Source organism: Pseudomonas sp. Marseille-P9899, from assembly GCF_903166565.1.
GTDB lineage: Bacteria > Pseudomonadota > Gammaproteobacteria > Pseudomonadales > Pseudomonadaceae > Aquipseudomonas > Aquipseudomonas huaxiensis.
Genome location: NZ_CAESCG010000002.1, coordinates 401,761 through 626,029 on the forward strand (window position 1 = coordinate 401,761; position 224,269 = coordinate 626,029).

218 protein-coding genes, 4 tRNA genes and 2 pseudogenes (2 of these 224 running past the window's edge) are annotated in these 224,269 nt (G+C 61.9%); 141 read left to right on the forward strand and 83 right to left on the reverse strand.

Going from position 1 to position 224,269, the window contains the following annotated elements; translation table 11 throughout:
- The 6 genes from tilS to ispD all read left to right on the forward strand — a co-directional run.
- Positions 1-485, forward strand: partial view of a tRNA lysidine(34) synthetase TilS gene (gene tilS / locus HWV67_RS11055; protein WP_175651255.1) — the final stretch only. Its footprint begins 823 nt before the window's first position; only the last 485 of its 1,308 coding nucleotides appear in the window; its start codon lies beyond the left edge, outside the window; the stop codon is at positions 483-485.
- A gap of 272 nt (positions 486-757) precedes the next feature.
- Complete coding sequence (locus HWV67_RS11060; RefSeq protein WP_095154068.1) at positions 758-2,386, forward strand: CTP synthase; 1,629 nt, start codon at positions 758-760, stop codon at positions 2,384-2,386.
- 3 nt (positions 2,387-2,389) lie between these two features.
- On the forward strand, positions 2,390-3,235 hold the full coding sequence (gene kdsA, locus HWV67_RS11065; RefSeq protein WP_175651256.1) for a 3-deoxy-8-phosphooctulonate synthase: 846 nt from the start codon (positions 2,390-2,392) through the stop codon (positions 3,233-3,235).
- Between the two features lie 142 nt (positions 3,236-3,377).
- Positions 3,378-4,667 (forward strand): phosphopyruvate hydratase, encoded by a 1,290-nt coding sequence (eno, locus tag HWV67_RS11070; protein WP_095154066.1) that lies wholly within the window; start codon positions 3,378-3,380, stop codon positions 4,665-4,667.
- 156 nt (positions 4,668-4,823) lie between these two features.
- On the forward strand, positions 4,824-5,102 hold the full coding sequence (gene ftsB / locus HWV67_RS11075; protein WP_110968289.1) for a cell division protein FtsB: 279 nt from the start codon (positions 4,824-4,826) through the stop codon (positions 5,100-5,102).
- Positions 5,099-5,806 carry a 2-C-methyl-D-erythritol 4-phosphate cytidylyltransferase gene (gene ispD / locus HWV67_RS11080; RefSeq protein ID WP_175651257.1) on the forward strand — a complete coding sequence of 236 codons (708 nt, stop codon included), beginning with the start codon at positions 5,099-5,101 and terminating at the stop codon, positions 5,804-5,806. Before ftsB ends, ispD begins: the two co-directional genes overlap by 4 nt.
- Positions 5,807-5,810: 4 nt before the next feature.
- Here the strand turns inward: ispD and HWV67_RS11085 are convergent, their stop codons facing one another.
- Entirely contained in the window at positions 5,811-6,707 is an 897-nt protein-coding gene (locus HWV67_RS11085) for a LysR substrate-binding domain-containing protein (RefSeq protein WP_175651258.1), read from the reverse strand.
- Positions 6,708-6,813: 106 nt separating this feature from the next.
- Between HWV67_RS11085 and HWV67_RS11090 the strand changes: the two genes are divergently transcribed.
- From HWV67_RS11090 to rpoS, 8 genes are all read left to right on the forward strand, one after another.
- Positions 6,814-7,926 (forward strand): S-(hydroxymethyl)glutathione dehydrogenase/class III alcohol dehydrogenase, encoded by a 1,113-nt coding sequence (locus HWV67_RS11090; protein WP_095154062.1) that lies wholly within the window; start codon positions 6,814-6,816, stop codon positions 7,924-7,926.
- Positions 7,927-7,933: 7 nt separating this feature from the next.
- Positions 7,934-8,788 carry an S-formylglutathione hydrolase gene (gene fghA, locus HWV67_RS11095; RefSeq protein ID WP_371929295.1) on the forward strand — a complete coding sequence of 285 codons (855 nt, stop codon included), beginning with the start codon at positions 7,934-7,936 and terminating at the stop codon, positions 8,786-8,788.
- Positions 8,789-8,860: 72 nt separating this feature from the next.
- Positions 8,861-9,334: a 2-C-methyl-D-erythritol 2,4-cyclodiphosphate synthase gene (gene ispF / locus HWV67_RS11100; protein WP_175651260.1), complete on the forward strand. Its 474-nt coding sequence runs from the start codon at positions 8,861-8,863 to the stop codon at positions 9,332-9,334.
- Positions 9,331-10,389 (forward strand): tRNA pseudouridine(13) synthase TruD, encoded by a 1,059-nt coding sequence (gene truD / locus HWV67_RS11105; RefSeq protein WP_175651261.1) that lies wholly within the window; start codon positions 9,331-9,333, stop codon positions 10,387-10,389. Before ispF ends, truD begins: the two co-directional genes overlap by 4 nt.
- On the forward strand, positions 10,377-11,126 hold the full coding sequence (gene surE, locus HWV67_RS11110) for a 5'/3'-nucleotidase SurE (RefSeq protein ID WP_095154058.1): 750 nt from the start codon (positions 10,377-10,379) through the stop codon (positions 11,124-11,126). The genes truD and surE overlap by 13 nt, the downstream gene beginning before the upstream one ends.
- Positions 11,127-11,164: 38 nt before the next feature.
- Positions 11,165-11,803, forward strand: coding sequence for a protein-L-isoaspartate(D-aspartate) O-methyltransferase (locus tag HWV67_RS11115; RefSeq protein ID WP_175651925.1), 639 nt, complete (start codon positions 11,165-11,167; stop codon positions 11,801-11,803).
- Positions 11,804-12,016: 213 nt separating this feature from the next.
- On the forward strand, positions 12,017-12,850 hold the full coding sequence (locus tag HWV67_RS11120; protein ID WP_175651262.1) for a peptidoglycan DD-metalloendopeptidase family protein: 834 nt from the start codon (positions 12,017-12,019) through the stop codon (positions 12,848-12,850).
- Positions 12,851-12,957: 107 nt separating this feature from the next.
- The gene (gene rpoS, locus HWV67_RS11125; protein ID WP_095154055.1) at positions 12,958-13,965 is read left to right on the forward strand and encodes an RNA polymerase sigma factor RpoS; all 1,008 of its coding nucleotides are present in this window, start codon (positions 12,958-12,960) and stop codon (positions 13,963-13,965) included.
- A gap of 489 nt (positions 13,966-14,454) precedes the next feature.
- Here rpoS and fdxA read toward each other — a convergent pair whose 3' ends face one another.
- Together fdxA and mutS are read right to left on the reverse strand one after the other, a co-directional pair.
- Positions 14,455-14,778, reverse strand: coding sequence for a ferredoxin FdxA (gene fdxA, locus HWV67_RS11130; protein ID WP_095154054.1), 324 nt, complete (start codon positions 14,776-14,778; stop codon positions 14,455-14,457).
- A 140-nt stretch (positions 14,779-14,918) separates the two neighbouring features.
- Positions 14,919-17,492 (reverse strand): DNA mismatch repair protein MutS, encoded by a 2,574-nt coding sequence (mutS, locus tag HWV67_RS11135; protein ID WP_095154053.1) that lies wholly within the window; start codon positions 17,490-17,492, stop codon positions 14,919-14,921.
- A gap of 181 nt (positions 17,493-17,673) precedes the next feature.
- On the opposite strand from mutS, the gene HWV67_RS11140 reads away from it, so the two are divergent.
- The 21 genes from HWV67_RS11140 (at position 17,674) to recX (ending at position 34,897) form a co-directional block, all read left to right on the forward strand.
- Complete coding sequence (locus tag HWV67_RS11140) at positions 17,674-18,417, forward strand: LexA family transcriptional regulator (RefSeq protein WP_095154352.1); 744 nt, start codon at positions 17,674-17,676, stop codon at positions 18,415-18,417.
- A 470-nt stretch (positions 18,418-18,887) separates the two neighbouring features.
- On the forward strand, positions 18,888-19,244 hold the full coding sequence (locus HWV67_RS11145; protein WP_175651263.1) for a phage holin family protein: 357 nt from the start codon (positions 18,888-18,890) through the stop codon (positions 19,242-19,244).
- Positions 19,241-19,753 (forward strand): hypothetical protein, encoded by a 513-nt coding sequence (locus tag HWV67_RS11150; RefSeq protein WP_175651264.1) that lies wholly within the window; start codon positions 19,241-19,243, stop codon positions 19,751-19,753. Before HWV67_RS11145 ends, HWV67_RS11150 begins: the two co-directional genes overlap by 4 nt.
- Positions 19,750-20,310 (forward strand): phage baseplate assembly protein V, encoded by a 561-nt coding sequence (locus HWV67_RS11155; protein WP_175651265.1) that lies wholly within the window; start codon positions 19,750-19,752, stop codon positions 20,308-20,310. Before HWV67_RS11150 ends, HWV67_RS11155 begins: the two co-directional genes overlap by 4 nt.
- A gap of 132 nt (positions 20,311-20,442) precedes the next feature.
- On the forward strand, positions 20,443-20,769 hold the full coding sequence (locus tag HWV67_RS11160) for a GPW/gp25 family protein (RefSeq protein ID WP_095154049.1): 327 nt from the start codon (positions 20,443-20,445) through the stop codon (positions 20,767-20,769).
- Positions 20,766-21,647: a baseplate assembly protein gene (locus HWV67_RS11165; protein WP_175651266.1), complete on the forward strand. Its 882-nt coding sequence runs from the start codon at positions 20,766-20,768 to the stop codon at positions 21,645-21,647. Before HWV67_RS11160 ends, HWV67_RS11165 begins: the two co-directional genes overlap by 4 nt.
- Position 21,648: 1 nt before the next feature.
- Positions 21,649-22,254: a phage tail protein I gene (locus tag HWV67_RS11170; RefSeq protein ID WP_175651267.1), complete on the forward strand. Its 606-nt coding sequence runs from the start codon at positions 21,649-21,651 to the stop codon at positions 22,252-22,254.
- Positions 22,251-23,792 (forward strand): phage tail protein, encoded by a 1,542-nt coding sequence (locus tag HWV67_RS31660; protein WP_256680089.1) that lies wholly within the window; start codon positions 22,251-22,253, stop codon positions 23,790-23,792. The genes HWV67_RS11170 and HWV67_RS31660 overlap by 4 nt, the downstream gene beginning before the upstream one ends.
- A gap of 3 nt (positions 23,793-23,795) precedes the next feature.
- Complete coding sequence (locus HWV67_RS11180; protein ID WP_175651268.1) at positions 23,796-24,224, forward strand: phage tail assembly chaperone; 429 nt, start codon at positions 23,796-23,798, stop codon at positions 24,222-24,224.
- 89 nt (positions 24,225-24,313) lie between these two features.
- Positions 24,314-25,480, forward strand: a complete 1,167-nt coding sequence (locus tag HWV67_RS11185) for a phage tail sheath subtilisin-like domain-containing protein (RefSeq protein ID WP_175651269.1) — start codon at positions 24,314-24,316, stop codon at positions 25,478-25,480.
- 12 nt (positions 25,481-25,492) lie between these two features.
- Complete coding sequence (locus HWV67_RS11190; protein WP_175651270.1) at positions 25,493-26,002, forward strand: phage major tail tube protein; 510 nt, start codon at positions 25,493-25,495, stop codon at positions 26,000-26,002.
- A gap of 17 nt (positions 26,003-26,019) precedes the next feature.
- Complete coding sequence (locus tag HWV67_RS11195) at positions 26,020-26,319, forward strand: phage tail assembly protein (protein WP_095154044.1); 300 nt, start codon at positions 26,020-26,022, stop codon at positions 26,317-26,319.
- 139 nt (positions 26,320-26,458) lie between these two features.
- The gene (locus tag HWV67_RS11200; RefSeq protein WP_175651271.1) at positions 26,459-29,230 is read left to right on the forward strand and encodes a phage tail tape measure protein; all 2,772 of its coding nucleotides are present in this window, start codon (positions 26,459-26,461) and stop codon (positions 29,228-29,230) included.
- 310 nt (positions 29,231-29,540) lie between these two features.
- Positions 29,541-30,386: a phage tail protein gene (locus HWV67_RS11205; protein WP_175651272.1), complete on the forward strand. Its 846-nt coding sequence runs from the start codon at positions 29,541-29,543 to the stop codon at positions 30,384-30,386.
- A complete protein-coding gene (locus tag HWV67_RS11210) occupies positions 30,361-30,567 on the forward strand; it encodes a tail protein X (protein WP_175651273.1) in 207 nt (68 codons plus the stop codon). The genes HWV67_RS11205 and HWV67_RS11210 overlap by 26 nt, the downstream gene beginning before the upstream one ends.
- A 62-nt stretch (positions 30,568-30,629) precedes the next feature.
- Positions 30,630-31,685 carry a phage late control D family protein gene (locus HWV67_RS11215; protein WP_175651274.1) on the forward strand — a complete coding sequence of 352 codons (1,056 nt, stop codon included), beginning with the start codon at positions 30,630-30,632 and terminating at the stop codon, positions 31,683-31,685.
- On the forward strand, positions 31,682-32,233 hold the full coding sequence (locus HWV67_RS11220) for a glycoside hydrolase family 19 protein (protein WP_110968356.1): 552 nt from the start codon (positions 31,682-31,684) through the stop codon (positions 32,231-32,233). Before HWV67_RS11215 ends, HWV67_RS11220 begins: the two co-directional genes overlap by 4 nt.
- Positions 32,230-32,724 carry a lysis system i-spanin subunit Rz gene (locus tag HWV67_RS11225; RefSeq protein WP_371929296.1) on the forward strand — a complete coding sequence of 165 codons (495 nt, stop codon included), beginning with the start codon at positions 32,230-32,232 and terminating at the stop codon, positions 32,722-32,724. The genes HWV67_RS11220 and HWV67_RS11225 overlap by 4 nt, the downstream gene beginning before the upstream one ends.
- A 40-nt stretch (positions 32,725-32,764) precedes the next feature.
- Entirely contained in the window at positions 32,765-33,247 is a 483-nt protein-coding gene (locus HWV67_RS11230) for a CinA family protein (RefSeq protein ID WP_175651276.1), read from the forward strand.
- Positions 33,248-33,351: 104 nt separating this feature from the next.
- A complete protein-coding gene (gene recA, locus HWV67_RS11235) occupies positions 33,352-34,419 on the forward strand; it encodes a recombinase RecA (RefSeq protein WP_175651277.1) in 1,068 nt (355 codons plus the stop codon).
- Between the two features lie 10 nt (positions 34,420-34,429).
- A complete protein-coding gene (gene recX, locus HWV67_RS11240; protein ID WP_095154035.1) occupies positions 34,430-34,897 on the forward strand; it encodes a recombination regulator RecX in 468 nt (155 codons plus the stop codon).
- 6 nt (positions 34,898-34,903) lie between these two features.
- On the opposite strand, the gene HWV67_RS11245 is transcribed toward recX, so the two are convergent.
- Complete coding sequence (locus tag HWV67_RS11245) at positions 34,904-36,025, reverse strand: LOG family protein (RefSeq protein ID WP_175651278.1); 1,122 nt, start codon at positions 36,023-36,025, stop codon at positions 34,904-34,906.
- A gap of 410 nt (positions 36,026-36,435) precedes the next feature.
- Between HWV67_RS11245 and HWV67_RS11250 the strand changes: the two genes are divergently transcribed.
- A complete protein-coding gene (locus HWV67_RS11250; protein ID WP_175651279.1) occupies positions 36,436-36,645 on the forward strand; it encodes a hypothetical protein in 210 nt (69 codons plus the stop codon).
- A 10-nt stretch (positions 36,646-36,655) separates the two neighbouring features.
- Here HWV67_RS11250 and HWV67_RS11255 read toward each other — a convergent pair whose 3' ends face one another.
- Positions 36,656-37,078, reverse strand: a complete 423-nt coding sequence (locus HWV67_RS11255) for a quorum-sensing-regulated virulence factor family protein (RefSeq protein ID WP_095154032.1) — start codon at positions 37,076-37,078, stop codon at positions 36,656-36,658.
- Between the two features lie 216 nt (positions 37,079-37,294).
- Here HWV67_RS11255 and HWV67_RS11260 point away from each other — a divergent pair, with 216 nt between their 5' ends.
- The 3 genes from HWV67_RS11260 (at position 37,295) to HWV67_RS11270 (ending at position 39,345) form a co-directional block, all read left to right on the forward strand.
- Entirely contained in the window at positions 37,295-38,005 is a 711-nt protein-coding gene (locus HWV67_RS11260) for a tRNA-uridine aminocarboxypropyltransferase (protein ID WP_175651280.1), read from the forward strand.
- A 250-nt stretch (positions 38,006-38,255) separates the two neighbouring features.
- Positions 38,256-38,906 (forward strand): response regulator transcription factor ErdR, encoded by a 651-nt coding sequence (erdR, locus tag HWV67_RS11265; RefSeq protein ID WP_095154030.1) that lies wholly within the window; start codon positions 38,256-38,258, stop codon positions 38,904-38,906.
- Positions 38,907-38,982: 76 nt separating this feature from the next.
- The gene (locus HWV67_RS11270; RefSeq protein WP_175651281.1) at positions 38,983-39,345 is read left to right on the forward strand and encodes a diacylglycerol kinase; all 363 of its coding nucleotides are present in this window, start codon (positions 38,983-38,985) and stop codon (positions 39,343-39,345) included.
- Here HWV67_RS11270 and HWV67_RS11275 read toward each other — a convergent pair.
- On the reverse strand, positions 39,342-40,268 hold the full coding sequence (locus HWV67_RS11275) for a LysR family transcriptional regulator (protein ID WP_095154028.1): 927 nt from the start codon (positions 40,266-40,268) through the stop codon (positions 39,342-39,344). The two genes, HWV67_RS11270 and HWV67_RS11275, sit on opposite strands and share 4 nt — an antisense overlap.
- Positions 40,269-40,388: 120 nt before the next feature.
- Here HWV67_RS11275 and fpr point away from each other — a divergent pair, with 120 nt between their 5' ends.
- Positions 40,389-41,168: a ferredoxin-NADP reductase gene (gene fpr, locus HWV67_RS11280; RefSeq protein WP_095154027.1), complete on the forward strand. Its 780-nt coding sequence runs from the start codon at positions 40,389-40,391 to the stop codon at positions 41,166-41,168.
- A 68-nt stretch (positions 41,169-41,236) separates the two neighbouring features.
- On the opposite strand, the gene tsaA is transcribed toward fpr, so the two are convergent.
- The 4 genes from tsaA to rimO all read right to left on the reverse strand — a co-directional run bounded on the left by tsaA (position 41,237) and on the right by rimO (position 44,618).
- A complete protein-coding gene (tsaA, locus tag HWV67_RS11285) occupies positions 41,237-41,929 on the reverse strand; it encodes a tRNA (N6-threonylcarbamoyladenosine(37)-N6)-methyltransferase TrmO (protein WP_175651282.1) in 693 nt (230 codons plus the stop codon).
- A 4-nt stretch (positions 41,930-41,933) separates the two neighbouring features.
- On the reverse strand, positions 41,934-42,395 hold the full coding sequence (locus HWV67_RS11290; RefSeq protein ID WP_095154025.1) for a DUF1456 family protein: 462 nt from the start codon (positions 42,393-42,395) through the stop codon (positions 41,934-41,936).
- Between the two features lie 41 nt (positions 42,396-42,436).
- Complete coding sequence (locus HWV67_RS11295; RefSeq protein ID WP_175651283.1) at positions 42,437-43,147, reverse strand: rRNA pseudouridine synthase; 711 nt, start codon at positions 43,145-43,147, stop codon at positions 42,437-42,439.
- A 133-nt stretch (positions 43,148-43,280) separates the two neighbouring features.
- A complete protein-coding gene (rimO, locus tag HWV67_RS11300; protein ID WP_110968366.1) occupies positions 43,281-44,618 on the reverse strand; it encodes a 30S ribosomal protein S12 methylthiotransferase RimO in 1,338 nt (445 codons plus the stop codon).
- A gap of 267 nt (positions 44,619-44,885) precedes the next feature.
- On the opposite strand from rimO, the gene HWV67_RS11305 reads away from it, so the two are divergent.
- A complete protein-coding gene (locus tag HWV67_RS11305) occupies positions 44,886-46,784 on the forward strand; it encodes a potassium transporter Kup (protein WP_095154022.1) in 1,899 nt (632 codons plus the stop codon).
- Between the two features lie 39 nt (positions 46,785-46,823).
- Here the strand turns inward: HWV67_RS11305 and HWV67_RS11310 are convergent, their stop codons facing one another.
- From HWV67_RS11310 to HWV67_RS11325, 4 genes are all read right to left on the reverse strand, one after another.
- Complete coding sequence (locus HWV67_RS11310; RefSeq protein WP_175651284.1) at positions 46,824-48,119, reverse strand: virulence factor family protein; 1,296 nt, start codon at positions 48,117-48,119, stop codon at positions 46,824-46,826.
- Complete coding sequence (gene mprF / locus HWV67_RS11315) at positions 48,119-50,758, reverse strand: bifunctional lysylphosphatidylglycerol flippase/synthetase MprF (protein WP_175651285.1); 2,640 nt, start codon at positions 50,756-50,758, stop codon at positions 48,119-48,121. Before mprF ends, HWV67_RS11310 begins: the two co-directional genes overlap by 1 nt.
- A 219-nt stretch (positions 50,759-50,977) precedes the next feature.
- Positions 50,978-51,054, reverse strand: a tRNA-Met gene (locus HWV67_RS11320).
- Positions 51,055-51,187: 133 nt separating this feature from the next.
- Positions 51,188-51,264: transfer RNA gene (locus HWV67_RS11325), tRNA-Met, on the reverse strand.
- A gap of 216 nt (positions 51,265-51,480) precedes the next feature.
- Between HWV67_RS11325 and dinB the strand changes: the two genes are divergently transcribed.
- The gene (gene dinB, locus HWV67_RS11330; RefSeq protein WP_175651286.1) at positions 51,481-52,545 is read left to right on the forward strand and encodes a DNA polymerase IV; all 1,065 of its coding nucleotides are present in this window, start codon (positions 51,481-51,483) and stop codon (positions 52,543-52,545) included.
- 181 nt (positions 52,546-52,726) lie between these two features.
- Here dinB and HWV67_RS11335 read toward each other — a convergent pair whose 3' ends face one another.
- The 3 genes from HWV67_RS11335 to HWV67_RS11345 form a co-directional block, all read right to left on the reverse strand.
- On the reverse strand, positions 52,727-53,680 hold the full coding sequence (locus HWV67_RS11335; RefSeq protein ID WP_175651287.1) for a hypothetical protein: 954 nt from the start codon (positions 53,678-53,680) through the stop codon (positions 52,727-52,729).
- A gap of 20 nt (positions 53,681-53,700) precedes the next feature.
- On the reverse strand, positions 53,701-55,416 hold the full coding sequence (locus tag HWV67_RS11340) for a proline--tRNA ligase (protein WP_175651288.1): 1,716 nt from the start codon (positions 55,414-55,416) through the stop codon (positions 53,701-53,703).
- Positions 55,417-55,583: 167 nt separating this feature from the next.
- On the reverse strand, positions 55,584-56,900 hold the full coding sequence (locus tag HWV67_RS11345; protein ID WP_175651289.1) for an OprD family porin: 1,317 nt from the start codon (positions 56,898-56,900) through the stop codon (positions 55,584-55,586).
- A gap of 781 nt (positions 56,901-57,681) precedes the next feature.
- On the opposite strand from HWV67_RS11345, the gene HWV67_RS11350 reads away from it, so the two are divergent.
- Both HWV67_RS11350 and HWV67_RS11355 read left to right on the forward strand, forming a co-directional pair.
- Positions 57,682-58,107: an HIT family protein gene (locus HWV67_RS11350; RefSeq protein WP_175651926.1), complete on the forward strand. Its 426-nt coding sequence runs from the start codon at positions 57,682-57,684 to the stop codon at positions 58,105-58,107.
- Positions 58,108-58,110: 3 nt separating this feature from the next.
- Positions 58,111-58,317 carry a SlyX family protein gene (locus HWV67_RS11355; protein ID WP_175651290.1) on the forward strand — a complete coding sequence of 69 codons (207 nt, stop codon included), beginning with the start codon at positions 58,111-58,113 and terminating at the stop codon, positions 58,315-58,317.
- Between the two features lie 65 nt (positions 58,318-58,382).
- Here HWV67_RS11355 and HWV67_RS31920 read toward each other — a convergent pair whose 3' ends face one another.
- Entirely contained in the window at positions 58,383-58,976 is a 594-nt protein-coding gene (locus tag HWV67_RS31920) for a cold-shock protein (RefSeq protein WP_095154014.1), read from the reverse strand.
- Positions 58,977-59,276: 300 nt separating this feature from the next.
- Here HWV67_RS31920 and HWV67_RS11365 point away from each other — a divergent pair, with 300 nt between their 5' ends.
- The 18 genes from HWV67_RS11365 (at position 59,277) to HWV67_RS11450 (ending at position 73,046) form a co-directional block, all read left to right on the forward strand.
- Positions 59,277-59,750: a Dps family protein gene (locus tag HWV67_RS11365; RefSeq protein ID WP_175651291.1), complete on the forward strand. Its 474-nt coding sequence runs from the start codon at positions 59,277-59,279 to the stop codon at positions 59,748-59,750.
- A 271-nt stretch (positions 59,751-60,021) separates the two neighbouring features.
- Positions 60,022-60,378 (forward strand): ribbon-helix-helix domain-containing protein, encoded by a 357-nt coding sequence (locus tag HWV67_RS11370; protein WP_095154012.1) that lies wholly within the window; start codon positions 60,022-60,024, stop codon positions 60,376-60,378.
- 144 nt (positions 60,379-60,522) lie between these two features.
- Positions 60,523-60,738 carry an FmdB family zinc ribbon protein gene (locus HWV67_RS11375; RefSeq protein WP_095154011.1) on the forward strand — a complete coding sequence of 72 codons (216 nt, stop codon included), beginning with the start codon at positions 60,523-60,525 and terminating at the stop codon, positions 60,736-60,738.
- Between the two features lie 94 nt (positions 60,739-60,832).
- Positions 60,833-62,608, forward strand: coding sequence for an aspartate--tRNA ligase (gene aspS, locus HWV67_RS11380; RefSeq protein WP_175651927.1), 1,776 nt, complete (start codon positions 60,833-60,835; stop codon positions 62,606-62,608).
- Positions 62,609-62,728: 120 nt separating this feature from the next.
- A complete protein-coding gene (locus HWV67_RS11385; protein ID WP_095154010.1) occupies positions 62,729-63,475 on the forward strand; it encodes a YebC/PmpR family DNA-binding transcriptional regulator in 747 nt (248 codons plus the stop codon).
- 118 nt (positions 63,476-63,593) lie between these two features.
- Entirely contained in the window at positions 63,594-64,118 is a 525-nt protein-coding gene (gene ruvC / locus HWV67_RS11390) for a crossover junction endodeoxyribonuclease RuvC (protein ID WP_175651292.1), read from the forward strand.
- A 118-nt stretch (positions 64,119-64,236) separates the two neighbouring features.
- Positions 64,237-64,845: a Holliday junction branch migration protein RuvA gene (gene ruvA, locus HWV67_RS11395; protein ID WP_175651293.1), complete on the forward strand. Its 609-nt coding sequence runs from the start codon at positions 64,237-64,239 to the stop codon at positions 64,843-64,845.
- Positions 64,846-65,901 carry a Holliday junction branch migration DNA helicase RuvB gene (ruvB, locus tag HWV67_RS11400; protein ID WP_175651294.1) on the forward strand — a complete coding sequence of 352 codons (1,056 nt, stop codon included), beginning with the start codon at positions 64,846-64,848 and terminating at the stop codon, positions 65,899-65,901.
- A gap of 125 nt (positions 65,902-66,026) precedes the next feature.
- Positions 66,027-66,482 carry a tol-pal system-associated acyl-CoA thioesterase gene (gene ybgC / locus HWV67_RS11405; RefSeq protein ID WP_110968380.1) on the forward strand — a complete coding sequence of 152 codons (456 nt, stop codon included), beginning with the start codon at positions 66,027-66,029 and terminating at the stop codon, positions 66,480-66,482.
- Positions 66,483-66,484: 2 nt separating this feature from the next.
- The gene (tolQ, locus tag HWV67_RS11410) at positions 66,485-67,180 is read left to right on the forward strand and encodes a protein TolQ (RefSeq protein ID WP_095154006.1); all 696 of its coding nucleotides are present in this window, start codon (positions 66,485-66,487) and stop codon (positions 67,178-67,180) included.
- A 14-nt stretch (positions 67,181-67,194) separates the two neighbouring features.
- Positions 67,195-67,647 (forward strand): protein TolR, encoded by a 453-nt coding sequence (tolR, locus tag HWV67_RS11415; RefSeq protein WP_095154005.1) that lies wholly within the window; start codon positions 67,195-67,197, stop codon positions 67,645-67,647.
- Complete coding sequence (gene tolA / locus HWV67_RS11420) at positions 67,644-68,735, forward strand: cell envelope integrity protein TolA (RefSeq protein WP_095154004.1); 1,092 nt, start codon at positions 67,644-67,646, stop codon at positions 68,733-68,735. The genes tolR and tolA overlap by 4 nt, the downstream gene beginning before the upstream one ends.
- A 47-nt stretch (positions 68,736-68,782) precedes the next feature.
- Entirely contained in the window at positions 68,783-70,033 is a 1,251-nt protein-coding gene (gene tolB, locus HWV67_RS11425) for a Tol-Pal system beta propeller repeat protein TolB (RefSeq protein WP_225422431.1), read from the forward strand.
- A gap of 52 nt (positions 70,034-70,085) precedes the next feature.
- Positions 70,086-70,583, forward strand: coding sequence for a peptidoglycan-associated lipoprotein Pal (pal, locus tag HWV67_RS11430; RefSeq protein WP_042121796.1), 498 nt, complete (start codon positions 70,086-70,088; stop codon positions 70,581-70,583).
- 6 nt (positions 70,584-70,589) lie between these two features.
- Positions 70,590-71,414 (forward strand): tol-pal system protein YbgF, encoded by an 825-nt coding sequence (ybgF, locus tag HWV67_RS11435; protein ID WP_175651296.1) that lies wholly within the window; start codon positions 70,590-70,592, stop codon positions 71,412-71,414.
- 158 nt (positions 71,415-71,572) lie between these two features.
- Complete coding sequence (queE, locus tag HWV67_RS11440) at positions 71,573-72,220, forward strand: 7-carboxy-7-deazaguanine synthase QueE (protein ID WP_110968383.1); 648 nt, start codon at positions 71,573-71,575, stop codon at positions 72,218-72,220.
- A gap of 14 nt (positions 72,221-72,234) precedes the next feature.
- Positions 72,235-72,909, forward strand: a complete 675-nt coding sequence (gene queC / locus HWV67_RS11445) for a 7-cyano-7-deazaguanine synthase QueC (RefSeq protein WP_175651297.1) — start codon at positions 72,235-72,237, stop codon at positions 72,907-72,909.
- A 61-nt stretch (positions 72,910-72,970) separates the two neighbouring features.
- Positions 72,971-73,046, forward strand: a tRNA-Lys gene (locus HWV67_RS11450).
- A gap of 230 nt (positions 73,047-73,276) precedes the next feature.
- Here the strand turns inward: HWV67_RS11450 and HWV67_RS11455 are convergent.
- From HWV67_RS11455 to HWV67_RS11475, 5 genes are all read right to left on the reverse strand, one after another.
- Positions 73,277-75,790, reverse strand: a complete 2,514-nt coding sequence (locus tag HWV67_RS11455) for a TonB-dependent siderophore receptor (protein WP_175651298.1) — start codon at positions 75,788-75,790, stop codon at positions 73,277-73,279.
- Between the two features lie 110 nt (positions 75,791-75,900).
- Complete coding sequence (locus tag HWV67_RS11460) at positions 75,901-76,851, reverse strand: FecR domain-containing protein (RefSeq protein WP_175651299.1); 951 nt, start codon at positions 76,849-76,851, stop codon at positions 75,901-75,903.
- A 3-nt stretch (positions 76,852-76,854) separates the two neighbouring features.
- Positions 76,855-77,358: a sigma-70 family RNA polymerase sigma factor gene (locus HWV67_RS11465; RefSeq protein WP_175651300.1), complete on the reverse strand. Its 504-nt coding sequence runs from the start codon at positions 77,356-77,358 to the stop codon at positions 76,855-76,857.
- 170 nt (positions 77,359-77,528) lie between these two features.
- Positions 77,529-78,482 (reverse strand): sensor domain-containing diguanylate cyclase, encoded by a 954-nt coding sequence (locus HWV67_RS11470; RefSeq protein ID WP_175651301.1) that lies wholly within the window; start codon positions 78,480-78,482, stop codon positions 77,529-77,531.
- A gap of 3 nt (positions 78,483-78,485) precedes the next feature.
- Positions 78,486-79,484 (reverse strand): response regulator, encoded by a 999-nt coding sequence (locus HWV67_RS11475; RefSeq protein ID WP_095153995.1) that lies wholly within the window; start codon positions 79,482-79,484, stop codon positions 78,486-78,488.
- A gap of 457 nt (positions 79,485-79,941) precedes the next feature.
- Here HWV67_RS11475 and HWV67_RS11480 point away from each other — a divergent pair, with 457 nt between their 5' ends.
- A complete protein-coding gene (locus HWV67_RS11480) occupies positions 79,942-80,811 on the forward strand; it encodes an isocitrate lyase/PEP mutase family protein (protein WP_095153994.1) in 870 nt (289 codons plus the stop codon).
- Here HWV67_RS11480 and HWV67_RS11485 read toward each other — a convergent pair.
- The gene (locus HWV67_RS11485) at positions 80,769-82,169 is read right to left on the reverse strand and encodes a UDP-glucose dehydrogenase family protein (protein WP_175651302.1); all 1,401 of its coding nucleotides are present in this window, start codon (positions 82,167-82,169) and stop codon (positions 80,769-80,771) included. The two genes, HWV67_RS11480 and HWV67_RS11485, sit on opposite strands and share 43 nt — an antisense overlap.
- Before the next feature lie 302 nt (positions 82,170-82,471).
- Between HWV67_RS11485 and HWV67_RS11490 the strand changes: the two genes are divergently transcribed.
- The 3 genes from HWV67_RS11490 (at position 82,472) to nadA (ending at position 86,801) form a co-directional block, all read left to right on the forward strand.
- Positions 82,472-83,971: a YdgA family protein gene (locus HWV67_RS11490; protein WP_175651303.1), complete on the forward strand. Its 1,500-nt coding sequence runs from the start codon at positions 82,472-82,474 to the stop codon at positions 83,969-83,971.
- A 92-nt stretch (positions 83,972-84,063) separates the two neighbouring features.
- A complete protein-coding gene (locus HWV67_RS11495; RefSeq protein WP_175651304.1) occupies positions 84,064-85,521 on the forward strand; it encodes a YdgA family protein in 1,458 nt (485 codons plus the stop codon).
- Between the two features lie 221 nt (positions 85,522-85,742).
- The gene (gene nadA / locus HWV67_RS11500; protein WP_175651305.1) at positions 85,743-86,801 is read left to right on the forward strand and encodes a quinolinate synthase NadA; all 1,059 of its coding nucleotides are present in this window, start codon (positions 85,743-85,745) and stop codon (positions 86,799-86,801) included.
- Between the two features lie 92 nt (positions 86,802-86,893).
- On the opposite strand, the gene HWV67_RS11505 is transcribed toward nadA, so the two are convergent.
- Entirely contained in the window at positions 86,894-88,327 is a 1,434-nt protein-coding gene (locus HWV67_RS11505) for a M48 family metalloprotease (protein WP_175651306.1), read from the reverse strand.
- Positions 88,328-88,461: 134 nt separating this feature from the next.
- On the opposite strand from HWV67_RS11505, the gene HWV67_RS11510 reads away from it, so the two are divergent.
- On the forward strand, positions 88,462-88,701 hold the full coding sequence (locus HWV67_RS11510; RefSeq protein ID WP_095153988.1) for a sulfurtransferase TusA family protein: 240 nt from the start codon (positions 88,462-88,464) through the stop codon (positions 88,699-88,701).
- Positions 88,702-88,727: 26 nt separating this feature from the next.
- Positions 88,728-89,798, forward strand: a complete 1,071-nt coding sequence (locus tag HWV67_RS11515; RefSeq protein WP_095153987.1) for an AI-2E family transporter — start codon at positions 88,728-88,730, stop codon at positions 89,796-89,798.
- A 38-nt stretch (positions 89,799-89,836) separates the two neighbouring features.
- Here HWV67_RS11515 and HWV67_RS11520 read toward each other — a convergent pair whose 3' ends face one another.
- Positions 89,837-90,310: a peroxiredoxin gene (locus HWV67_RS11520; protein ID WP_175651307.1), complete on the reverse strand. Its 474-nt coding sequence runs from the start codon at positions 90,308-90,310 to the stop codon at positions 89,837-89,839.
- Between the two features lie 12 nt (positions 90,311-90,322).
- Positions 90,323-90,883 (reverse strand): glycine cleavage system protein R, encoded by a 561-nt coding sequence (locus HWV67_RS11525; protein WP_095153985.1) that lies wholly within the window; start codon positions 90,881-90,883, stop codon positions 90,323-90,325.
- Between the two features lie 258 nt (positions 90,884-91,141).
- On the opposite strand from HWV67_RS11525, the gene dapA reads away from it, so the two are divergent.
- The 5 genes from dapA to HWV67_RS11550 all read left to right on the forward strand — a co-directional run bounded on the left by dapA (position 91,142) and on the right by HWV67_RS11550 (position 94,833).
- Complete coding sequence (gene dapA, locus HWV67_RS11530; RefSeq protein WP_175651308.1) at positions 91,142-92,020, forward strand: 4-hydroxy-tetrahydrodipicolinate synthase; 879 nt, start codon at positions 91,142-91,144, stop codon at positions 92,018-92,020.
- 17 nt (positions 92,021-92,037) lie between these two features.
- Positions 92,038-93,150 carry an outer membrane protein assembly factor BamC gene (gene bamC, locus HWV67_RS11535; RefSeq protein WP_175651309.1) on the forward strand — a complete coding sequence of 371 codons (1,113 nt, stop codon included), beginning with the start codon at positions 92,038-92,040 and terminating at the stop codon, positions 93,148-93,150.
- Complete coding sequence (locus tag HWV67_RS11540) at positions 93,151-93,909, forward strand: MBL fold metallo-hydrolase (protein WP_175651310.1); 759 nt, start codon at positions 93,151-93,153, stop codon at positions 93,907-93,909. It abuts the gene before it with no gap.
- A 30-nt stretch (positions 93,910-93,939) separates the two neighbouring features.
- Positions 93,940-94,650: a phosphoribosylaminoimidazolesuccinocarboxamide synthase gene (gene purC / locus HWV67_RS11545; RefSeq protein ID WP_095153981.1), complete on the forward strand. Its 711-nt coding sequence runs from the start codon at positions 93,940-93,942 to the stop codon at positions 94,648-94,650.
- 93 nt (positions 94,651-94,743) lie between these two features.
- Positions 94,744-94,833 (forward strand) — tRNA-Ser (locus tag HWV67_RS11550).
- A 65-nt stretch (positions 94,834-94,898) separates the two neighbouring features.
- On the opposite strand, the gene HWV67_RS11555 is transcribed toward HWV67_RS11550, so the two are convergent.
- Positions 94,899-95,333 (reverse strand): GNAT family N-acetyltransferase, encoded by a 435-nt coding sequence (locus tag HWV67_RS11555; RefSeq protein WP_175651311.1) that lies wholly within the window; start codon positions 95,331-95,333, stop codon positions 94,899-94,901.
- A 523-nt stretch (positions 95,334-95,856) separates the two neighbouring features.
- Here HWV67_RS11555 and HWV67_RS11560 point away from each other — a divergent pair.
- Positions 95,857-96,933 (forward strand): NAD/NADP-dependent octopine/nopaline dehydrogenase family protein, encoded by a 1,077-nt coding sequence (locus tag HWV67_RS11560; RefSeq protein ID WP_175651312.1) that lies wholly within the window; start codon positions 95,857-95,859, stop codon positions 96,931-96,933.
- Positions 96,930-97,787 (forward strand): DMT family transporter, encoded by an 858-nt coding sequence (locus HWV67_RS11565; RefSeq protein ID WP_175651313.1) that lies wholly within the window; start codon positions 96,930-96,932, stop codon positions 97,785-97,787. Before HWV67_RS11560 ends, HWV67_RS11565 begins: the two co-directional genes overlap by 4 nt.
- A 16-nt stretch (positions 97,788-97,803) precedes the next feature.
- Here the strand turns inward: HWV67_RS11565 and HWV67_RS11570 are convergent, their stop codons facing one another.
- Positions 97,804-98,640, reverse strand: a complete 837-nt coding sequence (locus tag HWV67_RS11570) for a hypothetical protein (protein ID WP_175651314.1) — start codon at positions 98,638-98,640, stop codon at positions 97,804-97,806.
- A gap of 251 nt (positions 98,641-98,891) precedes the next feature.
- On the opposite strand from HWV67_RS11570, the gene HWV67_RS11575 reads away from it, so the two are divergent.
- Positions 98,892-99,548 carry an acetyltransferase gene (locus HWV67_RS11575; protein WP_175651315.1) on the forward strand — a complete coding sequence of 219 codons (657 nt, stop codon included), beginning with the start codon at positions 98,892-98,894 and terminating at the stop codon, positions 99,546-99,548.
- Positions 99,549-99,596: 48 nt separating this feature from the next.
- Here the strand turns inward: HWV67_RS11575 and HWV67_RS11580 are convergent, their stop codons facing one another.
- The 3 genes from HWV67_RS11580 to HWV67_RS11590 form a co-directional block, all read right to left on the reverse strand.
- Positions 99,597-100,295 carry a WbqC family protein gene (locus tag HWV67_RS11580; protein WP_175651316.1) on the reverse strand — a complete coding sequence of 233 codons (699 nt, stop codon included), beginning with the start codon at positions 100,293-100,295 and terminating at the stop codon, positions 99,597-99,599.
- The gene (locus HWV67_RS11585) at positions 100,292-101,413 is read right to left on the reverse strand and encodes a DegT/DnrJ/EryC1/StrS family aminotransferase (RefSeq protein WP_175651317.1); all 1,122 of its coding nucleotides are present in this window, start codon (positions 101,411-101,413) and stop codon (positions 100,292-100,294) included. Before HWV67_RS11585 ends, HWV67_RS11580 begins: the two co-directional genes overlap by 4 nt.
- A gap of 90 nt (positions 101,414-101,503) precedes the next feature.
- On the reverse strand, positions 101,504-102,817 hold the full coding sequence (locus HWV67_RS11590; protein ID WP_175651318.1) for a glycosyltransferase: 1,314 nt from the start codon (positions 102,815-102,817) through the stop codon (positions 101,504-101,506).
- Positions 102,818-103,202: 385 nt separating this feature from the next.
- Here HWV67_RS11590 and HWV67_RS11595 point away from each other — a divergent pair, with 385 nt between their 5' ends.
- Complete coding sequence (locus HWV67_RS11595) at positions 103,203-104,024, forward strand: aspartyl/asparaginyl beta-hydroxylase domain-containing protein (protein WP_175651319.1); 822 nt, start codon at positions 103,203-103,205, stop codon at positions 104,022-104,024.
- Positions 104,012-104,962: a sulfotransferase family protein gene (locus tag HWV67_RS11600; RefSeq protein WP_175651320.1), complete on the forward strand. Its 951-nt coding sequence runs from the start codon at positions 104,012-104,014 to the stop codon at positions 104,960-104,962. Before HWV67_RS11595 ends, HWV67_RS11600 begins: the two co-directional genes overlap by 13 nt.
- Before the next feature lie 41 nt (positions 104,963-105,003).
- Here HWV67_RS11600 and HWV67_RS11605 read toward each other — a convergent pair whose 3' ends face one another.
- On the reverse strand, positions 105,004-105,231 hold the full coding sequence (locus HWV67_RS11605; protein WP_175651321.1) for a DUF465 domain-containing protein: 228 nt from the start codon (positions 105,229-105,231) through the stop codon (positions 105,004-105,006).
- Positions 105,232-105,340: 109 nt separating this feature from the next.
- Here HWV67_RS11605 and HWV67_RS11610 point away from each other — a divergent pair, with 109 nt between their 5' ends.
- The 5 genes from HWV67_RS11610 to HWV67_RS11630 all read left to right on the forward strand — a co-directional run bounded on the left by HWV67_RS11610 (position 105,341) and on the right by HWV67_RS11630 (position 110,091).
- Entirely contained in the window at positions 105,341-105,706 is a 366-nt protein-coding gene (locus HWV67_RS11610) for a 5-carboxymethyl-2-hydroxymuconate Delta-isomerase (RefSeq protein ID WP_175651322.1), read from the forward strand.
- 192 nt (positions 105,707-105,898) lie between these two features.
- Positions 105,899-107,533, forward strand: coding sequence for a phosphoethanolamine transferase (locus tag HWV67_RS11615; protein ID WP_175651323.1), 1,635 nt, complete (start codon positions 105,899-105,901; stop codon positions 107,531-107,533).
- Positions 107,534-107,656: 123 nt separating this feature from the next.
- Positions 107,657-108,790: a ribonuclease D gene (gene rnd / locus HWV67_RS11620; RefSeq protein WP_175651324.1), complete on the forward strand. Its 1,134-nt coding sequence runs from the start codon at positions 107,657-107,659 to the stop codon at positions 108,788-108,790.
- Positions 108,787-109,080 (forward strand): YcgL domain-containing protein, encoded by a 294-nt coding sequence (locus HWV67_RS11625; RefSeq protein WP_175651325.1) that lies wholly within the window; start codon positions 108,787-108,789, stop codon positions 109,078-109,080. The genes rnd and HWV67_RS11625 overlap by 4 nt, the downstream gene beginning before the upstream one ends.
- 78 nt (positions 109,081-109,158) lie before the next feature.
- Positions 109,159-110,091, forward strand: a complete 933-nt coding sequence (locus HWV67_RS11630; protein WP_175651326.1) for a D-2-hydroxyacid dehydrogenase — start codon at positions 109,159-109,161, stop codon at positions 110,089-110,091.
- Positions 110,092-110,146: 55 nt separating this feature from the next.
- Here the strand turns inward: HWV67_RS11630 and HWV67_RS11635 are convergent, their stop codons facing one another.
- Positions 110,147-110,740: a nitroreductase family protein gene (locus HWV67_RS11635; protein ID WP_095153920.1), complete on the reverse strand. Its 594-nt coding sequence runs from the start codon at positions 110,738-110,740 to the stop codon at positions 110,147-110,149.
- Between the two features lie 149 nt (positions 110,741-110,889).
- Here HWV67_RS11635 and HWV67_RS11640 point away from each other — a divergent pair, with 149 nt between their 5' ends.
- Together HWV67_RS11640 and HWV67_RS11645 are read left to right on the forward strand one after the other, a co-directional pair.
- Positions 110,890-111,339: a YcgN family cysteine cluster protein gene (locus HWV67_RS11640; RefSeq protein ID WP_175651327.1), complete on the forward strand. Its 450-nt coding sequence runs from the start codon at positions 110,890-110,892 to the stop codon at positions 111,337-111,339.
- Positions 111,340-111,394: 55 nt separating this feature from the next.
- Positions 111,395-112,615, forward strand: coding sequence for a hypothetical protein (locus HWV67_RS11645; RefSeq protein ID WP_175651328.1), 1,221 nt, complete (start codon positions 111,395-111,397; stop codon positions 112,613-112,615).
- Positions 112,616-112,946: 331 nt separating this feature from the next.
- On the opposite strand, the gene HWV67_RS11650 is transcribed toward HWV67_RS11645, so the two are convergent.
- The 3 genes from HWV67_RS11650 to HWV67_RS11660 all read right to left on the reverse strand — a co-directional run bounded on the left by HWV67_RS11650 (position 112,947) and on the right by HWV67_RS11660 (position 114,299).
- Positions 112,947-113,309, reverse strand: a complete 363-nt coding sequence (locus HWV67_RS11650; RefSeq protein ID WP_371929297.1) for a YgaP family membrane protein — start codon at positions 113,307-113,309, stop codon at positions 112,947-112,949.
- A gap of 75 nt (positions 113,310-113,384) precedes the next feature.
- Positions 113,385-113,855 carry an RNA methyltransferase gene (locus tag HWV67_RS11655; protein WP_175651330.1) on the reverse strand — a complete coding sequence of 157 codons (471 nt, stop codon included), beginning with the start codon at positions 113,853-113,855 and terminating at the stop codon, positions 113,385-113,387.
- A gap of 72 nt (positions 113,856-113,927) precedes the next feature.
- Positions 113,928-114,299: a YajD family HNH nuclease gene (locus tag HWV67_RS11660; protein WP_175651331.1), complete on the reverse strand. Its 372-nt coding sequence runs from the start codon at positions 114,297-114,299 to the stop codon at positions 113,928-113,930.
- Positions 114,300-114,423: 124 nt separating this feature from the next.
- Between HWV67_RS11660 and HWV67_RS11665 the strand changes: the two genes are divergently transcribed.
- Complete coding sequence (locus HWV67_RS11665) at positions 114,424-114,699, forward strand: hypothetical protein (RefSeq protein ID WP_175651332.1); 276 nt, start codon at positions 114,424-114,426, stop codon at positions 114,697-114,699.
- On the opposite strand, the gene HWV67_RS11670 is transcribed toward HWV67_RS11665, so the two are convergent.
- On the reverse strand, positions 114,696-115,169 hold the full coding sequence (locus HWV67_RS11670; RefSeq protein ID WP_175651333.1) for a cyclic nucleotide-binding domain-containing protein: 474 nt from the start codon (positions 115,167-115,169) through the stop codon (positions 114,696-114,698). The genes HWV67_RS11665 and HWV67_RS11670 overlap by 4 nt on opposite strands.
- Before the next feature lie 86 nt (positions 115,170-115,255).
- A complete protein-coding gene (locus tag HWV67_RS11675) occupies positions 115,256-117,307 on the reverse strand; it encodes a S9 family peptidase (RefSeq protein WP_175651334.1) in 2,052 nt (683 codons plus the stop codon).
- Between the two features lie 82 nt (positions 117,308-117,389).
- Here HWV67_RS11675 and HWV67_RS11680 point away from each other — a divergent pair, with 82 nt between their 5' ends.
- From HWV67_RS11680 to HWV67_RS11705, 6 genes are read left to right on the forward strand one after another with little or no spacing between them, the layout of a single operon-like run.
- On the forward strand, positions 117,390-117,872 hold the full coding sequence (locus HWV67_RS11680; protein ID WP_095154330.1) for an MFS transporter: 483 nt from the start codon (positions 117,390-117,392) through the stop codon (positions 117,870-117,872).
- A 21-nt stretch (positions 117,873-117,893) separates the two neighbouring features.
- Positions 117,894-118,670: a class II glutamine amidotransferase gene (locus HWV67_RS11685; protein WP_175651335.1), complete on the forward strand. Its 777-nt coding sequence runs from the start codon at positions 117,894-117,896 to the stop codon at positions 118,668-118,670.
- Positions 118,671-118,681: 11 nt separating this feature from the next.
- Complete coding sequence (locus HWV67_RS11690; RefSeq protein ID WP_175651336.1) at positions 118,682-119,203, forward strand: DUF2937 family protein; 522 nt, start codon at positions 118,682-118,684, stop codon at positions 119,201-119,203.
- A gap of 21 nt (positions 119,204-119,224) precedes the next feature.
- Positions 119,225-119,977, forward strand: a complete 753-nt coding sequence (locus tag HWV67_RS11695) for a 5-oxoprolinase subunit PxpA (protein ID WP_175651337.1) — start codon at positions 119,225-119,227, stop codon at positions 119,975-119,977.
- On the forward strand, positions 119,974-120,678 hold the full coding sequence (pxpB, locus tag HWV67_RS11700; RefSeq protein WP_175651338.1) for a 5-oxoprolinase subunit PxpB: 705 nt from the start codon (positions 119,974-119,976) through the stop codon (positions 120,676-120,678). The genes HWV67_RS11695 and pxpB overlap by 4 nt, the downstream gene beginning before the upstream one ends.
- Positions 120,675-121,592, forward strand: a complete 918-nt coding sequence (locus HWV67_RS11705; RefSeq protein WP_175651339.1) for a biotin-dependent carboxyltransferase family protein — start codon at positions 120,675-120,677, stop codon at positions 121,590-121,592. The genes pxpB and HWV67_RS11705 overlap by 4 nt, the downstream gene beginning before the upstream one ends.
- 331 nt (positions 121,593-121,923) lie before the next feature.
- Here the strand turns inward: HWV67_RS11705 and HWV67_RS11710 are convergent, their stop codons facing one another.
- The 3 genes from HWV67_RS11710 to HWV67_RS11720 form a co-directional block, all read right to left on the reverse strand.
- Entirely contained in the window at positions 121,924-123,102 is a 1,179-nt protein-coding gene (locus HWV67_RS11710) for a vWA domain-containing protein (protein ID WP_110968520.1), read from the reverse strand.
- A gap of 19 nt (positions 123,103-123,121) precedes the next feature.
- Positions 123,122-123,967 carry an AAA family ATPase gene (locus HWV67_RS11715; protein ID WP_110968521.1) on the reverse strand — a complete coding sequence of 282 codons (846 nt, stop codon included), beginning with the start codon at positions 123,965-123,967 and terminating at the stop codon, positions 123,122-123,124.
- A 135-nt stretch (positions 123,968-124,102) separates the two neighbouring features.
- Positions 124,103-125,176 (reverse strand): DUF748 domain-containing protein, encoded by a 1,074-nt coding sequence (locus HWV67_RS11720; protein ID WP_175651340.1) that lies wholly within the window; start codon positions 125,174-125,176, stop codon positions 124,103-124,105.
- A 127-nt stretch (positions 125,177-125,303) separates the two neighbouring features.
- Here HWV67_RS11720 and cysK point away from each other — a divergent pair, with 127 nt between their 5' ends.
- From cysK to HWV67_RS11735, 4 genes are all read left to right on the forward strand, one after another.
- Positions 125,304-126,278: a cysteine synthase A gene (gene cysK, locus HWV67_RS11725; protein WP_175651341.1), complete on the forward strand. Its 975-nt coding sequence runs from the start codon at positions 125,304-125,306 to the stop codon at positions 126,276-126,278.
- A 169-nt stretch (positions 126,279-126,447) separates the two neighbouring features.
- Positions 126,448-127,383 carry an aspartyl/asparaginyl beta-hydroxylase domain-containing protein gene (locus tag HWV67_RS11730; protein WP_110968524.1) on the forward strand — a complete coding sequence of 312 codons (936 nt, stop codon included), beginning with the start codon at positions 126,448-126,450 and terminating at the stop codon, positions 127,381-127,383.
- A gap of 107 nt (positions 127,384-127,490) precedes the next feature.
- The gene (locus HWV67_RS31670; RefSeq protein WP_256680093.1) at positions 127,491-127,616 is read left to right on the forward strand and encodes a hypothetical protein; all 126 of its coding nucleotides are present in this window, start codon (positions 127,491-127,493) and stop codon (positions 127,614-127,616) included.
- An 82-nt stretch (positions 127,617-127,698) separates the two neighbouring features.
- Positions 127,699-128,568, forward strand: a complete 870-nt coding sequence (locus HWV67_RS11735) for a DMT family transporter (protein WP_175651342.1) — start codon at positions 127,699-127,701, stop codon at positions 128,566-128,568.
- Here HWV67_RS11735 and HWV67_RS11740 read toward each other — a convergent pair.
- Positions 128,525-129,433: a DMT family transporter gene (locus tag HWV67_RS11740; RefSeq protein ID WP_175651343.1), complete on the reverse strand. Its 909-nt coding sequence runs from the start codon at positions 129,431-129,433 to the stop codon at positions 128,525-128,527. The genes HWV67_RS11735 and HWV67_RS11740 overlap by 44 nt on opposite strands.
- Before the next feature lie 229 nt (positions 129,434-129,662).
- Here HWV67_RS11740 and aceK point away from each other — a divergent pair, with 229 nt between their 5' ends.
- Complete coding sequence (aceK, locus tag HWV67_RS11745; RefSeq protein ID WP_175651344.1) at positions 129,663-131,393, forward strand: bifunctional isocitrate dehydrogenase kinase/phosphatase; 1,731 nt, start codon at positions 129,663-129,665, stop codon at positions 131,391-131,393.
- Positions 131,394-131,402: 9 nt separating this feature from the next.
- Here the strand turns inward: aceK and HWV67_RS11750 are convergent, their stop codons facing one another.
- Entirely contained in the window at positions 131,403-132,269 is an 867-nt protein-coding gene (locus HWV67_RS11750; RefSeq protein WP_175651345.1) for a DUF6279 family lipoprotein, read from the reverse strand.
- A 155-nt stretch (positions 132,270-132,424) separates the two neighbouring features.
- Between HWV67_RS11750 and HWV67_RS11755 the strand changes: the two genes are divergently transcribed.
- A complete protein-coding gene (locus HWV67_RS11755; RefSeq protein ID WP_175651346.1) occupies positions 132,425-133,261 on the forward strand; it encodes a CvfB family protein in 837 nt (278 codons plus the stop codon).
- Here the strand turns inward: HWV67_RS11755 and HWV67_RS11760 are convergent, their stop codons facing one another.
- Positions 133,262-133,639, reverse strand: a complete 378-nt coding sequence (locus tag HWV67_RS11760; RefSeq protein WP_095153897.1) for a hypothetical protein — start codon at positions 133,637-133,639, stop codon at positions 133,262-133,264.
- A 206-nt stretch (positions 133,640-133,845) separates the two neighbouring features.
- Between HWV67_RS11760 and HWV67_RS11765 the strand changes: the two genes are divergently transcribed.
- From HWV67_RS11765 to def, 4 genes are all read left to right on the forward strand, one after another.
- Complete coding sequence (locus tag HWV67_RS11765; RefSeq protein ID WP_175651347.1) at positions 133,846-134,271, forward strand: hypothetical protein; 426 nt, start codon at positions 133,846-133,848, stop codon at positions 134,269-134,271.
- A gap of 90 nt (positions 134,272-134,361) precedes the next feature.
- Complete coding sequence (locus HWV67_RS11770; protein WP_095153895.1) at positions 134,362-134,541, forward strand: CsbD family protein; 180 nt, start codon at positions 134,362-134,364, stop codon at positions 134,539-134,541.
- 156 nt (positions 134,542-134,697) lie between these two features.
- Positions 134,698-135,672 carry a YihY/virulence factor BrkB family protein gene (locus HWV67_RS11775; RefSeq protein ID WP_175651348.1) on the forward strand — a complete coding sequence of 325 codons (975 nt, stop codon included), beginning with the start codon at positions 134,698-134,700 and terminating at the stop codon, positions 135,670-135,672.
- Positions 135,662-136,201, forward strand: coding sequence for a peptide deformylase (gene def / locus HWV67_RS11780; protein WP_095153893.1), 540 nt, complete (start codon positions 135,662-135,664; stop codon positions 136,199-136,201). Before HWV67_RS11775 ends, def begins: the two co-directional genes overlap by 11 nt.
- Here def and HWV67_RS11785 read toward each other — a convergent pair.
- Positions 136,153-136,614: a GNAT family N-acetyltransferase gene (locus HWV67_RS11785; protein WP_256680095.1), complete on the reverse strand. Its 462-nt coding sequence runs from the start codon at positions 136,612-136,614 to the stop codon at positions 136,153-136,155. The two genes, def and HWV67_RS11785, sit on opposite strands and share 49 nt — an antisense overlap.
- Positions 136,615-136,891: 277 nt before the next feature.
- On the opposite strand from HWV67_RS11785, the gene HWV67_RS11790 reads away from it, so the two are divergent.
- Entirely contained in the window at positions 136,892-137,137 is a 246-nt protein-coding gene (locus tag HWV67_RS11790; RefSeq protein WP_175651349.1) for a DUF2790 domain-containing protein, read from the forward strand.
- 102 nt (positions 137,138-137,239) lie between these two features.
- Here HWV67_RS11790 and ada read toward each other — a convergent pair whose 3' ends face one another.
- The 3 genes from ada to HWV67_RS11805 form a co-directional block, all read right to left on the reverse strand.
- Positions 137,240-138,304, reverse strand: a complete 1,065-nt coding sequence (ada, locus tag HWV67_RS11795; protein ID WP_175651350.1) for a bifunctional DNA-binding transcriptional regulator/O6-methylguanine-DNA methyltransferase Ada — start codon at positions 138,302-138,304, stop codon at positions 137,240-137,242.
- 116 nt (positions 138,305-138,420) lie between these two features.
- Positions 138,421-139,047, reverse strand: a complete 627-nt coding sequence (locus tag HWV67_RS11800; protein ID WP_175651351.1) for a DNA-3-methyladenine glycosylase family protein — start codon at positions 139,045-139,047, stop codon at positions 138,421-138,423.
- A 53-nt stretch (positions 139,048-139,100) separates the two neighbouring features.
- Positions 139,101-140,465, reverse strand: a complete 1,365-nt coding sequence (locus HWV67_RS11805) for an aminotransferase-like domain-containing protein (protein WP_175651352.1) — start codon at positions 140,463-140,465, stop codon at positions 139,101-139,103.
- Positions 140,466-140,554: 89 nt separating this feature from the next.
- Between HWV67_RS11805 and HWV67_RS11810 the strand changes: the two genes are divergently transcribed.
- The 4 genes from HWV67_RS11810 (at position 140,555) to HWV67_RS11825 (ending at position 142,883) form a co-directional block, all read left to right on the forward strand.
- Positions 140,555-141,511, forward strand: coding sequence for a threonine dehydratase (locus HWV67_RS11810; protein ID WP_175651353.1), 957 nt, complete (start codon positions 140,555-140,557; stop codon positions 141,509-141,511).
- Positions 141,512-141,569: 58 nt separating this feature from the next.
- Positions 141,570-141,827 carry a type II toxin-antitoxin system HicA family toxin gene (locus tag HWV67_RS11815; protein WP_175651354.1) on the forward strand — a complete coding sequence of 86 codons (258 nt, stop codon included), beginning with the start codon at positions 141,570-141,572 and terminating at the stop codon, positions 141,825-141,827.
- A complete protein-coding gene (locus HWV67_RS11820) occupies positions 141,820-142,152 on the forward strand; it encodes a type II toxin-antitoxin system HicB family antitoxin (protein ID WP_175651355.1) in 333 nt (110 codons plus the stop codon). The genes HWV67_RS11815 and HWV67_RS11820 overlap by 8 nt, the downstream gene beginning before the upstream one ends.
- An 86-nt stretch (positions 142,153-142,238) precedes the next feature.
- On the forward strand, positions 142,239-142,883 hold the full coding sequence (locus HWV67_RS11825; protein WP_175651356.1) for a LysE family translocator: 645 nt from the start codon (positions 142,239-142,241) through the stop codon (positions 142,881-142,883).
- On the opposite strand, the gene HWV67_RS11830 is transcribed toward HWV67_RS11825, so the two are convergent.
- On the reverse strand, positions 142,861-143,664 hold the full coding sequence (locus HWV67_RS11830) for an AraC family transcriptional regulator (RefSeq protein WP_175651357.1): 804 nt from the start codon (positions 143,662-143,664) through the stop codon (positions 142,861-142,863). The genes HWV67_RS11825 and HWV67_RS11830 overlap by 23 nt on opposite strands.
- Positions 143,665-143,780: 116 nt before the next feature.
- Between HWV67_RS11830 and HWV67_RS11835 the strand changes: the two genes are divergently transcribed.
- Positions 143,781-144,266: a GyrI-like domain-containing protein gene (locus HWV67_RS11835; RefSeq protein ID WP_306167778.1), complete on the forward strand. Its 486-nt coding sequence runs from the start codon at positions 143,781-143,783 to the stop codon at positions 144,264-144,266.
- A gap of 59 nt (positions 144,267-144,325) precedes the next feature.
- Here the strand turns inward: HWV67_RS11835 and HWV67_RS11840 are convergent, their stop codons facing one another.
- The gene (locus HWV67_RS11840; protein WP_095153881.1) at positions 144,326-144,796 is read right to left on the reverse strand and encodes a MaoC family dehydratase; all 471 of its coding nucleotides are present in this window, start codon (positions 144,794-144,796) and stop codon (positions 144,326-144,328) included.
- A 40-nt stretch (positions 144,797-144,836) separates the two neighbouring features.
- The gene (locus HWV67_RS11845) at positions 144,837-145,781 is read right to left on the reverse strand and encodes an alpha/beta hydrolase (protein WP_175651359.1); all 945 of its coding nucleotides are present in this window, start codon (positions 145,779-145,781) and stop codon (positions 144,837-144,839) included.
- 212 nt (positions 145,782-145,993) lie between these two features.
- Between HWV67_RS11845 and fadD2 the strand changes: the two genes are divergently transcribed.
- Both fadD2 and fadD1 read left to right on the forward strand, forming a co-directional pair.
- Positions 145,994-147,682 (forward strand): long-chain-fatty-acid--CoA ligase FadD2, encoded by a 1,689-nt coding sequence (fadD2, locus tag HWV67_RS11850; RefSeq protein ID WP_175651360.1) that lies wholly within the window; start codon positions 145,994-145,996, stop codon positions 147,680-147,682.
- A 296-nt stretch (positions 147,683-147,978) separates the two neighbouring features.
- A complete protein-coding gene (gene fadD1, locus HWV67_RS11855; RefSeq protein WP_175651361.1) occupies positions 147,979-149,676 on the forward strand; it encodes a long-chain-fatty-acid--CoA ligase FadD1 in 1,698 nt (565 codons plus the stop codon).
- A 115-nt stretch (positions 149,677-149,791) separates the two neighbouring features.
- Here fadD1 and HWV67_RS11860 read toward each other — a convergent pair whose 3' ends face one another.
- From HWV67_RS11860 to HWV67_RS11870, 3 genes are all read right to left on the reverse strand, one after another.
- Complete coding sequence (locus tag HWV67_RS11860; protein WP_175651362.1) at positions 149,792-151,099, reverse strand: NAD(P)/FAD-dependent oxidoreductase; 1,308 nt, start codon at positions 151,097-151,099, stop codon at positions 149,792-149,794.
- Between the two features lie 34 nt (positions 151,100-151,133).
- On the reverse strand, positions 151,134-152,498 hold the full coding sequence (locus HWV67_RS11865; protein ID WP_175651363.1) for a glutamine synthetase family protein: 1,365 nt from the start codon (positions 152,496-152,498) through the stop codon (positions 151,134-151,136).
- Between the two features lie 101 nt (positions 152,499-152,599).
- On the reverse strand, positions 152,600-152,758 hold the full coding sequence (locus HWV67_RS11870; RefSeq protein WP_175651364.1) for a hypothetical protein: 159 nt from the start codon (positions 152,756-152,758) through the stop codon (positions 152,600-152,602).
- Between the two features lie 184 nt (positions 152,759-152,942).
- Here HWV67_RS11870 and hrpA point away from each other — a divergent pair, with 184 nt between their 5' ends.
- From hrpA to HWV67_RS11890, 4 genes are all read left to right on the forward strand, one after another.
- Positions 152,943-156,854: an ATP-dependent RNA helicase HrpA gene (gene hrpA / locus HWV67_RS11875; protein ID WP_175651365.1), complete on the forward strand. Its 3,912-nt coding sequence runs from the start codon at positions 152,943-152,945 to the stop codon at positions 156,852-156,854.
- A gap of 242 nt (positions 156,855-157,096) precedes the next feature.
- A complete protein-coding gene (locus tag HWV67_RS11880) occupies positions 157,097-158,218 on the forward strand; it encodes a beta-ketoacyl-ACP synthase III (protein WP_095153874.1) in 1,122 nt (373 codons plus the stop codon).
- 302 nt (positions 158,219-158,520) lie between these two features.
- Positions 158,521-159,870 carry an OprO/OprP family phosphate-selective porin gene (locus tag HWV67_RS11885; RefSeq protein ID WP_175651366.1) on the forward strand — a complete coding sequence of 450 codons (1,350 nt, stop codon included), beginning with the start codon at positions 158,521-158,523 and terminating at the stop codon, positions 159,868-159,870.
- A gap of 173 nt (positions 159,871-160,043) precedes the next feature.
- Complete coding sequence (locus HWV67_RS11890; protein WP_175651367.1) at positions 160,044-161,168, forward strand: GNAT family N-acetyltransferase; 1,125 nt, start codon at positions 160,044-160,046, stop codon at positions 161,166-161,168.
- Positions 161,169-161,181: 13 nt separating this feature from the next.
- Here HWV67_RS11890 and HWV67_RS11895 read toward each other — a convergent pair whose 3' ends face one another.
- The 4 genes from HWV67_RS11895 to HWV67_RS11910 all read right to left on the reverse strand — a co-directional run bounded on the left by HWV67_RS11895 (position 161,182) and on the right by HWV67_RS11910 (position 165,384).
- Positions 161,182-163,014, reverse strand: a complete 1,833-nt coding sequence (locus HWV67_RS11895) for an ABC transporter ATP-binding protein (RefSeq protein WP_175651368.1) — start codon at positions 163,012-163,014, stop codon at positions 161,182-161,184.
- A 67-nt stretch (positions 163,015-163,081) separates the two neighbouring features.
- Positions 163,082-163,639, reverse strand: a complete 558-nt coding sequence (locus HWV67_RS11900; RefSeq protein ID WP_110968553.1) for a peptidylprolyl isomerase — start codon at positions 163,637-163,639, stop codon at positions 163,082-163,084.
- On the reverse strand, positions 163,633-164,448 hold the full coding sequence (locus HWV67_RS11905; RefSeq protein ID WP_175651369.1) for an alpha/beta fold hydrolase: 816 nt from the start codon (positions 164,446-164,448) through the stop codon (positions 163,633-163,635). Before HWV67_RS11905 ends, HWV67_RS11900 begins: the two co-directional genes overlap by 7 nt.
- Positions 164,449-164,460: 12 nt before the next feature.
- Positions 164,461-165,384 carry a LysR family transcriptional regulator gene (locus HWV67_RS11910; RefSeq protein ID WP_110968555.1) on the reverse strand — a complete coding sequence of 308 codons (924 nt, stop codon included), beginning with the start codon at positions 165,382-165,384 and terminating at the stop codon, positions 164,461-164,463.
- Between the two features lie 49 nt (positions 165,385-165,433).
- Here HWV67_RS11910 and HWV67_RS11915 point away from each other — a divergent pair, with 49 nt between their 5' ends.
- The 3 genes from HWV67_RS11915 to HWV67_RS11925 all read left to right on the forward strand — a co-directional run bounded on the left by HWV67_RS11915 (position 165,434) and on the right by HWV67_RS11925 (position 167,553).
- The gene (locus HWV67_RS11915) at positions 165,434-165,754 is read left to right on the forward strand and encodes a 3-phosphoglycerate kinase (RefSeq protein WP_175651370.1); all 321 of its coding nucleotides are present in this window, start codon (positions 165,434-165,436) and stop codon (positions 165,752-165,754) included.
- 108 nt (positions 165,755-165,862) lie between these two features.
- Positions 165,863-166,462, forward strand: coding sequence for an FMN-dependent NADH-azoreductase (locus tag HWV67_RS11920; protein ID WP_110968557.1), 600 nt, complete (start codon positions 165,863-165,865; stop codon positions 166,460-166,462).
- A gap of 212 nt (positions 166,463-166,674) precedes the next feature.
- A complete protein-coding gene (locus HWV67_RS11925) occupies positions 166,675-167,553 on the forward strand; it encodes a carboxylate/amino acid/amine transporter (RefSeq protein ID WP_110968558.1) in 879 nt (292 codons plus the stop codon).
- A gap of 28 nt (positions 167,554-167,581) precedes the next feature.
- On the opposite strand, the gene HWV67_RS11930 is transcribed toward HWV67_RS11925, so the two are convergent.
- Complete coding sequence (locus HWV67_RS11930) at positions 167,582-168,511, reverse strand: LysR family transcriptional regulator (RefSeq protein WP_175651371.1); 930 nt, start codon at positions 168,509-168,511, stop codon at positions 167,582-167,584.
- Between the two features lie 264 nt (positions 168,512-168,775).
- Here HWV67_RS11930 and HWV67_RS11935 point away from each other — a divergent pair, with 264 nt between their 5' ends.
- The 3 genes from HWV67_RS11935 to HWV67_RS11945 all read left to right on the forward strand — a co-directional run bounded on the left by HWV67_RS11935 (position 168,776) and on the right by HWV67_RS11945 (position 171,683).
- Positions 168,776-170,212: a purine-cytosine permease family protein gene (locus HWV67_RS11935; protein WP_175651372.1), complete on the forward strand. Its 1,437-nt coding sequence runs from the start codon at positions 168,776-168,778 to the stop codon at positions 170,210-170,212.
- 40 nt (positions 170,213-170,252) lie between these two features.
- Positions 170,253-171,230, forward strand: a complete 978-nt coding sequence (locus HWV67_RS11940; protein ID WP_175651373.1) for a carbon-nitrogen hydrolase family protein — start codon at positions 170,253-170,255, stop codon at positions 171,228-171,230.
- Positions 171,231-171,299: 69 nt separating this feature from the next.
- Entirely contained in the window at positions 171,300-171,683 is a 384-nt protein-coding gene (locus HWV67_RS11945) for a hypothetical protein (RefSeq protein WP_175651374.1), read from the forward strand.
- Between the two features lie 79 nt (positions 171,684-171,762).
- On the opposite strand, the gene HWV67_RS11950 is transcribed toward HWV67_RS11945, so the two are convergent.
- Entirely contained in the window at positions 171,763-173,052 is a 1,290-nt protein-coding gene (locus HWV67_RS11950; RefSeq protein ID WP_175651375.1) for a mechanosensitive ion channel family protein, read from the reverse strand.
- Between the two features lie 146 nt (positions 173,053-173,198).
- Between HWV67_RS11950 and HWV67_RS11955 the strand changes: the two genes are divergently transcribed.
- Positions 173,199-174,524, forward strand: a complete 1,326-nt coding sequence (locus tag HWV67_RS11955) for a DEAD/DEAH box helicase (RefSeq protein ID WP_175651376.1) — start codon at positions 173,199-173,201, stop codon at positions 174,522-174,524.
- A 59-nt stretch (positions 174,525-174,583) separates the two neighbouring features.
- Here the strand turns inward: HWV67_RS11955 and HWV67_RS11960 are convergent, their stop codons facing one another.
- Positions 174,584-174,853 (reverse strand): hypothetical protein, encoded by a 270-nt coding sequence (locus HWV67_RS11960; protein ID WP_175651377.1) that lies wholly within the window; start codon positions 174,851-174,853, stop codon positions 174,584-174,586.
- Positions 174,854-174,979: 126 nt separating this feature from the next.
- Here HWV67_RS11960 and HWV67_RS11965 point away from each other — a divergent pair, with 126 nt between their 5' ends.
- Together HWV67_RS11965 and HWV67_RS11970 are read left to right on the forward strand one after the other, a co-directional pair.
- Positions 174,980-175,375: a transcriptional regulator gene (locus HWV67_RS11965; protein WP_175651378.1), complete on the forward strand. Its 396-nt coding sequence runs from the start codon at positions 174,980-174,982 to the stop codon at positions 175,373-175,375.
- Between the two features lie 107 nt (positions 175,376-175,482).
- Positions 175,483-176,415 (forward strand): DMT family transporter, encoded by a 933-nt coding sequence (locus tag HWV67_RS11970; protein ID WP_175651379.1) that lies wholly within the window; start codon positions 175,483-175,485, stop codon positions 176,413-176,415.
- Here the strand turns inward: HWV67_RS11970 and HWV67_RS11975 are convergent.
- A complete protein-coding gene (locus tag HWV67_RS11975) occupies positions 176,360-177,541 on the reverse strand; it encodes an MFS transporter (RefSeq protein ID WP_175651380.1) in 1,182 nt (393 codons plus the stop codon). The two genes, HWV67_RS11970 and HWV67_RS11975, sit on opposite strands and share 56 nt — an antisense overlap.
- A gap of 106 nt (positions 177,542-177,647) precedes the next feature.
- Between HWV67_RS11975 and ptrR the strand changes: the two genes are divergently transcribed.
- Both ptrR and HWV67_RS31675 read left to right on the forward strand, forming a co-directional pair.
- A complete protein-coding gene (gene ptrR / locus HWV67_RS11980; RefSeq protein WP_175651381.1) occupies positions 177,648-178,541 on the forward strand; it encodes a putrescine utilization regulator PtrR in 894 nt (297 codons plus the stop codon).
- Between the two features lie 112 nt (positions 178,542-178,653).
- Positions 178,654-178,776: a PA1414 family protein gene (locus tag HWV67_RS31675; protein ID WP_256587674.1), complete on the forward strand. Its 123-nt coding sequence runs from the start codon at positions 178,654-178,656 to the stop codon at positions 178,774-178,776.
- Between the two features lie 103 nt (positions 178,777-178,879).
- On the opposite strand, the gene HWV67_RS11985 is transcribed toward HWV67_RS31675, so the two are convergent.
- Both HWV67_RS11985 and speB read right to left on the reverse strand, forming a co-directional pair.
- Positions 178,880-180,259: a sodium:solute symporter gene (locus HWV67_RS11985; RefSeq protein WP_175651382.1), complete on the reverse strand. Its 1,380-nt coding sequence runs from the start codon at positions 180,257-180,259 to the stop codon at positions 178,880-178,882.
- A 139-nt stretch (positions 180,260-180,398) separates the two neighbouring features.
- Entirely contained in the window at positions 180,399-181,349 is a 951-nt protein-coding gene (gene speB, locus HWV67_RS11990; RefSeq protein ID WP_095154326.1) for an agmatinase, read from the reverse strand.
- Between the two features lie 224 nt (positions 181,350-181,573).
- Between speB and HWV67_RS11995 the strand changes: the two genes are divergently transcribed.
- The 4 genes and pseudogenes from HWV67_RS11995 (at position 181,574) to HWV67_RS12005 (ending at position 184,837) form a co-directional block, all read left to right on the forward strand.
- Complete coding sequence (locus tag HWV67_RS11995) at positions 181,574-182,467, forward strand: LysR family transcriptional regulator (RefSeq protein WP_110973354.1); 894 nt, start codon at positions 181,574-181,576, stop codon at positions 182,465-182,467.
- Positions 182,468-182,600: 133 nt separating this feature from the next.
- Positions 182,601-182,876: pseudogene (locus HWV67_RS32080) on the forward strand (PAS domain-containing protein); the annotation flags it as partial.
- Between the two features lie 303 nt (positions 182,877-183,179).
- Positions 183,180-184,160 (forward strand): annotated as a pseudogene (locus HWV67_RS32085) (methyl-accepting chemotaxis protein); the annotation flags it as partial.
- Between the two features lie 77 nt (positions 184,161-184,237).
- Positions 184,238-184,837 (forward strand): tRNA-uridine aminocarboxypropyltransferase, encoded by a 600-nt coding sequence (locus HWV67_RS12005; protein WP_175651384.1) that lies wholly within the window; start codon positions 184,238-184,240, stop codon positions 184,835-184,837.
- Between the two features lie 205 nt (positions 184,838-185,042).
- Here HWV67_RS12005 and HWV67_RS12010 read toward each other — a convergent pair whose 3' ends face one another.
- The 3 genes from HWV67_RS12010 to HWV67_RS12020 are packed head-to-tail and all read right to left on the reverse strand — an operon-like array spanning position 185,043 to position 189,971.
- Positions 185,043-186,389 carry an HlyD family type I secretion periplasmic adaptor subunit gene (locus HWV67_RS12010; RefSeq protein ID WP_175651385.1) on the reverse strand — a complete coding sequence of 449 codons (1,347 nt, stop codon included), beginning with the start codon at positions 186,387-186,389 and terminating at the stop codon, positions 185,043-185,045.
- An 18-nt stretch (positions 186,390-186,407) separates the two neighbouring features.
- Positions 186,408-188,561, reverse strand: a complete 2,154-nt coding sequence (locus HWV67_RS12015; protein ID WP_175651386.1) for a type I secretion system permease/ATPase — start codon at positions 188,559-188,561, stop codon at positions 186,408-186,410.
- 36 nt (positions 188,562-188,597) lie between these two features.
- Positions 188,598-189,971 carry a TolC family outer membrane protein gene (locus tag HWV67_RS12020; RefSeq protein ID WP_175651387.1) on the reverse strand — a complete coding sequence of 458 codons (1,374 nt, stop codon included), beginning with the start codon at positions 189,969-189,971 and terminating at the stop codon, positions 188,598-188,600.
- A gap of 514 nt (positions 189,972-190,485) precedes the next feature.
- Here HWV67_RS12020 and HWV67_RS12025 point away from each other — a divergent pair.
- Positions 190,486-201,969 (forward strand): retention module-containing protein, encoded by an 11,484-nt coding sequence (locus tag HWV67_RS12025; RefSeq protein WP_175651388.1) that lies wholly within the window; start codon positions 190,486-190,488, stop codon positions 201,967-201,969.
- Between the two features lie 51 nt (positions 201,970-202,020).
- Here HWV67_RS12025 and HWV67_RS12030 read toward each other — a convergent pair whose 3' ends face one another.
- Together HWV67_RS12030 and HWV67_RS12035 are read right to left on the reverse strand one after the other, a co-directional pair.
- The gene (locus HWV67_RS12030; protein ID WP_175651389.1) at positions 202,021-202,386 is read right to left on the reverse strand and encodes a YbaN family protein; all 366 of its coding nucleotides are present in this window, start codon (positions 202,384-202,386) and stop codon (positions 202,021-202,023) included.
- A gap of 10 nt (positions 202,387-202,396) precedes the next feature.
- Positions 202,397-202,984, reverse strand: a complete 588-nt coding sequence (locus tag HWV67_RS12035; RefSeq protein ID WP_175651390.1) for a UPF0149 family protein — start codon at positions 202,982-202,984, stop codon at positions 202,397-202,399.
- 239 nt (positions 202,985-203,223) lie between these two features.
- Here HWV67_RS12035 and recQ point away from each other — a divergent pair, with 239 nt between their 5' ends.
- A complete protein-coding gene (gene recQ / locus HWV67_RS12040) occupies positions 203,224-205,359 on the forward strand; it encodes a DNA helicase RecQ (protein ID WP_175651391.1) in 2,136 nt (711 codons plus the stop codon).
- A 117-nt stretch (positions 205,360-205,476) separates the two neighbouring features.
- Entirely contained in the window at positions 205,477-205,917 is a 441-nt protein-coding gene (locus HWV67_RS12045; RefSeq protein ID WP_095160068.1) for a MarR family transcriptional regulator, read from the forward strand.
- Between the two features lie 249 nt (positions 205,918-206,166).
- Here HWV67_RS12045 and HWV67_RS12050 read toward each other — a convergent pair whose 3' ends face one another.
- Positions 206,167-208,371: a patatin-like phospholipase family protein gene (locus HWV67_RS12050; RefSeq protein WP_175651392.1), complete on the reverse strand. Its 2,205-nt coding sequence runs from the start codon at positions 208,369-208,371 to the stop codon at positions 206,167-206,169.
- 69 nt (positions 208,372-208,440) lie between these two features.
- Between HWV67_RS12050 and HWV67_RS12055 the strand changes: the two genes are divergently transcribed.
- Positions 208,441-208,722 (forward strand): SelT/SelW/SelH family protein, encoded by a 282-nt coding sequence (locus HWV67_RS12055; RefSeq protein ID WP_175651393.1) that lies wholly within the window; start codon positions 208,441-208,443, stop codon positions 208,720-208,722.
- 3 nt (positions 208,723-208,725) lie between these two features.
- Here the strand turns inward: HWV67_RS12055 and HWV67_RS12060 are convergent, their stop codons facing one another.
- Both HWV67_RS12060 and HWV67_RS12065 read right to left on the reverse strand, forming a co-directional pair.
- On the reverse strand, positions 208,726-209,610 hold the full coding sequence (locus tag HWV67_RS12060; protein WP_175651394.1) for a DMT family transporter: 885 nt from the start codon (positions 209,608-209,610) through the stop codon (positions 208,726-208,728).
- 77 nt (positions 209,611-209,687) lie between these two features.
- Positions 209,688-210,452 (reverse strand): AraC family transcriptional regulator, encoded by a 765-nt coding sequence (locus HWV67_RS12065; protein WP_175651930.1) that lies wholly within the window; start codon positions 210,450-210,452, stop codon positions 209,688-209,690.
- A gap of 129 nt (positions 210,453-210,581) precedes the next feature.
- On the opposite strand from HWV67_RS12065, the gene HWV67_RS12070 reads away from it, so the two are divergent.
- Entirely contained in the window at positions 210,582-211,403 is an 822-nt protein-coding gene (locus tag HWV67_RS12070; protein ID WP_175651395.1) for a UDP-2,3-diacylglucosamine diphosphatase, read from the forward strand.
- Between the two features lie 157 nt (positions 211,404-211,560).
- Here HWV67_RS12070 and HWV67_RS12075 read toward each other — a convergent pair whose 3' ends face one another.
- Entirely contained in the window at positions 211,561-211,872 is a 312-nt protein-coding gene (locus tag HWV67_RS12075) for a DUF962 domain-containing protein (RefSeq protein ID WP_175651396.1), read from the reverse strand.
- Between the two features lie 142 nt (positions 211,873-212,014).
- On the opposite strand from HWV67_RS12075, the gene HWV67_RS12080 reads away from it, so the two are divergent.
- On the forward strand, positions 212,015-213,094 hold the full coding sequence (locus tag HWV67_RS12080) for an AraC family transcriptional regulator (RefSeq protein ID WP_175651397.1): 1,080 nt from the start codon (positions 212,015-212,017) through the stop codon (positions 213,092-213,094).
- On the opposite strand, the gene HWV67_RS12085 is transcribed toward HWV67_RS12080, so the two are convergent.
- The gene (locus HWV67_RS12085; protein WP_175651398.1) at positions 213,051-214,505 is read right to left on the reverse strand and encodes a TrkH family potassium uptake protein; all 1,455 of its coding nucleotides are present in this window, start codon (positions 214,503-214,505) and stop codon (positions 213,051-213,053) included. The genes HWV67_RS12080 and HWV67_RS12085 overlap by 44 nt on opposite strands.
- A 129-nt stretch (positions 214,506-214,634) precedes the next feature.
- Here HWV67_RS12085 and HWV67_RS12090 point away from each other — a divergent pair, with 129 nt between their 5' ends.
- A complete protein-coding gene (locus tag HWV67_RS12090; protein WP_175651399.1) occupies positions 214,635-215,189 on the forward strand; it encodes a nitroreductase family protein in 555 nt (184 codons plus the stop codon).
- A gap of 53 nt (positions 215,190-215,242) precedes the next feature.
- On the opposite strand, the gene HWV67_RS12095 is transcribed toward HWV67_RS12090, so the two are convergent.
- From HWV67_RS12095 to HWV67_RS12120, 6 genes are all read right to left on the reverse strand, one after another.
- Positions 215,243-216,583 carry a sensor histidine kinase gene (locus HWV67_RS12095; protein ID WP_175651931.1) on the reverse strand — a complete coding sequence of 447 codons (1,341 nt, stop codon included), beginning with the start codon at positions 216,581-216,583 and terminating at the stop codon, positions 215,243-215,245.
- A 60-nt stretch (positions 216,584-216,643) separates the two neighbouring features.
- A complete protein-coding gene (locus HWV67_RS12100; protein ID WP_175651400.1) occupies positions 216,644-217,069 on the reverse strand; it encodes an LTXXQ domain protein in 426 nt (141 codons plus the stop codon).
- A 126-nt stretch (positions 217,070-217,195) separates the two neighbouring features.
- Entirely contained in the window at positions 217,196-217,873 is a 678-nt protein-coding gene (locus HWV67_RS12105; protein ID WP_095156810.1) for a response regulator transcription factor, read from the reverse strand.
- A gap of 7 nt (positions 217,874-217,880) precedes the next feature.
- Positions 217,881-218,273, reverse strand: coding sequence for a translation initiation factor 2 (locus HWV67_RS12110; RefSeq protein WP_175651401.1), 393 nt, complete (start codon positions 218,271-218,273; stop codon positions 217,881-217,883).
- A gap of 123 nt (positions 218,274-218,396) precedes the next feature.
- Complete coding sequence (locus HWV67_RS12115; protein ID WP_175651402.1) at positions 218,397-218,696, reverse strand: YciI family protein; 300 nt, start codon at positions 218,694-218,696, stop codon at positions 218,397-218,399.
- Position 218,697: 1 nt separating this feature from the next.
- Entirely contained in the window at positions 218,698-219,294 is a 597-nt protein-coding gene (locus HWV67_RS12120) for a septation protein A (RefSeq protein ID WP_218585599.1), read from the reverse strand.
- Between the two features lie 67 nt (positions 219,295-219,361).
- Here HWV67_RS12120 and HWV67_RS12125 point away from each other — a divergent pair, with 67 nt between their 5' ends.
- From HWV67_RS12125 to rluB, 5 genes are all read left to right on the forward strand, one after another.
- Positions 219,362-220,225, forward strand: coding sequence for a PHP domain-containing protein (locus HWV67_RS12125; RefSeq protein ID WP_095156814.1), 864 nt, complete (start codon positions 219,362-219,364; stop codon positions 220,223-220,225).
- Between the two features lie 13 nt (positions 220,226-220,238).
- The gene (locus tag HWV67_RS12130) at positions 220,239-220,868 is read left to right on the forward strand and encodes an L-threonylcarbamoyladenylate synthase (RefSeq protein ID WP_095157119.1); all 630 of its coding nucleotides are present in this window, start codon (positions 220,239-220,241) and stop codon (positions 220,866-220,868) included.
- A gap of 128 nt (positions 220,869-220,996) precedes the next feature.
- A complete protein-coding gene (locus HWV67_RS12135; protein WP_175651932.1) occupies positions 220,997-221,695 on the forward strand; it encodes a segregation and condensation protein A in 699 nt (232 codons plus the stop codon).
- Between the two features lie 16 nt (positions 221,696-221,711).
- On the forward strand, positions 221,712-222,524 hold the full coding sequence (scpB, locus tag HWV67_RS12140; protein WP_175651404.1) for an SMC-Scp complex subunit ScpB: 813 nt from the start codon (positions 221,712-221,714) through the stop codon (positions 222,522-222,524).
- Positions 222,525-222,675: 151 nt separating this feature from the next.
- Complete coding sequence (rluB, locus tag HWV67_RS12145) at positions 222,676-223,734, forward strand: 23S rRNA pseudouridine(2605) synthase RluB (RefSeq protein ID WP_175651405.1); 1,059 nt, start codon at positions 222,676-222,678, stop codon at positions 223,732-223,734.
- 87 nt (positions 223,735-223,821) lie between these two features.
- Here rluB and HWV67_RS12150 read toward each other — a convergent pair whose 3' ends face one another.
- The gene (locus HWV67_RS12150; RefSeq protein ID WP_175651406.1) at positions 223,822-224,115 is read right to left on the reverse strand and encodes a helix-turn-helix domain-containing protein; all 294 of its coding nucleotides are present in this window, start codon (positions 224,113-224,115) and stop codon (positions 223,822-223,824) included.
- Positions 224,115-224,269, reverse strand: partial view of a hypothetical protein gene (locus tag HWV67_RS12155; RefSeq protein WP_175651407.1) — the 3' end only. Its footprint extends 160 nt past the window's final position; only the last 155 of its 315 coding nucleotides appear in the window; the start codon falls outside the window, past its right edge — the gene reads right to left on this strand; its stop codon occupies positions 224,115-224,117. The genes HWV67_RS12150 and HWV67_RS12155 overlap by 1 nt, the downstream gene beginning before the upstream one ends.

The window sequence follows — 224,269 nt, forward strand, 5'->3', positions numbered from 1 at the left end:
CGGCGTATACGCGTTTGCCGGACAGCGACCATTGGGCCGGCTGGGATGATCTGCGTGATGCCCGCGTCGATGCCTCGCCGGTGTGGCGCCTGACCGACGGCGAGCTGCATCGCGCGGGTAAGCGGATTTACTGGCTGAGTGGTAACTGGCTTGTACCTTTGAGTGAGCCCGCACCCTGGACGGACCTTCTGGAGTCATTGCCGTTGCCGGGAAACGGCAGCGTCAGCCTGAGCGGTGGTGCGCTGTCACAACCCCTGCGTATTGGCTATCGCCGGGGCGGCGAAACCCTTGAATTGCCGGGGCGCGGCCGTCGTGATCTGAAGCGCTTGCTCAACGAACGGCATGTCCCGTCCTTTGTCCGCGGGCGCTTGCCATTGCTGTTTGCGGGGGAGCGCTTGGTGGCCGTGGCGAACCTGCCAGGGCTGGCTGATGGCGATTTGCAACTGACGTGGCGTGCGCCGACGAGCGAGCAAGGTTTGAGATGAAAGGGACATTCCGGTAGACTACGCTCCCTTCTTGATACAGCTTCTGTGACATCGTTTTGAGTCACTGGAGTTGCCGATTACCAAGCAGTTTTTTGCTGGGCGATTCTCAAAATGTGTAGCGAGTTTAGTACCGGGCTTTTCAACCCCGGTCCGTACAGGCGCGGCAGTATTTTCGGATGCACTGTAATTGACGCAGGTGATCGGGGGCTTCGGCCTTCCTTCGCTTTCCCCGGCGGCGCAGACCGCTTTAACGCAGACTTCTAGGGTTTTTCATGACGCGCTACATATTCGTCACGGGCGGTGTTGTTTCTTCATTGGGGAAAGGCATTGCCTCGGCTTCATTGGCGGCCATCCTGGAGGCGCGGGGGCTCAAGGTCACCATGCTCAAGCTGGACCCGTACATCAACGTCGACCCGGGCACCATGAGCCCGTTCCAGCACGGTGAAGTGTTCGTCACCCACGACGGCGCCGAAACCGACCTGGACCTGGGCCACTACGAGCGGTTCATCCGCACGACCATGACCCAGAACAACAACTTCACCACCGGCCGTATCTACGAGCACGTGCTGCGCAAGGAGCGCCGTGGTGATTACCTGGGCGCCACCATCCAGGTCATTCCGCACATCACCGACGAAATCAAACGTCGCATCATCAAGGGCGCCGGCGATGCCGACGTGGCCCTGGTCGAGATCGGCGGCACCGTGGGTGACATCGAGTCGCAACCGTTCCTCGAAGCCATCCGCCAACTGCGGGTCGAAGTCGGCTCCAAGCGCGCGATGCTGATGCACCTGACGCTGGTTCCGTACATCGCCACCGCTGGCGAGACCAAGACCAAGCCAACCCAGCACTCGGTCAAGGAACTGCGTTCCATCGGCCTGCAGCCTGACGTGCTGATCTGCCGTTCCGACCATCCGGTCGATGTTTCTTCCCGTCGCAAGATCGCGCTGTTCACCAACGTTGAAGAGCGTGCGGTGATCTCCCTGGAAGACGTCGACACCATCTACAAGATTCCTGCCGTGCTGCACGCCCAGGGCCTGGACGACTTCGTCGTCGAGCGCTTCGGCCTGCAATGCAATGGCGCCGACCTGTCCGAGTGGGAAAAGGTCGTCGATGCCAAGCTCAATCCAGAGCACGAAGTCACCATCGCGATGGTCGGCAAGTACATGGAACTGCTGGATGCGTACAAGTCGCTGATCGAAGCGATGAGCCACGCCGGTATCCAGAACCGCACCAAGGTCAACCTGCGCTATATCGACTCCGAAGACATCGAGAACCAGGGCACCGGCCTGCTGGAAGGCGTCGATGCCATCCTGGTCCCGGGCGGCTTCGGTCTGCGCGGTGTCGAAGGCAAGATCACTGCCGTTCAGTACGCTCGTGAGAACAAGATCCCGTACCTGGGTATCTGCCTCGGCATGCAAGTGGCGGTCATCGAGTTCGCTCGTAACGTCATGGGCTGGAAAGACGCCAACTCCACCGAGTTCGACCGCAACAGCGGCCACCCGGTCGTCGGTCTGATCACCGAGTGGGAAGATTCCACCGGCGCCGTGGAAACCCGCACCGAGGCTTCCGACCTGGGCGGCACCATGCGTCTGGGTGCTCAGGAATGCCAGTTGGAGAGCGGTTCCAAGGTTCACGATTGCTACGCCAAGGACGTGATCGTCGAGCGTCACCGCCACCGTTACGAAGTGAACAACAACCTGCTGCCGAAGCTGGTTGAAGCCGGCCTGAAGGTTTCCGGTCGTTCCGGCGACGGTGCGCTGGTTGAAGTGGTCGAGTCCCAGGATCACCCATGGTTCGTCGCTTGCCAGTTCCACCCTGAGTTCACCTCGACCCCGCGTGACGGCCATCCGCTGTTCAGCGGCTTCGTCAAGGCGGCTCTGGCTCAGAAGAACAAGGCCTGATCCATGACCCAGAAGATCATTCGCGTCGGTAACATCGAGATCGCCAACGACAAGCCGTTCGTCCTGTTCGGCGGCATGAACGTACTGGAATCCCGTGATCTGGCCCTGAAGGTCTGCGAAGAATACGTGCGGGTTACCGAGAAGCTCGGTATCCCCTACGTGTTCAAGGCCAGCTTCGACAAGGCCAACCGTTCGTCGATCAATTCCTACCGTGGTCCGGGCCTTGAAGAAGGCATGCGGATCTTCGAGGAAGTGAAGAAGACCTTCGGCGTGCCGGTCATCACCGACGTGCACGAGCCTCATCAGGCGCAGGCTGTCGCCGATGTCTGCGACATCATCCAGTTGCCGGCCTTCCTGTCGCGCCAGACCGACCTGGTGGTCGCGATGGCCAAGACCGGCGCGGTGATCAACATCAAGAAAGCCCAGTTCCTCGCACCCCAGGAGATGAAACACATCCTGACCAAGTGCGAAGAGGCCGGTAATGATCAGTTGATCCTCTGCGAGCGTGGTTCCAGCTTCGGTTACAACAACCTGGTTGTGGACATGCTCGGCTTCGGCATCATGAAGCAGTTCGAGTACCCGGTGTTCTTCGACGTGACCCATGCCCTGCAGATGCCGGGCGGTCGCTCCGATTCTGCTGGCGGTCGTCGCGCCCAGGTGACCGAGCTGGCCCGTGCCGGCCTGAGTCAGGGCCTGGCGGGCCTGTTCCTGGAAGCGCACCCGGATCCGGACAACGCCAAGTGCGACGGTCCTTGCGCCCTGCGCCTCGACAAACTGGAGCCTTTCCTGGCCCAGCTCAAACAACTGGATGACTTGGTCAAGAGTTTTCCGACAGTAGAAACCGCATAACGCTCGTTTCTCCGGTACAGTACCGCCCCCTGGTCCATGGCCAGGGGTTTTCTCCGCGGCAGGCCTGCCCGTGCCCCGTGCCTGCGAAAGAGCGGATTCTTCAAGCTGCGTTGTTTTCGTCAATTCTGGAGTGCTTACAACAATGGCAAAAATCGTCGACATCAAAGGTCGTGAAGTTCTCGATTCTCGGGGCAACCCAACCGTGGAAGCAGACGTCCTGCTCGACAACGGCATCATTGGCAGCGCTTGCGCGCCGTCCGGTGCTTCCACCGGTTCCCGTGAGGCACTGGAACTGCGTGATGGCGACAAGAGCCGTTACCTGGGCAAGGGCGTTCTGAAAGCCGTCGCCAACATCAACGGCCCGATCCGCGACCTGCTGCTGGGCAAGGATCCTGTTGACCAGAAAGCTCTGGACCGCGCCATGATCGATCTGGACGGTACCGAGAACAAAGCCAAGCTGGGCGCCAACGCCATCCTGGCCGTCTCCCTGGCTGCCGCCAAAGCCGCCGCCCAGGATCAGGATCTGCCGCTGTACGCGCACATCGCCAACCTGAACGGCACCCCAGGCCAGTACTCCATGCCGGTTCCGATGATGAACATCATCAACGGTGGCGAGCACGCCGATAACAACGTCGACATCCAGGAGTTCATGGTCCAGCCAGTTGGCGCCAAGACCTTCTCCGACGGCCTGCGCATGGGCACCGAAATCTTCCACCACCTCAAAGCCGTGCTGAAGGCCCGTGGCCTGAACACTGCCGTGGGTGACGAAGGTGGTTTCGCGCCTAACCTGGCCTCCAACGAAGACGCCCTGGGCGCCATCGCTGAAGCCGTAGCCAACGCTGGCTACAAGCTGGGCACCGATGTGACCCTGGCTCTGGACTGCGCTGCCAGCGAATTCTACGAAGACGGCAAGTACAACCTGTCCGGCGAAGGCAAGTCCTTCGACGCCGAAGGTTTCGCCGACTACCTGAAAGGCCTGACCGAACGCTTCCCGATCATCTCCATCGAAGACGGTCTGGACGAGTCCGACTGGGCTGGCTGGAAGATCCTCACCGACAAGATCGGCGAGAAAGTACAGCTGGTGGGCGACGACCTGTTCGTTACCAACACCAAGATCCTGAAGGAAGGTATCGACAAGAACATCGGTAACTCCATCCTGATCAAGTTCAACCAGATCGGCTCGCTGACCGAAACCCTGGAAGCCATCCAGATGGCCAAGGCTGCCGGTTACACCGCGGTGATCTCGCACCGTTCGGGCGAAACCGAAGACTCCACCATCGCCGACCTGGCCGTGGGTACCGCTGCTGGTCAGATCAAGACCGGTTCGCTGTGCCGCTCCGACCGCGTTTCCAAGTACAACCAACTGCTGCGTATCGAAGAGCAATTGGGCGCCAAGGCGGTGTACCGTGGTCGCGCCGAGTTTCGCGGCTAAGCGATAGATGGTAAAAAGACAGCACTGCGTTGCGCCATGGTCGTCCTGACGGGTGTTTCGCAGGTGCTGCGAGCGGTGAATCACAAAGCCTGGCTTCGGTCAGGCTTCGTGCCATCAGCCCTTCGCAGTTGCGGTCTTTAGCCACTGGATGTCCTGATGCGTAGTCCTTATTGGTTGTTCCTCGTCCTTCTCGCGCTGCTCGGTGGCTTGCAGTATCGCTTGTGGGTGGGCAATGGCAGCCTGGCCCAGGTGACTGAGCTGCAACAGCAGATCGCCGACCAGCACGCCGAAAACGAACGTCTGCTGGAGCGCAACCGCGTGCTCGACGCGGAAGTTCTGGAGTTGAAAAAAGGTATGGAAACCGTCGAAGAACGGGCTCGCCACGAGCTGGGCATGGTCAAGGAGGGTGAAACCCTCTACCAGTTGGCCCAATGAACTCTTCCTTGCCTGCCTTCTGGGCAGTGATCCCCGCCGCCGGCGTGGGTGCGCGAATGGCCGCCGATCGGCCGAAGCAGTACCTGCAACTGGGCGGACTTACGATTCTCGAACACAGCCTCAACTGTTTTCTCGACCATCCCTGTGTGAAGGGGGTGGTGGTCAGCCTTGCCGCTGACGATCCTTTCTGGCCCGACCTGCCGTGTGCCGGCGACCCGCGTATCCAGCGGGCCGCGGGTGGGCGCGAGCGCGCCGACTCGGTGCTCAATGCCTTGTTGCTACTGCATGCCCAGGGTGCGTCCGACAGCGATTGGGTGCTGGTGCATGACGCCGCGCGGCCGAACCTGGCTCGCTCCGACCTGGACCGGCTGCTGCTGGAACTGGCGGATGACCCGGTGGGCGGCCTGCTCGCGGTGCCGGCCCGTGACACCCTCAAGCGCGCCGACGCCGATGGCCGAGTCAGTGCGACGGTCGACCGCAGCACCATCTGGCAGGCCTACACGCCACAGATGTTCCGCCTCGGCGCCCTGCATCGGGCGCTGGCCGACAGTCTGGTGGCGGATGTTGCGATCACCGACGAGGCTTCGGCCATCGAATGGTCCGGGCAGGCGCCGCGCTTGATCGAAGGGCGCAACGACAACATCAAGGTCACCCGTCCTGAGGACCTTGAGTGGCTGCGTCAGCGCTGGGCGATGCGCGGCTGATGGGTCAGGCCCGCTGATACTCCGGCCTCAGTGCCAGTCCTTCACGCAAGTGATCCACCAGTTTGCGCACTTTCGGCGACAGGTGCCGCTGCTGCGGGTAGAGCGCCCACACCGCCGTATTCGGTGGCTGGTGGGCCTCCAGCAGTGAAACCAGAGCGCCACTGCCCAAATGCTCCAGCACGTAATAGTCCGGCAATTGACACAGCCCCATGCCCTGTAACGCGGCATCCAGCACCGCCTGGCCGCTGTTGCAACGCCAGTTTCCCTGAACCCGTTGCGCGATTTCCCGACCCTCCTGCTGCACCGCCCAGATATCCGAACTGCCGATCAGGCAATTGTGCCGCGCCAGCTCCGACAGGCTGTGCGGCCGGCCATAGCGACTGAGGTAATCCGGCGAGGCGCACACGAACATGCGCCGCGGCGCGATTCGGGCGGCCACCAGCCTTGATTCCTGCAGGCGTCCAAGCCGAATCGCCAGGTCCATGCCTTCGTGGAGCAGGTCGAGGGTGTTGTTGGTCAGCTCGATATCCACCCGTAGTTGCGGGTACTGGGTCATGAAGCGGGTGACCAGCGGCACGATAAAGCGTTCGCCATACGCCACCGCGCAGGTCATGCGCAGCAGCCCCTTGGGTTCGCTGTTGAGGTCGCCCATGGCGCGCAAGGCTTCTTCGCGACCGTCCTGCAGTCGCTGGCAATGTTGCAGGAAGGTTTGTCCGGCTTCACTCAGGGTGACGCGTCGCGTACTGCGGTACAGCAGCCGCGTTTGCAGGCGTTCTTCAAGGCGTGCCACCTGGCGGCTGATATGCGAAGAAGAAACGCCAAGGCGCTCGGCGGCGGCGGTGAACTGTCCGGATTCGGCCACCGCCACGAACTCGTCGATGCCTTCCCAGCGGTTGCTCATTGATTATCCCTGCATGGCAATAATGTTTTGTCTTTGGCTGGATTATTCATCAAAAGCGCTTGAATTACACTGCGTGCTTGAACTGTCCCTCAGTTGGAGAAGATTGATGATCAAGTCCCGTGCCGCCGTTGCCTTCGAGGCCAAGAAACCGCTGGAAATCGTCGAAGTCGACGTCGCCATGCCGAAGGCCGGCGAAGTGCTGTTGCGCGTGGTCGCCAGCGGTGTCTGCCACACCGACGCCTACACCCTGTCCGGCGCCGACCCGGAAGGTATCTTCCCGTCGATCCTTGGTCATGAAGGCGGCGCGATCGTCGAGGCCATTGGCGAGGGCGTGACCTCGGTAGCGGTGGGTGATCACGTGATCCCGCTGTACACCCCGGAATGCGGCCAGTGCAAATTCTGTCGTTCGGGCAAGACCAACCTCTGCCAGGCCATCCGCGCGACCCAGGGCAAGGGCCTGATGCCAGACGGGACTACCCGTTTCTCCTACAAAGGTCAGCAACTGTTCCACTACATGGGCACCTCGACCTTCTCCGAGTACACCGTGCTGCCGGAAATTTCCGTCGCCAAGATTCAAAAAGAGGCGCCGCTGGAAAAGGTCTGCTTGCTCGGCTGCGGCGTGACCACCGGTATCGGCGCCGTGCTCAACACCGCCAAGGTCAAGCCGGGTGACACCGTGGCAGTCTTCGGTCTTGGCGGCATCGGTCTGTCGGCGATCATTGGTGCGGTCAAGGCCAAGGCGTCGCGAATCATCGCGGTCGACATCAACCCGAGCAAATTCGAAATCGCCCGCCAACTGGGTGCGACCGACTGCGTCAACCCGAAGGACTACGACCGCCCGATCCAGGAAGTGATCGTCGACCTCACCGACGGCGGCGTGGACTTCTCCTTCGAGTGCGTAGGCAACGTGCAACTGATGCGTGCGGCACTGGAATGCTGCCACAAGGGCTGGGGTGAGTCGGTCATCATCGGTGTCGCTGGTGCCGGGCAGGAAATCGCTACCCGTCCGTTCCAGTTGGTCACCGGCCGCGTCTGGCGTGGTTCGGCCTTTGGTGGCGTGCGTGGCCGCAGCGAACTGCCGAGCTACGTCGACATGGCGGAAAAAGGCGAGATCCCGCTGGATACCTTCATCACCCACACCATGGGGCTGGAGGACATCAACAAGGCCTTCGACCTGATGCACGAAGGCAAGAGCATCCGCAGCGTCATCCATTTCTGAGGTGCTCATGAGCCTGGAAAATATCTCCTGTCAGAAGAGTTCCGGTGGCTGGCACAAGCGTTACCGCCACCGCTCCGAGGTGCTCGGTTGTGACATGGTGTTCGCCGTCTACCTGCCGCCGCAGGCCGAGCAGGGCGGCAAGCTGCCGGTGCTGTACTGGCTGAGCGGCCTGACCTGCACCGACGAGAACTTCATGCAGAAAGCTGGCGCGCACAAGCTCGCCGCCGAGCTGGGGATGATCATCGTCGCGCCGGACACCAGTCCGCGCGGCGCCCAGGTGCCGGGTGATCCTGACGGTGCCTGGGACTTCGGCCTCGGTGCGGGTTTCTACGTGAACGCCACGCAGCAGCCGTGGGCGGCCAACTACCGCATGTACGACTACGTGGTGGACGAGCTGCCAGCACTGATCGAGGCGCATTTCCCGGCCTCGGCCCAGCGCGCTATCAGCGGTCATTCCATGGGTGGGCACGGTGCGCTGGTGTGCGCGTTGCGCAATCCGGGTCGCTATGTGTCGGTGTCGGCCTTCGCGCCCATCAGCAATCCGATGGATTGCCCGTGGGGCCAGAAAGCGTTCAGCCGCTATCTGGGCGAAGACCGTTCGCGCTGGCGCGAGTGGGATGCCAGCGTCCTGATCGCCCAGGCCAGCGAGCGCTTGCCGTTGCTCGTAGACCAGGGCGATCGTGACGACTTCCTGGAAAACCAGCTCAAGCCGCAGGTGCTGCAACAGGCCGCGCAAGCCGCGGGCTACCCGCTGCAACTGCGCTTGCAGCCGGGCTATGACCACAGCTATTACTTCATCGCCAGCTTCATCGATGACCACCTGCGACATCACGCCACAGCCTTGGGGATTGGCCAGGACTGAGTCCTACAATTCAAGCCCAAGGCCCGGCAAAGTAGGTAGAATCACGCCCTGACTCAATCAGGGCGTTTTTTTATGCGTATTGGCCACGGCTACGATGTGCACCGCTTCGCGGACGGCGACTTCATCACCTTGGGAGGCGTGCGGATCCCGCACAAGTTCGGGCTGCTCGCCCATTCCGATGGCGACGTGCTGTTGCATGCCCTGAGCGATGCCTTGCTTGGCGCTGCTGCGCTGGGTGATATCGGCCGCCACTTCCCTGATACCGACCCGCAGTTCAAGGGCGCCGACAGTCGTGTTCTGTTGCGTCATGTGGTTGGCATCGTTCAGGCCAAGGGCTGGAAGGTCGGCAACGTCGACGCAACCATCGTTGCCCAGGCACCGAAGATGGCGCCGCACATCGAACACATGCGTGCGCTGATCGCCGAAGACCTGCAGGTCGAGCTCGACCAGGTCAACGTCAAGGCCACCACCACCGAAAAACTCGGCTTTACCGGGCGTGAAGAAGGCATTGCCGTGCATGCCGTCGCGTTGTTGCTGCCCGCATGAACGAACTCGATCTTCTCGGTCCGCGCGCCAGCGGGCCGGCACTGGGTAGCGCAGTGCTCAAGGCTGTTGCGGAAGACTTCCAGGTCGATGAAGTGCTCGACATCCCGCTGTCGGGAGAGGGTGAGCACCTTTGGCTGTGGGTCGAGAAACGCGACCTCAACACCGAAGAGGCCGCCCGCCGTCTGGCCCGCGCCGCTGGCGTTCCACTGAAGACCATCAGCTACGCCGGGCTGAAGGACCGCCAGGCCCTGACCCGTCAGTGGTTCAGCCTGCATTTGCCAGGCAAGGCCGATCCGGACCTGAGCGCCGCAGAAAACGAAACCCTGCGCATCCTCAAGCGCACTCGTCATTCGCGCAAGTTGCAGCGTGGCGCGCATTCGGCCAACGGTTTCACCTTGCGACTGACTCGGCTGCAGGCGGATCACGCGGCGCTGGATGCTCGTCTCGAACAACTGAAAGCCGAGGGTGTTCCCAACTACTTTGGCACCCAGCGTTTCGGGCATCAGGGTGGCAACGTCGAAGAGGCGCGCCATTGGGCCGAACGCAAGGCCCTGCCGGAGCAGCGCAACCTGCGTTCCCGGGTGCTTTCCAGTGCTCGCAGCTATCTGTTCAACCGGGTGCTGGCCGAGCGTGTGAGCGACGGTAGCTGGCAGCGTGCCCAGGTTGGCGATCTTCTGGCATTCACTGATAGCCGTAGCTTCTTTCCGGCAGGCGAGCCGGAATGTAGCGATCCACGATTGGCCATTCTCGACTTGCATCCCACCGGGCCGTTGTGGGGTGAAGGGTTACCCGCGACGCAGGGCTTGGGCGGCGCCATCGAACAGCGTGTCGCCAGCCAGGAAGCAGCCCTGTGCGAATGGCTTGGCAATGCCGCGCTGAAGCAGGAACGACGCATTCTGCGACTGCCCATTGGGCGTCTGACGTGGCATTATCCAGAGCCTGATACCCTGCAACTGGAATTCATCCTGCCGGCCGGATGTTTCGCCACCGTCGTGGTGCGCGAACTCATTGACCTGGTCCCGGTAGGGCAGACGGACAGCCCATGCGTATTCTGATTTCCAATGACGACGGGGTCATCGCACCCGGACTCGCCGCGCTCCACGATGCGCTGGCGGATTACGCCGAGTGTGTGGTGGTCGCCCCGGATCAAGACAAGAGTGGCGCCAGCAGCTCGCTGACCCTCGATCGTCCGCTGCACCCGCAAACCCTGCCCAACGGCTTTATCAGCATCAACGGCACACCGACCGACTGCGTTCACCTGGGCCTGAATGGCCTGCTTGATCGCGTGCCGGATATGGTCGTTTCGGGGATCAACCTCGGCGCCAACCTGGGTGATGATGTGCTGTATTCAGGCACTGTCGCTGCAGCACTGGAAGGGCGTTTCCTGGGGGGCACCTCGTTCGCGTTCTCGCTGCTGTCGCGCCTGCCCGACAACCTGCCGACTGCTGCCTACATCGCGCGCAAGCTGGTGGAGGCGCAACAGCGCCTGGAACTGCCGCCGCGGACGGTGCTAAACGTCAATATCCCGAACCTGCCGCTCGATCGCATTCGCGGCATCCAGCTGACCCGACTGGGGCACCGCGCGCGGGCTGCAGCTCCGATCAAGGAGGTCAATCCGCGTGGCAAGGAAGGTTACTGGATTGCGGTGGCCGGTGATGCCGAGGACGGTGGTCCGGGCACGGACTTCCATGCGGTCATGCAGGGCTATGTGTCGATCACGCCACTGCAACTGGACCGCACCTTCCATGATGCCTTCGAGCGCATGGATGGATGGTTGGAGGGCGTGCTTTGATGCGTGATCAGGGCGACATGATGCGCCGCGGTATCGGCATGACCTCCCAGCGAACCCGCGAGCGGCTGATCCAGCGCCTGTGCGAGGAAGGGGTGTCCAATCCCCGGGTGCTGGATGTACTGCGTCTTACGCCGCGGCATTTGTTCGTCGATGAAGCGCTGGCGCATCGCGCCTATGAAGACACCGCCTTGCCGATCGGCCATAACCAGACCATTTCACAGCCTTTCATGGTCGCTCACATGAGCGAAGTGCTGCTTGAGGCGGGGCCTTTGGACAAGGTGCTGGAAATCGGCACCGGCTCCGGCTACCAGACTGCCGTGCTGGCGCAGTTGGTGGAGCGGGTGTTCTCGGTGGAGCGCATCAAGGTGCTGCAGGATCGCGCCAAGGAGCGTCTGACCGAACTGAACCTGCGTAATGTGGTGTTTCGTTGGGGCGACGGCAGCGAAGGCTGGCCGGCATTGGCTCCGTACAACGGGATCATCGTCACTGCGGTAGCACCGGAAGTGCCTCAAGCGCTGCTGGATCAATTGGCACCAGGCGGACGCATGGTGATCCCCGTGGGCGCCGTCGGCGAGGCCCAGCAGCTACTGCTCATCGTACGCGAGGAACATGGATTCTCCCGGCGTGTGCTCGGCGCCGTGCGCTTCGTTCCGCTGCTCAACGGAACCCTGTCCTGACCGGTCTTTATTTTCAGAAGCGGCGAATTCTCGGGTCGACGTCGGGTCTATGAGGCGGGCACTGTAAACCTGAGTCTGCAACGGTTCACGTTTTGCACCTGTTCAGAGCGCGCAAGACGCTCATGCCTGGTTATAATTGCAACGTTATTGCATTTTCAAACTCGACACCATTTAAGGGAGCGGCGGGGGAGTCAAACAGTCATTGGGCAGCGTATGGGTCTTTCAAGCATCAGGCTTCTGGTGGTTGCACTTGCCTTTGGCACGCTGGTGACAGGGTGCTCCCGCACCCCTTCTTCTTCCAGCAGCGCACGCGTGGTCGATCGCAACAGTGCAGCCGCCAAACGTCCTGCGGTCACTTCCGGGCAATATGTCGTACGTCCCGGGGACACGTTGTTCTCCATTGCCTTCCGCTACGGCTGGGACTACAAGGCCCTGGCCGCCCGCAACAGCATCGCGCAGCCCTACACCATCCGTCCTGGCCAAACGATCCGTTTCGACGAACCCGGTTCCACCTCTTCACGGGTCGTTTCGTCAACGTCGCCGTCGAGCAAAACCACAGTGACACGGCGTCCCGCCGGCACCCCGCCGCCGGTGAAATCGACAGGTACGGCCGCGACGGCCCCGATCATCACACCTTCCACAGCGCCCACGCAGGTGCCCGCCGCAGAGCGTTCCAGTGGCGGTTGGGCGTGGCCGGCAAACGGCGTGTTGATTGGAAAATTTGCTTCAAACGGTAGTTTGAATAAAGGCATTGATATCGCCGGGGATTTGGGACAGCCTGTTTTTGCAGCGTCTGATGGTTCGGTGGTGTACGCCGGTAGTGGCTTGCGGGGCTACGGTGAACTCGTAATCATCAAGCACAATGAAACCTACGTTAGTGCCTACGGTCATAACCGCAGGCTTTTGGTTCGGGAGGGACAGCAGGTCAAGGTCGGGCAGACAATTGCCGAAATGGGGTCCACTGGCACAGATCGGGTGAAACTTCACTTTGAGATTCGCCGATTGGGCAAACCGGTAGACCCCTTGCAGTTCCTGCCAAACCGCTGATTGGTTGGTACCCGGCCTGTTCCTTAGCGTAATGGGGACAGGCTCTAGCGATGCCATGGATAAGGTACGCTCGAGTCTGAGTTCGAACTCAGCAAAGGACTATAACAATGGCTCTCAGTAAAGAAGTGCCGGAGTTTGACATCGACGATGAGGTTCTCCTCATGGAGACCGGCATCGTTTTGGAAACGGATGTGGTGTCAGACGAACCTGCTGTATCTTCGGTTCGGACAAGGGCCAAACAAGGCTCTTCGCTCAAACAGCACAAGTACATCGATTACACCCGAGCACTTGATGCGACCCAGTTATATCTGAATGAAATCGGTTTCTCTCCTCTGCTTACACCTGAAGAGGAAGTCCACTTTGCGCGCCTGTCGCAAAGCGGCGACCCGGCGGGACGCAAGCGGATGATCGAGAGCAACCTGCGTCTGGTGGTGAAGATCGCCCGGCGCTACGTCAACAGGGGGCTTTCCCTGCTCGACCTGATCGAAGAGGGCAACCTCGGTCTGATCCGTGCGGTCGAGAAGTTCGATCCAGAGCGCGGCTTCCGTTTCTCCACCTATGCCACCTGGTGGATCCGGCAGACCATCGAACGCGCGATCATGAACCAGACGCGGACCATTCGCCTGCCCATCCATGTGGTCAAGGAACTGAACGTCTATCTGCGCGCCGCGCGCGAGCTGACCCAGAAACTCGACCACGAGCCTTCCCCGGAAGAGATCGCCAATCTGCTCGAGAAGCCGGTTGCCGAGGTCAAGCGGATGCTTGGGCTCAACGAGCGGGTTTCCTCGGTGGATGTATCGCTGGGTCCGGATTCGGACAAGACACTGCTCGACACCCTGACAGATGATCGTCCAACGGATCCTTGCGAGCTGTTGCAGGACGATGATCTGTCCCAGAGCATCGATCAGTGGCTAAGCGAGCTGACTGACAAGCAGCGTGAGGTGGTGATTCGCCGTTTCGGTCTGCGCGGTCATGAGAGCAGCACCCTGGAAGATGTAGGGCTGGAGATTGGCCTGACCCGTGAGCGGGTGCGTCAGATTCAGGTCGAAGGGCTCAAGCGCTTGCGTGAGATCCTGGAGAAGAATGGCCTGTCCAGCGAGTCGCTGTTTCAATAATTAAAACGATCCGCCTTGCCCACAGAACGCCCCGACCTGATCGGGGCGTTCTTGTTTATGCGGCTGCCTGAGTGAGTTCCGTCAGAGCTGAGTGTTTTTGTGTAAGTCATCACTTACATCGCATGTAAGCCTTTGCAGTAAATAGGGGTAAATTTTACGTTCAATATGGTCTGAGTTTTTTATAAATCATTGAAAAATAAGAATTTATAAGAATGATTCGACAACCCATGTGTCTTTTTTTGAGAGCCATTGCCAGTTGCGGCGGCGGCGGCAAACGTTAATATTTGACCTGTGTCTACGGACTGACACAGGTTTTCAACGGATGAAGACCAAGGACATCGCAAGACGCGATTCATCAGGATGATGATAGGGAATACAGGGACTACGGAAAAAAATGTGGGCGGGTCAAACCGCCCCTTTTTTTGTCTGCGAAAAATGAAAAAAGGCCCGTTAGGGCCTTTTTTGTTGATCGGGGCGCAAGTCTGGGACTCAGCGCTCCAGATCCTTGATCTTGCCTTTGACGCCGTCGAACTCTTCGGCTTCCGCCAGAGCGTCTTTCTTTTCGGTGATGTTCGGCCAGATTTCCGCCAGCTCGGCGTTCAGCTCGATGAACTCCTGCATGTCATCAGGAACTTCATCTTCCGAGAAGATGGCTTGGGCGGGGCATTCAGGCTCGCACAGCGCACAATCGATGCACTCATCCGGGTGAATGACCAGGAAGTTCGGGCCTTCGTAGAAGCAGTCCACCGGACAGACTTCTACGCAGTCGGTGTACTTGCACTTGATGCAGTTGTCGGTGACGACGAAGGTCATTTCTAATTCTCTCCTCAGGCGACGGCAGCGGTGCCCTTCCAGTCAGGGCCGCTCGGTTTGGTAGGTTGGCGGCGAGCCAGGCTAATAACTCGCCGCTCCGCCAAACCGCGCGGGATTCTAACAGCTTGTAAGGCCGCGCGTTATAACAGAGTCTTCAGTTCATAGAGCATTTCGATAGCTTGGCGCGGCGTCATGTTGTCCATGTCGAGTTTGCCGATCCGTTCAATCGCCGGATGCGGCAGGCTGGCGAACATGTCGCTCTGGTGCGGGACTTGTGGCGCGCTTGGGCTGGAGACCGCCTTCGGCACGTCATGGGGCAGGCTGGAAGTCTCCAGACGGCCGAGGTGCTCGCGGGCTCGTTGAATCACCACGGACGGTACGCCCGCCAACTGCGCCACCGCCAGGCCATAGCTCTGGCTGGCAGGGCCCGGCAGCACGTGATGCAGGAAGACAATACGTTCGTTGTGCTCGGTGGCGTTCAAGTGCACGTTGGCCACCAGCGGCTCGCTTTCCGGCAACACGGTCAGCTCGAAGTAGTGCGTGGCGAACAGCGTGTAAGCGCGCAGTTGAGCCAGTCGCTCGGCGGCGGCCCACGCCAGCGACAGACCGTCGAAGGTGCTGGTGCCACGACCCACTTCGTCCATCAGCACCAGGCTGCGTTCGGTGGCGTTGTGCAGAATATTGGCGGTTTCGCTCATTTCCACCATGAAGGTGGAACGGCCGCCGGCCAGGTCATCGCTGGAACCGATGCGGGTGAAGATGCGGTCCACCAGGGACAGTTGACAGCCGGCTGCGGGCACGTAGCTACCAATATGGGCCAGCAGCACGATCAATGCGGTCTGGCGCATGTAGGTGGACTTACCGCCCATGTTCGGGCCGGTGATGATCAGCATGCGGGTGCTGTCATCCAGGGACAGGTCGTTGGCCACGAAGGGGCTGGTCAGCACCTGTTCGACCACCGGGTGGCGTCCCTGGTCGATCTTCATGCACGGCTCGTCCACGAAGGTCGGACAATTCAGGTCCAGGGTCAGGGCGCGCTCGGCCATGTTGCTCAGCACGTCCAGCTCGGCCAGGGCCGCGGCGGTGTCCTGCAGCGGTGCGAGATGGCTGATCAGCGTTTCCAGCAGCGCGTCATAGAGCATCTTCTCGCGGGCCAGGGCGCGGCTCTTCGCCGACAGCGCCTTGTCTTCGAAGACCTTCAACTCAGGCGTGATAAAGCGCTCGGCGCCCTTGAGAGTCTGGCGACGGATATAGTCCGCCGGCGCTTGCTCGGCCTGTTTGCTGGGCAGTTCGATGAAGTAACCGTGGACGCGGTTATAGCCGACCTTGAGGTTGGCAAGGCCGGTGCGGGCCTTTTCCCGGGCTTCCAAGTCGATCAGGAACTGGCCGGCGTTCTCACTGATCGACAGCAGTTCGTCCAGTTCGCTGTCGTAGCCGGTCTTCAGCACGCCGCCGTCGCGGATGACGGCTGGCGGGTTGTCGATGATGGCTTTTTCCAGCAGGTCGGCCAGTTCCGGATAAGTCCCGGCGATGGCTGCCAAGCGGGCCAGATGCGGCGCTTCCAGCTCGGCCATGGCGTTCTGCAGCTCGGGCAGGGCGCCGAGTGCATCACGCAGGCGTGCCAGGTCGCGCGGTCGAGCGTTGCGCAGGCCGATACGGGCGAGAATCCGCTCGATATCGCCGATGTCTTTCAACTGAGGTTGCAGGCGTTCGAAGCGATAGCTGTCGAGCAGGCAGCGAATCGAACCTTGGCGTGCTTGCAGGACTTTAAGGTCGCGCAGCGGCCGGTTCAGCCAACGGGTCAGCAGACGGCTACCCATGGCTGTCTGGCAGCGATCGATCACCGATTGCAGGGTGTTGTCGCGTCCACCGGCGAGGTTGACGTCCAGCTCCAGGTTGCGCCGGCTGGCACCATCGAGGATGACGGTGTCATCCAGGCGCTCATGCTTCAGGCTGCGCAGGTGGGGCAGGGCGGTGCGCTGGGTTTCCTTGGCGTAGCCCAGCAGGCAGCCGGCGGCACCGATCGCCAGGGTCAACTTGTCGCAACCGAAGCCTTTAAGGTCTTGGGTCGAGAACTGCTGGCAAAGGCTTTTGCGGGCTGAATCACGGTCGAAGTCCCACGGAGCGCGGCGGCGTGAGCCACGGCGTTTCTCGGCGGGCAGACCTTGCGGCCAATCGTCCGGGATCAGCAGCTCCACCGGGTTGATCCGCTCCAGCTCGGCCAGCAGGTTTTCCCAGCCTTTGAGCTCTTGCACCGTGAAGTTACCGCTGGTGATATCCAGCACCGCCAGGCCAAACAGTCGCTCATCGCCGAGAACAGCGGCGATCAGGTTGTCGCGGCGCTCGTCCAGCAGGGCTTCATCACTGATCGTTCCGGGCGTGATGATCCGCACCACTTGGCGTTCCACCGGGCCCTTGCTGGTGGCCGGGTCGCCGATCTGCTCGCAGATCACCACCGACTCACCCAGCTTCACCAGCTTGGCCAGATAGCCTTCGAGCGAGTGGAAGGGGATGCCACACATGGGAATCGACTGCCCGGCCGACTGACCGCGGGCGGTCAGGGTGATATCCAGGAGTTTTGCGGCTTTCTTCGCGTCTTCGTAGAAGATCTCGTAGAAGTCGCCCATGCGGTAGAACATCAGCTGTTCGGGATGCTGATTTTTCAGCTTCCAGTATTGCTGCATCATCGGGGTGTGTGCGGAGAGATCAGACATTCAAGGCCTTACAGCGGGTGTCTTTTGGAAGGTAGTGAAGGGCGCTAATACTACAGGGATTTCTCCTGCGACGCTGAGACGGGGGTATGTCAAATTCTCGCAGGCGCAAGGGCGTGCATATCTTCGCAAGTCAAATGACCAATGCATATTCGCATTGCTTTTCCTGTTGACCCTCGGCAATATGCGTTCCATGCAAAAGCGCAATGTAGCCACCGTCCTGAAATCACTGCTGGACCGCCACGGGATCTCCGCCACGGAGTTGCACCGGCGGACCGGCGTGCCCCAGTCCACCCTGTCGCGGATTCTCGGCGAGAAGATCGTCGATCCTTCGGACAAGCATGTGTCGAAAATCGCCGAATATTTCGGTGTGAGCACTGACCAGCTACGCGGTCGTGTCGACCTGGGCGACAGCCGCGAGCCGGGCCTGTCTGTCGATCATGCCGAATTGCGCGATATCAGCCTGTGGGACGATGAAACCCCCGTCGAGGACGACGAGGTTTCCGTTCCTTTTCTTCGTGAGGTCGAGTTGGCAGCAGGATCAGGAAGATTCGTCATCGAAGAAAGCGAGCGCGCGCGTTTGCGTTTCGGCAAGCGCAGCCTGCGTCACAACGGCGTGCAGTTCGATCATGCCAAGTGCGTGACGGTGCGTGGCAACAGCATGCTGCCGGTATTGCGCGATGGCGCCACGGTGGGGGTCAACACCGGCAAGAGCTCCATCGGCGATATCGTCGACGGCGACCTTTATGCGATCAATCACAACGGCCAGTTGCGGGTGAAGCAGCTTTACCGCTTGCCCACCGGTATCCGCCTGCGCAGCTTCAACCGCGACGAGCATCCTGACGAGGACTACAGCTTCCAGCAGATGCAGGAAGAGCAGATCGCCATCCTCGGTCATGTGTTCTGGTGGGGCATGTACGCCCGCTGAACCCTCCCCGGCATCATCCAAAACCCGCTTCGGCGGGTTTTTTTTCGCCTGTCGAAAACCCTTCGCGACCAATACAGGCGGGGCTTTGATGCGCAAATGCAAATCCACCAATGCAAATATTTCCAAAAATGCATTGACTGTATATGCATCCATGCATAAAGTTTGTCTCAAGCCGGTCAGACACCGGCGGAAAGACAGGCAGCGATGAACAGGCCTCAACTGTTCAGAGGGTTGGCAACTGACCCGGGTGTGCAGCGTAAAGCACCGTAAGCAGTTATCCGGCGGGCAGGTGGCCGCGGTCGGAGGAACAATCTGAAGCGGAGACGCCCTGCACACCAGTCGTGGCAGACGTTTCAACAACGCATTACTGAAAAGCCTGGATGTCCGGGCTTTTTGGAATGCCGAGTGACAACTCGGTCCCATCCCCGTCCGGCCCGTCGCTGTGCGGGAAGAACAAAGGAGGCAGGACCGTGACAAGCGAGCAACAGACGTTGCTGGAAATGCCGATCTGGCTGGTGATCGTCCTGGCGTTGCTGGGCGGGGTATCCGGTGAGATGTGGCGAGCAGACAGGGCCGGTGCCCGCGGCGGAGCGCTGTTCAGACGACTGGCGCTGCGCTCGGGGGCCTGCATGGTCTGCGGTGTATCGACGGTGATGCTGCTGTATGCCAGCGGCCTTTCGATCTGGGCGGCCAGTGCCTTTGGTTGCCTGACTGCGGTCGGTGGTGCGGACGTGGCCATCGGTCTTTACGAGCGCTGGGCCGCGAAGCGATTGGGCCTGGAACAGCCGAGCGGGCAAGCAGGCGAAGACAGTAAGGAGAGACCGTGAGCGAACTGAGCAGACTACATGAGGCCATTACCGCGACCATCAAGGCTGCCATGCCGCAGCTAGAGACCGTCAGCAGTTACACCACGGTGCAGCAGGACACGGCACTGCCCGCGCTGTTCCATACCATCACCGGCCTGGAGCCGAGCACCGATCCGGGCGATGGCCACTCGTGCATTCTCGCGACCTTCGAGGCACGCATTGCCGTCGATGGCCACCGCCCGCAGGCGGCGCTGGAAAGCGCCGAGCTGGCCGCCCAATTGATGGTGGTGCTGCGCAAACAGTACTGGGGCATCGACTTCGTCGAAGAGGCCCACACCCTTCAGGCCTTGCCGCAGGCGACGGATTTGCCGACGACAACCTGGGTATTGCAATGGCAGCAGGTGCTGCACTTGGGTGAAGCCCAATGGCACTGGCCGAATCAACCGCCAGGATCGCTGGTGTTCGCCTTCGATCCGGACAGTGGTCCGGGCAAGGAAGGGGACTACAAGGCGCCGGAGGATTTCGCATGAGCTACGCAAGCTCCATGCATGACCGGATGATTTCTGCATTGTTGATTCCGTGCCGGGTAGTGGCGGTGGACCTGGCCGCAGCCCGGGTACGGGTTTCCGATGGCGCCGGCTGGACCAGCGCCTGGGTGCGCTGGCATAGCCAGGCCGCCGGCAAGGCGCGCCACTGGCGTGCGCCGAGCATCAATGAACAGGGCGTGCTCATCAGCCCCAGTGGCGAGCCGGCGCAGGGCACTTTCGTTCCCGGTCTTTATGGCAACGCCGGCGACCAACCGGACAACCGCGAACACGTCGAAGTCTGGCGCTTCGACGACGGCGGTTCACTGATTTATGACTGGCAGGCGAGCAGCTACAGCATCGACCTGCCGCGCGGAACCCTCACCCTCAAAGTCGGCGGCAGCACGCTGGTGGCCACGCCTGATGCAATCGAACTGACCGCCGCCAACATGACCTTGAATGGCCCGGTGCGGATCAACGGAGCACTGCAGGTTACGGGGGATATCCACGGCGGCGGCGCGATCATCGACACCGCCGGCAACACGCCGAACCACAAGCACTGAAACCTGCCCGCCGACGCGGGCTTTTTTATGCCAAGGAGAACGCCATGGCGAACCTGAATCACAACATCGCAGTCGACACCGGCCTTCCGTATGTCCGCTGCCTGTCGAGTGCTGATCTACGGGAGTGACGCGATGATCGGAATGGATCGCCGGACCGGTCAGCCGTTATCCGGCATTGCACATTTGCGGCAGTCCATCGAAGACATCCTCGGCACGCCGCTGGGTAGCCGCCGCATGCGCCCGGACTACGGCAGCAAGCTGCGGCGCTTTGTCGATCTGCCGGTCAACGAGGGCTGGAAAAGCGCGGTACAGGCGGAAGTAGCCCGTGCCCTGGTGCGCTGGGAACCACGCCTGAAACTGGAGCGGGTCCGGGTGCTGTCGGTGGTGAACGGGCAAGTGAGCCTGCAACTCACCGGACAATACCTGGGCGATAGCCAGATCCTGGAGGTGACGGCATGAGTGGTATCGAACTCTCGGCGCTGCCCGCGCCGCAGGTGTTGGAAGATCTGGATTTCGAGGACATCTTCCAAGGCGACCTGGCGGCCTTCAAGGCGCACATGGGCGAGAGCTGGAACGCACAGTTGGAAAGCGACCCGGTGACCAAGCTGTTGGAAGTCGGCGCCTATCGGACCTTGCTCAACCGGGCTCGGGTCAATGATGCGGCCAAGGCGCTGTTGCTGGCTTATGCCCAAGGTAGCGACCTGGATCAGTTGGCGGCCAACGTTCGCCTGCAACGCTTGATCGTGCAGGAGGCGAAGCCGGACAACATTCCGCCCACCGAACAGATCCTCGAGGAAGACGACGCCCTGCGTGAGCGCATTCAGCTCGTCTACGAGGGACTGACCACCGCCGGGCCGCGCAACAGCTACATCCTGCATGCCCGCAACGCCTCGGGGCTGGTGGCCGATGCCACGGCGGAGAGTTCTTCTCCTGCAGTGGTTGACGTCACGGTGTTGAGCCTGGATGGCAATGGTGTAGCCAGTCCGGAATTGCTGGCGGACGTGATGGCGTACTTGAATGCCGACGATGTCCGGCCCGTGGCCGATCGCCTGAATGTCCGCAGCGCCGAGATCCTGCCGTACCGGATCGACGCAGTGCTGCATATGGTCGGCAACGGTCCGGAAAACGAGGCGACCCTGGCCGAGTGCAGGCGCCGATTGCAGGCCTGGATCAATCCACGACGGCGTCTGGGTGTTGAAGTGCCGCGTTCGGCTATCGACGCGCAACTGCACATCAGCGGTGTGGCCCGGGTCGAGCTGACGGGCTGGGCCGATATCCGCCCGAGCAAGGCGCAGGCGGCATGGTGCGACGGCTTCGATCTCAAGCTGGGAGGCTGATATGACTAGCCTCCTGCCTATCAACAGCACGTTGCTGGAGCGGGCCATCGAGGCTGCATCGACCGACGCTCCCGAGATCCCGTTGCGTGTGCTGTACAACCCCGACACCTGCCCGGCGCACCTGCTGCACCAACTGGCCTGGGCCTGGTCGGTGGATCGCTGGAATGACAGCTGGTCCGATCCGGTCAAGCGCGCGGTGATCCGTTCCTCGTTCGACGTACATGCCCGCAAGGGCACCCTCAGCGCGTTGCGCCGGGTGGTCGAGCCGTTCGGTTACCTGATTGAAGTGGCCGAGTGGTTCAACACCGTGCCGCAAGGCGTGCCGGGGACCTTCGCGCTGAAGATCGGCGTGTCCGACAGTGGCATCAGCGAAGAGACCTACGAGGAACTCACCGCCCTGATCGACGATGCCCGGCCTGTCAGCCGGCACCTCATCGGATTGGCCATTGCCCTCGACACCAAGGGCTACCTGCGCGTTGCTCTGGGCCTGAGCGAAGGCGACGACATCGACATTTACCCGCCCATCCTTCGAGACATCGAGGTGCGCGGCAACCACGGCTTCATCGGCCGTGACCATCAAATCGAAACCCTGGACGTTTACTCATGACTGACCAGAACAGCCAGTTCTTCGCGATCCTCACCGCGGTGGGGGAGGCCAAACAGGCCAACGCGAATGCTTTGGGCGTGCCCTGGACCTTCGCCCAGATGGGCGTTGGCGACGCCAACAATACCGACCCGGTGCCGTTGCGCACCCAGACCAAACTGATCAACGAGCGGCGTCGTGCGCCGCTGAATCAGCTTTCGGTCGATCCGAAAAACGCCAGCATCATCATCGCCGAGCAGGTGATTCCGCCGGATGAGGGTGGTTGGTGGATTCGCGAAATTGGTCTCTACGATGCCGCCGGCGATCTGGTGGCAGTGGCCAACTGTGCGCCGAGTTTCAAACCGCTGCTGAGTCAGGGGACGGGCAAAACGCAGGTGGTGCGGTTGAACCTGATCGTGACCAGTACGGCCAATGTGCAGTTGAAGATTGATCCTTCAGTGGTATTGGCAACGCGGGATTACATCGAAACCGTGATCATGACCGTGCTGCCGCCGACGCGACCAGCAGGAACGTACACCAAAGTTCAGGTCAACAATCGCGGTGTGCTGATCGCAGGTGATAATCCAACGACGCTGACGGGCTATGGCATTACCGATGCGATGCCTAAATATGCCGGGGGCCTTCTGACTCGGCCCGATGCGGTCCAGGGCAAACTCAGGGAAGTAGCCGATACTCGCTTCGTTACTCTTACTGACGCGACCACTGATCGTCCTGCTGGTCTTACCTATGGCGTTGGTATGCATGTGGCGTGGGGTGCAGGCGAGCAAGGCATTGACTTTATTGGAAGCCTGGAGGGCCAGGAGAACTTTTACGTTCGTCATTACACAAAATGGGGAACTGAAGCATATCGTAGGCTTTGGACTGATAAGAACTTTAATCCGGACAGCAAGGCTGACAAGGACAAGGCTCTCGCAGTTGGCAATGTAGTTAGTCAGCAGCAGCCAGTACTCGCCTCGCCGACTACCGGAACACCAACCGGGACCTACGCCTCTGGTGCACTAATCTTGCGTGAAGCCGGAGAAGTCGGGGGTACGGAAACTCGCGAAATGTTTGCGCCGGGAATCGGCTTCCATTGGTTAGGGAACATCGCTGGCAAGCTGGTGATGGACTCTGTTGGCAAACTGAAATGGAACGGGTTGCCTTTGTTGGTTGGTCAAGTTGCGAGTCAGACAGAAGTTGATGTCGGAAGCACCGATACCAACGTCGTGACACCCTTCAAGTTGCGCTGGGGTTTTCGCATGCTTGTTGGCGGTAACGGTTATGTAGTTCTACCGAAGTGGCTGGGCGGATTAATCCTGCAATGGGGTGTCACTTCGGAGCAACTCGTCAATACCGTTGGAAAAACGACCGCTTATTTCGCCTACCCCATTCAGTTCCCCTCCGGCGCATTGTTCGTCACCACCAGCAACGTAGGAACATCCGAACCGCGCAGCAGCGGTGTTGCATCAAACGTTTATGACGCCTCCGGTCTTTTGGTCTCGTTCGAGAATGCCAGGTCGGATCAGTCCGTAGCTGCTCGCTGGTTCGCGATTGGGAGTTGAGAAATGACAAAATTCATTACCTTCGACGAGAACGGCGTGCTGAAAGCGCGCTTGATCGATGGTCTTCATGCGATCCCCGAGGATGCCGTTACGGTTCCAGAGGACTTGTGGAGTCAAACCATTCAGGACACTGACGGAATCTGGCGGATCGATGATGAAGGCAATATTGCCAAACACCCGTACGTCACGGTTGCTGACCTGCCAGCAGTAGAGCGTGCCTGGAGAGATGCCGAACTAGAGCGCATCAAATGGCTCCGCGAACGCCATCGCGACCAACAGGAACTGCAGACACCCACCACCCTGAGCAATGAGCAATTCAGCCAGTTACTGGCCTATCTCCAGGAACTGCGTGACTGGCCTCAGTCCGAGGCATTCCCGGAGGCCGAGGAACGTCCGGTCGCCCCTTCCTGGGTAATTGACCAAATCAACTGAAGCCCCGCACCCGCGGGGCTTTTTCTTACCCGCAACACCCCCGAAAGGCCCCGCACTGACGGGGCCTTCTCACATCTGGAGAAATACCAATGAGTGGATTCTTCCACGGCGTTACCGTCACCAACGTTGACACTGGTTCGCGCAGCATCGCGCTGCCTTCCTCTTCCATCATCGGCCTGGTGGACACCTTCACCGAAGGCCCGACTGCCACTGCCAAGGCCAACGACCTGGTGCTGATCACCAGCGAGCGTGAAGCCATCGCGGCGTTCGGCGCCGATGCGGCGATCACCAAGGCTTGCCAGGCGATCTATGCCCGTGCCAAGGCGGTCATCGTCGCCTGCGGCGTGGCCAAGCTGACCGACGCCGCCGAGCAGACTTCGGCGATCATCGGTGGCGTGCTTGCCGACGGCAAACGTACCGGCCTGCAAGCGCTGCTCGACGGCAAGAGCCGTTTCAACGCCCAGCCACGCCTGCTGGTGACGCCAAAGCACAGCGCCACCCAAGCCGTGGGCACCGCCCTGGTTGCCTTGGCCGACAAGCTGCGCGGCCTGGCCATCATCGACGGTCCGAACACCACCGACGAGGCCGCCCTGGCCTATGCCGAGAACTTCGGCGCCAAGCGTGCCTTCCTGGTCGATCCGGGTGTGAAGTACTGGGACACCGGTGCTGACGCCACTGTCGATGCCCCCGCGTCGGCCTGGGTTGCCGGCCTGTTCGCCTGGACCGACAGCGAGTACGGCTTCTGGGCCTCGCCGTCGAACAAGGAATTCGTCGGCATCACTGGCACCACCCGCCCAGTGGAATTCCTCGACGGCGACGAGACCTGCCGCGCCAACCTGCTGAACAACGCCAACATCACCACCATCATCCGTGATGACGGCTTCCGTCTGTGGGGCAACCGCACCCTGTCCAGCGATCCGAAGTGGGCCTTCGTCACCCGCGTGCGGACCATGGACATCGTCATGGACGCGATCCTCTACGGTCACAAATGGGCGGTTGACCGCTCGATCACCGCGACCTACGTCAAGGACGTGACCGAAGGCCTGGAGAACTTCATGCGCGACCTGAAAGCCCAGGGCGCGATCATCAACTTCGAGGTCTACGCCGACCCCGAGCTCAACACCGCCAGCCAGCTGGAGCAGGGCAAGGTGTACTGGAACATCCGCTTCACCGACGTCCCACCTGCTGAAAACCCCAATTTCCGTGTCGAGGTCACCAACCAGTGGTTGACCGAAATCCTCGACCAGGCCGCTTAAGGAGAACTACCCATGGCAATGATTCCGCAAACCCTCGCCAACCTGAACCTGTTCGTCGACGGCGTAAGCTTCCAGGGCGACGTCAGCAGCCTGACCCTGCCCAAGCTCGCCATCAAGGTCGAAACCCATCGCGTCGGTGGCATGGACACCGCCATCGAGGTCGACCAGGGCATGGAGGCAATGAGTGCCACCTTCAAAACTACCGGTATCCGCCGCGAAGCGCTGAAGTTCTTCGGCCTAGCCGATAGCACCGCTTTCAACGGCACCTTCCGCGGCGCTTTCAAAGGCCTGAAGGGCGCCATCACCCCTGTGGTGGTCACCCTGCGCGGCATGCTCAAGGAAGTGGAAATGGGCGACTGGAAAGCGTCCGAGAAGCCCGAGACCGCTCACGTCGTTTCCCTGACCTACTACAAGCTCGAAATCGATGGCCGTGCGATGTACGAAATCGACCCGCTGGGCATGAAGCGCGTCATCAACGGCGTCGACCAGCTCGCCGCCCAACGTTCGGCCCTGGGCCTCTGAGATAAGGACAAGCTCGTATGACGCAAGCAACGAAAATTCCCGCCTGGCTGACAGTGAGTGCTGACCGTGTTGTGGTCAAACTCAGCCGTCCAACCGAAGCCAATGGCGTGCAGGTCGACAGCTTGTCGCTGCGCGCCCCCACCGTGCGTGACCTGCGTGCCGCGCAGTCGGGTGGCGCTGACGACGAAACCCGGGAGTTGAACCTGTTCGCCTCCCTTGCAGAAGTTGGCACCAAGGACCTGGAGGGGCTGACGCTGAAAGACTACAGCCGTTTGCAGGCCGGCTATTTTCGCTTGGTGCAAGACGACGAGCTTTGATCCCTCAAGGCACAAGGCGGCAGCGAAGCGGCTCGCGAAAGAGCTGAACTTCTCTGCCGCCGAGATCATGACCATGTCGTACAGCGACATGGTCTGGTGGCTCACAGAGTGAGTCGGGTTTGCGCGCAGGGAGGAACTTATGGCGAGCGAACTGGGAGGGAAAATGACTCTGGTGGTGGGCAGTGCGGTGGTTTCCACTATCGGCACAGCCTTTGGCACCGTTTTGAACACCGTCGAGAATCGCCTCAAACAGTTGGAGCAGCAAGGCAATCGAACCACGTTTCTGCGAAAGGCCGTCCAGGAAGCCTCCGACTTGGAGCAGCAACTTGCACAGGTGGAGGAAAAGGGATCCAGTGCTGGGATTGAGTTACAGAGCAAGCTGGACAAGGTCAGGGACAATCTGCGGGAGCAGAAGGTTGATGTCACACGGCTGAGTGACACCTATCAGTCGCTCGGACGAGTGATGGAGGGCATCGAGCAGCAAAAGCAAGGCATGCAATCGATTACCGAGGGCAAGCAGCTCTTTGCTAAAGCCAAGACAAGTCTGACCGGGATGATGAAGCCGGTGCAGACCGCTGCTGCGTTCGATGAGACGGTGGGCAAAGTCGTTCTGAGCGCAGGGGTTCGTGATCCAGAAAAACGGGTCGATGAGAAAAAGAACCTCACGAGCAAGGCCAACGAGATTTCGCGCGAAACGAAGTTAAGTGCCGGCGATGCGGTCGGTCTGGTTGGGCAGTTGGTTGAGCAAGGTCTGAAGCTTGATAAAGCAATAGAGCTTGCGCCTGCCGCTGCAAAATTTTCAGTCAGTCAGGGCGTTGACCAGAAGGATGTAGTCAATCTGATCGGCGCGTTGTCGAAATCAGGCGTCGGGACCAGCGCCGAAATGGAGTCCGTGCTGGGGGGATATGCGGCGCAGGCTGCGGCTGGTGAGCTTGGTATCGCCGAGATGACCACGTCTGCCATCAAGCTGATTCCCGAGATGACCAGCAAAGGCTTCAAGGGTGTCGACTCAGCGTTGCAATTGGGCGCGATGACACAATCGCAGGCTGCCGAAGGCTTAGATTCTGCTGCTGTCAACGAGAAGATCAAAGGTGTGATTGCCAGCCTGAAGCCTGGCAAACCTGAAGATAACGCTGAACAATTCAAGCTGGCCATGGGCACCTCTGAAAAGGCCGTCAACGGTTATTCTGCGGCCATGGGCACTTCCGCAAGGGGTGCCGAGACGCTTGAGAACCATATGGCTCAGCGCAAGGCAGATCCGGGCTATCAGTTGCAGGCTGCCTCCAATTCTCTGGAAGAACTGAAGCGCAGCTATGGTGCGATTCTCCTCCCAGTTGTTGGTTCGGCTGCCGAAGGCTTCACGACCGTTACCAATGCGCTCACCGATCTGATGAGCAAATGCCAGCCTGTGGTGCTTCTGGTCTCGGGGCTGGCGGCAGTGGTGTCGGGACTTGGTGCTGCTGCCGGTGCTTACAGGGTTGGCAAAGGTGTCGTTGACGTAGGACTCGGGCTTTACAAGCAATCCTCGGGAGCAGCTCAAGGAGGTGATCGAGGCTCAGTTGTTTCTTCGCTGTCCAAGCTCGCTCTCAATGTGCTCGGGATTGGTGGTGCGGGTGGCGCCGAGTCGGGAAGTATGGGCAGTTCGGCTCCCGGCCTGGCCCAAGACGGTAACACTGTGAATGTTAGGGTGGTCAACCTGGGCGATATGATTTGGCGCCCGGTTGGGAATGCGGCAGCGAATAAAAAGGGCAAATCCAAAGCAGCGGCTGGTGCACAGGTTACGAGGTCGCGCGCTGGTTCTTGGGAAGAAGGCCAAGGCCAGCGAACAGGCAACAAAGAAGACAAAAAGAAAGCCAGGGAAGCCAAGAGAGAAGCCAGAGAAGCCAGGAAGAGAGGCGAAAGCATTCACTCGATCAACGTCGAGACGATCTCGACAAGCTCCGTTTCTGGCAATTCAAACAATGGTGCCACGGGTGTTCTCGGAAGTGCGGTGACAACGCAAGGCTCCAGTGTTGGAGGCACTCATTCCCCCTCCGTTTCTGGCATTTCAAACAATGGTGCCACGGGTGTTTCCGGAAGTGCGGTGACAACGCAAGGCTCCAGTGTTGGAGGCACTCATTCCCCCTCCGTTTCTGGCATTTCAAACAATGGTGCCACGGGTGTTCTCGAAAGTGCGGTGACAACGCAAGGCTCCAGTGTTGGAAGCACTCATTTCCCCTCCGTTTCTGGCATCTCAAGCAATGATGCCGTGGGTGTTTCCGGAAGTGCGGTGAGAACGCGAGGCTCCGGTGTTGGAGGCTCTCATTCCACCAACGGCCCAGACATTGCAAACGATATCGTCATGGGAGGGGGCGCAAGCGCGGTGACATCGCCAGGCTCCAATGCTGGAGGGTCTCACCCCACCTACAGCTCCGGCCCAAACGACGGTGTTATGGGGTTTTCCGGAGCCCGGTCACCAACGCGAGGCTTCAACCTTGGAAGCTCTTTTTCCCTTGGAAACCTGAAAGCAGCTCTCAAGCGTGTTCCAGGTGAAGCTTTGGTCGATGGAGCCATGACGGCTCTGGAGGTCGTACTGAGTGCCGACACATCTGAAGAAAAGGCCGAAGGTATTGGCGCCGCGGCAGGAAGTGCGGGTGGGTCCGTGGCAGGAGGTGCAATCGGCGCGGCCATCGGTCAGATTCTTATCCCTATCCCGGGAGTAGGCGCCGCGATAGGAGGGATGGTTGGGACTTCGCTTGGCGGTGACGCAGGTGCGGCGTTCGGTGGTTGGTTGGGCCGCCTCTGGGGGGGAAGCAAAGAAGAGGCAGGCAACTCAAGAGCACAAGGGGCTTCGGTTACGGAGAGCCTATCGAATCTGTCTCTCAGCGGTGTTATCGGGGAGGCATATCAATATGCGAGCCGCCTCCCGTGAACAGGTCGTAGTGTCCGAACGTGGTAGAGCGGTTGCCAACCTGCCGGCTGACGTACCCTCTTTCAACACGCTTTCGCTTCCGGCTGGAGGTGTGCAGCCGAGCGCATCATCCGTACCAACTCAGCAAAACATCACCTTGTCTCCCAGTATTCCCATCAATGTCCAAGGCAACATCACCAATCCGGATGATCTGATACGCATGCTGGCACCCGCCATTCAGCGGATGTTCTCCGATCTGGCTGAGCGGGCAAACAGAGGTGGTCGGAATTGGGATTCCCCTGCAGTCACCTATAACGCTTGAGGAACTCTCATGGCCTACATGAAACAATTACAGTCCGGGCTGCGCTCGTTGGTGGCCGCAGGCGAAGCGGGACGGCACAACGTTGATGGCATGCTCGAGCCCTTGAATGGTGCGGTCGGCGACATCAATGAAGCGGCCGCCGAACTGACGGCCTTGCCCGTCGTCGGTGAGGTGATCGGCGCCAAATTGCAGCGCACCATGCGTACCATTGGTGTTGCCCAGGCGAAAGTGAATAAGGTTCTTGCCCGATACGACCATGCAGTCGAAAAAGTCGTACACGTTCAGGAGCGCGTCGCCGAGTTTTCCGAGCATTGGGACAAAGCCAGCGCAGCGATCAATAGGGTAGCCGGTCGGATCAGCCCGTCACTGGGTGCCATCGTGCCCACCAGCGGTTTCGCACCGCAGGCAACGCCACCGGAAGAGGCGGTCAAGCCGTATCCCCATCTGCTGATCCTTCAGCCGCTTCAAGCGGAGTCGGAGGCGTTTTACTTCAACCTTGATACCGCGGCGTTTCACGAGCTCAAGCGCAGCAGTGGTTTCAACTGGAATGGTCAGGAGCGTCTGTCGCGCAGCAAGGCACAGCAGGCAGTCAGCCTGGGGGATGACAGAGTCACCATCAGCGGAGCGATTTATCCGAATTTCAAGGGCGGTCTGGGTCAGTTGCAGCGCTTGCGCAGCATCGCCAGGCAACTCAAGCCGCTGAGCCTGAGTACCGGCTACGGCGAAATGCTCGGCACTTGGTGTCTGGTCAATATCAGCGAAGAGCAAAATGCGCTGATGGCCGGCGGCATTCCGGGACGGCAGGGTTTTACACTGGAGTTCACGAACTATGGCGACGATATGCAGAACGTCTGAGGGGGATCTGCTCGACACCCTCTGTCAGCATTACTACGGGCATTTGAAAGGCAGCGTCGAAGCGGTGCTCGATGCCAACCAGGGGCTTGCCGATGAGGCTCAGCCTTTCCGTGCCGGAGTGCTGATCAGGCTGCCGGTATGGTCCGCTACTGCCGATGCCACGGTATTGCTGTGGAGTTGAGAAGTGCTTTGTACTTCAGGCCCCGCCACGTGCGGGGCCTTTCTTTTTCTGGAGCCTGAATCATGCAACCTGTGTTTCGCATCGTTGCCGACGGTAAGGACATCACCGCACTGATCAATGACCGGCTGCTGATGTTGCGTACCTCGGACAAATCGGGAATGGAGTCCGATGATTTCGAGTTGAAGCTTGACGACCGCGATGGTGCCCTGGCATTGCCCACCAGGGGCGCCCATGTCGAGGTGTTCCTCGGGTACGCCGGACAGACGCTTACGCGTCTGGGGCGCTATGTCGTCGACCAGATCACCGTCTCCGGACCGCCGACGACCATGGATATCAGTGGCAAGGCCAGCGATATGCGCGGTACTGGCAAGACTATCCGAAGTGGCAGCTGGGAAGATGTGCCACTGCAACGAATCGTCCAGGACCTTGCTGCCCGCAACGGCTGGCAGCCGCAATGTACGGTAACCACACGCATCCCGAGAGTTGATCAGATTAACGAATCGGACCTCAACTTCATCACCCGCCTGGCAAGACAGTACGACTGCACCGCCAAGGTTGGCGATGGCAATTTGCTGGTGTTGCCGCGCCAGGGTGGGCAAAGCGCGAGTGGCAAGGCGCTTGGGACGGTCACCCTTGAGCCTCGCGAAGTTAGCAGTTGGCGATTCCAGCTTGAGGATCGCGGCACCCACAAGGCGGTGCAGGCCAGGCACCAGGACAGCAAGAGCGGGGAGCAGAAAACGGTCCAGGTGCCGAATGGCGACGCCCCCGACAGCCAGGAAGCGGTGTACACCGACCGGCATCTGTATCCCAACAAACCCGCCGCCGAACAGGCTGCCAAGGCGCGCGTGGCGGCACTCAACCGTGGTAGTGCCAGTCTTTCACTGGAAATGGCCGGACGCACTGATCTGTTCGCTGAACGTATGCTCATTGCCCACGGTTTCAAAGAGGGTCTCGATGGCGAGTACCTGATCGAAAGCGTCAACCAGACCTTCACCAACAGTGGCTGGACGACCTCCGTGCAATGCAATGGCGGCAAACAAGGCAAGGCCAAGGCGAAGAGCCAGAAGTCCAGTCAAACCAAACCGCTCAAGGTCGAGCAGCGCGAGGGCCAGAAATGAATCTGAATGAAACCGAACTCTTCCGCATTTACCCAAACGCCCGCCCGACAGCGGGCGTTTTCGTTCCTGCCCTGAACGCCGCGATGGCGCACTGGGGCATCGACACCCCACGCCGCATCGCCGCCTTTCTCGCCCAGATCGGCCATGAGTCCGGCCAACTGCGCTACGTGAAGGAACTGGGCAGCGACCAGTACCTGGCCCGCTACGATACCGGCAGCCTGGCGCTGCGCCTGGGCAACACCCCCGAGCCGGACGGCGATGGCCAGCGTTATTGCGGCCGCGGCCTGATCCAGATCACCGGGCGCAACAACTACCGCGCGTGCAGCATGGCGCTGTTCGAGGACGATCGCTTGTTGGCGAAGCCGCAGATGCTCGAAGAACCACAGTGGGCCGCTGAGTCGGCGGCCTGGTTCTGGCATTCGCGGGGGCTCAATCAACTGGCGGACCGTGGCGAGTTCAATCGCATTACCCGGCATATCAACGGCGGCCTCAATGGTCTGGAGGACCGTCTGAAGCTCTGGGCGCGTGCGCGTGAGGTGCTGTGTTGAGCGCGGGGCGTTCCATCGGTTTGTGGCTGTTGCTTCTGACGGTCGCGGCGCTGACCTGGCAGGTCCAGGCGTGGCGCTACGGTCAACGGCTGGCGGTGCAGGAGGGCGACTATGCCCGTGAACGCCAGCAACTCGCGGAGGTCGCCAACGCGCGTTTGCAGAACGAGCGCCAACAGCGGCTCGCGCTGGAACAGCGTTTGCGATCCCTCGACCAGACCCATTCCAAGGAGCTTACCGATGCCCAACAGGCTCAGGCACGCCTGCGTGACCGGCTGGCTACTGCTGATCTGCGGTTGTCAGTCCTCATCGCCAGTGACGCCGCCCCCTCTTTGCCAGCCGCCTCCGGCGCCGGCGGCGTGGTTCATGACCCCCCGCGAGCCCGACTTGACCCGGCGCATGCTCAACGAATTGTCGCCATCGTCGCCGACGGTGACGAAGGACTGATCGCCCTGCGCGCCTGTCAGGCTTACGTGCGGGCGCTGGCGTTCTGAGTGGTGTAGGGTAGGCGCCAGTTTTTCCAAGGAGCCTGCCATGGACCCGATCACCGCTCTTTCCGCCCGGCTGGGGGAACATCTGCGTCGTTTCAATGCCCAAGTGACCACCGCCGAATCCTGTACCGGCGGCGGTATCGCCGAGGCCATCACCCGCATCCCCGGCAGTTCAGCCTGGTTCGAGGCCGGTTACGTGACCTATTCCAATGCCCAGAAGACCCGGCAGTTGCAGGTGCCGGAGGTGCTGTTCGGTCAGGTCGGCGCGGTGAGCCAGGAAGTGGTCGAGGCGATGGTCCGTGGCGCCCAGGCGGCGAGCGGCGCACGTTTTGCCGTGGCGGTGAGTGGCGTGGCCGGACCTGATGGCGGTTCGGCGGCCAAACCGGTGGGCACCGTATGGCTGGCCTGGGGAGACGCGGGACGCGTTTTCAGCGAGCGCTGGCACTTCGACGGAGACCGCGAACAGGTACGCCGACAAACGGTAATCGCCGCGCTAGAGGGCTTGTTACATCTTGGAGCCGAGTAAATCGCGAGTCGGGGGTAGGCGGAAATAAATCCCTGTGGAATAATACTGGCTACTTATACAGTTGTTTCTGGCCGTCAGGCCCTATCGATTACGTGAGGACTTCAATGGACGACAACAAGAAGCGTGCCTTGGCTGCGGCCCTGGGTCAGATCGAACGTCAATTCGGTAAAGGCGCGGTCATGCGCATGGGCGATCACGAGCGCCAGGCGATCCCAGCCATCTCCACTGGCTCGCTGGGCCTGGACATTGCCCTTGGCATCGGCGGCCTGCCACGAGGCCGTATCGTTGAAATCTATGGTCCGGAATCGTCCGGTAAAACCACGCTGACCCTGTCGGTGATTGCCCAGGCGCAAAAAATGGGCGCCACCTGCGCCTTCGTCGACGCCGAGCACGCGCTGGACCCTGAATACGCTGGCAAGCTGGGCGTCAATGTCGACGACCTGCTGGTCTCGCAGCCGGACACCGGTGAGCAGGCCCTGGAAATCACCGACATGCTGGTGCGCTCCAATGCCGTTGACGTCATCATCGTCGACTCCGTGGCAGCCCTGGTGCCAAAGGCCGAGATCGAAGGCGAAATGGGCGACATGCACGTCGGCCTGCAAGCTCGCCTGATGTCCCAGGCGCTGCGCAAGATCACCGGTAACATCAAGAACGCCAACTGCCTGGTCATCTTCATCAACCAGATCCGCATGAAGATCGGTGTGATGTTCGGTAGCCCGGAAACCACCACCGGTGGTAACGCCCTGAAGTTCTACGCTTCGGTTCGTCTCGACATCCGCCGTACCGGCGCGGTGAAGGAAGGCGACGAAGTGGTTGGTAGCGAAACCCGCGTCAAGATCGTCAAGAACAAGGTTGCTCCTCCGTTCCGTCAGGCTGAATTCCAGATCCTCTACGGCAAGGGTATTTACCTTAACGGCGAAATCATCGACCTGGGTGTGCTGCATGGGTTCCTGGAGAAATCCGGTGCCTGGTACAGCTACCAAGGTAGCAAGATCGGTCAGGGCAAGGCCAACTCCGCCAAGTTCCTGCAGGACAACCCGGAAATCGGTGCGGCCCTCGAGAAGCAGATTCGCGACAAGCTGCTGAACACCGGTGCTGTTGACGCCGCAGGTAAAGCTGCTGCTGCGCAAGCTTCCGCTGAAGACCTGGCCGACGCTGACGCCGACTTCTGATCCCGCGCCTATGTCCGTCGTACTCGATACCCCCGTCGCCGTAAGACGGACTGCTATGGACCTGCTCGCACGCCGCGAGCACGGTCGTGCCGAGCTGGCGCGCAAGCTGCGCCAGCGCGGTGCTTCTCCTGAAATGATCGAGCACGAACTCAACCGCCTGGCGGATGAGGGGCTGCTAAGCGAATCCCGTTATCTGGAAAGTTTCATCAGTTCCCGTGGTCGTTCGGGTTATGGCCCGGCGCGTATCCGCGAAGAACTGACCCAGCGTGGCCTGCCACGGGCTGATGTGGAGCAGGCGCTACGTGAGGCGGGTATCGACTGGCAGTCGCAGTTGAGCGATGTCTGGCGGCGCAAGTTTGCCGGGCAATTGCCAGCCGACCCGCGGGAGCGAGCGAAGCAAACCCGTTTTCTGGTCTATCGCGGTTTTTCGATGGAGATGGTCGGCCGCTTGTTGAGCGGCCGAAGCCTGGACGATTGAGCTGTTTCAGGTGACCTTGAGCGGTTCTCGCGCGCGCTGAGTCACTTGTGAGGACGGTTGGGCGTTGGCCCAGTTTTCCGGCAGGTTGATGAAGTCCACCAGCTCTCGTAGCCGACCCTGGTCGCGGCCATTGAATGCAAAGACAAGTCGGTGCAGGTGGCTGAACTGGACATCGTCCTGGTCCTCGCCGGTATAGGCGTGCTGGACGAAGTTACCGCTCAGTCGCAGATCGGCAAAACCGTTCTCGATATCCTGTACCGCGGCTTCACTCAACGGATGCTGCATGCGCAGGACGAACTGGTTTTTCAGCCAACGGCTGGAGTGGTAGTTGCGGTAGAACTGGTTGATTTCCTCGACTGCCTGATCGGCGCTGTGCACCAGGCGCAGCAGTTTCAGGTCGCTTGGCAGGATATAGCGGTTCTCTTCCAGTTGGCGGGTGATGAAGTTCAGCGCGTCTTGCCAGAAGCTGCCTCCCGGCGCATCCAGCAACACCACCGGAACCAGCGGGCTCTTGCCGGTCTGGATCAGCGTCAGGACTTCCAGTGCTTCGTCCAGCGTGCCGAAGCCACCAGGGCAGAGCACCAGAGCATCGGCCTCCTTGACGAAAAACAGCTTGCGAATGAAGAAAAAGTGGAACGGCAGCAGCTTGTCGGTGCCGTCGACCGTCGCGTTGGCATGTTGCTCGAAGGGCAGGGTGATGTTGAAGCCGAGGCTGTGTTCTACGCCGGCGCCCTCATGCGCCGCGGCCATGATGCCGCCACCGGCACCGGTGATGACCATCAGATCGGAGCGGGCCAGGGTCGCGCCCAGTTCTCGGGCCAGTGCGTAGATTGGATGTTCGACCGGCGTTCGTGCCGAGCCGAACACTGTTACCTTGCGTCGCCCTTTGTACTGTTCCAGCACGCGGAAGGCATGGTCGAGTTCGCGAAGGGCCTGGAGGGTGATCTTGGCGTTCCAGCGGTTGCTATCGTCGTGGGCCATGCGCAACACGGTGAGCATCATGTCCCGGTACAGCGGCAGGTTCGGGCTGTTGGCAGCGACCAGATTCAATTGCTGATCGATATGTTCGAGGTCGATTCCCTCATTCTTGAAGTGGCTGGCGAGCAGCTCGTTAGGTTTGTAAGGCATTCAAACGTCTCCTTTCTGCAGCAAAACCTCAGACCAGATCAGGATCGGGACCTGGCCGCGACACTACTTGAGTCGCTGGCTGCGCAGGCCGTGGCTGGATGGCCCCGGCGTTGCAGTGGACCTTGAAAGGTCTCGTCGCAGTAATGATTTCGATCCCTTTGCTTGTCATCCTGGCAACACAACCGTCTCGGACGACCCTTCGCTGTCCGAAAGATGAAAGGTATTTGTAATCAATCTAGACCCTGCGGTGTGTTTGCGCTTGGTTCAACATGTGCGCATAAGGTCATGACAGATAATCGTTTTATTCGCTTTCGCAATCAGTACGGGACCGCTCGTCAGATGGGATCCAATCTTCCGGCTTGTCTGGTTAACTGATCAATAGCGACGAGTGCATCGCAGGGAGGCTGCTAATGCAAAGAGTCCAACGCGTCATTCTTGAAATCGACAGCCAGTTGTTTCGACTTCTGCAAGGGTCGGCCCAGGCCAACAACCTGAGCCTTGAAGAGGAATGTCTGCGCAGGCTTTCAGGAGGAGAGCGGCGCTCTCGCTACCTGCAGGCACTGGTAGCGGAGTTGCGCGCCGACGAGGAACAAAGGCGCGAAAGCAGTAGCTTGATGTAGCGCGGCACCATCACTTTTTCTTCTTGCCATTGAGCCCACAGCTCTGTGCATTGAAGTTCTCGGTAGCTACCGGGCGATTGGTCTTGTACTCGGTGAACTGATAAGTCAGCACTGCGCCGCGTGCCAGCAATTGGCGATAACCGGTATTGCTGCAAACACTGGAGCCCAACTGATCACGCACTTTGTCAGGGTTGGCGCGCATCTGCTGAGCGTGGCTTGCCCGCACACTGAGGTGGTTGATCAGTTGCGGCCCGTGGACGGTGTAGCCCTGGTCAAGAATGTCTTCGTTGATGGCACGCGGGGTACCGACGCTGCTGTCCTGGGCAACCTTCTCCAGCATTTGGGTCAATTCGTATTCCTGCTTGGACGCGGCATTGGCGGCAAGAGGCAGGACCAGCAGCAAGCCCAAGGTAGGGGCGATAAAACGCAGCATTCATTTCTCCAGATTCGGTAACTGGCGCTTTGACCTGCATCCGCACGCCGTGTTCCCTCACCGGGTGCAGGCAGTGGCAGCCATCAATAGGTGCGGGATTATAGTGGAGTAGGACAATTCCCTGCACGGCAAAGCCGTTGTGCCGTAAACTTTGCGCCTTTCGCCCCGCCGAGTCTGCGCTGTGCTTTCCCTCATCTGTTCTCGCCGTATCCCGTCATGAGCCACGCCGTATCACGCCTGCGTACTGAGCGCCTGTCCCGCAGTATCAAACCCTTCGTTGCTCGTGGTGCGCGGGCGCCGCGCTGTGCGGATTGCCGGGTAATCGCCGAGTACTGCCTGTGCGCCTGGCGTCCTCGGACCGCCGCCGAGTCGGCCGTGTGCCTGCTGATGCACGACACCGAGCCCCTCAAGCCGACCAACACAGGGTGGTTGATCGCCGATGTGATTGCCGATACCACGGCATTCGGCTGGCAACGCACTGTCGTCGAACAGGACTTGCTGGCGCTGCTTGACCACCCGCAATGGCAGCCTTACATCGTCTTCCCGGGAGAGTTTGTCGAGTCGCAACGGGTGGTGACCGGTGTCGAGCCGGGGGAGGGCAAGCGTCCGCTGTTCATCCTGCTGGATGCGACCTGGACCGAAGCGCGCAAGATGTTTCGCAAGAGCCCGTATCTGGACCGCTTCCCGGTGCTGAGCCTGCAACCGGAGCAGATTTCCCGCTATCGGCTACGCCGTTCCAAGCGTGACGACCACTTCTGCACCGCCGAAGTGGCGGCGATGTGCCTTGAGCTGGCAGGCGATCAGGTCGCGGCGCAAGCGCTGGATGCTTACCTCGACGTGTTCAGCACCCACTACCTGGGGGCCAAATTCCAATTGCCGCTGGATCTGGACGACGCCGTCCATCAGCGCCTCAAGCCCTTCCTATAGTCCAAGGGGCAAGTGTTACGCTTTGCTTCATAATGATGGAGTCGGCACCAGAATGAGCCGGGGGCGAACTTGACCACCCCGTCCCGCCTCGTCATCCTTGGCGCCGATTCGGGCACGTCGAGGGCTTGAATGCTGTATTCACTGGCCCCGCTGTGCCTTTTTGGCGTACGGCATTGCTGCTGTCGCCTTGAGTTGCTCCGACAGGTTCCGGCCCCTCCCGGCACCTGCACAGAACAGGATCATTAGATCGATGGCCACATACGAAATCCTGATTGCCGATGACCACCCTCTTTTTCGCAGCGCTTTGCGCCAGGCCGTGACCCTGGGGCTAGGGCCTGATATCCGTCTGGTGGAAGCTGCCAGCATCGCCGAACTGGAAACCCGCCTCACTGAAAAATCCGACTGGGACCTGGTGCTGCTCGACCTGAACATGCCTGGTGCCTATGGCTTCTCGGGCCTTGTGCTGCTGCGTGGGCAGTACCCGCAGATCCCGGTTGTCATGGTCTCGGCCCAGGAGGAAGCCTCCGTCGTGGTCAAGTCGCGCGAGTTCGGTGCCAGCGGCTTCATTCCCAAGTCCAGCCCGCTGGAGTCCATCCAGGACGCGGTGCGCAAGGTGCTCGACGGCGAGGTCTGGTGGCCGCCGCAGGCGTTCGAGAAGGTCGATGTTTCCGCTGAGGCCAAGGCCGCCAGCGAAGGCCTGGCCAGCCTGACGCCACAGCAGTTCCGGGTGCTGACCATGGTCTGTGAAGGGCTGCTGAACAAGCAGATCGCGTACGAACTGAGCGTGTCGGAGGCGACCATCAAGGCGCATGTCACCGCTATTTTCCGCAAGCTCGGCGTCCGTACGCGGACCCAGGCAGCGTTGCTTCTGCAACAACTTGAATCCGTTTCGGCCGGATAAGGCCATTGGCCTTCACGGTTTTTTTACCCGCGGTGTACTAGCCTGCACCGCTTCCCAACAGTTCGAACGGCACTCTATGTCTCCTTTCAAGGGCCAGACCGGCCTCAAACGTATCTTCAATGCTGCGGGTTATTCCCTGGATGGATTGCGTGCGGCATTTTCCGGCGAAGCGGCGTTTCGTCAGCTGGTGCTGCTGAACGTGATCCTCGTGCCACTGGCGTTCTGGCTGGATGTCAGTCGCGCCGAGCGGGCGATCCTGATCGCGGTCTGCTTGTTGGGGCTGATTGTCGAACTGCTCAATTCGGCGGTAGAGGCTGCCATCGACCGTATTTCTCTCGATCGCCACCCGCTGTCGAAGAACGCCAAGGACATGGGCAGCGCCGCGCAACTGGTGGCGCTGACCATGGTCGGAGTGATCTGGGGCGTCATTCTCCTCTAGGCAATACTCGGCAGCACGATCTCGTCGCTGCGTTTTACGCCCGCAGTGAAGGTCCGGCACAGTTCGAGGAACTCTCGCATGGCTGAAGTCTGATACTTCTGCTTGTGCCAGATGAAGTAGAACTGCCGCGCCAGGTCCAGATCCGGCGTTTCGACCGCCACCAGGCTGCCGCGGCGGAAGGCATCACGCAGGGCGAGGCGGGAAATGCAGCCGATGCCAAGCCCGGACTCCACCGCGCGCTTGATGGCTTCGGTGTGCTCCAGCTCCAGGCGGATATTGAGAATCGAACGGTGATGACGCATCGCCTGGTCGAAGGTCAGTCGCGTGCCGGAGCCTTCCTCGCGGAGAATCCAGGCTTCCCGGGTCAGTTCCTCGAGGCTGGCCTGGCCGCGCTGGGCCAGCGGATGCTGCGGGGCGCAGAACACCACCAGTTCGTCCGCGACCCACGGCTGCACTTCCAGGTCCGGGTGGTTGCAGTCACCCTCGATTAGACCCAGATCAATTTCGTAATGAGCGACCTGATGCACGATATGTGCAGTGTTCTGCACATGCAGTTTGACCTGGCTTTCCGGGTGAACCTGCATGAAGCTGCCGATCAGCAGCGTCGCCAGGTAGTTGCCGATGGTCAGCGTCGCGCCCACCGCCAGCGAGCCGAAACCGGACTTGCCGTTGAGCAGGTCTTCGATTTCCTTGGCCTGGTCGAGCAGCGCCACCGCCTGGGGCAACAACTGATGGCCCAAGGCGTTGAGGCTCAGGCGCTTGCCGGCGCGGTCGAACAATTGGCAACTGGATTGCCGCTCGAGTTCGGTAATGGATGTACTGGCGGCCGACTGCGAAAGGGCCAGGATATTGGCCGCGCGAGACACGCTTTGATGCTGTGCAACGGCCACGAAGACCTGAAGCTGACGAAGTGTAAATCGCATATCTATATAACCGATAAGACATATCTTGATAATTCAGTTAACAGATATTGTCCTCCGCACTAAACTATCGCGCAATCGCGCTCACGGTTTAGCGCTGCGTTTTTTTCAGGAGCCCCCTACATGAGCAACATGAACCACGAACGTGTCCTCAGTGTGCACCACTGGAACGACACCCTGTTCAGCTTCAAGTGCACCCGCGACCCGGGCCTGCGCTTCGAGAACGGTCAGTTCGTGATGATCGGCCTGCAGCAGCCTAATGGCCGCCCGCTCATGCGCGCTTACTCCATCGCCAGCCCGAACTGGGAAGAGCATCTGGAGTTCTTCAGCATCAAGGTGCCGGATGGTCCGCTGACTTCGCAGTTGCAGCACCTGAAGGAAGGCGATGAAGTCATCATCAGCAAAAAGCCTACCGGCACGCTGGTGCTCGACGACCTGAATCCTGGCAAGCACCTGTACCTGCTCAGCACCGGTACTGGCCTGGCGCCGTTCATGAGCGTCATCCAGGACCCTGAAACCTACGAGCGCTTCGAGAAAGTGATCCTGGTTCACGGCGTGCGTTACGTGAACGAAGTCGCCTACCGCGAGTTCATCACCGAGCACCTGCCACAGAACGAGTTCTTCGGCGAGGCGCTGCGCGAAAAACTGATCTACTACCCAACCGTTACCCGCGAGCCGTTCGAGAACCAGGGCCGTCTGACCGACCTGATGCGCAGCGGAAAACTGTTCAGCGACATCGGTCTGCCACCGATCAACCCGCAGGACGACCGCGCGATGATCTGCGGTAGCCCGAGCATGCTCGACGAAACCAGCGAAGTGCTGGACAGCTTCGGCCTGAAGATCTCCGCGCGTATGCGTGAGCCGGGCGACTACCTGATCGAGCGCGCCTTCGTCGAGAAGTAAGCGTTACGCACCATGAAAAACGCAGGCCGCGCGGCCTGCGTTTTTTTTTGCCTGTTGAAAAGCGGGAGCTAGTCGGTCACCACTTCCAGCACCCGGATACGCTCCGGCTGCGGGTAGTGCCAGCGCACCTGCACATCCCAGAACTTCACGCCATACACCCGCTCTGCGGGCGGCACCTGATAGGCCGGGCGCGGATCCTGGGCCAGGCACTGTTCTATCAGTTCCACCAGTGGCTCGCCGAGGCGCTGCGCATGGCTGTGGGCCTGGGGCAGGGCGCTTTCGCTCCATTCCACGTCGATCGCAGCAGGCGGGGCGCTGGCCATGGTGTTGCTGGCCTCGGCGATGCTGTCGGCATACGGCACGTAGGGCTTGATATCCAGCACTGGCGTGCCGTCCAGCAGGTCGATGCCTGAAAGAAGAAGACGGCCCGGCTCGACTTTCTCCAGCCTGACCACTGACTGGCCAATCCCATTGGGCCGGTGAGTGGCCCGGGTGGCAAAGACGCCCATCGAGGTGTTGCCGCCCAGCCGCGGCGGACGCACCTTCAGCCGCGGTTTGTCTTCCAGCGCCTGGTGGAACAGGAACAGTAGCCACACATGGCTGCTCTGCTCCAGGCCCGCCACGGCCTCGCCGGTATCGAACGGCGGCACCAGTTCCAGCACGCCCCGCGCCGCGGGCGCCAGTTGAGGCTGACGCGGGATGGCGAACTTCTCCTTGAAACAGGAGCGGACGAAGCCGACGGGCGAGACGTTGTAGTGCATGGGCTCAGCCACGGATCCGCAGGGTCAGACCCTTGAGGAAGTTGCGCAGCAACTGGTCGCCGCAAGGGCGGTAGTTGTTGTGCCCGACCTTGCGGAACAGGGCGCTCAGCTCCGGCTTGGACACTGGGAAGTCAGCAGCCTTGAGGATGGCGTGCATATCGTCTTCCTTGAGCTCGAACGCCACCCGCAGCTTTTTCAGGATGACGTTGTTGCTCACTGGCAGCTCGATCGGCAGCGGGGGGCGACTTTCATCACGACCGCGGCGGAACACCACCAGGCCGTCGAGGAAATGCGCCATCGCCTCATCCGGGCAGTGGACGAAGCCTTCGTCCTCGTCCTTTTTCAGGTAGCTGGAAATCTCTGCGTCGCTGACCTTGAAGCCGTTGCTGCGAGTGATCTGGGCCACTTTCGTGTCGGAAATGTCCAGCAGGTAGCGCAGGCTGCGCAGTACATCGTTGTGAATCATGTGAAGTGTCCTGATCGGGAGCTTCGCCAGCGTGGCGAGGCTTAGAATTTTTCTTTGCTGTCCAGATAGCGCCACTGCCCGGCTGGCAGTTTGCTCATGGATACGCCGCCTACACGGATGCGGCGCATGCTGACCACCTGCAGGCCGACACTGCGGCAGAGCAGGTCGATCAGGCCGGACGCGGGGTTCTTCAACACCATGCGCAGGCGGGTCTCGTTCTGCCAGCTCGCCTTGATCTTCGGCAGTTCGTGGCCTTTCCAGTTGAAACCGCGGTTCAGCCGCTCAAGGCCGTGCTGGGTGATCTGGCCGCTGACTTCCACCACGCATTCCTGCTCCAGGCGATTGAGGTCCACCGTGACCTTGCGCACGGTCCGCCAGTCCTGGCTGTACACCTGGAGTCCGCTGGCGCCTGGTTGCAGCTCGGCGAGGCAGGTCAGGCGGGCGAAATGCCCGCGCAGTGCGCGGCGGCCTGCGGAGTGGGCTTCGGAAAGGGTCTCGGGGGTCATGCTCAGGCAGCCACTCTGCGAATCCTGTCCGGCCTCCTGGTGCAGCAGCAGGGTGACGGCTTCCAGTGGTTCGGTGGTGGCGCCGGGGAGCAGGGCGACGGTCTGTCCGTCGACCTGGAATTGGGGTTCATCGATGACCTGGCCATCCACTGTGACCCAGCCTCCGCCGATATAAAGCTCGGCCTCGCGGCGGGAACAGCCGATGAGGGCGATGAGGCATTTGGAAAGACGAGTGGTTTCAGACATGAGCAGAGGCCGTGGTGCGAGGGAATGGCGGTCATTGTAACCGCCCGTGAGGAGATGCGACCGGTCCGGAAAAAACAAAGCCCCGTGGAGGGGCTTTGGGTTCCTGTGAGGGCGCTGACCGTCGCGGGGTGCCTTAGATAGGCTCGGCCCACAGGTCGTATTCGTCGGCATCGACCACGCGGCAACGGACCTTGTCGCCCGGCTTGAAGCCGTGGTCACCATCGATGAACACGTTACCGTCGATTTCCGGTGCGTCGAAGAAGCTGCGACCGACCGAACCTTGCTCCTCGACTTCGTCGATCAGCACTTCGATCTCCCGGCCGATGCGCAGTTGCAGGCGCGCGGTACTGATCGCCTGCTGGTGCTCCATGAAGCGGTCCCAGCGTGCCTGCTTGATCTCGTCCGGGACTTCGTCCAGGCCCAGGTCGTTGGCGGGCGCGCCTTCCACCGGCGAGTACTGGAAGCAGCCGACGCGGTCGAGCTGTGCTTCGGTGAGCCAGTCCAGCAGGTACTGGAAGTCTTCTTCGGTCTCGCCGGGGAAGCCGACGATGAAGGTGGAGCGGATGATCAGTTCCGGGCACTGTTCGCGCCATTTCTTGATCCGCGCCAGGGTCTTGTCTTCGAACGCCGGGCGTTTCATCGACTTCAGCACTTTCGGGCTGGCGTGCTGGAACGGGATGTCGAGGTACGGCAGGATCTTGCCGGCGGCCATCAACGGGATCACGTCATCGACGTTCGGGTACGGGTAGACATAGTGCAGACGGACCCAGGCGCCCAGGCTGCTGAGGGCTTCACACAGCTCCAGCATGCGGGTCTTGACCGGGCGGCCGTTCCAGAAGTCGGTCTTGTACTTGACGTCGACACCGTAGGCGCTGGTGTCCTGGGAAATCACCAGGATCTCCTTGACGCCGGCCTTGACCAGGCGCTCGGCTTCGCTCAGTACTTCGCCGACCGGACGGCTGACCAGCTTGCCGCGCATCGACGGGATGATGCAGAAGCTGCAGCTGTGATTGCAGCCTTCGGAAATCTTCAGGTAGGCGTAGTGACGCGGGGTCAGCTTGACGCCTTGCGGCGGCACCAGGTCGATCAGCGGGTTGTGGTCCTGACGGGGCGGCACGACTTCGTGCACGGCGTTGACCACCTGCTCGTACTGCTGCGGGCCGGTAACGGCCAATACGCTCGGGTGCACGTCACGGATATTGCCTTCCTCGACGCCCATGCAGCCGGTGACGATGACCTTGCCGTTTTCCTTGATGGCTTCGCCGATCACTTCCAGGGATTCGGCCTTGGCCGAGTCGATGAAGCCACAGGTGTTGACCACCACCACATCAGCATCCTGATAGGTAGGCACGACTTCGTAACCTTCCATGCGCAATTGGGTCAGGATGCGCTCGGAATCAACGAGAGCCTTCGGGCACCCGAGTGAGACAAATCCTACCTTTGGCACGGAAGGAGTAGCGGTCGTGGACATGGTTAACCTCGGTGTAGAGGGGTTGCCGCGGGGATAGGGTGGGCAACCCTGCTGGGCGCTCTGGGGCGCCTCTGGTCAAAAAGTGCGCAATTCTAGCGAGCGACAACGCGCTTGACCAGCAGAAAAGCGACGAACGCTGCGCTATGCTTCGCGGCATTGCGTTGGTGTCAATGTCAGACACCGACGCCAAGGTTCAGCCAGCAGCAAAAATAATAGCGTCTGGCGCGAAATTTACCGGTCTGCGGTTCTTGCATGCGGGAGTGGTTGATGGTTCAGGCTAACAGTGAAGCCGGGGCGGGGCATGGCGCAACAAAATCGCTGGGCCTGCTGGTAGCTGCTGTCGGGGTGGTCTACGGCGATATCGGTACCAGCCCGCTCTATACGCTCAAGGAAGTCTTTACCGGCGGTTACGGGGTGCCGGTCAACCATGATGGTGTGTTGGGGATTCTCTCGCTGATCGCCTGGTCGCTGATCTGGGTGGTTTCGATCAAGTACGTGACGTTCATCCTGCGCGCCGACAACCAGGGCGAGGGCGGCATCATGGCGCTTACGGCGCTGGCCGCGAGGGCGTCGGCGCCGTATCCGAAGTTGCGGGCAATGATGGTGGTCTGTGGCCTGATCGGCGCCGCGCTGTTCTACGGTGACAGCATGATCACGCCGGCGGTATCGGTACTGTCGGCGGTGGAAGGGATGGAGCTGGCCTTCGACGGCATCGATCACTGGGTGGTGCCAATCGCCCTGGTCGTACTGGTGGCGTTGTTTCTGGTGCAGAAACACGGTACGGCGAAGATCGGCATCCTCTTCGGGCCGGTCATGGTGGCCTGGTTTCTGGTGCTCGCGGCCCTTGGCCTGCATGGCATTTCGCAAAGCCCGGAAGTGCTCAAGGCGTTCAATCCGGTCTGGGCCGTGCGCTTCTTCATTGTCCATCCGGGCATGGGCGTAGCGATCCTTGGTGCGGTGGTGCTGGCGCTGACGGGCGCCGAGGCGCTGTATGCGGACATGGGCCACTTCGGCCGTAAACCGATTGCCCGCGCCTGGTTTGCCCTGGTGCTGCCGGCGTTGGTGCTCAATTACTTCGGTCAGGGCGGATTGCTGCTGCAGAACCCCGACGCGGCGCGCAACCCGTTCTATCTGCTGGCGCCGGGCTGGGCGTTGCTGCCGTTGATCGCGCTGTCCACCCTGGCCACGGTAATCGCCTCCCAGGCGGTCATTTCCGGGGCCTTCTCCCTGACCCGCCAGGCCATCCAGCTCGGCTATATTCCGCGAATGCAGATTCAGCACACCTCCAGTGACGAGCAGGGCCAGATCTACATCGGCGCGGTGAACTGGACGCTGATGGTTGCCGTGGTGTTGCTGGTGATCGGTTTCGAATCTTCCGGTGCGCTGGCTGCGGCCTATGGCGTTGCGGTAACTGGCACCATGCTGATGACCACGCTGCTGGTTTCGACGGTGATGCTGTTGCTGTGGAAATGGCCACCTTTGCTGGCGGTACCGATCCTGTTGGGCTTCCTGTTTGTCGACGGGCTGTTTTTCGCTGCCAACCTGCCCAAGGTGCTACAGGGCGGTGCCTTCCCGGTATTGGCGGGGAGCGTGTTGCTGCTGTTGATGAGCACCTGGAAGCGCGGCAAGCAGATTCTTGTCGAGCGCATCGACGAAGGCGGGTTGCCGCTGCCGATCTTCATCAGCAGTATTCGCGTGCAGCCGCCGCATCGGGTCGAGGGCACCGCAGTGTTCCTCACTGCACGGGCGGATGCCGTGCCCCACGCGCTGTTGCACAACCTGCTGCACAACCAGGTGCTGCATAGCCAGGTGGTGTTGTTGACGGTAGTCAGTGAGGATCGGCCGCGGGTGCCGGAGCAGGAGCGCTTTGAAGTCGAGGCTTACGGCGACGGGTTCTTCCGGGTGCTGTTGCACTTCGGCTTCATGGACGAGCCGGACGTGCCGGCAGCCCTGAGGCTGTGCCACCTTGAAGAGCTGGATTTCAGCCCGATGCGCACCACCTACTTCCTCAGCCGGGAGACGGTGATCGCCTCGCGCCTGGAAGGCATGGCGCGTTGGCGCGGGAACCTGTTCGCGTTCCTGCTGAAGAATGCCAACGGTAACCTGCGATTCTTCAACCTGCCGCTGAACCGGGTGATCGAGTTGGGGACACAGGTCGAGATTTGATCCAGGCGGGGCCGTAAGCCGGCCCCGCCAACACTTATCTCAGTTCTGCTCCGCCACGCTGGTCTTCCCCTGGCGGCTCTCGATTTCACCAATCAGCTTGCGTGCCAGCGCCGGGTAGTTCTCATCGAAGTGATGGCCGCCCGGCAGCTTGAGTTTCTCGCCTACGGCGGTGGTGTCGGTGCAGCCGCTTTCGTCGGTCTCTTCCACACCGTAAACACAGAGCACTTTTCCGGCGGGCATCTTCGCCATTTCCGGCCCGGTCGGGGCCTCTTTGCCGGCGTTGCCGAGCCAGCCTTCCACTTCGATCTCGAAACTGCCGCTACGGGCGAATGCCAGCAGGATGACGGCGTCGATACGCTTCTGGTCCTCGACCGGCAGGCGGTTGTAGATCGCCGGCAGGACGTCGGCGCCGAACGAGTAACCGGTCAATACGAAGCGTTTGGTGCCCCATTTCTGACGGTAGTGCTGCATCAGTTCCGACAGATCGACAGCGCTTTGCTCGGGCGTCTTGTGCTGCCAGTAGTAACGCAGGGTGTCGATGCCGACCACCGGATAGCCCAGCTTGGCCATCTCGCCGGCGACATCGCGGTCCAGGTCACGCCAGCCGCCGTCACCGGACAGGAACAGGGTCACGGTGTCGGTGGTTTGGCCGGCCGGGACTTCAACAACCGGAATGCTCATGGCATTGCCGTCTTCGCCCACCAGCGCCTGGGTCAGCTGTGCCTTGAGCACCTGCGGTAGATGGATGTCGTAGTCGCTGATGCTGGTTTCGGCATTGGCCTGGTTGCGCACGAAGGCGGCGCTGGCGTCATCCGGGTTGTCGTTCCACGCCACGTTCCAGTGGCCGTGCGGTGCGGACGTGGCTGATTGAAGCTTGCAGCCCGCGCGTTCCAGGGTGAAGTCCACGGAAATGGCCTGGGCCTTGTCATCCTTCTGTCCGGCGAGCCAGTCCCAGGCGAGGTTCGCCCCCGGGCCGATACCGGCGACCAGGGTTGGTGCGCCGTTGAGTTGTTGCTGGGCCAGCTGCAGTGCCTGCTGTTGAAGGTTGCAGTCTGCGGGCGGCAGGGTGACCTGCACCAGTTGGGCTTCGCCGCTCTGGCTCAGGTCCAGCAGTTGCTTGTCGCTCAACAGTTGGTCTTGCGGCGAAGCGATGACCACGCGGGCTTTGGCCTGGGCGCCGGGTGTGGCGCGAACCAGGCTGCTGCCATCGCTGAGGGTCAGGTGTTCCACATGAGCCTCTGGAGCTGGGCGCGTCCACAGCCAGAAGCCTATAGCGGCTGCGAGCAGCGCCACCATCAGGGCACCGAGCAGGTAAAACCAGTAGCGTCGAATCATCAGCGTTTCACCAATCCAGTAAGACCGCCCGCGATCAGGGCGGCAGTGTCGGCCAGTGCCACCAGCGGATCAAGTCCGGCGGGGACGGCCATGTAACGGGGTTCCCAGTCGGGCTGGAATTTGTCTTTGAAGCGGCGCAGGCCCTGGAAGTTGTAGAGCTGCTCGCCGCGATGGAACACCATCGAACCCAGGCGCTGGGTCAGTGGTGCGCCGCGTCGTGGCTGCAGGCCCGACAAGGGCACCATGCCGAGGCTGAAGCGCGCATATCCATGCTGTTTATAGTGTTGGATCAGACCGACCATCATGAATTCCATGGTCAGTTTCGGCGCGTCGGGATGGGCGCGCATAAGGTCGAGGCTGGCCAGTTCGCGGCTGTGGGTCTCCAGCAGGTTGGCGAATGCCACCGGCTTGCCTTCGAAGCGGATCAGGGCGATGCGGAAGTGTTGCAGATAGTCTTCGCTGAAGCGACCGAGGGAGAAACCTTTTTCTCGGACGTTCTTGCCTGTCAGCCAGGCGTCGGAAATGAGCTTCAGTTCTTCCAGCGGTGCCTGACCGGGCTCATGGATTTCCAGGCTCAGGCCGTCCCGTCCGCCGCGGTTCCAGGTGTAGCGCAGGTCCTTCATTTCCTTGCCCTTGGCGTCCAGGTCGAAGCGCAGCAGGTTGACCCTGGCTTCCTCGCCCAGCTTGATCGCGCTCAGGCCGATGTCCATATAGAAGGGCAGGTTCTCGGCGCGGACCTGATAGAACACCGGGCGGGCATGGTGAATATCGCAGAGGTCGCGGAACTGCCAGATCATTTCGGCGCGGCGCTGCGCCGGCCCGATCGGGTCATACAGGGCAACCAGGCTGCGGCCGCGGCGGGCGTACATCAGGAAGGCGTCATCGTCAGGGTGGAACAGCAGCGCCTTGTCGCCGGTCAGGGCCAGGCCGCCGTCGGGCTGATCCGACGCCAGCAGGATGCGGTTGGCACGTTGCAGCTCTTCCTCATTGGGCAGATGGATCACCGGCCGGGCGGTGCGCAGCAGCCAGGTCAGGGCGACCACCACGAGCAGTACCGCGCTGCCCAGCGCCGAGCGCAGGCCACGCGGGGCGTCCGCATCGAGGGTAAATTGCCACCAGAGTTGATTGCTGTAAGGCACATCCTGGTAGGCGAACAGCAGCAGCCAGATCGAAGCGCCGACCACGCAGGCGCTGGCAACCAGGTAAACCGGCGAGAACGGCAGCTCCAGCAAGCGGCTGGGGCGGTAGAACGAGCGACGGAACACCGCCAGCAGGCAGGCGGTAAGCGTCAGCAGGCTGGCCTCTTCCCAGTCGAAGCCTTTGAGCAGGGACAGCAGGGCGCCCACCAGCAACAGAACGGTGGTCAGAATCCACGCCGCAGACAGGCGCCGGCGCAGGCCTTGGGCGAGCAGCAGGCAGAGCACGCCGACCAGGCTGGCAATGAAGTGGGACGCGTCGATCAAGCGATGAGGAATCAGGAAACCGAGGTGTTCCAAGCGGGTGTCGATCTCCGGCGTTGCGCCGGAAAACAGCAGCACGACGCCGGACAGGAACACCAGCACCGCGAGCACCGGAGCAGCCAGCCCCGAGGCGACTTTGATGGCCTGCTGGGCAAAGATGAACCGGCGGGCCTCGCTGACAAGCAGCACCACGCAAGCCACCAGCATTGGCAGCAACACGTAGATCAGGCGGTACAAGAGCAAGGCGGCGGCAAGGGGCGCGGCACCCAGTTGATTGGCGAAGGCTGCCAGCAGAATCGCTTCGAATACCCCGACACCACCAGGGACGTGGCTCAGCACGCCGGCGGCCAGCGCCAGCAGGTAAACCAGCAGGAATGCACCAAAGGGCGGCGCTTCTGGCAACAGCAGGTAAAGCACGGTAGCGGCCGCGGCGACGTCCAGTGCGGTGATGAACAGTTGCAGCAGGGTCAGGCGGGCGCCGGGCAGGCGCAGGGTGCGGCGACCGATGCGAGTCAGCAGGACGTCGGTGTAGGGCTGTTCTGGCAGGCGGCGTCGATACAGGCCGTAGGCCAAGGCCGCGCTAAGGACGAGAACGGCAATGGCGATGCCGCCCAGCAGGGCTTGCGGCAAGCGCAGGGCCGATGAGGCGGAGGCCAGGTCGCTCAGGGTCGCCAGTGCGGCCAGAGGTGGCAGCGCGCAACCCAGCGACAGGCTGGCGAACAGGGTCATGCGCGCCACTTCGGCGGCACCGATACCCTGACGAGCGTACAGGCGATAGCGCACCGAGCCACCGGACAGCAGCGACAACCCGATGGCATTACCAATGGCGAACGCGCAGAAGCCGCCCATGGCCAGGCTCGATGGGGGTAGCTTGACGCCGGCAAAGCGGCTGGCGGACCACTCGTAGCCGAGCAGAATCACGAAGCCCGCGACGGTGGCCAGGAAGGCTCCGCCCAGCGCGGGTGCGGGAATGCTCAGCAGCGAATCGTGCAGCGCGTAGATATCCAGCTCACTGAGCAGATGCCGACAGGCGATCAGCGCAACGCCGAATAGCAGCAGCGTTACCCCAAGGCCGATGGGCTGGCGATACTTGCTCAACAGCTCCAGCCAGCGCAGCCGATGGGGTGCGATGGGTTGGGCGGCAGTCACGTGGGGTTCAGCTTCAGCGGTTGGGCGCATCAATCACCTCGGGGATTGTGCGCGACAGGATGGGAGTATCCGGTCAAGTTACCAATCCCTATGGAAAAATAGTGCCTGAATATTACTAGCGTTCAGGCGAATCCGTGCGGGTCATGATAGTTAAAGAAGTTTCACATTGTCGCCGGGCAGGGAAGGGGCGGGCGAGTTTTTTCAACGCATAACAAAAAAGGCCACTCTTTCAAGTGGCCTTTCTATGTTTGGTTGCGGGAGCCGGATTTGAACCGACGACCTTCGGGTTATGAGCCCGACGAGCTACCAGACTGCTCCATCCCGCGTCTGTGGGGCGCATTCTACAGCGTGGCGGTTTGCTGTCAATGCTTAATTATTGATTTTCAAGAAATTCCTGCTAAGGCCTGAAAATCAGGCAAAGAAAAAGGCCACTCTTTCGAGTGGCCTTTTTCTTTAACTTGGTTGCGGGAGCCGGATTTGAACCGACGACCTTCGGGTTATGAGCCCGACGAGCTACCAGACTGCTCCATCCCGCGTCTGTGGGGCGGATTCTACAGGGATACGATTCCCTGTCAATCAATAATTTGAAGAAATCCTTTTTTCTTCAAATGGTTAGCATTCCTGGCAAGTGACTTGACGGTCATTTGCCGCGAGCAGACCGCGCTATTCAGCGGCTGTGCGGAGGTTTAGATGCGCAGGGCAAGGTCGAGTGAGATACTGCGCGTACGAATTTTCCTTACCAACGGTCGTCCATGCTTCAGCGCAAGATCATCCATATCGACTGCGATTGCTTCTACGCGGCTATCGAGATGCGTGACGACCCGCGTCTGGCCGGGCGACCGCTGGCGGTGGGCGGATCGGCGGACCGCCGTGGCGTCATTGCGACCTGCAACTATGAGGCACGCGCTTTCGGGGTGCGCTCGGCGATGTCGTCGCGACATGCCTTGAGCCTTTGTCCCGACCTGCTGATCGTCAAGCCGCGAATGGATGCTTATAAAGAAGCGTCGCGGGAAATCCATAACGTCTTTCGCGAATACACCGACCTGATCGAGCCCTTGTCCCTGGACGAGGCTTACTTGGATGTCACCGAAAGCCAGCGCTGTTCCGGTTCGGGCACGCTGATCGCCCAAGACATCCGCCGCAAGATTTCGCAGCGCCTGCATATCACCGTCTCGGCGGGAGTCGCGCCGAACAAGTTCCTCGCCCAGATCGCCAGCGACTGGCGCAAGCCCAACGGGCTGTTTGTCATTACGCCGGCAGAGGTGGAGGATTTCGTTTCCGTGCTGCCGGTGAGCAAGCTGCATGGCGTCGGCAAGGTGACCGCCGACAAGCTGCACCGTCTGGGCATCGTTACCTGCGAGGAGCTTCGGCAGTGGGAGCGCCTGGCGTTGGTGCGGGAGTTTGGCGGTTTTGGCGAGCGACTTTATAACCTCGCGCGTGGGCTCGATGAGCGGCCGGTGCAGAACGACAGCCGGCGTCAGTCTGTCAGTGTGGAAAACACCTACGACCATGATCTGCCTGATCTGGCCAGTTGCCTGGAGAAGTTGCCGGAGTTGCTCGAGTCGCTGAACGGCCGGATGGCGCGCATCGATAGCAGCTATCGCCCTGGCAAACCGTTCGTGAAGGTCAAATTCCATGATTTCAGCCAGACCACGCTCGAGCAGGCCGGGGCAGGGCGGGACTTGGAAAGTTACCAGCAGTTGCTCAGTCAGGCGTTTGCCCGGGGCGGGCGGCCTGTCAGGTTGCTGGGTATTGGCGTGCGGCTTCAGGATTTGCGCGGTGCGCATGAGCAATTGGAATTGTTTCCGGCGCCCTGAATAAAAAAAGCACCGACTTGCGACAAGGCCATTCAGTTAACCCTATTGGGGCTGCTTTGCAGCCCTTCGCGAGCAAGCTCGCTCCTACACTGTAGGAGCGAGCTTGCTCGCGAAGGGCCTCAACAGGTTTAACTGACTGACGTAACCGACTTGCGGTGCTTTTTTGCAGGTGGCGAGCTGATCAATGTGCGCCAGGATCCGCAACCAGGCGGCCGGCCTTCTTGGTCAGCGCTTGCAGAAACTCCTGTTGCAGTTCCGGATCGTTGCGGGTCAGCTCGATCAGGCTCTGCTCCAGTTCGCTGGCTTCTTCTTCCAGCCCCAGCTCGGACAGCCGCTTGACGCGGTGTACCCACTGGTTGACGTCGTCATCTTCGAGGTCATCGAAGATCAGGTCATGGGCTTCCGTCAGTTTGCTGCGCAGCGTACTGCTGACCAGCAGGCTGGCGTCGGCGCGAACCGGATTGTCTTCATCGGACACCGACAGATGCAGCGTGCCGATATGGGTGAGGTTCTGCTCGCTGAACGGGCTGTCCAGCAGGTTCAGGCGCAGAACACCGTTACGGTCGGTGGTCAGCTCATGAACCATCTTGCCGGCCTTGACCTCCACCGGGCGCTCGCCCCAGGGCAGGCTGGTGTATTCCTGGCGTTTGTCCTTCTGCACTTCGTCGATACCGGCCAGGTTTTGCTGGGCACGGCCGTTGGACTGCGTGTTCATGAACGGGTTGAGCCCGGCAAAACCGTAGCTGAGCCAGTCATGGGTGATGCTGTCCGGCAGGCTGCCGAGGGCAAAGACGTTCACCACGTTGGCGCCGATACCGGCGACCACCGCCACCGCGCCCAGCGGAATCTCGTAGATTTCGCGCCAGGGTTGGTACGGCGTGTAGCGATCGTAACGTCGGGTCACTTCGAATTCAGTCACTTCGAAGTTCTTCTGTTCATGGATGCGCACACGGCGTTGCGGCAACTCGAGTACCTCGGGTTCCCCCACATCGATCTGCAGGCTGTGCTCGAGCAGCTTGCGCTCGATGCGTTCCTCGTGCTCGCTGCGCTGGGACATCTGGTTGGCGCAGCCGCTCAGGAGCACGGCGCCGCACAAGGCGGCGCCCCCGAGGGTTAAGGTACTTCGTCTGAACATGGCTACTCTTGCGTTGGCTATCAGCGACGAATGCGGGCTTGCAGGAACGATACGACCTCAGCTACCGGCAGGGATTGAGCTTCGCTTTCGGTGCGATGCTTGTACTCCAGTTTGCCTTCAGCCAGGCCGCGATCGCTGACGACGATGCGGTGCGGGATGCCGATCAATTCCATGTCGGCGAACTTGATGCCGGGGCTGGTCTTCTTGTCGCGGTCATCCAGCAGCACTTCGAAGCCGGCGGCGGTCAGTTCGGCATAGAGCTTGTCGGTAGCCGCACGAACTTCCTCGGTCTCATAGCGCAGCGGTACCAGGGCGATCTGGAACGGCGCCAGGGCGTCGCTCCAGATGATGCCTTTGTCGTCATAGTTCTGCTCGATCGCCGCAGCGACCACGCGGGAAACGCCGATGCCGTAGCAGCCCATGGTCAGGGTGACCGGCTTGCCGTTCTCGCCCAGGACCTGGCACTTCAGCGCTTCGCTGTATTTGGTGCCGAGCTGGAAGATATGGCCGACTTCGATGCCGCGCTTGATCTGCAGGGTGCCCTGGCCGTCCGGGCTCGGGTCGCCTTCGACCACATTGCGCAGGTCTGCCACTTCAGGAACCGGCAGGTCGCGTTCCCAGTTCACGCCGAAGTAGTGCTTGTCGTCGATGTTGGCGCCGATGGCGAAGTCGCTCATCAGGGCGACCGAACGGTCGATGACGCAAGGCAGCGGCAGGTTCAGCGGGCCGAGCGAGCCGGCGCCAGCGCCGATGGCGTCGCGCAGTTCGGCTTCGTTGGCCATGACCAGGGGATCGGCCACCTGAGGCAGTTTGGTTGCCTTGATTTCGTTGAGTTCGTGGTCGCCACGGACGACCAGCGCGATCAGCTTGCCTTCTTCCGCCGCGTGGACGATCAGGGTCTTGATGGTGCGCTCGATCGGAACGCCAAAGCCTTCGACCAGTGCGGCGATGGTCTTGGTGTCAGGGGTATCGGCCAGGCGCAGCGCTTCGGTCGGCGCCGGGCGCACGGTTTCCCGTGGGACAGCCTCGGCTTTCTCGATGTTGGCGGCGTAGTCGGAGCTGTCGCTGAAGATCACATCGTCTTCACCGGACTCGGCCAGCACGTGGAACTCGTGGGAGTAGCTGCCACCGATCGAGCCGGTGTCGGCCTGCACCGGGCGGAAGTTCAGGCCCAGGCGGGTGAACACGTTGCAGTACGCCTGGTGCATGCGGTCGTAGGTTTCCTGCAGGGAAGCCTGGTCTGCATGGAAGGAGTAGGCATCCTTCATGATGAATTCGCGGCCGCGCATCAGGCCGAAGCGTGGGCGGATTTCATCGCGGAATTTGGTTTGGATCTGGTACATGTTCAGCGGCAACTGTTTATAGCTGCTCAGCTCGTTGCGGGCCAGATCGGTGATGACTTCTTCATGGGTCGGGCCCACGCAGAACTCACGGTTGTGACGGTCTTTCAGGCGCAGCAGCTCAGGGCCGTACTGCTCCCAGCGACCGGACTCCTGCCACAGCTCGGCTGGCTGGATGGCGGGCATCAGCACTTCCAGGGCGCCAGCGGCATTCATTTCCTCGCGAACCACCGCTTCGACCTTGCGCATGACTCGCAGGCCCATCGGCAGCCAGGTGTACAGGCCGGAGGCGAGCTTGCGGATCATCCCTGCACGCAGCATGAGCTGGTGGCTGATGACGACCGCGTCGGAAGGGGTTTCTTTTTGTGTGGCGAGCAAATATTGACTGGTGCGCATGATAGGCCGTTGTCGGTTGCTTAACTGAAATGACCCCGCATTGTACGGGGGGGAATCCGAGACGTATAGGACGCAGGAAACTGAAACTGCTGTAAGTGGATCACCGGAAAGGAAAAAGCCCGGCGAGGCCGGGCTTTTTCGTGCTGAGGTCTGTTGGCCGTGAGGGCTTACAGGATGCTCAGTGGGTACTCGACGATCAGGCGCAGATCGTTGTTGTCTGGCGCGTAGTCAGCTTCATATGCATCGTTGGCACGGTAAACGGCGTAGCGAACGCGCAGGGACAGGTCTTTGGCTGGGCCTTCTTGCAAGACGTATTTGGTCTCGAAGTTCCATTCGTGTTCCTTGCCCTCGGTGTTCGAGGAGGTTTCGATGTTGTCGCCTTTGATGTAGCGGGTCATGAAGGTCAGGCCCGGTACCCCGTAGGACGCCATGTTCAAGTCGTAGCGAGCTTGAATGGACTTCTCTTCCTTGCCGAGGAAGTCGGAGATCTGGATGGAGTTGGCTACGAAGATGGTGCCGTTACCGTCGACGCCGTAGTTGTAGCCGGTGTCACCGCTGGAGCGTTGGTAGGCCAAGGTGAATTTGTGGGCGCCCAGGCTATAAGCACCAGCGAAGCTCCACAGTTTGTTGTCCAGCTCCCCGTAGCGAGCTTCGCCCTGATCCTTGGAACGGTAGGCGTTGAAGTCGAAGTTCAGCGCTTGTTGATCGCTCAACGGAACGGTCAGGTTCAGGTTGACGTATTGTTTCTTGAAGTATTCTTCGACATCCGATGCAGCAATGGTGCCGGTGAAGGTGTCAGTGAAAGCGTAGGTTGCGCCCGCGATGTTAGCGGCCGTCAGGCCTTTCGTGTTACGGCCGTTGATGCTGTCATGACCCATGCCAGTCTGGGAGCTCAGCGAGGTGAAGCGACCTGCGGTCAGCTCCAGGCCTTTGATTTCCTTGCTGGTAATCAGAGTGCCGCGGGCCAGTTCAGGCAGCAGACGGCTGTCGTCGGTAGCGAAAACAGGGCTGGCGACGAATTGGTCACCATATTTCAGCACGGTGTCGGAGATACGGAATTTGACCGCTGCGCCGGCTTTGCCTTGCGAATCTTCCGGGTGGCCATCGCTATCGTTGCGGAACAGGCCGTTGCCTGCGCTGCTGCTGGTGCGGCCGCTGCCACCGTCGAAACGAACGGAGCCCATCGCGATCACATCGGCACCTACGCCCACTGTACCTTGGGTGAAGCCGGATTCGAATACTCCCAGCAGCGAAGCACCGCTGTCTTCGTTGTAGCCGTTTTCGTAGCCGCTTGCCTTGTCTGGATTGACCCGGTTGCCAGTGCCGTGCTTGAAATCACGGTTCATGTACATGGCGCGGGTTTTCAGGTTAACGGTGCTGTCTTCAACGAAACCCTTGGCTTCTTCCTGCGAAGACGCTACTGCAAACTGCGAGGTGCCTGCCGCTACGGCCAGGGCGATCATGCTCCACTTCATCACGCGCATCGTGATTTGCTCCTTTGGTTTTTAGGAAGATTACTGCTGCCCCACCTGGTTTTTTTATTGGGGCGGCTCTTTCTTGTTTGAGTCGGCGGAATGTATATCACGCTGACTGACGTTGGCGATACTTGCGAAACGAACCTTGCGGGAACTTTATGGTCGTGTCGCAAATAGTTATATCCGTGTCGCAAATTACTTCCCGAGTCAGACGGGTCGTACAACTCCAGCGCTGTTTCGGATTAACCAGGGACTGCGCCTCAAGCGCTAAGTCCTTGATGCCCAAACTCCTTGGTCGCCCGTGCAGCTGTTGTTATTTGTCGCAGTCCACTTGCCTATGCAGGCGGCGTGCCGACCATGCTCAGGGTGAATGCAACAAGCGTGCTCAGATTAGCCAGGTGTTGACGAAATTTTCACTTTTTTCTCGTCAGGGCTGCGAAACGTCCGAAAAACCGGGGCCGAAAGATCCCTTGGCTCTTGGTCAGATAGTTTTTCGATATAAATGAAAAACCGACCTCGAAGTCAGGACGTTACCGTCGCGGGGCTCTGAATGGGTAGTTTGGGGATAAGTGGCGCTCTGATACGGTTCGGCTGGCGCTATTTTGGTGCGAAAAGTAGCGCTCTGTTACCGGCCCCCGGAAACAGGGGCTTCGCCGCACTCTCAAGCGCGGATATCTGGTGCTTTTTCGGTGCTTTGCTGGCCGGTTCGTGCCCCTCACCGCCATCAGGAGTATCCTGCTGCCATTGTCCGCCTGGGCGGATTGCGATGATCAATGAGGAGAATGCCCCTGTGTTTGCTTTGGACCCACGCCTTGAACAAGACACTTTTGCGCTGGGAGATTTTCCTCTTTGCCGTCTTTTACTTAGTAAGGATGCTAACTATCCCTGGTTTATTCTGGTTCCGCGTCGAGCCGGCATCAGCGAAGTATTTCAATTGGATGACAGTGAGCGCGAGCAACTCTGGAAGGAAACCAATTTCCTGAGTGAAACACTCAAGCATTGTTTTGCTGCCGACAAGATGAATGTTGCTGCGTTGGGGAATGTTGTTAGCCAGTTGCATATGCACGTGATTGTTCGTCGGCGGGGCGATGTGGCGTGGCCGGCGCCGGTCTGGGGGAATAAACCTGCAATTGAATATTCGTCTGATCAACTGAGTGAGGTGCGTCAGCGCCTCGGCGCAGTATTGGGCGATGATTTCCGTTTTGTGGAGGCATGAACCATGAGCCTTGAAGCGCGGGTAATGGAGCTGGAAAGCCGTGTGGCCTTTCAGGACGACACCTTGTTGGCCCTGAATGATGTGCTGGTTGACCAGCAGCGGGTGGTCGAGCGGTTGCAACTGCAGATGGCCGCTTTGCTCAAGCGTTATGAAGATGTCATGGGGCAGTACGAAGCCAGCGAAGAGGAAGCGCCTCCGCCGCACTACTGAAGCCATCGGACACAAAAAAAGCCGCGACAGCCCTTGGTGGGTTGTCGCGGCTTTTTTGTGCGCCGTCAGCGGCGAGGTGCTGCGATTACATCTTCAGCCTGCAGGCCTTTGTCGCGATTCATCACCGAGAACTCGACGCGCTGGCCTTCGACCAGGACGCGGTGGCCTTCACCGCGGATTGCCCGGAAATGCACAAAGATATCGTCGCCCGAGTCGCGGGAGATGAAGCCGAAGCCTTTGGAGGTGTTGAACCATTTCACGGTGCCCGTATCGCGGTTGCTCATGTCGTAGTTGGCAGGGGCGGCGCTGCTGCGTGCCCTGGCCTGTTTCATGAGGCCGGCGGTCAGGTGCAGGACCACCGCGAGCAGGGCGCTGGCGAGACCGGCCAGGTTGCCCAGTTCCGGAAGTGCCAGGAGTGCCAGGGCTTGCAGGGCCACGGCCAGTACCAACAGAAGGCTGGCAGCGATCTGCAGATAATGGCGTGCACCTGTGTAGTACTGCGGCACGACCGGTGCGAGGATCAGGTTGAGCAGGCCGAACAGGCCCAGGTAAATGGCATCGGGTTGTTGCAGGTAGGGCGTGATATCGGCCCTGAGGCTTGGAATGAAGGACAGCAGCAAAGCAGCTGCGCCCGTCAAGAGGTGGACGATCTTGAACATGGTGGTTTGGCTCGCATCTTATTAGGCGGATCACAGGAAGAGCTGGGCCCACGGTGCGTGGTGCATGAATAGGCGCAAAAGCGTGGGGGAACCAGCCTATGCGCCATGGCGTTCACAGTCAGCCATGGCGGCACGCCGTCTATTTAACAGCAAAGCCCCGGGCTTCTCAAATCAGCGGGATGCCCGGCCATCGCGGGCTGCAACACTGTGTCGCGGGGGGAAGGCTGCGCGTGGGGAAAACTCTTGATACAGTGGGGCGGTTGCTTGTTGAATCGATAATCAGAGGAAGGAATTTTTTATATGGCAATCGATATCGGAATCAGTCAAGAAGATCGCAAGTCTATTGTCGACGGCCTGTCGCGCCTGCTCTCGGACACTTATGTGCTTTATCTCAAGACGCACAACTTCCACTGGAACGTCACCGGTCCGAGCTTCCGTACATTGCACCTGATGTTCGAAGAGCAATATAACGAACTGGCGTTGGCGGTGGATTCCATTGCCGAACGTATTCGTGCACTGGGCTTCCCGGCGCCGGGTACCTATTCGACTTACGCCCGACTTTCTTCGATCAAGGAACCGGAAGGTGTTCCTTCTTCGGACGATATGATCAAGCAATTGGTCGAAGGTCAGGAAGCCGTGGTGCGTACTGCTCGCGGTCTGTTCCCGCTGCTCGACAAAGTCAGTGACGAACCTACCGCCGACCTGCTGACCCAGCGCATGCAGGTTCACGAGAAAACCGCGTGGATGCTGCGTTCGCTGCTGGAAAACCAGTAAGCCTCACGCCGTCGCCGGGCCTTGCTCGGCGGTGCACTGAGCCCGGCCTCTTTCTGAAAGAGGCCGGGCTTTTTCATGGTGTTCAACTTCAACTTTTCGAGGCAGGGAAATATTTTCTCTGGTTATTCAAGTGGCGTGTTATTGCCGAGTAATCCTACGGCAATAGTGCGGGCGTCTGCTGGTGCTGGATAATTCATCGGCGCTTCATGTCGGGGGCATGCAGAACTGTAGTGCATGTATTCATTTCCCTGTCTTGAAGCGTGGTATTGCAATGTCTCGACGCTTGAATCATGGAGTGCGCCAGGCGGGCGAACTCCAGCGTATCGGTATCGACCCTTTCGAGTCGGACTTCAATATGAAACTTGCTCAGCCGTTATCGCGTTCGGTGCGCTTGAACGGCTTTGCCACCTGTTTGCGTCTCGAGACGATTTACTGGTTAGTGCTTGAGCGTATTGCCCGGGCCAACCACTGCACCGTCAATTCCGTGTTGTCCCATGTCGACCGGGAGGTGCACCTGCGTCACGGCGGTGTGAAAAATTTCAGCGGCCTTGTGCGGGTGATCTGCGTGGTGTTTCTGCTTGACGGGGAAGGCGTTTCGCAAGAGGAGGGCGTGCCTGCGAGGTTGTAGATGAATGGGCGGGGGCGCGACGCGGACTTCTGACCGTTGGTGAAAGCAGGGCTTGCGTCGGGCTGCACAGCCCCGGCTAACCATATATAATCCCGCCTTTTACTGTGCGGCGCGGCCCGCGCAGGGATCAACGAGAAACGCCTCATGCCTCTTTACGACTATCAATGTGCGTCCTGCAGCCACCAGATGGAAGTTCTCCAGAAGATCAGCGCCGCGCCGCTGACCGACTGCCCGGCCTGCCAGAAGCCTGAACTCAAGAAGGTCTTGTCCGCTCCCGGTTTTCGCCTGGGCGGCAACGGCTGGTACGAAACCGATTTCAAGACCGGCGCGAAAAAGAACCTCGCTGGCAGTGGCGACTGAGTTGAACTGAACTGCCCGGGTCTTGCACTATTGACCCTTTCGGGTCGTCAAGGCCTTTACGAATTCACGAATGACGAGAAGCGAAACCACCATCATGATGCGCAGCCACTATTGCGGCCAACTGAACGAGAGCCTGGAAGGTCAGGAAATTACCCTTTGCGGCTGGGTCCATCGTCGTCGCGACCACGGCGGGGTGATTTTCCTCGATATCCGTGACCGCGAAGGCCTGGCTCAGGTTGTTTTCGATCCGGATCGCGCAGACAGCTTCGCCGCCGCCGACCGTGTGCGCAGCGAATATGTGGTGAAAATCACCGGCAAGGTGCGCCTGCGTCCGGCCGGTGCGGTCAACCCGAACATGGCTTCTGGCCAGATCGAAGTGCTCGGCTACGAGCTGGAAGTCCTGAACGAAGCCGAAACCCCGCCGTTCCCGTTGAACGAATTCTCCGACGTTGGCGAAGAAACCCGCCTGCGCTATCGCTTCATCGACCTGCGTCGCCCGGAAATGGCCGACAAGCTGCGTCTGCGTTCGCGCATCACCTCCAGCATCCGTCGTTTCCTCGACGAGAACGGTTTCCTCGACGTCGAAACCCCGATCCTGACCCGTGCCACGCCTGAAGGCGCGCGTGACTACCTGGTGCCGAGCCGCACCCACGCCGGTAGCTTCTTCGCGCTGCCGCAATCGCCGCAGTTGTTCAAGCAGCTGCTGATGGTTGCCGGCTTCGACCGCTACTACCAGATCGCCAAGTGCTTCCGCGACGAAGACCTGCGTGCCGACCGTCAGCCTGAATTCACTCAGATCGACATCGAGACCAGCTTCCTCGACGAGTCCGAGATCATCGGCCTGACCGAAAGCATGATCCGCAAGCTGTTCAAGGAAGTCCTGGACCTGGAGTTCGGCGAGTTCCCGCACATGACTTACGAAGAAGCCATGCGCCGCTACGGTTCCGACAAGCCGGACCTGCGTATCCCGCTGGAACTGGTAGACGTTGCCGACCAGCTCAAGGATGTCGATTTCAAGGTCTTCGCCGGCCCTGCAAACGATCCGAAATGCCGCGTTACCGCCCTGCGTCTGCCAGGCGGCGCCAGCATGCCGCGCAGCAAGATCGACGAGTACACCAAGTTCGTCGGTATCTACGGTGCCCGTGGCCTGGCGTACATCAAGGTCAACGAGCGCGCCAAGGGCGTTGAAGGCCTGCAGTCGCCGATCGTCAAGAACATCCCTGAAGCCAACCTGAACGTGATCCTCGATCGCGTGGGCGCAGTCGACGGCGATATCGTCTTCTTCGGTGCCGACAAGGCCAAGGTCGTCAGCGAAGCGCTGGGCGCACTGCGTATCAAGCTGGGTGGTGACTTCAACCTGTACACCACCCAGTGGGCGCCAATGTGGGTCGTCGACTTCCCGATGTTCGACGAGAACGAAGACGGCAGCTTCAGTGCGCTGCACCACCCGTTCACCGCGCCGAAGTGCACTCCAGAAGAGCTGGAAGCCAACCCGGCCGGCGCTCTGTCCCGCGCTTACGACATGGTCCTCAACGGTACCGAGCTGGGCGGCGGTTCGATCCGTATCCACCGCAAGGAAATGCAGCAGGCGGTCTTCCGTCTGTTGGGTATCGAGGCGGCAGAACAGGAAGAGAAATTCGGCTTCCTGCTCGACGCCCTGAAGTTCGGTGCTCCGCCTCACGGTGGCCTGGCCTTCGGCCTTGATCGCCTGGTGATGCTGATGACCGGCGCCCAGTCGATCCGTGAAGTGATCGCCTTCCCGAAAACCCAGAGCGCCGCATGCGTCATGACCCAGGCACCTGGCCTGGTCGATGCCAAGGCCCTGCGCGAGTTGCATATCCGTCTGCGCGAACAGCCGAAGGCTGAGTAAGCGGACACCGAGGCGCATCCGATTGGATGCGCCTTTGCGTTACGGCACATGATTTAGTGGTTTCTTTCTGCCTGCGCGTGGAAAGAAGTGATGGTGTTTCAAGGATTTCTGGAGTCAGTTATGGCGGGTCATTCCAAGTGGGCGAATATCAAGCACCGCAAAGAGCGCCAGGATGCCAAGAGAGGCAAGATCTTCACCAAGTGGATTCGTGAACTGACCGTCGCCGCCAAACAAGGCGGTGGCGATCCGTCCTCCAACCCGCGTCTGCGCCTGGCCCTGGACAAGGCGCTGAGTGCGAACATGAGTCGCGACATCATCGACCGGGCGGTTGCCCGCGGCGCCGGCACTGCCGAGGCCGACAACGTCGAAGAGCTCAGCTATGAAGGTTATGGTCCGGGTGGCGTGGCCGTCATGGTTGAAGCCATGACCGACAACCGCAACCGTACTGCCGCTGCTGTACGTCATGCGTTCAGCAAATGTGGTGGCAACCTCGGTACCGACGGTTCCGTGGCCTATCTGTTCGAGCGCAAGGGGCAGATCAGCTTTGCTCCTGGCGTCGATGAAGATGCGCTGATGGAGGCGGCGATGGAAGCGGATGCCGATGACGTGGTCAGCAATGACGATGGCTCGTTCGACGTCTTCACCTCGTTCGCCAGCTTCTATGCCGTGCGCAGTGCGCTGGAGGCCGCAGGCTTCAAAGCGGATGACGCGGAAATCGTCATGCAGCCGACCACCAGTGCCGAGCTGGACCTGGACGGTGCGCAGAAGGTGTTGAAACTGATCGATATGCTGGAAGACCTGGACGACGTGCAGAACGTCTACTCCAATGCTGAGATTCCTGACGAGGTCATGGAAAAGCTCGGCTGAGGTTTGCGCCTGGCTTTATTGGAGGCCGGCCCCGTTACCAGGCGCGTAGCGCTTGTGAGGGGGCCGGCTTCTGTTTTTTGACTCGGCGCATTGATGCGCCATTGATCACGCAGGCGTTATGACTCTGATTCTTGGTATCGACCCCGGATCGCGGATTACCGGCTATGGGGTGATTCGTCATTCCGCGCGCGGTTGCGAATACGTGGCGTCGGGCTGCATCCGCACCGGCAGCGGCGAGCTGCCTGAGCGCTTGCAGGTGGTTTTCCGCGGCGTGCGCGAAATCATTCGCCAGCATGGCCCGGTAACCATGGGTATCGAGCGGGTGTTCATGGCCCGCAACGCCGACTCGGCGCTCAAGCTGGGTCAGGCGCGAGGTGCGGCCATCGTGGCCGCGGTGGAGGAGGGGCTGGAAATCGCTGAATACAGCGCCAGCCAGGTCAAGCAGGCCGTTGCCGGCACCGGCGGGGCCAACAAGGAGCAGGTGCAGATGATGGTCGTGCACCTGCTCAAACTGACGCAGAAGCCGCAAATCGACGCCTCCGATGCCCTGGCGATCGCCTTGTGTCATGCCCATACGCGCTCCAGTCTGATTCCTCATGGGCTGGGTGTCGCGCGCAGCCGCAACGGACGCCTGCGTCTCTGATAGCATCCACGCTTTTAAAGTGATCCGTCCGCCGTCGGCCGCCTGATGGCGAGCTGGCTGGCGGATTCGCCGCAAGGCCGGACCGGCCCTGCCGGCACCCATGAGAAAGGACCTGAACGTGATTGGACGTTTACGCGGCACCCTCGCTGAAAAGCAGCCGCCGCACCTGATTATCGACATCAACGGCCTTGGCTATGAGCTGGAAGTGCCGATGACAACGCTCTACCGGCTGCCCAAGGTCGGCGAAACGGTGACCTTGCACACCCATCTGATAGTGCGCGAGGATGCCCACCTGCTGTATGGCTTCCATGAAAAGCGTGAGCGCGAGCTGTTCCGTGAGCTGATCCGTCTCAATGGTGTAGGGCCCAAGCTGGCGCTGGCCTTGATGTCGGGTCTGGAAGTGGACGATCTGATTCGATGCGTTCAGGCTCAGGACACTTCGGCGCTGGTCAAGGTGCCAGGGGTTGGCAAGAAGACCGCCGAGCGTCTGCTGGTCGAACTCAAGGACCGCTTCAAGGCCTGGGAAACCGTGCCGAGCATGTTCCAGCTGGTGCCGAATGGGCCTGCGCCTGTTCCCGTGGCGTCCACCGCCGAGGCCGACGCGGTCAGCGCCCTGATTTCCTTGGGCTATAAACCTCAAGAGGCCAGCCGTGCAGTGGCGGCTGTGGATACCAAGGGCCTGAGCAGCGAAGAACTGATCCGGCGCAGTCTCAAGGGGATGATTTAAGTGATCGAAGCCGACCGTTTGATAACTGCTACCGGCCGCGACCGCGAAGAGGTCCAGGACCGGGCGATTCGTCCGCTGCGGCTGGCCGAGTACATTGGTCAGCCGGTGGTTCGCGAGCAGATGGCCCTGTTCATCCAGGCCGCCCGTGGCCGTAACGAGTCCCTGGATCACACCCTGATCTTCGGTCCTCCGGGGCTGGGCAAGACCACGCTTGCCAACATCATTGCCCAGGAAATGGGCGTCTCGATCAAAAGTACTTCCGGCCCCATTCTTGAGCGCCCCGGCGATCTGGCGGCGTTGCTCACCAACCTTGAACCCCATGATGTGTTGTTTATCGACGAGATCCACCGGTTATCGCCGATCGTCGAAGAAGTCCTGTACCCGGCGATGGAAGACTTCCAGCTGGACATCATGATCGGCGAAGGACCGGCGGCGCGGTCGATCAAGCTGGACCTGCCGCCGTTCACCCTGGTTGGCGCTACCACCCGGGCCGGCATGCTGACCAACCCGCTACGTGACCGCTTCGGTATCGTCCAGCGTCTGGAGTTCTACAACAACGCGGATCTGGCAACCATCGTCAGTCGCTCGGGCGGAATTCTCGGCCTGGAGATCGAAGACGAAGGTGCTTTCGAAATCGCGCGGCGGGCTCGTGGCACGCCGCGTATCGCCAACCGCTTGTTACGCCGGGTGCGTGACTATGCCGAGGTGCGTGGCAAGGGCGATATCACCAAGCCGATCGCGGACATGGCGTTGAACCTGCTGGATGTCGACGAACGTGGCTTCGATCATCAGGACCGGCGTCTGCTACTGACCATGATCGAGAAGTTCGACGGTGGTCCGGTCGGTGTGGACAGCCTGGCGGCCGCGATCAGCGAGGAGCGACACACCATCGAGGACGTGCTTGAGCCTTATCTGATCCAGCAGGGCTACATCATGCGCACGCCTCGGGGCAGGGTGGTTACCCGACATGCATACCTGCACTTTGGGCTGAATATTCCTACGCGAATGACAGAATCATCCGGTAGCACTGATTTTTCTGAACCGAGCGATGAATGACAGATTTATCGGCTGCTTTTGTGGTCCTATCCGCGGACAGGGTCCGGGCGCGCTGGCAATACGACATAATCCGTCAAAAACAGTTGGTGGGGCGGATTGGCAAGCTGAGGAGTTAGCACTAGAGTATGCGCGCGCAAAATGGGGTTGAGCCGTTCGCACATCGTTATCGCGTCTATTACGAAGACACCGATGCGGGTGGCGTGGTGTATTACGTCAATTATCTGAAATTCATGGAACGGGCCCGCACCGAACGGCTGCGCGATCTGGGTTTTGCCCAGTCGTCGCTGGCGCAGCAGAACACGCTGTTCGTGGTCCATTCCGCCGAGGCTCGCTATCACGCGCCGGCCCGTCTGGACGACGAGTTGCGGGTCACCGCGCAAGTGCTTGAATTGAATCGTGCCAGCCTGCGCTTCGTGCAGCAGGTCTGGCGCGAAAGTGACGCAACGCTGCTCTGCGAAGGGCAGTTCCTGGTGGCCTGTGTGCGCGCCGATACTTTCAAACCCCGAGCCATTCCCTCCGAGCTGCGCGCAGCTTTCATCGAGGCGGGTGCCCCGGGTATACATTCAAATGCAGGAGATTAAGCGTGGAAGCTAACGTCGTCGACCATACCTCCATGTGGAGCCTGGTCAGCAATGCCAGCATTGTGGTGCAGCTGGTCATGCTGGTACTGGTTGCCGCATCGGTGACTTCATGGATCATGATTTTTCAGCGCAGCACCATGCTGCGCGCCGGTCGTCGTGCCCTGGAAAGCTTCGAAGAGCGCTTCTGGTCGGGTATCGACCTGTCCAAACTGTATCGTCAAGCGGGTAGCAACCCTGACCCGGATTCGGGCGTCGAGCAGGTGTTCCGTGCCGGCTTCAAGGAGTTTTCCCGTCTGCGTCAGCAGCCAGGTGTCGACCCTGATGCGGTAATGGAAGGTGTCGGTCGTGCCATGCGCGTAGCGATCTCCCGTGAGGAAGAGAAGCTCGAGCAGAGCCTGCCATTCCTTGCGACCGTCGGTTCGACCAGCCCCTACATCGGACTGTTCGGTACCGTCTGGGGGATCATGAACTCCTTCCGCGGTCTGGCTACCGCGCAACAGGCCACCCTGGCCACGGTTGCACCGGGTATCGCTGAAGCGCTGATCGCCACCGCCATCGGCCTGTTCGCGGCAATTCCCGCGGTTATCGCCTACAACCGTTTCGCTGCTCGCAGTGAAGTGCTGATCGGCCGCTACTACACGTTCGCCGACGAGTTCCAGGCCATCCTGCACCGTAAAGTGCACACCAGCGAAGAGTGATCAGGTAAAACCCCATGGCTCGAGTTCGTCAAAAACGCAAGCCGGTCGCCGAGATGAACGTGGTGCCCTACATCGATGTGATGTTGGTACTGCTGGTCATCTTCATGGTGACCGCACCGATGCTTAACCAGGGCGTGAAGGTCGACCTGCCCAAGGTTTCCAGCGAAGCCTTGCCGCAGGACAACAACGTTCAGGTTCTGACCATTTCGATCAAGGCTGACAAGACCTACTTCTGGAACCTTGGCAGCGAAGTCGACACCGAAAAGCAAATGGACAAGGCCATGACCTTGCCGCAAATGACCGACGCGGTGACCAAGATCATCGCTGCCGGGCGCGATCAGGGCAAACAGACCCAGGTCTTCATCCGTGGCGACAAGTCCGTCGACTACGGCGCGGTCATGGGCGCCATGGGCGGGTTGCAGAAGGCCGGTGTCGGTAACGTTGGCCTGATTACCGAGGCGCCCTGATGCAACAGCGAGAGCCATCCGCCTCGGAAAGTTACTTCTGGCCCAGCGTCTGGGCCGTCGCGCTGCACGTTCTGGTGTTCGGCATGCTGTTCGTCAGTTTTGCGTTCACGCCTGAGTTGCCGCCGTCCAAGCCTATCGTTCAGGCAACCCTGTACCAGCTGAAATCCAAGAGTCAGGCCACCACCCAGACCAATCAGAAGATTGCCGGGGAGGCGAAGAAAACGGCTTCGCGCCAGACCGAAGAAGAGCAGATGGAGCAGAAGAAGGTCGAGCAACTGAAGCAGGAAGCTGTGAAAGCTGCGGAACAAAAGAAAGAAGAGGCTGCTCAAAAAGCCGAAGAGGCGCGCGAGGCCGCAGAAGCCAAGAAAGCCGATGAGGCCAAGAAGGCTGACGAGGCGAAGAAAGCCGAGTCTGCGAAAAAGGCCGAAGAAGCGAAAAAGGCTGAAGAGAAGCAACTGGCTGATATCGCCAAGAAGAAAGCCGAAGACGAAGCCAAGAAAAAGGCTGAAGAAGAGGCCAAGAAGGCGGCGGCAGAAGAAGCCAAGAAACAAGCGGCCGAGGATGCCAAGAAGAAGGCTGCCGAGGACGCGAAGAAGAAAGCCGCTGTCGCTGAAGAAGCGAAGAAAAAAGCAGCGGAGGACGCCAAGAAGAAAGCAGCCGCCGATGCAGCCAAGAAAAAGGCTACAGAAGCAGCGCGCAAGGCGGCGGAAGACAAGAAAGCACAGGCACTGGCCGAGCTGTTGTCCGACACTACCGAGCGTCAGCAGGCTCTGGCGGACGAGCAGGGTGACCAGGTGGCCGGTGACTTCGACGACCTGATTCGCGCCCGTGCAGCTGAAGGCTGGGCTCGACCCCCGTCGGCGCGCAAGAACATGACGGTAGTCCTGCAGATTGGCATGTTGCCTGATGGCACCGTTACGACGGTCACCGTTGCCCGCTCCAGCGGCGATGGGCCGTTCGACGCTTCCGCGGTTGCGGCAGTCAAGAACATTGGTCGTTTGACCGAGATGCAGGGTTTGAAACCGAGCGAATTCAATCCTTATCGTTCATTCAAGATGACATTCACACCTGAGGACCTAGCCTTGTGATTAACCTTCTTAGAGGACTGCTGGTCGTTCTCTGCTGCGCAGCAGGGATGGCCAATGCAGAAGAAAAGAACATCCTGGTAACCAGTGGCAGCGATCGAGCCACGCCGATTGCCGTGGTGCCTTTCGGTCTGCAGGGCGGTAGCGTGTTGCCTGAGGACATGGCTGACATCATCAGTAACGACCTGCGCAACTCAGGTTATTACTCGCCGATCCCGCGCCAGAACATGATCAGCCAGCCGAGCCAGGCCAGCGAAGTGATCTTCCGTGACTGGAAAGCGCTGGGTGCCCAGTACGTGATGGTCGGCAGCATCGTGCCATCGGGCGGTCGCCTGCAGGTGCAATATGCGCTGTTCAACGTTGCCACCGAGCAACAGGTGCTGACCGGCAGCGTTTCCGGCAGCGTCGACCAACTGCGCGATATGTCCCACTACATCGCCGACCAGTCGTTCGAAAAACTCACCGGCATCAAGGGCGCATTCTCCACCCGCATGCTCTATGTGACGGCCGAGCGTTTCTCCACCAACAGCACTCGTTACACTTTGCAACGATCTGACTATGACGGCGCGCGCGCCGTGACCTTGCTGCAATCGCGCGAGCCGATCCTGTCGCCGCGTTTTGCACCGGATGGCAAGCGCATCGCGTATGTGTCCTTCGAGCAGCGTCGCCCGCGTATCTTCGTCCAGCACATCGATACGGGTCGTCGTGAGCAGATCACCAACTTCGAAGGTCTCAACGGCGCGCCAGCCTGGTCGCCGGATGGCAACCGCCTGGCCTTCGTGCTGTCGCGCGACGGCAACCCGGAGATCTACGTGATGGACATGGGTTCGCGTCAGATGACCCGCGTCACCAACAGCCCGGCCATCGATACCGAGCCGTTCTTCGGCAAGGATGGCTCGACGCTGTACTTCACGTCGGACCGTGGCGGCAAGCCACAGATCTACAAAACCACTATTGGCAGCGGCAGTGCCGAGCGTGTGACGTTCGTGGGCAACTACAACGCCAACCCGAAACTTTCCGCCGATGAAAAGACCCTGGTCATGATTCATCGTCAGGATGGTTTCACCAACTTCAAAGTGGCGGCGCAGGATTTGCAGCGTGGCAGTGTAAAAATTCTCACAGAGACCAGTCTTGATGAGTCACCCACTGTTGCGCCCAACGGCACCATGCTAATCTACGCCACCCGCCAGCAGGGCCGGGGAGTCTTGATGCTCGTCTCTCTCAACGGACGCGTGAGGCTCCCGCTTCCTACCGCTCAAGGCGAAGTCAGAGAACCGTCCTGGTCCCCTTACCTGAACTGATGCGGCGCTACACGTTTTACTTAACACACTGGGGTTCATTAGGAGTTTCACGATGGAAATGCTGAAGTTTGGTAAGTTTGCTGCGCTGGCTCTGGCCATGGCCGTAGCTGTAGGTTGCTCCTCGAAAGGCGGCGACAACGCTGGCGAAGGCGCTGTTGATCCAAACGCTGGTTACGGCGCTAACACTGGTGCCGTTGACGGCAGCCTGAGCGAAGAAGCTGCTCTGCGCGCAATCACCACCTTCTACTTCGAATACGACAGCTCGGACCTGAAGCCAGAAGCCATGCGCGCTCTGGACGTTCATGCCAAGGACCTGAAAGGCAACGGCGCTCGCGTCGTTCTGGAAGGTAACACCGACGAGCGTGGTACTCGCGAATACAACATGGCTCTGGGCGAGCGTCGTGCCAAGGCCGTTCAGCGCTACCTGGTGCTGCAAGGCGTTTCCCCAGCTCAGCTGGAACTGGTTTCCTACGGCGAAGAGCGTCCAGTTGCCACCGGCAACGACGAGCAGTCCTGGGCTCAGAACCGTCGCGTCGAACTGCGTAAGTAATTCGATATGCGAGCGTGCCGTCGTGCTGTAACCGTCCTGGCTCTCACGCTGCCTCTCATGGCAGCGGCTGAGGTTCCTGTTGTTGATGACAACGCTGGCTATAACGGCGCAAGCAGTTATCCGCCTGCGGGTTACGGTACGAACGGCGCCTATGCCGGGGGAGGGGTTTCGGCCCCTGCCTCTGCACAGGGCCAGCTTTTCATGCAGTTGCAACAAATGCAGGAACAGATAGAGCGTCAACAGAACACTATCGAGATTCTGCAAAACGAAGTTGCACGTCTGAAACAGGAAGGCCTGGAGCGTTACCAGGACCTGGATCGACGTATCTCCAGCGGCGCTGCCCCGGCACCGACCGCGACTCCCGAGAATTCCGCTGACGGTGGTGCTTCTGCGCCGGCCGCCGGCAATACTGCACCGGCCGCCAACCCGCCCGCCGCGAGCAGCGAACCTGGCGATCCAGCGAAGGAAAAGCTCTATTACGACGCTGCCTTCGATCTGATCAAGGCCAAGGATTTCGACAAGGCCAGCCAGGCGTTCAATGCCTTCCTGCGCAAGTACCCCAACAGCCAGTACGCGGGCAACGCCCAGTACTGGTTGGGTGAAGTGAACCTGGCCAAAGGTGACCTGCAAGGCGCCGGCCAGGCATTCGCCAAAGTCAGCCAGTTGTACCCGAAGCACAACAAGGTGCCTGATTCGCTATACAAGCTGGCCGATGTTGAGCGTCGCCTGGGTCATACCGACCGGGTCAAAGGTATTCTTCAGCAGGTGGTGACCCAATATCCGGGCACCTCGGCTGCACAGTTGGCTCAGCGCGACCTGCAGAAGCTCTGATCCGCACGTTTTAAAAGAAACCCGCGCTTGTCGCGGGTTTTTTCGTTAGAATTTGCGCCCTTTTATGAAACACGCTGCTGCGGATAACGCTATGCCGGGTTCGCAGCGGTGCCTGACGGAGGCGGACAGCCTGTTTAGCTGTTACGCCCGTGGCGACTATGCAAGACACATTACGCATCACCGAAGTTTTTTACTCTTTGCAGGGTGAAACGCGCACCGCTGGCTTGCCCACGGTATTTGTGCGCCTCACCGGCTGCCCCTTGCGCTGCCAATATTGCGACAGCGCCTATGCCTTCAGCGGCGGCACCGTACGCACGCTCGACTCGATCCTCGAACAGGTTGCCAGCTTCCGGCCGCGCTACATTTGCGTGACGGGCGGCGAGCCGCTGGCCCAGCCCAATGCCATCCCGTTGCTGAAAAGGCTCTGTGACGCCGGGTACGAGGTTTCCGTGGAAACCAGCGGCTCGATGGACATTGCGCCCGTCGACCTGCGCGTCAGCCGCGTCGTGGACCTGAAAACCCCAGGCTCTGCGGAAGTCCACCGCAACCGCTACGAGAATATCGAGCTGCTGACCCCGAACGATCAGGTCAAATTCGTCCTCTGTTCGCGCGAGGACTATGACTGGGCGGTATCGAAGCTGATCCAGTACGGTCTCGACAAACGTGTCGGCGAAGTTCTGTTTTCGCCTAGCCATCATCAATTGAGCGCAACCGATCTGGCTGACTGGATCGTGGCCGACAATTTGCCGGTTCGTCTGCAGATGCAGTTGCACAAACTGCTCTGGAACGACGAGCCGGGACGCTGACAGGAGCTTTTGCAATGAGTGAGAAACGCGCGGTAATTTTATTGTCGGGTGGCCTGGATTCGGCCACCGTGGTCGCCATGGCCAAGGCCGAAGGCTATGACTGCTACACCATGAGCTTCGATTACGGCCAGCGCCATCGCGCCGAGCTGGATGCGGCAGCCCGGGTGGCGCGGGACCTGGGTGCGGTCGAGCACAAGGTCATTGGCCTGAACCTCAACGGGATTGGTGGCTCGGCCCTGACCGACAGCAGCATCGATGTCCCCGAGACCCCAAGCGAGGGCATTCCGGTGACCTACGTGCCGGCGCGCAACACGGTGTTCCTGTCGCTGGCGTTGGGCTGGGCCGAAGTGCTGAATGCGAGCGACATCTTCATTGGTGTCAATGCCGTGGACTACTCCGGCTACCCGGATTGCCGTCCGGAGTTCGTCGAGGCGTTCGAGCGCATGGCCAACCTCGCGACCAAGGCCGGGGTAGAAGGCAATGGGTTCCGGATCCAGGCGCCGTTGCAGAACCTGAGCAAGGCGCAGATCGTCCAGGCGGGCATGGCCCGTGGCGTCGACTACAGCCTCACTGTTTCCTGCTATCAGGCGGATGATGAAGGTCGTGCGTGTGGCAAATGCGATAGCTGCCGCCTGCGTGCGGATGGCTTTGCTGCGGCCGGCGTACAGGACCCGACTCGCTATTTTTGAATTATTTTGCGATGGGGTGTTGATTTCCTGTTAGAAATCAGTATTATACGCGCCATCCAACGGGTCGTTAGCTCAGTTGGTAGAGCAGTTGGCTTTTAACCAATTGGTCGTAGGTTCGAATCCTACACGACCCACCATATAAAGTTGGCAGTGTTAAAACCGGAAGTTGGCAGATAGTTGCTGAATGATGGTAGACACAACCGACGGTGAAACACCTGAAGAAGCCCGCGTTCCGATAAGGATCGCGGGCTTTTTCGTTTCTGTCGTTCGCGTTTTTAGTGCGTCTCGCGAGTGCGAAGAACTGGCACGGTAAACAGTGGACATATATCACCACTGTCCCGCTGTTTACCGTGCCGGTCGGTCAGTTTTAGAGCGTCCAGTTGATCGTTAGCATGGCGTTGCGGGGTTCGCCGTACAGGCTGTTACCGAAGTCAGTGTTGGAGCTGATGTCCTGGTAGTAGGTCTTGTCGAAGACGTTGTTCAGGTTCAGTCGCACGTGAACGGTCTCCGAAGCCTGATAGCTGGTCATCAGGTCTACCACGGTGTAGGCCTTTTGTTCGATACGGTAGTCGAACGTGGTCAGGTAATCATTGGTGCCTTTGTTGTAGACGGTGTTCTGCCGATACAGGCCGCCACCGATACTCCAGCGGCTCAGATCGCCAGGTAGCTGATAGGTAGTGAACGCCTTGAATATGTGTCGGGGGATGTTGGTGGCGAACAAGCGCCCCACGTTGTCTTCGTTGGCGTCCTTTGTATATTTGGCGGCGGAGTAGGTGTAACCCGCCCCCAGTTCCCAGCCAGGCGCCAGGGTGCCGTTGATTTCCAGCTCGATCCCTTCGCTTCGTACTTCACCCGCCGCGTCATAGCAGGTGCCGCCGATCGGCGTGCACTGGATGGGGTTGAGTAATTTGGCGCGGTTCTCCTGATCGATACGGAAGATCGCTGCGCTGGCATTCAGGTTTCCATCAAAGTACTCGCCCTTGATACCGAGCTCGTAGTTTTTGCCCTTTATCGGCATCAGCGCGTTGTTCTGGGTATCCAGCTCGGTCTGCGGGCGGAAAATATCGGTGTAGCTGACATAGACCGAGTGATGCTGGTCGAGGTCATAAACCGCACCGGCGTAGCGCGTGAGGTTGCGCGTCACTTTGTTTGGCAGGCTGCTGGCTGATGATTTTCCGTTCCACCGGGTATCCACATCATGCTCGTACCAGTCCAGGCGCCCACCAAGGATGACTTTCAGGTCATCCGTGATGTTCAGGCGAGTAGTGACGTAGGTGCCTTCCTGTTGCGTGGTGCGATGCTGCGTCCAGGGATTGGCGCTCACGTCGGGTTTGGGGATGCCGGTGGGGTTGTAGAGATCAGTATTGGTCTCCACGTCGATGGGCAGCCCCTTGCCGTTGAACGTCAGGTCCCTCTTGCTGGCGCCCACGACCAGTTCATGGGTGCGGCCAAACAGCGAGAAGGGGCCGGTGACGTAGCCGTCATAGCTGCTTTGCCGGTCTTTATAGTCGTATCTGCCGATGTACTGGCCGAACTGATCGTAGTTATCGCCCATGCGCTCGGGAAGGGAACCGAGCATGTCCAGTTTTGACCAGCTCTTGCTGGCGGCCAGGAGCATTTTCCAATTGTTGGCGAAACGGTACTCCAGGCGAGTGAACGCCGTGGTGTTGTCCTGATCCCAGTATTCCCATTTGCTGCCCAGGTACGTCGAGCGCTTCAGGTGCAGGTCACTACCGTCGGCGGCGACGGGCAAGCCGCCCCAGGCGCTGTTGTGATTGGCATTCTGGTTGGAGGCGCCAAAGGTCAAGGTCGCATCGTCGTTCAGGTCGGCTTCGGTGATGGCGTAGAACACCGAGCGTTCGGCGCTGGTGAAGTCCTGGAAGCTGCCCTTGGTCTGATACGCGGTGACCACTCGGCCGCGCAGGGTGCCGCTGTCGTTCAGGGCGTTGGACGCGTCGAACTCGCTGCGATAGTTGTCCCAGCTACCGGCGCTGCCGGTGATGCTGATACGCGGCGTGGCAGTCGGGCGCTTTCGCACCATGTTGATGGCCGCCGCCGGGTTGCCGGAGCCTTGCATCATGCCGGTGGCGCCGCGCACCACTTCCACGCGATCGAAAATCGCCATGTCCGGCGAGGAGTTCATGTCGCGGCTGAGGTAGTGGGACAGATCGTTGGGCAAGCCGTCGGTCATCAGGTTTTCGATGGCGAAGCCGCGGGAGTAGAACGTCGAGCGTTGTGGGCCGTCTTTGGTGATGGCGATGCCGGGCGTGCTTTTGAGCACGTCTTCCAGCGACCTCATGTTCTGGTCGTCCATGCGCTGGCGGGTAATGACCGTGACCGACTGCGGTGTTTCGCGAATCGACAATGACAGCTTGGTCGCGCTCTGCATCGTGCCCGTGGTGTAGGAGCCGGTGTTTTCGCTGGTCGACCCCAGTACCGCGCCAAGTACGTTGGTTGCGCCCAGTTCAAGCGCTCCCGTGCTGTCGTGTGCCTGCACCAGCGAATATCCGCCACTGCCCAGCGCCACCGCATCGACGCCGCTGCTCAGCAGCAAGCGATGCAGCGCTTCATCCCGCGAATAGTGCCCCTGAACGCCCGGAGACTGTTTGCCCCGCGCCAGTTCCGCATCAAACGAAACGCTGATGCCGGCGATCGAGCTGAATTGCGCCACTGCCTGATCGAGGGGGCCGGCGGGCACATTGAAATCCAGTTCGCGCTCGACCGTGTGCGGTGCCGCCGCTGCCGGGGCGACCAGCGTGCTGCTCACGCTTGCGCCCAGCACCAGGCTCAGCAGGGCCAGATGCACTGCGCGCTGTAGCGGGCGGTTTGGGAAAGGGGCGTTGATCAAGCCGGGTTCGGTGAGGTGTGCGTGATGCGGCATGCTGTTTCCTTACGCTCGTTGGCAATGGCGGCGTCTGTGCGCCTCTACTTGGCAAGCCGAACGAGAATCAGAATCACCAACCCCTCTTTGAAATTTTTTACTGGCGACGCTCAGGCTGCTTCGAGGCGCACCCAGTAGCGGGTAAAGCGCCGTAGCCGCAAGGGCAGGGTCAGACGCAGGTTTTCCAGCACGTTGTCGGTGTTGCGCAGATGAAAGGAGCCGGACACCCGCAACCCGGCCACCGCCGGGTCGCAGCTCAGATAGCCAGGGCGATAACGTTGCAGTTGCTGGAGAAAGTCATCCAGCCGCCAGCCGTTCACCACCAGCGTGTCGTGTAGCCAGGCGTCGGCCTGGGCGGTGGCTGGCTTCACGGGTTCCAGTGCGTCAGCGCTGAAGCTGACCTGCTCACCTGCTTGCACGATCAGCGTGGTGTGGGGTTGATTGGCGGGGCGTACCAGGACGGCATGCTCCAGCACGGTCAGGCGGGTCTGATCCTGTTCCTGCTGCACGATAAAACGCGTGCCGAGCGCCTGCAGGCTGCCTTCGGCGGTATGCACGATCAAGGGCCGGGCGGTCTTGTCCTTGGCGGTCTCGACGAGGATTTCGCCGCTGAGCAGCAAGAGTTCGCGCAACTGCTGGCTGTAGCGGATGTTCACCGCCGTGGCGGTATTGAGGTGCAGTTGACTGCCGTCCTCCAGATGAATACTGCGTCGCTCTCCGATCCCGGTGCGTTGGTCCGCTGCCCACTGGGGCAGCGGCGTGACCCTCCAGCCCAAGGTGCCGGCGGCGCCGGTGGCCAGCAGCACGGAAAGCACTTTCAATACGTCGCGGCGCTTGGCGTGCGCGGCTTTGAGGATCGGGCTACCAATCGCTGGCGCAAGCCGTTCGAGTTTTCCTTGCAGGCGCCCGAGCCGTTCCCAGGCCAGCAGATGGCGTGGGTCGCTCTGCAGCCATCGTTGATGCTCGCGGTGCAGCGACTCATCCGGCGTGCCGGTGCGCAGGTCGACGTACCATTGGGCGGCCGCTTCGAGGGTGGCGATATCGAGTGCCGGGGCTGCCAAGGCTCAGTCCTCCATCAGCAGCAGGCACTGGGTCAGGGCGCGCACGGCGTGTTTTCTCACGGTGTTGACCGAGATTTGCAGGCGCTGGCTGATTTCCACGTAGCTGAGTCCGTCGAGATGGGCCATCAGGAATACGTCGCGGGTGCGGGTGCCGAGGGCATCGAGCATCTGGTCGACTTCCAGCAGCGACTCGATGATCAGCAGGCGTTCTTCCGGGGAGATATCCAGCGCTTCGGGAATCGCTGCCAGTGTTTCCAGGTAGGCCTGTTCCAGCGAACGGCGGCGGAACATGTCAATCATCAAGCCGCGCGCCACGCGGCTGAGATAAGCCCGTGGTTCGCGAACAACGTCGGCCCTGCGCTGGGTCAGCACACGTAAAAACGTGTCTTGCGCGAGGTCCGCGGCCTGCTCGCTGCAGTTCATGCGCTTGCGTAACCAGCCCTTGAGCCAGCCGTGATGCTCCTCGTAGAGGGTGTGCATCGCTGCGTGATGAACCAGATCGGACATGGGATAACCCGAAGTTACAATTGATAATAAATCTTATTATCTTGAAGCCACGGGGTGTTGGCAAGTTGCCTTCAGTGAGCTGGCCGTGAAGGCAATACAGGCTGGGAGACTTTCAGGGCGGGCCCCGGTGACCGAATACCGGGTGCCCGAAAGGCTGGATCTCACGATGGTCACTCGTGAATCGACACCTGGTTACGGCCATTTTTCTTCGAGGCGTACAGCGCCTGGTCGGCCCAGGCGATGAGGTCGGCATGGCCGTCCGAGGGCTGACTGAGATCGGCGACACCCAGGCTGATGGTGAAGCGAATGCTTTGCCCCTCGTGCTGCACTTCCAGCCCCTCGATGGCTTTGCGGAATCGCTCGGCGAAGGCGCTCGCACCATGCTTGTCGGTATCCGACAGCACTACGCCGAACTCCTCGCCGCCATAGCGCCCGGCCACATCGGTATCGCGCACATACTCGCGCAGCATCGCGGCGACCTGTTCGATCACCTTGTCGCCCGCCTGATGGCCGTAGGTATCGTTGATGCGCTTGAAGTGGTCGATGTCGAACATCACCAGGCTGGTGTGGTTGCCGTGGCGCTGGTGACGGGCGTAAGCGACTTTCAGGCTGTCTTCCCAGTGGCCGCGGTTGTACAGGCCAGTCAGGCGGTCGGTGCTGGAGAGCTTCTGCAGTTGCGCGTTGGCCGATTGCAGCATGCGCCGGTTGGTGGCGACGTCGGTCACGTCATAGATCACCAGGCAGAAGTGGCTGATGCTGCTGTCGGTGGAGCGCAGCGGGAACAGCGTGGTGTTCTGGTACATGAAGTCTTCCTGCCCGGTTATTGGCTGGTAGTTCTTGAACCGCACCAGATAAGGGCGCTGCTCCCACACTGTGAACGCGGGCGTGCCCAGGGTCGCAACGCTTTCCAGCTTGTGGCTGAACCAGCCGACGTTGACCTCCGGGAAGAGGGTGAAGAACGATTCGCTGTGGGCGTCCTTGGGAGCAACGCCCGAGCGGTTCTCCATGAAAGTGTTCCAGACCTGGACGCGGTAGTCGCGGTCGAGCACCACCACGCCGACGTCGATGCTTTGCACGATCGCCAGCAGCCAATGGAACTCGGTCAGATCAATGGGTTTGTTCATGGGTCAGTTCATCAGGTACGCGAGTTTGTGGGTCAGTCGTTCGATGGAGTCTTCGGTGAACAGGAGCAACAGGTCGAAGCGGATATCGTGTCCCTCCAGACCGTAGCTGATCTCCACCGCGAGGGTCTTCTTCCAGCGCTGCTGGTTGACCCGGATCAGTTCTTCGATACCGGCATGCTGGCCGAGGATCTGCGGGTGACACTGGGAGAACACCACGTCGACCTGCTCGGCGATACTGCTGAGGCAGGCGCCGATGAGGACGCTGGACAGATCCAGGAGCATTTCCAGGTCGGATGATTCGCTGTTCTGATGCTGCATCAGACGCGCCATGTCGGCGATTTCCGAATCATGGAACATCAGCAGGGCTTCGCCGGCGATACCGCCACCGATAAAGCCCTGGCAGACCGCGGTGAGTTGCTTGCAGCGTCCGGCATCGGCCAGGGCCATGTGCAACTCGCCGACTTCGAGTACGTTGACGTTCGGCACCGGCAGTTGCACGAAAACCCCGAGCACCTTGGCGATCAGCGCGGCGGCGCGGCCAATGGCGACGTTGACGGTTTCGCGAAACACTTCATTGAAGGTGACGTTGGTGTTGGTCGCCGGACGGTGGCTTTGCGCCGCTTGCCCCGGCAGGCTCATCAGCCCCAGCTCGCCAAGGGTCTGGCGCAGTTCTGCCTGGTCGAAAGGCTTTTGCAGGAACGCCAGGGCGCCCAGTTCGCGGACCCGCCGCACCGCTTCCTGCTGCACATCCCCGGAGATAACGATGACGGCGGCCTTCAAGCCTTCATCGCGCAAGGCGTGAAGCACTTGATAACCGTCCATCTCCGGCATGTTCAGGTCGAGAACCACGACCTGGCCGAGACCTTTGCGAATGGCGTCCATGCATTGATGGCCATTGCTGGCCTGGGTGATCGACACCGGCCAGTCCGCTGGCAGCGCCCGCAGGACCTGCTTGCGGGCAACAGTAGAGTCATCACATACAGTTAAGGTCGTCACTGACACAAATCACGGCTCGTTATCTGGAGTTGTGGAATGATTTCATTATGCCATAACCGTACAAAGCCTACGCTTAATAGATAAGGGAATCACTGATAAGAAAGCATGTGCGCATACGGTTTTCCCTGATGCATGACGTCAGGCTTTGCCGTACCCGGCGTATTCACCATGTGCATGCACAGTTCATACACATTTCGCGATTTATTGATGAAATCGGCAAAAAAGGCTCGCGATCCCGGCTGGTGGCTCTTCGATGTTTTCGCCACAGCGCAGCCGGATCGATCTCTTCACACTCCCTTCCTTCGTTCTGTCCATCAGGGATTCCCGGTCGGTGTCGGCCCTTTAACCCCGGGAGGTGAAACGTTTGCGTCGATTTGTCGGACAAAGACCTTCGCTGCTGTCAGAGAGACATCAAGGGGTGGTATGTTTCGTCTCAGAATGAAGTCGAAATAGTGGATAGATCATGCCTAAAGCGTCCCATCAAGATTTGCGTCGTGCGTTCCGTAAACTGCTTGCCTCCCCTCGTTGTTACCACACCGCCTCGGTGTTCGATCCGATGTCAGCGCGCATTGCCGCCGACCTCGGTTTCGAGGTGGGTATTCTGGGAGGCTCGGTGGCGTCGCTACAGGTATTGGCTGCACCTGATTTTGCCTTGATCACCCTCAGCGAGTTCGCCGAACAGGCCACTCGCATCGGCCGTGTTGCACAACTGCCGTTCATCGCCGATGCCGACCATGGCTACGGTAATGCGCTGAACGTGATGCGCACCGTGATCGAGCTGGAGCGCGCTGGCGTTTCCGCGCTGACCATCGAAGACACCCTGTTGCCGGCCCAGTTCGGCCGCAAGTCCACCGACCTGATCAGCATCGAAGAAGGTGTCGGCAAGGTTCGCGCGGCGCTCGAGGCCCGGGTCGATCAAGAGCTGTCGATCATTGCCCGGACCAATGCCGGCGCGATTCCGACCGAGGAAGTCATCGCTCGCGTCGTCGCCTACCAGAACGCCGGTGCCGACGGCGTGTGCATGGTCGGCATCCGCGATTTCGAGCACCTGGAAGAGATTGCCCGTCACGTCACCGTTCCGCTCATGCTGGTCACCTACGGCAACCCGCAACTGCACGATGACGTGCGTCTCGCCGAGCTTGGCGTGCGCATTGCCGTGGACGGCCACGGCGCCTACTTCGCCGCGATCAAGGCGACCTACGACTGCCTGCGCGAGCAGCGTCGCATTACCAGCTCCGCCTCCGACCTGAGCGCGACGGAGCTGACGCACACCTACACCCAGCCAAATGACTACATCGTCTGGGCGCGTGAGTTCATGGACGTCAACGAGTAAGACGCTTCGTTGTCTCGGGCGCGAGGATTGCCAGGTCGCACTTCCTCGCGTCCGATGCTGTAGTAGGCAAGGCCCGCATCGGCCATGTGCGCCGGTTCGAACAGGTTGCGTCCGTCGAAGATCACCTGATCGAGCAGGCGTTGCCTGACCAGTTCGCTGTCCAGCACTTTGAAGTCCTCCCACTCGGTGACGATCACCAACGCGTTGGCGCCTGTCAGCGCGTCCTCCTTGTTGTCCAGCAACTCCAGATCATTGCGCTCACCGTAGCGACGACGTGCTTCGTGCCGGGCTTGCGGGTCGAAGGCGCGTACTTTCGCGCCGGCTTGCCATAGCGCCTGCAGGAGTACCTGGCTGGAGGCTTCGCGCATGTCGTCGGTATTGGGCTTGAACGCCAGGCCCCACACGGCAAACGTCTTGTCGGACAGGTCTGCGTTGTAATGCTGGAGAATCTTTTCGAACAGGCGATGTTTCTGTCGCTGATTGATGGCATCCACCGCTTGCAACAGGCGGGGCTGGTAGTCGTGTCGCTCGGCAATCCGCTGCAGGGCCGTCAGGTCCTTGGGAAAGCACGAGCCGCCAAAGCCGCAGCCGGCATAGATGAAGTCGTAGCCGATGCGTGGGTCCGAGCCGATGCCACGGCGCACGGCTTCGATGTCAGCGCCCAGGTGTTCGGCGAGGTTGGCCATTTCGTTCATGAACGAAATCTTTGTCGCCAGCATGCAGTTGGCCGCGTACTTGCTCAGCTCGGCGCTGCGGGCGTCCATGCTGATGAAAGTGTCGTGATTGCGGCTGAAGGGGCTGAACAGTTCCTTCAAAAGGGCCAGCGTCGCGGTGCTGGCGCCGCCGATGATGACCCGGTCGGGGCGCATGCAGTCGATGACCGCCGAGCCTTCCTTGAGAAACTCCGGGTTGCTGACCACGTCCAGTTGCGCGGCGCTGTCCGGGCGCAGACTGATCAGGCGGGCCTTGATGGCATCGACGGTGCCGACCGGCGAGGTGGATTTGTTGACGATGACTTTCGCGCCGTGGGCGTGCCGGGCGATGGCGTCCGCGACCGCGAAGACCTGGCGCAGGTCGGCGCTGCCATCGGCCAGTGGCGGGGTGCCTACAGCAATGAAGATCACGCTGGCGGCTTCGATGGCGGGTACCGCGTCGGTGCTGAACAGCAGGCGGGAACTGGCCAGGCCTTTGTGCAGCAGCGCCGGCAGGCCGGGCTCGAAGATCGGGCAATGGCCGCGGGACAGCGCGTCAACGCGTTCGGCATCGACATCCACGCAGCACACCCAGTGTCCAACCTCGGCCAGGCAGGCGGCCAGGGTCAAACCAACATAACCGGTACCAAACACAGCAAGTTTCATACGAAGCTCCGTTATCAGGCCGATGCTGTTCCTCCTGCCCGGGCAGGCAGCGCATGGCCTGAACATGTCAGCGTCCGATGACAGTTATGTGAGTGTCTGGCGGGGTTGTGACGTGGATCCTAGGACGTTGGCTGCGGGCATCGGATTTGGCCTCGGAAACAGACTACGAAATACGTCGAGTTTTCCAGCGTATCGGTGGCGGATTCCTGAGCTTTTTGCCCGCGATCGCGGTGCTAACCTCCCGGCCCCTGATGCCCGGTACGCAAGGTCCGGGTGGTTTTCTCCACTGTCTGGACCTCTTCATGAAAAAGATACTGGTTGCACTCGCTGGCGTTGTTGCGCTCAGTGCTGCTGGCTGTGCGTGGATCACATGGAACACCGGCAAATCAATGCCGACACGGATGGATGCGCTGCTGGAGCATGCCAACCAGCAATTGCAGGTAGCGCTGGGGCACGAGGGGGAGGCAAAAATCGAGCTGCTTTCGAGCACCTTTCATACCTTCAGTGCCGATGCCCGTTACCGGGTGACCTACGAGTCGGTGGGGCAGGACCCTGTTCAACTGGAGTTCGTTGATCGTATCGAGTACGGGCCGTTACCGTGGTCGAGAGTGACGCGCATGCAACTGATGCCAGTGATGGCTACAAGCAATTTCTCATTGGTCGAAACTGAAGGCTCCGCGACCTGGTTTTCCGCCAGTAAGGGGGAGATTCCGTTGCGTGGGGGTATCAGCGTCAATTACGACGAAACCATCAATACCCACGTCGAGTTCGCGCCGTTCGAGATCACGGAGCAGGACTATTCGCTGTCGTCCAGCGGAGGAAGTTTGCTCCTGAGTTCGGCTCAAGATGACGACGCCGTGGCTATTTCCGGCGAGATGGAGCGCCTCAACATACATCTGAAGAGTAGTGGGAACATCCGCAGTGTATATCTCTATCTCGTGGGAATAGGTGTGAATGCTCACTTGGGAACAAGTCTTCAGGGGCTGCGGACCGGTTGGCTGAAAGTCGGTTCGACGGATGTCGGATTTCAATCTTCCGGTAAGACTCTATCGTTTGGCCGGGTCGCGTTGCATGATGAGTATCAGGTTGCCGAGGGCGGGTATTCGAGGCGGCAGATAGTCGTTGCTCCGAATATCCGGCTGGCTGGTTGGCCGTTTGGCAGCGCTCGGCTGGCGTGGCGTGTCGAAGGGCTGGACCCGGCGGCGCTCAAAGGATTTTTGCAGGGAAGGCGCTCGGGAGTGTGGAGCACTATGAACGCGGCAGATGTTGCCGAGACAAATGGAGCAGATACCGATCCGCAAGGGTTGTTGAGCGAATCGGACGATCGGCTTGAAGCAGCCATGCTCAAGCTGCTGACGAACAGGCCGAAATTCGTACTCGAAGAGTTGTCATTCAAAGTGAGCGAGGGAGAGAGTCGGGCGGACATGTCTGTTCAATTTCGTCGGCCGGACGATGACAGTATTTCCTTCGCTGACTTGATTGAGCAGATGCCTGAGTCGGGCAATGTCAATCTCGAGATTTCCAAATCGACTATCGATGCCTGGGCGCGTCCCTTCAACCTCGGAAGGTTCACTGCGGACGCCATGCTCGGAGTGTTCAGCAGTCGAACCTTGTGGGAGATACTTTCAGTCGAGGCTGAGCGGAGTCCTTTTCTGGTAGTGGTGGACGACAGCATTCTGATGAAGCTGCAACTTAGCCCACCTAATGATGTGGATCTCAATGGCAAGAAGATGACAAGGGAGGCGTTCTTGAGAACGATCTGGATGGATATGGCCAGACGATCGCTGCCCGCATTGCACTGAATCCCGCAGCATAAATGCTACTCTCGCCGACTTGAAGGCCCGGACCCTGGTGTCCGGGTTTTCTTTTCCAAGGAACGCAACTGGATCACTTCATGAAGAAAACACTGGTAGTTATCGGCGGGCTGGCTGTATTGGTCGCGGCGACCTGGACGTCGATCGCGTGGAACACCGGCCAGCAACTGCCCGCGCAGTTGAACGCTGCGCTGGCCGACGTCAATCGCCAACTGGCCGTGGCCATGGGCACGCAAATGCAGGGCAAGGTGGAATTGCTTTCCCTGGAGTCGCATAAGTTCACCAGTCTCGCCCGCTACCGGGTGACCCTCAGCGACCCGGACGGAGAGTCGGTGGCGCTGGATTTCGTCGATCACATCGAGCACGGGCCTTTCCCGTGGTCGCGGCTCAAGCAGTTGCAACTGGCACCGGTTATGGCTGCGAGCACTTATGCGCTTGAGAAAACCGACAAGACCGAGAAATGGTTCGCCGCCGCAGGTGATCAACTGCCGTTGGGCGGCAGCATGAGCCTGAGTTATGGCGGTGCCGTGCGCACCAACGTCAAGCTGGCTCCGCTGGAAGTGAAGGGCGAGGAGGGCGTGATGTTCTCGTTTTCCGGTCTGACGCTGCAGGTCGACACCGACGCCCATGGCGATGAGCTGCGCTTCGGGGCTGCCATGGAGCACCTGACCCTGACCCAGGGCGACGGTTCGACACTGGACTTCGGCCTGAAGGACCTTACCTTCGCCGCTGACATGAGCAAGAGCCGTTACGGCTTCTATACCGGCTCTTATGCGGCCGATTTGGGAGAGGTATCGATCGTCTACGATGGGCAGCCGTCGCTGAAGTTCGGCCTGGACCTGCGTGACACCTACCGCATCGAGAACGACGGTCTGGCGCTCAAGGGTGTGTATCAGGTTTCCGACATCAGCTATGCCGACAAGCCGCTGGGCAGAGCACGCATGGGCTGGAGCGTGCAGCGCCTGAATCCCGAGGCCATCGGCAAACTGGTGAGCTGGTATGAGCAACATATGCCGGAGCTGGAAGCCATTGCCTTGGAACAGTCCGATGGTGCCCAGCTTCTGAACGATCCGCTGTTGAAGGATGTATTGCAGGGCGTGCTGGCCGGCCAGCCACGGGTAGCGCTGGAGGAACTGTCGTTCAAGACGGCCAGTGGCGAAAGCCGCGTTGACCTCGCTGTCGACCTCGCCGGTGTAGCGCTGGCGGACCTGCCGCCTGAGCAGGCGCTGGCCCAATCGATCAAGTCGGTCCAGGCCAATCTGAAGGTCTCCAAGCCAATGATCGGTGATATCGCGGCCCGGCGGGCCACGCTGGATGGCCTGGATGCCGACTCGATCCGGCAGGCGTCGGCAGCGGGCGAGATGGTCGGCATGATGGCCTTGCAAACCCAGATGGCGACGGTGCAGGGTGACAACATCCAGATACACCTGGGTTACGCCGACGGCCTGGTGGACTTCAACGGGCAGAAAATGACCGTTGAGCAGTTCGACGCCTTCGTCCGGGGACGTGCCGCACTGCTGACCGGTGCTGCTCAGTAATCTCCTTGCTCCGCGGGCGACGTGTCGAGCGTCGCCCGCCGGCGTTACCGGGCAAAAATCTCTTTAGAATTCATCCGATTATCTGTAGCCTTCGGCGACTCATAAAACCGAGGTTGCAGCGGACTTTTGCCGAGAATGCAAAGGCCAAGCTGTTACCCGATTTGTCCGTGCCCGATGATACACTCGACTTACGCGCATCAGCGCCAGCAGGTCTTGCGAACATGACGCAGATTTCCGAACGCCTTCTGGTCCAGGCCCATCTGGACGCCAAGCAGCCCAAGCCGCTCACGCCTGAACAAGAGGCCGAATACCGTGCCGCCATCGCCGCCGAACTCAAGGCGCAGGATGCGGTGCTCGTCGCCCACTACTATTGCGATCCGGTGATCCAGGCGCTGGCCGAGGAAACCGGGGGTTGCGTGGCCGACTCCCTGGAGATGGCCCGCTTCGGCAAGAACCACTCGGCCAAGACCGTGCTGGTGGCCGGCGTGCGCTTCATGGGCGAGACCGCGAAGATCCTCACCCCCGAAAAACGCATCCTGATGCCGACCCTCGACGCCACCTGCTCCCTCGATCTGGGTTGCCCGGTGGACGAGTTCTCGGCCTTCTGCGACAAGCATCCCGAGCGCACCGTGGTGGTGTATGCCAACACTTCGGCTGCTGTGAAGGCCCGTGCCGACTGGGTGGTGACCTCCAGTTGCGCGCTGGAAATCGTCGAAAGCCTGATGGACAACGGCGAGACCTTCATCTGGGCGCCGGACCAGCACCTGGGCAACTACATCCAGAAGCAGACCGGCGCCGACATGCTGATGTGGGACGGTGCGTGCATCGTTCACGAAGAATTCAAGTCGCGACAACTGGCCGATATCAAGGCCCTGTACCCGGACGCCGCGATTCTGGTGCACCCGGAATCGCCAGCAGCCGTCATCGAGCTGGCTGACGCCGTGGGTTCCACCAGCCAGTTGATCGCCGCCGCACAACGCATGCCGAACAAGAGGTTCGTGGTCGCCCCCGATCGCGGCATCTTCTACAAGATGCAGCAGCTGTGCCCGGACAAAGAGTTCATCGAAGCGCCGACCGCCGGCAACGGCGCGACCTGCCGCAGTTGCGCGCACTGCCCGTGGATGGCGATGAACACGCTTGAGCGCACCTTGCAGTGCCTGCGTGAAGGGACGAACGAGATTTTCGTGGAACCGGCATTGATTCCGCAGGCGATCAAGCCGTTGCAGCGGATGCTGGACTTTACCCAGGCCGCGCGGCTGAAGTTGTCCGGTAACGCTTGAGTCTTTCAGGGCTGCTCGGCAGCCCTTCACAGGATTTGCGCCAACCTCGTTGTCGGGGCGGGCTCAAATCCCGTGGATTCAGGCGACAGGCCTCAGCGCATCATGTCCTTGACCATTCGTTGCTGCTCCAGCAAATCCCGCTGGCGGGCGTCGATCCGCGACGCGAGCTGAAAGTTGGTGCCCGCCCGGCGCTTGGCGTAATCCAGTTGTTGCAGCGCCTGGTCGAAATCGCCGGTGAGGGCGAAGAACTCGGCGCGTGCCTGGTGCAGCCCGATGGTGTTGCCTGAAAGCCCGCGGGCTTCGGCCAGGTCGTACCAGATATCCGGGTCGTCGCCGCGGTTCTTGATCAGGGCTTCCAACGCTTTTTCGGCTTCGGCGGGTTTGTTCTGCTTGAGTAGCAGGTCGGCCCGAACCTGTTGCAGCGGATAGTTGCCCGGGTAGAGCTGGCGCATCTTGTCGACCCGTTGCTGAGCATCGGCCAGACGGTTGTTGGTGATGTCCAGGTCAATCTGGGTCAGGTTGTAGGTGATGTCGTTGGGTGATTTGGCCAGCAGCGGCTTGAGATTTTCCCGCGCTTCATTGAGTTGGCCGCCCTTGATCTGCGCCAGCGCCAGGCCGTAGCGCGCAGCGTCGAGGGTGGGGGTTTCATCCAGCAGGGCACGGAAGCGCTTGGCCGCGAGGCCCGGCGTCCCTTCATAGAACAGTTGCACCCGGGCACGCATCAACTGATAGCGCAGACTGTCTTCGGTGCCGCCGGCAGGGGCCTGTTCGGCGCGGTTGCGGGTGTCGGCGATACGCGATTCGGTCACCGGGTGGGTCAGCAGGAATTCCGGCGGCTTGGCGTCGAAGCGGTACTGGCGCATCAGCCGCTCGAACATGGACGGCATGTTGCGCGGGTCGTAGCCGGCTTTTTCCAGGTTGAGGATGCCGATACGGTCGGCTTCCTGTTCGTTCTGGCGAGAGAACCGCCGCTGTTCCTGGATGGCCGCCGCCTGGGTGCCGGCGATGGCGGCGATACCGGCGTCACCGGCGCCGGAAGCGGCAATCACGATGCCCGCCAGCAGGGCGGCCATCATCGGCAGTTGCATGCGCTGCTGGGCTTCGACGCCACGGGCGAAGTGGCGTTGCGACAAGTGCGCGAGTTCGTGGGCCAGTACCGAGACATATTCGCCCTCGGTCTGGGCATTGAGGAACAGGCCGCCGTTGACGCCGACGATCCCGCCCGGAGCGGCGAAGGCGTTCAGGTCGGGGCTGTTGATCAGGATGAACTCCAGGCGGCGGTCCTGCAGTTGGCTGGTTTCGGCAAGACGGTAGACGCTGGACTCGACGTAATCCTTGAGCTGTGGGTCCGACAACTGGCTGACATTGCCGCGCAACAAGCTCAGCCAGGCCCGGCCCAGTTGGTGTTCCTGCTGCGGAGAGACAATGGCAGAGCTGGCGTCGCCAAGTGACGGCAGGTCGTCGGCGTGGCTTGGAAGCGCCAGCAGGCAGGCCAGTGTCAGCAAGGTAGGGCGCAGAAAATTCATGCACGAAGCTCTGGTCGACAAAGAGCCTTACTGTAGCCGCCTCGCACGGTTGCGACCAGTGGCGGTATTCTGCGAGGCTTGCCGGCGCCGCATGCCAGCGTTGTCTGGCCGCCTGGTTTTTCTGGAGAGTTTTGATGACTGACACCTTGCACCACGATGCCGAACTGGACGCCAGTGGCCTCAACTGTCCACTGCCGTTGCTCAAGGCCAAGCTGGAGCTGAATCGCCTTGCATGCGGTGCGGTGCTCAAGGTGATTGCCACCGATGCTGGCTCGCAGCGCGACTTCCGCACTTTTGCCAGGCTGGCCGGTCATACGCTGCTGCTCGATACCGCCGAGGGCGGGGTTTACACCTATTGGCTGAAGAAGGCCTGAGTTTCTTTCGTACCCAAGGATCGTCGATGTTCAAAGTGCTACGCAGTTGGCTGCACCGCTATTTCTCCGACGAGGAAGCCGTGGTGTTGGCGGTCCTGTTGTTTCTCGGGTTCACCGCCGTATTGACCCTGGGCGGCATGCTTGCTCCGGTGCTGGCGGGCATGGTCCTGGCGTTTCTGATGCAGGGGCTGGTGAACGCCCTGGAGCGTCTGCGCGTGCCCAGCAAGGTCGCGGTGGGTTTGGTCTTCACCCTGTTCATGGGGGCGCTGGGCGTGTTCCTGCTGGTGTTGGTGCCGTTGCTCTGGCATCAACTGATCACGCTGTTCAACGAGTTGCCGGGCATGCTCGGCAAATGGCAGTCGCTGCTTCTGCTGCTGCCTGAGCGCTACCCGCACCTGGTATCCGATGACCAGGTGCTGCAGGCCATCGAAGCCATGCGCGGGGAAATCGGCAAGTTCGGCCAGTGGGCGTTGACCTTCTCGCTGTCGAGCCTGCCGCTGCTGGTCAATGTGATGATCTACCTGGTGCTGGTGCCGATCCTGGTGTTCTTCTTCCTCAAGGACCGCGAGACCATTGCGCGCTGGGTCAGCGGCTATCTGCCGCAGGAGCGTGCGCTGATGACGCGGGTGGCCGAAGAGATGAACCGGCAGATCGCCAATTACATTCGCGGCAAGGGCATCGAGATTCTGATTTGCGGCGTGGCGACCTACATTGCCTTCGTTGCCCTCGGGCTCAACTACGCGGCGTTGCTGGCGCTGCTGGTGGGGCTGTCGGTGGTGGTGCCTTACGTCGGTGCGGTGGTGGTGACGGTGCCGGTCACCCTGATCGCGCTGTTCCAGTGGGGCTGGGGCGACCAGTTCATCTACCTGATGGCCGTCTACGCAATCATCCAGGCCCTGGATGGCAACGTGCTGGTGCCCTTGCTGTTTTCCGAAGCGGTGAGCCTGCACCCGGTGGTGATCATCTGCGCAGTGCTGCTGTTCGGCGGGCTGTGGGGCTTCTGGGGGATCTTCTTCGCCATTCCACTGGCGACGCTGTTCAAGGCCGTGCTGGATGCCTGGCCTCGTCGTGAGCCCGCAGTGGCACCGTTGCTCTGAAACAAGACGGGGCATGTTCGACATGCCCCGTTTGATATTCACGCCTTGTTCAATTCTTCCGCTGCGGCAAGCACCGCGGCCACATGACCCGGCACTTTCACGCCGCGCCATTCCTTGTGCAGCACGCCGTTCTTGTCGATCAGGAAGGTGCTGCGGTCCACGCCCAGGTATTCCTTGCCGTAGAGCTTCTTCAGCTTGATCACGTCGAACAGTTGGCAGATGGCCTCGTCCTTGTCGCTGATCAGCTCGAAGGGGAATGCCTGCTTGGCCTTGAAGTTCTCGTGGGACTTGATGCCATCACGGGAAACGCCGAACACCTCGGTGTTGGCGGCCTGGAAGGCAGCATACTGATCGCGGAAGTCCTGGCCTTCGGTGGTGCAACCCGGCGTGCTGTCCTTCGGATAGAAATACAGCACCACCTGACGGCCTTTCAGGGTGGCAAGGCTGACCTGCTGGCCGCTGGTGGCCAGCGCCTGGAAATCGGCGACGGGTTGGTCGAGTTCAACGGCCATGGGCAATCTTCCTTACATCGGGTTCTGTGGGCGCCAAGGTTCGATCAGCGCATCGAGGTTGAGCGCGTCGGCGAAGTCCAGGAACTGGTCACGCAGCCAGCTGATCTGGGTGCCGGCCGGCAGGGTGACGGTGAACGTGGCATTGAGCATGGTGCCGCCGGTCTGCGGTGCCTGATAGGTATCGCAGGTCAGGCTTTCCAGTTCGACATTGTGGTCGATGAAGAACTGGCACAGCTCATTGACGATGTCGGGGCGGTAGGCAGCGCTGACATAGGCGACATACGGCAGCGACAGCGGACGCACTTCCAGATCGGCGCTGCGCACCACGTTGACGATGAAGCCGTGCTTTTTAGCCAGGCTCGGCAGCGCGCCTTCGAAGCGCGCCAGGGCATCCCAGTTGCCGGTGATCTGCAGAATCAGCGCGCTGCATTCGCCGTGGCGGCTCAGACGAGAGGTCACCACCGAGCAGCGACTGTCGTTGCTGGCCCGGCAAAGGATGTTGGTCAGTTCCATCGGGCTTGGGCCCAAAGCACTGACGACAAGGAATTGTTCGCGGACGGTGGGGGTGGACATAGCATTCCTAAAGCGATGAGCGGTCGGTACTTGACGGGGTGAACAGGCTGTTCAGCGTGCTCCCGGGCCTCTGGATCGAGGCGGCGGACACTGTCGGGGCACGTTGTCGGCAGCCCGGCAGGCCGCTATGTACCGATCAAAGGACGAAGGGTAGCGAAAATGGCCGCCGAGGGGAATGCTCTGCCCGCCTGCGTCGCTTGTGCAAGCCCGATGGCGCCAGTACCATTACCGCTCTCTTTTTCCGGCAGGAGCAGCTTCATGATTGCGGGCAGTATGGTGGCATTGGTCACACCCATGGATGCACAAGGGCGTCTGGACTGGGACAGCCTCAGCAAACTCGTGGACTTCCACCTGCAGAACGGTACCCATGCCATCGTCGCAGTCGGCACCACCGGCGAGTCGGCAACCCTCGATGTGGAAGAGCACATCCAGGTTATCGAATTCGTGGTCAAGCGCGTCAATGGTCGCATCCCGGTCATCGCCGGTACCGGTGCGAACTCCACCAGCGAAGCCGTGCACCTGACCCAGAACGCCAAGAATGCCGGCGCCGATGCCTGCCTGCTGGTGGTGCCGTACTACAACAAGCCGACCCAGGAAGGCCTGTACCAGCACTTCAAGCACATCGCCGAAGCCGTCGACATCCCGCAGATTCTCTACAACGTTCCCGGCCGCACCTCCTGCGACATGCAGGCCGAGACCGTGATCCGCCTGTCCACCGTGCCGAACATCATCGGCATCAAGGAAGCCACCGGCGACCTGAAGCGTGCCAAGTCCATCATCGACGGCGTGAGCGAAGACTTCCTCGTGCTGTCCGGCGATGATCCGACCGCTGTCGAACTGATCCTGCTGGGCGGCAAGGGCAACATCTCGGTGACCGCCAACGTCGCCCCGCGTGAAATGGCCGACCTGTGCAACGCTGCACTCGAAGGCAAGGCTGACGAAGCCCGCGCCATCAACGAAAAACTGATGCCTCTGCACAAGCACCTGTTCATCGAAGCCAACCCGATTCCGGTGAAGTGGGCTTTGGTTGAAATGGGCCTGATGCACCAAGGCATCCGCCTGCCGCTGACCTGGCTGAGCGACTCCTGTCACGATACGGTACGCCAGGCCATGCGCCAGTGCGGCCTGCAGTTTTAATTGAGGACGTACACCGCATGAAGCGATTGGCTGGTCTTTCCGCCCTTGCCCTGATCATTTCCAGCACCAGCGGTTGCGCTTGGCTCTGGGGCGAGGACGGGTATTTCCGTGACCGTGGCAGCGACTACCTGGAGGCCACTCAAAAGCCGCCCATGCAGTTGCCGCCTGATGTGAGCAACGTCAAGCGTCTCGACCCTCTGCTGCCGATTCCGCGCAACGTCGCGGACGACAACGTCAAGGGTGAATACGAAGTTCCGCGTCCGCTGCCGCTGGCGGCCAGCGCCGACGCTACCGATTTCAGCCTGCAGAAGAGCGGCGCCGCTCGTTGGGTTCTGGCCCAGCGCGCTCCGGCCGAAGTCTGGCCGGTTGCCCGCCAGTTCTTCGAGGACAACGGTTTCCGTATCGCCGAAGAGCGTCCGCAGACGGGTGAGTTCAACACCACCTGGCAGCGTTTCGACGAGCTTTCCGCCTCCATGGCCGAGCGCCTGGGCGGTGCCGCCAGCAGCCGCGACAACGAGGTCCGCGCGCGGGTCCGTATCGAGCCGGGCGTGCAGCGCAACACCAGTGAAGTCTATGTGGTGACCGTCGAGCGTGCCGCCGGCAGCAGTGCCGAGCAGGAATTCCCGGCCCGTTCGACCAACTCCGGCGTCGACGCCGTACTGGTCGACGAAATGCTTGCCAGCATGACCCGCAGCGCCGAGAAGGGCGGTTCGGTGTCCTTGCTCGCGGCCCGTGATTTCGATGCACCTAGCCGTGTCAGCCTGAGCGAAGACGGTAGTGGTAACCCGGTTCTGAACCTCGGTGCCGATCTCGATCGCGCCTGGTCCAGTGTCGGTCGTGCCCTGGAGCACGGCGAATGGCGCGTTGAAGACATCAACCGCAGCCTGGGCTTGTACTACATCAACCTGGCCGAGAAAGCCGAGCCGAAAAGCGAGCCTGGTTTCTTCAGCCGCGTCTTCGGCAGTGCGCCGAGCAAGGAAGAGATCGAAGCCCGTGCCGAGCGCTATCAGGTTCGCCTGAGCAAGGTGGGCGACAGCGTCCAGGTTACCGTCGAGAAGAACATCAATACCGTGGCCCCGGCCGATGTGGCCCGTCGCGTACTGAGCGTCATTCAGGACAACCTGGGTTAAGTGCGCTTCGCGGTACTTGGAAGCGGCAGCCAGGGAAATGGCACGCTGATCAGCAGTGGCGACACGCACGTACTGGTCGATTGCGGATTTTCCCTGCGTGAAACCGAGCGGCGCCTGGCGCGGCTCGGTGTATCGCCAGACATATTGAGCGCCGTGCTGGTGACTCACGAACATGCCGATCATGTGCATGGGGTGGGGTTGCTGGCACGGCGCTACAATGTTCCGGTCTATCTCAGTCGTGGCACTTTGCGCGGGTTGCGCAAACCGCTGGAAGCGACAGGGTTTCTCGCGGCGAACGATACGTTCGACGTGGGCGCCCTCAGCATTCGTGCGGTGGGTGTGACGCATGATGCGCTGGAGCCTTTGCAGTACGTGTTCACGGATGGTCGACGGCGCCTCGGCGTGCTGACCGACCTGGGCTCGTACGACACGACTTTGCTGGACCATTACCGGGGCCTGGATGCCCTGCTGATCGAAGCCAACCATTGCCGTGACCTTCTGGCACGGGGGCATTACCCGCAGTTTCTCAAGCTGCGGGTTGGCGGCGATTACGGACATTTGAACAACCATCAGGCCGCGCGCCTGGTGGCGGAGTTGGGGTGGGAAAATCTGCAGCACCTGGTGCTGGCCCACCTCAGCAGCAAGAACAACCTGCCACAGCTGGCCCGGCAATGTTTCGTCGATACCCTTGGGTGCGACCCGGACTGGCTGCAAGTGGCCAACCAGGATTGTGGGCTCGACTGGCGCGAAATCGTCTAGCCCCCTCTCATTTAGCAAGCGGAGCCCATCATGGAAAAACGTGAAGAACTCTACCGCGGCAAAGCCAAGTCGGTTTACAAGACCGACGACGCTGACCGCTTGATCCTGCTGTTCCGCAACGACACCTCTGCCTTCGATGGCAAGCGTATCGAACAGCTCGACCGCAAAGGCATGGTGAACAACAAGTTCAACGCCTTCATCATGCAGAAACTGGAAGAAGCCGGTATTCCGACCCAGTTCGACAAGCTGCTGGGGGACAACGAATGCCTGGTCAAGAAGCTGGACATGATTCCGGTCGAGTGCGTGGTGCGTAACTTCGCTGCTGGCAGCCTGGTCAAGCGCCTGGGTGTCGAGGAAGGCATCAAGCTGGAGCCTTCCACCTTCGAGCTGTTCCTCAAGGACGACGCGAAGGGTGATCCGTTCATCAACGAATCCCACGTCGTTGCCTTCGGTTGGGGTACCGCCGAACAACTGGTGAAGATGAAAGCCCTGTCGTTGAAGGTCAACGAAGTGCTGAGCAAGCTGTTCGACGACGCTGGCCTGCTGCTGGTGGACTTCAAGCTGGAGTTCGGCGTATTCCACGGCGAAATCGTCCTGGGTGACGAGTTCAGCCCGGACGGTTGCCGCCTGTGGGACAAGGAAACCCGCAAGAAGATGGACAAGGACCGCTTCCGCCAGGGCCTCGGTGATGTGATCGAAGCTTACGAAGAAGTCGCAAAACGCCTGGGCGTGCCGCTGTAATTCGGCACGTTCGCGCAAGCATCTGAAAGCACGCGATTTTTTTCATCCAGGGGCTTCGCCTTTGGCAAAAGTGCTGGTATGATGCGCGCCATTGGAGAGATGCCGGAGTGGCCGAACGGGACGGATTCGAAATCCGTTGTACTGGCGACAGTACCTAGGGTTCAAATCCCTATCTCTCCGCCATATTAAAGGCCCCGAGCGCTTATAGCCCTCGGGGCCTTTTTCATTTGGGGGAAACGAAAAGAATATCAGCTGCGGAAGTAAGCTATGCCGCGCTCTTCTTTTTCAATGTGCAACCCTGCACCGGCTGCAACCCGCAGTGATGCTTTATTGTTCGTCTTCACTTCAGCTTTGAATGGTCCGGCAACCTCTCTCATGACGAGCCTGAGCATTTCTTTCGCCACACCAGTCCCTCTTGCTTCTGGAGCCACTGTCCAGGACAACTCGGTCTCCACGCCATCGCAATCGGCGCGCACAGTCCCTACCCGGGTGCCTGACTTTTCTGCGATGAACAGTGCCCTGTCGGGATTTTCAAGCACTTGCTCCAGCCATGCCATATGACCTTCCACGTCTACCGGTTCGGTGCAATGGCTAGCCTCTCTTGTGGCGTCGTCGTTTCGCCAATCAAGCAACGCTTGCCCATCTTCCAGCGTGGCGCGTCTCAGCGAGATATGTACATCCATTTACGTTACCTCTGATATTGCCGTGTGTTTTGCGAATAGCAGTCTGTCGCAAAGCAGTTGGTTGCACCACTGAGTCGCATTAGCAGCGTCCATATTTTCTTCGCTCCCCCTTCATTCCTCCACTCGTATCAGCCGCCCTCCGGTGTGATGGCCCTGGGCTGCTTTGCAGCCTTCGCGAGCAAGCTCGCTCCTACACTGTAGAAGCGAGCTTGCCGGGGCGCCGAACCGTCGAGAAGGGCGTTAACAGGTTTAACTGACTGGCATTTGGCTATTAGCGGCTTTTCAGTATGCGAACTTTATATTTACAGTAATGTAATGTTCGGGTAATAGTCATGATAATAAAGGTTCTGAAATTTTCGGGGAATCACTACTTCTCTCAGCGTCTTTTGAAATAACTTACATGTCTCGGTTTATTGTTCTGGTTTCTTATTGATTCGGAAATATCGGATTACCATTGCTTGATTGTTCTTTTGTTTGCAAAAGAACCTAATGGCCGCCGAATCCATTTCCAGAGATTAATGACATGACTGCTGTTTCCATTCTCGGCGCCGGGCACTGTGGCTGTGCCTTTGTCGCAGACCTCTCTCATCGCAATATTGAAACGCTGTTATATGCGCACCCCCAACACAGCGGCAACCTCGATAGCATCGAGGCCGCGGGTGGATTGACCTCATCGTTGGTGCCCGGTAGTTGTTTTCAACCGAAACTGAGCACTTCCATTGCCGAGGCGCTTGCGTTTTCCCGCTTCCTTGTCATCACGGTTCCCGCCTATGGTCATATGACCCTCATCGATGAGTTGGCTGAATTCGATTTGAGCCGGCACGTTGTCATTTGTATTACCGGTAACTTCTTCAGCCTTGTCGCGCGACGCAAGCTGAATGCCAAGGCAATCATTGAAACCAGTACGTCTCCCTATGCCTCGCGCTTTGATGATGGTCATGTGCGTATTACAGGGATAAAGAAAACGCTTCCCGTCGCGTCCCTGCCCGTGGCGCTTGATGCAACTGTCCGGCGCGATATCGAGGCGCTATTTCCGATGCCGCTGGACTGGCGGGGCAAAGTGCTGGAAATCGGGCTTTCCTGCGGCACCCGCGGCATTCATCCGGGTCCTGCCTTGATGAACGCCGGCTGGGTCGAGACCTCTGGCGGGGATTTCTATTTCTATCGGGAAGGGATATCGGCTTCGGTTGGCAAGGTGGCCGAACAACTCGATCAGGAACGACAAGGCATCGCGCGTGGTTTTGGCCTACACACCCGTCCAGTGGTGGACATCCTCAATGGCTTCTATGGTCGCTCGTTTACCAGTTTCAACGAGTTCGCCAGCAATTCGCCTGAGCACAATTCCTTGCACATGGCGCCGGACCATATGCGTCATCGCTTCGTTTCCCAGGATGTTCCCTATGTGCTGGTGCCCTGGTTCGAGCTGGGCCAGCGTATTGGCGTGGACTGCTCGATGATTGGTTCGATCATTCGCCTGGCATCCGCGGTCAACAACACTGACTACCTGGCACAAGGACGCAACCTTCGCGCCCTCGGCCTGGAAAACGTCTCGCGGGACGAGATTCTCGCCAGTGTCGGCGCGGAAAGCGCAGGGCTATGAGTGCAGTCAGGCGCGCGATTATCTGCAAGTTGCTTTCAGCGCTGCTGATTGCCGGGATGTACGGTTTGATCAAGGGATTGGGACAGGATTACCCGGTGGGCCAGATCCTGTTCGTACGCAATCTGTTTGCGTTGATCCCGATCCTCTTGCTGATCCATTACCTCGGTGAGTGGGGCGCGCTACGGACCCGCAATGTCGGGGCGCATTTACGCCGCTGCACCTTTGGTACCGCCTCGCAGGTGCTCTGTTTCGCCGCGGTGGGTTTGTTGCCACTGGCCACGGCCACCGCCCTGACCTACACGGCGCCCCTTTTCATCGGGCTGTTTGCAATGCTGTTTCTTGGCGAGTCGGTGAGCCGTGGAAGATGGCTGTCCTTGCTGTCCGGTTTCCTCGGTGTCTATCTCATCGTGCTGCCGAGCGCGGGCAGTGTCGAGCCGGGCGTACTGATCGCTCTGGCGGGAGCCATCGCCACAGCCGCCGCCTTGCTATCCATCCGCTCCATGGCCAGTGAAGAAAAGGGCACTGCAGTGGCGTTTTACTTCACGGTGTTTGGTGCAGTGGCGGGGGCGCTGTCGTTGTGGTTTGACAGCGTTGTGCCTTCGCTGGAGGAGTTGCCGGTGCTGGTGGCAATCGGGTTGTTGGGCGGTGCGGCGCAGATCCTCCTGACGTTCGCCTACCAGAATGCGCCCGCCACGCTGATGGCACCCTTCGAGTACTCGACTCTGGTCTTTGCCAGCCTGATCGGATTCCTGGTCTGGGCCGATGTCCCGGCTGGCAATGAACTGCTGGGCATCGCGGTAATCGTCGGAGCGACGACCTGGCTGACCCTGCGCGAGCGCAAGGTCGGGGCTTGAGGGAGTGGGGCAGGTCTCAGAGGTCCAGGCGTTCGGCAATTTTCCTTGAGAGCAATGCGGCACCATCGCCCTCGGGGACCAAGTGGTCGTAGTCGCCAAAGTGTTCGTCGATAAAGTCGGCGTCGGCGTAGCAGTCGAGGATGTTCATGTTGAAGCTGGGACGTAGGCAGTCCATCAGTTGCTGCAATTCGAACGCACCGCGGAACAGATAGGACGCGTCCTCGCCGGCGACAAGCTGGTAATCGCGGTGCATCGGTGGAATTACCAGCAGCACCCGGTGACCGCGCTCGGCGGCCAGCATCAGCAACTGAGCCAGGTACTGATTGCCATCTTCCTTGCGGTTGAGCCGCAGGTGATCCTCGACCCGCTGCTGCACGCTGTAGTCAGCTGGCATGAAGGCTTTCTGGTGTTGTGGCAAAAAACCGGACTTCCCGCCGAGTGTGTCGTCGATGCCTTCCAGGCGGCCTTCCAGTTGGGCTGCAATCGTCGTCAAATGCGCATCGTCATAGCGCTGCCCAAGCCGGAACACTTCGTTCATCAGCGGTGCTAGGGTTTTTTCGCTGGGTGACTGTTCCAGCATGTTGCCGGAGGAGAACAGCGAGTAGAAGACGATCAGCGTGTCCAGGTTCGGTGCCTGGCTGGCGGCGTATTGGTAAAGCGCCAGGGAATGGCGAAAATCCTGGGAGCGGCTGCACAGGTTGAATGAGCCGGGGCAATACGCTGGATCGAACGCGAAGTCGCCGTGGGACGACCCGAGGGCGAGGCGGGTGATGCTGTGCTTTTCCTGTTGGAACATCGCGCGCTTGGCAGCGAAATAGGCGATCAGGCCCGGCAAGGGATTGCTGTTGTCCATCAGCTGTTCTCGGTGGAATAGGTATCGCGCACAGACTCGACGCTCGGGGAATGCTCGGTGATGAAACCACGTTGCATCGACTTGTGCAGGGTGAATGGATGCTTGGGCTGGATTAGCGTCGGCCGTCGATCCGCAAAAATCTTGCCCGACTGCCCGGAGTTCCGTCTGGTTGCACCAGTGGCAATGTTAAGGTGGGCGCAGTATACAGGCCCTTTAGGCCTGACTCACTTTTGCGGTCCTTGGAGACCACGATGCAGAAAATTGTGATTTTCGGGGTGCTGGACACCGCGCAACTGGCGCACTACTACCTGAAAAAAGATCCGACGGTGGAGGTAGTCGCTTTCACCGTGCACGGGCGTTACATACCGGAGTCGAAGCAATTCGAAGGCCTGCCGGTCGTGCCGTTCGAAACCCTCGACGACTGGTTCCCCAGCAGCGATTACAAACTCTTTGCCCCCATGACCGGACGCAAGATGAACCGTCTGCGCGAGTCGGTATATCTGCAAGGCAAGGACCAGGGTTATGACTTCATCTCCTATGTAAGCCCGAAGGCTACGGTCAATGACAATGTCATCGGCGAAAACTGCTTTATTCTCGAAAACAGCGTTCTTGAGCCGTTTGCGGTGATCGGCAACAACGTGGTCATCTGGAGTGGCAGCCATGTCAGCCACCATGGCGAGATCAAGGACCATGTGTTTCTGGCGCCCCGGGTGGTTCTGGCCGGCCACTGCCTGGTTAACGCGTATGCCTGGCTCGGGGCCAATTCAACCGTCATCAACCACTGCACCATCGGTGAAGGTACTTGTGTCGGCATGGGCGCATTGATCACCCAGGACACGCAACCTTGGCAGTTGTATATCGGCGCGCCTGCGCGGGCGGTCAAGAGTAGTCAGGAACTGGATTTCTAGTGCATGCAGTCCGCTGACTCTATCGCGAGCGTTGTCGTGCCCTGAGCCTCAAAGGGAGTACGCAGCCAGGTGCGGCGCGATGCCGTCGGGGCCGACTTCCATCAGCGCATCGATGATCGACAGATAAGGCGTGAAGCCTTCGCCACGCTGCGGGTAGGGCCGCGAGTGCATGGCAATGAAGCGCAGGTCTATGCCTCGCTCCGCGAAAGCTGCCGGCTCATACAGCGAGCGCCCGCCTTGGGCATTGATGTAGGTCGTCGCCTGCTCCTGGCGACAGATATCAAGGATGCGCGCTTGCGCTGTCAGCGGACTGTTTTCGTAGACCTGGCTGCTGGGCACGATCCGCGTTTTCAGGTCCATGAAGCCGGCGAGGGTACGCAACTGGTGGGTGAGGAATCCGGCCAGGTTGCTGTCGTCGTGGGTCAGGATTTGCTCGACCACCGGAAACACCTGATCGAAACAGGGCGCTTTTCGGTAGGCCATTTCCAGCGTGCGCAGCAGGCGCCGCTGCCACTGTGTGTCGGGAGCGATCTCGATATCGCAGATCTTGCGGTTCTGCGAGGCCTGCAGCAGCGGCAGGGTGATCAGCCCCGGCGCGTTGTTGATGAGGATCCGGTTGCGATTGATCCAGCCGCGATTGATGTAGTTCACGTCGTCGTAGACCACGAAGCAGTCCGACGCGTGCAGCAATTGCCAGTAGCCGATGTAGGGAAACAGGTACGGCTGCATGATCGCCACGGCTGTCATGCGTTGGTCCCGGCGATCAGCCCGATGATGAAGTCCACGGTCTCGTGTTCCAGATTGGGGTAGATCGGCAGGCAGATCACCTGTCCCACCACGCGGTTGGCCACCGTCAGGTTGGCGGGGTTGGCCGATGGCAGGTCGCGGTACATCGGCAGGTTGCTGAGCAGCGGCTGGAAGTAGAGACGACCATGAATCTGGTGTGCGGCCAGGTGTTCGAACAGGACGTCTCGCGCCAGCGGATAGGACGGTTCGACGAGAATCGGGAAATAGGCATGATTGGCCAGGTGCTCGCCGACACCGTCGATACAGCGGATGCCGGCGACCTTGGCTAGCCCCTCGCGGTAGCGCTGGTCGATCAGCCGGCGCCGGTCCAGGGCCTCGATGAGGTGTTCCAGTTGCAGCAGGCCGAAGGCGGCGTGGATTTCGCTCATCTTGCCGTTGGTGCCGACGAACTCCACCGTGGCACCGCCGGGAACAAGGCCGAAGTTCTTCAACTGATCGACACGGCGCTTGGTCGCTTCGTCGGGGCAGATGATGGCACCGCCTTCAAAGGTGCTGAACACCTTGGTGGCGTGGAAACTGAGCACCGACAGGTCGCCGTGGCGCAGCAGACTACCGCCTTCATCACGCACGCCGAAGGCATGGGCCGCGTCGTAGATGACCTTGAGTCCGTGGCGTTCGGCGACCTGGCGGATGCCCTGAACGTCGCAGGGATGGCCGTAGCAGTGCACCGGCAGGATTGCCGTTGTGCGCTCGGTGATGGCCGCCTCGATCCGTGCGGGATCGATGTTCATGGTGCTCGGATCGATATCGACGAACACCGGCGTGAGGTGGTTCCACAGCAACGAATGGGCAGTAGCGACGAAAGAGTAGGGCGTGGTGATGACTTCGCCGCTGAGCCCTGCCGCCTGCACGGCCGTAATCAGCGCCTGGGTGCCGTTGCAGAACAGCGATATGTGCTTCACGCCCAGATAGTCGCAGAGCGCGGCCTCAAGGCGTTGTTCCATCGGGCCGCCGTTGGTCAGCATGCGCCGGTCCCAGATTTCCCGCAGGTAGGGCATGAACGCTTCCAGGTCGGGAAGCGCGGGCTGGGTGACGAAAATGGGTTCTCTGTCGCTCATGGGTTACGCATCGTCATAAAGGGTTTCCGTGGTCGCCGACAGGTGTCGGTCGACCTGCCTTTCGGCAGCGCTGTACATGGCCTTGGATGTTCAGAGCGGTTGGTCGAATTCATGACGGGCCCAGAAGCTGCGCATGATGTCCCAGCAGCGTCGCGACTCCTCCTGAACCAGACCAGCGTAAAGCACCTGACATTGCTCGGCATGATGGCGGAAGCTGCTCAGCGGCTCTATCAGGTACACCGTGTTGCCCTTCAAGGCGAGGTTGATGAAGATCGCCACGTCAGGTGCCCACGGGATGGGCTGTTCATCCACGGACAGGAAGTCCGGGGTGACATCGATCATGTCTTCGCGCCGGAACATCACGGTGGTCGGCTCGCCGACGAAGTTGAGATACGACTGCATCAGCGCGGTGCCCAGCGACAGCCCCTCGATCATCGAGTCGCTGGCCACCGGTGCCCGGGTCGCGGCGATATCCGGCAGCGGCGCATTGTGCTCGTCGATGCGCTGACGCTTGGAGGTCACCAGGCTGATATCCGGGTAGTCAGTGAAACTCTTGATCATGCGCTCCACGCATTCGAGGTCGAGCAGGTCATCGTCGTTGAGGAATTTGATGAACTCACCGCGGGACTCCTTGAGGCAGAGCAGGTGGTTGAGGCGGCCGATGTCCTTGCCCGCATCCGGGTTGCGCACATAACGGATGCGCGAGTCGAACTGGCCGTACTCGGCGGCGATCTCTTTGATGGCATCGGTCGGGCAGTCGTCGCAGATCAGGATTTCCAGGTTGCGGTAGGTCTGGTTCAGCGCGCTTTCCAGAGCCTGGTGCAGGAATGTGGTTCTGTAGGTCGGCATGACGATGCTGACCAGCGGCTCGTCGCCAGCGGCCAACTGGCGCAGTGGTTTGCGGAACTCCAGAACCAGTTGCCCCGGCGCGTCGGACTCCAGGCCGCTGAGGGCCGGGTCGCTGCTCGCGCCTGGCGCGGTGTTCGCCAGCGGCTCCAGGCCGATCATCTTGCAGATTCGCGTCAGTTCCGCTTCGTCGTAGATCCACGCCTGTTGGCGCAAGGCGTTGTTGAAGCGCTCGCCGCGGCTGACGCCCGGCGCCGTTGGATCGGGCCGGTCGCTGAGGTAATTGTCGATCAGCGCCTTGAGGTCAGTGGTGACCAGGCGGATCACGCCGCCCGGTTGCAGCACCCGGCGGCACTCGTGCAGCAGGCGAATGCCCTGATTGCGGCCTAGGCGCTCAAGCAGATGAGCACTGTAGATACCCGGAACCGTGCCGCGCTCCCAAGGTAGCGCCTTGCCCTGTTCCAGGTGCAGGTCGGCGCCTGGTGCGTCCAGGTCGATATTGAAAAAGCCCTGGCGTTGGTGATCGGCACAACCGAGGTTCAGGTAGATAGAGTGCATAGTTATCGCTTCGAATTTGGCGTGATGTTCAAGGGCCGGGACCCTAGGCTCTGTATGAAAAGCCTTGAGACGAAGGTCAGGCAAGGCGAAAACAGCCGAGGAAGCGCAGTTTACGGGTTGTAAATGAGCATTCCGAGGCTGTTTTCAACGCAGCATCACCGAGTATCAAGGCTTTTCATACAGAGCCTAATCACTGTGTCGGCAGCGTGGGCGGGTTCATGACCACGACAGAGGTTGTCGAGAATATCTGATTTTCCGCCAGGCCCGACAGGCGCAGCTTAACGAAGCGGCCATTGCCAAGAGGTGATGGCATTTTGCTTGACGACCGTTGCGCCGGCCCTAGACTGGCCGCATTCCAATGGAAGTCGGGTAGAGGGGCCAGGGTATGGATTCCAGGTTTTCCCGGGATGGCGCCGCGCGCCGCCCGGCGTTCTCGCGTTTGCCGGTCCCGATCGACCTGCCACCCCTGCTGGCGGCGCTCGCAGCGCTGGATGAGCACCTGTGGCAAGGGCATTTCAACCAACGCTATTTCGAAGGCGACTGGAGCGGTATTGCGCTGATCTCGTCGGCGGACGCTACGGGTGAACTGACCCACGGCGACGGCCCCGCGGTCGAGCGCCAGCCCTGGTTGCGCGACTCGCGCTGGCAGCAAGGTCTGCGCGGGTTGCAACTGGATATCCGCAACGCCCGGCTGATGCGCCTGGGGCCGGGCGGGCATATCCACGAACACCGTGACTATGACCTCGGCGGGCCGGATGCCGACATGCGCCTGCATGTGCCGCTGCTCACCCCCACGCAGGTGGACTTCATGCTCGAAGGCCGGCGGGTACCGATGGCCGCGGGCGAGTGCTGGTTTCTCGATCTGGACCGCCCGCACAGCGTGCAGAACCACGACAGCAGCCCGCGCATTCACCTGGTCATCGATTGTCGTCCCGGGCCTTGGCTCGACGCCGCGATCGACAGTGGGCTGGCCACGACGCCTGCGGCTGGGGTGGGCCGTTTTGCCCAGGCTTTCGCCGATTTCGCCGGCTGGCTGGAACGCAACCCGCAGGCGAGCGCTACCTTGCAGGCGCTGCGCGACAAGGACACTTTCGTTGAGCGGACGCTGGCGCTGGCGGGCGAGCAGGGCTTCATCTTTGGCCGTGACCAGGTGCGCTCGGCCATGCGCGTCGGACGTGCGCGCTGGAGTGATCAATGGAAAGTCTGAATTTGCAGGGCTGGTTGCCGATCAACGTCTGGCAGGACGGGCCGCAATGGCGCGTGGACTGGTGCTGGTTTGGCCAGCAGCGGCTGGACCAGCCGTTTTTCCGCGACTCGGTGGACGATGCCTTGTCCCTGCCGTTCAACCAGGCCTTCCGCCGGCAGACGTCCCTTGCGGCGTTGAGCCAGTGGCATGCGGAGGCGCCGGGCGTGGCGCCGAGCGCGTTCGTCTATCACGCCTCGCGGTGTGGTTCGACCCTGATCAGCCAGATGCTCGCGCAACTGGACAGCCATGTGGTGGTGTCCGAGCCACCCGCGCTGGACACTTTGCTGCGGGCGGAACTGCCCCGCGAAACACGCTTGGCAGCGATTCGCGGGCTGCTCTCGGCCTATGGCCAGGTGCGCAGTGGGCAGGAGCGGGCGCTGGTGATCAAGCTCGACGCCTGGAACATCCGCGAGCGGCAATGGCTGCGTGAATGTTTCCCCGAGGTGCCGTGGCTCTACCTCTACCGCGAGCCGCTGGAGATCGCCGTGTCCCATGTGCGCCAAGGCGGCATGCAGATGATTCCGGGCATGCTCGGTTCGGCCTGGCTCGATGGCGACCAAGGCGAGAGCGGGCGCGAAGACGAGATCGCCCGGCGCCTCGGCCTGATGCTGGCGGCGGGCCTTGAACACAGCCGCGCGGAGGGCAATCTGCTGGTCAACTACAACGAATTGCCCGGGATCATGGGTGAACACCTAGCAGGCTTTTTCGGCCTCGACCACGAGAGCGCACAACTCGCCTTGCGCGCGGCCGGTCTGCACGCCAAGCAGACGTCGCAAGCGTTCGTGCCGGACAGCCAGCGCAAACGCGACGAAGCGTCAGCGGTGTTGCGCGAGCGAGTCGAGTTCTGGACGCGGCAGTCTTACGAGGCGCTGGAGGCATTGCGTCTGGGAGCGCGCTGACGCGGGGGAGAGGCTCGCCTGCGTCAGCGCCGTGGGCGGAATCAGGGTTTCAGGTGGGAGACGATCTCGTCTTTGATCAGCAGGCGTTCTTTGCGCAATCTGGTGACCTTGTCATCCGGGCTGCCGTCCCGTTCGGCCTCGACCACTTCGTTGTCCTTGCTCAGGTAACGGGCGTGCAGGCTGCCCAGGTGGTGGTCTTTTTTCTTGTGGTCCTCGAATGCTTCCCGGGTCAGTTGCAGGTCTGCGAGTAAATCGTGCTTAACCGGCATGGTGACGGTTCTCCTGAGGTTGAGGGCGTGAATCTTCAGGATAGTTGCCTTTGTCGGGATGGGTAGCTGGAGTAGGCTGTGGCTCTTTGTCCCGCCTCAGGAAACCGAAATGCCCCAACTGCACCTGGAGTACAGCGCCAACCTGCGCACCCTCGATACCGACAAGGCGCTGCTGCGCCTGAACAACGCGCTGGTCGCCAGCGGCCAGTTCAGCGACGAGCTGGATATCAAGAGTCGGGCAGTGGCCCATGAGGCGTTCCGGGTCGGCATCGCGCCGGTCGAACGGGCGTTCGTGCATGTGAAACTGGCGCTGTTGAGCGGTCGCTCGCCGGAAATCAAACGGCAACTCTCCGCCAGCCTGCTGGAGGCGCTGAAGGATGTGGTCCCGGCCCAGGCGGGGGTGGATATTCAGTTGTGTGTGGAAATTCTCGATATTGATCGTGATTCTTATTCCAAAGTACGTTTGCCTGCGTGAAGCCAGTCAAAAACAGCCGCTGTTTCTGAACCGCGGCTGAACGGCGGGCGCGGATTAACAATCCTTCATCCAGAACATTGTTTGTTCGCGCTTTTTTCACGGAAAATTGATGAATGCCTGCTTACAGTTCGCCCGGTAAAAAGGCGGGTGCCGCAACGGCCCTGGCGGGGAACTCTGAATAAGCGAAACGTCATGTTGAAAATAAAGTCGTTGCGTCCCGAATGGGTGACGCTGTTGGCCAGTGTCTATCTGTTGCTTGGTTTCAACTCGGTGCTGTGGGGGCACGTCTCCACGGTCCTCCAGGGCGACAGCCACGCGCTATTGCTGCGGCTGGCGTTCGGTGCATTGCTGTTGTGTGCCTTCAACTTTGTACTGACCCTGCTGACGTTTCGAAGAACCCTCAAACCGCTATTGGCGCTGTTGTTCATTGTCAGTGCCGGGGTGGCGTACTTCATGAATCAATACGGCGTGCTGATTGATATCGGCATGCTGCGCAATACCGTGGAAACCAATGTAACGGAAGTGCGTGATCTGCTCTCGCTGAAGTTGCTTGTTTATATTGTTTTGCTGGGCGTAGTGCCGACGCTAATTTTGTTCAAGACCCCCGTCAACTTCCGCACGCTGCCCCGCGAGTTGTTGCGCAAGTTGTGGGTTGGCCTGGCCAGTCTGCTGATCCTGGCGGCGGTGGCGATGCTCAACTATCAGGGCCTGGCCTCGCTGTTTCGTAATCACCATGAGCTGCGTCTGATGGTGGTGCCGAGCAACTACATCGGCGCTTCGGTGAACTACGTGCGGGAAAAAGTCGGCGGGGCGACCCAGTCGTTCCGCAAGATCGGTGAAGACGCCGCGCTGTCGCCGGCCTGGTCGAGCCATCCCCGCAAATCGCTGACTGTGCTGGTGGTGGGCGAGAGCGCCCGGGCGGAGAACTTCGGCCTGCTCGGCTACAGCCGCGACACCACCCCTCAGTTGGCGAAAGAGCAGGGGCTGGTGGCGTTCAGCAATGTCACCTCCTGCGGGACCGAGACCGCCGTGTCGGTACCCTGCATGTTCTCCGGCATGACCCGCAAGAACTACGACGCCACCACCGCCAAGAACCAGGAAGGCCTGCTCGACATGCTGCAGCGCGCTGGACTTGCGGTGTACTGGCGCGACAATCAGTCCGGCTGCAAGGGCACCTGCGATCGGGTGCACTTCGAAGATGTCAGCAATCTCAAGGAGCCGGGCCTGTGCGCCGACAGCGAATGCCATGACGAAATCCTGCTCAAGGACCTGGCTGCGCGTATCGACGACCTGAAAGAAGACACCGTGCTGGTCCTGCACCAGATGGGCAGCCACGGCCCGGATTACTACAAACGCTATCCGCAGCAGTTCGAACGCTTCACCCCGGTTTGCCATAGCAACGCGCTGAACGAGTGCGACCGGCAGAGCATCATCAACGGCTACGACAACACCCTGACCTACACCGACCACGTGCTGGCCTCGCTGATTGACGTGCTGCGCAGCAAGCAGGACAAGGTGGACACGGCGATGCTCTACCTGTCCGATCACGGCGAGTCGCTGGGCGAATACAACCTGTTTCTGCACGGCACGCCCTACATGGTGGCGCCGGACCAGCAGAAACATGTGCCGATGCTGGCCTGGTTCTCCGACAACTACCGCAGCAGCTTCGGCGTGGATGTCGACTGCCTGAAACAGGAGCGTGACCAACCGCTGAGCCAGGACAACCTGTTCCACTCCATGCTCGGTCTGTTGCAGGTGAAAACCGCCCTGTACAACCCGCAACTGGACCTGTTCGCCGGTTGCCGGCCGAAAGGGACTACCTCCTGAGTCGGATGCAAAAAGCCGCTTCGTCTGCTTCTCTTACAAACCATAGGGAGAGGGCTGTCGGGCGGTTTCCCGGCAGTGGCCTGTGCCGTATATACTGCGCGCCATTGTTCGTGGGAGAGCCTTGTGGCCATCGATATTCACTGGATTTCTGACGACCGCAGCCTGGCGGAGCATTGCCAGCAGTGGCGTCAACTACCCTTCGTGGCACTCGACACCGAGTTCATGCGGGTCGACACCTTCTATCCCAAAGCCGGTTTGATCCAGGTCGGCGATGGGCAACGCGCCTTTCTGATCGACCCGCTGCTGGTCAACGACTGGCAGCCGCTGGCCGAACTGCTCGAAGATCCCGCCGTCACCAAGGTGCTGCACGCCTGCAGCGAAGACCTCGAAGTCCTCCTGCGCCTGACCGGCAGCCTGCCGGCGCCGCTGTTCGACACCCAACTGGCCGCCGGTTACCTCAACCTCGGTTTCTCCATGGGGTACTCGCGGCTTGTGCAGGAAGTGCTGGGCATCGAACTGCCCAAGGGCGAGACCCGCTCCGACTGGCTGCAACGCCCACTCTCCGAAACCCAGATCAGCTACGCCGCAGAAGACGCCGTGCACCTGGCCGAGCTGTACGTGCGCCTGCGTCCGCAACTGAGCGACGACAAGAACGCCTGGGTACTGGAAGACGGCGCCGAACTGGTGCTGCAACTGCGCCGCGATGTCGATCCCTATGAGCTGTACCGCGACGCCAAACTGGCCTGGAAACTCTCCCGCGCCCAGTTGGCGGTGCTGCGCGAGCTGTGTGCCTGGCGCGAGCGCGAGGCCCGGGCGCGTGATTTGCCGCGCAACCGCGTTGTGCGTGAGCACGCGCTGTGGCCGATGGCCCGCACCCAACCGGACAACCTGACGGCGCTGGCCCGTATCGAAGACATGCACCCGCGCACCCTGCGCCAGGATGGCGAGTTCCTGCTGGACCTGATCAAGCGCACCGGCAGCCTGCCGCCGTCCGAGTGGCCGCCGGCGGTGCCCGAGCCGCTGCCGATCGAAGCCTCGGCGCTGCTGAAACAACTGCGGGCTATCGGTCAGGCCGAGGCCGAGCGCCTGAGCATCGCCCCGGAGCTGATGCTGCGCAAGAAAACCCTCGAGGCGCTGCTCAAGAGCGGTTACCCCGACGGCCCTTACCAATTGCCTGATTCGCTGCGTGGCTGGCGCCGCGAGCGGATGGGCCAGGCGCTGCTGGACTGCCTGGCCACTGCTGGAGAAGTCTCGTGAAACGTATCTGCTCGATCTACAAAAGCCCGCGCAAGAACGAAATGTACCTTTACGTGCTCAAGGCCGATGGCCTGGCGCGCGTACCCGAAGGGCTGCTGCCCGCCTTCGGCACGCCGCAACTGGCTTTTGACCTGGTGTTGAGCCCGGAGCGCAAGCTGGCCCGCGAAGACATCACCAAGGTTCTGGAAAACCTCGACCAGCAGGGTTACCACCTGCAGATGCCGCCGCTCGAGGACGAGTACATCGAGCACCTGCCCGAGGAACTGCTGCGCCGCAACGATCCGGTCTGATCCCGTCCCCCTTTTCGTCTCCATGTGGCCAGCCGCCGTACGCTGGCCATCCCGCCGTTTTGCAAGGTTGTAATCGATATGCGCGTATTGATCGCCGAACAGGATCACGCCCTCTACACCCGTCTGCTGCGTGAGGCCCTGCCCGATCTCGAGATCTTCACCAGTGGCGATTCCGCCGAACTGTCGCGTCTGGCCGCGGATTGTCCGGTCTGGCTCGGTCAGCCGGACCTGTTGGCGACCTTGTTGCGCCAGGGGCATCGCCCGGACTGGGTGCAGTCGACCTGGGCCGGAATCACGCCGCTGCTGGCCCATGGCTTGCCCCGTGAATACCGCCTGACCCGCGCTGTGGGCATCTTCGGCCAGGTCATGGCCGAGTACGTGCTGACCTACATGCTCGGCCACGAACGCGAAGTGCTCAGCCGGCTGATGAGCCAGGTCGAGCGCAAGTGGGATGGCCGCTCCGGGCGCAGCCTGGAAGGGCGCCGGGTGCTGATCGTGGGCACCGGTGACATCGGTCGTCAGGTTGGCGAGTTCCTCGTGCCGTTCGGCGTTCACCTCTATGGTGTCGCCAGCCAGCCACGTGTGTTGGCGCCGTTTATCGAAGTGGCGGGGCTGGATGACCTCGGTCGCCTGGTGGGCGAGGTGGACTATGTGGTCAACCTGCTGCCGGACACGCCGGCTACCCACGATATCTATGACGCTGCGCTGTTCGCCCGCTTCAACCCCGATGCGCTGTTCATCAATGCCGGTCGTGGCATGGCGGTGGTCGATGGTGACCTGGTCGACGCACTGACCAAAGGCCATCTGGCCGGCGCGGTGATCGATGTCTGCCGCCAGGAGCCGCTGCCGCGCAACCATCCGTTCTGGACCGCCCTGGGCCTGCTGCTGACCGGGCACAGCTCGGCGCCGACCTCGCCGGTGGCGATGGCGCGGTTGTTCGTGGAGAACCTGGGGGCGTATGGCGCGGGAGAGGAGTTGCGCGGGGAAGTGGATTTCGCGCGGGGGTATTGAGATGGCTATCGCTGCGGTTCGGTGCCCCGAACCGCAGCGATAAAGCGCTAGCGCCTTACAGCGTAAAATCACCTTCGGCCGCCAGCTCACTCAGCGGACGACGCGGGCTCGGCACTTCACGGGCCTGCAGGTACTCGGCCAGGGTAGCCTTGTCGCCCAGCTTGCCAATGGCGATGACCGCATGCAGCACGTACTCGTCAGGGATCTTCAGTTCCTTGCGGGTCAGTTCCTGATCGAAACCGGCCATACCGTGGGTGTGCCAGCCGCTCAGGCTGGCCTGCAGGGCCAGGTGACCCCAGGCGGAACCGGTGTCGAAGGTGTGCCACAGCGCCGGGGTTTCTTCGCTGGCGCCGGGGGCGGTGAAGGTGGTCTTGGACAGCACGATCACCAGCGCCGAGGCATGCTGCGCCCAGCTACGGTTGAATTCGTTGAGCAGGCCCAGGTAACGCTCCCAGTTCGCGGTGTCGCGACGGGCGAAGAGGAAACGCCACGGTTGCGAGTTGTAGGCCGACGGCGCCCAGCGTGCGGCTTCGAGGAAACTCAGCAGGGTTTCTTCGGCGATCGGCTCGGCGGTGAAGGCCCGCGGTGACCAGCGCTGGATGAACTGTTCGTTGATGGCGTATTCGGCAACGCGAGGATTGGCGCTCATGCGGGTTCCTGACAGGGGGGTATGAAATGATTTGCAAAACTACGCCTGTCCTACACACCCTGACAAGCGGTCTGGCAAAGGCGAAGCACTCGTCCTAGACTGGCGCCGCTCGATAGAGCAGAAGAATTTTGAAACAGGATCACCGCGACATGCAGGCAACTCCCGAACCGTTCTGGACCCGCAAGACCCTCGAGCAGCTCGATCGTCTGGAGTGGGAGTCGTTGTGCGATGGCTGCGGCCTGTGCTGCCTGCAAAAGCTCGAAGACGAAGACGACAACAGCGTCTATTACACGCGGATCGCCTGCAAACTGCTGGACCTGAAGACCTGCCAGTGCAGCGACTACCCCAACCGCTTCGCGCACGTACCGGACTGCATCCAGCTCACCCCGGGCAAGGCGGATCAGTTCAAGTGGCTGCCGCCTACCTGCGGTTATCGCCTGGTCAGCGAGGGCAAGGACCTGCCGCGCTGGCACCACTTGGTGTGTGGCGACCGTGAGCAGGTGCACAAGCAGCACATATCACAATCCGGACGCATGCTCAGCGAGGAGAGCGTGGACGAGGATGACTGGGAAGACTATCTGATTTTCCGCGCCAGCTAAGGTTTGCTGTAGAGCCTGCTTTCGCGGTCATCGCATTAAAACAAGGAGTCGGGCGATGTCTGTGCGTCACCATCTGGCGTGGGTCGTGTTGTTGCTGGCGAGCAACGCCGCCTGGGCGAAAAAAGTCGATCTGGACTACCACGTGCGCTTGCTGCCGCAGACCGGGCAGGCCGAAGTGCGCGTGACCCTCGCCGACGGCGCGCCGGTCCGCAGCCTCGATTTCGACCTGGGCAAGGAAGGCCTGTACAGCGACTTCAAGGCCGACGGCCCGTGGCAAGCACAGGCCGACAACCAGCGCGGCGTCTGGCGTCCGGCACCGGGCAAGGCCAGCCTGAGCTATCGGGTGCACCTCAACCATCGTATGAAGAACGGCAGCCATGACAGCCGCCTGTCGTCGGAGTGGGCCCTGTTTCGCGGTGATTACCTGGTGCCGCCAGCCCGTCTCGACCAGCAGGACGGCACCGAATTGGTGGCCCGGCTGACCCTGGAACTGCCCGCCGGCTGGAAAAGCATCGAGACCGCCTGGCCGCGGATAGGCAAGCAGCGTTTTCGCATCGACAACGTCTCGCGCCTGTTCGACCGCCCCACGGGCTGGATGCTGGCCGGCAACGTTGGCGCCCGGCGTACCCAGCTGGGCGACACCGAGGTCAGCGTGGCCGGGCCGTTCGGCCAGGGGCTGCGGCGGATGGATGCGCTGACGTTGCTGACCTTCGTCTGGCCGCAGTACCAGGCGGTGTTCCCGCGTACTCCGCCGAAGCTGCTGCTGGTTGGCGCGCGCGAGCACCTGTGGCGCGGCGCGCGGGCGGCGAACAACTCGATCTTCCTCAACAGCGCCACACCGCTGGTCAGCGAGAACGGCAGCAGCCCGCTGTTGCGCGAGCTGGTGCGGGTGTTCGCGCGGATCAGCGACCGCGAGGGCAGCGACTGGATCACCGAGGGGCTGGCCGAGTACTACTCCATCGAACTCTTGCGTCGTGCCGGCGGCATCAGCGATGACCGCTACCAGGCGCTGCAAGCGCGGCTGAACAAGGAAGGCAAGGCGGTCACCAGCGTGCGCGGTGAGCAGATCAGCGGCGCCACTGTTGCCCGGGCCGTACTGCTGTTGCAGGCGCTGGACCGCGAGATTCGCCTGCACAGCCAGAACAAGCGCTCACTGGACGACCTGACCCGCGCATTGATGCGGGTGAACAGCGTGAGTACCACGGAGTTCGTGCAGTTGGCGGAGAGTGTGCTGGGGCGGGAGTCTGAGGTGTTGCAGAGTTCGTTGTTGAAGTAGTGCTTCATCCCTGCCTGGCTATCTACAGATCTTTTAGGCAGGCACAGGGCGTCGGATCCCAACGAATTGTGGGAGCGGATTTATCCGCGAAGGGCCGCAATGCGGCCCTGAATCCATCCAGCACCCTGTTCCTTCCTGGCCTGGATCTCACATTCAGGCGTCCCTGCGGTCGAAAGAAATGCCGGACATAGACTGTCAACTCGTGCTGGATGGTTTTGGGGCCGCTCTGCGGCCCTTCGCGGATAAATCCGCTCCCACAGTTTGCGGTGGCATGACGTCCTGTGCTAACTGCGAGATGTGTAGACACCCATGCAGCGACGCGGCCTTCAGATCACGGCTTCGGATTCACCAACGAAACATTCCCCGTCACCGTCGCTTCCCGCGTAGCCGCCTCGGCGCTTGCCTTCAGCGCCTTCAACTCACTGCCGCTGCGCTCAATCCGTGAACGGATCTGGTCGAGGTCGGCGCGGCCGCGTTCCAGCAGGCTCTTGGCCGAGCAATGGCCGGTGACGCCACGGGCCAGCACTGCGCCGCCGATCGCCATCTGAACCAGGCCGAACAGGCCGCCGCGGCGCAATCCCTTGCCCACCATCAATACGCCGGTGGCCACGGAGCCCGCGCGCTCCCAGCCGGTGAGGTTCTGATCTGGCGTGCTCTGGAAAGGCGTAGTCGGAATCTCGATCTTCTGGGACATGGACAATGCTCCTGTCGGGTGCGTGATAGTCAGCAGACCGCCGGTGCGCGACCGGCGTTCCCTCGGTGTGGCCGGTTACTTGAAGCGCGGGCCGGAGCGGGTGTTCAAACCCTTGGCCATGCGGTCGTAGAGCACCACGTTCACGGTGGCCGCAAGGTTCATGCAGCCGTTGGTCGGGATGTAGATGGTTTCTTCGCACCAGGCGCGGACGTCTTCGTCCAGCGAACCGTCTTCGGGACCGAAGATGTAGATGGCGCGATCCGGGTGGGTGTATTCCGGCAGCGGGCGGGCGCCCTCGACCAGTTCCACGGCGACCGGGGTGCAGCCCAGGGGAATGATTTTCTGCAGGTCGTCGATGCCGATCAGCGGGATGTCGTAGTGAACCCGCTTGGTGTCGGTGACGAAGTCGCGAGCGCGTTCATAACGCTTGCCGGTGTAGAACACCGAGTTGACGCCATAGCAACCGGCGGCGCGCATGACCGAGCCGACGTTTTCCGGGGATTTGGGGTTGTACAGGCCGATGCAGCTGTACCGTTTGTTCGCCACGTGCCGGGCCCCTTCGCAAAAAAACGCGATTATACGGGGTCACCGGCATGGCTTTGCACGAAAAGTCGGACTTCAGTCCTTCTTCATCAACCCGGCGAGCGCGGCGAACGGGTTATGGGTGGCCTTGGCGATGCTCGGGGTGCTCAGCGAACCTTCGCTGAAGTATTGCTGGTCGGTGTAGCGGGAGTGCTCGTTGTCGTGGCAGTACAGGCACAGCAACTCCCAGTTGGAGCCGTCTTGCGGGTTGTTGTCGTGGTTGTGGTCGCGGTGGTGCACGGTCAGTTCGCTCAGGCGCTTGCCGGCGAATTCACGGGCGCAGCGGCCGCAGACGTGGGGGTACATTTTCAGGGCTTTTTGGCGATAGCCCCGTTCATCGTCGCGCTTGGCGTCGGCGAGAATGCGGTCGAGCCGCGCAGTGGCGGCAGCGGAGGAAGATGAAGTCATTTTTATACCTGCTCGGGCTTGTTACGGTTTTGACGCCAGTTTAACGCCACTGCCCGCGTCTGGGCAGGCAAACCGCCGCGCGGCGGAGTAGCCTGTAGTGTAGAACCTCGACCAGGAGCCCTCCATGCGTCTGACGAGCATCCTGCTTTGCCTGGCTTTTATCGCCACGGCCCAGGCCGCCGACCTGCAACCGCGGGTCATCGCACCGGTCCCCGGCGCCCCGGGAACCGCCACCCCGACCCCGTATCCGCAGGTGTCGCCGCCTGTCGTGCCGCGTGCCGCTTCCGGCAAGCCGGGAGCGCCCTTGCTGCCACCCGTGCCGCTGCCCGCACCGCCCAAGGATCAACCGTTGCCGGGGTTATCCCCAGACGCCGGCAAGGAGCGGGCGAAAGACGATTAGACCTGCTGCGACAAGCGTTGGCCGTCGAGCATGCGCAGCCGTTTGGACAGGGCCACGGCCAGCGCGCGGATGATTTTCGCGGCGATCTTCGGCGCGTCGTTGAGCATTTTTTCCAGCGAGTCCTTGCCCAGGCTGAGCAACTGGCAATCGCTGGCGGCCAGGCACGAGGCCGAACGCCGCTCGCCGTCCAGCACGGCCATTTCGCCGAAGGCGCGGCCCTTGCGCAGGATGGCGATTTCCACTTCGCGGCCGTCGGCGTCGGTCTTGCGCACCGATACCTGGCCGTGAACGATGATGCACATGAAGGTGCCGGCATCGCCTTCGCGGAAGATTTCCTGGCCTGCGTCCATGCTGCTCAGGGCGAAATAGCCGGCGGCGGCGAGGAAGTCGCCGGGCAGGAGCTGGTCGAACAGGCCGCAGTCCATCAACAGGTCGCGGATTTCGTTGGTGAGGAAGGTGGCTTCAGGCATCGCGTTCCGTCTTTCTTGTTGTCGAGTTGTGGTGATCGCACCGCGACTGGCGTCGCGGTGCAAGCTCTGACAACGGAAAACGCGATTTACACCACATCCAGCTCATTCAGGATGAAGGCATATTCCAGCGCCACGTCGCGCAGGCCCTGATAACGCCCGCTCATGCCACCGTGGCCGGCGCCCAGTTCGGTCTTGAGCAGCAGGGGATTGCCGTCGGTGCGGGTCACCCGCAGGCGTGCCACCCACTTGGCCGCTTCCCAGTACTGCACGCGGCTGTCGTTGTAGCCGGCGATCACCAGCATGGACGGGTAGGCCTGGGCTTTGACGTTCTCGTAAGGCGCGTAGGCCTTGATCCGCGCGTAAACCTCCGGCTCCTGCGGGTTGCCCCATTCGTCGTACTCGGTGACGGTCAGTGGAAGGTCGGGGTCGAGCATGGTGTTGAGCACATCGACGAACGGCACTTCGGCGATGGCGACCTTGAACAGTTCCGGGCGCTGGTTGAGCACCGCGCCGATCAACAGGCCACCGGCGCTGCCGCCGCTGATCGCCAGTTGCCCGGCGCTGGTCACGTTTTCGGCGATCAGGTGCTCGGCGCAGGCGATGAAGTCGTCGAAGGTGTTCTGCTTGTGTTCCTGCTTGCCGGCGCGGTACCAGGCCTCACCCAATTCGCCGCCGCCACGCACATGGGCGATGGCAAAGGCCACGCCGCGCTCCAGCAAGCTCAGGCGGGCATGGGAGAACCACGGGTCGAGGCTTTCGCCGTAGGCGCCGTAGCCGTACAGGTACAGCGGCACCGGACGGCCGAGGTCTTCGCGGCGCTGCACCAGGCTGATCGGGATGCGTGTGCCGTCGCCCGCAGTGGCCCAGAGGCGTCGGCTGACATAGGCGTCGGCATCGAACGGGCCGAGCACCGGAGTTTGCTTGAGTACGGCCTGCTCGCCGTTGGCGAGGTCCAGTTGACGCACCTGCGCCGGGCGGTTCAGTGCCTCGTAGCGCAGGCGGATGCGCGAACTGGCGAATTCCAGGCTGTCCTGCACGTACAGGCTGTAGGCGGCATCCGGCAATTGCACGCGGTAGACCGGCAGCCCTGCCGGATGCACTTCGATGATCGGCAGGCCGCCTTCACGCAGGCTCAGGGTCAGGGCGCTGGCGTTGAGGGTCAGGCCTTCCAGCATGATGTCGTCGCGGTGCGGGACCAGGACCTGCCAGTCGGCGCGGCTCGGTACCGCGTCGCTTGGTGCTTGGAACAAGGCGAAGTTGATGCCGTCCTGGTTGCTGCGGATGAGCCAGCGCCACTCGCCGTCGAGCTGGCCGTGGTCGGGGTAGTACTCGTGGCCTTCGACCCGCGCGGCCAGGCAGGTGAAGGGCTGCTCCGGGGTTTGCGCGTCCAGCACCCAGGCTTCGCTGGTGGTCTTGCTGTTGAGCAGCAGGATCAACTGGCGCTCGGAACTGGCCCGGTAGCAGTGCAGGAAGAAACGCCCGTCGGCTTCTTCGAACACCGCTTCGGCGTCGGTGCTGCCGAGGCGGTGGCGATACAGGCGGAAGGGCCGGTGGGTGTCGTCCAGTTCGGTGAAGAACAGCGTCTGGCTGTCGTTGGCCCAGGTCATGCTGCCGTCGCAGTCATCGAACGGCAGCTCGCGGATTTCGCCGCTGGCCAGTTCCTTGACGTACAGGGTGTAGATCTCGTCGCCACTGGTGTCGAGGCTGTAGGCCAGGCGCTGGTGGTCGGGGCTGACGTTGAAGGCGCCGAGGCTGAGGAAACCGCCGTCGGCCAGGGCGTTGGGGTCGAGCAGCAGTTCTTCGCGGTCCTGGTCGACGCTGTTCGAGTCGTCTGCCGGACGCGGGCAGCGATAGTGCCGTGGGTATTCGTCGCCCGCCGTGGTGCGGGTGTAATACAGGTACGGGCCCCAGGGCGAGGGCAGCGACAGATCCGTTTCGAGGATGCGGCCCTTGATCTCTTCGAACAATTGCTCGCGCAGGTCCGCCTGGTCGGCCAGTTGCGCCTGCTGGTAAGCGTTCTCGGCTTCCAGGTAGGCCATGACCTCCGCGGCGTCGCGCTCCTGTAGCCAGGCGTAGGGATCCGGTCCGTCGCCCTGGCGGGCGATCGGTGCAGGGGAAGCGTTGGCGGTAGCGGACATGGGGTTCTCTTGGCTGGGGGGCGCCTGCGCGCGGAAAAGCCGTTATCATAAGCGCCTGTTTGCCTACCTTTCCACGGACGCCATGACCGAAAACGACTATCTGTTCGCCTGGGGCCTGTACGCCCTGGCCGCCCTGGGCTGCCTGTGGGTGGGTTTCCGCATCACCGGCTGGATGTGGCGCTGGCTGCGCGAGCCGCTGCGGGTGCTGATGGCGGTGCTGCTGCTGACCCCGACCATCATCGACCCGGTCAAGGAGCTGTTCGCCCCGGCTATCGCCATCACCGCCCTCGACATGCTGTTCAAGGTCGGCAACAACGTCTGGCGCGCCGCTTCCGATCTGGCCATGTACGGCATGATCGCCTTCGCCCTTTACCTTATCTTCGTCGCCATCCGCCTGCCGCTGGAGGCCCGCGCCCGTGCCCGTCGCGAGCGCGCCGAAGCCGCCGCCAAGCGTGATGCCGACGAGGTCATGGCCGAGCCCGTTACAAGTGCCAGCCGCTATCGCGAGGAGCCGCCGGAATTGCCGCCGGGCGGCCCGCGCCAACGTCTCGAACCGCGTCTGTAACGCCCTGGAGCGACCCGAGCAATGTGTGAACTACTGGGCATGAGCGCCAACGTCCCCACCGATATCGTTTTCAGCTTTACCGGGCTGATGCAGCGCGGCGGCCGCACCGGCCCGCACCGCGATGGTTGGGGCATCGGTTTCTATGAGGGGCGCGGCCTGCGGCTGTTCCAGGACCCGGCCGCAAGCTGCGAGTCGGAAGTCGCCAACCTGGTGCAGCGCTACCCGATCAAGAGTGAAGTGGTCATCGGCCACATCCGCCAGGCCAACGTCGGCAAGGTCTGCCTGTCCAACACCCACCCGTTCGTCCGCGAACTGTGGGGGCGCAACTGGTGCTTCGCGCACAACGGCCAAATGCCCGCGTTCAACGGTCAGACGACCTTCTACCGGCCCATCGGCGACACCGACAGCGAAGCGGCCTTCTGCGACCTGCTCAACCGTATCCGTGAAGCCTTCCCGGAGCCGGTGGAGGTGGAAGAGCTGATTCCGGTGCTCGAACAGGCCTGCAACGAATACCGCGGCAAGGGCGTGTTCAACTGCCTGCTCAGTGATGGCGACTGGCTGTTCTGTTTCTGTTCGACCAAGCTGGTACACATCACCCGGCGTGCGCCGTTCGGCCCGGCCCGGCTCAAGGATGTCGACATGATCGTCGACTTCCAGGCCGAAACCACACCCAACGACGTGGTCACGGTCATCGCCACCGAGGCGCTCACTGAAAACGAAACCTGGCACCGCTACGAGCCCGGCCAATGGGGCCTGTGGCGGCGTGGCGAATGCATCGCACGGGGCCAGACCCGCTAAGGAAAGGCGTCATGCTCAGAAGCTACCTGCGATTGATCCTGTTCACCTGCGGCTTGCTGCTGGGGGTGCAGATTCCCGGCCTGATCAACGACTACAGCCAGCGTGTCGAGGCGCATCTGCTGGAGTCACGCGAGGGCCTCAAAGGCTTCGAGCAAACTGCGCAGCGCTTCTTCAAGGGCGATTTGCAGGCGCTGGTGCGGCATTACCGCGCCAGCGACGACCCGGTGTTCCAGAGCGATGCCAACAGCATCGACAGCCTGCTCAGCCGCAACCAGATGCTGGAAAGCGAATGGCAGGCGCTGCAGAGCGGTTGGCTGAGTCGCACCCTGCACGTGCTGACGCGCCCGGATCCGGCGATCCGCGAAGAAACCCTCAAGGGCTACAGCTACCAGATCCTCCTGACCCCGGACGCTGCGGCGTGGGGCCTGGGTTGCGCGGTGTTGTTCGCGCTGCTGATCGAGAGCCTGTTGCTGCTGGTCGGGTGGGTCATCATGGGCGGCCGGCGGAAGGCTGTGCAGCCAAGCTGGCGTTGAACCGTTAAACCGGAGGCCCGTGTGAGTCGTCTGCTCCTGAACTGCGACATGGGCGAAAGCTTCGGCAACTGGACCCTGGGTCTTGATGCCGAAGTCATGCCTTTCATTGATTGCGCCAACATCGCCTGCGGTTTCCACGCCGGCGACCCCGGCATCATGCGCCAGACCGTGGCCCTCGCGGCGGCCAACAAGGTGTTGGTCGGCGCCCATCCCGCCTACCCGGACCTGCAAGGCTTCGGCCGCCGGTCCATGGCCTGCAGCAACGAGGAAATCCGCGACCTGCTGCATTACCAGATCGGTGCGCTGGACGGCATCTGCCGGGTCCAGGGCACCCACGTCGCCTACGTCAAACCCCATGGCGCGCTGTACAACGACATGATGGCCAACCCGGACACGCTGCGCGCCGTGCTCGAAGCCGTCTCCGCCTACGACTCGACCCTGCCGCTGATGCTGATGGCCACCGCCGATGACAGTGCGGCGCAGGCGCTGGGCGACGAATTGGGCGTGACGCTGTGGTTTGAAGCCTTCGCCGACCGCGCCTATGACGCAGCGGGCCGGCTGGTGTCGCGGCGTCTGCCGGGGGCGGTGCATCACGATCCTGCTCTGGTGCTGGAACAGGCCCTGCGCCTGGCCCGCGGCGAGCCGCTGACCGCCAGCGATGGCAGCGCGGTGCGGCTGCGCGCCCAGACCCTTTGCGTGCACGGCGACAACCACAGCTCGGCGGCGGCGGTGCGGCAGATCCGTGAGGCGCTGGACGCCCTGGCCACCCCATGAAGCTGCGCGTCGAAGTGGTCGCCATCGATTGCCTGATGGTCCGTCTGTTCGATGCCATCGACGAAGCCAACATGCCGTGGATGCTCGCCGCCAGCCAGCGGCTGCGGGCGGTGTTCGGCGAGCGGCTGATCGATCTGGTGCCGTCGTACACCACGCTGATGCTGCAGTTCGACATGCTGCAGTGCTCGCCGCTTGAAGCGCGCAACCTGATCGATAACGCCCTGCGTGACCTTCAGCCGGACAACGGCGCAGGCGGGCGGCGGCTTGAAATTCCGGTGTGGTACGACGCCAGCGTCGGCCCCGAACTGAGTGTGCTGGCGGCCCGTTGCGGCGTGTCGGAGGACGAGATCATCCGCCGTCACAGCGGCCGTGAGTATCAGGTGTTCGCCCTGGGTTTCGCGCCGGGCTTTGCCTTTATGGGGCTGGTGGAAGAATCCCTGGCCTCGCCACGCCTGGCGACCCCGCGCAAGCGCGTGGCGGCCGGCAGCGTCGGTATCGCCGAGCGCCAGACCGCGGCTTATCCGGCGCTGTCGCCGGGCGGCTGGAACCTGATCGGACGCACCCCCGCGCCGTTGTTCGACCGCCAGCGCGACGGCTACAGCCTGCTGCAACCCGGTGATCGCGTGCGCTTCGTCGCCATTGCGCACGCCGAGTTTCTGGCTTTGGGCGGCGACGACACCCCGCAGGAGCAACAGCCATGAGCGTTCTGACCGTCGAGGCCAGCACGCCGCTGTGCCAGTTGCAGGACGCCGGCCGCTTCGGCGTGCGTCACCTGGGCGTGACCCAGGGCGGGGCGTTGGACTGGGTGTCGGCGCGCTGGGCCAACTGGCTGCTGGACAACCCGGCGCAGGCGGCCGTCATTGAAATCACCCTCGGCGGTTTTGCCTTGGTGGCCGAGGCGGATTGCTGCCTGGCCCTGGCCGGTGCCGATCTGGATGCCCGGCTGGACGATCAACCGCTCAAGCCCTGGCGCAGCTTTACCCTGCGCCGGGGCCAGCGCCTGCGTTTCAACCAGCCGCTGCACGGTGCTCGCGCGTATCTCGCGGCGCCGGGCGGCTTCGCGGCGCCACAGGTGCTGGGCAGTTGCGCGACGGTGGTTCGCGAAGGGCTTGGCGGGCCGGATGGCGAGGGGAGGGCGCTGATCAAGGGCGACCGGCTGGAATGTGCTGGCCAGACGGCGGGGCGGGGCGAGGTGCCGTTGGCGTTACGGCCTTCGTTCGAGGGCGAGCCGTTGCTGGATCTGGTGATGGGCGCGCAACTGGGCGAGTTCAGCGGGCAGAGCCTGTTCGACGCCTTCAACCGTGACTGGACGCTGGACAGCCGGGCCGACCGCATGGGCATTCGCCTGCTGGGGCCGGCGTTGCAGTATCAGGGCCAGCCGATGATTTCAGAGGGCATTCCGCTGGGCGCGGTGCAGGTGCCGCCGGATGGGCAGCCGATCGTGTTGCTCAACGACCGGCAGACCATCGGCGGGTATCCGCGGTTGGGGGCGTTGACGCCGTTGGCGCTGGCGCGGCTGGCGCAATGTTTGCCGGGGGAGAAGGTGCGGTTTAGGGCGGTGGTGCAGGAACTGGGGTGGGCCGAGATGCGGGATTGGTTCAAGAGGTTTGTTTGAGCTGAGGGGCCTCATCGCTGCACAGGTATCTACACATCTCGCAGGTAATCGCAAACCGTCAGCCACTTGCAATCCTGTGGGAGCGGATTCATCCGCGAAGGGGCGCGTAGCGGCCCCAAAACCATCCAGCACGAGGTGGTTGTCTAGGTCCGGCATTTTTGTCGACCTTCAGGATGTCTTGATGGGAGATCCAGGCCAGGCAGAAACAGTGTGCTGGATGGATTTAGGGCCGCTACGCGGCCCTTCGCGGATGAATCCGCTCCCACAGGTTGGTGAGCTGCGAGATGTGTAGATACCCATGCAGCGATGAAGCCCCAGAGAGCAACAAGAATTACTTAGACAAAAACCTCATCCCTTCTTCCAGTCCCCGCAACGTCAGCGGATACATCCGGTCTTCCACCAGTTCGCGCATGATGTTGGTCGAGGCGGTGTAGTTCCAGGTGTCTTTCGGATACGGGTTGATCCAGATGAGCTTCTTGAATTTCTCCATGAAGCGCTGCATCCACACGTAACCCGCTTCTTCGTTCCAGTGCTCGACGCTGCCACCCGGCTGGGTGATTTCGTAGGGCGCCATGGCCGCGTCACCGACAAACACCACTTTGTAATCAGCGCCGTACTTGTGCAGCAGGTCCAGGGTGGAGGTGCGTTCGGAGGTCCGCCGCAGGTTGTTCTTCCACACCGATTCGTACACGCAGTTGTGGAAGTAGTAGTACTCCAGGTGCTTGAACTCGGTCTTGCAGGCGGAGAACAGCTCCTCGCAGGTTTTCACGTGGGCATCCATCGAGCCGCCGATATCGAACAGCAGCAATAGCTTCACGGTGTTGCGCCGTTCCGGGCGCATCTGGATGTTGAGCAGGCCGGCGTCGCGGGCGGTGTGGTCGATGGTGCCGTCGATATCCAGTTCTTCGGCGGCACCCTGGCGAGCGAACTTGCGCAGCCGGCGCAGGGCCAGCTTGATGTTGCGGGTACCCAGTTCGACCTGGTCGTCGAGGTTTTTGTACTCGCGCTGGTCCCAGACCTTGACCGCCTTGCCCTGGCGCTTGCCGGCATCGCCGACGCGGATGCCTTCAGGGTTGAAGCCGCCCGAGCCGAACGGGCTGGTGCCGCCGGTGCCGATCCACTTGTTGCCGCCGGCATGGCGTTCCTTCTGTTCTTCCAGGCGTTTCTTGAACTCTTCGATCAGCTTGTCCAGGCCGCCAAGGGACTGGATCTGCGCGCGTTCTTCGTCGCTCAGCGAGCGCTCGAATTCCTTGCGCAGCCAGTCTTCCGGGATCAGGGCTTCCAGATGCCGGTCGAGGTTTTCCAGGCCCTTGAAATAGGCCGAGAAGGCGCGGTCGAACTTATCGAAATGACGTTCGTCCTTCACCAGGATCGCCCGCGACAGGTAGTAGAACTCGTCCATGTCGGCGAAGGTGACCCGCGCCTTCAGCGCATTGATCAGGTCGAGCAGTTCACGCACCGACACCGGCACTTTCGCCGCGCGCATTTCATTGAACAGGTTGAGCAGCATGGCATTCGCCCCCGTTGGCTCAGCGGTTGCCGCGACGGCTCATGAAGGCCAGGCGCTCAAGCAACTGCACGTCCTGTTCGTTTTTCACCAGGGCGCCGGCCAGCGGCGGGATGGCCTTGGTCGGATCGCGCTCGCGCAGCACCGCTTCGCCGATGTTGTCGGCCATCAGCAACTTGAGCCAGTCCACGAGTTCAGAGGTGGAGGGCTTTTTCTTCAGGCCCGGCACTTTGCGCACGTCGAAGAACACGTCCAGCGCTTCGCTGACCAGGTCTTTCTTGATGTTCGGGTAGTGGACGTCGACGATTTTCTGCAGGGTGTCGCGGTCAGGGAAGGCGATGTAGTGGAAGAAGCAGCGGCGCAGGAAGGCGTCGGGCAATTCCTTTTCGTTGTTCGAGGTGATGATGATGATCGGGCGCTGCTTGGCCTTGATTGTCTCGTCGATCTCGTAAACGTAGAACTCCATCTTGTCCAGTTCCTGCAACAGGTCGTTGGGGAACTCGATGTCGGCCTTGTCGATTTCATCGATCAGCAGGATCACTCGCTCTTCGGCTTCGAATGCCTCCCAGAGCTTGCCTTTCTTCAGGTAGTTGCGCACGTCGTGGACCTTGTCCACGCCCAGTTGCGAGTCGCGCAGGCGGCTGACCGCATCGTATTCGTAGAGACCCTGGTGGGCCTTGGTGGTGGACTTGATGTGCCAGGTGATCAGCCGGGCGCCGAAGGATTCGGCCAGTTGTTCGGCGAGCATGGTCTTGCCGGTACCCGGCTCGCCCTTGACCAGCAGTGGTCGCTCCAGGGTGATCGCCGCGTTGACCGCCAGTTTCAGGTCGTCTGTGGCGACGTATGCGCTGGTGCCTTCGAACTTCATGTGCCCATCCTCATTGCGGATGCCAAGGGGCATGGCCCTGGCGGAAAATTGTCATGCGCGACTATAACGTGCGTCCTACAAGACTGGGAACGCAGACGGCCCATTCAGTCTCTGAATGGGCCGTCACTCAATGACTCAGTCAGACTTGGGCGGCGAGCGTTCATATCGTGCGCTGAAGGCCTGGATAAAGCCGTTGCGCAGGATCTGCAAAAACGCCTCGAAGGCGCTGATATCGCTTTGATGCACGCTGCCGGAAAGTTCGACGCGGGTGGCGAACTGGTTTTTCGGCTGGTTCTTCAGCACCGTTTCGCTGGCGCCGACCAGCGCTTCCCAGATCGAACGGAAGAAGCTTTTGTCTTTGTTCTCGACGTCCTGCTGCCAGTTGAACACCTCGACATCCCGCAGCAACGGCTTGATATAGCCGCTGAGCCGGCCTTTCTGCGCCCGGGCTTCGATCACCAGGTCGCCATGGCCGGCGTTGAAGTCGAACTTGCCGTAGGCGCTGGCGAAGTCATTGAGGCGGCGTAACTGGATATCGGTGGCGCGCAGGCGGAATTCGAAGTCTTCGAAATTGCTCAGCGGGTCGAAGGTGGCGGTACTTTCCACGGCGGCGTCGCCCAGCAGGCGGGCCTTGCCTTCGAAACTGGCGTCGCGGCGGCCTTCCTTGTCGACCACGTTGGTCAGGTTGTGGATGCTGGCGTTGAGCTGGGTTGCCTTGAGCGCGACCGGCGGTTTGGAGTTGAAGTTGCGGGAGGGCAGGGGGCCGTCCTGAATCAGCACTTCGTTGAGGGTGATCGGCAGGGGGTTTTCCAGTTGTTGCCGCCCGTTGGTGCCGCGACCGGTCTGCGAGGCTTGTTTATTGCCGCCGTCGACGAAGTTGAGCTCGGGCTTGAGGAAGGTCACCTCGGCGACCACCGCATGGTCGTACCACAGCGAATGCCAGCTTACCGACAGGTCGATCAACGGCGCGTCGAGCAGTGGCACCGGGACTTTGCCGCTGGTCTTGACGATGGTCAGGCCGTTGATCTTGTAGGCGCCGCGCCACCACGCCAGGTCAACGTCGGCGACCTGGCCGCGGTACTCGCCCATGTCAGCGAGCTTGCCATTGAGGTAGTCGCGCACCAGCCAGGGCAGCGACAGGTGCAGGGCGAGCAACAGCAGGATCAGGCTGGCCAGGCCCAGCAGCGGCCAGCGGTAGCGGCGTTTCATCGGCGTCTCCCGGATGCGCATGAAGGGTTGACCGCCGTCAATGGCGCGGAGTTCGGCCGGGGTAGACGCACCCCCATGGCAGGCTTACCCTTGAGGTTTTCGCTCGGTGCCAAAAGGATCTCCTGCCATGAGCCGTATCTTCGCTGACAACGCCCATTCCATCGGCAATACGCCGCTGGTGCAGATCAACCGCATCGCCCCGCGCGGCGTGACCATCCTGGCCAAGATTGAAGGGCGCAACCCGGGTTATTCGGTCAAATGCCGGATTGGCGCGAACATGGTCTGGGACGCGGAAAGCAGCGGCAAACTCAAGCCGGGCATGACCATCGTCGAGCCGACCTCGGGCAACACCGGTATCGGCCTGGCGTTCGTCGCTGCGGCCCGCGGTTACAAGCTGTTGCTGACCATGCCGGCGTCGATGAGCATCGAGCGCCGCAAGGTGCTCAAGGCCCTGGGCGCCGAACTGGTGCTGACCGAGCCTGCGAAAGGCATGAAAGGCGCCATCGAAAAGGCCAACGAAATCGTTGCCAGTGATCCGTCCACCTACTTCATGCCGGCGCAGTTCGATAACCCGGCCAACCCGGCGATCCACGAGAAAACCACCGGCCCGGAAATCTGGAACGACACCGACGGCGCGGTTGACGTGCTGGTGGCGGGCGTCGGCACTGGCGGCACCATTACCGGTGTTTCGCGCTACATCAAGAACACCCAGGGCAAGGCGATTCTCTCGGTGGCGGTGGAACCGGTGGTGTCGCCGGTGATCACCCAGGCCCTGGCCGGCGAAGAAATCAAGCCGAGCCCGCACAAGATCCAGGGTATCGGTGCCGGTTTCGTGCCGAAGAACCTCGATCTGTCGATCGTCGATCAGGTCGAGCTGGTCAGCGATGACGACGCCAAGGCCATGGCCCTGCGCCTGATGCAGGAAGAGGGGATTCTGTGCGGGATTTCCTGTGGCGCGGCAATGGTTGCTGCGGTGCGCCTGGCCGAGAAGCCGGAAATGCAGGGCAAGACCATTGTGGTGATTCTGCCGGACTCGGGTGAGCGCTATCTGTCGAGCATGCTGTTCAGTGATCTGTTCACGGATCAGGAAAACATGCAGTAAGCGATGGGCGCACTGCTAACCCCTGATCTCCGGCAAATCCACGATCCCGCCGTTGTTACATAATCCTCAAAACTCTCTATCAGGCCTCGGTTGTTTTTACCGGGGCCTGTTCGGTTTATCATGGATGATTTCCGGCGCCGAGCCTGAACGAAAATTCCAGGAGTGATGCATGACCTTTTCCTTCGTCGCCAAGGCTGGCGTTCTGCTGTTGTTCTTCGGCAGCGTGCTGTACGTGCACTTGCGCGGTAAGGCACGCCTTCCCGTACTGCGCCAGTTCGTCAACCATTCGGCCTTGTTCGCGCCCTACAACTCGCTGATGTACATGTTCTCCGGCGTGCCGTCCAAGCCGTACCTGGACCGTGAGCGCTTCCCCGAGCTGGATGTGCTGAAGAACAACTGGGAAACCATCCGCGAAGAGGCCATGCACCTGTTCGATGAGGGTTACATCCGTGCCGCCGAGAAGGACAACGACGCCGGCTTCGGCTCGTTCTTCAAGAAGGGCTGGAAGCGTTTCTACCTGAAGTGGTACGACAAGGCCCTACCTTCGGCCGAGCTGCTGTGCCCGAAGACCGTCGAGCTGGTCAACAGCATCCCCAACGTGAAAGGCGCGATGTTCGCCCTGCTGCCCGGCGGCAGCCACCTGAACCCGCACCGCGACCCGTTCGCCGGTTCCCTGCGCTATCACCTGGGGCTGTCCACCCCCAACTCCGACAACTGCCGGATCTACGTCGACGGTCAGCCCTACGCCTGGCGCGACGGTGAAGACGTGATGTTCGACGAAACCTACGTGCACTGGGTGAAGAACGAAACCGAAACCACCCGGGTGATCCTGTTCTGCGACGTCGAGCGTCCGCTGAGCAGCCCGTTGATGACCCGTATCAACCGCAAGGTCAGTGCGTTCCTCGGCCGCGCCACCGCGCCGCAGAACACCGATGACGAGCGCGTCGGCGGGATCAACCAGGCGTATGCCTGGAGCAAGAAGTTCAGCAATGTCATCAGCGCCCGGGTGAAAACCTTCAAGCGCGCCAATCCCAAGGCCTACCGCGTGATGCGGCCGGTGCTGGCGGTGGTTGTGGCGTATCTGCTGTATCGCTGGTTGTTCTGATTTCAATCGCTGGCAAGCGGCGCACCGCTTGCCAGCGAGAGTGTCTTGCGCCATTAAATGGCCACGGTTATAGTCCTCAGCACTTCATCTCATCCGAAGACCTCTTCATGTCCGCCACCCCACTCACCACCGTATTCGCTACCGCGCCCGACGCGGTCGTGGTTGTGCGTGCGCCGGCGGTCATCAGCCCTCCTTCACCTGTCAGCAGCGTCGTTGTGGTGGTAGTGGCCTGATCGGCCCATATCCCATCCCGATCTTCTGAGTGCGGCCCCTCCGGCCGTTCGGCTTACTTGCCCGAATACAGGTGGCAAATTCATGTCTGTTCTTACCAAAGCATCCGTGGCCTCGGCGGCTACCACCAGCCTGTTCGTCCTGCTCTGGAGCAGTGGCGCGATCGTCTCCAAGCTGGGACTGGCCCAGGCGACGCCGTTCGCTTTTCTGCTGATCCGTTTCCTTATCGCCCTGGGTGGCCTGTTGTTGCTCGGGCCGCTGCTGCGGCTACGTTGGCCCCGTGAACGCAGCGCTATCTGGCAGGCGCTGGCAACTGGCGGCGTGCTGCTGGGCGCCTACCAGATCTTCTACTTGCTGGCGCTGGACCTGAAGGTCACGCCCGGTGTCATGGCCACGGTCATGGGCGTGCAACCGATCCTCACCGTCGCGCTGATGGAGCGGCAACGCTCGTTCAGCCGGCTGTTCGGGTTGTGTCTGGGCCTGGGCGGGCTGGTGCTGGTGGTCTGGCAAGGGCTCGGCCTGGGCGGGATTTCCCTGGCCGGCATGGGCTTCGCATTGCTGGCGCTGGCGAGCATGACCGTCGGTTCGATCATGCAGAAGCGCATCACCCGCGACCCGCTCGGCACGCTGCCGTTGCAATACCTCTCCGGCCTGTTGCTGTGCGGGTTGTTCGCACCGTTCCAGCCGCTGGCGGTGCAGCCGGGCGCGCAACTCTGGGGCTCGTTGCTGTGGATGGGCCTGGTGGTCTCGGTGCTGGCGACCCTGTTGCTGTACCGGCTGATTGCCCGGGGCAATCTGGTCAATGTAACCAGCCTGTTCTACCTGGTGCCGGCGGTCACCGCGGTGATGGATTACCTGATCTTCGGTAACCGTCTCGCCGCGTTGAGCCTGCTGGGCATGGGGCTGATCGTTATCGGCCTGCTGTTCGTGTTCCGCCAGCCGGCGCGGGCTTGAGCACCAGCCACAAGGCCAGGCCGATCAGCAGGCCACCGTAGAGGTGCGCCGTGGAGATCGGCTCGTCCAGCAGCCAGGCACCCCCGAGCACGCCGAATGCCGGGATCAGGAAGGTCACGGTGGAGGATTTCACCGGGCCGATTTCGCTGATCAGGCGGAAGTACAGGATGTAGGCGAAGGCGGTGCACACCAGGCCCAGGCCCAGCAGTGACAGCCACACCGGCCATCCGCCCCAGCTTGCGGGTGGCTGGGTGGCGACGCTCCAGGCGAATAGCGGGGTCAGCAGCAAGGTTGCACCCATCATGCTGCCCAGCGCGGACAAACGGCTGTCGAGGCCGCCGCGCTGGTCCAGCCAGCGCCGGGCGAGAAAGCCCGACAGGCCATAGCAGGTGGTGGCGCCAAGGCAGGCGAGGGCACCCTGCATCAGCTTCAGGTCGAAGGCCACCGGCCCGGCACCACTGAGAATGCCAACCCCCAGCAGACCGAGGAAGATCCCCAGCAACTTGGGCAGGGTCATGGCTTCATGGAAGAACAGCGCGCCGATCAGCACGCCCATCAGCGGCGTGGTGGCGTTGAAGATTGCCGAGTAGCCGGCGGGCAGCACCTGCGCGGCCACCGCATACAGCGTCGCGGGGATCCCCGAGTTGATCATGCCCAGCAGCAGCGCGACTTTGAACTTGCCCTGGAAGTCCCAGCGCACCCGCAACAGCGCGAGGATCAGCAGCAACCCGGCGCAGGCGATCGACACCCGGAAAAACGCTGTCGGCACGGTGCCCAACACCGGGGCGATGATGCGCATGAACAGAAAGCTGGCGCCCCAGACGGCGGCGAGGATCAGCAAACGGGACAAAGCGATGGGGCTCACGGGACTCTCCGGGCAGAAACGGGGGAAGGAGTGTAAGGCATAAGCCGGGGCGATCTCGTCCGCTTTCTTGCGGGCTGAATCCGTTCATGCCGGTTAATGTCGGCCAGTGCGCAAAAACGCCTCTTCGCGATGCTGGCAGAGTGGTTCCGATTTGGCCGATCCGCCCCTGTGCAGCGGCCTGCGCCGCGGTTACTCTCAGGCTTTCGTCCTTTGTGCCAGAGGTCCAGATATGCCCCAGCAATGGCCGGCCGCCGATATCGCCCGGATGATCCTCGAAGGTTTCGACAACTACCGCGAGCACTTCCGCCAGATCACTGTCGGTGCCCGCGAGCGTTTCGAAAAAGCCCTCTGGCAACAGATCCAGAGCGCCGCTGCGGCGCGGATCAATCTCTACGAGGAAAAGGTCGCCGAGGTCAGCACCCGCCTGCACGAGGGCTTTGACGCCGAGGTGCTGCTGGATGTCTCGTTCTGGCCGCTGGTGAAGAGCGCCTACATCAACCTGATCGACCCGCGCCTCGACGATGAACTGTCGGAGACCTGGTACAACTCGATCTTCTGCAGCCTGTTCAGCCACGACCTGATCAGCGACGGCTGCATGTTCATCCACACCACCCGGCCGTCGCTGCGTGCTCATGAGCGTGCAGCGCAGACCCGCGTCTATCGCCCGGACGGGCAACTGGCGGGGCTGCTCGGGCAGATTTTCAACGACTACCGCTTCGATGTGCCCTACGCCGACCTGCCGGGCGACCTGGCCCGTCTGGAAGCGCAATTGCGCGACAACCTGCCGGACTGGGTGTGCAAGGACCCGCAGTTACAGATCGAGCTATTCTCGCCGGTGCTCTACCGCAACAAAGGCGCATACCTGGTAGGGCGGATTTTCACCCAGGACGAGCAATGGCCGCTGGTGATCCCGCTGCTGCACCGCGAAGGCCATGGCATCGAGATCGACGCGCTGATCACCGACGAAGCCGATGTGTCGATCATCTTCTCCTTCACCCGCTCGTATTTCATGGTGGATGTACCGGTGCCGGCGGAATTCGTCGGCTTCCTCAAGCGCATCCTGCCGGGCAAGCACATCGCCGAGTTGTACACCTCGATCGGGTTCTACAAGCACGGCAAATCGGAGTTCTACCGGGCGCTGATCAACCACCTGGCCAGCACTGACGACCGCTTCATCATGGCGCCCGGCGTGCGCGGCATGGTGATGAGCGTGTTCACCCTGACGGGCTTCAACACCGTGTTCAAGATCATCAAGGACCGCTTCTCGCCGTCGAAAAGCGTCGACCGCGCCACGGTGATCGAAAAGTACCGCATGGTGAAGAGCGTCGACCGCGTGGGGCGCATGGCCGATACCCAGGAGTTCGCCGATTTTCGCTTTCCGGTGAGCAAGTTTGACCCGGAGTGCCTGGCCGAGCTGCTGGAAGTGGCACCCTCGACCGTGACCCTGGAAGGCGACACGGTGCTGGTGCGTCACTGCTGGACCGAGCGGCGCATGACACCGCTGAACCTGTATCTGGAAAACGCCACCGACGCCCAGGTCCGCGAAGCACTGGACGATTACGGTCTGGCGATCAAGCAACTGGCGGCGGCGAACATCTTTCCCGGCGACATGCTGCTGAAGAACTTCGGCGTCACCCGTCACGGCCGGGTGGTGTTCTACGACTATGACGAAATCACCCTGCTCACCGAGGCCAATTTCCGCCGCATCCCGGCGCCGCGCTTCCCCGAGGACGAGATGTCCAGCGAGCCCTGGTATTCCATTGGCCCGCATGACGTGTTCCCCGAGGAGTTCCCGCCGTTTCTCTTCGCCGATATGGGTCAGCGCCGTCTGTTCAGCCAGTTGCATGGCGAGCTGTACGATGCCGAGTACTGGAAAGGGCTGCAGGACGCGATCAGCGCCGGGAAGGTTATCGATGTCTTCCCGTACCGGCGCAAAGGCCGCGAAGAAGTGATCGCCTGACGGACCGCTTCAACTTTTCAGACACTTCAGCTCACTGAAGTCGCGCCGCACCTGGGCCAGCCGGCTGTCCAAGTGCTGGCGCTGTTGAGCGCTGCTCTGCGCCATCAGGTCCACCAGCAGGCTGCGCAGTTGCTCTTCGGTGTTCTGGAAGGCGACGCGGTATTCCGGGGTCCAGAATTGTTCGCGGTTTTTCAGCAGATCACCCAGGCGCGGCTCGAAGTTGTCGCTCTGGCGCTGGTCCATCAGGTTGCTGAATTCGTTCTGCCAGTGAGCACGGTTGGCGATCCAGGCGCGGTTCTGCTCGCCCAGGCTCGCCGACCAGGCGGCGACCCGTTCCTGTTGCTGCGGATTGAGGCCACCAAACCAGGGCGACAGACGTTTCTCCATCCGCTCGCCACGCTGCGCGATCTGCTTCGATAGCGGCGTTTTCACGTATTTTGCCTGCCGCTCGCGAATATCTTCCGCGAAGCTCTGGCGCATTTCCCGCACCTGCTCGTCATCCATGCCCTTGAGCAATTGCGCCGCCGACGGGGTGATCTGCTCGGCGACCCGGGCGACGGCCTGACGCGCCTCTTGGGTACGCGCCTGCAAGCCCTGATCGGTGACCTGATCGTCGGCGACCATGCTGCGAATGCGGTCCATCCAGTCCAGATAACCGGGCAGCTGGGTTTTGCAGTGCCAGGCCAATTGCTGCTTGAGGCGCTCGTTGAGCCAGCTTTTCTGCTGACGGTTCATGTCCAGGTAATCGCTTAGGGACCAGGGCACCAGCACATCGAGGTTGCGGTAGGCGAGATCCAGCCGGGTGCACGACAGCAGAAACAGGCTGGCGACGATCAAGGCAGCGGGGCGCAGGCAGCGCAGTAGACGAGCGGACATGGCGAGTCCCTTCGGTTGGCATCCTTACTGGGTATAGAACAGGTCTTCCCATACCGGTTCAACCTGATCTCCTTCAGCAATGAAAGCGCTGATCTGTCGGGCGATTCCCATGGTTCGGGTGTAGAATGCGCGGCTCGCAACGAGGATTTTCGGACATGGCTTTAGTTGGGCGTTACAACACCTTGCAGGTGGTCAAGCACACAGACTTCGGTCTGTACCTGGATGGCGGCGCGGATGGCGAGATTCTTCTGCCCAACCGCTATATCCCCAAGGACACGCCCAGTGAGGTCGAGGACTGGCTGAACGTCTTTGTCTATCTGGACAGCGAAGACAAGCTGATCGCCACCACCGAGAAGGCCAAGGTCCAGGTGGGCGAGTTCGCCAGCCTCAAGGTCATCGAAATCAACAGCATCGGCATCTTCCTCGATTGGGGCCTGCCCAAGGACCTGCTGATGCCGTACTCCGAAGAAAAGCGCCAGATGCGCGCCGGTGAGTACTGCGTGGTGCACGTCTACCTCGACCGCCGCACCCGCCGCATCACGGCCACCGCCAAGCTGGACCGCTACCTGGACCAGACGCTGGCCAACTACCGGGTCGGCCAGCAGGTTGACCTGCTGGTGGTGGAAGAGAGCCCGATGGGCTTCAAGGCCATCATCAACAACAAGCACTGGGGCCTGATTCACAAGAACGAAGTGTTCAAGTTCCTGCGTTCCGGCAAGCAAGAGAAGGGCTACATCAAGGAACTGCGTGCGGACGGCAAGATTGCCCTGAGCCTGCAGCCTATCGGCCAGGACGCCGCCCTTGGCCTGCACGAGCAGATCCTGGCGAAGCTCAAGGCTTCCGACGGCGTGCTGCCGCTCAACGACAAGAGCGATCCGCAAGTGATCAGCGATATGTTCGGGGTCAGCAAGGGCAACTTCAAAAAGGCCATCGGCGCCTTGTACAAGAGCGGTCAGATCGTGATCCACGACAACCGCATCGAGCTGGCCTGATCAGCGTTGGCGATAACCGGAGAAGTCCAGGTTGTCGCCACCGGGCCGCAAGTCACGCAACAGCGAGTCACGGTCGGCCGACAGCGCAAGGCTGATGGTCGCGCGGCGTTTGCCGGCGTTACGCACTTCCATCTTCTCCTGGTGCGTGCGCAGGTCGCGCACCGGCACTTTCAGGTGCTGCAGATTGTCAGTCTCGGGGGTGTGCAGGAGCAGATTGACGAACTCACTGTTCTTGCGCAGCCAGGCCACCGGGACATCGAACCACCACAGGTTGCGCTTGCTGTCGAGCACCGCGAATAGCGTGTTGTCGCTGTTCAGCATGGGTTTTTCCAGCGCCTGGTTGCGCCGGGCGATGGCGGTGGGTTTATCGAGTTTCATGCAGGTTTCCTACGGGTGACGCTTGAAAGGTCGGATATTGTGCTGGCAATGCTGTGAAACATAAAGCGACCGCTTTGGTTCTCAACGTCCTCTCTGAACTTTTTCCAGAAATGATGTCAATTTGATTGCGCAAAACCAGCGTCGACAATTGAAGTCGCCTTATTTAGTGCCAGGCTGGTCCCTGGTATCGCCATGGAAGAAAAGAAATGCGGGTACTCATCGCTTTGCTGTTGATGTTCAGCGGGTATGCCAATGCCAGTTGTGGAACGATCAGCGACTCCGATCAGCGAACCTACTGCTATGCCAAGACGGGCAGTGGCAGTTGCGGAACCATCAGCAACTCCGATCTGCGTACGCAATGCTATGCCGAGACTGGAAACGGCAGCTGCGGCACGATCAGTGATAGCGACCAGCGCACCTACTGCTATGCCAAGACCGGGAACGGCAGCTGCGGAACCATCAGCAACTCCAATTTGCGCACCCAGTGCTACGCCGAGACCGGTAACGGCAGTTGCGGCACGATCACCGACAGCGACCAGCGCACCTACTGCTACGCCAAGACCGGCAATGGCAGTTGCGGGACCATCAGCAACTCGGATCTGCGCACCATGTGCTATTCCGAGACCCAGTGAGCCTTCGGACGAAAAATAAATGAAACTCCGCGCTTCGCTCGCTACTCAACCAACATGTCAATTCTGACGTTCCCTTCCAGGAGAAATCCCATGAGTGGCACCAAAGATAAAGTCAAAGGCGTGGCCAACGAAGCGGTCGGCAACATCAAGCAAGGCGTCGGCAAGGCTACCGACAATGATCGTCTGCGCGCGGAAGGCAAGGCCCAGGAACTCAAGGGCGAAGCCCAGCAAGCGGTCGGCAAGGTCAAGGATGCCGTGAAGAAGCCTTGATTGCTGTAGCTGTCGGAAAGCGGCCATCTTCGGGTGGCCGTTTTTTTGTCCGCAGGATTGAATCGCGACCATCTGCGTGGGGTCTATTAGACTGTTTTGTAACTTTTCCCAATTTCGACCCGGGAACCAGTGCTTCGGGCAGCGAAAGGAGACGCCATGATTCTTCCCCACTTGCGCGGGATGCCACTACACCGCGTGCTGGTGCGTACGGTCAGCGAGTTTCTCGATGACGAGATGTCCACCTACGCCTCGGCACTCGCTTACCAGATGCTGTTTTCGTTGTTCCCCTTCCTGCTGTTTCTCATCGCCCTGATCGGTTTCCTGCACCTGCCGGACTTCTTCTCCTGGCTGCGCCTGCAGTCGGAGTTGGTGTTGCCGCCGCAGGCGCTGGAGCAGGTCAACCCGGTGATCGACCAGTTGCAGCAATCCAAGGGCGGCTTGCTTTCGGTGGGTATCGTCATCGCCCTGTGGACCGCCTCGGCCGGCGTGCGCCTGATGATGAGCGCGATGAACGCCGCCTACGATGTGGCCGAAGGCCGTCCGGTGTGGAAGCGCATTCCACTGTCGATTTTCTACACCATCGGTATTGCCGGCATGCTCCTGGCGGCCGCGGCGCTGATGGTGCTGGGGCCTCAGGTCATGAGCTGGGTGGCTTCGCAAATCGGAATGGAAGAAATCATCGTCACGGTGTGGACGGTGCTGCGCTGGCCGGCCATCGTGATTCTGATGATGGTGGCGGTGGCGTTGATCTACTACGTGATGCCCGATGTGAAGCAGGAATTCCGATTCATCACCCCCGGCTCGGTGCTGGCGGTGGTGGTGTGGATCATCGCGTCGCTGGGCTTCGGTTATTACGTGAAGACCTTTGCTGACTACAACGCCATGTACGGCAGCATCGGCGCGATCATCGTGCTGCTGCTGTATTTCTACATTTCTGCGGCGGTGTTGTTGCTGGGCGCGGAGATGAACGCGGTGATCGAGCACATGTCCGCCGAGGGCAAGGACCCGGGGGAAAAAGAACCCGGTGAAAACGCTGCCGAGCATGATAAAAAGCATGTTTCCGGGCTGGGGCGCGATCATTCCCTGGCTCCCGAGGCAGAACCTGTCAACCGAGCCCCCCATGATTCATGACATTCTCAAGATGGGCGATGAGCGCTTGCTGCGCATCGCCCCGCCGGTCCCGGAGCATATGTTCGGCAGCGCCGAACTGACGCAACTGATCGACGACATGTTCGAAACCATGCGCCATGTCGGCGGTGTCGGCCTGGCCGCGCCGCAGATCGGTGTCGACCTGCAACTGGTGATCTTCGGCTTCGAGCGCAGCGAGCGTTACCCGGATGCCGAGCCGGTGCCGCAGACCATCCTGCTCAATCCGGTCATCACGCCGATGGGCAGCGAACTGGAAGAGGGCTGGGAAGGTTGTTTGTCGGTGCCGGGTCTGCGCGGCGTGGTCAGCCGCTACAAGGGCATCTACTACGAAGGCGTCGACCCCGATGGCCAGCCGATCCGCCGCACCGCCGAAGGCTTTCACGCCCGGGTGGTGCAACACGAGTGCGATCACCTGATCGGTCGCCTCTACCCCTCGCGCATCCACGACTTCAGCCGCTTTGGTTACACCGAAGTGCTGTTCCCCGGTCTGGACCCGGCCAGCGACGACTGATCCCGCGCCATCGCCAGCAATGGCTTGCTGCGCCGGTAGCGGGCCAGGCGTTCGGTGAGGACCGCCGGCAGCGCTTCATCGACGGTGAAACCAAGCCGTTCGTAGAACCCCTGCAGATCCGGATGGCAGAACAGCCAGATAAAGCCTTCGACCTGTTCGCTGGCTTCGTCGATCAGGCGCCTGGCGACCTGCTGCCTGCGCCAGTCCGGCGCGACCAGCAGGCCGGTCAGCCACTGACCGCCCGGCACCGCTGTCAGGTTCAGCGCGGCGATGATTTCCCCCGCCCGGGCGACCCAAACCACGCTGTTCTCGCTGGCGCGCATTGGCGAAGCATGGCGTTTGTAGAATTTATTCAGCAGCGGCCGCTCGGAGGGACTCAGCAGACTGCACGGGATCGGGCTCGGGTTTGGCACGGGGCGAGGGCTCTGGCACGGGCGTTTGCGCTGGGCGCAAAGCGTCGCCGACAGGTAAGGATTAGCGATTATTGTTGCGAAAACGGTAACAGTGAATGTCAGGCTTCGCGATTCAACGAAGTTAGCAGATCAGTAAACTGAGCGCATCCCCAGTAAACAACTTCTACCGGGATCGGTACTTCGTGTTATGTCCGCTTATTGATATAACAACTTCTCCGCGCCACCTCGGCACATGAAGTCAATCTGTTCGCTCGATTGCTTTAAAGGCCCAACTCTCATGAAAGCATTAATTGCAGCTGCACTGCTTGCCGTCTCTTCGTTCGCACTTGCCGACACGGCCGCACAGCCCGCCGTTGAGCAATACAGCTACGGCACCAAGCTGGATATCGCCAAGGTCATCAGCCTGTCGAATATTCCCAATGTCTGTGAAGTGGTACCGGCTACCATGGTTTACGAAGATCATCAGGGCCAGCGCCACACCGTCGAATACCGGGTCATGGGTGACGGTTGCAGCCAGGGTTGAAAGTTAAACTTGGTTGATTCAAAGCCCCCGCTTGAACGGGGGCTTTTTATTATCTTGAGTTTGCACTTGTAGACGGTTTATTAGTGTGGCTTCGATAACCAATCAGGTTCTTTCCCGCTCAAGCAACTGCTGTTTGCGCGCCACGCCCCAGCGATAACCCGACAGGTTGCCGTCGCTGCGCACTACTCGATGGCAGGGCACCGCCACCGCGATGCTGTTGGCCGCACAGGCCTTGGCCACGGCGCGAACCGCCTTGGGCGAGCCGATGCGTTCGGCGATCTCGGCGTAGCTGGCGGTGCTGCCCACCGGAATATCCCGCAACGCCTGCCAGACACGCTCCTGGAACGCTGTGCCGCGCAGGTCCAGCGGCAGGTCGAGGCCGATCGCCGGCGCTTCGACGAAACCCACCACCCGCGCCACCAAATGTTCGAACGCGGCATCGGCGCCGATGAAATGGGCTTTGGGGAATTTGTCCTGCAGGTCTTGCAGTAGCGCCTGTGGGTCGTCGCCCAGCAGGATGGCGCAGATGCCCTTGGCGCTTTGTGCGACGAGAATTGCCCCCAGCGAGCACTGGGCGATGGCGAAGTGGATATCGGTCTTGGCGCCGCCATCGCGGTAGGTCGCCGGAGTCATGCCGAGGCGGGCATTGCTGGATTCGTAGAAGCGGCTGTTGGAATTGAAGCCCGCGTCGTAGAGCGCCTCGGTAATGGAGTCGGCACGCTGCAGGTGCTGGCGCAGCTTGTGCGCGCGGTGCGCCGTGGCGTAGGCCTTGGGCGTCAGGCCGGTGGCGCGCTTGAACACCCGGTGGAAATGGTACGGGCTCATGTTCACCTGCTCGGCCAACTGCTCCAGGCTCGGTTCGGTCTCGGCTTCTTCGATCAGCTTGCAGGCCCGGGCGACTTGGACTGCGTGTTGCCGCGCCAGGTCGTTCTGGTCGGTGCCGCGGCGTCGGCTTGGCCGGTAGCCGGCGGCTTCGGCTTCGGCCGCAGTGGCGAAGAACTCGACGTTTTCGATGCGCGGCCGGCGCGCCGGGCTGGACGCGCGGCAATAGACGCCGGTGGTGCGCACGCCGTAGACGAACGACGGGTCGGCGACCGGGTCGCGGGCGAGCAGGGCTTGCCAGCGTGGATCGGATTCGCTGACCGTGGGTTGGGTTTTAGGGCGCATGTTCTTCCTCCGAAAAGCCGGGGCCTGTCCATCAATGGCAGCAAGCCAGCTGCTGACGCTGGATCACAGTCTAGAAATCCCCGGACCACGGAAAACTCCGCTGCTTGCTTTCGAATTCACTTTGTCGGCACCCGCCACAGATACCACGTCGCCACTGTGCGGTAGGGGCTCCAGGCCGTGCCTAGTTCCTGCAGGTGCTTGCGCGTCGGTTGTGCGGCCAGTCCCTGCAGGCGACGGTAGCCCTCGCGCACGCCGAAGTCATCGACCGGCAGGATGTCCATCTGTTCCAGGGTGTAGATCAGCAGCATTTCCACGGTCCAGCGGCCGACACCGGGCAGCCGGGTCAGGCGCTCGATCAGCACTTCATGCGCCAGTTGCCGGGCCTCGTCGTGATCCGGCACCAAGCCGTCCAGCCGAGCCTGGGCGACGGCCTGCACGGTGTTGATCTTGCGCCCGGAAAATCCACAGGCGCGCAGTTGCTCCGGCGTGGTCGCCAGCAGTTGCGCGGGGGTGGGAAATGCGGCGTCCGGATAGAGCGCGAGAAAGCGCGCGAGGATCGCCTCGGCGGCGCGCGCATGCAGTTGCTGGTAGGCGATGGCGCGGACCAGCGCCTGGTAAGGATCGCGGGTCGGCAGCGGGGTGTGCAGGCACGGGCCGATCGCCGCGATATGCGCGGCCCAGGCCGGGTCTTGCTGGCTGAGGTGGGCGGCGGCCTGGGTGTAGAAGGTTTCGAGTGACGTCATGAGGGATCCGTTTCCGTAACAGCGGCTTGAGTGTAGGAGGGCGGGCGCGGCTGTCACTCCGGATCCTGCGCGGCGAATTCGTCCAGCACCTGCGCCACCCGTTCCAGCGCCTGTTTCAGCTCGGCCCGGCTGCGGGCGGCGGTGAGGCTGACGCGGATCGCCGGCACCTGGCCCTGCTTGACCGCGAACACCTGGGCGGGCACGACTTCGACGCCTTTGGCCCGACAGGCCGCGGCCAGCACTTCGCCCGGACGCGGGCCGCTGACCCAGACATGTGGCGACGGCGTGGCCTGAAGCGCCAGCGCCGGGCCCAGCAGCCTGGTCGCCAGGCGCCAGCGTTGATTGACCTCCTCGCGCTGCCAGGCGAGCTTGCGCGCGGCGGTGCCGTCCTCGATCCAGCGGCAGGCGATCTGCAGGACCAGCGGGGCGATGGGCCAATGGGTGGCCTGGGAATACGGGTCGATGCGCTCCAGCAACGCCGCGTCGCCGACGATCCAGCCCAGGCGCAGACCGGCGCAGACGGTCTTGGACAGGCTGCTGACCAGCAACCCTCGCGGGCCCAACAACGGCAGCAAGGGCGGCTGGTCGCCCAGGGCGCCATAGACATCGTCCTCCACCAGCAGCAGGTCCAGCCGTTCCACCACCGCGGCGATATCGCGCCGACGTTGTTCGCCCATGCACGCGCCGGTAGGGTTGTGCAGCGCCGGCGTCAGCACCAGCACCCGGGCGCCGCTGGCCCGGGCGACGCGGTCGAGGTCGTCGGGGAGGATGCCTTCGTGGTCCATGGCGACGCCGTGCAGCGGCAAGCGCAATTGCCGGCAAGCGGCCTTGATCCCGGGAGCGGTCAGCGCTTCGACCATCACCGCTTCGCCGGGCTGGCAGAACGACAACAGCACACTGAACAGCCCCTGCTGAGCGCCACCGCACAGCAGCACCTGCGCGGCGGTCAGGTGCACTCCGCGCTGCGACAACCAACTGGCGCCGTGCACGCGACCGAGCAGCAACTGTTCGGCGCCGAGGTAGTGTTCAAGGGTGTGGCTTGGGGTTTGCTGCAGCAACTCGCGCAGGGTCCGGTCGAAATCCTCGCTGTCGGTATCGACCACGGGCACGTTGGTCGACAGGTCGATCTGCGAACTGCCGTTGTCCCGCTGTTTGAGGCGAAACAGCGTGGCCTCCTTGCTGCCGGCGAGCACGTAGGTGCCGCGACCCACCTCGCCGGAAACCAGATGCCGGGCCGCCGCCTCGCGATAAGCCTGTTGCGTGGTGCTCGGGTTCAGGCCCAGCGCCCAGGCCAGGCGCCGCTGCGGCGGCAGGCGGGCGCCGACCTGAAGCTCGCCGCTTTCGATGGCGCGGGCGATGGCGGCGACCAGGGCCAGGTAGCGGGGTTGTCCGTCATCGGGAAGGCTGGGGATCCACATGTTTTATTGTCGGCCATGCAATATAAGGTTTTACCCATACAATGCGCGGCCACTAGGATCGGGTCAAATCCCCTGACCCGAGGTGTTCCATGTTCGATCTGCCTGCCTTGCGCGAAGCCGCCCGCCTGGTCCACGCCCAGGTGCCCGCCACCCCGCAGTACGCCTGGCCGCGGCTGGCCGAGCGGCTGGGTTGCGAGGTCTGGGTCAAGCATGAAAACCACACGCCCACCGGTGCCTTCAAGGTGCGTGGCGGCTTGCTCTACGTGCAATCGCTGCAGGGCCGTTCGCCGGCCGTGCGTGGCCTGGTTACCGCCACCCGCGGCAACCACGGCCAGAGCATGGCGATGGCGGCGCGCAATGCCGGGTTGCCGATCATCATCGTGGTGCCCGAAGGCAATTCACGGGAAAAGAACGCGGCCATGCGCGCCCTTGGCGCCGAGCTGGTGGAGCACGGCAGCGACTTCGATCAGGCCCGGGCCGAGGCTGCGCGGCTGGGGCAAGTGCATGGCTACGAGAGCGTGCCGCCGTTTCACCCGCAACTGATTCGCGGCGTGGCCACCTATGCGCTGGAACTGTTCGAGGCGGTGGCCGCGCTGGATGCGGTTTATGTCCCGATCGGCATGGGCTCGGGGATCTGCGGGCTGATCCGCACCCGTGATTTGCTCGGGCTGAAGACCGAGATCATCGGCGTGGTGTCCACTGAGGCCGACGCCTTTGCCCGCAGTGTCGAGCAGGGCCGCATCGTCACCACCGAAACCGCCGACACCTTCGCCGACGGCATGGCCTGCCGCATTCCGCAGCAGGAAGCTTTCGACATCATCCGCGAAGGCGCGGCGCGCATCGTCCGGGTCAGCGACGATGAAATCGCCCGCGCCATCCGCATCTACCACGAAGACACCCACAACACCGCCGAAGGCGCCGGCGCGGCGGGCCTCGCTGCGTTGCACCAGGAACGCGAGCGGCAAAAAGGGCGCAAGGTGGCGGTGATTCTCAGCGGCGCGAATATCGATCGGGAGCAGTTTGCGCGGGTGTTGTTGGGTGACTGAAAAGTCTTGAATGGATCTAGACGGAAAGGGTGCTATCTTGATTTGATAGCATCCGCGAATGAACAATCGACATCGCAAAACCCTCGAAACCATCTTTCGGTCACCCACCAGCAGTTCGCTGGTGTTTGCCGATATCGAAGCCTTGATCGTCTTTCTAGGTGGCTCGGTGCATGAGCGTGAAGGGTCGAGGGTCAAGCTGGTGCTGGGACTGCAGCAATGGCGCTGCCACCGGCCACATCCCGGCAAGGAGGCCAGGCGTTATCAGGTTGAGGAGGCCCGGGAGTTTCTCCTGCGGGCAGGAGTTGAACATGAGTAGCATGAGTTACAAGGGCTATTCGGCCCGAATCGAATATGACGCCCGCGACGATATCTTCGTCGGGCGTGTCCTGGGTGTGCGGGACATCATCAGCTTCCACGCCAGTTCCGTCAGTGCGCTGCACGAGGCGTTCCAGCTGGCGCTAGAGGATTACCTGAGCGATTGCGCGGAACGCGGAGTTGCTCCGGAAAAACCGGCTTCCGGCAAGGTGATGCTGCGTATCCGCCCGGAAGTGCACGCCGCCGCCACGATCGCCGCGCAGAAGGCCGGCAAGAGCCTCAATCAATGGGCTGATGAGGTGTTCGAGCAGGCCGCTCTGGTCTGATCCGCGCGCAATTTCTTCCAATACATCCCCCACAGGATCCGTTTTAATGCCGGCTGCCTTTTCCTGTAGCCGGTAGCGGATCGTTCATGCCTTTTTCCAACGGATTTCTTCTGAGCCTGTCGCTGTGCCTGGACATCGGCGTGGCCAATATCGCGATGATCACCCTGGCCATGCAGCGTGGTTTCTGGCAGGGCATGTGGCTGGGCCTGGGGACCTGCGTCGGTGATCTGCTCTACGCCTTGGCGGCGCTGGCCGGGATGACCGTGCTGTTGCAGTTCAGCGCCGTGCGCTGGGTGCTGTGGATCGGTGGCTCGCTGCTGCTGGTGTGGTTCGCTGTGAAGATGTTGCTGGCCGCGATTCGCGGCGATGCGCACCTGGACACCGAGGCCAAGGTGGTGCGCGAGTCGCCCTGGCGGGAGTTTTTGCGCGGGATCTTCTTGGCCATGTCGTCGCCCAGCGCAATTCTCTGGTTCGCCGCAGTGGGCGGTGTGCTGATCTCTCGCTCCGGCGCCGGTGGGCCGGCGGAGGCGGGGGTATTCCTGAGCGGCTTCTTCAGCGCCGGAGTGCTCTGGTGTGTGACGCTGTGCGGCGTGGCCAGCCACGGTGGGCGGTTGCTCGGTGATCGTTTGTTGACCTGGTCTTACCTCGCTTCGGCAGCGATCTTCTGCTATTTCGCGGTCTATGTGATCGTTTCCGGCTACCGCGAATTCATCCTCGCGCCGACGCTCTGAACGCCTGCCAGTAACTGTTCGGGGTCACGCCCATGACCCGGCGAAAGGCGTTGATGAAGTGGCTCTGATCGTAGAAGCCCAGCGCGTCCGCCACCTCCGCCGGATGCAGGCCATCACGCAAGCGCCGCCGCGCTTCGCTCAGGCGCAATTGCATGTGGTACTGCAAGGGCGCCAGCCCCGTGGCCTTTTTGAAGCAGCGCACGAAGTGGTATTTACTCAGCCCTGCAGCGGCGGCCACATCCTCCAGCGCAAGTTTGGCCTGCGGCGTGTCGCGCATGAGTTGCATGGCCAGGCGCAGTGAGCCCGCCTGTTCGATGGCCGGCGTCGTCGGTTGTTCGAGCAACTGGGCGAGCAGGGCCAGTAGCGCTTCTTCCTGATACGCCGGTTCGCCGGCGTCCGCTTTGGCGAAGTCGACAATGGCGCGGTACAGCGCCGTGTTGTGCAGCACACCCTGGGCGAAGCTCAAGCTGTCATCAAACTGTTGCAGATTGTTGTCCCTGGCAACGTGGCGCAGGGCGCCCGGGTCCAGATGCAGGCTGATGTATTCGACACCGTCCTCGGCGAACTCCGAAGCCTGCACCGCCAACGGGTTGTACAGCGTGACACTGCCGGGCGGTACTTCGAGGGTCTGGCCGTCCAGCCAGATGCGCTCGTTGCCGCGCAGGTTGGCGCCGAGCACATATTCGTCGTGGGTATGCCGCTCGAAGCAGGCCGAACTCGCCCTGACCCAGGACGACTCGACCAGGCCGAAGGCTTGGAGTGGCTGACTGATTAATGCCATTTGGCAGGTTTCCCCGGGTACGCAACGCGGCTACGCTAGCGGAGTGCCATTAGGCGCGGCAACCCATAATGCCGCCCGTCATGGATCTTTATGAATTGACCTTGTGAGGCATGGATATGTCGACCCAAATGGAAGCCGGGTTTGCTCCCGCACGATTCGAACATGGGCGGTCATTCACCATCGCCGGTTTTGGCGAGCGCTACACCCAACAGACCAACAAGAGTATTCCTGCGCTCTGGGATCGTCTGGCACCGCAAATCGGCAAGATACCGGGCCAGATTGGTGACGACACCTATGGCGTGTGCTGCAACTTCGACGGCCATGGCGGGGTTCTGTACATCGCCGGCGTGGAGGTGCGCAGCACCAGCGTCCTGCCGCCGGATTTCACCTGGCACACCTTGCAACCGAGGCGTTATGCGGTGTTCGAGCACCGTGGCAAGCTGAGCGGCCTGGGCCATACCTTCGAAAAAATCTGGAAACAGTGGCTGCCGGCTTCCGGTGAGCGCGCCGCCGAGGCACCGGAGTTCGAGCGCTATGGCGATGATTTCGACCCGGAGACTGCCAGCGGACTGGTAGAAATCTGGATTCCGCTGGAGGGCTGACACGCGAGTGACCTGTCCTCCCAAGCGGCGCTGCAGCGAGCGCCGCTTGCGGGCAGGTATCAGCCGAAGGTGATCGGCGGCGGGCTGACCAGGTCGACGGTCTGCTGTTTGCGCGGGGCGAGGATCTCGGCTTCGCCGTCCACCACCAGCTCTTCGTTCTGGTTGAACACGCGGGTGGCGATGCGCACGCGGAATTTCGGCAGTTTTTCGAGAATCTCCAGGCGCACGGTCAGGGTGTCGCCGATCTTCACCGGCTTCTGGAAGCTCATTTGCTGGCCCAGGTAGATGGTGCCGGGGCCAGGCAGTTCACAGGCCACCGCCGCACTGATCAGCGCGCCGCTGAACATGCCGTGGGCGATGCGCTCCTTGAACATGCTCTTGGCCGCGAACTCGGCATCCAGGTGCACCGGGTTGTGGTCACCGGACATCGCGGCGAACAGTTGGATGTCACGTTCTTCGACGGTCTTGCTGAAGCTGGCAGTCTGGCCGACTTCGAGGGATTCGTAAGGCGTGTTGGTGACCTGGGTCATTCGTGGTGCTTCCTTCAGGGCGCGACGGGGGCGGGCAGTATTACTCGCTACGGGCTGGCCGGCCAAGGGCCAGGGTCTGTTCCAGCCAGTCGATAAGCTGCGCGGTAACCTCGTCGCGGTTGGTTTCGTTGAGCAATTCATGCCGTGCCCGCGGATAGAGTCGCAGTTGCACGTGCTGGTTCCCGGACAGGCGCAGGGCGCCGGTCAGATCTTTCAGACGCTTGCCGGCACTCACCGGATCACATTCACCGCCCATGACCAGAATCGGTAGGTTCGGATCGATCTGCGCGAGGTTAGCGGGGCGGCTGATGTGTTCAAGGCCGGTGAGCAGGTCGATCCATAACCGGTTGCAGCAGCGGAAGCCGCACAGCGGATCGGCGACGTAGCGGTCGACCTCGGCGGGGTCGCGGCTGAGCCAGTCGAAGGCCGTGCGGGTCGGCTTGAACGCCTTGTTGAACGAACCGAACGACAGCCATTCGATCAGCGCGCTGCGTCCTTGCGGGCCCTGACGCCAACTTTCCAGACGAGCGATCTGCCGCGCCGCACGGTAGAGCGCCGGAGGCTGGAAGTTCGAGCCGCTGAGCACCGCGCCTTGCAGGCTGCCGCTGTGGTGCAGCAGGTACGCCTGGGCGATGTAGCTGCCCATGCTGTGACCGAACAGAAACACCGGCACGCCCGGATACTGCTGGCCGATGTGCTGATTGAGCAGACCCAGGTCGTTGACCACGGCATTCCAGCCATTTTCACGGGCGAACAGGCCGAGGGTGCCGAGTTCGGCAGTTCGGCCGTGGCCGCGCTGGTCGTGGGCGTACAGCGCGAACCCGGCACTGCTCAGCGCCTCGCCGAGGCGCTGGTAGCGGCCGGCGTGCTCGGCCATGCCGTGGGCCAGCAACACCACGGCGCGCACCGGCGTGGTCGGTAGCCATTGATGGACATAAAGGCTGCAATGATTGCTGGCCGGCAGCCAGAAGGCGTCATGGAACATGGCGGATTTCCCTGTACGGATCGCGGGTGCAGCTACTGTATAGCCTATAGCCAGCGCCTGGATCGAGCCACGCGGGGCGCTGAGATTCACACGGTCAATGACGGTCCTTGGCGTATTTGCCACCTGTGGCGGAGCTGCTAACGTCGGCAGAATGCCGTTTTGCAAGCAGGCAACCGGCCCCGTCAAAGGCTCAGGAACGAGGACAATAATAAATGCACGCCGATTTCTGGAACGACAAGCGCCCCGAGGGCGTCCCTTCGCAGATCGACATGAGCACCTATAAATCGGTGATCGAAGTGTTCGAGCGCTCCTGCAAGAAGTTCGCCGACCGTCCGGCCTTCACCAACCTGGGCGTGACCCTCACCTATGCCGAGCTGGACCGTTACTCCGCGGCTTTCGCCGGCTGGCTGCAGCAGTACACCGACTTGAAGCCGGGCGATCGCATTGCGGTGCAGATGCCCAATGTCCTGCAATACCCCATTGCCGTGTTCGGCGCGTTGCGCGCCGGGCTGATCGTGGTCAACACCAATCCGCTGTATACCGCCCGTGAGATGCGCCACCAGTTCAAGGACTCCGGCGCCCGCGCGCTGGTTTACCTGAACATGTTCGGCAAGCTGGTGCAGGAAGTGCTGCCCGATACCGGCATCGAGGTGCTGATCGAGGCGAAGATGGGCGACATGCTGCCCGCCGCCAAGGGCTGGCTGGTCAACACCGTGGTGGCCAAGGTGAAGAAGATGGTCCCGGCCTATCACTTGCCGCAGGCGTTGCCGTTCAAGCAGGTGCTGCGCCAGGGCAGGGGTCATTCGCTCAAGCCGGTGCAGTCGAACCACGAGGACATCGCGGTGCTGCAATACACCGGCGGCACCACCGGCGTGGCCAAGGGGGCGATGCTCAGCCACGGCAATCTGGTGGCGAACATGCTCCAGGTGCTGGCGTGTTTTTCGCAGATCGGTCCTGACGGGCAGAAGCTGCTCAAGGACGGCCAGGAGGTGATGATCGCGCCGTTGCCGCTGTACCACATCTATGCCTTCACCGCGAATTGCATGTGCATGATGGTCACCGGCAACCACAACGTGCTGATCACCAACCCGCGCGATATTCCCGGCTTCGTCAAGGAACTGAAGAAGTGGCGCTTCTCGGCGCTGCTGGGGCTGAACACGCTGTTCGTCGCGCTGATGGACAACCCCGATTTCAAGAACCTGGATTTCTCCGCGCTCAAGGTCACCAACTCCGGCGGCACCGCGCTGGTCAAGGCCACTGCCGAGCGCTGGGAGCAGATCACGGGCTGTCGCATTGTCGAAGGTTACGGCCTGACCGAAACCTCGCCGGTGGCCAGCACCAACCCTTACGGGCAACTGGCGCGGCTGGGCACCGTGGGCATTCCGGTGGCGGGCACGGCGTTCAAGGTCACCGATGACGACGGCAACGAGCTGCCGCTGGGTGAACGCGGCGAACTGTGCATCAAGGGGCCGCAGGTGATGAAGGGCTACTGGCAGCGTCCGGAGTCCACCGCCGAAGCGTTCGACGCCGAAGGCTGGTTCAAGACCGGCGATATTGCGGTGATCGATCCGGACGGCTTCACCCGCATTGTCGATCGCAAGAAGGACATGATCATCGTCTCGGGTTTCAACGTGTACCCGAACGAAATCGAAGACGTGATGATGGCGCACCCGAAGGTCGCCAGTTGCGCGGCCATCGGCGTGCCGGACGAGCGTTCCGGCGAGGCAGTGAAGTTGTTTGTGGTCGCGCGCGAGGGCGGCGTCAGCCTGGAAGAGCTCAAGGCCTACTGCAAAGCCAACTTCACCGGCTACAAAGTGCCCAAGCACATCGTGTTACGTGACTCGCTGCCCATGACGCCGGTGGGCAAAATTCTTCGTCGCGAGTTGCGCGAACCGGCTTGAGCAGCTACAAGCTATAAGCTGAAAGCGGCAGGATAGAGCGGTTTATCGCACTATCCTGCCGCTTGTTATTTATGGTTTTTACTTGCGCTTAGAATCTTTACTCTAAATATGACCAATGATTATTCATGAGTCATTTTAGTGACCAGTTGGGCCGCTTTAGCTCTAGGCGACCCCTGGTAAAGCTGCTACTCTCGGCGCGCTTCTGGTCAATCGGTTTGCAATAAACCGACATCAAATATCAATAATAATCGCATCGACGCGGTGAAGAATTCGCTGTGCTGGAGGAGTGGGCTTCCATGATTGAAAACTTTTGGAAGGATAAGTACCCAGCCGGGGTTGCCTCGCAAATCAATCCTGATGAGTATCCGAATATCCAAGCGGTGTTGAAGCAGTCCTGCCAGCGCTTTGCCGATAAACCGGCATTCAGCAACTTGGGCAAGACCCTGACTTACGGCGAATTGTACGAGTTGTCCGGTGCCTTTGCTGCTTATCTGCAGCAGCACACCGACCTGCAACCCGGCGACCGCATTGCCGTTCAACTGCCGAACGTTCTGCAATACCCTGTCGCGGTCTTTGGCGCCATGCGCGCCGGTCTGATCGTGGTCAACACCAACCCGCTCTACACGGCGCGGGAAATGGAACATCAATTCAACGATGCAGGCGTCAAGGCGCTGGTGTGCCTGGCGAACATGGCGCACCTGGCCGAGAAAGTCGTGCCCAAGACCCAGGTCAAGCACATCATCGTCACCGAGGTCGCCGACCTGCTGCCGCCGCTCAAGCGGCTGCTGGTCAACAGCGTGATCAAGTACGTGAAGAAGATGGTGCCGGCCTATCACCTGCCGACCGCCGTGAAGTTCAACGACGCCCTGGCCAAGGGGCGCGGCAAGTCGGTCAAGGAAGCCTCGCCTTCCCATGACGACGTTGCTGTCCTGCAATACACCGGCGGCACCACCGGCGTTGCCAAGGGCGCCATGCTGACCCACCGCAACCTGGTGGCCAACATGCTGCAGTGCAAGGCGCTGATGGGTTCGAACCTCAATGAAGGCTGCGAAATCCTCATCACCCCGCTGCCGCTCTATCACATCTACGCCTTCACCTTTCACTGCATGGCGATGATGCTGATCGGCAACCACAACATCCTGATCAGCAACCCGCGCGACCTGCCGGCGATGGTCAAGGAACTGTCGAAGTGGAAATTCAGCGGCTTCGTCGGGCTCAACACCCTGTTCGTCGCCCTGTGCAACAACGAAAGCTTCCGCGCTCTGGACTTCTCGGCGCTGAAAGTGACCTTGTCCGGTGGTATGGCCTTGCAGTTGTCGGTGGCCGAGCGCTGGAAACAGGTGACCGGTTGCGCGATCTGCGAAGGCTACGGCATGACCGAGACCAGCCCGGTCGCGTCGGTCAACCCGGCGCAGAACATCCAGGCTGGCACCATTGGCATTCCGGTGCCCTCGACCCTGTGTCGTGTGGTTGACGATGCCGGCAACGAGTTGCCGCTGGGTGAAGTGGGCGAGTTGTGCGTCAAGGGCCCGCAGGTGATGAAGGGCTACTGGCAGCGTCCGGACGCCACCGCCGAAATCCTCGATGCCGAAGGCTGGTTGAAGACGGGTGACATCGCGGTTATCCAGCCGGACGGCTACATGCGGATTGTCGATCGCAAGAAAGACATGATTCTGGTGTCCGGCTTCAACGTGTACCCCAACGAGCTGGAAGACGTCATGGCGACCCTGCCGGGTGTGCTGCAATGCGCGGCCATCGGCGTGCCGGACGAGAAATCGGGTGAGCTCATCAAGGTGTTCATCGTGGTCAAGCCGGGCGTGACCCTGACCCGCGAGCAGGTGATGGAGCACATGCGTGCCAACGTCACCGGCTACAAGGTGCCGCGCTTCGTCGAGTTCCGCGATACCTTGCCGACCACCAACGTTGGCAAGATCCTGCGGCGTGAGCTGCGGGATGAAGAGTTGAAGAAGTTGGGTCTGAAGAAGATCGCCTGATTCAAATCGGGGGCCGCTTTGCGGCCCTTCGCGAGGGTCCTTCGCGAGCAAGCTCGCTCCTACAGCATGCGTGAGGATTGTAGGAGCGAGCTTGCTCGCGAAGACGCCCGAATAATCAGCGCAATTTCTCAAGCATCTGGTAGTACCACATCCCCGCCGCCAACAGCGGATTCCCCAGCACATCGCCCAGCGGCACGCGCACATGCGAGCAGCCGGCGAAGGTGTCGAATTTCTCCAGCGTCCCGGTAATCGCCTCGGCCATGATCTCGCCCATGATGTGGCTGCTGGCAACGCCATGCCCGGAATAGCCCTGGCAGTACCAGACGTTGTCCGACAGCTTGCCCAGTTGCGGAATGCGGTTGACCACGATGCCCATGGCGCAACTCCACTGGAACTCGATCGGCACGCCTTTGAGCGCCGGGAACGTGCGCTCGATGCACGGCCGCAGTTCGCCAGCGATATCCCGTGAGTCGCGACCGGAGTAGTTGGCGCCACCGCCGAACAGCAGGCGGCCATCGGCGGTCATGCGGTAGTAATCGAGGACGAAACGGCAGTCGTACACGGCCAGATCCTGCGGGTTGATCTGCTTTGCCAGGTCGCCCAATGGCGCGGTGGTGACGATGCCGCCCATGGCCGGGAAGATCTTGCCCTTGAGCTGACCCGGTTCGAGCTTGTGGTACACGTCGCCGGCCAGCAGCACCTGCTTCGCGTTGACCCGGCCCTGGGCGGTGACCACTGCCGGATTGGCGCCATGCACGATGTCCAGCACCTCCGAATTTTCGAAGATCAGCGCGCCCAGGCTGTGGGCGGCACGGGCTTCGCCCAGGCACAGGTTGAGCGGATGCAGGTGCAGGTTGCGCAGGTTTTTCAGCGCGCCGAGGTACAGCGGCGAATCCAGGTGCTGGCGCATGCCTTCGCGGTCCAGCAACTGCACCTGATCGCCCATGCCGCGCCGCTCGGCTTCTTCGGCGAAGGCCCGCAGTTCGGCCATGTGCGACGGCTTCATCGCCGCGTGCAGGTGACCGTGCTTGAGGTCGCAGTCGATGCCGTAGCGCTGCACCCGCTGCTCGATGATCTGGTGACCGCGAAAGCGCAGGTGCCAGATGAAATCATCGACGTCATCGCCCAGTTTGCCGCGCATCTGTTTGCGCATCGCTTCACCGCCGGACAGGCTGCCGGTGCCCTGCCCGCCGTTGCGCCCGCTGGCGCCCCAGCCGATGCGGTTGGTTTCGACGATGGCGACTTTAAGACCGCGCTCGGCCAGTTCCACCGCGCTGGCAACGCCGGTGAAGCCGCCGCCGATGATCACCACATCGACCTCGACCGTGCCTTGCAGGGTCGGGTACTGGGTTGGGTCGTTGAGGCTGGCGGTGTAGTAGGACGCGGCGCGCTGCGCGGTACGCGGGTTCAAAGCTGCATTCATGATTCGGATCCTTGGCGGAAAAAGAGAAGAGGGTTCAGGCCTGGGTCAGGTACCAGCGCCAGTCCTGTTCGCCGACTTCGCCCATGAACTGGCGGTACTCCGCACGCTTGACCGCCAGGTACACGCCGAGGAACTCGGCGCCCAGGGTGTCGCGGGCCCAGGCCGAGCGTTCGAGCGCGGTGAGCGAGCTGAGCCAGTCGGTGGGCAGCAGTTCGGTAGCCTGGGCGTAGCCGTTGCCTTCCACCGGCGCGCCGGGGTCGAGCTGCAGGCGCAGGCCGTGATGGACCGCACCGAGCAGGGCGGCGGCGGCCAGATAGGGGTTGGCGTCGGCGCCGCAGATGCGGTGTTCGATATGCCGGGTCGGCGCCGGCCCGCCGGGCACGCGCAGGCTCACGGTGCGGTTGTCGATGCCCCAGGTCGGCGCCAGCGGCGCGTAGCTGTTGGCCTGGAAGCGGCGGTAGGAGTTGGCGTTGGGGCAGAACAGCAGCAGCGAATCGAGCAGCGCATCGAGCATGCCGCCCACGGCCTGGCGCAACAGCGGCGTGCCGGCCGGGTCTTCGCTGGCGAACAGGTTGTTGCCGTCAGCATCGGCCAGGCTCACATGCAGGTGCATGCCGGTGCCGGCCAAGTGGTCGAACGGCTTGGCCATGAAACAGGCCTGCATGCCGTGCTTGTGCGCCACCCCCTTGACCAGCCGCTTGTAGCGCACCGCCTGGTCCATCGCCAGCAGGGCGTCGCCGTGTTCCAGGGTGATTTCCACCTGGCCGGGGGCGTATTCCGAAATCGCGGTGCGGGCCGGAATGCCCTGGGCCTTGCAGGCGGCGTAGAGGTCAGCGAGGAAGGGTTCGATCTGTTCCAATTCACGCAGGCCATAGACCTGCGTGCTTCGCGGTCGCCCGCCGTCGGCGTCCAGCGCCGGCTGGGGTCGGCCTTGGTGGTCGCGCTTCTGGTCGAGCAGGTAGAACTCCAGTTCGCAGGCCATCACCGGGTGATAACCCTCGGCCTTGAGCGCGTCGACTACCCGCACCAGCACATGGCGAGGATCGGCGATGGTCGCCGGCAAGCCCTCGCTCGGGTGCATGCTGACCTGCACCGCTGCCGTGGGAATCTGCCGCCACGGCAGGCGCACCAGGCTGCCTTCCAGCGGATAGGCGCGGCAGTCGATATCGCCGACATCCCAGACCAGCCCGGAGTTTTCCACATCTTCGCCGTGCAGGGTCAGGCCGAGGATGGTGCTGGGCAGCGGCCGCCCGCTTTCGTAGACCGCCAGCAGTTCCTCACGGTGTAGCAGCTTGCCGCGCGGCACGCCGTTGGCGTCGAGGATAAACAGCTCGAACATCTCGATATCGGGATTGGCGGCCAGGAATGCCCGGGCCTGTTCTACAGGGGCAAAGTGCATGGGTGCTCTCGCTTGCGCCATGGCGGCGCACAGGACCGGCCGCGCAACGGCGGACGGTCATCGACAGAAAGGCCGGCGCACGGGCGCGGCCGAGGGATCGGTCAGGAGAGCGGAGTGTCTGGCGGGCGGGCGTGGCGGCAATGCCACAGCGCCCAGAAGGCGAGGATCACATTGAACAGCGGGTTTTCACCACGGCGGGCCCGCACCTTCGGGAACGAAGGGGCCTGGCTGGGACGGGGCACGGCGGCGGGTGAAGTCATGCAACGATACTCCCACGCCGTCGAAGGTTCATTAAATTGGCGTTTGTATACCTTCAGTTCGGCCGCGGCTAAACAATTGCCCGTTCCCCGTGAGCCGTGCCGAGGCGGGGCAAATCTGCGACAATCGCCGCCCAACTAAAGCCGATAAGTCCAGGCAGGGCCCACCTGCCCCTCGAAAGACCTCATGACTGACCAGAACGCCGCCATCGGGCAACTGTTGAAAAATATCGACCACGCCATGATCGCCGAGCGCCACCGCTTGCGCCGGCAACTGCACGAGCTGCGCAAGCGCCCGGACGAGGCCAAGCTCGCCCAGTGGGCCGCGAAGGTCCAGGCGTCCTGTGACCAGGCCAGTGCGCGCCTGGCCAGCATCCCGCAGATCCGCTACGACGACAGCCTGCCGATTGCCGCCAAGCGCGACGAAATCAAGAAGCTGGTGGCGGAAAACCAGGTGGTGATCATTGCCGGCGAGACCGGCTCGGGCAAAACCACCCAGTTGCCGAAGATCTGCCTGGAGCTGGGCCGTGGCCAGTTCGGCCAGATCGCTCATACCCAGCCGCGTCGTATCGCGGCGCGCAGCGTCGCCGCCCGGGTCGCCGAGGAAATGGGCACGCCGCTGGGCGCGCTGGTCGGTTACCAGGTGCGTTTCGAAGACCAGAGCGACGCCAATACCCTGGTCAAGCTGATGACCGACGGCATCCTCCTGGCCGAAACCCAGCACGACCGCTTTCTTGAGCGCTACGACACGATCATCGTCGACGAAGCCCACGAACGCAGCCTGAACATCGACTTCCTGCTGGGCTACCTGAAAACCCTGCTGCCGCGCCGTCCCGACCTGAAAGTCATCATCACTTCGGCGACCATCGACCTGGAGCGCTTCTCCAAGCACTTCAACGATGCGCCGCTGATCGAAGTGTCCGGCCGCACCTATCCGGTGGACACCTGGTACCGCCCGCTGACCAGCGAGCAAGACGAAGAGGGCAACCGCGTCGAGGACGACCTGACGGTGGACCAGGCGATTCTCGCCACCCTCGATGAAATCGCCGCCCATGAGCGCAGTGTCGGCAAGGGTCCGGGCGATGTGCTGGTGTTCCTGCCCGGCGAGCGCGAGATTCGCGACGCCGCGGAGATGCTGCGCAAGGCGCAGTTGCGCCACACCGAGATTCTGCCGCTGTATGCGCGGCTGTCGCCGGCCGAGCAGCAGCGCATTTTCCAGTCCCATCCTGGGCGTCGCGTGGTGCTGGCGACCAACGTCGCCGAGACCTCGCTGACGGTGCCGGGCATCCGTTATGTGATCGACAGCGGCACCGCGCGCATCAGCCGCTACAGCTACCGCGCCAAGGTTCAGCGCCTGCCGATCGAGGCCGTCTCCCAGGCCAGCGCCAACCAGCGTAAAGGCCGTTGCGGCCGGGTCGAGCCGGGCATTTGTGTGCGGCTGTACAGCGAAGAAGACTTCAACGCCCGACCCGCCTTCACCGATCCGGAAATCCTGCGTACCAACCTCGCTGCGGTGATCCTGCAGATGCTGCACCTGCGCCTCGGCGAGATCGACGCGTTCCCGTTTATCGAGCCGCCGGATGGCAAGGCCATCAGTGACGGCTTCAACCTGTTGCAGGAGCTCTCGGCGGTCAACCGCGAGAACCAGCTCACGCCGCTGGGCCGCCAACTGGCGCGGCTGCCGGTCGACCCGCGGCTGGGCCGCATGCTGCTCGAAGGCGCCAAGCAGGGCAGCTTGCAGGAAGTCTTGATCGTCGCCAGTGCGCTGTCGGTGCAGGATCCGCGCGAGCGGCCGCCGGAACGCCAACAGGCCGCCGACCAGGCCCATGCGCAGTGGAAAGACGCGGATTCCGACTTCGCCGGGCTGGTCAATCTCTGGCGCGGCTTCGAAGAGCAGCGCCAGGCGCTGACCGCCAGCCCGCTGCGCAACTGGTGCCGCAAGAATTTCCTCAACTACCTGCGCCTGCGTGAGTGGCGCGATGCCCACCGCCAGCTCGCGCTGATCTGCCGCGACCTGCAACTGGGGATCAACAAGGAGCCGGCGGATTTCCCGCGGCTGCACAAGGCGATCCTCTCCGGCCTGCTCAGCCAGATCGGCCACAAGGCCGAGGAAGGCGACTACCTCGGTGCGCGTCAGCGGCGGTTCTGGATTCATCCGTCCTCGGGCATCGGCAAGAAGCGTCCGCAGTGGCTGATGACTGCTGAACTGGTGGAAACCACCAAGCTGTACGCGCGCATGGTGGCGAAGATCGATTCCGACTGGATCGAACCGCTGGCCGGGCATCTGCTGAAGAAAAACCACTTCGAACCGCACTGGGAGAAAAAGCGCGGGCAGGTGGTGGCGTTCGAGCAGGTCACCCTGTACGGGCTGATCGTGGTGGGCCGGCGTGCGGTGCACTTCGGGCCGATCGATCCACAGATGTCCCGCGAGCTGTTTATCCGCGAAGGCCTGGTGGGCGGTGAAATCAACTCCCGCGCCAAGTGCCTGGCGGCCAACAAACGCCTGCTCGAAGAGCTGGACGAACTGGAAGCCAAGGCCCGTCGCCGCGACATCCTTGCCGACGAAGAAACCCTTTACGCTTTCTACGAAGAGCGGCTGCCGGCGGACATCCACCAGACCGCCACCTTCGACAGTTGGTACAAGGTCAACAGCCAGAAAGACCCGCAGTTGCTGATCATGCGCGCCGAAGACGTGCTGGCCCGCGAGGCCAGCGAAGTCACTGCCGCGCAGTACCCCGACACCCTGCGCCTGGGCGATCTGAGCCTGGCGCTGAGTTATCACTTCGAACCCAACCATCCACGCGATGGCGTCACCGTGCGGGTGCCGGCGCCGTTGCTGCCGAGCCTGCCGGGCGAGCGTCTGGAGTGGCTGGTGCCGGGGCTGCTGGAAGCCAAGTGCATCGCCCTGGTGCGCAACCTGCCCAAGGCGCTGCGCAAGAACTTCGTGCCGGTGCCGGACTTCGTCAAGGCGGCGCTGTCGCGCATGACCTTTGCCGAAGGCTCGCTGCCTCAGGCGCTGGGCCGTGAGCTGCTGCGCATGACCGGTGCGCGGGTCAGCGACGAGGCCTGGGCCGATGCGGCCGAGCAGGTGGAAAACCACCTGAAGATGAACCTGGAAGTGGTCGACGGCGAGGGCAAGTTCCTCGGCGAAGGCCGCGATCTTGCCGAGCTGACCGCGCGCTTCGCCGCCGCCAGCCAGGCCGCGCTGGCCGTGCCGCAGTCGGAAAAGACCCAGAAACCGGTGGAGGCCAAAGTCTTCGGCAAGGTCGAGCAGACTGCGCAGCAGAAGATCGCCGGGCTGTCGATGACGGTCTACCCGGCGCTGGTGGAAGAGGGCGGCACGGTCAAGGAAGGGCGTTTCTCGACTCAGGCCGAGGCCACGTTCCAGCACCGCCGCGCCTTGCAGCGCCTGCTGTTGCAGCAACTGGCCGAGCCGGCGAAGTTCCTGCGCGGCAAGCTGCCGGGGCTGACCGAACTGGGCCTGCTCTACCGCGAGCTGGGCCGGGTCGAGTCGCTGGTCGAGGACATCCTGCTGGCCAGCCTCGACAGTTGCGTGCTGGAAGGCGAAACCACCTTGCCACGGGACGGCGCCGCACTGGCCTCGCTGGCCGAGCGCAAGCGCGGTGACTGGAGCGAGCACGCCGAGCGGCTGGCGCGGCTGGTGCTGGACATCCTCAAGCTCTGGCACGGCCTGCAGAAGCGCTTCAAAGGCAAGATCGACCTGGCCCAGGCTGTGGCGCTCAACGATATCAAGCAGCAACTGGCCAACCTGGTGTATCCGGGCTTCGTCCGGGAAACCCCGGGGGTGTGGCTCAAGGAACTGCCGCGCTACCTGAAGGCGGTGGAACTGCGTCTCGAGAAACTGGGCTCGCAAGTGCAGCGAGACCGGGTGTGGAGCGGCGAGCTGAGCAACTGTTGGGCGCAGTACAAGGCCCGCGCCGACAAGCATGCCCAGGAAGGCAAGCGTGACGAGCAGTTGCAGTTGTACCGCTGGTGGCTGGAGGAATACCGCGTCTCGCTGTTCGCCCAGCAACTGGGGACCAAGGTGCCGATTTCCGACAAACGCCTGGCCAAACAGTGGAGTCAGGTGGACGCCTGATTACGCTTCCCACACTGTTCCGGGTTGTCGTCTGACAGAGGCCAACCCGGCGCAGTTGTGGCACACTTGGCGGCATTTCCCGCTGCCCCGGCGCTGGTCCGACGGGGTGGCCGACAACCAAACACTGCGTAATGCCCCTGGCGTCGGGGTCATTGCCTGTACGAGTTGGCACCTTGGTGCCAGCTCGCCGAACCGAACAGGCCGTTGCCCGGCTGGCAATGGCCCCGAACAGAGGATCGACCGTGCATAACGTCGTCATCAGCGGCACTGGCCTGTACACCCCGGCCAACAGCATTTCCAACGAAGAGCTGGTGGACTCTTTCAACGCCTACGTCACGCAGTTCAACGCCGACAACGCCGAAGCCATCGCCCGTGGTGAAGTCGAGGCCCTGGCCGAGTCCAGCGCCGCCTTCATCGAGAAGGCTTCGGGGATCAAGAGCCGCTACGTCATGGACAAGGACGGCATCCTCGACCCGCAACGCATGAGGCCGCGCCTGCCCGAGCGCAGCAACGACGAACAGTCGATTCTCTGCCAGATGGGCGTGGCCGCCGCTGAACAGGCCCTGGCCCGTGCTGGCCGGACTGCCGCCGATGTCGATGCGGTGATCGTTGCCTGTTCCAACCTGCAGCGCCCTTATCCGGCGGTCGCCATCGAAATTCAGCAAGCGCTGGGCATCAAGGGCTTCGGCTTCGACATGAACGTCGCCTGTTCCTCGGCCACCTTCGGTATCCAGGCCGCGAGCAACAGCGTGCAACTGGGCCAGGCCCGTTCGGTGCTGGTGATCAGCCCGGAAATCTGCACCGGCCACCTGAACTTCCGTGACCGCGACAGCCATTTCATCTTCGGCGACGCCGCCACCGCCGTACTGGTGGAGCGCGCCGACCTGGCGACCTCCGAGCATCAGTTCGACATCGTCAGCACCAAGCTGCTGACCCAGTTCTCCAACAACATCCGCAACAACTTCGGCTTCCTCAACCGCGCTGCGGAAGAGGGCGTCGGCGCGCCGGACAAGCTGTTCGTCCAGGAAGGCCGCAAGGTGTTCCGCGAGGTCTGCCCGATGGTCGCCGAGCTGATCGGCCAGCACCTTTCGGAAAACAACCTCAACGTCAGTGACGTCAAGCGCTTCTGGCTGCACCAGGCCAACCTGAGCATGAACCACCTGATCGTGAAGAAACTCCTGGGCCGCGATGCGCTGGAAGAAGAGGCACCGGTGATCCTCGATCGCTACGCCAACACCAGCTCGGCTGGTTCGGTGATTTCCCTGCACACCCACCAGGACGACCTGCCCAAGGGCGCGCTGGGCGTGCTCAGCTCGTTCGGTGCGGGTTACTCGATCGGCAGCGTGATTCTGCGCAAACGCTGATCTGCCGCGAGGCCGAAAAGCCAAAAACGCCCGATCCGGGTTACCGGATCGGGCGTTTTTTTATCCTGGTGTAATCTTCATGCGATGAAGGCAAAGTGCCTTTAATGGCTCGCAAAGCCCCGGAAACCGGGCGTTTTGCATATGCCTATTCGAAGTAAAAAAGTTCCCCTGTCACAAAACATTTATATAAAAGCCACTGATCTGAAATAACCCCCCGCCAAGATTCCTCCCCAGCACAAGTGGCCTAAGCCGCGTGTTTTTTCAACGTAATCAAGACCATAAACGTTAGGGGAGCTTCATCGATGATCCGTAAGCACTTCGCAGGTTTCGCAGCCAGCGCATTGGCAATGGCCGTTACCGCCCAGGCTTTCGCGGGTACCGTGACCACCGACGGCGCCGATATCGTAGTCAAGACCAAGGGCGGCCTCGAAGTCGCTACCACTGACAAGGAATTCAGCTTCAAGCTGGGCGGTCGTATCCAGGCAGACTACAGCCGATTCGACGGTTTCTACACCCGCAATGGCGACACCGCAGACGCCGGCTACTTCCGTCGTGCTTATCTGGAACTCGGCGGCGTGATGTTCACTGACTGGGCTTACCAGATCAACTACGACTTCTCGCACAACTCCGGCGGCGACAACCGCTCCGAAGATGGTTACTTCGACGAAGCGTCGCTGTCCTACAACGGCTTCAAGCCAGTCTCGATCAAGGTTGGTCGCTTCGACCCTGAGTTCGGTCTGGAAAAAGCCACCAGCTCCAAGTGGGTCACCGCGCCAGAGCGTAACGCCGCGTACGACCTGGTTGACTGGACCAACGGTCACAACGGTGGCCTTGGTATTCAGGTTTCCGGCAATGCCGGCGACTCGCTGTACGGCTCCTTCGGTGTATTCGCCAAAGACGCCGTCAACACCGCCGCCACCACCACGCCGGCGGCCCCCGCTGTCGGCGACAAAGATGGTGACAGCACCAAGCAGTTCAACCTGCGTGTCGTCTTCGCTCCGCTGCACGACACGGGCAACGTTCTGCACTTCGGTGTAAACTTGGCCCAGCGCGACCTCTCTGACACAGCGTTCGACGGTCGTATCCGCAGCCGTCTGGGCATGCGTGGCGTAAGCACCGACGGCGGCCAGGATGCCGGCGCCAACGGCAACCGTCTGACCCTGGGCGGCAACTCCAACAGCCCTGTGGGTTCCTACGACACCGACCGTGCGCTGGGTCTGGAAGCTGCCTTCGCTACCGGTCCTTTCTCGGTACAGGGCGAGTACATCAAGCGCAAAGTCGAAGCTGACGCTGCCGCTTACCAGGACATCAAGGCTGATGGTTACTACGCTCAGGTTGCCTACACCCTGACAGGCGAAGCCCGTGCCTACAAACTCGGCAAATTCGACAGCATCAAGCCTTCGAACAAGCAGATCGGTGCCTGGGAACTGTTCTACCGCTACGACCACCTGAGCGTCGACGATGACAATGGCACCTTCGCCAACATCAGCGACATCGAAGCCAAGGTGCACAACCTGGGTCTGAACTGGTACGCCAACGAGTCGATCAAGCTCAGCGGTACCTACGTAAAAGCCAAGGTCGACAACGCCCAGAACGTCAATGGCGACGACGACGGCGACGGTTTCGTACTGCGCGCGCAATACGTGTTCTAAGCAGCAACGCTCCTTCATCCGTTAAATTTCAGCCCCACTTCGGTGGGGCTTTTTTTTGACGAGCAGTGGCAAGTGACAAGCCTCAAGTTGCAAGAAAGGGCAGATCGTGTCGCGGCTTTCTCTTGCAGCTTGCAGCTTGCAGCTTGCAGCTCGCGACCGGCACACTTCACCCCATGCCGATCCTGACCCTGAATCACCTCGCCGATCTCGACGCCGCCACCTGGGATGCCTTGCTTCCCGGTGACCAGCCGTTCCTGCGCCATGCCTTCCTCACCAGTCTGGAAGACAGCGGCAGTGTCAGCCCGCGCACCGGCTGGACGCCGTCCCATCGCATCCTCAGCGCCGCCGACGGCCAGCTTCTGGCAGCCATGCCGGCCTACGTCAAAACCCACTCCTTCGGTGAATACGTGTTCGATCACGGCTGGGCCGATGCCTGCGAGCGGGCCGGTATCGGTTATTACCCGAAGCTGCTCTGCGCCGTGCCGTTCTCGCCGGTGGGCGGGTCGCGCCTGCTGGGGCCGCCCGAGGCGCTGGCCGGTTTGCTCGATGAGGTCGAGGAATCGTTGCTGCAGCAGGGCCTGTCCAGCCTGCATGTGAATTTCACCGATGATGCCAGCGACGACGCCTTGCGCCACCGCGACGGCTGGCTGGAGCGCCTCGGTTGCCAGTTCCACTGGCGCAATCAGGGCTACCGCGACTTCCAGGACTTCCTCGACGCCCTCAGCTCGCGCAAGCGCAAGCAGATGCGCAAGGAACGCGAGCAGGTGGCGGGGCAGGGCATCGAGTTTCGCTGGTACCGCGGCGCTGAGTTGAACGAGGCGCAGTGGGACTTCGTCTTCGCCTGTTACGCCAACACCTACGCGGTGCGCCGACGCGCGCCGTACCTCACACGCACTTTCTTCAGCCTGCTGGCCGAGCGCATGCCCGACGCCATTCGGGTGGTGATGGCGGTGCAGGGCGGGCGTGAGGTGGCGATGGCGTTCAGCCTGGTTGCGGGCGACAGTTTCTATGGCCGCTACTGGGGGTGCCTGGCCGAGTTCGACCGGCTGCATTTCGAAACCTGTTTCTACCAGGGCATGGACTACGCCATCGCCGAAGGGCTGCAACGCTTCGATGCCGGCGCCCAAGGCGAGCACAAGCTGATTCGCGGGTTTGAACCGGTAATCACCCGTTCCTGGCATTCCCTGCTGCATCCCGGCCTGCGCTCGGCCGTGGATGATTTCCTGCGCCAGGAGCGTGTCGGGGTGCTGGCCTACGCCGAGGAAGCCCGTTCAGCCTTGCCGTATCGGCAGGGCTGAACGAAGCAGGGCGTCAATCGACGCCGACGAAACCGCCGGTCTGGTGATGCCACAACCGCGCATACAAGCCTTGATGTGCGAGCAGCTCGGCATGGCTGCCCATCTCGGCGATGCGGCCTTTTTCCAGGACCACCAGGCGGTCCATCCGGGCGATGGTCGAGAGGCGGTGGGCGATGGCGATTACGGTCTTGCCTTCCATCAGGGTTTCCAGGCTTTCCTGGATTGCCGCCTCGACTTCCGAGTCCAGCGCCGAGGTCGCCTCGTCCATGATCAGGATCGGCGCGTTCTTCAGCAGCACGCGGGCAATGGCGATGCGCTGGCGCTGACCGCCGGAGAGCTTGACGCCGCGCTCGCCGACATGGGCATCGAAGCCGGTGCGGCCCTGGGCATCGGTCAGTTCCGGGATGAACTCGTCGGCTCGCGCCCCGCGTACTGCGGCCCATAGTTCTTCATCGGTAGCGTCGGGCTTGCCGTAGAGCAGGTTGTCGCGGATCGAGCGGTGCAGCAGCGAGGTGTCCTGGGTGATCATGCCGATCTGCCCGCGCAGGCTGGACTGGGTGACCTGGGCAATGTCCTGGTCATCGATGAGGATGCGCCCGCTTTCGAGGTCGTACAGCCGCAGCAGCAGGTTGACCAGGGTCGATTTGCCGGCGCCGGACGGCCCGATCAGGCCGATCTTCTCGCCGGGGCGGATGTCCAGGTTGAGGTCGCTGATGATCCTGCTGCCCTTGCCGTAATGGAAATCGACGTGCTCGAAACGCACCGCGCCACGCTCCACCTTCAGCGCCGGCGCGCCGGGGTGGTCGGTGATGCTGACCGGCTGGGAGATGCTCTGCAGGCCGTCCTGGACCATGCCGATGTTTTCGAAGATGCCGTTGACCACCCACATGATCCAGCCGCTCATGTTGACGATGCGGATTACCAGGCCGGTGGCCAGGGCGATGGCGCCGGCGCTGATCAGCGACTGGGTCCAGAGCCACAGGGCCAGGCCCGTGGTGCTGACGATCAGCAGGCCGTTCAGGCTGGTGATGACCACGTCCATGCTGGTGATGACTCGGCTGGCCAGTTGGGTCTTTTCGGTCTGCTCGCGGATCGCTTCGCGGGCGTACTGCTGCTCGAAGTCGGTGTGGGCGAACAGCTTGAGGGTGGCGATGTTGGTGTAGCCGTCGACGATGCGCCCCATCAGCTTGGAACGAGCATCGGAAGACACCACCGAACGTTCCTTCACCCGCGGCACGAAGTAATAGAGCGCGGCGATGTAGCAGGCGATCCAGGTGATCAGCGGCAACATCAGCCGCCAGTCGGCCTCGGCGAACAGCACCAGCGAACTGATGGCGTAGATCGACACATGCCAGAGCGCGTCCATGGCCTGCACCAGCGAATCGCGCAGCGAGTTGCCGGTTTGCATGATGCGCTGGGCGATGCGCCCGGCGAAGTCGCTCTGGAAGAAATTCAGGCTCTGCTTGAGCACATGGGTGTGGTTTTGCCAGCGGATCATGCTGGTCATGCCGGGGCTGATGGCCTGGTGCACCAGCAGGTCGTGCAGGCCGACGAACAGCGGCCGGAGAATCAGCGCCACCACCAGCATCCAGGTCAGCTCGCCAGCGTGTTCACTGAACAGGTTGACGTTGGGCGTGCCCTGGGCGAGGTCGATGATCCGGCTCAGGTAGCTGAACAGCGCCACCTCGATCAGGGCCACGATCAGGCCCAACACCATCAGTACCGCAAAACTTGGCCAGACCTGGCGCAGGTAATACAGGTAGAAGGGCAGGACCGTGGTCGGCGGCGCCGCGGTGGGCGCCTCGCGGAAGATGTCGATCAACTGCTCGAAACGACGGAACAGCATGTAGAAGGTCACTCCTGTTTGAGGGCCAAGCGCGCCGCCCGTGGGTCACATCCCTGTGACACTACGATCAATCGATACGCTTGGCCGATTTGATGTACACCGGATCAGCGGGTACATCGCGCATGCCTCTTTTGCTGGTGGTGGGCGAATTGACGATCACATCGACCACGTCCATGCCCTTGGTCACTTTGCCGAACACCGCGTAGCCGGCGTCGCGGCCGGGATCGAGCATGGCATTGTCGACCACGTTGATGAAGAACTGGCTGGTCGCCGAGTTCGGGTTGGAGGTCCGCGCCATGGACAGCGTGCCACGGGCGTTGTGCAGGCCGTTGCTGGCTTCGTTGCGGATCGGGTCCTTGGTAGGTTTCTGTACCATCTGGTCGGTGAAGCCGCCGCCCTGGACCATGAAGCCCGGAATCACGCGGTGGAACACCGTGTTGTTGTAGAAGCCGCTGTCGACGTACTCCAGGAAGTTCTTGGTGCTGATCGGAGCCTTTTCCGCGTTCAGTTCGATTTCGATCTGGCCGACGCTGGTGTCCATCAGCACATGAGGATTCTTTTCCGCTGCCATCAGGCTGCTGGCGAAGGCGACCGAGCAGGCGGTCATGAGGATTTTCTTCAGCATGAACTCAATGATCCTTGAGAGGTGGTTGGCGCCGCAGCGAGAAACTGCAGCAGGGTCTGGTTGAAATGTTGGGGCTGGTCCAGCGGCGTAGCGTGCCGTGAATCGGCGATGACCGCCAGTCGTGCGCCGGGAATCAGGCCGACGTAACGCTCCTTGAGCGCCACCGGGGTGTAGTCGTGGTCCGCGCTGATGACCAGGGTAGGACAGTCGATCCGCCCGAGGCGTTCCTCCACGCCCCAGCCGACGATGGCGTCGAAACTGGCGAGGTAGGCACGTTTGTCGTTTTTCGCCCAGCGTTCGGCCATCTTGCGCCGCAGGTCGGCCTGCTCGGGTTTGGGGAACAACCGCGCGGCCAGGCCCTTGCCGATGGTCCCGAGGCTCAGGACCCGGGCCAGGGTCCAGCGCTTGGCCCACTGCCAGTAATCGTCGCGGCTGCGCACTTTCACTTCCGGCGCGCTGTTGACGATGGTCAGGCTGCGCAGCCAGCCGGGATGGTCCACGGCAAACTGGAAACCGACCATGCCGCCCATGGACAGGCCCACCAAGTGCACCGGGCCGGTGTGCAGGTGTTCCAGCAGGGCCATCAGGTCGGCGCTGAAACCGGCGATGCTGTAGGCCTCGCGGGGTTTGTCGGAACGGCCGTGGCCGCGCAGGTCGAGGAGGATCACGCGGTAATCGGCGGCCAGCACCGGCACCTGGAATTCCCAGTCCTGGCAACTGGAGCCGAGGCCGTGCAGCAGAACCAGGGGTTCGCCCTGGCCATATTCTTCGTAGTGCAGTGTGCAACCTTCATGTTCGAAGTAGGCCATGGGCGTTACCTGTCAGGCTTGGGCGGGAGCGGCGAAGGGCACGTCCAGCGGCGCGGTATCGAAGTTGCGCAGCAATTCGATGAGGATCTGCGTGGCCGGGCCCAGTGGCTTGTCTTTGTTGGAGTAAAGGTAGAACAGCGGGTGGCGGCTGCCACCCTGATCCAGCGGCAACGGCTTGAGCAGGCCTTCGCGCAGCTCGCGCTCGATCAGGTGGCGCGGCAGCCAGGCAAAGCCCAGGCCGCTGCTGACGAAGGTGGCGGCGGTCGCCAGGCTGCCGACGGTCCAGCGTTGTTCGGCGCCGAGCCAGCCGACATCGCGGGGTTGCGAGCGGCCGGAATCGCGGATCACCACCTGCAACTGGCTTTCCAGGTCCTGGAAGTTGAGCACCCGGCCCAGGCGGTGCAAGGGATGCTCGGGGTGGGCGACGGCGACGAACTCCACCGCGCTCAGTTCGGCGCCAAGGTAGCCGGCGATGCTGAAACTGCTGATGGCCAGGTCGGCGATACCTTCGTGCAGCACCTCTTCGACGCCGGACAGCACCTCTTCGCGCAGGCGCACCCGGCAGCCGCGGCTTTGCGGCATGAACGCGCTCAGGGCGCGGACCAGGCGGGCGTTGGGGTAGGCGGCGTCCACCACCAGGCGCACCTCGGCTTCCCAGCCCTGCTCCATATGGTGGGCAAGGTCTTCCAGTTGGCTGGCCTGCTTGACCAGTTGCCGCGAGCGGCGCAGCAACACGCCGCCGGCATCGGTGAGCACCGCCTTGCGCCCGTCGATGCGCAACAGCGGCACGCCCAGTTGGTCCTGCATCCGCGCCACGGTGTAGCTGACCGAGGATTGCGAGCGGTGCAGGGCTTCTGCGGCCTGGGCGAAGCCGCCGTGATCGACCACGGCTTGCAGGGTCCGCCACTGATCCAGGGTAACGCGCGGCGCTTTCATCTTCGGCTCCTGTTGTCCTAAGCTGCGCTCTTTGCGTGGAGAGCGCCGTATGAAGAAAAGTTGTCTTGCCTTGCTGGCCTTGCTTCCGCTCACGGCGCTGGGTGCCTATCCCATCGATGTTGAAAAGCACCTGGAAAGCGGCATCAAGATCGATGCCGCCGCCGACTCCACTGCTTACAACATGGGCGCGATCACCCTCAACAACTACGGCGATGTCGCCGCGCGGTGCAAGCTGAGCTTTCGCAACGGCCCCGAGGCGCCGCGCGTAAAATGGTTGCAAGTGCCGGCGAAGCAGAGCGCCCGCAGCAGCGTCACATTCAACCGCGAGATTCTCAGGCTGCGCATCGCGGTGGACTGCAAAGCGCAATAAGCAAATTAACTGATAGATTTAACCGAGTTTTTACGCTTTTTTATCGATAGGTCAATCATTAATCTTGCCTCCATCGACTTAGCGACCTTGCCGATGGAGGCAACCTTCATGTCCCGCGTACTGATCATCGAAAGCAGCGCCCGCCAGCAGGATTCGGTTTCCCGCCAACTGACCCGCGATTTCGTCAACCAGTGGCAAGCCGCCAACCCGGCCGACAGCGTCACCCTGCGTGATCTGGCCGTGAATCCCGTGCCGCATCTGGATGCCAACCTGCTTGGTGGCTGGATGAAGCCCGAAGCCCAGCGCAGCGCCGACGAACTGCAGGCCCTGGCCCGCTCCAACGAATTGACTGACGAAGTGTTGGCTGCCGACGTGTTGGTGCTGGCGGCGCCGATGTACAACTTCGCCATTCCGAGCACCCTGAAAGCCTGGCTGGACCATGTGCTGCGTGCCGGGATCACCTTCAAGTACACCGAAACCGGCCCGCAAGGCCTGCTGACCGGCAAGCGCGCATATGTCCTGACCGCCCGCGGCGGCATCCATGCCGGTGCTGCCAGCGACCATCAGGAACCGTACCTGCGCCAGGTGCTGGCGTTCATCGGCATCCACGATGTGACCTTTATCCACGCCGAAGGCCTGAACATGGGCGGCGACTTCCACGAGAAGGGCCTGAACCAGGCCAAGGCGCAACTGGCCGCGGTGGCCTGATTCAACGATTTTTCCCTGCCTGACACCCCTTTTTGCTCCTTTGGGTGTACTGCCCGGTCGATTGCCTCGCGCTCGACCGGGCTTTTTTATGGGCGTTTCGGGCCGAACCGCAGCGATGAGGTCCTTGACCACACCGCCCAAACCAATCCCGACAATTGCACCCGGATACCCCAACCCGCTAAGGTCGCCGCCTTGATCCCCGAGAGGCCGCCATGCACTACCTATTGATCGTCGCGCTGATCCAGGCGTTTTCCTTCAGCCTGATCGGCGAATACCTCGCCGGCCATGTCGACAGTTACTTCGCCGTGCTGGCCCGGGTCCTGCTGGCCTTGCTGGTGTTCCTGCCGCTGACCCGCTGGCGCCAGGTGGAGCCGCGCTTCATGCGCGCCATGCTGCTGATCGGCGCGCTGCAGTTCGGCATTACCTACGTCTGCCTGTACCTGAGCTTCCGCGTGCTGACGGTGCCGGAAGTGTTGCTGTTCACCATCCTCACGCCGTTGCACGTGACCCTGATCGAAGACGCCCTGAACCGGCGCTTCAACCCCTGGGCGCTGATCGCGGCACTGGTGGCGGTGGCCGGCGCGGCGGTGATCCGCTTCGACAGCATCAACCCGGACTTCTTCATCGGCTTCCTGCTGCTGCAACTGGCCAACTTCACCTACGCCGCTGGCCAGGTTCTGTACAAGCACCTGATTGCCCGCCATCCCAGCGACCTGCCGCACTACCGGCGTTTCGGCTATTTCTACCTCGGTGCCTTGCTGGTGGTGTTGCCGGCGTTCTTGCTGTTCGGCAACGCGCAGCATTTGCCGAGCACCGACGTGCAATGGCTGGTGTTGTTGTTCCTCGGCTTGTGCCCGACGGCGCTCGGGCTGTACTGGTGGAACAAGGGCGCCTGCCTGGTTTCCGGCGGCACCCTGGCGGTGATGAACAACCTGCATGTTCCGGTGGGTTTGCTGCTCAACCTGCTGATCTGGAATCAGCACGAGCCGCTGGGACGGTTGTTCCTCGGCGGGGCGATCATTCTTGCGTCAGTCTGGCTCAGCCGCCTCGGCAACCAGCGCCCGCTGCTCACGGGGCAGGCTGGCCGCTAGCAGGCTGTTGTCGCCGGGCAGCGGGTGTCTAAACGTCCGCGCCCGGTTTCAATGCCACCGCGGCTTGTGCCGTCTGCAAGGCGTGCAGCAGTTTTGCCAGTGACTCCGTCGGCACCTGCCCCTGTCGGGTGATGCAGTGGAACACCGCGCTGTACTTCAGTCGCTGCGGTGCAATGACCCGCAGCATGCCGCGCGCCACCCAGATATCGGCGTAGTGGGTGGGCAGATAGCCGATGCAGGTGCCGGAAGCAATCAGGGTGGCGATGGCTTCCATGGACGAAGCGCTGACCGAGTTGCCGAACCGCAGCTTGTGCGGCCGGCGGGTTTCGAGCATGTAGCCACGGTCTACGTAATCCGCCTCGCCGATTTCCTCGTCGGTGAAATTCTGCCTTGGGCGGGCGAAGAACGGATGCCCGCGTCCGCAATACAGGTTCTGTTCTTCCTCGAACTGCGGTTGGTAGTGCAGGCCGGAAAGCTGGTGGTTGAAGCAACCAATGGCGAGGTGCAGACGCCCTTCAAGCACCGCTTGCTCCAGCTCGTCGGCGCGCATGATCTGCAGGTCAATGCGGGTGCTGGGCGAGGCCTGGCGAAAGGCCGCAAGGGCCAGCGGCAACGGTGCCTGGGCGAGCGACAGCAGGTTGTCGACGCTGCCGATCTGCAAGAACTCCGGGGCCTTTTCGTTAAGCATGACCACCCGCTGGTGAAAGCGGTCGATGTCGGCATACAGCTCCCGCGCTGCCGCATAGGTTTGCGCGCCTTTCTCGGTCAGGTGAAAGCCGTTCTTGCCGCGACTGCACAGGGTGTAGCCGAGGCGAACCTCCAGATCGCGCACCAGGGTGCTCAGGCGAGGCAGGCTGGTATTCAGGCGTACCTGCGCGGCGGTGAAGCCTCCAGCTTCGGCGATGGTGCAGAAGATGCGCAATTTGCGCAGGTCCACGTCTGAGAGATTGGTGAGCATAAGACCCTCCGGTGCAGCTTCACGAATGCCATGGGGGCAGCCCTTATACCAGCAAATGTGCCCTGCGAACCGCACGGATAGACGCCGTGCGCTAGTTGCGATTTCGAGTAAGTCAGCTTCTGAACTCCAGGATTTACCGACCATTTCTTTCTTCCGATACTCACGCCGCTGCTGGGCAGCAGTTGTGCCGGGCAGGGTTCCACTGCCGCAGCCCAGGCGAGAACGGCTTTATCCAGAAGAAAAATAATGTCTACGGAGTGCAGCATGGCAACTCAACGCAGCAGCGGGTCGGGTCGACCCACCATCGAAGCGCGCTCAATCGACTATGTGCCGCGTGCAGAGCGGCACGGCAAGGTCTGGCACCAGGGGCCGTTCTGGTTCACCGGCAACTTCGTGTTTCTCACCATGATGGTCGGCTTCGTTGGCCCGAGCATGGGGCTGAGCATTCTGTGGAGCGTATTGGCGGTGGTCCTGGGGGCCGGCTTCGGCACCGTGTTCATGGCGTTGCACGCCAACCAGGGTCCGAAAATGGGCTTGCCGCAGATGATCCAGTCCCGCGCGCAGTTCGGCAGCCGTGGCGCCATCGTGCCGTTTGCCGCGACCATTTTTGTCTACATCGGGTTTATCGTGTTCGGCGTCATCATGGTGACCCAGGCCTTGCAGTTGGTGCTGCCGGGCTCGACGTGGTTCTGGTACCCCGCGCTGATCGTGATCAGCATCGTGATCGCCGTGGTGGGTTATGACCTGTTGCACTTTGTGCAGCGCTGGCTGACTTACCTGCTGATTGCGGTGTTCGGCATCGTTACGGTCATGGCTGTTACCGCACTTCCGGCAGCGGTCCCGACACCGGTCAACCTGGGCTGGAACACCACCGCGTTTCTCGTGCAGTTGTCGCTCGCCGCGGGTTACAACATCAGCTATTCGGTGTACGTCTCCGACTATTCGCGCTACCTCCCTCAAGACTCATCCAGCCCCAAGCTGATCTCCTGGACTTACCTGGGCGCAGCAACGTCGGCCGCCTGGCTGATGTCGCTGGGTGCGGTGTTGTCCAGCTACATTCCGGGCGCCGATGGCATCGTGGCGCTGGTGCAAACCGGCAATTACTTCTTCCCCGGCTTCGGCACATTCGTCGCGTTGGTAGGGGCGGTCGCGCAATTGTCAGTCACCGGTATCAACAGCTACGGCGCCATGCTGACCGGCATCAGCGCAGTGGACGGTTTCCGGCCAGTACGCCCTGGTGTCCGGGTGAGAGTGATCGGCCTGAGCGTGGTGGGCCTGCTGTCGCTGGCAGTGGCGTTGGCGTTACCGGAAGCCTATATGGCCAGCTTCAATGGCTTTGTGCTGCTGATGCTGTACTTCCTGATCCCGTGGACGGCGGTCAACCTCGTCGACTTTTATGCGATTCGCAAAGGCGGATACGCCATCACCGAAATCTTCAATCCGCACGGTGTGTATGGCCGTTGGGCCTGGCGCGGCGTGTTTGCCTACTTGGTCGGCTTCGTTGCGATGGTGCCGTTCTTCTCTCTTCCGTTTTTTGTTGGCCCGATCGCTGAAGCACTGGGCGGGGCGGATATCGCTTTCATCCCCGGCCTGGTGATTTCCGGAGGCCTGTATTTCGTGCTGGCGCGCAATCTCGAACGTTCTTCGGAGATTGCCGCACAGCGCCAGAGTCAGCTGGTATTGGAAGGTGTTGCTGGCTGAGCGTTCTCTGAATAACGACCAATAAGAAAGAGGTTTTTGAATGACCAGCAAACGCGAAAAAACAGTCGCCATTGTGCAAATGCCGGCGGCTGTTCTTGATCGAGTCGAATCGCTGCGCCGGGCAGCCGACTATATTCAGACCGCTGCACGCCAGGGCGCGCAACTCGTGGTGTTTCCGGAAACCTGGCTGAGCTGCTACCCGGCCTGGGTATTCGGAATGGCGGGATGGGACGACGCGCAAGCCAAGCATTGGTACGCCAGGTTGCTGGCAGACAGCCCGGTTATCGGCCTTCCTGACGACATGGACGATGATCTGTCGATGCTTCGCGAGGCTGCGCGGGTCAATGCCGTCACCGTGGTGATGGGGATGAACGAGCGTTCCCGGCACCATGGCGGCTCGCTGTACAACTCGCTGGTCACTATTGGCCCCGAGGGCGCCATTCTGAATGTGCACCGCAAACTGACGCCCACCCATACGGAACGCACGGTGTGGGCCAACGGCGATGCCTCGGGGCTGCGGGCTGTCGACACGGCGGTTGGCCGCGTCGGCGGGTTGGTGTGCTGGGAGCACTGGCACCCGCTGGCGCGTCAGGCCCTGCATGCGCAGGACGAACAGATTCATGTGGCTGCCTGGCCCGATATGCCGGAAATGCACCATGTTGCCGCCCGTTCCTACGCCTTCGAGGGGCGCTGCTTTGTGCTCTGCGCCGGGCAGTATCTGGCTGCGGATGATGTGCCTGCCGAGTTGCTCACGGCGTATCGCCGTGGCGTTGGCGGCAAAACGCTGGACGAGGGCGTCCTGTTCAGCGGCGGATCGGGAGTGATCGCTCCCGATGGTTCGTGGGTCACCGGGCCGCTCTTTGGTGAGCCCGGCATCGTCCTGGCAACCATCGATCTGGCGCAGATCGATGCCCAGCACCATGACCTCGATGTGGCCGGGCATTACCTGCGCCCGGATGTTTTCGAACTCTCGGTTGATCGACGTGTGCGCACCGGGTTATCGCTGCGCGACGCTTGATCGCTTTCCTCGAACGTGAATCCCGGGCGGCCGTTCATCGGTTCGCCCGAAACCAGTAAGGCTGACGTTATGGTTCATGCACTTCTTGCTACCGCGCTGTTCTCCATCGCGTTGGGCGCGCTTTCCGGCTTTGCCGTCCTGGCGTCTGTCGACTATCCGGCAAAGCTTCGCGCGCTGGGCGTGGTCAACCCGATGCGCGTGAGGCAGGCGCATATGGACTGGATCATCATGGGGACGGTGATGGCGGTGACGGCGCTGGCCAATCCGCACCTGCCTGATTGGGTCGTTGCGCTGGTGATGTTCGGTGGTGTGGTGAATCCGCTGACGTTTGTGCCCATGGCGTTCTCCATCACCGTGGAGACCACCAAGGTGTTTCAATGGGTGTCGTTCGTGTCCTTTGTTTCGCTGAGTACGGGGCTGATCGCGGCGGCGGTTATTTTTATCGGTGCTTGAATGGTGTGAGTTCCCGAGCCCGCTTGCGCGGGCTTTTCCATTCTGGTCTTCACGCAAAACGTGCCTTGCGCCGCTGTGTTCAGGCCAATTCGTCTTCTACAACCTGCGGCGCCAGCGCCTTGGCCGAAAGCCCCGCGCGCAGGTCGTTGCCGCTTGGCTGTTGGTACAGGCTCAGGCCGAACTCCGGCAGCACCGCCAGCAGGTAATCGAAAATATCGCCCTGGATTCGCTCGTACTCGGCCCACACCGTGGTGCGGGTGAAGCAGTAGATTTCCAGCGGCACACCTTGGGCGGTGGTTTGCATCTGGCGGACCATGCAGGTCATGTTCGGCTGGATGTCCGGATGGCTTTTCAGGTACGCCAGGGCGAAAGCGCGGAAGGTGCCGATATTGGTCAGCCGGCGACGGTTGGCCGACAGCTCCGCCACCTGGCCCTGGGCCTCGTTCCAGCTACGCAGTTCGCTGCGCTTGTGCGCCATGTAGTCGGTCAGCAGGCGCACTTCGCCCATGCGCCGCTCTTCCTCGGCGGTGACGAAGCGCACGCCACCGGCATCGATGAACAGGCTGCGCTTGATCCGCCGCCCGCCCGATTGCTGCATGCCGCGCCAGTTCTTGAACGACTCGCTCATCAGGCGCCAGGTAGGGATGGAGACGATGGTCTTGTCGAAGTTCTGCACCTTCACGGTGTGCAGGGTGATGTCCACCACGTCGCCGTCGGCGCCGACCTGGGGCATCTCGATCCAGTCGCCGACCCGCAGCATGTCGTTGCTGGTCAACTGCACGCTGGCGACGAACGACAGCAGGGTGTCCTTGTAGACCAACAGGATCACTGCCGACATTGCACCCAGGCCCGACAGCAGCAACAGCGGCGAACGGTCGATCAATGTGGCGACGATGATGATGGCGCCGAACACGTAGAGCACCATCTTCGCCAGTTGCACATAGCCTTTGATCGAGCGGGTGCGGGCGTGTTCGGTGCGGGCGTAGATGTCCAGCAGGGCATCGAGCAGGGCGCTCAGGGCGAGCACCAGGAACAGGATGGTGAAGGCCAGCGCCACGTTGCCGAGGAAATGCTGGCTGGTGGCGCTGAGTTCCGGCACCAGCTTCAGGCCGAATTGCACCACCAGTGAGGGTGTCATCTGCGCCAGGCGGTGGAACACCTTGTTCTGCAGCAGGTCGCCAAGCCAGAGCAGCGCCGATTGGCGGCTCAGCAGCTTGATCGCGTGAAGGATGAGAAACCGCGCCACCCGCCCCAGCACCAGGGCGATGACCAGCAGCACCGCCAGGCCGAGCGCGGCGTGCAGCAGCGGTTGTTGGTCGAGGGTGCCCCAGAGGTCAAGGGCGTTTTGCCAGAACTGTTGAATAGCCATGCGCTGCGGAAATTCTCCGTAACCTTTTAAAAGAAGTGCCAATTAGAACGAATGTACCGGGCCTGCGGCAAAAAGAAATTCGGCTCGGGCGCCGGAAAACGTTACCCTATGTGGCTGAATTTCCGCTCATGCCCGAGGTTACATCCGTGTTTTCCCAATTCGCCCTGCACGAACGCCTGCTCAAAGCCGTGGCCGCACTGAACTTTGTCGAGCCTACCCCTGTGCAGGCGGCCGCCATTCCCTTGGCGCTGCAAGGGCGCGACCTGCGGGTCACGGCGAAAACCGGTAGTGGCAAGACCGCCGCATTCGTCCTGCCGCTGCTCAACCGTCTGGTCGACCTGAACCAGAAACGCGTCGAGATCCGCGCGCTGATCCTCCTGCCGACCCGCGAGCTGGCCCAGCAGACCCTGAAGGAAGTGGAGCGTTTCTCCCAGTTCACCTTCGTCAAGGCCGGGATGATCACCGGTGGCGAAGACTTCAAGGAACAGGCTGCGATGCTGCGCAAGGTGCCTGACATCCTGATCGGCACCCCGGGCCGTCTGCTGGAGCAACTGAACGCCGGCAACCTGGACCTTAAACACGTGCAGGTGGTGATCCTCGACGAAGCCGACCGCATGCTGGACATGGGCTTCTCGGAAGACGTCGAGCGCCTGTGCGGCGAGTGCCCGAACCGCGAGCAGACCCTGCTGTTCTCCGCCACCACGGGCGGCGCCGGTCTGCGCGAAATGATCAGCAAGGTGCTGAAGAACCCTGAGCACCTGATGCTCAACAGCGTCAGCCAGCTCAACGAAGGCACCCGCCAGCAGATCATCACCGCCGACCACAACCAGCACAAAGAGCAGATCGCTCAGTGGTTGCTGGAAAACGAGACGTACCAGAAGGCGATCATCTTCACCAACACCCGGGTCATGGCCGACCGCATCTACGGTCACCTCGTGGCCAAGGACATGAAGGCGTTCGTGCTGCACGGCGACAAGGACCAGAAAGACCGCAAGCTGGCCATCGAACGCTTCAAGACCGGCGGCGCCAAGGTGCTGGTGGCGACTGACGTGGCTGCCCGTGGCCTGGACGTCGACGGCCTGGACCTGGTGATCAACTTCGACATGCCGCGCAGCGGCGACGAGTACGTGCACCGTATCGGTCGTACCGGTCGTGCGGGTGCCGAAGGCCTGGCGGTGTCGCTGATCTGCCACGGCGACTGGAACCTGATGTCGAGCATCGAGCGCTACCTGAAGCAGACCTTCGAGCGTCGCACCATCAAGGAAGTGAAGGGCACCTACACCGGTCCGAAGAAGGTCAAGGCGTCGGGCAAGGCCGTTGGCGTGAAGAAGAAAAAGACCGACAAGAAGGGCGACAAGAAAGCCGTGGCCAAGCGCAAGCCGACGGCCAAGCCGAAGCCTAATGCACCGCTGACCAGCTCTGATGGCCTGGCGCCGCTGAAGAAGCGCAAGCCGGCTGCTGCGGCGGAGTAAGGTTCAAGGGTCTCATCGCCGGCTTCCCGGCGCTGAGACCCTCAAATTTTCCAGCACCCTCACGTTTTCTTCTCGGCCTCCCGCAATTCCTGCAGCCGCTTGTTGATCAACTGACATTTGTCCGGCAAATCACTGGCCTCCGTGCCCAGCTTCATTCCCTGCAACTCCTCGTTGATTTCCTTGGCCTTCTGCGGGTTCTGCTCGGTCAGGCGGGTCACTTCCTTGGCCAGTTCCTCGCGTTTCTCCGTGGCTTCTTCCAGCGTGCATGCCCAGCTCGGCAAAGCGAACAGCAGGCTGGCGGTGGCGGTCAGCATCATCAGTGTCTTCATGGTCGGGCCTCGTTATCCATGGCGGGTGATGTTCCCGGTTGAGGGGCGCGCCATCGGGAAAGTTCAGTCGAACCGTGGCGCATGCGGCCGGTCACAACCTTACATACCCCCACCGAGGCCGCACCCATGAGCACCGTGTATGACTGGGACCTGATCGAACGTCTGCTGCATGAAGTCCAGAACAGTGCCGGACACAACTTCACCCCGCGCCCCTATGCCGAGCAGCACGCCGCGCAGCTTGCCGCCGAGGGCGATGCGGTGCCCGACCTCGACCACCTGAAGACCCGCGCCTGCGACTACGAGCGGCTGCTGGTGGAACGTGGCTACATCGTCAGCCGGCCCGAAGAGGAGGGCGGTAACGGCGAAAACTTCGTCCTCACCGAGCGCGGTTCACGGTTGCTGAGCCTGATCGACAGCAGCATTCCGGGCAACGATCACCCGCGCCAGGTGCTCGATGAACAGGCCGATGCGCTGGACGAAGCGACCTTCGACGAGGTGGCCTCGAAAGCCCAGATTGCCTGAGCGAGTCAGACATATCTGGTAATAGCTAACGACAACCATCAATAATTGGCGCCAATTCTTCGTTGCCAAGAGGTTGCCATGCCATTGCCAGAAGTGGGGTGCCGCTCATGAGCGCATCCCGTCGCGATCCCGATGCCTTCGCCTTTCAGGTCATGCTGGGGCTGTGCCTGATCTGGGGCGTGCAGCAGGTGATGGTCAAATGGGCCGCCGCCGATATCGCCCCGGTGATGCAGGCGGCGACCCGCTCGGGGATCGCCGCGTTGCTGGTGGGCCTGCTGATGTGCTGGCGTGGCGGCTGGGAGCACGTGGGCACCACCTGGCGCGGAGGGCTGCTGGCGGGCGCGTTGTTCGGGATCGAGTTCCTGTTTATCGCCGAAGGGCTGACGCTGACGTCGGCGGCGCATATGTCGGTGTTCCTCTACACCGCACCGGTGTTCACCGCCCTCGGTTTGCATTTCATGCTGCCCAGCGAGCGGCTGCGGCCGCTGCAATGGCTGGGCATCCTGCTGGCCTTTGGCGGGATTGCGCTGGCCTTCGCTGGCGGTATTTCCCTGGATGATCTCAACGGACCAATGTTGCTCGGCGATGCCTTCGGTGTACTCGCTGGCGCGTCCTGGGGCGCCACCACGGTAGTGGTGCGCTGCTCGCGGCTGTCGGAGGCGCCGGCGACCCTGACGCTGTTCTATCAGTTGGCGGTGGGCTTTGTCGGTCTGCTGTTGATCGCCGCCTTCAACGGCAAGCTGACCCACGTCAGCCTGACGCCCATCGCCATCGGCAGCGTGCTGTTCCAGGCGCTGGTGGTGTCGTTCTTCAGCTACCTGACCTGGTTCTGGCTGCTGCGCAAGTACCTGGCGTCCAACCTTGCGGTGTTTTCCTTTATCACGCCGATCTTCGGCGTGACCTTTGGTGTGCTGTTGCTGAACGAACCGCTGAGCCTGAACTTCGTGATCGGCGCGCTGTGTGTGTTGCTCGGCATCGTCATGGTCAGCGCCGAGCAGTGGCTGCGCAGGCGTCTGCGTTCGTTGCTGGGGCAGCGCTAGACCGCGAGGCCAGGGCACCGGCCAGCATCAGCCCGGCGCCAGCGACCAGCAGCGCCGGTTGCAGGCTGCCGGCGAACAGGTTGCTCAGCGCCGCCAGCAACGGCCCGCCGAGCTGACCGATGGCGAAACAGGCGGTCAGCAGGCCGGCGTTGCGTTGGGTGGCGTGGGGCGCCAGTTCCCGCGAGCGCTGCATCACCAACTGCATGCAGGCCAGGAACGGCGTGCCGCAGAAGATCACCCCCAGCGCCAGCCCCGGACCGTCGCCCATCAGGCAGGCGAGCACACCGATGGCCTGCAGCCACAGTGTCACCCTCAACCAGGTTGAGGTGCTGCCCGGCTGCGGCCGGCGCAGGCTCAGCAGCATCACCCCGACCGCGGCGGCGAGGCCGAAGCCGGGCCAGAACAGATCGGCCATCCACTGGCCGTGAAAGCGTGCGCTGGCCATCTGCGACATGAACGTCGCCGGGATGATGTAGCCGATGCCGTACAGACCGTAGATCAGGCCCAACCGCGGGATACCCCGCGAAGGTGTGGCGGCCAGTGTTGGCGCTGGCGTGGCTGGCGCCGCCTCCGGCTGCGGCAACATCGGCCGCACGGCCAGCAGCATGACCAACGCGGCAGCGGCATAGATCAGCCACAACGGCGCCGACCCCAGCCCGTACAGGTTCGAAACCAGCGCCAGCAGCCCTGTCAGCATGATGCCCAGGCCGGGACCGGCGAACACCAGGGCGCCCAGTCGCGGCAGGTTGCTGCGTGCGGCGAGGGGCTGGCTCAGGCTGGTGATCATCACCATTACCCAGGCGCTGGCCACGCCGGTGCCGAAGCGCAGCAGGGCGTGGGTCACAAAGTTGTCAGCCCAAAACGACAGCACCGTCAGCAGCACGCACAACCATAACCCGAGGTTCAGACGCAGCCGCACTTGCTGTGGGCGGCGGGCGAGCATGGCGTCCAGCGCGCCGAGGAAGTAGCCGAGGTAGTTGGCCGCAGCGACCAGACCGGCGGCGATCAGGCTCAGTTGGCCTTCGCCGACCAGATGCGGCAGTTGCGGGGTAAGGGCGAAGCGGCCGATGCCCATTGCCATCATCAAGGCAACGAAGCTGGCCAGAAGACGCAGTGTCGGCGACATGTCCGGTATTCCTCTGCAAGGCAAGTGATGCGTTCAGACTACCGGCGGTTGCTTTTCTTAAAAAATGAATAATGATGAGCAACTTGTTCACTTTTGGAGAACGGCTGTGGAACTGAGCCAGTTGCGCATCTTTCAGGCGGTTGCCGAAACCGGTTCGGTGACCCGCGCCGCCGAGCAATTGCACCGGGTGCCGTCGAACCTGTCGACGCGTTTGCGTCAGCTCGAGGAGCAACTGGGCGTGGAACTGTTCCACCGCGAGCGCCAGCGTCTGCAGTTGTCGCCGGCCGGCAAGGTGTTGCTGGACTACGCCGGGCGCATGCTGGCGCTGCACGATGAGGCGTTCGCGGCGGTGCAGGGCGGAGAGCCGGCCGGCGAGTTCATCCTCGGCAGCATGTACAGCACTGCGGCGATTCACCTGCCGGGGTTGCTGGCGCGGTATCACCGGACTTACCCGGCGGTGAACCTGCAGGTGCAGACCGCGCCCAGCGGCGAGTTGCTGGAAGGGCTGCTCGCCGGTCGGCTGGACGCTGCCATGCTCGACGGGCCGCTGTCGCTGGCCGGTCTCGACGGCGTGCCGCTGTGCGAGGAAACCCTGGTGTTGATCACCGAGTCGGATCATCCACCGGTGCGCAGCGCACGGGATGTGGCGGGGCGTGCGGTGTTCACCTTCCGCAAGGGCTGTTCCTACCGCATGCGGCTGGAGGCGTGGTACGCCCATGATCACGCGGCGATGGGCCGGGCCATGGAGATCGAGTCCTACCCGAGCATGCTGGCCTGTGTGGTGGCGGGTTCCGGGGTGGCATTGATGTCGCAGTCGATGCTCGACAGCCTGCCGGGGCGCGAGAACGTCGCGGTGCACCGGTTGCAGACGCCTTTCGATCTGGCGACCACCTGGCTGGTGTGGCGGCGGGGCATGCGTGGGGCGAATCTGGATGCCTGGGTGAACCTGCAGGAAGACGGGCGCGAAGGACCGCCTGTCGGAACGGCGCTCAGCGCTTGATGCAGGTCACGGGCGTAGGAATTTACGCAAGCGATTTGTAGGACTTGAGGCTATGATTGCTAGGAAACATCGTAGCCAAACTGGATTGGACGATGACCCTCAAGGGGGAAATATGAAAAACCTGATGATGAACTGGCTCCATGACCTCGCTGTTGCCTTGGGTCTGATCCCGCCGATGCAACCGGTACCGATCCCCAGCGACGACGAGAAGCGCAAGCGTCAGCCTCGACGTTGAAGTATTCAGAGGTCCCATCGCTGCGGTTCGGCGCCCCGAACCGCAGCGATGGGGCTCTTCATCCCAAAGAAAAAGGGCCTGCTTTGCGCAGGCCCTTCTTGTTTCAAGCCAGTTTCGCCGCATTCACTTCCGAGCGGGACATCAGGCTGACCACCACGAAGCTCACCAGGGCGATCGCCAGGCTGTAGTAGATCGGGGTGTTCGCGTCCATGCCGTCCTTGATCATGAACACCAGCGCAGTAACGAAGCCCAGCGTCATGCTGGTGATCGCGCCGCGGGTGGTGGCGCGTTTCCAGTAGATGGCACCGATCAGTGGAACCAGCATGCCGCCCACCAGCAGGTTGTAGGCCAGGGTCAGGGCGCTGATCACGTCTTCCACCACCAGGGCGATAGCCAGCACGGCCAGGCCGGTCAGCAGGGTGAACAGGCGGTTGATCGACAGGCTCGACTGTTTGCCGCCGCGCAGTTTCGGCAGCAGGTCTTCGGTCAGGACCGTGGACGCAGCCAGCAGGCCGGCACTGGCAGTGGACATCATTGCCGCCAGCGCAGCAGCGATCACCAGGCCGCGGATGCCGTCAGGCAGGGCGGATTTGACGATGGCAGCGAAGGCGTTGTTGGCGTTGCCCAGGTCCGGCAGCAGCACGTGAGCGGCCATGCCGATCACCGCGCAGACCAGGCCGTAGATCACGCAGTACACGCCTGCGGTGGTGCCGGCGTACTTGGCAACCTTCTCGTCACGGGCGGTGAACACCCGCTGCCAGATGTCCTGGCCGATCAGGATGCCGAAGAAGTAGATCAGGAAGTAGGTGATGATCGTGTCCCAGCCGATGGTGGTCAGGCTGAAACTGGACGCCGGCAGCTTGGCTACCAGTTGGTCCCAACCGCCAACGCGGTACAGGCAGATCGGCAGCAGGACGAACATCAGGCCGACGGTCTTGATCACGAACTGGACGATGTCGGTCAGGGTCAGCGACCACATGCCGCCGATGGTCGAGTACACCACCACCACGCCGCCGCCGAGCAGGATCGCACTCCAGAACGGCAGTTCGAACAGCACTTGCAGGACGGTGCCGATGGCCAGGGTCGAGGTCACGCCGATCATCAGCGCGTAGGCCAGCATGATCACGGCGCTGGCCTGACGGGCCATGGGGTTGTAGCGCTTTTCCAGCACCTGGGTGACGGTGAAGATGCGCAGGCGCAGCAGCGGTTTGGCGAGGAACAGGTTCAGGGCGATGATGCCCAGGCCCAGTGCCGCGCACAGCCAGAAACCGGAAATACCGTGCACATAGCCCAGTTTCACGGTGCCGACGGTGGACGCGCCACCCAGTACCGTTGCGGCCATGGTGCCCATGTACAGGCTTGGGCCGAGGTTACGGCCGGCCACGAGGTAGTCCTCGTGGGTCTTTGCCTTGCGCATGCCGTACCAGCCCAGTATCAGCATGCCGGCGGCATAAATCAGTACAACGAATATGTCCAAGGCCATGGGTGTCTCCAATTATCTTTTTTATGTGAGATCGATCTCGCGGTCGGGTAGGCCGCCGCGGGTCATTCTTCGTAGCGCGGCCCGTTTTCAACGGGCCGCCGTCATGGCTCCTGCCTGATATCTTTCCTTGCCTTGGCTATTAGCGACGTGCAACGCCGGGCAGTACGCAGAGCATTTCGTAGAGCAGGTTGGCGCCGAGCAACGAGGTGTTGCCGGTGGTGTCGTAGGGCGGGGATACCTCGACCAGGTCGCAGCCGATCAGGTCGAGACCCTGGCAGCCCCGGATCACTTCGATCGCCTGGATGGTGGTCAGGCCGCCGATTTCCGGGGTGCCGGTGCCGGGCGCCCAGGCCGGGTCGATGCCGTCGATGTCGAAGGACAGGTACACCGGACCGCCGCCGACTTTCTCGCGGACTTCGGCCATCAGCGGTTCCAGCGACTTGTGCCAGCACTCTTCGGCCTGCACCACGCGGAAGCCCTGTTTGCGGCTCCAGTTGAAGTCTTCAGCGGTGTAGCCCTGGGCGCGCAGGCCGATTTGCACCACGCGGTCGCAGTCCAGCAGGCCTTCTTCGACGGCGCGGCGGAAGGTGGTGCCGTGGGCGATTTTCTCACCGAACATGTGGTCGTTGACGTCCGCGTGGGCGTCGATGTGGACCAGGCCGATCTTGCCGTGCTTTTTGTGCAGGGCGCGCAGGATTGGCAGGGTGATGGTGTGGTCGCCGCCGAGGGTCAGCGGGATGACATTGTGTTCGACGATGGTGTCGTAGGCTTCTTCGATGATGCGCACGGCGTCGAGCAGGTTGAAGGTGTTGATCGCCACGTCGCCGATGTCGGCCACCGACAGCGAGTCGAACGGGGCGGCACCGGTGGCCATGTTGTACGGACGGATCATCACCGACTCGGCGCGGATCTGCCGCGGGCCGAAGCGGGTGCCGGAGCGCAGGGAGGTGCCGATGTCCAGCGGCACGCCGATAAAGGCGGCGTCGAGGCCGGCGGGACTTTGCAGGTGGGGCAGGCGCATCATGGTTGCGATGCCGCCGAAGCGCGGCATTTCGTTGCCGCCCAGTGGTTGGTGCAGGATCTTGTCCACGGTTTCGGGCCTCATCGGTTCGATTGTTCTAGTTGTTGAAACCTGTTCTCAACACCGGCCAGCCAGCCGAAAGTGCCCTGGAACAGTTGCAGTGCGGCGAAGTCTGCAAAATGTAGTGCCGTAGAAGAATCGCTACAGGCAAATACTTAGTTCAGGTTTTTCTGAACTATCGCCGGGAGCGGGGTTAGACTGTCGCCATTTCCGACCTGCGGACCTCCGTTTTCATGGCCTCGAACCTGCCCGATCTGAAGCTGCTGCGTATCTTCGCCAGCGTGGTGCGCCACCAGGGTTTCGCCAATGCCCAGCGCGACCTCAACCTCTCCACCTCGGCCATCAGCACCTACATGAGCCAGCTCGAGGCCGCCCTCGGCATCGTGCTGTGCCATCGCGGCCGTGGCGGCTTCAGCCTGACCAGCAAGGGCGAGCTGTTTCACCAGGAGACCTTGCGCCTGCTGGCCGAACTGGACGGTTTCGAGCAGTACGCCGCAGCGCTCAAGGGCGAGCTGCGTGGGACCCTCAACCTGGGGGTGATCGACTCCACCGTGGGCGATCGCGCCTTGCCGCTGGCCGAAGCCATCGGCGCCTATAGCCAGGAACACCCGGCGGTGCACCTGCATTTGTCGGTGTCCAGTCCGTATGAGCTGCAACTGGGGGTGCAGGACAACCGCCTGGACCTCGCCATCGGCGCCTTTTCCACGCGCATGAGCGGGCTGGTCTACCAGCCGCTGTACCGCGAGCAGCACTGGCTGTATTGCAGCAACCGCCACCCGCTGTTCAGCGAGCGGCGCATTCCAGAGCAGGTCATCACCCAGCAGCGCATGGTCGGCCGGGGCTACTGGAGCCAGGCGGAACTGGCCCGGCACGGCTTCAAGCACAGTGCCGCGACCGTGGAAAGCATGGAGGCGCAACTGATCCTGGTGCTGTCTGGCGCCTATATCGGCTACCTGCCGGAGCATTACGCCCAGGCGTGGGCCGATAAAGGCGATTTGCGGGTGCTATCTCCGGCGACCTTCGGTTATCAGGCGCCGTTCTCGATGATCATCCGCCGTGGCCGCAGTCGCGAACCGCTGATCCAGACCTTCCGCGACCTGCTGCGGGCACAACTGACGCCAGCGTGAGGCGAACGTCGGCGAAAATTACTTTGTGCGAGTGGTAAAAAGCATCACGAAAGCGTTAATGCTCTGCTACTACTTTTCTTGCCGTGATGAAACTTCCTCCCCACCTTGTCAGCAGGGAACGCCCAAGATGCGCATGAATTTGCCCGTCAGTGAGCAGGAAAGAACCTTCCCCCAAGAGCAGCGGCTGATCTCCACCACCGACCTGACCAGCCGCATTACCTATTGCAACGATGCGTTCGTCGCCATCAGCGGGTTCACCCGCGACGAGCTGCTTAACCAAACCCATAACCTGGTACGCCATCCCGACATGCCCCCTGCGGTGTTCGCCCATATGTGGGAAACCATCAAGGAGGGAAAGCCGTGGATGGGCGTGGTCAAGAACCGCGCCAAGAACGGTGACTTCTATTGGGTCAGCGCCTATGTCACGGCCATCTACGAGAACGGTCGGATCAGTGGCTACGAGTCGGTGCGCTCGCTGCCCAGCCGCGATCAGGTGCAACGCGCCGCCGCGTTGTACGAGCGCTTGCGCGCCGGACGTTCACCCACCCCGTGGGCGGCGCGCACGCTGGATGTGCTCGAACATGGCTGGCCATTGGTCGGGGCTGGCGTGGTGTCGGTGGCCGCCTATCTGGCCTTGCCGCAATACGCCGCCCTCGGGGTGTTGATGGCCAGCCTGTTGGCGGCCTGGTTCCTGTTGGAAAACCGCCAGAGCCGGGTGATCCGCCGCACCCTGGGCGAGCACCCGAAAGCATTCACCAGCCCGCTGGTAGCCCTGACCTACAGCCGCAACCTGGGCCTGCAGGGGCAATTGGACCTGGCGATGATCAGCGAGGAAGCGCGCCTGCAGACGGCGCTGACCCGGCTGGTGGATGCTGGGGTCAGCGTACGAACGCGGGCGTCACAGTCGTCGGATTTGTCCGGTGCCCAGGCGCAGATGCTCGACCGCCAGCGCAGCGAGACCGACCAGTCGGCGACGGCTATCGCGCAGATGGCGGCGACTATCCAGCAGGTGACCCAGAACGTGCAGAACACCGCGCACGCGGCGTCCGATGCCGACGAGCTGACCCGCCAGGGCAGCACGCTGGCGCAGCAGAGCCTGCAGGCGATGAGCAGCATGGCGGATGCGGTCAACGATATCGGGCAGGCAGTCCACGCCCTGGCCGAGCAGACCCAGTCCATCGGCAGCGTGGTGGATGTGATCACCTCGATCGCCGAGCAGACCAACCTGCTGGCCCTTAATGCCGCCATCGAAGCGGCACGGGCCGGCGAGCAGGGACGCGGCTTCGCCGTGGTCGCCGACGAAGTGCGCTCGCTGGCCCAGCGGACTCGCGCCTCGACCGAAGAAATCCACCAGATCATCGCCTCGCTGCGTGCGGGTGCCGATCGGGCGGTGACCAGCGCCAACAAGGGCGAGCAGATCTCCCGCGACAGCGTGCACAGCGTCGAGGCGGTGCAGGTCGCACTGAGCGGGATCAGCGAGGCGGTCAGTCGTATCACCGGCATGAGCCAGCAGATCGCCACGGCCTCCGAGCAGCAGAGCCATGTGGTGGAAGACATCAACCAACAGATCGTGCGCATTGCGCAGTTGTGCGATCACAGTGCCGGCCAGGCCAGGCAAGGGGCCGAAATCAGCCAGGAGCTTGAACGCATGGCCGAGTACCTGCACGACCTGGCCGAACGCTTCAACCGCTAGTCGCACCAACCTGCCCACAGGGATGTGGGTCTTTTCCGGGACTGCTGTGGCACACTTTGTCCGCCCAGGAGAACCCGATGTCCAGAATCCAGTGCGAGCGCTGTCAGCGTCCGCAGTCCCTTTGCCTTTGTCCCTTGATCCCGTCGCTCGACAGCCGCACCCGCGTGGTCCTGTTGCAGCATCCCGATGAAGTCCGTCATGCCCTCAATACCGCGCGCCTTGCCGCCCTTGGCCTGCGCAATGGCGAGTTGCGGGTGGGCGAGGTGTTCGACGGGCTGGCCGAACTGATTGCCGCGCCGGGGTATCGGGTGGGCTTGCTGTTTCCCGGTGAACAGGCGCAGCCGTTGCGGGCGTATGGCGAAGACCTGGATCCGCGTCCCTGGCTGCTGATCGTGCCGGATGGCACCTGGCGCAAGGCGCGCAAACTGCTCTACCTGAATCCGCTGCTGGACGCGTTGCCGCGGGTGACCCTGGCGAGCGTCCAGCCTTCCCGCTATCGGCTGCGCAAGGCGCCGGAAGCGGGGGCGCTGTCGACCATCGAGGCGGTGACCCAGGCGTTGAATGTGCTGGAAGGGGAAGCGCGATTCGATGAGTTGCTCAGGCCATTCGATGCCTTGATCGAGGGGCAAATTGCGGCGATGGGGCGCGAGACGTTCGAGCGTAATCATTTGCGCTGATGTGTGAGAGCTAGAGCGCGCATCGCGAGCAAGCTCGCTCCTACAGTTCACATTGCACCGTGCCGTGGACTTTGTAGGAGCGAGCTTGCTCGCGATAGCCCTAGGCAACACAGCCATTTCCCAGGTGAAGCCCGTGGTTGAGACCGCCTTCGCGACGGTTCGGCGCCCCCACAAGCTCGCACCTACAGAGCAATGGGGCCACTGTCTAACGTTCCCGCAACGCCTCCGTCCGCGCCTTCAGCACCGGCTTCAGCAAGTAATCCAGCACACTCTTCTCGCCGGTAATGATGTCCACCGTCGCCACCATCCCCGGGATGATCAGCAGCGGTTTGTTGTCGCCGCCCAAATGATTTTTGTCGGTACGCACCTGGATCATGTAGAAGGCGTTGCCTTTGTCGTCGGTGACGGTGTCAGCGCCGATCAACTCCAGCCGCGCCTTGAGCCCCCCATAAATGGAATAGTCGTAGGCGCTGAACTTGACCATCGCGCTCTGCCCCGGATGCAGGAACGCCACATCCTGTGGCCGGACCTTGGCTTCGATCAGCAGGTTGTCTTCCAGCGGCACCACTTCCACCAGGTCGCTGCCGGGCTGGACCACGCCGCCGATGGTGTTGACCTTGAGCAGCTTGATGATGCCGTGAACCGGCGACACCACCGTGGTGCGGTTGACGCGGTCGTCGATGGCGACGCTGGTGGCGGTGATCTTCGACAGGTCGGTGCGTTTTTCGTTGAGCTCCTTGGCCGCGTCGGAGCGGAAGGTGGCCTCGGATTCTTCGATCTTGCTCTTGATCTCCGCCACGGCCGATTCGGCCCGGGGGATCGCCAGGCTGGTGGCGTTCATCGAGCCGCGGGCTTCTACCGCGCTGCGTCTGAGGCGGAGGATTTCCACCGGCGAAATCGCCCCGGTTTTCACCAACGGCGTCGACATGTCCAGCTCCTGCTGCAGCAGGGCCAGGCCCGAGCGGTACTGGTCCAGCTTGGAGCGGAACTCGGCCAGTTCCTGGGTCTTCTGCCGCAGTTGTTCGTTGAGGGTCTGCTTCTCGCTGTTCAGGCGGCGCTGGCGCGACTGGTACAGGGCCATTTCATCCTCGGCCACTTGCGGCGCCTTGCTGCGCACTTCCGGGGAAACCTGGAACGGCTTGCCCTCGGTCTCGGCGGACAGCCGCTCGACCTGGGCGGTGAGGGCATAGCGGTCGGCCTCGCTCTCGCCCTTGTTGGAACGAAAGCGGGTGTCGTCCAGGCGCAGCAGGGTGTCGCCCTTGTTCACCATCTGGCCTTCGCGGACGAAAATCTCGGTGACGATGCCGCCCTCCAGGTTCTGGATCACTTGGACCTTGCTCGACGGAATCGCCTTGCCTTCACCGGTGGTCACTTCGTCGAGCACCGCCAGCTTGGCCCACACCAGCGCAACCAGCAGCAAGGTCGCCGCCAGCCACACGGTGAGCCGCGAGCGGCGCGGCGAGTCTTGCAGGGTGGCGTTCGCCAGGTCCGGCAGGTATTCGTGCTCGGCGGTCTTGTTGAAGCTCTGGAAGTAGCTGCGTAGGGCGGACATCGCGCACCTCTTGGGAGACTAAAGGGCCTGACCGATACGGCCCTTGCGCAGGGCGTCGATCACCGCATCCTTGGCGCCGTCGGCAACGATCTTGCCGTTGTCCAGCACCAGCAGGCGGTCAACCAGGCTGAGCATCGAGGTGCGATGGGTGACCAGCAGCAACGTTTTGCCCTCGATCCAGCCCTGCAGGCGCTGGCGCAGTTGTTCTTCGCTGCTGTTATCCATGTGGCTGGTGGGCTCGTCCAGCACCATGATCGGCGGCTCCAGCAGCATTGCGCGGGCCAGCAGCACGGCTTGGCGTTGGCCGCCGGAGAGCAGTTGGCCGCGCTCGCCCAGCGGGCGGTCGAAACCGCGCGGGTGTTGCCGGGCCAGCTCGCTGACGCCGGTCAGTTCGGCAACTTCGAGCATCCGCGCGTCACTCACGTAACGCGCTCCCAGGGTCAGGTTGTCGCGCAGGCTGCCGGCCAGCAGCGGCAGGTCATGGGCGACGTAGCCCAGTTGCTGGCGCAGGTCGGTGATGTCCAGTTGGCGCAGGTCGAGGTTGTCCAGCAGGATCTGGCCTTCATCCGGCTCGTAGAAGCCCATCACCAGCCGCGCCAGGGTGCTTTTGCCCGAGCCGCTGCGACCGATGATGCCAATCCGTTCGCCCGGTTTGACGCTGAAGCTGACGTTGTTCAGCGCCGGTGCGGTTTGCCCGGGGTAGCGGAAATTGACCCGGCTCACTTCCAGCGCCCCTTGCAGTCGGGTGTTTTCCAGCGGTTGCTGGTCGCTGCGGCGTTCCTGGGGCAGGGCCATCAGGGCGTCGGTGCTGCGCATGGTCAATTGCGCCTGTTGATAACGGGTGATCAGCCCGGCGATCTGCCCCAACGGCGCGAGCACCCGGCTGCCGAGCATGTAGCAGGCAACGAGGGCGCCGACGCTGAGGTTGCCGGCGATGATGCTGTAGACCCCGGCGACGATGGTCGCCATCCCGCAGAACTGCTGGATGAACAGCGTGCCGTTGGTGGCCAGGGCCGAGAGTTTGCGGGCGTGGACGTCCAGTTGGGTGAGGGCGCCATGGGTGCTTTCCCACTGGTATTGGCGTTCACTTTCGGCGCCGCAGGCCTTGAGGGTTTCCAGGCCGCCGAGGGTTTCGATCAGCAGCGCCTGGCGTACTGCGCCGAGGCTCAGGCTTTTCTGCACGGTGTCGCGCAGGCGTATCTGGATCAGCAGGGCGAAGACGATGGTCAGCGGGAAGGCGACCAGCGGAATCACCACCAGCCAGCCGCCGAGTAGACCGATCACTGCGAGCATCAGCACCACGAAGGGCAGGTCGATGACGCTGGTGAGGGTCACTGCGGTAAGGAATTCGCGCAGGCCCTGGAAGTCGTGAATGCTTTGGGCGAAGCCGCCGATGGTGGCCGGGCGGGCCTTCATCGACATGCCGGTGATGCGCTCGAACAGGGTTGCCGAGAGGATCATGTCGGTCTTCTTGCCGGCCTGGTCGAGCAGATGCGCGCGGACCACCCGCAGCACCAGTTCGAACAGGGTGCCGACCAACAGGCCGATGACCAGCACCCAAAGGGTCGAAGTGGCCTGGTTCGGCACCACGCGGTCGTAAGTCTGCATCACGAACAGCGGGACCATCAGGCCCAGCAGGTTGATCAGCAGGCTGGCCAGCAGGGCGTCGCCGTACAGCCAGCGGGATTGTTTGAGGGTGTCGCGAAACCACGCATTGACTCGCGGCACCAGCGGGTTGCGCAGGTCTTCGAGCTCATGCCGGGGGCGGGCGAAAAGGACCTGGCCTGCGTAGGCTTCGTCCAGTTCCTGGCGGCTGACCCACTGCTCGCCGCCGTCGGCTTCGCAAGGCAGGATCAGCGCCTGGTCGTCGTCTTTCCAGCGCCGCAGCACCGCGCAGCGGCCGTCCTTGAACAGCAGCAGCACTGGCAGGTTGAGCGCGGAAATCGCGCCCAGCTCACGGCGCAGTACCCGCGCCTGCAGGCCGGCCCGCGCCGCCGCACGCGGCAGCAGATCAACGTTCAGCCGTTGTTGCGGCAACGGCAACCCGCTGCTCAGGCTGGCGCGGCTGGCCGTGCAACCGTGCAGCTTGCAGAGAATCAACAGCCCATCGAGTAACGGATCATCGAAACTCTGGCGTTGGTCCGCCGAGCTCGCCGGTTGCATGCTGGTCACAATGGCCTACTCCTCAGCCGAGGCGGCGGAAAATACTCAACGCATTTCAGGCAACCGCGCGTCGGTCTTGACGTCGCTCTGGGCGACGGCTTCGACCGGTAGCGAGATTTTCTGCTTGCTCAGCAGCTCGCCCATGTTGGCCAGTAGCCGATAGCCGGAGAACTCCTCGATGTAGCGCACTTCGACGTAGCGCCGGTTGGCGTTGTACAGCTCGTTTTCGCTGTCGAGCACATCGAGCAGGGTACGTTGGCCGAGGCCGAACTGGTCCTGGTAGGCCGCACGCACACGGGTGGTGGTCTCGGCGTACTGGCGAGCCGATGGGGTCTGTTTGGCAGCGTTCTGCAGGGCGTTCCAGGACAGCGACAGGTCCTCGGTGAGGGTGCGCAGCGCGTTGTTGCGGATGTCCATGGCTTGGTTGATCTTGTGCGCGTCGGACTGCAGGCGGGCTTTGTCGCTGCCGCCGCGGAACAGGTTGTAGGTCATCACCACGCCGGCGTGCCAGTCGGTGTTGGAATGGCCCGGCTCGCCGCCCAGGTTGTTGTTGGCGGCGGTGGACAGCTCGGCGTCCAGGCGCGGGTAGAACGGCGACTTCGCCACTTCATATTGTTGCTCGGCGGCCTGGATGTCGGCCTGGGCCGATTTCAGGTAGGGGTTGTTCGCCAGCATGTCCTGGCGAGCGTCGACCAGGCTGGTGGGGAGTTCGCCTTTGATCGAAGGCGGGGCTTCCAGCTCGTCGGCGGTGCGGCCGGTGACGCTGAAGAAATTCGCCTCGGCATCGGCCAGGTCGACTTCCGCGGTGTACAGGTTGTTTTCCGCCAGTGCCCGGCGAGCGGTGGACTGGTCGAGGTCGGCGGTGCTGCCGACGCCGCGCTCGCTGCGCAGGCCGATCTGGTCGTTGACCCGCAAGTGGGCCTGCAGGTTGTTCTTGGCCAGGGTCACCAGTTCGCGGCGCTTGAGCACTTCGAGGTAGACCTCGATGGCGCGCAGGCCGATGGTCTGCGAGGTGGCTTGCAGGTAGTAGGCGCGGGAATTGACCACCGCTTCAGTGCGGGCGACTTCATTGGAGGTATTGAAGCCGTCGAACAGCATCTGCCGCAGGCGCAGCTCCGACTGGGTGTAGTTCAGGGTTTCCTTGTTGTGGCTGCGCGTGCCGTCGACATTCAGGGTGCGAGTATTGGTGTTGTCCGAGCGCTCACGGCCATAGCCGGCAACCAGATCGACGCTCGGGTAGTAACCGCCGCGCGCGAACTTCACATCTTCATCGGCAGACAACCTGCTGTTTATTCCTGCCTTGGCTTCGGGGTGGTAATCCACGGCGCTTTGCACTGCTTCCTGCAAAGACATTGCCTGGGCATTGGCGCAGGCCATGGCCAGTAAAACTGCACTGGTGAGGGGGTTCAAAACACGCATGGGTTACTTCTCCCTGAGTTCCATTTTTAGGTGCTGCATCGCCAATAAAATGACGAAAAATTAAGGTCAAACCGTTTCAGGCTTGTAACAACAGAGCTAAGAACATTTGCGCGCGAAGCTAAGAAGAAATTTTCATAAGGGTTATGCGAAAAAAAACTTATGCGGTCTAAGGAAACCAGCACATTGTTTAACCCAAGCGCCACGTATACCGGGCGCTGAGGCGCTTTTTTACTGGCGCCAGAAAGTTTTCAGGTGGTATCTCGACATAGGGCATGAAAGGCGTGGAGGGGAAGGGAAACACCGCAAATGTTGGCGACGGAAATTTGGCGTAAGGCCAGTTGCCAGTAGGTGTTCTCAATCCATTGCGACAACGTCGATCCGGATCGTGGATTTCCTCTGAAATCCCCCGGTCGTGGCGGTCGCAGGCACTTCGATCCGGGCATCGGTCATTTGGCCCGCACACGAAACGCCACGTACTTCCTGCAAGAGAACTCGGCGGTGGAGGAGTGGGTACATGGCTCAGTCAATCGGTGTGGTCAGCAAGGTGGTCGGTCTGGTGTTCGCGGTCGCGAGTGACGGAACCCGGCGGGCGTTGGTCGAAGGCGACCGTCTGTTCGTTGGCGAACAACTGGAGACCGGCGCGGCCGGGGCCGTGGCGGTCCATCTGGCCAACGGCGGGGACCTGACCCTCGGCCGCGACAGCAGCCTGACCCTCTCCAGCAACCTGCTGAATCATCACGCGCCTCATGTGCAAGCTCCGGATATCGTGACTCCGACTGAAGCGCAACTGACCGACGTCGAGAAACTCCAGCAAGCCATCGCCGCCGGCGGCGACCCGACCCAGGATGCCGAAGCGACCGCTGCCGGCCCGGGTAACGGCGCGCCCGGTGCGTTGGGCGGCGGACACAGTTTCGTGTTGCTGACCGAAGTGGGTGGCCGGGTCGATCCGGTGATTGGCTTTCCCACCGCCGGCTTCAACTTCCAGGGCGACCTGGTGGACCTGCGCACCGGCGATGTGACGCACGATCAACCTCTCCCACCCTCGGTGAACAACCCCATCAGCCTGAATGGCCTGGCGGTGCAGGGCGGCGAGATCACCGTCAACGAAGCCAATCTGCCACAGGGCTCGGCCAGCAATCCCGGCGCCCTTACCCAGGGTGGGACCTTCACCGTGGTTGCGCCCGACGGGGTGTTCAACCTCAATGTCGGTGGCGTGAATGTGCTGACGGCTGGTGTTGTCACTGGCGTAGGACAGTCCTTCACCACCGGTGCCGGCAACCTCCTGACCATCACCGCGTACGACCCGGTCAGCGGCACTGTCAGCTACAGCTACACCCTGACCACCGCCGGCAACTCGCTGGGCGAGAGCATCCCGGTCACCGCCAGTGACAGCAACGGCGATGTCACCAGCGGCAGCCTCGATGTCACCATCCTCGACGATGTACCGCGGGCGGTAGACGACACCAATGCCTCGGTGGCCACCGAAGCCTCGACCGTATTGACCGGCAACGTTCTACCCAACGACATCCAGGGCGCCGACCGCACGCCCAACCCGATCATTCCGGGAACCTTCACTGGCACCTACGGCACGCTCGTACTGGCTGCGGACGGTTCCTACACCTACACCCTGAATCCATCGGACCCGGACTTCATCAACCTGCACGGTGGCGGTCACGCGACCGAGACCTTTACCTACACGCTGACCGATGCCGATGGCGACACCAGCAACGCCAACCTCGTGCTCAACATCACCAACCTGGATGATCCGGTGGTGCTGGGCGGGGTGGGGGCCAATGCCGGGGCGATCAGCGTTTTCGAGAAAAACCTGAGTACCGGCAGCAGCCCGGATGCGGCCGCGCTGACCCAGACCGGCAGCTTTACCGTCACCGCGGCGGATGGCTTGCAGACCTTGAGCGTGGGCGGCATCAACGTTATTTCCGGCGGCGTGGCGGTCACTTTCCCGCAAACCGTGACGACACCGCTGGGCAACACCCTGACAGTCACCGGCTACAACCCGGCCACCGGGGTGGTGACCTACAGCTACACCCTGCTGGACAGCGAAACCCATCCGGCGGGCAACGGGGCCAACACCCTGACGGAAAGCTTCACCGTAGTCGCCACCGATACCGACGGCAGCTCCAGCACGGCCAACCTGAACGTGCTGATCGTCGATGATCAGCCTGTTGCAGTAGCGGACAGCAATGCGTCGGTCGCTACCGAAGCCTCGACAGTGCTGACCGGGAATGTGCTGACCAACGACATCCAGGGCGCCGACCGGGTGACCGGACCGATCACCGCAGGCACCTTCACCGGGACCTACGGCACACTGGTACTGGCTGCAGATGGTTCCTACACCTACACGCTGAATCCTGCCGACCCGGACTTCTTCAACCTGCACGGTGGTGGTAACGGGACCGAGACCTTTGCCTATACCCTCACCGATGCGGATGGCGATACCAGCACCGCCAACCTGGTGCTGAACATCACCAACCTCAACGACCCGGTGACGCTGACAGGCCTGGATAACAGCGGCGGCGAGCTGAGCGTCTACGAGAAAAACCTGAGTGATGGCAGCAGCCCGGATGCCGGAGCGTTGACGCAGACCGGCACCTTCACCATCAGCGCGCCGGATGGACTGCAGACCCTGAGTGTCGGTGGCATCAATGTCATCAGCGGCGGCGTGGCGGCCGGCTTCCCGCAATCCACGACCACCTTGCTCGGCAACACCCTGACCGTCACTGGCTATAACCCGAGCACCGGCGTGGTGACCTACAGCTACACCCTGCTGGACAACGAAGCGCACCCGAATGCCGGCGGCACCAACAGCGTGACCGAGAGCTTCAGCGTTATCGCCACCGACACCGATGGCAGTAGCACCAGCGGCAGTATTGACGTCAACATCGTCGACGACGTGCCGACGGCTGTTGCGGATACCAACGCGTCGGTTGCTACGGAAGCGTCGACGGTGTTGACGGGGAATGTGCTGACCAACGATATCCAGGGTGCCGACCGGGTTGCCGGGCCGATTACTGCGGGTACCTTCACCGGAACCTACGGCACGTTGGTATTGGCTTCGGATGGGTCTTACACCTATACGCTGAATCCTGCGGATCCGGACTTCTTCAATCTGCATGGTGGGGGTACGGGGACTGAGACGTTTGCCTACACCCTGACTGATGCTGATGGCGATACCAGTACTGCGAATCTGGTTCTGGATATCAAGAATCTGAATGATCCAGTCACCCTTAATGGTCTTGAAGCGGCGGGTGGTGAGCTTTCGGTTTACGAGAAGAATCTGAGCGACGGGAGTAGCCCGAATATTCCGGCATTGACTCAAACCGGCACCCTTACGGTCACTGCGCCGGATGGGTTGCAAACCCTGAGTGTGGGTGGCATCAGCGTTATTTCTGGCGGGGTGGCGGCTGGTTTCCCACAAACCGCAACGACCCCGCTGGGCAACACGCTGACAGTTACTGGCTACAACCCAAGCACCGGTGTGGTGACCTACAGCTACACGTTGCTGGATAACGAAGCTCATCCGAATGCTGGCGGCATCAACAGCCTTACCGAGAGCTTTACCGTCACGGCTACCGATACTGATGGCAGCACCAGCAGTGGCAGTCTCGACGTAAACATCGTTGATGATGTGCCAACCGCCGCCCCTGACACCAATGCGTCGGTTGCTACCGAAGCCTCGACGATGCTGAGGGGGAATGTGCTGACGAACGATATTCAAGGCGCCGACCGTGTTACTGGACCGATCACCGCCGGTACCTTCACTGGAACCTACGGCACGTTGGTATTGGCTGCGGACGGTTCTTACGCATATACGCTGAACCCTGCGGATCCGGACTTCTTCAATCTGCATGGTGGCGGCACGGGTACTGAGACGTTTGCCTACACCCTGACTGATGCCGACGGCGATACCAGTACTGCGAATCTGGTTCTGGATATCAAGAATCTGAATGACCCAGTCACCCTTAATGGCCTTGATGCGGCGGGTGGTGAGCTTTCGGTTTACGAGAAGAATCTGAGCGACGGTAGTAGCCCGAACACGCCGGCACTGACCCAAACCGGCACCTTTACTGTGACTGCACCGGACGGCCTGCAAACGCTCAGCGTGGGCGGTATCAACGTTATTTCTGGTGGTGTGGCCGCCGGTTTCCCGCAAACCGCTACGACCCCGTTGGGCAACACGCTGACAGTCACCGGCTACAACCCAAGCACCGGCGTGGTGACCTACAGCTACACACTGCTGGATAACGAAGCGCATCCGAATGCGGGCGGCATCAACAGTCTCACCGAGAGCTTTACCGTCACGGCTACCGATACTGATGGCAGTACCAGCAGTGGCAGCCTCGACGTGAACATCGTCGACGATGTGCCAACCGCCACCCCTGACACCAATGCATCGGTCGCTACCGAAGCCTCGACGGTGCTGACGGGGAATGTGCTGACCAACGACATCCAAGGTGCCGACCGGGTTACCGGGCCGATTACTGCGGGTACCTTCACCGGAACCTACGGCACACTCGTGCTGGCTGCGGACGGCTCCTACACCTACACCTTGAATCCTGCGGATCCGGACTTCTTCAATCTGCATGGTGGGGGAACGGGTACTGAGACGTTTGCCTACACCCTGACTGATGCTGATGGCGATACCAGTACTGCCAACTTGGTCTTGGACATCAAAAACCTGAATGATCCAGTCACCCTCAATGGCCTTGATGCGGCGGGTGGGGAGCTTTCGGTTTACGAGAAAAAACTGAGCGGCGGTAGTAATCCGAATACTCCGGCGCTGACTCAAACCGGCCCCTTTACCGTGACTGCGCCGGATGGTTTGCAGACCCTGAGGGTGGGTGGCATCAACGTTATTTCTGGTGGTGTGGCCGCCGGTTTCCCGCAAACCGCCACGACACCTTTGGGCAACACGCTGACAGTCACTGGCTACAACCCAACCACCGGGGTGGTGACCTACAGCTACACGCTGCTAGATAACGAAGCGCATCCGAATGCGGGCGGCATCAACAGTCTCACCGAGAGCTTTACCGTTACCGCGACCGACACCGACGGCAGCACCACCAGTGGCAGTCTCGATGTGAACATCGTTGATGATGTGCCGACGGCTGTTGCGGATACCAATGCATCGGTTGCCACCGAAGCCTCGACGGTGCTGACAGGGAATGTGCTGACGAACGATATTCAAGGCGCCGACCGTGTCACCGGCCCGATCACCGCCGGCACCTTCACGGGCACCTACGGCACCCTCGTACTGGCAGCGGACGGCTCCTACACCTACACGCTGAACCCTGCGGATCCGGACTTCTTCAATCTGCATGGTGGCGGCACGGGTACTGAGACGTTTGCCTACACCCTGACTGATGCCGACGGCGATACCAGTACTGCGAATCTGGTTCTGGATATCAAGAATCTGAATGACCCAGTCACCCTTAATGGCCTTGATGCGGCGGGTGGTGAGCTTTCGGTTTACGAGAAGAATCTGAGCGACGGTAGTAGCCCGAACACGCCGGCACTGACCCAAACCGGCACCTTTACTGTGACTGCACCGGACGGCCTGCAAACGCTCAGCGTGGGCGGTATCAACGTTATTTCTGGTGGTGTGGCCGCCGGGTTCCCACAAACCGCAACGACCCCGCTGGGCAACACGCTGACAGTCACCGGCTACAACCCAACCACCGGCGTGGTGACCTACAGCTACACCCTGCTGGATAACGAAACCCATCCAAACGCCGGCGGCATCAACAGTCTCACCGAGAGCTTTACCGTCACCGCGACCGACACCGACGGCAGCACCACCAGTGGCAGCCTCGACGTGAACATCGTCGACGACGTGCCAACCGCTGCGCCGGATACCAACGCCTCGGTCGCTACCGAAGCGTCGACGGTGCTGACAGGGAATGTGCTGACGAACGACATCCAGGGGGCCGACCGGGTTACCGGTCCGATCACTGCGGGCACCTTCACGGGCACCTACGGCACACTCGTGCTGGCTGCGGACGGCTCCTACACCTACACCCTGAATCCTGCTGATCCAGACTTCTTCAATCTGCATGGTGGGGGAACGGGTACTGAGACGTTTGCCTACACCCTGACCGACGCGGACGGTGATACCAGCACCGCCAACCTGGTCCTGAACGTCAAGAACCTGAATGACCCAGTAACCCTCAATGGACTCGATGCTGCGGGTGGCGAACTGACGGTCTACGAGAAAAACCTGAGCGACGGCAGCAACCCGAACACGCCGGCACTGACTCAAACGGGGACGTTCACTGTCACTGCGCCGGACGGTCTGCAAACCCTGAGCGTAGGTGGCATCAGCGTTGTTTCTGGCGGGGTGGCGGCTGGTTTCCCACAAACGGCTACGACGCCTTTGGGCAACACGCTGACAGTCACTGGCTACAACCCAACCACCGGGGTGGTGACCTACAGCTACACGCTGCTAGATAACGAAGCGCATCCGAATGCGGGCGGCATCAACAGTCTCACCGAGAGCTTTACCGTCACCGCGACCGACACCGACGGCAGTACCAGCAGTGGCAGCCTCGACGTGAACATCGTCGACGACGTGCCAACCGCTGCGCCGGATACCAACGCCTCGGTCGCTACCGAAGCGTCGACGGTGCTGACAGGGAATGTGCTGACGAACGACATCCAGGGTGCCGACCGGGTTACCGGTCCGATCACTGCGGGCACCTTCACGGGCACCTACGGCACACTCGTGCTGGCTGCGGACGGCTCCTACACCTACACCCTGAATCCTGCTGATCCAGACTTCTTCAACCTGCATGGTGGGGGAACGGGTACTGAGACGTTTGCCTACACCCTGACCGACGCGGACGGTGATACCAGCACCGCCAATTTGGTCCTGAACATCAAGAACCTGAATGATCCGGTCACCCTGAATGGCCTTGATGCGGCAGGTGGCGAGCTTTCGGTTTACGAGAAGAATCTGAGTGACGGTAGTAACCCGAATACTCCGGCGCTGACTCAAACCGGCACCTTTACGGTCACTGCGCCAGACGGCCTGCAAACCCTGAGCGTGGGCGGTATCAACGTTGTCTCTGGCGGAGTGGCCGCCGGTTTCCCACAAACCGCAACGACCCCGCTGGGCAACACACTGACAGTCACCGGCTACAACCCAAGCACCGGCGTAGTGACCTATAGCTACACCCTGCTGGATAACGAAACCCATCCAAACGCCGGCGGCATCAATAGCCTCACCGAGAGCTTTACCGTCACCGCGACTGACACCGATGGCAGCACCACCAGCGGCAGCCTCGACGTAAACATCGTCGACGATGTACCCACCGCCGCCCCTGACACTAACGCCGTCACCGCCACCGAAGCCCAACTGACCCTCACCGGGAATGTGCTGACCAACGATATCCAGGGCGCCGACCGTGTCACCGGCCCGATCACCGCCGGCACCTTTACCGGAACCTACGGCATATTGGTCCTGGCAGCGGACGGCTCATACACCTACACCCTGAACCCCTCGGACCAGGACTTCATCAACCTGCACGGTGGTGGTACCGGAACCGAGACATTTGCCTACACCCTGAAGGATGCGGACGGCGACACCAGCACCGCCAACCTGGTCCTCAACATCAAGAACCTCAACGACCCGGTCACCCTCAACGGCCTCAACGTTGCGGGCGGCGAACTGACGGTCTACGAGAAGAACCTCAGCGACGGCAGCAGTCCAAACACTCCGGCGCTGACTCAAACCGGCACCTTTACGGTCACCGCGCCGGACGGTCTGCAAACTCTAAGTGTTGGTGGCATCAATGTCGTCAGCGGAGGAGTGGCCGCCGGGTTCCCACAAACCGCAACGACCCCGCTGGGCAACACGCTGACAGTCACTGGCTACAACCCAACCACCGGCGTAGTGACCTACAGCTACACCCTGCTGGATAACGAAACCCATCCGAATGCGGGCGGCATCAACAGCCTCACCGAGAGCTTCACCGTCACCGCGACGGATACCGACGGCAGCACTACCAGCGGCAGCCTCGACGTAAACATCGTCGACGATGTACCCACCGCCGCCCCTGACACTAACGCCGTCACCGCCACCGAAGCCCAACTGACCCTCACCGGGAATGTGCTGACCAACGACATCCAAGGCGCCGACCGTGTCACCGGCCCGATCACCGCCGGCACCTTCACGGGTACCTACGGCACCCTCGTACTGGCAGCGGACGGCTCCTACACCTACACCCTGAACCCCTCGGACCAGGACTTCATCAACCTGCACGGTGGTGGCACCGGCACCGAGACATTTGCCTACACCCTGAAGGATGCGGACGGCGACACCAGCACCGCCAACCTGGTCCTCAACATCAAGAACCTCAACGACCCTGTCACCCTCAACGGCCTCAACGTTGCGGGCGGCGAACTGACGGTCTACGAGAAAAACCTGAGCGACGGCAGCAGTCCAAACACTCCGGCGCTGACTCAAACCGGCACCTTCACCGTCACCGCCCCGGACGGTCTGCAAACCCTGAGCGTGGGCGGCATCAATGTCGTCAGCGGAGGAGTGGCCGCCGGTTTCCCACAAACCGCAACGACCCCTCTGGGCAACACCCTGACAGTCACCGGCTACAACCCAACCACCGGCGTAGTGACCTACAGCTACACCCTGCTGGATAACGAAGCCCATCCAAACGCCGGTGGCATGAACAGTCTCACCGAGAGCTTCACCGTCACCGCGACGGACGCTGACGGCAGCACCACCAGCGGCAGCCTCGACGTCAATATCATCGACGATGTGCCGACGGCGCGTCCCGATGCGGTCTCGGTCATCGAGGGCGATACGGTGACCGGCAATGTCCTGACCAACGACACCAAGGGTGCCGACGACCCCGGCAGCAATGTGGTGGTGGGTGTCCGCGCTGGCTCCAATACCGCGACGTCGGCCATTGGCTCGCTGAACACCAATGTCGCCGGCACCTACGGCACCCTGACCCTGGATGCCGCGGGGAATGCGGTGTATCACGCCAATCCGAACTCGGTAGCGGCGGCCGGTGCGCAGGACGTGTTCACCTACACCATTCGGGATGCCGACGGTGACGAAAGCACCACGACCCTCACCGTCAATGTGAAGGATTGTGCGCTGATTGCAGGTCAGGACCAGGACGTGACGGTTTATGAAAAAGCCCTGGACCTTATCAAGGATGGTCAGGACCTGGCCGCCGGTACGGTGGTCGGCAGCGATCCCGGTGCGACGACGGAAACTGGCAGTGGGACGTTGGTAGGGTCGGTGTCGGGCGGGTCTGGCGCCATCTCTTACAGCTTGATGGGAAGCTCGACGGGGTCCTACGGCCAGATCCTGCTCAACGCTGACGGTACCTACAGGTACACCCTGACCTCGGCACCGAAAACGCCGGGTGGCGCCAACGATGGCGCGAATGTGATGACCGAGTCCTTCACCTACAAGGCGACGGATGCGCTGGGCAACTTCACCACCAGCACCATCCTGATCAACATCGTCGACGATGTGCCGAAGGCCGTAGGCGCGACGCGCTCCGTCACGCCGGGGCAGGTGGACTCCAACCTGCTGCTGGTCATCGACGTGTCGGGCAGCATGAACGATGCTTCCGGCGTGCCGGGGCTCACGCGTCTGCAACTGGCGAAACAGGCCATTGCCGCATTGCTCGACAAGTACGACGACCTGGGCGATGTCAAAGTGCAGATCGTTACGTTCTCCACCGGTGCTACCGGGCAGTCGGCGGTGTGGGTCACGGTCGACCAGGCCAAGACCATCGTCAATGGTCTCAGTGCCGGCGGGTCGACGTACTACGACTCGGCCACGACCTCGGCGCAGAGCGCCTACACCACTGCCGGAAAAATCGTGGGTGCGCAGAACATCACCTACTTCTTCTCCGACGGTGAGCCGACCTCCGGGCACGCCATTTCCGGCACCCGGGAAACCACATGGACCAATTTCCTTGATGCCAACGGGATCAAGTCCTACGCCATTGGTCTGGGCACCGGAGTCAACGCCAGCAACCTCAATCCGCTGGCCTACGACGGCAGTACCCATACCGATACCAATGCCACCGTAGTGACCGACCTCAACCAGTTGAACTCGGTACTGTCTGGCACCGTTCAGGGGGCGCCGATCACCGGCAGCCTGATGAGCGGCGGGTACTTCGGCGCCGATGGCGGCTTTATCAAGTCGCTGGGGGGGGGCGGCACGACCTATACCTACGACCCGAAAGGCAATTCCAACCAGGGTTCCTACGCCACCAGTGGTACCGATCGCGGCACCTTCGACACTGTGACCAACAGCATCACCGTCAAGACTGTCATGGGCGGCTCGCTGGTGGTGAACATGGATACCGGCGATTTCACCTACACCCCGCCGAAGGACAACGGCAGCAGCCAGGTGGAGAACGTCGGTTTCGTGGTCAGCGACAACGACGGCGACCTGAGCAATGCCAGCCTGGTGATCAATGTCTACACCAACGCCGCGCCAGTGGCGGGGGCCGACCACATCATCACCAATATCCTCTCGGCCAATATCACGGTGCCGGCTGAGGCCTTGCTGGCCAATGACACCGATGCCAACAACGACCGCCTGACTGCTTCGCCGATCACCTTCAATACCGGCTGGAGCGCCCGCGGTGCCGACTTCACTGTTGGCAGTACCACGCCGACGGTGTTGTTCAATGGCAACGGGGACAGTCCGGCGAATCAGTTGAAGGACATTGCCCGCAGCACCTTCACCGGCACCAGCGGTTCAATGACCGCGGCACTGATCGTCAGCGGCTATCTGGGGGCGGTCTCGAACACCAACGCCAACGATGAAGACGTGATCACGGTCACCCTGAAAACGGGCGAGAGCCTCAAGCTCGACCATGACCGGCCTGCCGGCAACGTGCTGATGGAGTGGAAGGATGCGTCTGGCAGCTACCAGACGATCGCTGACGGCAGCTCTTTTGTTGCCAGCCATGACGGGGTCTACAGCATCCATGTGGTCAACCTCACCAACACCAGCGGCAGCGGGGTCAACAACGCCGAGAACTACCAACTGACCATGACCGTCGATTACTCGGGCGCGGCCAACAATACCCCGCAGTACAACGGCAGCTACACCGTCAGCGACGGACACGGCGGCACCGCCACCGGCGCGCTGGATATCACCTATCAGGACAGTTCCACCCTGACCGGCACCGCCAATGCCGACACCTTGCTCGGCGGCAGCGGTAACGACACGCTCAACGGCGGGGACGGCAATGATGTGCTGGTGGGCGGCGCCGGCAATGACTCGCTGTATGGCGGCAACGGCAATGATTTGCTGATCGGCGGCCTTGGCAACGACCTGCTCGACGGCGGGGCCGGTATCGACACGGCGAGTTACGCCAGCGCCACCAGCGCTGTGACGGTCAATCTGAGCCTTGCCGGTCAGCAGAACACCATAGGCGCGGGGCTGGACACGCTGGTCTCGATCGAAAACCTGATCGGCTCTGACTACAACGACACTCTCACAGGGGACGGCGGCGCGAATCGTCTGGAGGGCGGCCTGGGCAATGACACGCTCAACGGCGGTGGTGGCGACGATGTGCTGATTGGCGGCCGCGGGGACGACACCATGACCGGGGGGCCAGGCAGCGACACGTTCCTCTGGCAGCAGGGCGATACCGGTCACGATGTGGTGACCGACTTCACCCCCGGCACCGACCATCTGGACCTGTCGCAATTGCTCCAGGGGGAAAACACGACGTCGGCTTCGCTGGATGACTATCTGCACTTCAAGGTGACCGGCGCGGGGGCCAGCGTTGTTTCGACCATTGAGGTCAGTTCGGTGGCCGGGGCGACGCCGACCCAGACCATCGATCTTGCCGGTGTGGACCTTGCCCAGCACTACGGGGTGACGGCGGGGGCGGGCGGGGTGATCGCTTCGGGGGCGGACACGGCGACCATCATCAACGGCATGATCAATGACCATTCGTTGAAAGTGGATACGGTTTAAGGGCGGGGACCGCGGGAGTGGCGCTGCACGCGGCGCCACTCCCGCTTTTTTTCAGCGCGGCAGGCGAAGGGTTTTCTGTCGCAGGATGTAAATCGTCACCAGCACCGCACTGGTCAGCATGAAGCCACGGGCCCAGGGCGAGGGCACCAGGTAGCACGAAAAGCTGATACTGGCCCACATCAGGCCGATGGCGTAGACCTTGCCCTTGAGGGGAATGCCTTCGCCGCTGAGATAGTCGCGGATCCACGGCCCAAGGCGCGGGTGGTACACCAGCCAGTCGTGGAAACGGGGGGAGCTGCGGGCGAAACAGGCGGCCGCGAGCAAAAGAAAAGGGGTGGTTGGCAGCACCGGAAGGAAGATGCCAATCACCCCTAGCGCGACGCTGAGCCAGCCGATGGCCAGCAGCAGGTAGCGCACGAACGCGAACTCAGTGGTGGCGCGGCTTGAGCAGGGCCGGCTTTTCTTCTGGCGCGTGGCAGAGCAGGTACAGCGCGGTCAGCGCTTCCGGAATCTGCACGATCATGTCGTCCATCAGGTTCGCGTCGCTGGCGATATCGGCGAACTCTGGCTGTTCATCGAACAGACCGGAACCGACCATGATCGGCAGGAGCATTTCGCTGACTTCTTCCTCGGCGCTTTCGAACCAGGCTTCCTCACGCAGGAAGACACCTTCCATGAAGCCGATGCACCAGCCGCGCAGGTCGGAATCATCTGGCTCGTCGCCCAGGTCGAGGTCGCATGGCAGCTCGAATTCCTCGTCGCTGGCCAGTTGACGGGCGATGTGGGCCTTGAGCTGGATCAGCGTGGCTTCGATCTCGGCACGCTGTGCGTCGTTGGCGTAGTGAGGTTCCTCGGCGAACAGGGCGTCGATCCACTCACGGTCGGTCACCTCTTCGGCGCTGATCGACAGCGCGGTCAGGTAGCCGTGGGCGGCAACGTAGTCCAGCGCCTCTTCGTGCAGCTCGTCGGCGTCGAGGAAGGCTTGCAGGCGGGTCAATTGCTCAGCGAAGGACATTAGGGGCTACCTTGGAAATATAACGATGCTGAATTCTAGCATTTTGCAGCACCTGCAACGCAAAGGATGACGGTCTATCGTGCAACCCCCTTTGGCGTTGGGTGCTCGGGTATACTGCCGGCTTTTTTCCGGTGGGTGCGGATTTCCCCGGTAAAAGCTGCTTGCGCATTTTTGTGTGAGTCGCGGACGGTTTTCATCCAGCCTGTGGCCGGGATGGTTTCACGATTTTTGGAGTGGTTATGCTCGAACAGGCTCAGCGCGTCCTCAAGGATATCTTCGGCTACGACAGCTTCCGGGGACGCCAGGGGGCGATCATCGAACGCGTGGCCAACGGCGGCGATGCGTTGGTGCTGATGCCCACGGGCGGCGGCAAGTCGCTGTGCTTCCAGGTTCCGGCGCTGTTGCGCAATGGCCTGGCGGTGGTGGTTTCGCCGCTGATCGCGCTGATGGAAGACCAGGTGGCGACCCTCGACGAGCTGGGCGTAGCCGCCGCCTCGTTGAACTCCACCCTGAGCGCCGAGCAACAGCGCGAACTGGCCGGGCGGATCCGCCGCGGCGAGCTGAAAATGCTCTATCTCGCGCCGGAACGCCTGGTGCAGCCGCGCATGCTGGACTTCCTGCGTGAACTCGATATTGCCCTGTTCGCCATCGACGAGGCTCACTGCGTATCGCAATGGGGCCATGATTTCCGCCCCGAATACCTGCAACTGGGCCAGTTGGCCGAGTACTTCCCTAATGTGCCGCGCATCGCCCTGACCGCCACGGCCGACATGCGCACACGGGAAGAAATCGTCACGCGTCTGCACCTGCAAGACGCCGAGCGCTTTCTCTCCAGCTTCGACCGTCCCAACATCTTCTACCGCATCGTGCCCAAGGAGCAGCCGCGCAAGCAGTTGCTGGCGTTCCTTGGCGAGCGCCGCGGTAACGCCGGGATCGTTTACTGCCTGTCGCGCAAGAAGGTCGATGAGGTCGCCGCGTTCCTCTGCGACCAGGGCTTCCCGGCGCTGCCGTATCACGCCGGGCTGCCGGCCGAGACCCGTGCCGCCAACCAGCGCCGCTTCCTCAATGAGGAAGGGCTGATCATGGTGGCGACCATTGCCTTCGGCATGGGTATCGACAAACCCAACGTGCGCTTCGTCGCCCACCTCGACCTGCCAAAGTCGCTGGAAGCCTATTACCAGGAAACCGGTCGTGCTGGCCGCGACGGCCTGCCTGCCGATGCCTGGATGGCGTACGGCCTGCAAGACATGGTGATGCTCAAGCAGATGCTGCAGAACTCCGAGGGCGATGAGCGGCACAAGCGCGTCGAGCAGCACAAGCTCGACGCCATGCTCGCCCTCTGCGAAGAAACCCGCTGCCGCCGCCAGGCCCTGCTGCGCTACTTCGACGAGGAACTGCCGCAGCCCTGCGGCCATTGCGACAACTGCGTCGACGGCGTGCAGACCTGGGATGCCACCGAGTCGGCGCGTCAGGCGCTGTCGGCGGTCTACCGCACTGGCCAGCGTTATGGCGTCGGTCACCTGGTGGATGTGCTGCTGGGCAAGGACAACGAAAAAATACGCAACTTCGGTCACGAGAAGCTGGCGGTCTATGGCGTCGGCAAGGCCCGCGCCGAGGGTGAATGGCGTTCGCTGTTCCGCCAGTTGGTGGCGCGCGGCCTGGTCGATATCGATCTGGAGGGCTATGGCGGTTTGCGCTTGTCCGACAGTTGCCGGCCGTTGCTGCGTGGCGAAGTCAGCCTGGAGCTGCGCCGCGACCTCAAGCCGCAGACCAGCAGCAAGTCCAACAGCAGCGGCGGCAGCCCGGCCAGTCAACTGGTGCGCGGCGAAGAGCGCGAGCAGTGGGAAGCCCTGCGCGCCCTGCGCCGCAAGCTGGCCGAGGAGCACGGCGTACCGCCTTATGTAATCTTCCCCGATTCCACCTTGCTGGAAATGCTCCGCAGCCAGCCGACCAGCCTCAGCGAGATGGCCCAGGTCAGCGGCGTTGGTGCGCGCAAGCTGGAGCGTTATGGCCAGGCCTTCCTCGAAGTGCTGGGCGGCGCAGCCGAGGCGCCTCCGGTGGTTGCCGATCTGCGCCACGAACTCGTCACCCTGGCCCGCGCCGGCATGACGCCGGCACAGATCGCCGGGCAGTTGCAGTGCAGCGAGAAGAACGTCTACAGCCTGCTCGCCGAGGCCATCGGTCGCCAGGAACTGTCGTTGGAGCAAGCCCTGGACCTGCCGGAAGACCTGATGGCGGAAGTGCAGGATGCGTTCCTCGATGGCGAGGGCGAACTGCCGCCAGTGTCGGAGATCAGCCCGCTGTTCGGCGCGCGGGTGCCGGAAGGCGTGCTGTATTGCGTGCGCGCTGCACTGGCGTCCGAATTCGAGATGTGACCGGCGCGTCTGTCATGATTTTTTACGTTTGCCGCGAAGCCTCGTCCAGATGAACCTTGCCTAAGGGCAACGGCCATGGTTAGCTGGCTAATAATTAGTTCTGATTATGAGTTTTTTATGCCGTTGACCGATCAACACCGCTTCGGGATGCAACTGGCCCATATGTCCCGGGGCTGGCGTGCCGAACTGGACCGCCGCCTGGCGGGCCTGAACCTGTCTCAGGCGCGCTGGCTGGTGCTGTTGCACCTGGCCCGCTTCGAAGAAGCACCGACTCAGCGCGAGTTGGCGCAGAGCGTGGGGGTCGAAGGTCCGACCCTGGCCCGGCTGCTCGACAGCCTCGAAGCCCAGGGGTTGGTGCGGCGTCAGGCGGTGGTGGAAGATCGCCGCGCGAAGAAGATCGTTCTTTGCCCACCGGCCAAGCCGCTGATCGACCAGATCGAAACCATCGCCAACGCCCTGCGGCTGGAGTTGTTCATCGGCGTGGATGAAGAGGACCTGGCGGTGTGCATGCGGGTTCATACGCGGATTCTGGCGAACCTGGAAAAGTCCAAGGTCTGACCGGATCTGGCAAGACAAAAAAACCGACGTGTTGTGCGTAATGTCAGTCAGTTAGCGTTTCAGTGTCGATGTTGGGGCTGCTCTGCAGCCCTTCGCGAGCAAGCTCGCTCCCACAGGATCCCTAGCAAAGGTGCAGTTTGTGGGAGCGAGCTTGCTCGCGAAGGGCCGCAAAGCGGCCCCAATCGGTTTAACTGACAGGCATTACGCATTGTGTGCCGATTTTTTATGGCTCCTACAGCTAACCCCCCTTCAGAACGTCTGCCCCAAATTCAGATAAACCGCCTTCTCATCCTCGCTGTTGAAGCCATAACTGAAGCTCAACGGCCCCAATGGCGTATCAAAACCGACGAACACACTCGCCGCGTTGACATAACCACTGTCGAACTCATTGTCGTTGTTCCAGACTCGCCCGCGTTCCAGCGAGCCGCCCAAGTACAGCGGGAAGTCCAGCGGCAGGTAGGCGCGTGGGGTCAGCCGGCGGTAATAGACCATGCGCATCAGGCTCAGGTTCTGCCCTGACAGCGAGTTCTGGCGGAAGCCTGAAAGCTGCCGCGGCCCGCCCATCACCATGCTCGACACCACCACGTCGGCATCGTCCAGCGTCCGTCCGTAACGTCCGCCCAGCACCCAGGTGTTCGGGCCGCTGCTCAGTGCCTTGTCCAGTTTGAAGTCCCATTGCCGGTAACGTTGATCGGAGCCGAGGTCCGGTTCGAACTGGCGCAGGGTCAGGCGGATGTCTTCGCCGCTGTGGGGGAAATAGACGTTGTCCAGGGTGTCGAAAGAATACTTCAGCTCGTAGAAGCCTTCGTTGAAGTTGACCTTGGGCAGGTCCTGGTCGCCGATCCGCACCTCGGCCTTGCCCCAGGCCTGGCCGACGCCGAAGCGCACTTCACCGCTGTTGCCGATCTGCCGGCCGAGGTTCAGGCCGAAGCCGTAGCGCTCCAGGCGGTATTCGGCGACGGGGTCGTTGTCCAGCGTCGCCTCGATGTTCTGCGAGCCGAGGTTCAGGTACGGCGCGACGAAATAGCGCGAGCCGGTATCCAGCGGCTGGTAGAACTCGCTGTACAGCTCCTGCACATCACCGATCTGCGCTCGGGTCAGCCATTCCGCGCCGAGCCTGTTGATGCCGTTGACCCGGTAGCTGGCGCCGAGGTTGAAGGCGCTGTCGCCGCGCATGTCATCCGAGAGGTTGATGCCCAGGCGCAGGTAGTCGGTGCCGCCGCGGCGACCGCGGGCGTTGATCACCAAGGTGTTGTCCTCGCCCTTGTGCACCACGCGGTACTGGACCCGGTCGAAGTAGTCCAGGCCGTACAGGGTGCCCATGTCGGTCTGCAGGCGGTCCAGCTCCAGTGGCTGGCCGACGGGTTGGCGGATGTAGTAGCGGATCACGTCGTCGCTGACCTTGGAATCGTTCTCCACCTTGATTGCGGTGATCACCGGGGTCCGTTGCCCTGGAGAGCGGGCCACCGCCAGCTCGGCGCCGCTGCCTTCGACATGGCGCAGGGCGGCCAGGCGAGGGCCGAGAATTTGTGTCGCCCGGTAGCCAGCATCGACCATTTCCGGCGCTCGACCGAAGTCGGTGACGCCGAAGCTGGCCAGTGACGGCTGAATCAGGATGTCGTCGCGCTTGAGGGCGGCCAGTTGTTCTTCGGAGTTGCGCCGGGTCATCAGGGTGATGGACTGGTTGAGCACATCGACCACCGTTGCCAGTTGCTTGCGGTTGCGCAGCGGCGTGCCGATATCGACGACGATGGCGATGTCCACGCCCATTTCCCGCACGATATCCAGCGGGATGTTGTCCACCATGCCGCCGTCGACCAGCAGCCGACCCTCCAGCTCGACCGGGGCGAACACCGCCGGGATGGACATGCTGGCGCGAATCACCTGGGGCAGGTGGCCTCGGCTGAACACCACCTTCTCGCCGCTGGCGATATCGGTGGCCACCGCGCGGAAGGGGATCGGCAGTTTGTCGAAGTCGCGGGTATCGCTGGTGTGGGCCAGCAGGCTTTCCAGCAGCAGCGCCAGGTTCTGGCCCTGGATCACCCCCAGCGGCAGGCCGAGGCTGCCGTCGTCGCGGAAGCTGATTTTCTGTTTGATCAGGAAGTCGCGGTCGTCCTGTTTGCGGCGGAACGGGACGTCCTTGCGCGGCGGCGCATCGGAAAGGGCCTGCTGCCAGTCGATCGACAGCGCCAGTTTCTCCAGTTCCTCGATCTTGTAGCCGGAGGCGTAGAGCCCGCCGATCACCGCGCCCATGCTGGTGCCGGCGATGGCGTCGATCTTCACGCCCTGTTCTTCCAGCGCCTTGAGCACGCCGATATGGGCCAGCCCGCGAGCGGCGCCGCCGGACAGCACCAGGCCGACTTTGGGCCGGGTAGCGCCAGGCTTGGCGGTCTCGGCGGCGAACAGGGAAAGGGTGGTGGACAACAGCAGCAGACAGAGCAGCAGGCGGCGCATCGTGGCTCTCGGAGCGAAGGGCAAAGACCGCTAGTATAAGCGCCACACATTTTGTTTGAGGTTGTTACCGTGAGCGCGCCGAAGCCGGAAATTGTCATCACCTATTGCACGCAGTGCCAATGGCTGCTGCGCGCGGCCTGGCTGGCCCAGGAACTGCTCAGCACGTTCAGCGACGAACTGGGCCGCGTGGCGCTGGAGCCCGCCAGCGGCGGCACGTTCCGCATCACCTGCGATGGCGTGCAGATCTGGGAGCGCAAGGCCGACGGCGGCTTCCCGGAAGCCAAGGTGCTCAAGCAGCGGGTGCGCGACCTGATCGACCCCGAGCGCGACCTCGGTCACAACGACCGCTGAGGTTCAGCTTTGTCCGGCGGCGGCCTTGCGCGGCTCGGCGCTGGCGGCGAGGCGGCTGGACACCACGATCGCCAGGATAATCAGCGCGCCGCCCAGCAGCATGCGCGGGGTGGGCGTTTCGGCGAACAGCAGCCAGGCCATGGTGATGCCGTAGACCGGCTCAAGGGCGAACACCACCGCAGCGGTGCGTGCCTTGATCACCGCCAACGACGCGACGAACAGGCTGTGGGCGACGCCGGTGCAGAACACCCCGAGCAGGCCGATCCACAGCCAGTCCATCGCCGGGACTTCCGCCAGCGACGGCGCCGCGACCGGCAGCAGGCACAGGGCGACCACCAGGTTTTGGCACAACGCGGCCTGCACCGCGGGGATGCGCCCGCCGCCTGCGCGGTTGGTCAGCGACAACAACGAGAACAGCAAGCCCGAAAGCAGCGCCCAGAGCAGGCCCGCAGTGGCTTCGCTGGCGAGGTCGAAGTCGGGGGTGACCAGCACCAAACCGATGCTCACCAGCACCACCAACAGCAGTTCGTTACCGCGAATCCGCTCGCGGAACAGCAGGCCTTCGAGCATCACCGTGAAGGCCGGGAAGCTGGCGAAGCCCAGGGTGGCGATGGCCACACCACCGACTTTTACCGCGATGAAGAAGCTCACCCAATGCCCGGCCAGCAGCACGCCGCCCAGTCCCAGGCGGCGCCAGTCCTGGGCTTGCAGCGGCCGCCAGGCCGAGCCGGCGAGGCGGGCGAACAGGCCGAGGGCGAGCACCGCGAAGGCGGCGCGGCCGAACACGATGATCGAGGGCGCGGCACTGGCAAGCTTGCCGAAAACGCCGGTCAGGCCGAAAAACAGCGCGCCGATATGCAGGGCGCCGAGGGCGGTGCGGTGGTTCATGGGAGTCCTTGATGAGCAGGCGACAGCGTGGCCAGTGTAAGGCGGGCCACGTCGGGGTGTCTGTCGCGGTCCTCGCGTCAGTTGTCGCCAGACTCGCGGCGCAGCGCACCGGGGCTGCGACCGAAGGCCTTGAGCATGGCGGCGGCGAAGGCGCTCTGGGAACTGTAGCCAACCCGGCTGGCGATCTCGCCGACCGGCAAGGAGGTGGCTTGCAGCAATTGCCGGGCGCGCAGCAGGCGGCGCTGGCGAATGTAGTCCATCGGCGTGATGCCGCGCTCGGCGATGAAGCGGGCGTGCAGGCGTGCGCTGGACAACCCGGCCAGCCGCGCGAGGTCCGCGACCTGCAACGGATAGGCCGCGTACTGCTCGATATGGGCGTCGAAGCTGGCGTAGGGCAGTTCGCGCTGGACCGGGCTGGCGCTGGCAGCGGCATTCAAGCTGGCGAGCAACAGCACCGCGCCCTGGCGGGCAATCAGCGGATCGCTCACCGGGCTGTGGGCCAGCCAGTCCACCAATTGCTGCTGACGAGTGTCCAGCAGCAGCGGGCCGGGTCGTTCCAGCAGGCGGTGACAGTCACCCGCATGCGCGCCGAGGCTGCTGGCCAGCCAGTTGTCGGCGGGCACATCCAGCACCAGGCAATGGCTGCCGGTGTCGCTGCCGCACGTGTGGTGAGCGCCGGCGGGCACCACCATGAGGTCCTGGCGCTCGACCCGCGCGCCGCGCCCGTCCACTTCGAAATCCAGGCGCCCACGCAGGCCGAACACCAGTTGCGGGTGCTCGTGGCTGTGGGCGATAAGGTCATCGCGGTAGTGGCGCAGGGAGAGGATCGGGCCGCAGCTCATGGCGAGGGTCCAGGCGGGTGAAAGGCGCCAGTTTACTCCGCCGCGGCTGTCATGGGACTGCCGTATGGCTGTCATGTTCGATTAACCGCCGGCTGGCAAGCTCGCCCAAAGTCTGCCGGAGCCCCGCCCATGAACAGTGCCGCGTCGATCAAACCCTCGCGCAAGCAGCGCGTACGTACCCTGTGGATTTCCGACGTACACCTGGGCACCCGCGACTGTCAGGCCGAGCATCTGTCGCACTTTCTCAAGCGCTATCACGCCGACCGCATTTACCTGGTCGGCGACATCATCGACGGCTGGAAGCTGCGCGGCGGCATGTACTGGCCGCAGGCCCACACCAACGTGATTCGCCGCCTGCTGACCATGAGCAAGCGCGGCACCGAGGTGATCTACGTCACCGGCAACCACGACGAATTCCTCCGGCGCTACTCGAAACTGGTGCTGGGAAACATTCATCTGGTAGACCAGGCCGAGCACCTGACCGCCGACGGCCGCCGCCTGCTGGTGATCCATGGCGACCAGTTCGACGTCATCACCCGCTATCACCGCTGGCTGGCCTTCCTCGGCGACTCGGCCTACGAATTCACCCTGACCCTCAACCGCTGGCTGAACCACTGGCGGGCGCGCTACGGCTATGGCTACTGGTCGTTGTCGGCGTACCTGAAACACAAGGTCAAGAGCGCGGTGAACTTCATCAGCGACTTCGAGGAAGCCATCGCCCGCGAGTGTGTGAAACAGGGCTTTCATGGAGTGGTGTGCGGGCATATCCACCACGCCGAGATCCGCAAGGTCGGCGAGATCGACTACCTCAATTGCGGCGACTGGGTGGAGTCATGCACGGCGCTGATCGAGCACTGGGATGGCCAGATCGAGTTGTATCGGCTGGCAGATGACCAGGCGCGCCAGGCCGAGCTGGAAGCCTCGCGGCTGGCGGAGTCCGTGCAGGGCTGATTTCAGTCGGATGCCTAGGCTCTGTATGAAAAGCCTTGATACTCGGTGATGCTGCGTTGAAAACAGCCTCGGAATGCTCATTTACAACCAGTAAACTCCGCTTCCTCGGCTGTTTTCGCCTTGCCTGACCTTCGTCTCAAGGCTTTTCATACAGAGCCTAGAAGCTCACCTTCCCCAGCAGCATGTCGCGGTACATCGCGAAATCCCCCAACAGGCTGTAGAGCGGATAGCTGAAGGTGGCCGGGCGGTTCTTTTCGAAAAAGAAATGCCCGATCCAGGCAAATCCGTAGCCCGCGAACGGCACCGCCAGCAGCAACAGCCACTTGCCGCTGCCGATGGTGTAGGCGAGCAGGGCGATCACCAGCGTGGTGCCGACGAAGTGCAGGCGACGGCACGTGGGGTCGCTGTGCTCGCCCAGATAGTAGGGATAGAACTGGGCGAAGCTGTTGAAACGCTGCAGATTGTCCACGGCTTTAGCCTCCCTGTTCTTGTAAGTTTGCAACCTATAAGGCGTGGAGCCTGAACTGAGTCTAGAGTCAGTAGCTGTATCAGCAAGTGACAATAGGCGCCACTTTAGTATCCTTTGCGTCTCCCCAGAACCTGAGCCCGCCATGAACGAGAGAACCACGTCAGCAAGCTGGGCCTCCGGGATTGTCAAAGCGCTCGAGCTTGAGGGGCTGGACTGTCCCGCCCTGTTTCGCAAGCTTGGCCTGGATTTCACCGCGCTGGACGATCCCGACGCGCGCTTTACCCAGGACTCGATGACCCGCCTCTGGCAACTGGCCGAGGACTTGTCCGGCAACCACGCCATCGGCCTGAACATGGCCCGGGTGGTGCGGCCGGCGTCGTTTCATGTGGTGGGTTATGCGCTGATGTCGAGCCGCACGCTGGCCGAAGGTTTCGAGCGTCTGGTGCGTTATCAGCGAATCATTGCCGAGAGCTCGGACCTGAGCTTTCACCTCGGTCCGGAAGGCCACGCCCTGATCCTCACCGTCCACGGCGACCATCTGCCGCCGCCCCGCCACAGCTCTGAAGCGTCGCTGGCCTGTGCGTTGTCGCTGTGCACCTGGCTGAGCGGGCGGGTGATCCAGCCGCGGCGGGTGCTGATCCAGGGCCCGCAGCCGGACGACATCGAACCCTACAAGGCGGCCTTTCACTCGCCGCTGGTGTTTGGTGCGCCCTACGACGCGCTGATCTTCGACCCGCAAGACCTGCAGGCGCCGCTGCCCACCGCCAACGAGGCGATGGCGACCCTGCACGACCGTTTCGCTGGGGAATACATGGCGCGCTTTTCCGAAAGCCGGGTGACCCACCGCGCCCGCCAGGTGTTGTGCCGGGTGCTGCCGCAGGGCGAACCCAAGCGCGAACTCGTGGCCCAGGCGTTGCACCTGTCCCAGCGCACCTTGCAGCGTCGTTTGCAGGAGGAGGGCACCAGCTTTCAGGCCCTTCTGGATGATACTCGGCGCGAACTGGCCGAGCAGTACCTGGCCCAGCCGGGCATGACCCTGCTGGAAACGGCCTATTTGTTGGGATTCGCCGACCCGAGCAATTTCTTCCGGGCCTTTCGCCGCTGGTTCGATGTCACCCCCGGCGAATACCGCGCCCGCCGCCACGGACTGAACCAGCCCGAGGCGACGCCAGCGCCGGTCAGTGACGCCAGAACGCCGGCATACATAGAACCAGCACAGTAATGATCTCCAGGCGGCCGAGCAGCATGCCGCCGGCAAGGATCCATTTGGCCGCGTCTGGCAGGGTGGCGAAGTTGCCCGCCGGGCCGATGGTCTCGCCAAGGCCGGGGCCGACGCCGGACACGGTGCTGGCGGCGCCAGTCAGAGCGGTCATCCAGTCGACGCCGAGCAGCGACAGCAGCAGGGCGATCACGCAGATGGTGATGGCGAAGAAGAACGAGAAGGTCAGGATCGAACGGACGATTTCCTCGTCGAGCCGGTGACCGTTGTATTTCTGCTTGATCACCGCCCGCGGGTGGATCAACTGGTTCAGCGACGCCTTGAGCAGGATGTAGGCGACCTGGAAGCGGAAAATCTTGATGCCGCCGGCGGTCGAGCCCGAGCAGCCACCGATGAAGCCCAGGTAGAAGAACAGCATCAGCGAGAAGTTGCCCCACAGGCTGTAGTCGCCCAGGGCGAAACCGGTGGTGGTGACCACCGAGGTGACGTTCAGCGCGACGTGGCGCAGGGCGTCAAGCCAGTGCAGCTTGGTGGTGGCCCAGTACCAGGTGCCGAGCACCAGCCAGGTCACCACCAGCAACAGCAGCAAGCCCTGGACCTGCTGGTCCTTGATCAGCGCCTTGCGGTTGCCGCGCAGGGTCGCCACATACAGGGTGAACGGCACGCTGCCGCAGATCATCACCACCACCGCGACCCAATGCACGGCCGGCTGCTGCCACTTGGCCAGGGACAGGTCCGAGGTGGAGAACCCGCCGGTGGAAATCGCCGACATGGCGTGGTTGATCGCATCGAACGCGTTCATTCCCGCCAGCCAGAAGGCCAGGCCGCCGAGCGCGGTAATGCCGATGTACACCAGCACAATGGACTTGGCGACCATGTGCGAGCGCGGCATGACCTTCTCGGAGCGGTCTGATGATTCGGTCTGGAACAGGCGCATGCCACCGATGCGCAGCAGCGGCAGGATCGCCACCGCCATGCCGATGAAGCCGATACCGCCGAGCCAGTGCAGCAACGAGCGCCACATCAGGATCCCCGGCGACATGTTGTCCAGGCCGCTAAGCACCGTGGAGCCCGTGGCGGTAATACCGGACATGCTTTCGAAGAAGGCGTCGGTGTAGCTGATGTGCTGGGTCAGCAGGAACGGCAGCGCGGCGAAGATGCACACCACCAGCCAACTGCTGACGGTCAGCAGGTACATGTCCCGCGGGCGCAGATGCACGTGTTCCGGCCGGCCGGGAATCACCAGCGCGAGGCCCGCGATGAAGGTGATGAGGCTGGACCAGAGGAACGACGGCATGTCGCTGGTGCGTTCGAAGATGACCAGCGTCGCCATCGGCACGACCATGCTGACCGCCAGAGTGATGAGGAAGATGCCGATAATGAAACCGATGATCCTTAAGGTCGGCAACGCCATGTGATCTGCTCTGACTCGAAACGGAAGGGCGCCATTCTACCTGCGGGCCTTTTTAAGTAAACGTCGCTGTGGTGTTTGATCGGCAGGGCACTAGAATGGGCCCTCATTTTTCGACCTGGAGGGTAGCCGATGGAGGCTCTCGACGTTTTGCTCAACCGTGTTTCCGTTCCGCGCCTGACGGACCCGGCGCCCAACGCCGCCCAGCGTGAAGGCCTGTTCCAGGCGGCCTTGCGTGCACCGGATCACGGCCAGTTGCGGCCTTGGCGTTTCCTCACGGTCGAAGGCGAGGCGCGGGCCCGTCTGGGCGAGCTGTTCGCCGAAGTGGTCGCGCTCAAGGGCGATGCTACCGAAGCCGCTCTCGACAAGGCGCGCGCCATGCCTCTGCGGGCGCCGCTGCTGGTGCTGGTGATTGCCCGGACCCAGGAGCACTTCAAGGTGCCGGTGTCCGAGCAGGTGCTGGCGGCGGGGTGTGCCGCCCACGGGATTCTGCTGGCGGCCCATGCACAAGGCATCGGCGCGGTGTGGCGGACCGGCGAGATGGCCTACTCGGAGCATGTGGCCAAGGGCCTGGGGCTGGAAGCGGGGGAAGCGTTGATTGGCTTCCTGTACCTCGGCACGCCAATGGGTGAGCCGCGGACTGCGCCGGTATTGAAGACCGAGGACTTTGTCAGCGCCTGGGGTTGATTTCCGGGCTCATCGCGACGGCTCGGCGTGCCGAACCGTCGTGAACGCACAAATCAGGCACCCCCACCCGCCTGAACCGGCAATACCAGCGTCGCCACAAACCCGCCCTGCGGGTGATTGGCCAACTGCAAACTCCCGCCATGGCGCTCCGCCGCCCGCCGCGCAATCGCCAGGCCCAGACCATGTCCCGGCGCACTCTGTCCAGGTGCACGGAAAAACGGCTCGCCCAACTGCTCCAGATGCTCCGGCGCCACGCCCGGCCCGTGATCGCGCACGCTGATGACTATCCGCTCGCCCTCCTGTAATGCCGTGACCTCGATCGGCCAACCTTCCGGACTGAAGCGCAAGGCATTGCGCAGCAGGTTGTCCAGCGCCCGCTCCACCATCGTCGGCCAGCCCTGAAGCGTGAGGCCCGGGGCTTCCTGGATCTGGATCTCCTGCTCCGGCGCGCTCAGTTGCGCGTCCTTGCACACGCTGTTCAGCAGCGTATTGAGGTCTACGGGCTCTGCGTGGGCATGCTCGGCATCGACCCGCGCCAGCACCAGGATCTCGCTGATCAAGGCTTCCAGCCGGTCGCACTCGCGGGTCAGGCGTGGCCAGTAGGTTTCCCGCTGTTCCGGTTCCGCTCGCTCGGCCAAGGCCAGGGCGATGCGCAACCGTGCCAACGGCGAACGCAACTCGTGGGAAACGTCGCGCAACAGTTGGCGCTGGCTACCGATCAGGCTTTGCAGGCGCGAGCCCATGCGGTTGAAGTCGTTGGCCAGAACGCCGAATTCATCACGACGGCTGGCCAGCCGCGCCAGGCTGTTCTGCTGGTAGCTGGCCTGGCCGAGGTCATGTACCGCACCGCGCAGACGACTGAGCGGGCGGGTAATGGACAGCGTGACCAGCAGGCTGAACAGGGTCAGCACCACCAAGGTGATGCCCAGTGCACTCAGGGGCCAGATCAGGCTCTCGCGGTGCCAGGCATCCAGTTCGGGATGCGGGATGCGGTAAATCAACAGGTAGGTCGTGCCAGTGCCGGGGCTGGTGTATTCCTCGGTGAGGCGGCGCCAGGGCAGCGGGCGATCGTCATTGCCTTGCCGCGCTTCGAACACCGCCGCGCGGCGCGGGAACGTACCTGGTACCACGGCTTCGCCGGCCTCGTTGAGCACCTGCGTATCGATGTGGTAGCGGTGTTTGCGTTGTTCGAGGTAGCGCTGGGCGATTTCCGGGCCTTGCTGCTCGTAGCGTTCGGCCCAGTTTTTCGCCAGGACGTTGAGGCCCGGATGACGACTGAGAATCCAGGCGTCCTGGTTGAGTGTGTGCCCGAGCAGGATCGACAGACCGGCGACCAGGGCGATGGCGAGCCAGAAGCTGGCCAGGATACGCCAGAACAGTGAACGCAAGGGCAGTCCCTCTAATGACGGAAGCCCGGCCTGCATGAGCAGGCCGGGCGGGGGAGGTGTGACAGCTTACTGGGCCTTCTTGCCGTTTTCAGCTTTCCAGGCCTGGAACTGTTGCCATTCGGCGCGGCGTTCCTCGCGTTTCTTCTGCAGTTCGTCGAACTGCTTCTGTTGCTCTGGCTTGAGCAGGGCGCGAATGTCTGCCTGGGTCTTGTCCTGTTTGGCCTTGAGCTCGTCCTTCATGGCTTTCTGCTCGGCGGCTGGCAGTTTTTCCAGGTAGTGCTGGGTGACGTCGCGGCGGTTCTTCATTTCTTCGCCCATCAGCTTGCCAACTTGCTGGCGCTGTTCACGGCTCAGGTCCAGTTGGGCGAAAGGCGCGTCACCGCGGTGGTGCTCGCCGTGGCGTGGGCCAGGGCCTGGGCCGCCTTCGGGCATGGCCATGGCGACGGTTGGCAGGGCGGCAGCGAACATCAGGGCGATAAGGGTCTTGCGCATGGTGTCTCTCCTATCTGTAGGCCGGTCGTTACCGGATGTGGCCAGTTTATGGAGATCAAGGTCAGCGGCGGTCAGCCAAGGGTAAAGCCTGGGTAAAGACCGCCGCGAACCTGACTGACACAGCGCTTACAGGCTGTAGTAGTAGCCGCGGCTGCGCAGCGCGACGATGCGCGGGCGACCGTCAGGGTGGGGGCCGATCTTCTTGCGCAGGTTGCTGACGTGCATGTCCAGGCTGCGGTCGTAGAGGGTCAGTTTGCGGCCCAGGGCGATCTGCGCCAGTTCCTGCTTGTCCAGCGGTTCGCCGGGTTGGCGCAGCAGGGCTTCGAGGATGCGGCTTTCGGAGAGGGTCAGGGTCAGCTCGCGTTCGTCGATCTCGACCACGCCACGCGCCGGGCTGAAGTTCAGGTCGCCAATTTCAAGCTGGCTCGGTGCTGCGGGGGCATGGCTGCGGCGCAACACGGCGCGCAGGCGGGCGGTCAGTTCGCGAGGGTCGCAGGGTTTGGCCAGGTAATCGTCGGCGCCCAGTTCCAGGCCGAGGATGCGGTCCAGTGGTTCGCCGCGGGCGGAAAGCATCAGCACCGGCAGCTCGGGGTGCTCGCTGCGCAACTGCTTGAGCAACTCCAGGCCGCTGCCGTCGGGCAGCATCACATCCAGCACCACCGCCGCCGGGGCCTGCTCGGCCAGAGCTTTGCGGGCGCTTTGGCCATCGTGGCAGGCGCGGACCTGAAACCCTTCCTGGCTCAGCCAGTGGGCGAGCAGCTCGCAGAGTTCCTGGTCGTCGTCAATCAGTAACAGCTCACTCATGTCTCACTCAATTCAACCATTGCTTGCGCCTTCTGTGGCTACCGCTGACAAAGATACCGCAGAGCACGGCGATCAGGGTGACCGCACTGCCGATCACGAACCATTGCTGCTGATCGGTCAGCAGTTTAGGGGCCGTGCTGGCCTGGGACTCCTTGAGCATCAGCTTGAGGCGCTGGTTTTCCTGGCGTAGCCGGCCCAGTTGCGCGTTTTCGCGCTCGCTGTCGGTATTTTGCAGTTGCTGGGTCAGTGCTTCGCGTTGAAGCTCGCTCTCTTTCAGTCGCTGCTGCAACTCGGTGATCTGGCTGCCCGCACTCAGCGACAGCGGTGTGGCTTCTTCAGCCTGGGTGAGCGGGCTCAGCAACAACAGGCACAGCAGCATGGACAACGGACCTTGACGCATCGGAACTCCTGTAATTCCAGTCGAGTGTTCAGGGTGTTGTCGGCCGTGCGATGAGAATAATGAGCAACTGCCCCGATTAAAAGCGGGGACGGCGCGTCGGCCTTGGCCGGCGCGCCGTGGGTGTTACGGCAGGACTTGCTTGAAGGGCTTGACGATGACGTTGTCGTAGACGCCGGCGGCGATGTACGGGTCAGCGTCGGCCCAGGCCTGAGCGGCTTGCAGCGAGTCGAACTCGGCGACGATCAGGCTACCGCTGAAACCGGCGGCGCCCGGGTCGTTGCTGTCGATGGCCGGGTGCGGTCCGGCCAGGACGATGCGTCCCTCAGCCTTCAGTTGTTGCAGACGCTCCAGGTGCGCCGGGCGCGCGGCCAGGCGGTTGTCCAGCGAGTTGGCAACATCGGTGGCGATGATGGCGTAGAGCATGTCATTCCTCGGATTTTGGAGTGGAGGGATCGCTGTCGTGCATGTGACGGGACAGGTAGACACCCTGGCCGACCAGGAACAGCACGGTCATGCCCAGGCTGCCGAACACTTTGAAGTCGACCCAGAAGTCCTGGAACGTGAAGGCGACGAACAGGTTGGCCGCGCCGCAGATCAGGAAGAAGGCGATCCAGGCCAGGTTCAGGCGGGTCCAGACGGGGTCCGGCAGGGTCAGCGCGTGGCCCATGATGCGCTTGATCAGCACCTTGTCGCCGACGAAGTGACTGCCGAGGAACGCCAGGGCGAACAGCCAGTTGACCACCGGGGCTTTCCACTTGAGGAAGGTTTCGCTGTGGAAGGCCAGCGTCAGGCCGCCGAACACCAGGCAGGCGACCAGGGTCAGCCATTGGCCTTTTTCCAGCTTGCGCTGGCGGATGAGCAGGGTGCCGTAGACCACCAGCGAGCTGATGATCAGCACCGCGGTGGCGCTGTAGATGCCGCCCAGGCTGAAGCTCTGGCCGGCGACGTCGACGACGCGGGGATCGAGTTTGTAGACGATGAAAAACAGGAGCAGCGGGATGAAATCGATGAATTGTTTCACGGTGGCAGCCAGGAGCGGGATGTGTCGGCATAATAACAAACCTCAATGAGAGGGAAAGCGTCACCCCATGAATGTTGATCTGCACTGCCACAGCACCGCGTCAGACGGCTCGCTGACTCCCACCGATCTGGTTGCCCGCGCCTATGAACAGGGCGTCCGGATGATGGCTCTGACCGACCACGACACCCTCGAAGGCCAGCTTGAGGCCCGCGAGGCGATGCACGCGCGCGGCATGCAATGGGTCAGCGGGATCGAGCTGTCGTGTACCTGGTCGGGCGTCACCATCCACGTCCTGGGTTACGGATTCCCGCTGGATGCCCCGCCGTTGCTGGAGGCCGTCGAGTCCCTGCACCGCGGCCGCTGGCTGCGCGCCGAGGAAATCAGCCGGCGCCTGGCGGCCAAGGGCATGCCAGGCGCGCTGGAAGGCGCGCGGGCGATCCAGCAGGCCCTCGGCGACAGCGGCAACGCGCCGGCGCGCCCGCATTTCGCCGACTTCCTGATCAGCGCCGGCTACGTCAAGGACCGCGCCGAAGCGTTCCGCAAATGGCTCGGCGCCGGCAAGCTGGGTGACGTCAAGCTGCACTGGCCGACCCTCGACGACACGGTAGAGACCCTGCGCGCCGCTGGCGCCTGGGTCAGCCTGGCCCATCCGATGCATTACGAACTCACCCGCAGCAAGCGCCGCCGGCTGATTGCCGACTATATTCAAGCAGGGGGACAGGCGCTTGAAGTGGTCAACGGCATGCAGCCGGCCGAGCAGGTCGGCACGTTGTCCATCCTGACCCGTGAGTTCGGCCTGCTGGCCAGTGCTGGCAGCGACTTCCATGGCCCGGGCACCTGGTCCGAAATCGGTGTCTACCGGCCTCTGCCGGAGGATCTGCCACCTCTGTGGCGTCGATTCAAACATGAGCAGCCATCCGCGGCCGTCTGAACAGGAAGACAACGTGAGTCAATTTTTCCAGATACATCCGGAAAATCCGCAGCCGCGCCTGATAAAACAGGCGGTCGAGATTATCCGCAAGGGCGGGGTGGTGGTGTATCCGACCGACTCGTCCTACGCGATGGGTTGCCAGATCGGCGACAAGAATGCGGTGGAACGGGTCCGTCAGTTGCGCAAGCTGGACAAGAACCACAATTTCACGCTGATCTGCTGCGATATGTCGCAACTGGGGCTGTTCGCCAAGATCGATACCGGCACTTTCCGTCTGCTCAAGGCGCATGTGCCGGGGCCTTACACCTTCATCCTCAACGCTACCCGCGAGGTGCCGCGCCTGCTGTTGCATGAAAAGCGCCGTACCATCGGCCTGCGCGTGCCGGACCATCCCATCGCTCTTGCGCTGCTGGAAGAACTCGGCGAGCCGCTGATGAGCGTCAGTCTGGTGATGCCCGGCGAGTCCGAGCCGATGACCGATCCCTATGAAATGCGCCAGGCGCTCGAACACCACGTCGACCTGATCATCGACGGCGGTTTCGGCGGCCTGAAAGCCTCCACCGTGATCAATTTGTCCGGAGACGAGCCGGAAGTCATACGGGTCGGTTGCGGCGACCCCGCGCCTTTCATGGTCGAAGCGTGAGCATGGTCGAAGAGGTAGAGGTGCCGGTCGATCCCCAGGCCGGCGCCCAGCAGGAACTGCCGCTGGTCATGGTCTATGGCCAGGCCCTGACCGAAATGCCGGTGGACCTGTACATCCCGCCGGACGCCCTGGAAGTGTTCCTCGAAGCCTTCGAAGGCCCGTTGGACCTGCTGCTCTACCTGATCCGCAAGCAGAACGTCGACATCCTCGATATCCCGGTGGCGGAAATCACCCGCCAGTACATGGGCTATGTCGAGCTGATGAAAACCGTGCGCCTGGAACTGGCCGCCGAGTACCTGGTGATGGCGGCGATGCTGGCCGAGATCAAATCACGAATGCTCCTGCCGCGGGCCGAGCAGGCCGAGCAAGAAGAAGACGACCCGCGCGCCGAGCTGATTCGCCGCCTGCAGGAGTACGAGCGCTTCAAGGCCGCCGCCGAGGACATCGACCAACTGAGCCGGGTCGGCCGCGACATCATCGTGCCGCGCCTCGACGCCCCGCAGGCCAAGGCGCGCAAGCTGCTGCCGGATGTCTGCATCGAAGAAGTGCTGATGTCCATGGCCGAGGTGCTGCGCCGTAGTGACCTGTTCGAAAGCCACCAGATCAGCCGCGAGGCGCTGTCGACCCGCGAGCGCATGAGCGAAGTGCTTGAGCGCCTCAAAGGCGGCGGCTTCGTGCCGTTCGTCGAGCTGTTCACCGCAGAGGAGGGCAAGCTCGGCGTGGTGGTGACCTTCATGGCGATTCTTGAGCTGGTCAAGGAATCGCTGGTCGAACTCGTGCAGAATGAGCCCTTCGCGCCGATCCACGTCCGGGCCCGGGCAGAATGAATTCAAGAGCAACCGCATGAACCTGAACGACCCGCGCGATCTGGCGCCCCTGCTCGAAGCCTTCCTCCTGGCCTCGGGTAAACCGCAATCGCTGGAGCGGCTTTTCGAGTTGTTCGAAGAGGCCGAGCGCCCTGACTCCAGCGTATTCAAGGAAGCCCTCGAGGTGCTGCGCACCTCCTGCGCCGGGCGGGCCTTCGAACTGGTGGAGGTCGCTTCTGGTTATCGCCTGCAGATTCGCGAGACGTACGCGCCGTGGGTCGGCCGGCTCTGGGAAGAGCGTCCGCAGCGCTATTCCCGGGCATTGCTGGAGACCCTGGCGTTGATCGCCTATCGCCAGCCGATCACCCGCGGCGAGATCGAGGATGTGCGTGGCGTCGCGGTCAATACCAATATCGTCAAGACGCTGCTGGAGCGCGAATGGGTGCGGATCGTCGGCTACCGCGAGGTGCCTGGCCGGCCGGCGATGTTCGCCACCACCAAGGTTTTCCTCGACCACTTCAACCTGAAAAGCCTCGACGAATTGCCCTCCCTCGCTGAACTGCGGGAAATGGAGCCGGCGCCGATGCCGCCGATGGACCTGGACGACCTGCCCGTGCCCGCGCATTTGCAGGCCCTGGCCGATGCCAGCGGCGAGCCTGATGGCGAGGCGCCGGTGGAAGAAACCAGCTTCCGCACCTTGCTGGTGGAACTGGACGCAATGGAAGAAGGCTTGAAAACCGACTTCGACGACCTGCTGCGTGACCTGCCTTCAGCGCCTGAAGAAGCGGCGGATGAAGCGCTGGACGAAGACGACAGCCACGACGCGTTACCCGAAGCAACCCGCGACTGATCCACCGTCCGGCGCAAATGCGCGGCGCCGATGGCGATATAGCGCTACGCTCTGATGCGTTTGCGCCGGGATCAGCGTATGATTCGCGACCTTTTTGGTGCTTGGCGCACCAGAAGCCCAGATTTGAATCTCTACACCGGGAGGTGCCCAGATGAGTGAACAAGACCTGCAAGATAGCCCGCCACGTCCGTCCGGCGAAAAACTGCAAAAAGTACTCGCGCGCATTGGCGTGGGTTCGCGCCGTGACGTAGAAGCCTGGATCGGCGAAGGCCGCATCAAGGTCAACGGCGTTGTCTCCACCCTCGGCCAGCGTGTCGACCTGCACGACGCCATTTCCGTCGACGGTCGCCTGATCAAGCGCGAAGAAAAAGCCGAAGCCGTACGCCGCGTCATCATGTACAACAAGCCTGACGGCGAGATCTGCACCCGTGACGACCCGGAAGGCCGTCCGACCGTGTTCGACCGCCTGCCGCGGCCGAAAGAAGGCCGCTGGATCAACGTCGGCCGCCTCGACATCAACACCACTGGCCTGCTGCTGTTCACCACTGACGGCGAACTGGCCAACCGTTTGATGCACCCGTCCTACGAGATGGACCGCGAGTACGCCGTGCGCGTGCGCGGTGAAGTCGACGACGACATGATCGCCCGCCTCAAGGAAGGCGTAGTGCTGGAAGACGGTCCGGCACGCTTCACCGATATCCAGCAGGCGCCGGGCGGTGAAGGCTTCAACCACTGGTATCACTGCGTGGTGATGGAAGGCCGTAACCGTGAGGTTCGCCGCCTGTGGGAATCCCAGGGCCTGGTGGTCAGCCGCCTGAAGCGCGTGCGTTTCGGTCCGGTGTTCCTCAATTCCGACCTGCCGATGGGCCGCTGGCGCGAAATGAGCCAGGGCGAAATCGACATCCTGGCCGCCGAAGTGGGCCTGACCCCGGTAGCGATGCCAGCGATGAACGCCAAGGCCAAGGACAAGCTGGAGCGCATGCAGCGTAAATCCAGCAAGCCTGTGGGTCGTGGCGAGCGCGTGCGGACCCTGCGTCCGGCGAAGGACGGCGCCACCGAGCGTTCGCCGCGCCAGCCGCGCGACGATTCCGCGCGTAAAGGCCGCAGCACCGTTGCCGAACGTCCGAGCGACGTGCGCCGCAAGCCGGCTGGCGCGCCGAAGCGTCCAGGTGGCGGCGGTTCGGGTCGGGGCAAGCCTCGCTCTGAGTAAGGGCCGGGGAACAAAAGAGCCAACCTCTGAAAAAAAGCCAGTCAGTTAATCTGACTGGCATTTTTTATGCCCCAAGCAAACCGCGCATTACTTTTCGCTTAATGCGGCAAGTACATGCTCAGGATCGTTGTTGATCGCTCGGAGCAATGCACGGGCCGGGCCTTCAGGCTCTCGGCGCCCTTGCTCCCAATTGCGTAGCGTTCCTACTGCAACATCAATGTGCTTGGCGAACATGGCCTGCGAAAGTCCAGTTGCTTGGCGGATCTTCTTCACTTGAACCGCGTCTATGTGGAATTCACGGGACGGCTGGCGTTCCCCGCGATCGATCTCATCCATCTGCGTCATGCTTTCCACAAGACGATCGAAGAGATTCTTTTCCATTATTTCCACCCTTTGTTAAGTGCGCGTAGTTGCGCTTTCTGACTATCAGACAAGGTATCCAGAATTCCTTTGCGATATATCAGAATCATTCGTATCTGAAACGCCGAGGTGACGTGGTAGTAGATCACCCTTACGCCACCACTCTTGCCTTTGC

Excerpts from the sequence above, each read along its gene's own strand:
- HWV67_RS11060 (WP_095154068.1), top strand. The coding sequence starts at position 758 with ATGACGCGCTACATATTCGTCACGGGCGGTGTTGTTTCTTCATTGGGG.
- kdsA (WP_175651256.1), top strand. The coding sequence starts at position 2,390 with ATGACCCAGAAGATCATTCGCGTCGGTAACATCGAGATCGCCAACGAC.
- eno (WP_095154066.1), top strand. The coding sequence starts at position 3,378 with ATGGCAAAAATCGTCGACATCAAAGGTCGTGAAGTTCTCGATTCTCGG.
- ftsB (WP_110968289.1), top strand. The coding sequence starts at position 4,824 with ATGCGTAGTCCTTATTGGTTGTTCCTCGTCCTTCTCGCGCTGCTCGGT.
- ispD (WP_175651257.1), top strand. The coding sequence starts at position 5,099 with ATGAACTCTTCCTTGCCTGCCTTCTGGGCAGTGATCCCCGCCGCCGGC.
- HWV67_RS11085 (WP_175651258.1), bottom strand. The coding sequence starts at position 6,707 with ATGAGCAACCGCTGGGAAGGCATCGACGAGTTCGTGGCGGTGGCCGAA.
- HWV67_RS11090 (WP_095154062.1), top strand. The coding sequence starts at position 6,814 with ATGATCAAGTCCCGTGCCGCCGTTGCCTTCGAGGCCAAGAAACCGCTG.
- fghA (WP_371929295.1), top strand. The coding sequence starts at position 7,934 with ATGAGCCTGGAAAATATCTCCTGTCAGAAGAGTTCCGGTGGCTGGCAC.
- ispF (WP_175651260.1), top strand. The coding sequence starts at position 8,861 with ATGCGTATTGGCCACGGCTACGATGTGCACCGCTTCGCGGACGGCGAC.
- truD (WP_175651261.1), top strand. The coding sequence starts at position 9,331 with ATGAACGAACTCGATCTTCTCGGTCCGCGCGCCAGCGGGCCGGCACTG.
- surE (WP_095154058.1), top strand. The coding sequence starts at position 10,377 with ATGCGTATTCTGATTTCCAATGACGACGGGGTCATCGCACCCGGACTC.
- HWV67_RS11115 (WP_175651925.1), top strand. The coding sequence starts at position 11,165 with ATGACCTCCCAGCGAACCCGCGAGCGGCTGATCCAGCGCCTGTGCGAG.
- HWV67_RS11120 (WP_175651262.1), top strand. The coding sequence starts at position 12,017 with ATGGGTCTTTCAAGCATCAGGCTTCTGGTGGTTGCACTTGCCTTTGGC.
- rpoS (WP_095154055.1), top strand. The coding sequence starts at position 12,958 with ATGGCTCTCAGTAAAGAAGTGCCGGAGTTTGACATCGACGATGAGGTT.
- fdxA (WP_095154054.1), bottom strand. The coding sequence starts at position 14,778 with ATGACCTTCGTCGTCACCGACAACTGCATCAAGTGCAAGTACACCGAC.
- mutS (WP_095154053.1), bottom strand. The coding sequence starts at position 17,492 with ATGTCTGATCTCTCCGCACACACCCCGATGATGCAGCAATACTGGAAG.
- HWV67_RS11140 (WP_095154352.1), top strand. The coding sequence starts at position 17,674 with ATGCGTTCCATGCAAAAGCGCAATGTAGCCACCGTCCTGAAATCACTG.
- HWV67_RS11155 (WP_175651265.1), top strand. The coding sequence starts at position 19,750 with ATGAGCTACGCAAGCTCCATGCATGACCGGATGATTTCTGCATTGTTG.
- HWV67_RS11160 (WP_095154049.1), top strand. The coding sequence starts at position 20,443 with ATGATCGGAATGGATCGCCGGACCGGTCAGCCGTTATCCGGCATTGCA.
- HWV67_RS11165 (WP_175651266.1), top strand. The coding sequence starts at position 20,766 with ATGAGTGGTATCGAACTCTCGGCGCTGCCCGCGCCGCAGGTGTTGGAA.
- HWV67_RS11170 (WP_175651267.1), top strand. The coding sequence starts at position 21,649 with ATGACTAGCCTCCTGCCTATCAACAGCACGTTGCTGGAGCGGGCCATC.
- HWV67_RS31660 (WP_256680089.1), top strand. The coding sequence starts at position 22,251 with ATGACTGACCAGAACAGCCAGTTCTTCGCGATCCTCACCGCGGTGGGG.
- HWV67_RS11180 (WP_175651268.1), top strand. The coding sequence starts at position 23,796 with ATGACAAAATTCATTACCTTCGACGAGAACGGCGTGCTGAAAGCGCGC.
- HWV67_RS11185 (WP_175651269.1), top strand. The coding sequence starts at position 24,314 with ATGAGTGGATTCTTCCACGGCGTTACCGTCACCAACGTTGACACTGGT.
- HWV67_RS11190 (WP_175651270.1), top strand. The coding sequence starts at position 25,493 with ATGGCAATGATTCCGCAAACCCTCGCCAACCTGAACCTGTTCGTCGAC.
- HWV67_RS11195 (WP_095154044.1), top strand. The coding sequence starts at position 26,020 with ATGACGCAAGCAACGAAAATTCCCGCCTGGCTGACAGTGAGTGCTGAC.
- HWV67_RS11200 (WP_175651271.1), top strand. The coding sequence starts at position 26,459 with ATGGCGAGCGAACTGGGAGGGAAAATGACTCTGGTGGTGGGCAGTGCG.
- HWV67_RS11205 (WP_175651272.1), top strand. The coding sequence starts at position 29,541 with ATGGCCTACATGAAACAATTACAGTCCGGGCTGCGCTCGTTGGTGGCC.
- HWV67_RS11210 (WP_175651273.1), top strand. The coding sequence starts at position 30,361 with ATGGCGACGATATGCAGAACGTCTGAGGGGGATCTGCTCGACACCCTC.
- HWV67_RS11215 (WP_175651274.1), top strand. The coding sequence starts at position 30,630 with ATGCAACCTGTGTTTCGCATCGTTGCCGACGGTAAGGACATCACCGCA.
- HWV67_RS11220 (WP_110968356.1), top strand. The coding sequence starts at position 31,682 with ATGAATCTGAATGAAACCGAACTCTTCCGCATTTACCCAAACGCCCGC.
- HWV67_RS11230 (WP_175651276.1), top strand. The coding sequence starts at position 32,765 with ATGGACCCGATCACCGCTCTTTCCGCCCGGCTGGGGGAACATCTGCGT.
- recA (WP_175651277.1), top strand. The coding sequence starts at position 33,352 with ATGGACGACAACAAGAAGCGTGCCTTGGCTGCGGCCCTGGGTCAGATC.
- recX (WP_095154035.1), top strand. The coding sequence starts at position 34,430 with ATGTCCGTCGTACTCGATACCCCCGTCGCCGTAAGACGGACTGCTATG.
- HWV67_RS11245 (WP_175651278.1), bottom strand. The coding sequence starts at position 36,025 with ATGCCTTACAAACCTAACGAGCTGCTCGCCAGCCACTTCAAGAATGAG.
- HWV67_RS11250 (WP_175651279.1), top strand. The coding sequence starts at position 36,436 with ATGCAAAGAGTCCAACGCGTCATTCTTGAAATCGACAGCCAGTTGTTT.
- HWV67_RS11255 (WP_095154032.1), bottom strand. The coding sequence starts at position 37,078 with ATGCTGCGTTTTATCGCCCCTACCTTGGGCTTGCTGCTGGTCCTGCCT.
- HWV67_RS11260 (WP_175651280.1), top strand. The coding sequence starts at position 37,295 with ATGAGCCACGCCGTATCACGCCTGCGTACTGAGCGCCTGTCCCGCAGT.
- erdR (WP_095154030.1), top strand. The coding sequence starts at position 38,256 with ATGGCCACATACGAAATCCTGATTGCCGATGACCACCCTCTTTTTCGC.
- HWV67_RS11270 (WP_175651281.1), top strand. The coding sequence starts at position 38,983 with ATGTCTCCTTTCAAGGGCCAGACCGGCCTCAAACGTATCTTCAATGCT.
- HWV67_RS11275 (WP_095154028.1), bottom strand. The coding sequence starts at position 40,268 with ATGCGATTTACACTTCGTCAGCTTCAGGTCTTCGTGGCCGTTGCACAG.
- fpr (WP_095154027.1), top strand. The coding sequence starts at position 40,389 with ATGAGCAACATGAACCACGAACGTGTCCTCAGTGTGCACCACTGGAAC.
- tsaA (WP_175651282.1), bottom strand. The coding sequence starts at position 41,929 with ATGCACTACAACGTCTCGCCCGTCGGCTTCGTCCGCTCCTGTTTCAAG.
- HWV67_RS11290 (WP_095154025.1), bottom strand. The coding sequence starts at position 42,395 with ATGATTCACAACGATGTACTGCGCAGCCTGCGCTACCTGCTGGACATT.
- HWV67_RS11295 (WP_175651283.1), bottom strand. The coding sequence starts at position 43,147 with ATGTCTGAAACCACTCGTCTTTCCAAATGCCTCATCGCCCTCATCGGC.
- rimO (WP_110968366.1), bottom strand. The coding sequence starts at position 44,618 with ATGTCCACGACCGCTACTCCTTCCGTGCCAAAGGTAGGATTTGTCTCA.
- HWV67_RS11305 (WP_095154022.1), top strand. The coding sequence starts at position 44,886 with ATGGTTCAGGCTAACAGTGAAGCCGGGGCGGGGCATGGCGCAACAAAA.
- HWV67_RS11310 (WP_175651284.1), bottom strand. The coding sequence starts at position 48,119 with ATGATTCGACGCTACTGGTTTTACCTGCTCGGTGCCCTGATGGTGGCG.
- mprF (WP_175651285.1), bottom strand. The coding sequence starts at position 50,758 with ATGCGCCCAACCGCTGAAGCTGAACCCCACGTGACTGCCGCCCAACCC.
- dinB (WP_175651286.1), top strand. The coding sequence starts at position 51,481 with ATGCTTCAGCGCAAGATCATCCATATCGACTGCGATTGCTTCTACGCG.
- HWV67_RS11335 (WP_175651287.1), bottom strand. The coding sequence starts at position 53,680 with ATGTTCAGACGAAGTACCTTAACCCTCGGGGGCGCCGCCTTGTGCGGC.
- HWV67_RS11340 (WP_175651288.1), bottom strand. The coding sequence starts at position 55,416 with ATGCGCACCAGTCAATATTTGCTCGCCACACAAAAAGAAACCCCTTCC.
- HWV67_RS11345 (WP_175651289.1), bottom strand. The coding sequence starts at position 56,900 with ATGCGCGTGATGAAGTGGAGCATGATCGCCCTGGCCGTAGCGGCAGGC.
- HWV67_RS11355 (WP_175651290.1), top strand. The coding sequence starts at position 58,111 with ATGAGCCTTGAAGCGCGGGTAATGGAGCTGGAAAGCCGTGTGGCCTTT.
- HWV67_RS31920 (WP_095154014.1), bottom strand. The coding sequence starts at position 58,976 with ATGTTCAAGATCGTCCACCTCTTGACGGGCGCAGCTGCTTTGCTGCTG.
- HWV67_RS11365 (WP_175651291.1), top strand. The coding sequence starts at position 59,277 with ATGGCAATCGATATCGGAATCAGTCAAGAAGATCGCAAGTCTATTGTC.
- HWV67_RS11370 (WP_095154012.1), top strand. The coding sequence starts at position 60,022 with ATGTCTCGACGCTTGAATCATGGAGTGCGCCAGGCGGGCGAACTCCAG.
- HWV67_RS11375 (WP_095154011.1), top strand. The coding sequence starts at position 60,523 with ATGCCTCTTTACGACTATCAATGTGCGTCCTGCAGCCACCAGATGGAA.
- aspS (WP_175651927.1), top strand. The coding sequence starts at position 60,833 with ATGATGCGCAGCCACTATTGCGGCCAACTGAACGAGAGCCTGGAAGGT.
- HWV67_RS11385 (WP_095154010.1), top strand. The coding sequence starts at position 62,729 with ATGGCGGGTCATTCCAAGTGGGCGAATATCAAGCACCGCAAAGAGCGC.
- ruvC (WP_175651292.1), top strand. The coding sequence starts at position 63,594 with ATGACTCTGATTCTTGGTATCGACCCCGGATCGCGGATTACCGGCTAT.
- ybgC (WP_110968380.1), top strand. The coding sequence starts at position 66,027 with ATGCGCGCGCAAAATGGGGTTGAGCCGTTCGCACATCGTTATCGCGTC.
- tolR (WP_095154005.1), top strand. The coding sequence starts at position 67,195 with ATGGCTCGAGTTCGTCAAAAACGCAAGCCGGTCGCCGAGATGAACGTG.
- tolB (WP_225422431.1), top strand. The coding sequence starts at position 68,783 with ATGGCCAATGCAGAAGAAAAGAACATCCTGGTAACCAGTGGCAGCGAT.
- pal (WP_042121796.1), top strand. The coding sequence starts at position 70,086 with ATGGAAATGCTGAAGTTTGGTAAGTTTGCTGCGCTGGCTCTGGCCATG.
- ybgF (WP_175651296.1), top strand. The coding sequence starts at position 70,590 with ATGCGAGCGTGCCGTCGTGCTGTAACCGTCCTGGCTCTCACGCTGCCT.
- queE (WP_110968383.1), top strand. The coding sequence starts at position 71,573 with ATGCAAGACACATTACGCATCACCGAAGTTTTTTACTCTTTGCAGGGT.
- queC (WP_175651297.1), top strand. The coding sequence starts at position 72,235 with ATGAGTGAGAAACGCGCGGTAATTTTATTGTCGGGTGGCCTGGATTCG.
- HWV67_RS11455 (WP_175651298.1), bottom strand. The coding sequence starts at position 75,790 with ATGCCGCATCACGCACACCTCACCGAACCCGGCTTGATCAACGCCCCT.
- HWV67_RS11465 (WP_175651300.1), bottom strand. The coding sequence starts at position 77,358 with ATGTCCGATCTGGTTCATCACGCAGCGATGCACACCCTCTACGAGGAG.
- HWV67_RS11470 (WP_175651301.1), bottom strand. The coding sequence starts at position 78,482 with ATGAACAAACCCATTGATCTGACCGAGTTCCATTGGCTGCTGGCGATC.
- HWV67_RS11480 (WP_095153994.1), top strand. The coding sequence starts at position 79,942 with ATGCCTAAAGCGTCCCATCAAGATTTGCGTCGTGCGTTCCGTAAACTG.
- HWV67_RS11485 (WP_175651302.1), bottom strand. The coding sequence starts at position 82,169 with ATGAAACTTGCTGTGTTTGGTACCGGTTATGTTGGTTTGACCCTGGCC.
- HWV67_RS11490 (WP_175651303.1), top strand. The coding sequence starts at position 82,472 with ATGAAAAAGATACTGGTTGCACTCGCTGGCGTTGTTGCGCTCAGTGCT.
- HWV67_RS11495 (WP_175651304.1), top strand. The coding sequence starts at position 84,064 with ATGAAGAAAACACTGGTAGTTATCGGCGGGCTGGCTGTATTGGTCGCG.
- nadA (WP_175651305.1), top strand. The coding sequence starts at position 85,743 with ATGACGCAGATTTCCGAACGCCTTCTGGTCCAGGCCCATCTGGACGCC.
- HWV67_RS11505 (WP_175651306.1), bottom strand. The coding sequence starts at position 88,327 with ATGAATTTTCTGCGCCCTACCTTGCTGACACTGGCCTGCCTGCTGGCG.
- HWV67_RS11510 (WP_095153988.1), top strand. The coding sequence starts at position 88,462 with ATGACTGACACCTTGCACCACGATGCCGAACTGGACGCCAGTGGCCTC.
- HWV67_RS11515 (WP_095153987.1), top strand. The coding sequence starts at position 88,728 with ATGTTCAAAGTGCTACGCAGTTGGCTGCACCGCTATTTCTCCGACGAG.
- HWV67_RS11520 (WP_175651307.1), bottom strand. The coding sequence starts at position 90,310 with ATGGCCGTTGAACTCGACCAACCCGTCGCCGATTTCCAGGCGCTGGCC.
- HWV67_RS11525 (WP_095153985.1), bottom strand. The coding sequence starts at position 90,883 with ATGTCCACCCCCACCGTCCGCGAACAATTCCTTGTCGTCAGTGCTTTG.
- dapA (WP_175651308.1), top strand. The coding sequence starts at position 91,142 with ATGATTGCGGGCAGTATGGTGGCATTGGTCACACCCATGGATGCACAA.
- bamC (WP_175651309.1), top strand. The coding sequence starts at position 92,038 with ATGAAGCGATTGGCTGGTCTTTCCGCCCTTGCCCTGATCATTTCCAGC.
- purC (WP_095153981.1), top strand. The coding sequence starts at position 93,940 with ATGGAAAAACGTGAAGAACTCTACCGCGGCAAAGCCAAGTCGGTTTAC.
- HWV67_RS11555 (WP_175651311.1), bottom strand. The coding sequence starts at position 95,333 with ATGGATGTACATATCTCGCTGAGACGCGCCACGCTGGAAGATGGGCAA.
- HWV67_RS11560 (WP_175651312.1), top strand. The coding sequence starts at position 95,857 with ATGACTGCTGTTTCCATTCTCGGCGCCGGGCACTGTGGCTGTGCCTTT.
- HWV67_RS11565 (WP_175651313.1), top strand. The coding sequence starts at position 96,930 with ATGAGTGCAGTCAGGCGCGCGATTATCTGCAAGTTGCTTTCAGCGCTG.
- HWV67_RS11570 (WP_175651314.1), bottom strand. The coding sequence starts at position 98,640 with ATGGACAACAGCAATCCCTTGCCGGGCCTGATCGCCTATTTCGCTGCC.
- HWV67_RS11575 (WP_175651315.1), top strand. The coding sequence starts at position 98,892 with ATGCAGAAAATTGTGATTTTCGGGGTGCTGGACACCGCGCAACTGGCG.
- HWV67_RS11580 (WP_175651316.1), bottom strand. The coding sequence starts at position 100,295 with ATGACAGCCGTGGCGATCATGCAGCCGTACCTGTTTCCCTACATCGGC.
- HWV67_RS11585 (WP_175651317.1), bottom strand. The coding sequence starts at position 101,413 with ATGAGCGACAGAGAACCCATTTTCGTCACCCAGCCCGCGCTTCCCGAC.
- HWV67_RS11590 (WP_175651318.1), bottom strand. The coding sequence starts at position 102,817 with ATGCACTCTATCTACCTGAACCTCGGTTGTGCCGATCACCAACGCCAG.
- HWV67_RS11595 (WP_175651319.1), top strand. The coding sequence starts at position 103,203 with ATGGATTCCAGGTTTTCCCGGGATGGCGCCGCGCGCCGCCCGGCGTTC.
- HWV67_RS11600 (WP_175651320.1), top strand. The coding sequence starts at position 104,012 with ATGGAAAGTCTGAATTTGCAGGGCTGGTTGCCGATCAACGTCTGGCAG.
- HWV67_RS11605 (WP_175651321.1), bottom strand. The coding sequence starts at position 105,231 with ATGCCGGTTAAGCACGATTTACTCGCAGACCTGCAACTGACCCGGGAA.
- HWV67_RS11610 (WP_175651322.1), top strand. The coding sequence starts at position 105,341 with ATGCCCCAACTGCACCTGGAGTACAGCGCCAACCTGCGCACCCTCGAT.
- HWV67_RS11615 (WP_175651323.1), top strand. The coding sequence starts at position 105,899 with ATGTTGAAAATAAAGTCGTTGCGTCCCGAATGGGTGACGCTGTTGGCC.
- HWV67_RS11630 (WP_175651326.1), top strand. The coding sequence starts at position 109,159 with ATGCGCGTATTGATCGCCGAACAGGATCACGCCCTCTACACCCGTCTG.
- HWV67_RS11635 (WP_095153920.1), bottom strand. The coding sequence starts at position 110,740 with ATGAGCGCCAATCCTCGCGTTGCCGAATACGCCATCAACGAACAGTTC.
- HWV67_RS11640 (WP_175651327.1), top strand. The coding sequence starts at position 110,890 with ATGCAGGCAACTCCCGAACCGTTCTGGACCCGCAAGACCCTCGAGCAG.
- HWV67_RS11645 (WP_175651328.1), top strand. The coding sequence starts at position 111,395 with ATGTCTGTGCGTCACCATCTGGCGTGGGTCGTGTTGTTGCTGGCGAGC.
- HWV67_RS11650 (WP_371929297.1), bottom strand. The coding sequence starts at position 113,309 with ATGTCCCAGAAGATCGAGATTCCGACTACGCCTTTCCAGAGCACGCCA.
- HWV67_RS11660 (WP_175651331.1), bottom strand. The coding sequence starts at position 114,299 with ATGACTTCATCTTCCTCCGCTGCCGCCACTGCGCGGCTCGACCGCATT.
- HWV67_RS11665 (WP_175651332.1), top strand. The coding sequence starts at position 114,424 with ATGCGTCTGACGAGCATCCTGCTTTGCCTGGCTTTTATCGCCACGGCC.
- HWV67_RS11670 (WP_175651333.1), bottom strand. The coding sequence starts at position 115,169 with ATGCCTGAAGCCACCTTCCTCACCAACGAAATCCGCGACCTGTTGATG.
- HWV67_RS11675 (WP_175651334.1), bottom strand. The coding sequence starts at position 117,307 with ATGTCCGCTACCGCCAACGCTTCCCCTGCACCGATCGCCCGCCAGGGC.
- HWV67_RS11680 (WP_095154330.1), top strand. The coding sequence starts at position 117,390 with ATGACCGAAAACGACTATCTGTTCGCCTGGGGCCTGTACGCCCTGGCC.
- HWV67_RS11685 (WP_175651335.1), top strand. The coding sequence starts at position 117,894 with ATGTGTGAACTACTGGGCATGAGCGCCAACGTCCCCACCGATATCGTT.
- HWV67_RS11690 (WP_175651336.1), top strand. The coding sequence starts at position 118,682 with ATGCTCAGAAGCTACCTGCGATTGATCCTGTTCACCTGCGGCTTGCTG.
- pxpB (WP_175651338.1), top strand. The coding sequence starts at position 119,974 with ATGAAGCTGCGCGTCGAAGTGGTCGCCATCGATTGCCTGATGGTCCGT.
- HWV67_RS11705 (WP_175651339.1), top strand. The coding sequence starts at position 120,675 with ATGAGCGTTCTGACCGTCGAGGCCAGCACGCCGCTGTGCCAGTTGCAG.
- HWV67_RS11710 (WP_110968520.1), bottom strand. The coding sequence starts at position 123,102 with ATGCTGCTCAACCTGTTCAATGAAATGCGCGCGGCGAAAGTGCCGGTG.
- HWV67_RS11715 (WP_110968521.1), bottom strand. The coding sequence starts at position 123,967 with ATGAAGTTCGAAGGCACCAGCGCATACGTCGCCACAGACGACCTGAAA.
- HWV67_RS11720 (WP_175651340.1), bottom strand. The coding sequence starts at position 125,176 with ATGAAACGCCGCTACCGCTGGCCGCTGCTGGGCCTGGCCAGCCTGATC.
- cysK (WP_175651341.1), top strand. The coding sequence starts at position 125,304 with ATGAGCCGTATCTTCGCTGACAACGCCCATTCCATCGGCAATACGCCG.
- HWV67_RS11730 (WP_110968524.1), top strand. The coding sequence starts at position 126,448 with ATGACCTTTTCCTTCGTCGCCAAGGCTGGCGTTCTGCTGTTGTTCTTC.
- HWV67_RS31670 (WP_256680093.1), top strand. The coding sequence starts at position 127,491 with ATGTCCGCCACCCCACTCACCACCGTATTCGCTACCGCGCCCGACGCG.
- HWV67_RS11735 (WP_175651342.1), top strand. The coding sequence starts at position 127,699 with ATGTCTGTTCTTACCAAAGCATCCGTGGCCTCGGCGGCTACCACCAGC.
- aceK (WP_175651344.1), top strand. The coding sequence starts at position 129,663 with ATGCCCCAGCAATGGCCGGCCGCCGATATCGCCCGGATGATCCTCGAA.
- HWV67_RS11750 (WP_175651345.1), bottom strand. The coding sequence starts at position 132,269 with ATGTCCGCTCGTCTACTGCGCTGCCTGCGCCCCGCTGCCTTGATCGTC.
- HWV67_RS11755 (WP_175651346.1), top strand. The coding sequence starts at position 132,425 with ATGGCTTTAGTTGGGCGTTACAACACCTTGCAGGTGGTCAAGCACACA.
- HWV67_RS11760 (WP_095153897.1), bottom strand. The coding sequence starts at position 133,639 with ATGAAACTCGATAAACCCACCGCCATCGCCCGGCGCAACCAGGCGCTG.
- HWV67_RS11765 (WP_175651347.1), top strand. The coding sequence starts at position 133,846 with ATGCGGGTACTCATCGCTTTGCTGTTGATGTTCAGCGGGTATGCCAAT.
- HWV67_RS11770 (WP_095153895.1), top strand. The coding sequence starts at position 134,362 with ATGAGTGGCACCAAAGATAAAGTCAAAGGCGTGGCCAACGAAGCGGTC.
- HWV67_RS11775 (WP_175651348.1), top strand. The coding sequence starts at position 134,698 with ATGATTCTTCCCCACTTGCGCGGGATGCCACTACACCGCGTGCTGGTG.
- def (WP_095153893.1), top strand. The coding sequence starts at position 135,662 with ATGATTCATGACATTCTCAAGATGGGCGATGAGCGCTTGCTGCGCATC.
- HWV67_RS11790 (WP_175651349.1), top strand. The coding sequence starts at position 136,892 with ATGAAAGCATTAATTGCAGCTGCACTGCTTGCCGTCTCTTCGTTCGCA.
- ada (WP_175651350.1), bottom strand. The coding sequence starts at position 138,304 with ATGCGCCCTAAAACCCAACCCACGGTCAGCGAATCCGATCCACGCTGG.
- HWV67_RS11800 (WP_175651351.1), bottom strand. The coding sequence starts at position 139,047 with ATGACGTCACTCGAAACCTTCTACACCCAGGCCGCCGCCCACCTCAGC.
- HWV67_RS11805 (WP_175651352.1), bottom strand. The coding sequence starts at position 140,465 with ATGTGGATCCCCAGCCTTCCCGATGACGGACAACCCCGCTACCTGGCC.
- HWV67_RS11810 (WP_175651353.1), top strand. The coding sequence starts at position 140,555 with ATGTTCGATCTGCCTGCCTTGCGCGAAGCCGCCCGCCTGGTCCACGCC.
- HWV67_RS11815 (WP_175651354.1), top strand. The coding sequence starts at position 141,570 with ATGAACAATCGACATCGCAAAACCCTCGAAACCATCTTTCGGTCACCC.
- HWV67_RS11820 (WP_175651355.1), top strand. The coding sequence starts at position 141,820 with ATGAGTAGCATGAGTTACAAGGGCTATTCGGCCCGAATCGAATATGAC.
- HWV67_RS11825 (WP_175651356.1), top strand. The coding sequence starts at position 142,239 with ATGCCTTTTTCCAACGGATTTCTTCTGAGCCTGTCGCTGTGCCTGGAC.
- HWV67_RS11830 (WP_175651357.1), bottom strand. The coding sequence starts at position 143,664 with ATGGCATTAATCAGTCAGCCACTCCAAGCCTTCGGCCTGGTCGAGTCG.
- HWV67_RS11835 (WP_306167778.1), top strand. The coding sequence starts at position 143,781 with ATGTCGACCCAAATGGAAGCCGGGTTTGCTCCCGCACGATTCGAACAT.
- HWV67_RS11840 (WP_095153881.1), bottom strand. The coding sequence starts at position 144,796 with ATGACCCAGGTCACCAACACGCCTTACGAATCCCTCGAAGTCGGCCAG.
- HWV67_RS11845 (WP_175651359.1), bottom strand. The coding sequence starts at position 145,781 with ATGTTCCATGACGCCTTCTGGCTGCCGGCCAGCAATCATTGCAGCCTT.
- fadD2 (WP_175651360.1), top strand. The coding sequence starts at position 145,994 with ATGCACGCCGATTTCTGGAACGACAAGCGCCCCGAGGGCGTCCCTTCG.
- fadD1 (WP_175651361.1), top strand. The coding sequence starts at position 147,979 with ATGATTGAAAACTTTTGGAAGGATAAGTACCCAGCCGGGGTTGCCTCG.
- HWV67_RS11860 (WP_175651362.1), bottom strand. The coding sequence starts at position 151,099 with ATGAATGCAGCTTTGAACCCGCGTACCGCGCAGCGCGCCGCGTCCTAC.
- HWV67_RS11865 (WP_175651363.1), bottom strand. The coding sequence starts at position 152,498 with ATGCACTTTGCCCCTGTAGAACAGGCCCGGGCATTCCTGGCCGCCAAT.
- HWV67_RS11870 (WP_175651364.1), bottom strand. The coding sequence starts at position 152,758 with ATGACTTCACCCGCCGCCGTGCCCCGTCCCAGCCAGGCCCCTTCGTTC.
- hrpA (WP_175651365.1), top strand. The coding sequence starts at position 152,943 with ATGACTGACCAGAACGCCGCCATCGGGCAACTGTTGAAAAATATCGAC.
- HWV67_RS11885 (WP_175651366.1), top strand. The coding sequence starts at position 158,521 with ATGATCCGTAAGCACTTCGCAGGTTTCGCAGCCAGCGCATTGGCAATG.
- HWV67_RS11890 (WP_175651367.1), top strand. The coding sequence starts at position 160,044 with ATGCCGATCCTGACCCTGAATCACCTCGCCGATCTCGACGCCGCCACC.
- HWV67_RS11895 (WP_175651368.1), bottom strand. The coding sequence starts at position 163,014 with ATGCTGTTCCGTCGTTTCGAGCAGTTGATCGACATCTTCCGCGAGGCG.
- HWV67_RS11900 (WP_110968553.1), bottom strand. The coding sequence starts at position 163,639 with ATGCTGAAGAAAATCCTCATGACCGCCTGCTCGGTCGCCTTCGCCAGC.
- HWV67_RS11905 (WP_175651369.1), bottom strand. The coding sequence starts at position 164,448 with ATGGCCTACTTCGAACATGAAGGTTGCACACTGCACTACGAAGAATAT.
- HWV67_RS11910 (WP_110968555.1), bottom strand. The coding sequence starts at position 165,384 with ATGAAAGCGCCGCGCGTTACCCTGGATCAGTGGCGGACCCTGCAAGCC.
- HWV67_RS11915 (WP_175651370.1), top strand. The coding sequence starts at position 165,434 with ATGAAGAAAAGTTGTCTTGCCTTGCTGGCCTTGCTTCCGCTCACGGCG.
- HWV67_RS11920 (WP_110968557.1), top strand. The coding sequence starts at position 165,863 with ATGTCCCGCGTACTGATCATCGAAAGCAGCGCCCGCCAGCAGGATTCG.
- HWV67_RS11925 (WP_110968558.1), top strand. The coding sequence starts at position 166,675 with ATGCACTACCTATTGATCGTCGCGCTGATCCAGGCGTTTTCCTTCAGC.
- HWV67_RS11930 (WP_175651371.1), bottom strand. The coding sequence starts at position 168,511 with ATGCTCACCAATCTCTCAGACGTGGACCTGCGCAAATTGCGCATCTTC.
- HWV67_RS11935 (WP_175651372.1), top strand. The coding sequence starts at position 168,776 with ATGGCAACTCAACGCAGCAGCGGGTCGGGTCGACCCACCATCGAAGCG.
- HWV67_RS11940 (WP_175651373.1), top strand. The coding sequence starts at position 170,253 with ATGACCAGCAAACGCGAAAAAACAGTCGCCATTGTGCAAATGCCGGCG.
- HWV67_RS11945 (WP_175651374.1), top strand. The coding sequence starts at position 171,300 with ATGGTTCATGCACTTCTTGCTACCGCGCTGTTCTCCATCGCGTTGGGC.
- HWV67_RS11950 (WP_175651375.1), bottom strand. The coding sequence starts at position 173,052 with ATGGCTATTCAACAGTTCTGGCAAAACGCCCTTGACCTCTGGGGCACC.
- HWV67_RS11960 (WP_175651377.1), bottom strand. The coding sequence starts at position 174,853 with ATGAAGACACTGATGATGCTGACCGCCACCGCCAGCCTGCTGTTCGCT.
- HWV67_RS11965 (WP_175651378.1), top strand. The coding sequence starts at position 174,980 with ATGAGCACCGTGTATGACTGGGACCTGATCGAACGTCTGCTGCATGAA.
- HWV67_RS11970 (WP_175651379.1), top strand. The coding sequence starts at position 175,483 with ATGAGCGCATCCCGTCGCGATCCCGATGCCTTCGCCTTTCAGGTCATG.
- HWV67_RS11975 (WP_175651380.1), bottom strand. The coding sequence starts at position 177,541 with ATGTCGCCGACACTGCGTCTTCTGGCCAGCTTCGTTGCCTTGATGATG.
- HWV67_RS31675 (WP_256587674.1), top strand. The coding sequence starts at position 178,654 with ATGAAAAACCTGATGATGAACTGGCTCCATGACCTCGCTGTTGCCTTG.
- HWV67_RS11985 (WP_175651382.1), bottom strand. The coding sequence starts at position 180,259 with ATGGCCTTGGACATATTCGTTGTACTGATTTATGCCGCCGGCATGCTG.
- HWV67_RS11995 (WP_110973354.1), top strand. The coding sequence starts at position 181,574 with ATGGCCTCGAACCTGCCCGATCTGAAGCTGCTGCGTATCTTCGCCAGC.
- HWV67_RS12005 (WP_175651384.1), top strand. The coding sequence starts at position 184,238 with ATGTCCAGAATCCAGTGCGAGCGCTGTCAGCGTCCGCAGTCCCTTTGC.
- HWV67_RS12010 (WP_175651385.1), bottom strand. The coding sequence starts at position 186,389 with ATGTCCGCCCTACGCAGCTACTTCCAGAGCTTCAACAAGACCGCCGAG.
- HWV67_RS12020 (WP_175651387.1), bottom strand. The coding sequence starts at position 189,971 with ATGCGTGTTTTGAACCCCCTCACCAGTGCAGTTTTACTGGCCATGGCC.
- HWV67_RS12025 (WP_175651388.1), top strand. The coding sequence starts at position 190,486 with ATGGCTCAGTCAATCGGTGTGGTCAGCAAGGTGGTCGGTCTGGTGTTC.
- HWV67_RS12035 (WP_175651390.1), bottom strand. The coding sequence starts at position 202,984 with ATGTCCTTCGCTGAGCAATTGACCCGCCTGCAAGCCTTCCTCGACGCC.
- recQ (WP_175651391.1), top strand. The coding sequence starts at position 203,224 with ATGCTCGAACAGGCTCAGCGCGTCCTCAAGGATATCTTCGGCTACGAC.
- HWV67_RS12045 (WP_095160068.1), top strand. The coding sequence starts at position 205,477 with ATGCCGTTGACCGATCAACACCGCTTCGGGATGCAACTGGCCCATATG.
- HWV67_RS12050 (WP_175651392.1), bottom strand. The coding sequence starts at position 208,371 with ATGCGCCGCCTGCTGCTCTGTCTGCTGCTGTTGTCCACCACCCTTTCC.
- HWV67_RS12060 (WP_175651394.1), bottom strand. The coding sequence starts at position 209,610 with ATGAACCACCGCACCGCCCTCGGCGCCCTGCATATCGGCGCGCTGTTT.
- HWV67_RS12065 (WP_175651930.1), bottom strand. The coding sequence starts at position 210,452 with ATGAGCTGCGGCCCGATCCTCTCCCTGCGCCACTACCGCGATGACCTT.
- HWV67_RS12070 (WP_175651395.1), top strand. The coding sequence starts at position 210,582 with ATGAACAGTGCCGCGTCGATCAAACCCTCGCGCAAGCAGCGCGTACGT.
- HWV67_RS12080 (WP_175651397.1), top strand. The coding sequence starts at position 212,015 with ATGAACGAGAGAACCACGTCAGCAAGCTGGGCCTCCGGGATTGTCAAA.
- HWV67_RS12085 (WP_175651398.1), bottom strand. The coding sequence starts at position 214,505 with ATGGCGTTGCCGACCTTAAGGATCATCGGTTTCATTATCGGCATCTTC.
- HWV67_RS12090 (WP_175651399.1), top strand. The coding sequence starts at position 214,635 with ATGGAGGCTCTCGACGTTTTGCTCAACCGTGTTTCCGTTCCGCGCCTG.
- HWV67_RS12100 (WP_175651400.1), bottom strand. The coding sequence starts at position 217,069 with ATGCGCAAGACCCTTATCGCCCTGATGTTCGCTGCCGCCCTGCCAACC.
- HWV67_RS12105 (WP_095156810.1), bottom strand. The coding sequence starts at position 217,873 with ATGAGTGAGCTGTTACTGATTGACGACGACCAGGAACTCTGCGAGCTG.
- HWV67_RS12110 (WP_175651401.1), bottom strand. The coding sequence starts at position 218,273 with ATGCGTCAAGGTCCGTTGTCCATGCTGCTGTGCCTGTTGTTGCTGAGC.
- HWV67_RS12115 (WP_175651402.1), bottom strand. The coding sequence starts at position 218,696 with ATGCTCTACGCCATCATCGCCACCGATGTTGCCAACTCGCTGGACAAC.
- HWV67_RS12125 (WP_095156814.1), top strand. The coding sequence starts at position 219,362 with ATGAATGTTGATCTGCACTGCCACAGCACCGCGTCAGACGGCTCGCTG.
- scpB (WP_175651404.1), top strand. The coding sequence starts at position 221,712 with ATGAACCTGAACGACCCGCGCGATCTGGCGCCCCTGCTCGAAGCCTTC.
- rluB (WP_175651405.1), top strand. The coding sequence starts at position 222,676 with ATGAGTGAACAAGACCTGCAAGATAGCCCGCCACGTCCGTCCGGCGAA.
- HWV67_RS12150 (WP_175651406.1), bottom strand. The coding sequence starts at position 224,115 with ATGGAAAAGAATCTCTTCGATCGTCTTGTGGAAAGCATGACGCAGATG.